The organism is Spirosoma pollinicola (assembly GCF_002831565.1).
In the GTDB taxonomy this organism is placed as follows: Bacteria; Bacteroidota; Bacteroidia; order Cytophagales; family Spirosomataceae; genus Spirosoma; species Spirosoma pollinicola.
In genome coordinates, this window is the sequence record NZ_CP025096.1 from 4,123,187 (window position 1) to 4,353,872 (window position 230,686).

The window sequence follows — 230,686 nt, forward strand, 5'->3', positions numbered from 1 at the left end:
AACGGCCCTTCGGCTGTTGGGCATCTACCGAATCCGCACGCTCAACGACCTCAACGCGACCCATCCCGATCTGGCCGATATGCTCCGGGCCTCAACGGCTTCCTCAACTCCCGTATCCTATCAGACCGGTACCGATGGTGAACTGTCGGTGCGCTGCACGGCCGTCCGGCTGCGGGGACGGCTCGTAACGGTGGCCTCTATGCAGAACATCCGTTCGGAATTGCAGCAGCGCGAACTCGAAGCCTGGCAGAACCTGACCAAAGTGCTGCGGCATGAGATCATGAATTCCATTACACCAATTGTTTCCCTGGCGGGCACCATGCGCGACATTGTCGAAACAGATTTGGTGCCGCTCTCGTTGCCAGCCTTCACCGGACAGCAGTCCCCGGCCGAGTCTGCCTTTGTTGCCGAATCGGTCAATGATTTGCGGGATGCGTTAACGACCATTGAACAGCGGGGCGCGGGTATTATGCAGTTTGTGGATGCGTATCGGCATTTTACGACGATTCCACAACCCGTATTTGCCGATGTATCGGTGGAGCCGTTAGTGCGAAACGTAGCGCAACTAGTGCAGGCCGATGCGCAAAAACACCATATTTCGATTTCAATATCGTCGCCTAATTTAGCCATTCGAGCCGATGCGGCCCAGATCGAAATGGTGTTGCTGAACCTGATAAAAAATGCGGTAGAAAGTCTGGGTAAAACACCAAATCCAACCATTCAAATCGAAGCCGAAGCAACGGGCCCCCGTGTGGTTATCCGCGTCACCGACAACGGGGTTGGTATCGAACCCGAGGCCCTGGAGCAGATTTTTATTCCCTTCTACACGACCAAGAAAACTGGTTCCGGCATCGGTCTAAGCCTTTCTCGTCAAATCATGCAGCTTCACAACGGCCAGCTTACTGCCGACTCCAAACCCGGCGAGGGGAGCACGTTTAGCCTGGTGTTCTGAGGAAATTCGTTATACTTACAGCCAAAACTATTGACATGATCAACGCCGTTTTAGCTAATAAACTACCCGTAGTCACTCAAATCCTGCGTGAAAATGGTGTAAAGCGGGCCTTTGCCTTTGGTTCTGTCTGTACAGAAGAGTTTAACGAAGCTAGCGATATTGATCTGTTAATTGCTTTTGATGATACACTGGACCCGATTAGTTATGGGGAAAACTATTTTACGATTGCACACGCCCTGGAGTCTGTCTTGAATCGTTCCGTTGATTTAGTGACTGAGCGATCGTTGAAAAATCCTTATTTCATATCGGTATTGGAGCAGACAAAAACGGCTATTTATGAGTGATGAAATCCGTAAATGGCTGGTGGATATTCTGGAAGCAATTGCTTATATCGATTTTCATTTAGGTGGCAAGCGCGATTTTATTATTTACCAGAATAATATAATAAGTCAACGTGCTGTTTAGCGAGAAATAGAAATAATTGGAGAAGCGACTAATCGAATATTAAAAGTAAACGCCACAATAGCCATTTCGCATGCTCGGCGAATCGTTGATTTACGTAATCGGGTCATTCTCGCATATGATGTAGTAGATGAAGTGATTGTATGGAGTGTCGTTGTCAAAAGCCTTCATCTATTAAAGCAGGAAGTTGAGCATCTTTTAAGCCTTTAGTCAGGGGAAGCCAACCCTTCGGAATATGCGGTTCACCGTGGCGCAATTGCTGGAGTTGCTAGCGGCTGGAATGACTGATCAGGAAATTCTGGAAGACTACCCTTATCTTGAAGAGGCAGATATTCAGGCCACCTTGCTTTATGCGGCCCACATTGCCAACGCTCGTACAATTATTAATCTGCCGCTTGCATCCTAGTTCGTTGTGCTGAAGTTTATCGTTGATACACAACGGCCGCTAATGCTGGCAACTTACTTGACCTGGAAGGGTTTTGATGCCATCCACACGACTTATTGTGCTGAAAATCACTTATTACAGGATAGCAAATGGTATGTTATCTTCAATAGCAGATCATACATGAAAGGCACATTTATTCTATAGTAAATTTTCGTTATACTTACATAAACTTTTAAACGCCGGAGTGACATGGAAGCGGTAACCGAACAGTCGGCATATGAACAGGAACGCGGGAAGCCTATGCCGAGTAAAGTACATGCTTACGTCCAGAGCAATATCATCTTTGAACTAAAATCCCGGTATAAAGACCGCTTCACCTTCCTATCTGAAATCAGCCTTGATTTAAACGGTTGGTGGTCGGTGCCTGATTTGGCAATTTATCCGAAAATGGCGATTGATGTTCGTCAGGACGAGATTCGGATAACCACACCCCCGCTCTGTGCAATCGAAATCATATCGCCCATGCAGAGCCTTCAGGAGTTGGTCGACAAATCGAAAGCTTATTTTGAGCACGGTGCTCAATCGTGCTGGTTAGTGTTGCCCGGCCTTCGCTCCATTTACGTATTCAGCTCGTTCGACGATTTTAAGACCTTCACGCATACCGATACACTGCTGGATGACACACTGAAAATCAGCATTCCACTGGCCGAGGTGTTTGCGTAGAAATACACCGTTAGGATGGCTTTGCCAGTTGATTGCACGTGTTTTTGAGAAAAAGCCAGCTTTGGACTGGTAAAAAATTTATAAATTTAAAAAGAACGTAAATAGGTTACGTTCTTAACGAATAGGTTTGTGCTCTGGTCATTACACACTCGCCTATCGTATGTCTGAGAAAGCACCAACCTTTGATTATTACTGGGTCAAAAACCTGTATGAACGACATCCGGTGCTGGCGGCTTTCCGCAAACGAGCCGATGGTTTTTCGGTTATGGTTTCCTTTCTGCATGAAGCCTTCGAACAGCGTCGGCAAAGTCGATACATTGAGCCAGACCTGATTAACAAGTTAACCGATTTTTTGCTGGCTATCGACGTGTTGGATAGTTCGGCTAAAACACCCCGCGATTATTTAGAGGAGTGGACTAAAGACGGAATGCTTCGTCGGTTTTATGACGATTTACTACATGATGAGCCATTCTACGAATTGACACCTGATGCCGTTCTAGTGCTGCGGTGGCTTCAGGAGCTTGATCAAAACGAGTTTGTTGGAACAGAATCAAGGCTACGAGTTTTGTTCGATTTACTTGAACAATTAGCCTACCGAAGTTCGAGCGATAAAGCAAGCCGGATTGAGCAGCTACGGCGAGAAATTCAGGAACGGGAAGCCGAAATTGACCGGATAGAGCGGGGTGAGCTTGACGTTTGGGATGCTACGCGTATACGGGAAAATTTTCAATTAGTGCAGGAAACAGCTCGGCGGCTTCTGGCTGATTTTCGGCAGGTTGAGCAGAATTTCCGTGATATCGACAGGGGTTTGCGCGACGAAATCCTGACGACTCCGCTCTCCAAAGGGAATCTTTTAGATAAACTGTTTTCAACGATTGACGAACGGATCTGGGGGCGAGATCAAGGCAAGAGCTTTCGGTCGTTCTGGGAGTTGTTGATGAATCAAGCAAAACAGGATGAGTTCGATATGTTGCTGAACGAAGTTGTTCAACTATCTGCCCTGCGGGAACTGGCTCCTGCCCTTCGTGACCTCGAACGACTCAAGTTCGATCTGGTCGAAGCCGGGGGTAATGTAAACCGGGCGAATGACCTGATTATAAAAAGCCTTCGACGGCTAATTGAGACTAATTTCTTTCGCGAACACAAACATATCCTTCAAAAAATAGAGTCAGTATTGGAGCTAGCTGTCCGTGTAAAGGCTCAGCCACCCAAAAATCGCGATTTAATGCACATTGATGGAAAACCTCAACTCGACTTCTTCATGAATCGTCGGTTGTTTCATCCATCAGTCGTGGCTACCATTCGTTCAGAAACGGTTGACGCTGGCGAACAGGATGCCGATATATCGGCATTATTAACTGATGACGATGTGTCGCTGGAACAATTGGAAACAAACATCGGACAGCTATTACGGCACCGTCCCCAAGTGTCACTGGCGGCTGTTTTAAGCGAATTTCCCCCTCAAAAAGGACTTGCCGAGATTGTTGGCTACCTGTCTTTGGCTTCTCAGAGCGAAGTACAAAATAAAGCCACAGTGAGTGAGGATATACAGGATGAGATAGCCTACGATACAGATGAAGGTTTACGTATGCTCCAATTACCGAGAATCATCTTTATTCGATAATTTTTCTAACAGGATTTACAACCGGGCCGCCGATGCGGATGAATATGATTTTATAACCCTGTCAAGCACAAGTACTTATGGATATCGCTCAAATCGAAAAAGCGCAGGTAATAGGAGCACTCTATAAAGGCCCGCTTCACCAACAACAGGACAGTCCGGCCCGAGACCGACTTTGGCGTCTATTACTCAAGCATCAGCAAGCAGTTCGTAAACACTTCGCTGAATGGGGAGGAGACATACATCTCGATGAAGCTGAAGGGTATGCCCGCCTAATTGAGTTAGATGTAGAAGATGATATTCGTGACCAACTCCCGGCACTCATTGAGAAGCGGCCACTAAACTACCCAACTACGTTGCTGGTGGTGTTGTTCCGTAAGCAGTTAATTGAACACCAGCGATTTTCCGGCGAAAATATGCTTCGTGTCAATCGGGCTGATATACACGAGCAATTGAGTAATTTTCTGAACATCGGCCAGAAAGACGAAGCCAAAGTGCGCGACCGAATCGACGAGTCGATCAATACACTCGAACGCTACGGACTGCTACGCAGCCTGGGAAATGCGGACGATGAATACGAGGTTCGACGGATTCTTAACTCGTTTGTCGATATCGAATTCATCAACGAATTTGAAGAGAAACTTCGGCAGTACGCCCTTACCTATTTTAAACAAACGCCTGACCATGACGTCGACTGATCCATTCGCCAAAGCAGGCTACCGATTGCACCGCCTGGAAGTGCTAAACTGGGGCACGTTTAATCAGAAAGTATGGCACATAGAGCCTAATGGCGATAATGCCCTCCTAACGGGCGACATTGGCGCGGGTAAGTCTACCCTGGTTGATGCGTTGACGACCCTGCTGGTGCGTAACGACCGCATTACCTACAACAAAGCCGCTGGGTCTGACAAGCGGGAACGAACACTTAAATCCTATGTTTTGGGCGCTTTTAAAGGCGAAAAATTAGAAACATCACATAAAAGCAAGGCAGTTTATCTGCGTGAGCCGGGCACTACGCATACAGTTTTGCTGGCTTATTTTACGAATCAGAACACCAATCAGGTCGTTACGCTGGCGCAGGTATTCTGGCTGGCCGATGTGACGGATTCACCCCATAAATTTTTCGTTGTTTCGGAACGGGAGTTAACGGTCAAGCAGCATTTCGTTGGCTTCGACAGTATTCGCGACCTCAAACGGCGGTTAAGGGAACAGAAGGAATGGGTATATGATACGTTTGAGGACTATTCAACCCGGTTCCGGGCGCTGCTGGGCATTCGAAGTGAGGAGGCACTCGATTTGTTTTATCAGACCATTTCGATGAAACAGGTAGCCAACCTAACCGATTTTGTGCGGGCGCAAATGTTGGCAAAAACCGATATTGATCAGACCATTGAAACCGTTATTCGGCGCTTCGACGATTTGAACGCAGCTTATGAAGCCGTGCAGCAGGCCCAACGACAGTTGCTTTTACTGGAACCCATTACCAGCCGTTGGCAGACGTACAAACAGCAGGAAGCTGCAATTGCTGATTTAGCGCAAATTGCCGACGAATTGCCCCTCTTTTTCGCCTATCATAAAGCGCAGCTGTACCGCGAAGAGCTAGACGCATGTGATACGTACTACGGTATTGAAGCGGGCAAACGCGATGAGCTTGAGCGTGAGGTAGATGATACAACGGCTCGCCTGAATGACTTACGAATAGCACGCGAAACCTCATCGGTAGGCCAAAGACTAAAGGCAATCGCGCAGGAGATAGACAGTAAAAACGACGTACGGGCAAAGCGCACTGCCAATGCCAAACAGTCTCGCGAGTTATGCACTTTACTCGACTTAGCAACCGCTCTGGATGTTGCGACGTTTACGGTGAATTTGCGGCAGTTGAACCAGGTTGCAGAGCAACTTGACAAACACCGGGTTGTTGTTCAGCAGGAGCGGGACCGACTGATGCAACACCTCTGGCAACTGGCCGACGACCGTAATGAACTCCAGACAGAAATTGTATCGCTCAAACAACGTAAAACGCAGATTCCTGACCGCTGGCTGACCATTCGCCGACGTATTGCTGAAGCCGCCAGCTTAACGGAAACTGATCTGCCATTTGCCGGTGAACTGATTCGGGTAAAACCTACGGAAACTGCCTGGGAGGGGGCTATCGAACGCCGATTGCGCGGCCTGGGGCTGAGTTTACTGGTTCATGATACCGATTACAGTCGGGTGGCAGATGCTGTCGAACGAATCACGCTGGGCGAGCGAGTGGTCTATTACCGAACCATTGGTCACGACTATCGCTCCATAGATAGACTATCGGCCCAATCATTGGTGAACAAAGTTGACATCAAAGACGACAGCCCATTTTTCGACTGGCTTGATACCCAGCTTCGGCAGGAACATAACCTGATTTGTTGTGAATCTGTAGATGAATTTCGGCGGACTCCCTACGCTATGACCCGCAACGGACAGGTAAAAATGGGGAAGATGCGGCACGAAAAAGACGACCGACGTGACCTGACCAATCGGCGGGATTATGTACTGGGGTGGAGCAATGAGCAAAAAATTAATGCGCTAACCCGCCAACTGGCTGAATTAGATGCACAGCTTGGTCGAACGAAGACCCAATTCGACGAACACGAACGGGTATTAAAACAAATTGACGGACAAAGTCGGGCAATAGACGAGCTTCGTAAACAGCGCGACTTTGCCGACCTCGATTGGCCACACACAGCCGCTGAAATCGAACAACTGGAAACGGAACGGCAAACATTGACCGGGCAATCCTCCGAATTGAGCCGGCTTGAGGAAGCTATTCAGCAGACAAAAAAGACGCTTGACCTTAAAAAAGAAGCCTATAAGAAACAGGCTGAGGAAGTTGGTAAGTTAAAAAACCAGACTACAACGTTAGCTGACAAACTGTATAACGCACTCGATACGATGGATGTGGTAAATCAGGATGCCGACCTGCTGGAATCGTTTTTCCGGAGCGACGATGATGTAATGGAGCAGTTGCCGCTTTGGTTACAACGGCTTAATCGGCTCACTATTCCGAACGATCAACTTTCCAGTACACACAAAGCCGCCATTGTTGAACGCCTGGGAACCGCCGATTTGAACGCTGGTAATATTGAACGGAAAGAGGACGAGCTTCGAAAACAATTGACCGGTAAGGATGGCGAAATTGACAAATTGACTGGACAGAAAGAACGAACAGGGCAGGATGTCGTCAAAAAAATGCAACAGTATTGTCATGCGTTTCCAGTCGAAAGCCGCGATTACGAGGCCAGTGTGACACCCATAGCCGCCCGCGATTTCGAAGAACTCTACCAGCGCATTACCGACGACGATTTACCCCGCCACCGGGAACGTTTCCGCAGGGAACTCAAAGAAGGTACCATCAACAGCATCGTTCATCTGCAAATGCAGCTTGGGAAATCGGAAAAAGACGTAAAGGATAAAATACAAAAAATTAACGAACGGCTGGCCGAAATCACATACGACACGGCCTTAGATACCTACATCCAGTTAGTACCCGAACCCGTTACAACGGCTGACATTGCCACCTTTAAAAATGACCTGCGCAACTGCCTGAGTAACAGCTACGGCGATACGGATAATTATGCCGAACGGAAGTTTGCCGATGTCAAACAGATACTGGACAAACTGATGAGTCAGGACGAAGTAGATAAACGCTGGCGCGACAAAGTGACCGATGTGCGGCAGTGGTATTCGTTTGGTGCCAGTGAGCGGTATAAAGAAACCCATACGGAGAAAGAATACTACAGCGATTCGTCGGGAAAATCGGGTGGGCAGAAGGAAAAGCTGGCCTACACGATTCTGGCGTCGGCCATTTCGTATCAGTACAATATCACCTGGGAGGGCGCCCCGCGCACGTTCCGGCTGGTGGTTATTGACGAAGCCTTTGGCCGGGGCTCGAAAGAAAGTACCCGGTATGGTCTGGAACTGTTCGGGCGGATGAATCTGCAACTGCTGATTGTAACACCCGGCGAGAAAGTCAACATCATCCAGCAGATACGTTCAGCATGTGCATTATGTGGCTAAGGGTGTCGACGAAACGTCGAAGGTGCGTAACCTGACCATTCGGGCATATCAGGAAGCAAAGGAATTGCATAAAACTGCTGTAGCCGATGATTAGCCCTGATGAGGTACGTCAAAAAGCCGAACGCTGGTGGACGAATGGCTCCTTATTGCGGGCTTGTCTGGACGGTACGATCGACACCTTTTTCCCCAGGGATATTCCGCAGATCGGTCTCGATAAATCGGCCGACAAATTAACACGGTTTATTACCATTCAACAGGAGCAGGAAGCGTTACGTAAGCAGGCTAAGTCGACCATTGGGTATGGCTATTCGCTGGAATGGACCGCTCAGGGGAGTCGGCAGGTGGGACAGAATCAGTACATCACCCGAATTTATATCGAGTCGCTTACCGATTATCTCAGGCTGATCGGAAAAACCGCCGAGTATCAATCGTTTGTACAGACCTTAGCGCTTGTTCGTACTACCGCGCCATCGCTCCTCAACCTGTTTGAGCGAATGCCCCGACTGGTGATTGACCAAGCCGACAACTGGCCTGATCTGCTAACAGTTGCTGGTTATTTTATACAAAACCCGAAACCCCGGCAATACGTACGGAGCCTGCCCATTGCCCTGCCCACCAAGTTCATCGAAAACAACCGGCCCATACTTCGCACGCTGCTGGATCACCTGATTCCGGAACATCTGAACGCCGACGAATCGGATTTCTACAAACGCTTTCATCTACAGGTGGAGGAGCCGCTGGTTAAAGTTCGGTTTCTGGATGCGTTGGTACGTCTGCACCCTGCCTTATCGCATATCAGCATCTGGCTGAGCGAGTTTCGGGAGTTGCGTTTGGGTGCGAGCCGGGTGTTCATCATCGAAAACCTCACAACATTTTTAATCTTCCCAAATCGAGCCGACAGCATCGCCATCTGGGGCGGAGGTTTCGCCGTTACCCTGCTGGGCGGCACCGACTGGCTGGCCGACAAGCAAATCCTGTACTGGGGCGACATCGATGCCCACGGGTTCCTGATTCTGAACCAGTGCCGCAAACAATTCCCCCAAACGCAATCGCTCCTGATGGACCGCGCCACCTTCGACGCGCACAAGCACCTGGTCAGCAAAGGCGAAACGACACCCGTGGTTGACTTGCCCTACTTGACGGAGGAAGAACGCGCCTTGTTCCTGCTGCTCAACCGCAATGGGTGGCGCGTGGAGCAGGAGCGGCTGGGAGCGGAGTGGCTAAAGGAACAATTGCTCATGAAGACGACAGGCGGGGATGATTAATTGTTGGGTAGCTTTATGTTTCGTTTATCTTTTATTTCTTGCCTGTATAAACGGCTAGACCTATGAAAAAACTGCTGAAAAATAAGATAAAACTGTTAGTTATAGGGCTCATAAACGCCGTAAACCTGGTTGTTGCGCAGTCTACTCCACCAGCTTCGCTTTCGGTAGGGGCGGCCAAAGTAGACATAATACCGGCCCTGAATGAACTGAAGAAACCGTATTACGGCATTAACGACAACATATACTCCAGGGCTGTTGTCGTCAACAATGGCAATTCGACTGTAGCACTTGTTTCGGTAGATATTGGCGGTATTAACGACGAAATGGCGGATCGTATTCTTACTAAAATTACGGCCACATCAGGCATTCCTGCCCGAAACATACTGATCACCGCTACGCATACGCACAGTGTGCCGTTTGGGATCAGCGGAGACGTTTTCGAGTCTAAAATTGCCAGTGCTGTCAAACTGGCGAAAGACAAGCTACAGTCCGCCCGTGTCGGTTACGGCGAAGGTGTATCGTACATCAACGTGAACCGCAATATCATTGACCCTGACACCCGCCGGTGGTGGGAAGGCCCGAACTACGATGGCCCCTCCGACAAAACCGTAGCCGTGGTCACCTTTGAAACGCTGGCCGGTAAACCCATTGCCATCTATTACAACTATGCCATGCACGGCGTTATTGCCGGTATGTTCGATCAGGTGAGCGGGGATGTACCGGGGGCTACGTCGCGCTATCTGGAAAACAACTTCGACGATGAAGCGGTGGTCCTCTGGTCGACCGGTGCCTGTGGTGATCAGAACCCCATCTATTATCAGCAGACCTACGATTTACGCGAAATCCGCGTTAAGGAGTACGCCAAACGCGGTATCGACATCAGCAATAAAATGCCGCCCGGTGGCGAAGGGCTGGATCGGAAAGACCCGAAGGTGATCAAACTGATGGAACAGCAAAAGCAAATGCTGCTGTCGATGGGGCAACTGCTGGGCGAGGAGGTGCTACACGTTGTGCGGAACACCAAACGCAAGACAAGCAACCCTGTTATCCAGGCCGATCAACGCATGATCACCTGCCCCGGACGCAAACGGCTGGATGAGGGCCGGGCGGGCTACGCGGGTACGTATGCCGATGCGGATTCGATTCCTCTCCGGCTAGGGTTAATCCGTCTGGGCGACATTGCGCTTACAGCCGTCAACGGCGAGGTGTTCAACCCCATTTCGACCCGCCTTAAAAAAGAATCGCCGTTTGCCAACACTCTGATGACCACTTTAACCAACGGCTATGCCCGCTCGGGCTATATTCCCCACGATGCCGCGTTTGGCACCTACACCTTCGAAGTTGTTTCGTCGCGGCTCAAGCCGGGTTTTGCCGAAACCGCAATTGTCAATGGCTTGCTCGATATGATGTATGCCAGCCTGCAAGTAAAGCCGTGATGGGTATGCTTATCTGAGGGCTTCGGCCGTCTTCTGCGAATAATCGTCTAATTTCTCTTCCTCAATGATGTTCACCCGGGGCTGATTCGCTAATAGCTGAACGGCCTGCTCATAGGGTTTATACAGTTTTCGGTCTTTCGGCCGGGCGACCAGCACATCGAAGCGGGCATTGCGTCGTTCTGCATAATCATTAAGAACAGTAAACTGGCCTACGTTAAGCGTTGCTTTTTCGTTGATCGACTGCTCTAGCTTCAGATCGAAACTAACGGGCTTTACCAGATTATAACTACCATTTTGCCAGGCAAATGGAAACTGATACGCAAAGCTCGTTCCTTCTGGCTTAACCGTAATCGGCTGCTCAAAAGCCTCACGCGATAACAGGCCATCCAGACGCTGACGAAGCAATTGTTTGTATTCTTTCAGCAAATAGGTTTCGTCATGACGTGGGCGATACTCGTCTTCTTCATAGAACGAGAGATACAGTTTATAGAATTGCTCGCCGATTGCTGATAAATCCTCTGTGTATAAAACTGATGTTTTTACCTCACCAAACTGCAAGGCACTACTGTCGCGGATCAGAATTTCGTTGTCAATAAGTTGCCGTGGATGCGCTTCGTAGTCAGCGAAGATTTCGGGCTGTTTCGTTAATTGCTTTGTTCGGGCGACAATGCCCTTGAAGTAGGAACGGATTACCTTTTCGGCAAACTTAGGGTATAGTTTTCGGATACGTCCTAACCGCTCGGGGTGTAGAAAAACAGCCTGGCGTTGCTCAGGAAACAGTAGCAATACACCAACATTCAGTACTTCACCCAATGATTGGGCGTACCGGTATTGCAGGACGCTATAGTAGAAGACTGAGCTCACGCGATAAGTGTGGTTAAGAATTTACAGAACTCTCCGGCGCGGGCTTTAGTTTGCAACAGATGCTCACGAATAACGGGATAATTCCCGATTTCAATACCTTCAAATTGCAAAGTTATAGCTTCTGAATCCAGCGAACTAAGCGATAAATTTTCCAAAAAATATTGAAATGTCTCAAAAAGGCTTGCCTTTTCGGGGACGGACATCCGTTTAAGCAACGGATAGAATAAATGCTTATCGTATGGATAATACCATGCGCTTCGGTCGAACGAAGGCATCACATAGGCATCTGGCGTAAGCGTATCATTAGCGAAAGGAAATATCTGTTCATGATCTATCAGAATTAGCGTATCGTCGTCAATCAGCAGATTGGGTTTGTTGCGGGCTCCACCCCGGTCAAGGTTCCAGACCAGATTATCGAACGCAAAGATAGTGCCCATGTTATAGCTTTTCAACAAAGATCTTTGTTGTCTGACATCAACAATAGAGGAATTTGGTATTTCTTTTGAACCAAATTTTAGGCCATCTGCAATCTCACGTAACCGTAATGCTTCTCGTTCTGGTAAATCGTTTACGAACGTATCACTAAACATAATTAGTGCACATTCAGGTATAATCAAATCAAATTCTTGGGCTAATATGTTGCCAAATACCTCCTTGGCAATTGGGTGAAGTTGTAGAGTCTGCTTTTTAGTGAACAGCTTAACTACATATGGCACAAGGTTGCCTTGATCGTTCACCTGCGTAAGCCACGGTTTGGTTGAACCGCCGGATCGAATCGGACTTTGGTAAGAAGTGGCTTCTAGTATTTTCAATATTGGCCCAAATTTAAATTTCTGATTTTCAAAAGACATGCTGTCTGCCAATTCATCCGATTTAAGTGGCCCTCCCTTGAGCAAACCGTTGAAGAATACCAGCACTTGGGCGGTTTGATAGGGAAACTAACTTATTTGCCAATGCAATGGGCATTATAGCATTATCATACATATCGCAGCGCAGTCTGGCTACGTTTGTTAAAAGGACCTGCAAATCTTTAAGAGAGCTTGCTGTGGGCTTGATGGATAGTTTAGGAACCGGTACCGTCACTACATATACTGCTTCTTCTGGTGTTTTGAATATTAGTTTTTGACCATAATAAGACGTATGCGCGTATGGTTCTGTGTTATCAGCTTTTCCAGGAGTAATGTATTTGTATATATAATCATTGTCAAGTAATAAAACTTGTCCAGGTTTTAATAAGTGAGAGATTTCTTTGGCATGCTCGACGAACGCACCACTCTTTTCCAAGCCTACAAGGTATAAAGAGTGATATTTTTGTTGCACAAACGAGACTAAATCAAGCATTGGTTTGTGCATATTGACAGTCTGACCAAAGAAGCCTAGTGGGCCGTCCTTAAAGAAAAATATCTCTTTAAATAGTGTTGGCTTGTTATCAAGAATTATGCGAATAAAATGTACTAATATCAATTGCTCAATAGCAGTAGTGACATAACCCATAATGCCTCCAGCCCCAAGTTCGTCATCAATAGCCTCATGTAAACGTAAGACGTCTATAAGAAGCAACTCTTGTCTGCAATTTGAGCAAGGCATGGAGTAAGTAGTAGGGTGTAACTGAGCTACTTTTAATTCAACTCTCTCTTGACAATGAGGGCATTGTGATAAAGTGTAAGATGGGAGCTGTTGATTAGAAGGTAGATATTGACGAAATACAAACCAACGAAGCGTATCGAGCATTGACTTTGCATCACCTTTGCGGGGGATAGCAAAGAATGCCTGCAAAGTACGACGGATGGAATGGGTAATACTACTCTCTGTAGCCATCACATAGTTGCGTAGTGGTAGTACCAGCTTTAATCGATCCATTTGGCGAAGCCGTGCCATATCATCAGGGTCGATGAAAGGAATCTTCTCAAGACCCTCCAAATCATCCCGCCGGAAGTGTAGTGCACCAAATTGGAAAAAACATAGAGCCGCAGATGGATGACCAGGCTCAACGACAATTTCTTGGTAACCACCATCAAAGGCCATGAAACTTTCAATTGGGTTATTTATGCACTCTTGGTAATCAATCAGAATATGTTGGGATAGACTGATGTCGCTAGGCTTTATGCGCGGAGCAACTTGGCTCAAGTATTGCTTAACAGTTTCGTCTTGGATTACGTAACGGTGGGAGGTTTTGGATGCCCCTTCCATCGGGCGCCGGTCTGAGGAGTATGCCATTATACGGGTGAGGGTAGACTGCCTTCAGTGACAGTGGAAACATCATTTGGATTTTCTGGTAGAACTTCTGCTTTTTTTCCAAAAAGCTTCACTTGAACTGGAATCACGAATGGATTAGAGTAAGTTTTCATTCGGACAAAGCCTTGGTCACTGCTGGCGCTGAATCGGACAAGGCCTTCCGTAAAGTCCCCAAAATCATAATACTTACGCAACTCACGAGTTTCGTCTTCATTGTTGAGGTGAGCAATGAACCAGTTCTGGGTATTCTTCAAAATGTTTGAGCTAATCGAAGATACTTCCTGGGTAGCGTAAGTCATTCCAAGATTAAGTTTAGCTCCTTCCTTTGCCAAGCGATTGTAAATCTGTGCCAAGTCTTTATCATCTTTCTTTGGAAAAAGGTTGTGTGCTTCTTCAAAATAGAACTGGATAAAGTTATTGGGCTCATTCGCAATAAACCTTGCCATTGAATCCTGAAAGATTTTTCGGCAAATACGTTCAGAAAACATACGTTGTAATGCCGGATCGCCTTGTGATAAGTCAGCGATCACAATGCCTCCAGAGCGAAGGTGATTGATAATGTCATCTTCGAAAGGTTTGCCGTCTTGTTCTGTATGTTGACTGCGAATTCCATTCAACTTTTGGTATCCGCTCACGATAGCTGAGGTGGGTGTCTTTTTTTGGGTTAGCATTACCAAAAGTGCTTTAAGCCCCTCATCTGCCCATTCGTGACCTTTGCTAGCCAAGTAATTTGTGAAAAAAGAATGAGTAGGATAGTTAGACCAGATAGTTGTCCACCACTTTATCGCATCGTCGAGCTTAATACCTTTAGATGGATCTATACCCCCAGCGAGAGCATTCAGTTCCACGTTCCCATCAAATTTAACCTTAAAGTTAGCAGGGGCTACAAAATCTGCTTTTCTTAAGGAGCACAAATAGGCGGCCTTTCATCTATCATAACGGGTAGCTGCTGAACCAAATCTGTCCTTCTCGTAATTGTCTGGTCGCGTCATGTCGACAGCTAAGAAGCTTTTTATATAATCGCCAGACTCTTCCGTTAAATACGCTTTTACTAACTCAAATCCTGACTCAACATCGTTGAAGAAATTAACCTTCATTACGCGAAATCCAGGCTTACTTATTACGCTGTAGCGTAGCGTCTTGGACTCGTATATTTCAAATATAGCTGTGCCTTTATCTTGAAGATTAGCATTAGCATATTCGCCATTGACGTCAAATATGATCTGACCGGCTGGGTATCTTGGCATGCTTCCTTCAAATGGCTCCAGCAACGCTAATTCTACCTCAGTAATTTTGGAGTTCTCTGTTCTCTTGTCCGGCAAAGCAGGACTGACAGCTAGAGCAGTCATATTTTCGACTGCCTCAATAATAATTTTGACTGTATTAGATTTTCCAGTTCGTGTCATGCCAAACATGGCAGTACGTTTACCAAGAAAATCTTTAGGCGTTACATAAACAGGTACGTTGGGTGTTGCTTCTTGAAAACGCCTGGTTGAACTGTATCTTACTGAGCCTAAATTAATGTCAGTTGCCGCTCCCGTAAGCTCTCCTTTACGAAAATTGATAATTTTCTCCAACACTTTCGCATTGGGTTTAATAACTTTATAGTGGTGAGCACTCATGAAGTTCTCAACATCCGCTCCAAAGCATGTCTCATCATCTTTATCTGCATAGAATGTTCCCAAGACACGGCACTCAACACCGGAGAACGAAAACTCATAGCGCGTAAATTGATCTACATTCACCTTACGGCCCTCCGAAGTAAGCCCTTCTTTATAGAACTCCACCATTGATGCTACCACATCTGAATCAGTTGGTAACGAAGTTGGGCCAAGTACGCGTAACAGGATGGCTTCACGAACATCAGCTTCGTTTACGTTGATATAGTAAGCTAATAAAAATGAGCCTTGGGGCAGACCACCTGCTTTCATCTTCCAGGCATCGGCGACTAGTAGTCTTGCTTTATCATAGTCAATGTAAAAGGGGTTGCCAACAAAAACACCTGTTTTGGGCATTTGGATGGCTTGGTCCTGCTCGAATAAATCAATGTTAGCCAGTTTGGTAATTACGGAGGTAAAGCCTGCTGTCATCTAATAATCAAAGGGTGAAGGGTGAAGATAGAATTATTTAATAGCTGATTTTTTTGTTGGCGCAATAGCATCCTCAAATCGAAGCCTAGCTTGTTGGGCAAAGCTTTCTTGAATTTCAATACCAACCCAGTGACGGCCTAATCTTTCTGCTACAGAACCTGTAGTGCAACTACCTGCAAAAGGATCTAATATTAAATCGCCCGGCTCAGTCAGAAGCTCGGTATAGAAAGAAACTAATCCTTCCGGCATACGCGCAGGGTGGGGTGTTATACCCTCTCGGCGACAAGCTTTAGAAAATGCATCAGATGAACCCGTATTAGCAATACGGAATGCATTCGGTAATCGAGGTTCGTCGCCGGGATGAATAGGTTCTATCTCAAAAAGGTTATGTGCAATAGAGCCTCCATGATCTGTTAAAAAACCAGTTGCGCTAACAACATGCTCTGAAGGTCGCTTACCAGCGTTATAAGATTGGCGTTTAAGAAGCCGCTCCATACTAGCACTATATGGGCGTAATGCCCTTCGGTTGTCAGCTTTCGGATTATCTGATTTAGAGAGCCACCAAACGTGGGTGTATGAATCTGTCATGCGGACTCTGTCAATTGTGACCCACTGCGCAGGAGATGGCAAACGGGCTGGATTGTAACAGATAGACTCTTGGCAAAGGCGCAGGCCAGCATCGGGATGTTCAGCAAAATCAAGTAGACACCGAAGAGGGAGTAAAGACTGCACCGGTCGTTCAGACTCCCATGCATTTCCAATCTCAATAACTATAGAGCCATCAGGAGCCAGTAGTTCTGCGAAAACAGGAGCCAAGCTAACAAACCAATCTTTATAGGTTTCTCCAGTTTTGTTACCATAGCTCTTCTTTTGGTTAAGTGGAAAAGGGGGGGAAGTCATAATGAGGTTAACTTTCCCTTTTAATTTCTCACCAACACTACCTTGTAGTAAGTTCTCGGAATCACCGAGATATAGTTCTCCTGAATTAGTTTTAAAAAAGGGCTTCATTATTGGGTTGGGGTCGAACGCCTGCCGTAAGGCTATCTAGAAATGGTGGATTAAGCTGATTGATATATACACAATATTAGGCTTGAATAGAATTTAAGCTGTAGCTTTAAAACAGCAGACTAAGGTAATTAATCTTGTCTAAAGATATACTATTACTAAGTCCTTGTAAAATTAATCATATGTAAAAAGTTTTTTTTGCGCTATTTATATAGTCATATCAAACTGTCCTGTCTCTCTAAATTAAGTCTAAGCTTACCACTTTAGATCGTTCGGGATCAACCTCAAAAACCACCCTTTTTAAGGTTTACCCCCTCAGTCACCATCCCATTTAGGGTGATTTTTGAGGTAAACATTAAAAATCACTTTTTTAATGCCTATATAGCTCACTTAACTATAGAGCTGAATAGATGAGATAACCATGAAAATAGGCGCTCTACCTATTCTCTTTGGCCAAGCATAAATCGCCAAACACAAAAAAAGCGGACGCCAAAACGCCCGCTAACTTCTTTCACTACACAATTCTCTTCTCTCACGCCACCGCCTTAACAAACATACCCAGCCGCTCCCTCAGCAGATACCCACTCACATCGGTGCGGAGGGTGCCTTGCGAGTTGTAGGCCTTTAATTCGGATGGAAGGGTGGCGTATTTGGCCAGCGCGTTGTACCAGGCACTGCGGTCCATGTAGGGGGCCAGCAGGATACGGGCCTGGCTCAACGCACGGTGCTGCCGGGGCGACCAGATCGGCCGATTCCGGTAAATAGCGCCGTGGCCTGTTAATAAATCAGGCAGAACCTGTGGCGGTGCAAGAGGAACCAGTTCGGCTAATAAATAAAGACCCAGCTCCACATTGAGCAGCCGGTTGGCTACCATACCAGGTAGCGCATGCCGGAAGCGCAGCCGGGTCGCCAGTGGCTCCTGCCAGTGAAGAAGACTGGCAAGGGCCGGGCGGGAAACACGGGGGGTGGAGAGAAGAGTGTTCATCGTATTTGTTGTTTATCGTTCTTGTTGAATCAAATTTACTACTACAAGAACGTAACCTTTTTACGTTGTTCTCTTTTTTGAAAAAAAAGTTTTAACTATTTCTACGATTTACTTTCTCATTGAATTTCACCGAAAACAAAAACAGCAGCAGGCAGAAACGGATACAACGTCTGCCTACTGCTGCCAGAAAAAGTACGATAAACAACTGCATTACTGCAGGGAGAATGCCGCCCGTGGAAAATGAAAAACGCGGTGCTTCCCATTGTCATCAATAGTCCAGTTCTCCCACAGGCTGATCACAAACAGCCATTGCGAAACATCGGCTTGGCGGGCTTCGTAGCCACGCTGACGCAGGGCTTTTTTTACGGCCAGTGTGGTTGTACTGCCTTCGGCCAGAATAAGCGTCGTGGCAATAAAGCGCACGACCAGCGGGTCCAGTTTTTTGCGTTGTAACTCCATCTTATGCCTTTATTTTGACAATGTATCGAAGCGTACATTGTGCCGGGTTGTAAACAATGAACTCGTTTTTTTGCAGGCCCGAACGCTGGCGCACAAACACTGAATCATACTGGGTGTCTTTGTATTTGAGTACGTCGGATGTTAGCTGTACATGCCTGATTTCCTGTTGAGAAAGCTCAAGCTGTTCGCCAACGTGTACTTCATAAATGGCCAGATAATCCTCATTCGCCTGTCCTTGTTGAGATGCATCCTCGGGCGAGTGGCTGAACTGGTCGACAAAGTGAATGCCGTATCCGGACGATTTACCTGTATTGATGGCGTTTGCCGGGCTGAGCGTCGGATTTGTTCTTAACATGGACAGCCAGTTGTCACGGCGATTGCTGTGCCACAGCGCTACCGTCTTGCGATTTTTCTGTTGCCGAACATAGGTATTGAAAACGGCGTCGTTAACAGCATGCCGTACCATGAAAGCGCTTTCCAGCGTATTGGCATCGGCGCCCATCATACGTTTAATGAGCGACAGGACGTGGTTATCGGCTACTGACTCAATCGTCAGCTTCATGCTTTCGAGCGGTGTCACTGGTTTGGCGTCGTCATACGAATTGGCTTGGTCTGTATATCCCTTTGCCTTCTTTTCGCGGACTTTTCGATCCCAATGCGCTATGGGATGTGTGGCCTTGCTCCGAAAACCACCCACACGGCCATAGTACACATCGAACGTGGCATTTTCTTTTTCCCGCATTTCGTAGTATTTGTTATTGTTTTCGGCGGTCATCATCATGAGTTTCATCGTTCGCAGAGTTTGAATCGGTGGCATTGGATATGATAGATCAGGCTAGCATTTTGCGTAGAACGCCAAGCCGGTTTCGGGAGAAACCAACGGTTTTCTCGGAGAAATGACTGCAATCGCGGCTGAGGTCGAAAGCTAACCGATGATTGGGCGCAGCTGCGTAGGCATCCAGAAGTGTCTGCCAGTGGAGGTTATTGGCAAAATGAGCCAGTAAAAGCCGCCCTCTGTTCAGGTATTTTTTTTGTTTGGGCGATAGGCTGGGCCAGCGGACATCGTCGGGCCGAAGCAGGGCCGGGAGTGCCGTTGGTGGAGCCGTGGGGTGTACCTGCTGAAGCAGAAACAGACCCAGTTCGAGGTCAACTAATTGCCGGGTCGAGAGCGACGGGCGGGGCGTATAAGCCGGTATGTTTGAGTCGGGACGCTGTGTATGAGTCATGATATAGTCTATGTAATGTCCGATTCAAAAGTATATCCCTCAAAACGTAATCTATTTACGGTCTTCTTTTTATTTTGAAAAATATTTTTGTTGCTTTGTCTAACTAAACACAGAGGAGATGGAGACTTACACGGAGACCACGAAGGCGATTCTCTTCGTGTACTTTGTGTGAATCTCCATCTCCTCTGTGTTGAAAAAAAATAATTTCCATGCCCATAACCCGCTCCGCTTTTCAACGCTACCGGCTCATTGACGAGATCATCAGCCGATACCCCCGCCGGTATTCCAAACAGCGGCTGTTCGAACTCTGCCAGGACAAGTGCGGCATTCGGTCGATTTCGTCGCTCGAAAAAGACATTCAGCGGATGCGCGAAGACCACGACGCACCCATCGAATACGATAAACGAGCCAACGGCTACTATTACAGCAATCCGCAGTTTCGGTTGCTGAACCTGATGCTGGCCCCCGAGGACATGGAAGCCCTCGACTACGCCCGCGAGGTGCTGGCTGCTACGCAGGGCGCTACCGTTGCCGATGAGTTGACCAATGCGTTACAAAAGGTGCGGCAGAGTCTGGATATCATCCATGAGGTACGAAGCGACGACCGGGGAGGGCCTGCGGCTTCGCGCCGGATTGTGTATGTCGAAGAGAAAATTCTGGGCGGTAATCGTCAGTTTGTGCCGATACTCATCCGGGCCGTAAACCAGAGCCGACAGGTGGCGTTTCGGTATTTGAAATATGAAGAGGTCGTGCCGGTAATGACTGGCAAGGGGGCGAAAAAAGCCAAAACAGCTAGTCTGGCGGCCATACAGGCCGATCGCCCTAAACTGCGCATTCTGCACCCGATTTTATTGCGGGAAGTCGCCGATAGCTGGTACGTAATTGGGTACGATGCTGTGAGCGGGGGCGAAAAAACCTTTGCACTCGACCGTATGAGCGAACTCGAACTGCTGGATGATCCCTGCGATGTACCGCCCACTATTCTCGCCAATGTGAGCGACCTCTTCGAGCATATCTACGGCATTACCGATAGCCACGGGCCGGTAGAAGATATTGTCCTGTCGTTTTCGCCTTTGTTTGGTCAATATGTGAAAGCCAAACCAATTCACCAAACGCAGGAAGTGTTGAGCGACACCGACACCGAATGCGTCGTGCGACTGCGTCTGGCCCCCAACCGCGATCTGCTTATGCACCTGCGCAGTTACGGCGAACACCTGACGGTGCTGGAACCTGCCAGTCTGGTGCAGGAAATAAAGGCCTCCTTGTCGGCTACATTGGGCCGCTATTCTTCATAAAATAAATGGCACACGGATCATACGGATCTAGCGGATTCGTGCAGATTTAGATCGGTGAGAATCCATTTAATCCGTATGATCTGCGTGCTATATTTGCCCATGCACACATTTACAACCATCCTTCAAAAATTCGACGAGAAAGGCGAGAAAACCGGATGGACGTATATCGATATTCCACTTGATATTACTGAAACCATCAAGCCCGGTCAGAGAACGTCGTTTCGGGTAAAAGGAACGCTGGACAATTATGCCATAAAATTAGTGGCTCTTCTGCCAATGGGCCGTTCGGGTGAACGTGAGGGTGGTTTCATCATGCCAATCAACGCCACCATGCGCCGGGGAATTCGGAAAGAGGCCGGTGCCAGCGTTCGGGTTACACTGGAACTTGACGATTCGCCCCTGCCTATCTCCGCCGATCTGCTGACCTGTCTGGAAGATGATCTGGCTGCACAAGCCTACTTTCAGACATTGAGCCGGGGCCATCAGGTCTATTTCAGCAACTGGATTGAAGACGCCAAAACCACCGAAACCAAAACCAAACGACTAACGCAGGCTGTTATGGGTTTGAGTATGGGCCTAGGTTACGGCCCAATGATTCGCTACTTTAAAAAGCAAAAGGCCGATTAGTCGCTTTAACTGAATTACGATGAATGTAGAAAACAAAACCATTATTATTTCGGGCGCATCGCGCGGTATTGGCCGGGCAACGGCCATGCTTTTAGCACAACATGGTGCGAATGTAGTTGTCACCGCTCGCAACGCCGACGAGCTGAAGGAACTCGAAAAAGAAGCTGCTGAAGGGCATGTTCGGGGAAAAATTGTTGCGGTGGCGGGCGATGTTGCCAGCGAGTCCGACATGGCAGCCGTGGTGCAAACGGCTCTGGATCAATTCAAACGGATCGACGTAGTCATTAACAATGCGGGCTATGGCGTTTTCAAAAACGTGGACGAAATTACCGTTGATGAATGGGATAGCGTTATGGCCACCAACGTGAAAGGTACGTTTATACTTACCAAAGCGGCTCTGCCAACGCTGAAAGCACAGGGTTCTGGACACATCGTTGTGGTAGCCTCGGACGTAGCCAAGCGAACGTTTGCCGGTGGGTCGCTATACACCGCCAGCAAGTATGCACAGGAAGCATTCATGGGTGCATTACGCAAAGAAGTTCGTTCATTCGGTATCAAAGTGACGGGCGTGTATTCGGGTCTTGTCGACTCACACTTCCACGAGAAAGGTCACGGCCACGAAACGTCTAAAGGCTGGCTGCAAAGCGAAGACATGGCCGAGTCGATGCTGTTCATCGTTAGCCGCCCGGCTCATGTCGTGATCGACGAGTTTATGGTGCATCCGCTGGTGCAGGAATATTAGTTTTTTAGGAGAAATGGAGGAGGGAAATAGCTAGTTTCCTTTCTCCATTTTTCTATGAACCTGGAGCTGTTTAACGCGGCTTTATAAGACCGAATAAGACAAGTGGATTAGATTACCCGATAGGTTCAATCAATCCACTGTCCAAACCCTTACTGTATAGCCGAACAGCCGCAGGGGAAGTGGATCTGCTTCCCCAGACTGGGGTTGACCTTACGCCTGGCACTCGCCGACTTAGGGATAAATGCAAGGCGTCCTGAGCCTGTTAGTTCTGTGATGGCTACTGGTTGTCCATATCGGGCAAAAAAACCTTTCACACACGATTCGGGTATGAGATCAATGCATAGATTTATGCCTGCAAAGTCATTCAACTCGTAAAAACGGTCGAAAAATGCCCACTGCTCTTCCGTGAAACAAGTTGTTAGCTGGTTGGCGCGCATAAAATCAGGGTTGTCGGATGGGTTAAGTAATTTTGGCCAGCCAGCTTGCAAAAATGGCTGAACCTGGGATTCATGCAGGCGTCCAAAATATTGTCCCACCGTTTTTTTACCATGAAAGCGTTTCAGCGCATACATCGTATTGGTTCGTTTATACAATGGACACAAGCCATTGACACCTCCTATACCATTACCCCCAACCACACAGAACGGCCAGTCAAGGATGGCTTCGCCCGGTTGCTGACGGATACGCTTCATATACGGCTCAAACGATGTGGGGAAATAATAGGGCTTCCAGGCATACCGGAAATGGAAGACTGTACTAGTCTCTAACACACCAACGAGTAGTAATGGTATCCAGACAAAACGTGTTAATTTCCCCGGTAAATACAATGCAAAAACTGCCGCAATAACCGGATAGACAAGCGTAACGCGTGATGGCTGCCGATTGAACCGGCACCAGGGGAAAATCTGTAACGTAGGCAGACGAATTGGGTGATAGAAAAGGTGTAATAAAAAGAAAACTCCCAATGGTATAAAGGCCCATCGGATAGATTTGGGCGTATACCAGAAACCAACGGTTGTCAGACCAAGTAACAACCAGCCCGGACTGCCGGCTCCGCTTCCTTCGGGCATGTCGTGCAACTTACCCACCAGTAGATTGTCTATCGCATCAAAGCCGGGGAAACAGGGCAGGAGTAGCCGAAAAGGATGCACCCAGCCGTGTCCGCCAGCAAACCGGTCAATAAAAATTAATTCTGAGGTCTTTTGGGCTACCTCTATCAGTAAGGGGACATAAAAAAAAGCCGCGACAGCCATAACCAGCACCAGGATAGTCGATTCAACGGGATGCCATTGTTTAAGCCAGCTGGTTAAAACCTGACGAAGATAAGTCGTTGTTGCAACAGGTTGCCGGTAGACTCGGTATATAAACAAGACGACAATAAACAAGGCGCTCAGGGTAAATGAACTCAGGGCATAGCCAAGTACATACCCTACATCCAGGCCTAGACAAAGTGTCAGGAATACTGATTTTAGTAAGACTAGACGTAACGAAATAGACTGATTTAACACCAATCGTCGAACCAGTAGGAAGTCGGTCAGCATACTTAACACCATCCAGTGAATAATACTGTACGCAAAATGCCCGGGGTATTTGTTGAGTGCGTAGAAGTTGATAAAGGAGACAATAAGACCCGCCAGCCAGGCACGACGGTCACCATAATCTGGCCGGAGCAAAAGGTATGTGCCAATACTGGTGATCAGTAAACTCAGCAGGTAATACACATTTAGCCAGGGGCCAATACCGAAGAATGAATAACCCAGAGCAAACCAGCCGTTTGCCTCAAAAGCCCATCCCTGAAACATATGGCTGGTGCCGTAGGGGAAGAACGTTTGGTTGTTAACCAGATTGAGATGAGGAAGGGGTGTAAACGATAAGTTTTCCCATAGATAGTACCCCATATACTCCCACTGATCTACATCACCACCGGGATATATTTCGGCCAGAGGTCCGGAAAAGTTTCGAATAAAGAAAATACCATATACCAGCGTGAGTAGTATAAAAATTCCAATGCCAATTAATTTGTTGGTTATCAGTATATTATTCTGGCCTGTTGTTCTGGTAGTTAAAGCGGAAGATTGCATACGGTGGTTTACCCGGTAGGTGGGAGAGGGAACTATGCAGGTGATAAATAACACATGCACCGCAAGATACCGTCTGGTGCACTGCTTCACAAGGTCAGAAATGCCTTTGCTTAAGAAACATTTCAAATAATAGAGTTTATAAATATGTAGACTTAATCATTGATTTGCCATGCATGGAGCCGGGCAACAGTAATCTTTCTGGTTGGTGTCCTTCCTGTGTTTAAATAAATTACCCGGAAATGAAGTTATTTCTGCTGCCCGTTGTTGTTATTTTTAGTCTTCAGGTGTTTGCCCAGCCGGTTGTGAATCCGTCAAAGACCAGTTCGACGCAACAGAGCCGACGGTATTTTGGCCTGCATTTCGATTTCCATGCTGGCGTTCATGACTCACTAATTGGACATAATCTATCGGAACACGGGCTCGACTCATTGCTGACGGCCGTTAAGCCCGATTTTATCCAGGTCGATTGCAAGGGGCATCCGGGCGTGTCGAGCTACTCATCCAACGTGACCAATGCTACTGTGGCTCCCCACATCACGAAAGACCCGCTCGCATTCTATCGGGCAGTTACACGTAAACATGGCATAGGCTTGTACCTGCATTATTCGGGGGTGTACGATGAGGCTGTGCTGGCTAAGCATCCAAATTGGGCAGTTCAAAAAGCCGATAGTACAATCAATATTTCCAAAACGTCGGTTCATGGGCCTTATGTCGATTCGTTGTTGATTCCTCAACTTAACGAACTGGCCGATTACGGGGCCGATGGCGTGTGGGTCGACGGTGAATGCTGGGCAACGGTGCTGGATTATTCTCCGGCGGCACTGGCGAGATTTCAGACCGAAACGGGCATCCAAACGGTGCCTCGTTCAGACAAGGATGCTGCCTATAGCGCCTTTGTTGAGTTTGCCCGACAGTCGTTTTTACAGTATTTGGGGCACTATGTCGATGCTGTTCATCGGCATATACCCACCTTCCGAATTGCGTCGAACTGGGCCTATTCGTCCATGATGCCGGAACCGATCAACACCCATGTCGACTTCCTGTCGGGCGATCTGACGCCGAGTAACAGCGTAAATTCGGCTGCCCTGGAAGGGCGGGTAATGGCCGCACAGGGGCAGCTTTACCGAAAACCCTGGGATTTGATGTCGTGGAGTTTCTGGTATGAATTCAACCCGGTGCAACGGCAGGGCGACCAGAAAACGGCGGTTCATTTGATGCAGGAAGCTGCCGAAATAATTTCGCTGGGGGGCGGCTTTCAGGCCTATTATCAACAACGACGGGATGCCTCGATTTCCCGACGCGAACAGCCCGCTATGGTCGAACTGAGCCGCTTCGTAAGAGCCCGGCAACCGTTTTGCGAGGGCAGCGTTCCGATGCCGCAGGTCGCTGTTTTGTATACAAACTCGACAGTCAGGGCATTTAATCAATCGCTGTTTGGCAATGGACAAACGCAGCGAATTAGCGGTGTACTAACCGCCCTTTTAGATGCTCAACTACCTGTTGAGGTGCTATCGGAACAACACCTGAAAGGGCGGCTGAATCAATATCCGATCATTGTGGTATCGCAGCAGGATTCGCTCGATCCGGATTTCCGACGCGATTTGCTCGCTTACGCCCGGCAGGGGGGGCATTTGCTCATTATAGGGGCACAGACAAGCAGGTCGTTTGCCGCTGAACTGGGGGTTTCACCCGCCGAAATTGTAACGGCTGGGCCGAGGTTTATCCTACACGGTGGCGCATCGGTTGTGCTGACCGGCCCTTTTTTGCACGTAAGTATTACCGGTGAAAACACGAAACCCATCGGTCAGTTTCTGCAATCGGAAGCGGGCGACCCGGTATCGGGTGTTATTGCTACAGAAACGGCCTTCGGTAAGGGTAAACTAACCGCGGTGTATGCCGATCTGAGTCGCGATTATCAAAAACATCAATCGGCAAAATTGCGGGATTTTATTGCGTCTTTAGCGAAACCCTTATTGACCAAGCCTCTGGTTGAGGTGAGCGGTTCAAAGCTGGTACATGTTGTCCTGAACTGGCAACACGACCGCACGGCGGTAAACCTGATCAATACGGGTGGCCGCCACGCCGATCCGCAAGTATTCACCTACGACGAAGTGCCGCCATTAACCAATCTTACTGTTCGGATTCGTGCCGATAAAAAGCCAAATCGTATCGTACAGCAACCCGAAAATCGGAGCCTGCCGGTTCAATATGCGAATGGTATCGCCACGGTAACTGTACCGAAGTTGGCGGTGCAGTCGGTGTTGGTTGTGGAGTAGGGGTCGTTTTCTGGCGCGGGCATTCGCCCGTGCCTGTTCATATCGCCAGTATTCACTGGCGCCAGAACATCCGGCCAGAACACCAGTGAATACTGGCTTTATGAACAGGCACGACGGGGCCGCCCTTTAGGTTTGTGGCGTGGTAAGATTCTAAGATTTGGTAGCTTGCCAACAAGTGAACAGGGTGGGCTACCCTAGGGGGCCGCAGAGTTCCAGCTCTATGCGCGGATTCAGGACCCACCCTGTTTTACTTGCTTAAAGGCTCGAATGGAAATTCGGGGATACTGCCCCATTAGCAAGGGTTTGAGCATTGAAGCAAGGACTTGTTGAACACGGCACCGGCCGGCCTAAATTACTATCTCTTATGGACATTTGCTATTTCATCGGTGTTGACGTTTCGAAAGCCACACTGAACTGGGCCGTCTTCGATGGTAAAACCATTCTCTTACAATGCCAGTCAGAAAATACGGAAAAAGGTATTAAGGCCACCCTTAAACTCATCAGGGCACTACCAGGTTTCAAGGCTGGCCAATCGGTTTGCTGTGCCGAACACACGGGCATTTACAATGCTCATCTGTTGGCTTACTTACACAAACTTTCTTTTCCCCTTTGGTTAGAAAGCAGTTTGCAGATTAAGAAAGCAGGCGGTCTTCAACGGGGTAAAACTGACGCCATTGACGCAGCCCGAATTGCCGAGTATGCTTTCCGCTTTCGAGATAAAATGTGCTTGTGGCAGCCACCACGGCCCGTTCTGCAAAAACTGGCCGCTCTCAGCGCCCTTCGTCAACGGCTTCTAAGGATTCGCCAGCAACTCCAACAACCCCTTAACGAGCAGCAGGGCTTCGTGGAAAAGTCTTTGCAAAAGCAGCTGGCTAAAAACTGCCAGGCTTCGTTAAAAGCCATCAATGCCGACTTGGAGAGTGCGGAGAAACAAATCAATAAGCTCATTCAGGACGATGATCGCTTGAAGGAGCTTTTTGGTTGGATCACCTCCGTTCCTGGCGTAGGTGATGCGATTGCGGCTGAAGTGTTAGTGGCTACCAACGAATTTAAGGCCATCAACGATCCCAAAAAACTTGCCTGTCACTCTGGCGTGGCTCCTTTTGAATACCGATCAGGTAGTAGTGTCCGTGGTAAAACGCGGGTAAGTCGGCACGCCCGACTTCGATTGAAATCTCTTTTTCATTTGGGTGCCATGTCAGCAATTCGGATGAAAGGGCAGTTACAAGATTACTACCAACGAAAAATTGGTGAAGGCAAAAACAAGATGCTGGTTCTGAATGCAGTTCGCAATAAACTCATCCACCGTGTTTGCTCAGTGGTTAACCGCCAGCAGAAATATGACAAAAACTATACGCCCGCGCTTGCATAAACCATGGAAATCCGTGCGGAACAAGAAACAGCCCCGTTGGCTGTGGTGGGTCGAAGATGCGGTGACAGGCGAGATCATTGCCTTTGTTTTTGGCCGCCGTACCCACCAAACCTTTCGACATTTACTAAGTCTATTGGAGCAGGCTAAAATCGAGGTAATCAGATGGATAACGGACTCTTGGTGGGCCTATTTTGATTGCCTAGATCAACGATTACGCTTAGTCCGTAAAGCTTCCTTACAGAGTCTTGAGCGTAAGCATCTTACCCTCCGAACACGCCTGAAACGACTGACCCGTCGAACCATCTGCTTTTCTAAATCTGTTGCGGTCCATGACACAACAATCGGCCTGTTTATCAATCAGTTTTTCTTCGCCGATCAACGCAGTTAAGCCACTACCGAAAACGCGATTAAGTTCTAAAAAAACGGTTGTCTTACAGGTGTAATACAGACAGCAATTTAGTCTGACAACCTGTATTACAAAACATAATGTAGGTGGCTGTTGCGAAAGTCTGGAATGAAATAAAGTTGCGGAGAAAGAAAGCTTGTTTCAGGCTTCCGAACGCTCCAAACCTGTCTTTTCCTGGAGCTAATACAAGCGAGCATCGACTTTTGCAACAGCCACGTAGATTATACAACAAAAAAGCAGACTAACATTGCCAGTCTGCTTTCCGCTTCTATCCACACCATATGAGGATCATCTCGTCCTCTTATTATATAATAGTAAGTGAATAAGCGAATACTTAGTTCGATCCATTTACTGGATCAACATAACGTTTGATTGTACAACAGAAAAGATACTATGCTGTTAGAATAATATCTCTGTAACCGGAAGCTAATAATGGGTGTAGAATTGACGTGGCTTGAACAAAGGATTGCACTCTTAAAAAGCCATATTAGAGAATTAAAAGAGCTTTCTAGTCTTGAAAAACAGACCCGGACTGGGTTGCTAGTGCAGCAAGGACAGGAACGAAATGAGCTATTTAATAATAGAAATAACTCTAGTGTAATGGCTGCAATAGTCACGCAACATACTCACCAACTAACGGAGTTAAGTATCCATTTCAGTTCAGAGCGTACTACCCTTTTAGCCCGTCAGAAGCAAGAAGAGCTTAAACAAGCTGAGCAGATTGATTTAGAAAGAGACGATCAATCCAAGCCAGCCTAGATACATAGTGCACCTGGTTCCGCTAAAGGCACCTATAAAATAGGCTATGTTGAACACAATACGTTTACGTAGGTCCACGGCCTCAATTTATGAACTCCTCCATGACCAAGCCCGCAACAGGGCAGGTTGACGCTTGGAATTATACTTTATCCTAGGAATGAATCCAAATCACGATACCGACTGGATGCTGATTGCTGAAGATCAGATTGATTTGTGGATCCTGCTACGGGCGCATTTACAGCGAGTCTTGCCAGATGTACAACTGGTTCATCTCATTGATGCCCCAACGGCTCTTAGTTATCTCCAGTGTTGCTTAATAGAAAGGCAGCCGTTGCCTCGCCTGATACTGAGTAACCTGTATATGCCTCATTTAGAGGATGGCCTTGGCTTATTGACCTCTCTGAAAGAACCCTCTTCCAGCTTTCGTCATTTACCCGTGGTCATGGTTAGCTCGTCGACCTATATCCAGGATCGCCAAGAGGTGAACCGACGTGGGAGTAGCTATTTGTCAAAGCCTGCCAGCTATGAGGAATGGAGTGAATTTTTAAGAACCCTCAGTCAGTACTGGCAGGATAGTCTACCACCCGGAAAGGATAAGTATAAGGAGCCTGAATGACTCTACCTGACCTTAGGCTAGTAGGAAAGTTGCCTGATGATCTACCCAAGCCTGGACCAATTAGGGGTGCCAGTGAGTCGATAGGCGAATCCGAAACAGGGTGCCCGCTCCCGGCCGGCTTTCGATCTCTAAACTGGCCCGCAGCAGTTCACATAATCCCTTCACGATCGATAAGCCGATACCTTCCCCTTTATGGGCAAAAGCAGAGCTAGACGCTTGAATCGTTGCCCCTTGCTGCGCATCGGCAGCAGGATTAGCCAGGCCAAAGGCCGCTGTCGATTCCGGGGAGGGAGCTAACAATTGGGGTAATGAACCCGCCTGAGTAGCCGTGGGCAAACCCGGTCCCGAATCCTGTACACTGACGATCCAGTGGTAATCATTCTCTCGGGTCCAAGAGACCGATACCAAGCCGGTGGGGGTATGCTTGAGGGCATTGAGCACCAAGTTTTGAAGGATCCGCTGAAGCTGCACCGGATCACACTCGACGGGCAAGGCCGCCGGGCCATCCGCTTTGAGTAAAAGCCCCCGCTCGGCGGCCAGGGGCTGGTAGCTTGCTACCAGGTTGGTCAACAACTGGCCCGCATCCATGGGCTGGATGTGGAGTGTTTCCTGGCCGGCTTCTAACCGGGCGACCTCGATGAGTTGGGTCACTAAACGGCGACTGTTGGCTAGATTGCGTTGCAACATAGCCAGAAAGGGTTTCCAGTCTTCTTCCGAATCGCTGGTTAGTTCTAACAGGGAGGCCGCCCCCTCAATGATACCGAAACTGCCCCGTAGGTCATGAGATGATTGATGTAACAAATCACTCCGCTGCTGACTCACCTGATTCAACTGAACTAGTGTTTTCTCCAGGGCGTCCACCCGGCTCAAAGCGGCTGTCCGTTGTAAGATGTCATACTGCTCCAGGCTACCCACACTGATCTGGTTAGCGAACTGGGCCATTTGCTCATACGCCGTCGCCATGTCCTGCCGGTCTATGGTTGGGTAGAGTTGCCAACAGAGTCGTAACTCCCCCAATAGGATAGTGCTCAGGTGTATCATCTCGGCCGATAATTCGGCTAGTGTATACCCTTTTTGCCAGCGATGGAGGCCATGTTCAGCGGCTAACAGGCCTATCTGCTGTTCTTCGTCCTGGCTCCGCAGCCGCTGCTATATATTCCGGCAATCGAAGACCACGTATTCCGGCAAATCAGGCCACTGTGGATAAGTGTAAGAAGAAGGACATAAAGGTAAGCGCTATACTGATTTTTCTTCCCCTTTTCCCTGTTTTCGTTGAGACTCTCCTTTCAACTCAATACGGTGAGCCTGATGTAATAACCGGTCTAGGAAGGCATCGGCAATCGTTGGTTCTGCCAGATAATCATACCATTGAGCAACCGGTAGCTGGGAGGTTATGATCGTTGAGTGGCGACCATACCGGTCTTCCATAATCTGTAACAGGGCCAGTTTGGCATCCATGTCCAGCGGTGCCAGTCCCCAGTCATCCAGGATCAGCACATGCAATCGCTCCAGACGGGCTAGTTCTCTGACAAAAGAGCCGTCGGCTCGAGCCATATGGAGTGTTTGAATCAGTTTTGGCAAAGCAAAATAGCCGACCCGGAACCCTTTCAGGCAAGCCTGATACCCAAAAGCGGTCGCCAGATAGCTTTTGCCACAACCGGTTGCACCCGTGAGCAGCAGATTTTCTCCTCGTTGAATAAATGATAGATCGGCCAGCCTTAGAATCAGGCTCTTGTCGAGTTGACGTTCCGGACTATAGCGGATTTCTTCAAGTGAGGCCTGATACCGGAAGCGGGCCTGCTGAACGGCTAACTGGGTACGCCGATGGTGGCGATATTCCCATTCTGCATCCAGTAACCGGTCCAGTAATTGTTCCTGTGGGGGCCATTGATGGGCCGGTAACTGGAGCAGCGTTTGCCAGAGGGTTGCCATCCCGGCGAGTTTCAACCCGTTCAAACGATCTAATGTTGCCTGATTATTCACCTTTTTCAGTTGGTTTAATAGTTATTTTATTGGTATGCAACGGCTCCCCGTATGTTCTCGTGAGCCGGTATAGACGTTGTGGTTACCTGTGGTAAGGGGAGCCGATCCAGTTCACTATCCAGGATGCCACGGATAATTTTGTAGGATACACTCCCATAGTGCAGCGCCCGCTCGCAGGCTTTTTCCAGGCGGTTAAGTTCCACTTTTTTTACCAGTGAAAGAATACCGGCGCAGGAGCGGTAGACCTGTTGCGGATAGGCGTTGACAGGGGCCTCCAGGCGCTTCAATACCTGCTCAATGGCCTTGGTCAGCCAGGGACCGGTCTCAAGTGCCTGTTGCCGGAAAAAGTCGGGTGACCACTGGTTTACCCACTGCTGCTGGGGAGGTAAATGCTCGGGTCGTGTTGAATACCCATGAGCCAGAGGGCATCGGGAGTGAAACGCAATGCGCTCGTGCTGGTGCCGGGTGGCCGGTGCCATATAGCTCAACGGTTTGCCGGGTGTATACCAGCTTAACCTGCTGACCAACAAACCGGTGTGGCACACTGTAATAATGCTTGTCGGGTTGAAGCAGTACATGGCAATTGAGCTGAACTTTGGCCAGCCGGTACTCTTTCAGTTCATACCCATCGGCTGGTAGTGCTCGTAGCTGAGTCGCTTCCAGGGTCTCGAAACGTTGTCGGCGGCTATACGTTTTGCCCTGAAACAGGAGCTGATTGTGGGCTTCAACCAGTTGCATAATCTGTTGGTTAAGCGCCTGCAAAGTGTGAAACGGTTTATCCTGAAGAGCCGTGTACACCCGTTGATAGAGGATATTAACCGCCCCTTCTACCAGCGCCTTATCGCGCGGCTTACGGCTGCGGGCCGGATAAATGCACGTGCCATAATGGGCCGCAAAGTCCTGGATGGTCTGGTTCAGATCAGGCTCGTAGCGATTGGCCGTTTGTACGGCAGCCTTCAGATTGTCAGGAACAACGGCGGCCGGTACGCCCCCAAAAAAGGCCAGTGCGTTACTGAGTCCTGTTAGAAAGTCTTCCTTACGCTGACTGGTCATGGCCACCGCATAAGTCAGCTGACTACAACCCAATATGGCCACAAAGAACTCATAGATAACGGGCTGATTAGTCGTAGCATCCATCACGGTCAAGCGCTTGCCGGCATAGTCGACAAACAGTTTATCACCGGCTTTATGCTCGATATGCATAACTGTCCGCTGCGTTTGTAACCACTGCTTATAGCGTAGACAAAACTGCGTGTACTGAAGCCCGTCGGGGTTGTGCTGCTTGTAAAGAGACCACAGAAGGAACCGGGTTACTCCCGGCTTGCTGAGCTGAGCGTCGAAGCTGGTAAAGCGTTCGTAGAGATCACCGATACGATCCGCTTTGGGGATTAGTGGCTGAGCCAATAAACGATGGAGCTGGTCGTCCTGCCAGCTGAGGGCTTGGTCCAGTGTGGCAAAATGGCCTTCGATAGTGGCCAGATACTGATCTACAGTAGATCGGGCTACGGCTAATGTGGCAGCAATGGCCCGTTTACTGTAGCCTTGCTGACGAAGTTGAAGAATGCGTCGGATCTGATACATGGGTAAGCGTTGGTTAGCCATAGTCGCTGCTGAGAGTCAGGGGAAATCTGTCACTCAACCAAACTACGGGCCTTCTTACACTTATCCACAGGTGGCCTGATTTAGCCGGAATGTATGGCCTGTCATGGCCGTATTGAATGGCCTACTTTAGGCCGAAATATACAGCTGCTGCAGCATGTTAAGCATGAAGGGGACTTTATTATTGAACTCTTCGCGGCTTAAGCTTTTGACGCCTTTCAGGGCGGGATCGGTCTCACAAGCGGTTCGCCAGTTATTAAGCAGAGCGTCGCGACGGGCGGCCAGATAGGTGGCTAATTGGTCTGAAGGAGCCAAGGCTTCCTCCGAGAGGGATGTCATGGTTGACTGGGGTAAACTTCCTCACTACGTCCGGCAGGGGCGGTCCGTCCGGAGGAGTTTCCCAATAAGGCAACCAGGCGAAAAGGTACTGATCATCAAAGCGGTTAGCAGTGATCTAAAGGTAACACCGTTTTGAGCCATATGATATGGTAAAGCCAACTTTGTTTTTGACGTGGGCAACCAGTAGCTCAGAAGCCGTTTTTGATTGTACTTTATTTGCCCTTGACTAGGTCAATCTACGGCTATTTCATTAACATACTACTAGGCTTTCTTCTCCCGCGCGGCGTCCGCCCTTTCCAACGTACAATTCCGTCTGTTTTCATGGCTTCTGTAGGGTGTATGATCTTGGAATAGTTTCTTAACATAAGTGTAGTGACTGTCGCAAAAGTCAGTAAGCTGTTCAGGTTGTCAAAAAGTCAGCCAGACTAGGGACGATTTTGGGCTGGAAAATGCAGACTGAATACCGAAAAATAAGCCCTTATCGACTTTTGCAACAGCCACTGGATTTATGTTAATCAAGACTCAATATGCCTCCCATTGCTTCCAAAGTGGTCAAAATCACTTGCACGAAATTGGTCGTGTCCTCCCTACCTGTAATGATAATCTTATGAGCACCATCCTGGTACAGGTTAAGCACCTGTGATTTACCCACCAAAAGCCACTTATCAGCCAGATACATAGTAGGACCATCCATTTGCTGATTAACCCGCTCAACAATCTGGTCAATAGCAGGACACAGCTCACCAAAGGATACTTCCCAACTACGCACCATTATCTTTTTGTCGTTAAACCAAGAGTATGTAAACTAAAGTTTACTGCTAGCCTATCTAAAAAAGTAGAAAGCCATCATTGAGCCATTCTAAAGTCAACACTAATTTAAGTATTTACTGTGAATTTACTTAGTATAAAATACTCAATTTTTTTTCATTATACGAATAGTGTATCTTTGATTAACGTAATTAAAACTTAATCTATGCATACAAATTCTACCACGGATTTTGACCGGATTGGTCGTATTATTCGGTTGATCAAGATTTATCGACAGGGCGAAACGCCGATGGCCTTATGCCTAAGTCGAGAGCAGTATTTGAAGTACTATTTGTCAGCGAGTGACTGGATATTTTGGCAGGCCTTAAAGGTGGATGAATTGCCTGATTTAACCGCCTCGGTGTCCTAACGTAGTTACACCCGATTCTTAGAATAGTTTCTTAACATAAGATTAGTGGCTGTTGCAAAAGTCGAAACAACTGCAAGCTTGCTCATTAAACAGCTAAATTTTAACGACTGAATTGTCCAAAACAAACCCATAAACCAAGGACTCTTGACTTTATCCAGACTTTTGCAACAGCCACATTACATATGCAACTTGACTAAGAATTGTACAATTTACAAGTCGTGTTCCAAATGGATTGACACTACCAAATGATGGATATTATACGAAACTGACATTTCATCCTAATCTCAATAATCGCTCTATTTCTGATCTTTTATATTCCAATGTCTGTTGACGAACTGTAGCCTACAGTATAAGTACATCTAGACCGGTAAGTACACACTAAACGTGGCTCCCTGACCGGGCTGACTCATCGCCGTAATCGCTCCGCCGTGGTTGAGAACCACCTTCTCACAGATGGCCAGACCAATCCCCGTGCCAGCAAATTCGTTCTTGCCGTGCAGCCGCTGGAAGACCTGGAAGATGCGGTCCAGGTACTTCTCATCAAAGCCAATGCCATTGTCCACCACATCAATCCGGTGATAGGCGATGGCCCCTCGGCCCGGCTTAATGCCAGCAGGCAAATGCTCAACTGCTAGCCACTGGGCTGTCACCTCAATACGTGGAGAACTGCCGGGATGGTGAAACTTTAAAGCGTTGCTCAGTAAGTTCTGAAAAAGCTGGCCCAGTTGCGAGGAATCGCCTAAAACCGTCGGTAGTGAGCCAACCCGGATTTGAGCCCCCAGCTCTTCCACCCGTAATTCTAAGGTACTCACCACCCGCTCCACAACCCGTTGCAGCGACACGGAGTCGCTGGCATCCCGCTGGGTGGAAATGCGCGAGAAATCCAACAGATCTTTGATCAGCATCGACATCCGGCTGGCGGCCGATTGCATCCGCTCCAGATAGAGTATGCTTTCGCCCGTTTTGTCGGCCTGCCCCGTTTTCAGCAGATCGCCAAATTGTTGAATCTTGCGCAGGGGTTCCTGCAAGTCATGGGAGGCCACATAGGCAAATTGCTGAAGGTTCTCATTCGAGCGGGCCAGTAACGCATTCGACTCCCGGAGTTGATGATTCGCCCCCGCTAGTTCAAGGGTCCGTTCAGTAACGACCTCTTCAATTTTCTTCAGGGCGTTCATTTGGGGGGTGATGTCCAACACACTGCCAATGAAACGAACCGGTTCATCGGCCTCATTGAAGTAGGCTTTGCCTTTGGCCCGAACCCAGCGAATCTGCTGATCCTCGACGCCAATGGTGCGGTACTCCACATCGTAATCGCCGTTGCTGACTGACTTGATGAAGACGTTTTTAATGGTATCGACAATCCGCTCCTGATCATCGGGATGTAAATTGGCAATGAAATCGGTATCGAAGGAGACCATGTCGCTATGGCTAATGCCAAACAGGGTCCGACAGCGTTCATCCCAGATCATGTGGTTGGTCGTCACATCCATGTCAAAGGTACCCAGATCCGCCGCTTCTTTAGACAGCCGGGCCTGCTCATAAGCGCCTTGCAGCTCCTGGTGTGCCCGATGAGCCTGTTGCTGATTCACCTTCTGGGGCGTAACATCCATACAGGCGCTGATATAGCCGGCCAGGGAGCCATCCGAATGAAAGCGTGCCGTGCCGTGCGCCAGCAGCCATCGGTAATCCCCGGACGGGGTCAGCACGCGAAATTCACCCGAAAAGGGCTGCTGTGTTTTGAAGGCATCCAGATAGAGGGTCACATAGGGCTGTCGATCCTGGGGGTGCACCAGATCCACCCACCCAAAGTTCAGCAGTACGGCCATGGGCCGGCCCGTCAGCTCAACCCAGGCCTTGTTGAAATAAGTCGCCTGACTGCTTTCATCCGCCATGGCAATCAGGATGGGACTGGCTTCGGCCATGGTTCTAAAGCGGGCTTCACTTTCCTGCAAAGCCTTTGTTTTTTTTCGTAACTCCAGGAGCCTGACCACCTGTTTGGCTAAAATGTCGAGGGCCGATACCTGGCTTGGCGAGAGTTGCCGGGATTGCTGATCAATCACACAGAGCGAACCTAAAGCGAATCCGTTTTCATCGATCAAGGGCGAACCGGCATAGAACACCATGTTCGGCTCACCCCTCACCAGGGGGTTGTCGGCAAATCTCGGGTCAAGGCGGGCATCGGGAACCACATTGGTTTGGGAGGGATTGCGAATGGTGTAAGCGCAGAAGGATTGCTCAATGGGAGTTTGGCGAATGGTCAGCCCCCGGTTCGATTTGAACCATTGCCGCTGATGGTCCACCAGACTGATCAGGGCAATAGGTGTCTGGCAGATCTGAGCAGCTAATTGAGTAATCTCCTCGTATTCCTCTTCGGGTAAGGAGTCTAAGATATGGTAGCTATATAAGGCAGCAAGTCGGTCCGATTCATTCATCGAGGAGCCAGATGGATTCATCGGTTAGGTTTAATCCCGTGGGGCTAGTAAAGTTAGCTAAAACACGTATGCGACGGATAACATTGGACAGATATTAAAAGTTAGCGTCTCGCAAAAACGCTCCCTCTTGATACGAAAGAGCATTTATGGGAGTGCTTTCTTAATAGAGGTTTGGTGATATGGAATTTGAAGAAAAGAAAGTAGAAGGCACGGCTTTGAATAGGCAAGTTCGATTTTACACTATTCGTGCGGTTTCGCACCGTTAAATGTGCTTTATCCAATATAATTATTTGGTTGTTAGGCTTTTACTTCTGGCATACTATTCGATAATAGATTGGCAAATACACCTTATTAACTGCTGCTATCTTTTATCATGTTACAGATATTACTCGTTCTGGCTGCTAATCTAATACTTATGTTGTCGGCCTTTTGTCAATCCAAGGTTCCCTTACCAGATTCTACCGTGCTAGCCTTGCGTAAGGGAATGACCGGATTTCAAAATCGCTATCATTCCCCCAGTGTGGTACTGGCCATTGTCCATGAGGACCAAATCATCTTTGGTGAAGCAACGGGCTATCTGGACATTTCTCAACAAATACCCGCCAATCTGGATGCCCAATACTCGCTTCAGTCCCTGACTAAAGTATTCACCGCTACCATGTTCATGCAGCTCATCCAGCAACAGAAGCTCAGACTGGACGACCCGGTAAAAAAATATGTGCCTGAATTTAAAGCCGATGGCCAATCCGCTAAACAGGCGCAGACGACTCTACTCCAACTGGCTACCCACACCTCAGGCTTACCTCGCAATTCGCCAGCGGACATCCAATTTACCAAACAAATTGATCGATGGATTTTAGCCCAAAGCCCAGAAAAGGCCATTGAGGCTGCGCCTAAAAAGGCGTTTTTACAATCCTTAGCTTCGATACCTAAAGAATACCCAGACTACCAACTGCTCAGCTATGGTAATCGACACTATTCCAATTTGGGCTATTCGCTGCTGGGCATTGCTTTGGAACGGGCAGCGAACACCGATTACGCAGACTACATCATTAAGCGTATTTGTCAGCCTTTACAGATGAACAACAGTGCCTTTTACGCGGAAAGTCCAACCGGGAAAGGAGTTGCCAAAGGGTATTTTTACGATGAGGCTACCCATGATTTTCGTCAAGTGCCTGTCTTCAAGCCCAATTCATCACTTCCCGCTGCGGGGCTTTATGCCAGTGCCAGGGACATAGCCAAATTTATCAGCTTTCAATTCCAGACCAATTCGACGAAAGCGGATCAAGTGCTCTCCCAAAAAAACAGAGCGATGATGCAAGCCTTCAACATTGGTTGGAAACCCGCTTATCCCTACTTGGTCCATGAGGGGGCCATGCTGGGTTACCGTTGTGAATTGGTATTCAACCCTGATTTAAAGATTGGGTGGGTCGTTTTGACGAACACGACGGAATTTGATTTTTCCCGACTCAACACCTATATCAGTGGGTTATTACAGCCGGTTTTCAGCTCAAAGCCAGTGAGTGATCTAACTAAATTTACTGGAACATATCAGTTGGCAGGGGGTAATGATAGTCTACGGATTGGGTTGAAAGAGGGGAAATTATATTCTAGCTATCTAGCGGGGGTTTTACCTGAATCATCTTTAGAGGAAACGGGCACTGGTCATTTTCGAGGTCCTGGGAAAAGTGGTTACAGTATTAGTTATGAATTTATCGCCAACAGCACCTGTGAGGTCATGGTATTGAATATGGGGCAGCTGATGTGGATTAGACGCTAAATGGGTGACTACTCGTTATGAATATTTGAGTTGAGTGACCCATGGCTTTTGAATGCTGATTACAATTTAAGCTGACAAGGGATGTCGCGTAAGCCAACCCCAAAAACGATCTAAACGCGAGACGGTGAATTAGTCCTTATACAAACGTCCGTCAACGGGTGAATAAAGTGGCTAATTACGAGCTAATAATAAAAATAATTCTGCCCCAAAAATAGTACTTTACCGCTAAAATAGAAATATACCTATCTAACCTTCCCTTTTCAAGATTTGTACTTTTCCTAGTAGTCGTTCAGAAAAGGCAACCTTTTCATGAACGTTTTCAGGCTCATAAGTTAGCGGCCTTAGCAGGTTGGTTACCTAGGATAGACGTTCAATTATCGAAGCGTTTTCCTGAACGTTCTTCAGAAGAGCCAAAGATGCTCATAACTAATTAATCTTAAGGAGTTTATATGGTTCATTCTGAAATGTCTCTTGCCATTAACTGAACGAATTTGTCATGATATCGGAAGGGAGCTATTCTAAGACGATTAAGGAGCTAAAAGGCTAGCATTCTTTTCGCATCATAAACAAGCAGTGGTGAGGAGGGCACCCCCCAAATTGTGTTGTTAATCCTGAATTGACTAAATCAAAAAGGTGCATCTTGACGTTAGGCAACCAATTAGTATTAATAAAAAGTTGGTTGCCCTAGCACAGTCCCGTCCACGGCTTGTTAAGCGGCCAGCTTAAAGAGCAAACTTAATCGGCAGATTATAGCGGCAAGCCACTGGCTTACCAGCTATCTTACCGGGTGTCCATTTAGGCATCGTTTTGATCAGTCGTAATGCTTCAGCATCTAAATCCGGATTAATAGGCATTCGCACATGAACATCTTCCAAGGCTCCTTGCTCACTCACAATAAAATGAAGGAACACCGTGCCTTCCTTCATGGCTTTTTGGGCAGCGGGTGGATAGTGAAGATTTTGTTGAATATATTCTTTCAATTTAGGTAAGCCGCCGGGAAATTCAGGCTGTTGTTCGGTGGTTGCATAAATGACCCGTTTAGGGGATGAATTAGGATCAAGTTGTTGGGCATGAAGGGAACAACACAGGGAGCTAAGTACGATCATTGAGGCAATAAATGAGCGCATAGGTATAAAGGGTTAAGTGGATGATTAAGGGGTAGTTTGTAGTAATTCGGCTGTATGATTGATCATTCTAATTAGAAGAAGTGAAGAGGGGTTAATTCGACTGATCAGTACTTCCAACCATTACTTACTCAAGAGTTGATCAAGTTGGCTTTCGACTTCTCCATACCTGAGTTTTGCCACCAGAATACCTTCAGGGTCAGCTAAAAGAAAAGTGGGATATTCATGAATATTATACAGCTCATTAACCCCTTCCCGAGCACTGGTAAATTGGGCGGTTTGCGTCCAACTCATGCCATATTTATCAATCGCTTTTAGCCACTTCTGGCGATCAGCCGGGCGCTCAAGGGCAATACTAACAATGGCCAAACGACTTCCATACTTTTCATGAACGGCCTTTAATTCAGGAATACCTTGTATGCAGGGTACACACCAGGTGCCCCAAAAGTCTAGCAATACATATTTACCGGCGAATGAAGTTAGCGATATCGTTTTCCCCATGGCATCGGGTAGACTAAAATCGGGCAGCTTTTTACCAACACGAGGTCGATTTTGAACATTATGAATTCTAGTAAGCGTTTTTTGACCCCAATAACTTTCTTTAACCGAAGGGCTCAACTTGGCTAACAGAAATTCTAATTGATCGAAAATGGTAATATCACTGACTGCTTGCCAGTAGAGTAAATAAGCAGCCGTTAGCGTAGTGGGATGTTGGGCGATAAATTGACGAGTAGCCTTGTCTTTTTGAAGAACGATGTCATCCACCTCCGCGCTTGATTTTCCCTGCTTTCTCAGCGTATATGGCCGCTCAATCGTCTTTCGATACAGGTCTAACAAATCGTTTTCGGGTGTACCTCTAATATGTAAGAAAGGGGTCTTACCCATTGTGCCCGTAATGGAAATAAGTGGAGATTCGAGCCAGAAGGGAAGTTGGGTTGTTGGGCTAAGCACGAGCGTGGCTACAGCACCATCCGTCATCGGTAAGGCGTGCGTAAATTGATTTTGATGGACACGAATGGTGTCATTAATTAGCATTCCTTGCCGTGAATAACGAACAACGACTGAGCTACTACTCAAGCCCGTAATAGCGGCCTTGAGCCGATAAGTTTCCTGACTGAATGAGGGCGATACGGCCACCAGTTGGCCCATTAAGGCTATTGATAGTGTATTGATTATCAGCGCTATTTTCATGCTACAATTGATTTTGTAGCAATATAACTAATTAGTTAGTTATATGTTGTGTATTTATAGTTTTGCGGTTTATTTGGCTGAACTTGCGTGCTCTTACTGGATACAAGGTCAGATTATTCCAAGGTAGTCAAGCTGGCAAACTGTCTAATCATGGGTTAGGATAAAGTCTCCAAATAAATTGACGTTTTCAACCCCGCTCCCCTACACCCATTCGCCTTTGTATGAATCAAAAAACTATAGTAATGAATCTGATCATTTAACGGTTTACCATACTAACTTCCGAAACGTAATTTGTTCCGTCTGTTAAGTTTAACATTTATTAAAGGAACCTTTAACTAAGGTTAAGCTTATCGCGTCTAGAAGGAAACTGATAATAAGTCGACAGGGCAATCCTCTGTCACTGTTTCAAGTAGTGAAGCGCTATACTACCGGATTTGAAAGCAGTCGTATCAACTAGCCTTAAATTAAGCTTTTCCTGAAGGCTTCCCCCAGTAAGCAAGGGTCTCCCCTGCCCCACCATCACTGGATGGACAACCAATTGAAATTCATCGATAAGACCGGCCTGGATCAGTTCTGGAAGTAAGCTGACGCTATCTACCGAAATTTTGTTGCCCGGTTGCTGCTTCAGTTTTAGGAGTTCTTCGGCCGGGTGGCTCCGAACAATTCGTGTATTATCATCGAGGCTGTTTAATGAGCATGACATAACCACTCGATCGATCGCCGTCAGTCGTTGGGCAAATCGATTTTCAGCTGCTGTGCCGGTTTGATTTTGGGCCACATCAGCCCAATAGGGAAACATAAGCTGATACATGACACGGCCGAAAAAGAGCAGATCTACTTCGCTCAACGTTTCTGTAAAATACTCCAGCACCTCTTCACTGGGATTGAACATCGAGTGATCGCAATAGCCGTCCAGGCTAATATTCATGCTAAAGGATACTGTTTTCATGTGATCAGCTAGTGGTTTACTGTTTGTTCAAAAGTAAACACGACGAGCTACGTAGATGAGGGCTAATCGCGACATTATGCGGGCGTTTATATGACCAATTGCCTCTGTCGATTGAAATCTTAACCTAGTCAAGCTTAGCAGGCGAAATGCTCAACGGCTCTTGGATGCGCAGTTGGGGATAAGCCGTTTTACAAATAGCCCTAAACGTTTTCTCTTTTTCCTCTGGTGAGTCAACGCCAAACAGGATACGAGCGAACTCGGCTGTGGGTACACCTGCCTGGTTGACGAGTTGAGCTTTAAACAAGAGTGCGGCCATAGCTAGTGGAAATTGTTACCGAAAGATAGCCGAAAACCAAGTCTCTATAAAAAGTTATGCTCTTATAGGTGTATTTATCACTTTGTAACATTTTCACAACGGTCGTTCTGAAAAAGCGACAATTGTTGAATGGATACAATTTTGCCATTTCCGAAATCCTAGTGCCAACTAACAAGTAAATGTGTTTGAGGTTTCGACTAGCTGATAAGCTTCCATCTCATAACAACACGCCTTATTTTTCGACCATTACCGGTACAATGACCTCATCCCCTTTGACACTAAACCGATAAACACCGGCTTTCTCATCCCATTGTTTGACCACCGGCACGATCCGTGTCCGGCGAGGGCCTACTTTGTCGGATGAGTTGTGAATGTGGTAGACGTAATACAATTGCTTGTCTAGTCCTTCAAACAGGTCACCGTGGCCTGATCCGTTCTCGCCAACGATCGAACGGTGAATGATGGGGTTATCGTTATATTTTACCCAAGGCCCGTAGGGCGAATCAGCTACGGCATAGCCAATCGCATAATCAATGTTTTGAAAATGATTGGCTGAATAAAACAGGTAATATTTATTTCTCAATTTTATAACGGTAGGCCCCTCCATGATGGGGGCGGATTGATAGTTAGGTGTTGCCTCCCAGGCCTGAGTCTGCTCAAAACATCGTTTCAGGGTTTTAGCGTTTATCGTTCCGGTTTTCAGGTCAAACTCGGCGACATACAGGTAATTACCCTTATTAAAGCGAACACTGTAGAAATAGTATTTACAATCGGTATCCCTAAAAAGATAGGAATCAATATTTTTCTCAGAGCCGTCAATTGGGCGGACTTCTTTTTGTCGGTAAGGACCTAGTAACGATGTTGACTGGGCCAATGCGGTTTGCTCATCGGCCGTATAAGTAAGATAATAGGTGCCATCATCCTTAAGAATTTGAGGGGCCCAGAAGCCTTTGGTGCCGAAGGTGTGGTCGCCTTTAGTGAGGATCATTCCCAGTGAATCGTTTGCCTTGGCAGACACGGCCCATGTTTTGAGGTCCTTTGACTCTAATAAGGCAAAACCCTGTGGCCCACTGTTCCCCCCTTTTGAACCGGTCAGGTAATATTTGCCTCCTTGAACATAGATCGTTACGTCGGCAAAAAAAATCTCCTGTTTTGCCTGTGCAGACACCTGCAAAGCAGTTAGGGATAGGATCAAACAAATAAGAAGTGCTTTCATTTTGGGATTAGGGTTTAGTCTAAAATTGCCACTCGACTCGTTCTCGAACAAAGTACACGTTCATGTTCTTGCACCAGCGAACTGGTACGAAATAATAAATGAATATATAATTGGTAGAATGTGCAACTAGCTCTGCGGATTGGCGCAGATTTGGAAAAATGGCGGCAGCGGCTGGCCGCTTGCTTAATGCTTTGTCACGAACTCATTCTTGGCTCGCTGTGCTAGGCGCATCACTTGGGTTGCTTGAAAAGCGCTGCCCCGGGCTGTTTTAAAGCCCGCTTGGTTTAGTTGATGGGCAATGGCCAAATAAGTCATTTTGGCATTCAGTAATGCCAAAATCAAAGCGGTTGCCTTTCGATTGTTTTCATTCTCAGCCGCCCGGCTTCGATTCGACTGGGCTGCTTTAGCCGAAACTATGGGATCCTGAAATACACGGCCACTCTTACGCCATTGACCAATCCGAAGTAATTTCTCATCCAGAGCTTTTTTTGTGCGTTCGCTGATCAGCTTTCGCTCCTGCTGAGCCAAAGCCGCGAAGATGTGAATGGTAAACTCATTGGCATCTGGCATGTCCGCACACACGAAGCTGACATGGGAGTCCATCAACGACGACACAAAGGTCATGTTGCGGCTGAGTCGGTCCAACTTAGCGATCACCAGCCGGGCCTGCTGCTGCTTAGCATAATCAATGGCTTTAAGCAGCTCGGGACGCCGATCCAGTTTGCCTGACTCTATATCACAAAATTCGGCTACAATCAGAGCTTGAGTTTTGACGAAGCTGAGTACGCTAGAACGTTGAGCATCGAGTCCTAATCCCGACTGTCCCTGCTTCTTGGTACTCACCCGGTAGTAGGCTACAAAGGTTTGCATGGTGCAAGATACTGTTCCACGACCATTTTACATATCATTAACGACCGTAAATGATATGTAAAATAGAAAAAATCATTTCAGATCTAATTTTTAGGCCTTCTAACGGGTAGATGTATATGAGTGCAACAAGTGCATAACGTCCGTTATGGGTTTGTCAAGGACCCCATAAATGGGGGAGAAGTGATGAAATTTAGTTTATCCTGGATAAAGAGTCTGCCGGTCAACTACGAATAGGCTCTATGAACAGGTTGCTACTACCCATGCGGTCCCCCGTGGCGCGGTCAGCTATCAAATAGTTGTCACATCCACTCGGGCCTCAATACCCTTTTGTACGCTGGACGGCAGGTTCGACAGGATGTCGTACCCGGTTTGCTTCTCTACCTCATCGACACTTACCCGGTAGCCTGACCAGGGCAATTCGCCCACGGCATTTGTGTTGGGCATCCAAATTGCTATAACCCGCGTCTGTGCGTTTATTCGGTTCACATCATCCGAACCTACCGGAAGTACGACGATTACCTTCCACAAGGCAGCCGGTACGGTTAGTTTACCACTAGCTATACGACTCGTCTTACCATTGTCCCCTTCACCGCCCTTCCCCCAGGTGCCGGCAATGATGTATAGCTCACTCCCTTGAGCCAATAAGCTGCGCGTGTAGTCTTCCAGATTCTTCCAGGCCTGCCGGTTGTGCTGCGGTGCCTGGGGGACAATGTTTGTTAGAATAAAGGTGGTTTTGTTTTCCACAGCCGTACTATCCCGATCATCCGAAGGGCAGAGGTGTCCGCGGTCGAAGCCGGTATTGGTATAGTCGGCATGCTTAACCTGATACCAGGCAGCGGGTAGAGACTGATCCGGAATGAAGTTACCGGCATACCGGGAGGCTGAACCCTTCCAGGCTGTGCTAAGGTGCCAGCTACACCAGTTGGCGATACCGGTGGATTGATTATAGGATAAGCTGTAGGTCGTACGATTAATCAGATAGGCATTTGGGCTCGACTCAGCAGACTTGGCACCATCGGGGTTACCCATAGCCAGGTTGTCGTCCCGAGTGGGTGTCGTGCTGAACGGATCTGGTACCGATGGCTGCTTACACTGACTGAATGCCAGAAGCAATACGATGACGACGCTAAATCGGAAGGTTACTCGGGAATGTTGTCGATCTAAATCTATGACCATAAAAATAATTGACTGTTAACTTGGGTAAGGAAGCTGTTTAACCGACTAAAAGAATCCCTAATCGACAAATGTAGCAGGACCAATGGTTTTGAGCATATTTGGGAGATAATAGGTCTCTCCACTCATTTCACTTGTCCCATGAACAAAAATGGACCCGTCATTCTCATTGAAGATGATGCCGACGATCAATTCCTGTTTGAGCAAGTCTTTAGGAAGTTAAACTATCCAAATCAAGTTAGATACTTCCCCGATGGACAGGAAGCCTTAGATTATTTGTTGTCGACGACCGAATTGCCTTTTCTGATCCTGTCGGACATCAACATGCCCCGCTTAAACGGTATCGAACTACGGGAGAAACTGCACCGTGATGCCGCCTTGCAACTTAAATGCATTCCTTACTTATTTTTCTCTACGGCCGCCAGCCAGGAGATGGTGATCAATGCCTATAGTCTATCGGTCCAGGTTTTTTTCATCAAGCAAACCTCCCTGGATGAACTCGAAAAAAGTATCTATTTTATCATGGAGTATTGGAAACGATGTGCCGCCCCTAACAGTTTTTAGCTCACCAACCGGAGTCGTAGGGTGTTGATCGGGGACAGCCTACTGGCACCGATCAGATTTTACCTAGGTGCGATGAGGTAAATGGTTGCCTGCGAAAGTAATCGTTCAGCTATTGAAGGGTTTTCTTGAACGTTTTTGGTGAGTTGCCAAAATGAGGATAACACTATGACTAGTAAGCACTTACACTGTCCAATAAATTAAACGGATTTGCCTTTTACTGAACGATTTTTGAGAGATATGATCTGGAGAGTTGGGTAGGATTGTAGAAAAGTAAGGATCGGACGGTTAGCCCCGGGTCAGCGTACCTACTGCTACCTCGAAGCACCCACCTGATAAATCCTTATGGCGGAGCGGGAACATAGTCAACTTTTAGATGCCTCCAATCACATATTTAAAGGGTATTTTGAGATTAAATTTGCTATTAGTTTACTGGGCAAATGTTTCTTAGCTTTTTTGTCCAGTAAAAGATAACAAATCCAGTGCAATTGCACCCAGTCATGGGGCAACGGTATAGTACCAATCCATGAGTTTTGTGTAGGCACCATCCTCCGTCAGCGACAGATGAGCGGTCTTTCTGGCATAGTCGCCTGGGTAGCGCGGGTACCAGTGCCGGTCGGATTTCCGGCTCATGACATCATTTCCCTTAGCTCATCTTCTGTGATCGGGGTCGCTCCGGTTATTTTGACCAATCTGTCCCATTGCTTGTCGGTCATGCCATCGGGTCGAGCATTCCAATAAACAGCCTCTCTCACGTGACCGAAGATCGTCTCTTCGCTCCATTCAGGCTCATAATGGCCGCACATTCCCCCAGTCATCGGCGTGCCTTAGAGCGGGTGATATGAACACTCACAGGAAAATTTACCCATTTTATGGGTCATCTGATATACATGCAGATATTCAGCCGCCTGTTTTGATTTCTTTTTAAGGATGCGTGGAGTCATGCCCTTGTAAAGATAAAAATTGGGCATGTCGTTGTTTTTGGTGTGATACGGATAACAAGCTAAGACTTCATCGTCATTTCTCGTCCATGCATTATCGCCGGGGCGAACACCGGAAGCATACTTTTCCAGCGTTTTGACGATATAGGATCTAAAGGGCTGCGTTTGCGGCCAGCGTCGCTTTTTCATGTGCTCCCATTCAAGGATAAAGCCTGGCGGCCCGCCGAATGGGAATAAAGCCAGTGCGAGGTGATCAAGCCCCTACCGCCATAAAGCGCACCTTAGGCGAGGAAAGTACCGTCTGTCAATAATAAGCGACCATCGTTTGAGACAACCACATGAATGATCAGGTTTATTCACATCACTCCGGATAAAGCCTGATGACACAGTTCATTAAGTTCGTTCCAATTATTAAAGCCTTATGTATCAAGTGAGTAGAAGCACCCCCTTCTATTCTTCTGAAACGGACAGGCTGTTCTCAATGCTGCTGATCTATCCACTCATGTATCGATTGATTATTACCCTTCTCATTCTAGTTGTCGGCTTTACCGTCTATGCTCAGGTAAAAACTGACACGGCCGGAACCGATTCCACTAAACAGGCCAGGCATTCCCGGAAAGATTCGATTCAGATTTTGGATAAAAAAATGTCCAAAAACGACGTGATCGATATTGGGGCACAACTGATTGATGAATCGGTAGTGGCTTAATTGCGTTTATCTGCAAAGAAAAATTGATTGATAAATAGGCCGATTGCTGTGTCGTGAACCACGACTGACTTTGAGAAGCAAATGGTTCGGCGGGTTAATCGTTTTAAGCGCGTTCGAAGGGTTAAGTGCTTACGTTCAAGACCTTGTAATGCCGCTTTACGAACTAAGCGTAAGCGTTGGTCTAAGCAATCAAAATACGCCCACCAGGAGTCCGTTATCCACCTAATTACCTCAATTTTAGCCTCCTCCAACAGATTCAGCAAGTGGCGGAACGTTTGGTGGGTACGGCGTCCAAAAACAAAGGCAATAATCTCACCTGTCACGGCATCCTCCACCCACCACAGCCAACGAGGTTGTTTTTTCTTACCTACATACGACCACATCTCATCGACTTTGAGACTCATTTTCAAGCCTCTATCGACGTATAAGGGGTTTACATGAACCACTTCACTACCGCACGGGCGGCCCCGTTTTTTTTTAACTGAGCACTGACGGTGTTCCGGTTAACACCTAAAATACGGGCGGTATCGCGTATGCCTGCTCCGTTGAGAACCATCTGAGTGATCTGCTCTTTGACCAAGGGGTCACGGGCCTTGTGGGTGTAGGTTTGAACAAAGGTTCGACTGCAGTCAAAGCATCGGTAGCGTTGGGTACCTGCACGGGTAGTACCATAGCGTTTGACGTGTTGGGTTTGCCCACAATGCTTACAGAAGACTGCTTCTAAGACCATTTACAAAGATACCCACTTCAACGCAGTTAGGCCACTACCGCTTATCTCAAAAATCCCTCGTTCTAAGTAAGAACATACGATAACTAATAAGGCTGCTAAAGCCGTTTATAGCGCTCCATTTTAAGTCGCTATTGGAGCGCTATGCATTCAACCGAAATTAAAATGCCAGCTGGGAAGGGCATTACTTGAGGTGTACTACGGGCAGGGGGAGTAGCAGGGAAAAACTCAGTGTACACTTTATTGATAACGCTAAAGTCATTACCGGCCACCATAAAGATGGTCGTTTTCACTACTTTGCTTAAGTCGCTTCCCGCTTCTTCCAAAATGATTTTGATATTTTGAAAACATTGTCGGGTTTGCTGCTCAAAATCATGACTAATGACTTGGCCGGTGCTAAGATCTAAACCAGGCGTTCCCGATAAAAAAATAAATTTATCCGCCAGCACTGCCTGGGGAAACACAGTGCTCATTTGAGGAGCTTTAGGGGTGTTAAAACTTCGCCTTTCTGCCATATTTTTTTGTCATTTGGCCACCGAGGTTACCGCTAGCCCGCTGATTGATACAGTTTGCATATAAAAATAGGTGACGTCTACTTTCTACTATTTGTACTGAGGGCAACTTATAAATCTCGTTTTGGTCCTTTGGGAAGTAAAGGACCAAAACGAGATTAGTCTGTTAACAAGCAAACGGTCTCTACCTGAATCTTATTTAACCCTCCCTAAAGTGCGACGGTCGAATATTCATGCATCCGCTTCCTTAAAGGGGGGTAATTTGATGGCCTGTTTTACGATCTGTCAAACGCTGTCCGTAGCCTACGGAAACAAACGAAGCTAACATTCACACCAAATGTTCCAGTCGGAAACTAAGGCTGCTAATAAAAGTGAGGACCTCGTATGGATATAACCTATTAGTAGGTCTCACAACCAACGGCGTACCTGGGCTTTATAGCTCAAGTAGTCCTGGCCAAACTTGCGAATCAAATATTGTTCTTCGCGCTCAACGATGCCTTTCTGAACGACCACTAACAGGGGGATGAGCAGGAGGAGCCCCCACCAGGCGTTCATCGCCACTGACACGCCCAGATAAATCAGCGTCAAGGATAGATACATCGGATTGCGGGTATACCGATAGAGGCCATTGCGGACAATCGCCGTCGTAGCGCCCTTTGGATGGATAGTCGTCTTATGCTGAATCATTCCCCGAAAGGCCAGTAACAGGGTAATTACCCCGATAATTAGTAACATTAGGCCAATGACTAAGGCGGTTTTTGGCTCAACAACCGGTGTGGGAAAAGCATAGCTCACTAGTAGGCCAATCAGTAAAGTAGCACCAAATAGCAAGGGTGGACTTGCAACACTATACTGGAGATTTTTTCAAGCAGCCATTGGAGTAGTGTAAAAATAAGATTCCTGTTGAGCAGGAGTTCGGTAATTCAAGCTTGAATGTCTCCGCCGACGATTGTACCAGCCCTCAATGTACTCGAAGGTGGCTAACCGGGCTACGGCCCGCGTTGGAAAGTCAGCGTGGTTAACCAGTTCGCTTTTGAATGTTTTGACAAAGCTCTCCGCTACGGCATTGTCCCATCGGACCGATTTCTATGATCTAAACAAGTGAATGCACATACTTTTCGTCATAATTTCGGTCTTCCCGAACGCAGGCGAAAATACGCAGGACAATCTTGTTCCGGACGTTATTGAGTACTAACATTTTGTTCTTGCCTTCACCCACTTTTCGGTCGTAGTAGGCTTTGAGCTGCGCACAATGCTGAACCGCTGACATGGCCCCCATGTGAAGTAACGATTTGACTTTTTTATTGGCTCGATGACTCACCTGAGGACGGCCTCTACGCTGGCCTGAACTTCGTTCGAAGGGAACTACTCCAGCATAGCAGGCAAACTTTTTTGGATCAGCAATGGCTTTAAACTCGTTCGTCGTGACAATGATCTCAGCAGCCGTGGTCTGGCTAATACCGACTACGGAAGTGACTCGCTCGAAAAGTCGATTGAGTTCAGGGTCTTGCCTAGCCAGTTCTACAATTGATTTATCGACTGATTTGAGATCTGCCTTGAGCGATTTCAACGAGGCCGCACAGGCCGGCTGATTGGCTTTTCGATCTGCTTTGTCAATGAAGCCCTCCGAGTCAGTTAGTGGTGTCTGTAAGATTTTGATCACCTTCACCAAGCGAGCCCGCTGAGCGGTCAACCGGTCTAACTGGGCAATAACAGGGCGTGGTGGGGTCCACAAACGGGCTTCGTCGCGGTTTTTATAAGCAAATAGGGCAATCCGTTTGGCATCAATTTGATCGTTTTTGCCCCGCGTAAGTCCTATGCTTTCCTGGATGTGAACTGCTCGCTCGATCCAAATGGAAGCTGAAAGCTGGTGAAGTTTTTTTAGAAGTGGGTTGTTGTAGATGCCTGTAAATTCCAGGCAAAATAGACACTGTTCAATACTTGCTTTGGTTTGCTGACGTAACGCCTTAAGAAAATCAGTAATGCCTTTTTGATCATTGCTGACCTGCTGATGAAACAGGACTTGATTGGTTTTCGCAACCGCAAAGTCGAGAGTAACTTTGGACACATCCACGCCAATGAAATAATCGAATTGCATAACTTTACAGGGTAAAAAGTAAACGAGTTGACCAACATATAGACACCTTCAATACCTTGCTCATGGGCCACGAACCCGCATTTCTATCTGAAGACAACGTCTAAGATATCCCAGCAGAGTCTTTAATCGGTCCATAGGTCGTAAGCCTTGCCGACGCGTTAAGGTACCTCTGCTGGGGTTGGTCGCTCACGCTTTGTGAGTGGCATCAAGTTACACGACTCATCTTGGAATCATACAACGGCTCAAATCTAAAGGCCGAAGCGGCTGAACACCTGATCAAATAGTAGCTCAAAAAGTGCTTCTGGGTAAAGTTGGCGGGTACGGTGTGTATTTCGGAGTAAACTGACCCACCTGTTTCGGATGTAGTTGACCCACCCATTTCGGGTCAAACTGACCCACCCCGCCCGTTGAGTAGGAGCCGCCTAATCACCGTAGTTTCGGAACAAATTGACCCTCCGAACCTATGGCCAACCAGCGTCTTCCTATGCACCTACTCCGTCAGATTCTGCTTCTCCAGCAGCAACAAAAGTCTATCCGGGATATCACCCGTTCGCTAGGGCTGGCTCGCAATACCGTCCGGGGCTACCTGCGCATGCTCCCCGATCCGGCAACGCTTTCCCTCCCCCAACTCTCCGACCAACAGTTGGATGAGCTGGTACAAAGTCGTCCGCCTGCGCCCTCACCCGGCGCCCCTCTACCTATTCTTCAACAACGATTCGCTCAGATTGACCGCGAACTGACCCGACCCGGCGTTACCCGGTATAGTCTTTGGCTGGATTACAAAACCGAACATCCCGACGGCTATCAGTATACGCAGTTCTGCCACTATTATCAGCTTTGGAGCCAGCGGCAGCAGACCAGCATGCACATGGAGCACAAAGCGGGCGACAAGCTCTTCGTCGACTTTGCCGGTAAGCGGCTCTCGCTGGTCGACCAGATTACAGGGGAGATCAGGCCGGTCGAGTTCTTCGTGGCCGTGCTGGGTTGCAGTCAGCTTACCTACGCCCAGGTGGTGGCTACTCAGCGCAAGGAGGACTTCATCACCGCCCTGCAAAACGCCCTACACTACTTCGGGGGCGTACCAGCGGCCATCGTGCCCGATAACCTCAAAGCGGCTGTGATTCGCTCGGATCGCTACGAACCGCAGATCAATGAGACGCTGGCTGACTTTGCGCTCCATTACCAAACGACGATCCTGCCTGCCCGGAGCGGTAAGCCCCGCGACAAAGCTCTGGTCGAAGGAGCAGTCAACATCCTCTATCGACGCATCTACGCGCCCCTGCGCAATGAGGTCTTTCATCGACTTGACGATCTCAATGCGGCTATCCGCCCCTTACTCGACGCCCACAATCAAATGCGCTTTCAGAACCGGGGCCATAGTCGGCAGTCGCAGTTCGAGGAGCGGGAGCGAATGCACTTGATGGGGTTGCCCAACACGGCTTATCTCATCAAACACTACGCGGGGAGCCGGGTTCAGAAAAACGGCCACGTATTGCTGTCGGAAGACAAGCATTATTACAGCGTTCCCTACCGCTACATCGGCCAGTGGGTACGGCTGATCTACACGGCCTCAAGCGTCGAAGTCTACTGCCAGCACCAGCGTATTGCGACTCACCAGCGATTACAGGGACAGTACCGCTACTCGACGCTCAAAGAGCATTTGCCCCCGGCCCATCAGTGGGTCAGTGACTGGAACCCGGAGACGTTTGTCCGTCGGGCCGACCGCATTGGTCCCCAAACCCGGCAGGCCGTCGAAGCCATCCTAACGAGCCGGGCTCATCCCGAACAGGCCTACAAGTCGTGCCAGGGTGTACTAAGCCTGGAAAAGAAAGTGGGTAGAGAGCGTCTGGAGCGGGCCTGCCAACGGGCGTTGTGCTACCAGAGCGTAAGCTACAAAGTCATCCGATCCATCATCGAACGCGGGCTGGATGCCCTCTCCGATGCCAGTCCTGTCAGCTCAGTACCCACCCATGAAAACATCCGGGGCGCATCAGCCTACCAGTAAAGCGTAGCCAATCAACACACGTACCAACTACAAAAGGGAATGAAAAGTATGAATAACCAAGCGACACTTGACCGACTACGAGACCTTAAACTGGTGGGCATGTATCAGGCCTTCGAGACCCTGCTTCGGCTGCCCCTTCACCAGCAACCGCCTGCCGACGAACTGCTGGCCCAGCTTACTGAAGCTGAACATGAGTACCGTCAACACCGACGCACCCAGATGGCCATCCGGGCGGCCCGCTTTCGCTATCAGGCCTCGCTGGAAGAGTTACACTACGGCCCTGGCCGCAACCTGGATAAGACGCTGGTGCTTCGTTTGGCCGATTGCCGCTTTATCGATCGAGCCGAGAATATTTTTCTGACGGGGTCCACTGGCTGCGGCAAAAGTTACGTGGCTTCGGCCCTGGGCTATCAGGCCTGTCAGCTGGGGTATCGGGTGGGTTATCACAATCTGATCCGGCTCATACAGCGACTGCAACTGGCCAAAGCCGACGGCTCCTACCAGCGGGAGATGAGTCGTCTGGAGCGGCAACACCTGCTCATTCTGGATGACTGGGGTCTGCAACCCCTTGATCAGAATGGCCGATTGGCCCTGTTACAGATCATGGAGGACCGGCATGGCAAGGCCGCTACGATCATCACCTCGCAACTGCCGGTGAGTAAATGGCACGACTACATCGACGATCCTACCCTGGCCGATGCCATCCTGGACCGGCTGACTCACAAGGCTCACCGGATGGAGTTGAAGGGTGAATCGATGCGACGCAAGCAAAGTCTTGCGGCTGAGAAATAAAGTGTACTAACTTTGAGCGGTTCCTACCCACAGGCGGGGTGGGTCAGTTTGCTCCGAAACGCCTGGGTCACTTTGGCCGGAATACATACTGTTTCTGCTGGGCAGTAAAGGACCCCACATTCTTCGTGTAATTAAGACCCCAAACATCCATGACCTTCTGGATGGTTATATTAGAAATTAACACATCTCCCTCATCTGAGAAGGATATCCAACCTTTATCGAATAACTTATCCACGTGAGGCGAAAGCAGAAGACCGTTATATTTATCTAACTTCTCCTCATTGGTACTTATTCGCCAGGGTTTGATATGACTAGCGATGAGCAGTGCTTTGTTTGTAATGCCGGTTAACCGACAAGCCTGTTCAATACCCGATACATTTGTTCGAAAAATGCCCTGGCCTACTCGGGCTTTGATAAGTTGGTCTTTGACCGTCTGTGGTATAGAAGCCTGATGAATTTGGGCTTCAGCATCAAGGTCTTTAAGGTCTTGAAAAACCACTTGAAGCTCATCAGTTAAGGTAGCATTCTGCCTACCAATCAGTTGAAGCAACAAACTTGCTAGCCCTGGGCTAATAGCGGCTAGGTAACAGCCTTGGTTGCCACCACCGGTAGTAGGTCGGATGGGAGAGTGTTTAAGTGGCAGCAAAGGGGCAATAACCGATAAATGGTCTTTAGGCACTAAGGGCTGAGAAAGACTAGTCCAATCAATCGTCACCAAGTAACCTTCTTTACCCCATTGATAGCCAAGTTCACCAAATTCTTCAGGGCGGTCAGCCAACTGACATTCTTTAGTGACTAGGCCGATAGCCTTAATTATTCCACCTGCATACGAAAATACAATATCCTTAGGTTTAGTAAGCCTTAAGTTCTCGTAGCTTAAATTGACGTTCCCATTTGACTTTGTCTGGGGTGACCAGAGATAGCCGCCGTTTAGCTCTTTCTTGACGGTCTGTTTATGGTTAACCCACCAATACCGCTTTTGGCTAGCCTCAATTGATGGAGACAATTTCGAGACGATAGTAAAGCCATTTTCCTGCAAAACACGAAAACACGTTGAGCCAATACCACCAGTGAAATCTTTTGGCTTAACGGGATGTCCTAAAACGATTTCGGCTGCCAGACCTACGACAGCTTTTGAAGGATATCGCTGGTCCTGAAAAAGGACGTCGTAGTGGGTTGAATAAGCAAACGCATTTGTCACATTGTTGTCTAATTTGTGAATTGCTTGAAGCAGATGTTCGCGGGTGATGCCATCTAGAAGCGCTTTAATCATATTTGCTGATATATTGTAGCTACACCTAAATGTAAAAAATCTCTTAATAAGTTTAGCCTATTATAGCTAAATACTAAGGGGCCATATATCCTATACCGTTGGTTAGTCAAATCAATAGTCCGAAGAGAACCGAGCACAATAAAGAATTGGTTTTAGAGGTTGTCGCAAATCTTAAAAGAACGTTTAACATCTGTAACAAGTAGTAACAAACCATCATTTATCGAGTTGATTCCGGCTTGAAGAGGAAAAACGAAAATCCAAGTGAGCAGACTATCGAATCAAGCTTACGAAAGGAGTGTACCGTTCGAACTTACCATCGTCGGATATCAGGGTGAGATTATCGGCCAGGGCCGTTGCGATTAACAACCGATCAAAGGGATCACGATGATCTTCATACAGCGGTATCGACTGATAAGCGTCTAAGTGATGGGGCAGAATAGGCAGGAGCTGAAAGGCTAACACGCGGGTCATCTCCTGGACGATTTCAGTAGCCGTTCGGGTTGTGTCCAGTTTGCCAATCTTTTTTTTGATGGAAATTTCGAGCAGCGAAGCGGCACTCACAAACACCTCATTGGTGGTGCTACGAATCAACTCTGCTGCCCGAACGGATAATTGGGCGTCAGCTTCCAGTACCCATAATAAGATATGCGTATCGATGAGTAAGCGCATTATATATACTCTTTCAGATCGTCCAAGGGCTCATTGAAGTCCGGCGCTAATTTAAAGCTACCCTTCATGGTGCCAAAAGGACGTTCCGTTAACTCCGGTTGATGGAGAGCGACCGGGGGCTTTATAGCTTTATTGGTGGCCGCCATCTGTCGGATGAAAGCCAACACGGCTTTACCCGTCTCGTCGCGATCATCAATTTCTAATTGATAAATCATAGCTACTGTTGGCCTATGCCATTTCAAGGATACGTCAGCCAAGTTAACACTTTCCTTTAAATACAGAATCAACCCTGTACGGAAAGGACAGTCAGAGAGATCTTATGGCGTTTTACAAGCGGTCGTGGCTGTTGCACAACTCTGGTTCCCACATCGATTTTTCAGCGTCTGAATAGGCGAATAAGATTTTCTACCATCGTCTGTCCTTCTTAGTTGAGAAAAAGCACACCAAAGCCCAGACAAGTGTCTTGAGAAGACAATGACCATTCCACCTTTAGGGCTATGGCCTGGCCCAGAGTGGACTTGGTGGTGAACTTCATATACTTCTTCAGGTTGAAGGCAATAGCCGCCATTAGCATCACTTTGTGAGCCCCAGCCTTACCCCGTACATTCACCTTCCGTAACCCATTGTACTCTACCAGACTACCTAAGACGGGTTCCACCGTTCGTTGGCGAAGCCGTTTCATGCGTTTGCCCCGCCGACTTTGCTGGCGCTCCAGGGCTCGACGGTAGAAGGGATCATAGGCCGTTCGGATAATTTGTCGGTATTGGCTCTTGGGCACACAAGTGGCTTTGAGCGGACACTGTTGGCAGGCTTGGTAATCTGCCCGATAGATCTTCAATAAACTGGTGTCGGCATAGGTGGCAAAGGTCTTGAAAGGCAATCGCTTGCCGGCTGAACACGTAAAGTGATCCTCCTCAGAATCATAGGAAAAGCCTTCGATCTGGGGCTTATAGTGGCCGAAGACAGGTATCCAGCCTGTGATTTTCCACCCTTCCAACAAGGCGTAGTTACTACCGTTTGAATAACCGCACCGGCGGCCCGGCCGTGTCAGCCAATACCTCTTCTAAACGTAGCTCATTGGCGGCCAACCGCTGCTGAAGCTTCACCATAATATCGGGTAAGCACTGGCTATCCCGGCCATCAGCAAAATCGGCCTGCACATGACTAATGACGCCTTCGGCGGTATCCACTGCCAGGCTACAATGGTAATTGAGTTTGCGGGCTTTGCCGGGCTTGACCGAGATACGAGCATCGGGATCGGTAGGGCTATAGTGCGTCTTGTTGCTCAGCAATTGGGCTTTTTCGTGGCTAGCTCCTGAAGTAGGAGGTGCATTCTTCAAGTTTTGCTGGTGCTTTTTCAACTGTTTCAACTGATGATCGGACGCCGTAATAATCGATCCAGCGTGACGCTTGCTGGGTGGAGGTATCGTGTCCACTACCTGATTCTGATCCTCGACCGATTGAACTAGCCTAGGACCGGGTAAATCGGGTTGTTTTTCTAGTAGTCGTTCCATCGACGCATTGGCTTTGACGGGTGCCGAGTCAATGGCTACTCTACGGCCAGCCACCATGTTATGGGCTACACAGAGGCTGAATACTTTATCGAACACAGCCTCAAAGAGTACCTCCGGATACAGTTGTCGAGTACGACTCAACGTGGAGTGCCAAGGTAATAGCTCATCAATGTTATAGCCCAGGAAATACAGCATATCCATCCGCATAGAGCAATGCTCGACCAACTTTCTGTCGGAGGTGATATTCTCCAGACAACCGATGAGCATGAACTTAAAGAATACGACTGGATCAATGGAAGGGTTTCCAGTATGGCCATAGAGCTGTTTCGTGGCCTCATGGATAAAGGTTAGGTCGAGCGTCTCCTTTAATCGGCGGTAGAAGTTGTGCTTAGGGACGCGGCTGGACAGCTGAAAACAAGTGATGTGCTTTTCGATATATTCTTTTCTGCCTTGCATACCTCAAAATACAGAAAAGTCTCCTTATTTCTCTAGGCAGAGTTGTGCAACAGCCACGTTACCTTTTATGGACGTTAAATAAGAAAAATACAAAGTATCGAAAAGGGAAGGGGAAGCGGGCCTTATTTCTACTTTAGCGGAAAAATACCATTTGAGAGCCGTTTAGACAGCTATTGACATCTAGTTAGCAACTTTGTTCACCCGTTTAGGGATGTTTATAGATGAACCAAAATAAAATGCCCTTTCGCATGGTTAATAAGTAACAAACGATAGAAGCCTTTTTACAAGACTGTGAAAGCCGGTAGTTACGGCTCAAAAATGGCCTTGTTCTGACACCTACTTAGCCATACTGACCACTCACTAAGCGGGTAAATACACGCAAAACGTGGCGCCCTGGTTCGGCTTACTACTGGCCGTTATGGCTCCGCCATGATTGGTCACTACCTTTTCCACAATAGCTAACCCCACCCCCGTACCGGCAAACTCATTCTTGCCATGCAAACGCTGGAAAACCTGAAAAATGCGATCCAGGTACTTCTCCTCGAAGCCGATGCCGTTGTCAATCACCTCGATCAGGTGATACTGATCGGCATCCCGCGCGGGCTGGGTTGAAGCAGGTAGCTCGCCTCTGGCTAGCAGTCGGGCACGAACCGTAATCTGAGGAATCAGGAAGGTCCCTACCGAGCTAGTCCGTCGAAATTTAAGGGCGTTGGCCAGCAGATTTTGGAAGAGTTGACTTAACTGCAACGGGTCGCCCTGTACCGTCGGTAGGTCATCCACCTCAATTTGCGCCCCACTCTCCTCGATAGCTACCGATAAGCTCTCCAAGACCCCGTTGACGACTTCATCGAGCTTCACCGGCTGGGCAACGGCCTGCGTGGTCGAGATTCGCGAGAAGGCCAGTAAATCTTTGATCAGGACCGACATGCGACTAGCAGCTATTTGCATGCGCTCGAGATAAGTCAGGTCCTCACCACTCACCGAACCGGTTAGACGCGTTTTCAGTAGGTCGCCGAATTGCTGAATCTTGCGAAGGGGTTCTTGTAGATCATGTGAAGCAATGTAAGCAAACTGCTCCAAGTTTTGGTTCGACCGGATTAGATCCGAGTTAGCCCGCTCCAAGGCCTGATTAGCCCCCATAAAGTTTTCGTTCGTCGCCAATAATTCTTCGTTTGTGGCGGCTAGTTCTTCGGTGCGCTCCTGTACTAGTTGTTCTAGCAACTTCTGCGACTCGCGCTCCAGGGTGACATCCTGGGCCGTACCGGCAATGTGCACGGGCTGGCCCTGGTCATCGAAACTCGTTTGACCCCGAGCCCGGATCAGTTGCTGTTTACCGCTGCGGGCATTAATAATGCGATATTCGGACTGGAAGTGCCCGTTGGACCCCGATTGCTGGGCTCGCTCAATGGCTGCCCGCACCCGCTCCCGATCATCGGGATGAACAATGGCCAGCACTGTTTCGTAGGGCAGATACGGCGTCGTTAAGCCAAGCATATCGGCGTGCCGGGAGGAAAGTTGGGTACCACCACTGGCAATGTCCAGCGTCCAGGTACCCAACTCAGCCAGGGCAATGGCGTTTTGTAAAGCCGCTTCGCTTTCCTCCAGGGCTCGCCGGTCCAGTACTTGCTGGGTCACGTCGACGGCCGTTTCCAGGATGGCATACCGGGTTCCCTGCTGATCATACAGGGGCTTGAAATCGTAATCAAAGTAAAAGCTTTGTAGCTTTCCATCGATAACTAAATCCGCCTGACCGGCCTTTGAGGAATAGGTCTCGCCCGTTCTTAACAACTCATCCAGCGTGGTGAGAAAATGTTGATTCTTCAATTCGGGTAAGGCTTCGGCTAGTGGCAGGCCAATAACGCCGGGTCCTTTACCCCAGACGGTAATCATCGCTTGGTTGGCCACCTCGATGCGTAGCTCATGGCCCACAAACAAACAGGTCGGCACGGGGGCTTCTTTAATGAGGGCCCGGAATTGGGCTTCGCTTTCGGCGAGTTGCTGGCGGGCCAGTACCTGGGGGCTGACGTCGATGGCGGTATTGATGACGCCATAGATCCGGCCGGCTTGATCATACAGGGGGTTATAGGCATGGTTGAACCAGACGCGCCTGGGCTGCCCGTTCTGGATCATCTGGGCTACGCTTTCCCAGTGCTGAACCGGTTGGCCCGTATCGAAGACGTGCTGAAGCTGGGCCAGAAAAGGCTGTTCTGCCAGTTCGGGCATGGCTGCGTGCAGGGTTTTACCCATCACCGAGGCATCTTTCCCCCAGATGGCCAGCATGGGGGCATTGACCTGCTGAATCAGCATGTGCCGTCCGGTAAAGACCGCCGTAGCCGCTGGGGTGGCCATGACTAAATCCGTAAAGCGGGCCTCGCTGGCCTGGAGTTGTTGACGGGTCTGGAGTAGTTGGGTCACCTCCTGAGCAGTGCCCGAGAAGCGGTAGGCCTGACCTTGCTCATCAAAAAAAGCCCGTCCACGGCAGTGGAGCCACCGCAGTTGGCCATCGTCGGCCCCAAGGGTACGAAAATGGACATTATAATGCCCATCGGAGTCCGGATTTAGCGCCCACTGCACAGCTTGCTCGACGTGCTGGCGGTCATCGGGGTGCATGTACAGGAGAACTTGATCGTAGGCGACAATGTCATCCTGGTGAAAGCCATAGAGCTGCTTACAGCACTCATCCTACCAGACGGTTTGGTTGAGGATATCCAGGTCCCAGGTGCCCACCTGGGCAGCCTGCAGGGCGATGCTTAAGCGTTCGTTTTGGGCGCTCGTATCTAGGTTAGGGGGCGAGGGTTGATCGGTCATTGGTTGACTACTGCTGACAGAATAAAGCACAAGTTACGAAGATTAGGTACTTCCATCGAAACGTCGTGTGCCTGGGCCATTATTTGACGTCTAATGGAACACGAAATGGGCCTGGGCACCGGGCTTGAGTTGCTCATTAATGAGCCTAAAGGGGCAGTCAAAATGCCAACCGTGGACCGGCCGAAAACGTGGCCTGGTCACCTCACCGCCCTTGCGGGGTTAGTTGAGATGGGTAACTCATTTTATAAAACGCCCGTGGCTGTTGCACAACTCAATTAGAGTCCTGCTTGTGGTCGATAAAGATTCGATCTGCCAAAATCATGTGTTTCTTAGTGGTCAAGATAGCGCTGATAAGAAGCTAGCAGTAACCCATTGCCGTCTGGTTAGAGTTGTGCAACAGCCACTAACCTTTATTTGTACCTCCGTTTTTTACTAACTGTCTAACGCTCTTCCTAACATACAGCTGACGGAATGCCATTTCCTAATTCATCTAAATGCACCAACTGACTTTGTTAATGTTCAACTTCTAGTGGAGAATTGCCATTCAGGCCGGGTTCACGGGTTGCTGATAAGGTTCCTATTGGCCTGTATGTAGTGCCTGATTGTAGGTAACATAGCCTTCACTTGGCCCATATATTGCTCAACCAACGAGGCTACATCACCAATACCCTTCTGGTTTCGAGCCAGTTCCTCCGCTTCCAGTATTAGGCGAGTCGCTTCACCCATATCGAGCATCTTTGTATGTACTTTCTGCATATGCAACAATCGCTTTATTTCAACTAAATCCAGCTGATCCAGCGCCAGTTGAAGTTTTTCGAGAGCTGGCGGGGTCTCCGTCAGGTAGAGCTCCAGCAGGTCAATGACTGAAGCCATATTGTGATCAACAATCTCCAGGATTGACTGCGGTGAGAAGAGCTGGACAGCCATTGGCACCACATCGACGGTGGCTGACTTGAGGCGGATCGGTTGGCTGTCTGATAAGTAAGGCCGTAAAATCTGCTGGAGTTCCTCAAGTTGAAATGGCTTGGACAGAAAGTCATTCATGCCCGCTTTCAGACAGTTTTCTTTTTCACTGGGTAGGGCATGGGCGGTCATGGCGATAATGGGTAGGGTAAGTTTTAGTTTGGAGCGGATAAAACGAGTCGTTTCATAGCCGTCCATAATGGGCATTTGCAGATCCATCAGAATGACATCATAAGTCGCCTCCTCCAGCATCTGTAATCCCATTCGACCATTATCTGCTATTTTTACCTGGTACCCTAACCGGTTGAGAACTTGCTGAACGAGTCGTTGATTCATCAGGTTATCTTCCACCACCAGTACCCGCACGTTTTCCTGTCGGATAACGGCTTTTGAAACGGGTTGTTGGTTCATCCGGATTTGTTCCAGGGCTATCACATACGGAATGTCAACCACAAACCGGGAGCCCTGGCCCTCCATACTGGTTACGGACACTGAACCCTTTGGAAGCTCAGTCAGCGCTTTGACAATATTAAGACCCAAGCCCGTTCCGCCATAATAGCGGGTTGTAAAGTTTTCGGCCTGTTGAAATCGTTCGAAGATGGCCGAAAGTTTATGGGATGCGATGCCAATACCCGTATCCTCAACAAGGAAGCGGATTCTTCGACTATCAGGGTTGGTATCGTCTACCTGGTCAACCTGCAACAAAATGTGGCCTTGTTTGGTAAATTTAATCGCGTTATTAAGTAGATTAAGTAAAATCTGGGTCAACCGTGTGGGGTCGCCTAGAAATACAGTCGGTAGGTCTGGATCAATCAAGACCGTCAACTGCAAGCCCTTTTCCGCTGCGGCGGCCTGGCACATGGCTTTCAGGGAGGCCGTCAGCAGCTGGATGCTGAAGGGAATCGATTCCAGCTTTATCTGGCCTGCTTCAATTTTAGATATGTCCAGAATATCATTGACAATGGTCAGCAGGTTTTTGCCCGCCGTTCGAATAAGGCGAACGTACTCTTTTTGCTCGTCATCCAGATTTGTCAACTCGATTAATTCTGAAAAGCCAAGCATGGCATTGAGTGGCGTCCGGATTTCATGACTCATATTGGCCAGGAAGTCCTCTTTCACCTTGACGGCGGTTTCGGCCATTTTTTTGGCTTCTTCCAGGCGCTTATGGGATTGTACCCGTTCACTTATGTCAATACTCGTTGTTATCACATATTGCAACTGCCCCTGGACATCGTAGACCGGGGAGGATGAACTAAGGAGTTGAATAGCGGTGTCGTTAAGGCGCATTTCAAGATCATCAACCTGAGCGAATTCGCCCCGTAAGGCCCGGAAGGTAGGTCGTTGGTCGAGTGGATAGATCTCACCGCTTGGGTAGCGGAATAACTGGACTGAACTCACAAAATCAGCGTACGATTTAGCCTCGGTTAGATTCTCCATTAATCGGGTGGCCGCCTGATTGGCATAATAGAATTTTCCCTGTTTATCGATAATAACAATGGAAACAGGTACTGCTTCCAGCAACCGTTTTGTCTGCTGTTCGCTGTCGGTTAGTTTCTGGTTAAGACGGTTGCTCTTCCGTAAAGAGCCATAAAGGAGGTAAATCGCCCATAAGATCATGCCCAGAGCCGCACCGGCCCCCACCAGGTTACTGATCAGGGCGTAGGAAGCGGATCGTTTACTGGCGGAAATGCGCCTGGTAAGCAGGCTATTTTCACTGTTTTCCGTTTCTTGCAGGATTTGCTGGAAACGGTTGCTTAACGCCAGAAACCGGTCAATGGAGTCCAAACGAGCCATTCCGGCCTGAATAACGCCGGCCTCAAATAAGGATTGGCTTCGGGCTAACTTATGCTGGAAAATCGTGTTCAGCAAGTTTAACCGTTTGGTCTGGGCTGGGTTATCAATCGTTAAGGATTCAATGTCCATAAGCTCCTGGCCCATGCTACGACTGCTACGCTCAAAATCGGCTTTGAAATAGGCATTGGTACTGAACAGATAGCCTCGCAAGTCATTGTCGATAAGGGTGAGTAGTGTCTGTACTCGTTGTGTCTTATTCAGGACGCGATAAGTATGTACCTCCCAATTGTTCATTTCAATTAATCGCAGGATTGTCTGGCGTGCGTTAATGCCAATGAATACCGTCAGCAGGAGACCCACGGCTACCATGCAAGAGATTTGTTGGTTTCGATTCATATCCTGATAATAGGTCTACTGGATGAGGTCATTAGTAGCCGCTTAATTAGCCAATCTGGCAGTTAAGCACTGTATGAGTTCAATTAATGATGAATAGGTAGGTTATGTAAAATTAAGCTCAGAATGGCTAATTAACTTTATTTTGGTAACTTATTATATATGTTATAAAAATAATGAAACAAACAGTAAATTAAATACGTCTAATTAGTAATAGAATTAATAAAAACCAACAATGCTATATAGTTCATTATCGTTGCTGTGCAACCCATAAAGTTGACAACAGATGGCCCAATTCGTTTAAATTAGCTGTTCATAAAAACGTTTATGACTGTTGCACAACGCTATTAGCCTAGTATTGAGATAGATGCCTATCTTGACGTATGGTAGGCAAAAAACACACCGCTCCTTAACAAGGTCATAGGCTACTACTTGACCATTGTGTACCCCAGCAAAATCTATATCGACCGCATCGGCGGCCCGGGCTTAAAACAGGTCATTGATCTGACGTTTTTATACGAAACGGTCAAGCCTTTCTATGGCAAATGCGGCCAAAAGTCGATTGATCCCGTTGCATTTGTTAAACTAATGCTGGTGGGGCATCGCTTCGGCGCTCCGATTGGAAAACCTTACTTCGGATCGAGCGATCATTCGCTGTTGCCAACTCCGATTGGACATCCTGTATTTCTTAAACTACGAGTTGGGCCAAGCCTTACCCTGGCATAGTACCCTATCGCGCACTCGGCAGCGCCTGCCCGAGAAAGTGTTCGATCGGAGCGCCGAAGCGATTGTGTTTTAAGTATGTGTTGACTCAGAATGTTGAACTTGGGCTAGTCGATGGGCACGCCCAGGCTATTGATGCTGCTTTCGTGGAAGCCAATGCTTCCGTAGATAAGTTAGAAGCCAAACCCTTAGCCAAGTGGACGCTGGAGAAAAATGAGCAGCCACGGGCTCAAGTTCCTGACCGAGTGTCGTTTACTAAAGAAAAACAGTACGTTAACCCCAAGAAAGTGACGCGCAATAATCGAGTCTATTACAACCCAAACGATCCGCAGGCCTGCTTGGCCACTAAACCCAACAAGGCCTTTCGGCTCTATTACCTGGCCAATATGGCTGTCGATTGTGCCGCTTCGGCGGTCCGACCACCATGTGATTACCCACATTCAGGCCGACTCGGCTGACCAGAAAGATTCGCGCCATTTGCTCCACATAGTCGACCGAACCCGCACTCGATTATCAAGGTTGAACTTACCATTTCGGTGTGTGCTCGCCGATGCTGGCCGGGGCGCCGGTGCGATTCAGCTCAGGAGAAAATTATTCGGCTTTAGAGCATCGTCAAATCGAAGCGTACATCCCGTTGTTAGGGCGGTACATCCCCGTCCATGATCTCTTTACGTATGAACCGGAGAAGGATCAATACCGCTGTACTCAAGGGGCCATTTTACGCAATCATGGCCTGAAGATGGCCGGTGGGTATGGCAACTACCACTACATTGCCAGCTTCAGCGCCTGTCAAAATTGTCCCATCAAGGAAAGTTGTTATGGTAACAGAGATCGTAAATCACTCAGTGTGACCATGTATTACCGGGAGTATGAGCGGATGGAAGCTCGCTCGAGGAGTGCGAAAGGGAAGCGGCTGAAACGGCGACGGAGTACGGTGGTTGAGCCAGTCTTTGGTAGTTTACTGAATTAATTTGGGATGCGTCGATCTCCAGGCAAGGGAAAAGATAGTGCTCATAAGCGGATGGTGATGGCAGCAACGGCCTACAATCTCAAGAAGTGGCTGTTGGCCAAGCGCTGGCCTAAGGTCATTACTCAGGTGTTGGCTTTGCATCCAGGGGGCTCTTTTTTGCCTTTATGGGACGGGTTACTTCAAGGGTACTCTCATCCCAAAAGAGTTGTGCAACAGTCACTAACCTTTTCGTGAACGATTTCAGGCTAAAAAGTTAGCGGAATTAGAAATTTGGTCACTTAGGTTAATGGTTCAATTATTGAAGGGTTTTCGTGAACGATTTTTATGAGTGCCTAAATTCAACATAGCCTTCTGATTTATAGCTACTTATATTGTTCATTTAATGAAATTCTTATGCCTTTAATTGTACGAAATGATAGATGACCCTTCTTGAAGTCAACCGTCGAACAAAAAGAATAAGCCAAATAGTCATCTCCACCCGATTCCCTTTGAGGGTGATAGGTCGCTCATAAACAAGAATTTGGTGAAATCATGTGGTGTATTAGTGCGTCAAATAGAGCAGTATGTTGTGAATGTGCCAAATGGCGGTTACCTTAGTGACAGAAAATAGTAAACTCATGGAGCTAAGCACAGATACAGAGTGGACAGGCGATGGCTTTGCCATAGTCGAGCAGTCGCGAGCGGGCTTGAGTCGGGCCAAAGCCGATGAAGTGGCCAGGCCTATTGGGCTAACCGATAAAGAGATGGCCCGTATTTTGAATCTTTCGGAGCGGACGCTTCATAGGCTGCGTCCCGACGCTCGATTGGATAGTAATGCATCAGAGCGACTCCTTTTACTGGAGGTATTAATCAAGCATGGACTGGACGTATTTGATGGTCGGACCGATGTATTGGGTCGCTGGTTACATGGGCCTTTACCGGAACTCCGTCGGCAGGCACCCGTTGCACTTTTAGATACCACCATTGGCTTTAGTATGGTCCATACCGTGTTGGGGCGGATTGAACATGGCATCTACTCCTAAGATTTGTCATGACCTCCACTGAATCACCGGTGCGTGTCTACCGGCTTATTAAAGAACGCTTCCTGAGTACACCCCTCTCAGCAGAAGGAGCGCGACGGCTAGGGGGTCGCTGGAATCCGCCAGGTGTTGGTATCCTTTACACCTCAGCTAGCCCTGAATTAGCCTTGCTGGAACAGATCGTCCACTTACGATCATTACCCTACAGCGACTTACCTCGATTAGTGCTCCTTACATTGGTAATACCCGAACCGTCCCGTTTGCTTCATGCTTCAGATTTGCCGACAAATTGGCGGGATGAAGCGGATTTTGGTGTGAATCATCAGGCCATAGCCCCCTGGTTGGCCAGGCCCGATGTGTTAGCGATTGGTGTCCCTTCGGCGGTGGTACCAGACTCATTTAACTACCTGCTTCACCCGGCACATACTTCATTTGGGCAGATAACCGTAGCCCGGACGTCATCTTTCCCAATTGATGCTCGTTTGTGGAAAGATACCGATGAAATTTAATTCATACTTGTTGCCTTACGTAATCCATAGAAAGTGGTGGACAGTTATTAAACAAAACGCGTTCATTAACCCCCGACCAAGTATCTACCATCTGTCACTGAATACAAGCAGACTTAACCGTTCGTGCCCATGAGTGATCACCATCCTGAAGCAATTAATCGCTTGCCGTTTACCCTGCTGGTTGACCCTGACCCGGACAGCTATTTGCTATTGAGTGGCTTGTTAAGTCGCCTTGGCCTTACCCCTAGGCTAACCAAGTCCCTTGAGGAGGCTCGTTTACTAATGCAACAACAGGAAATTGTTGTTGCATTAGTAAACGAGCCTCCTCAAGGGACCGCTTTGCGGTTGCTAACGGATAGCAAGCAGATGACTCCTTCACCCAAAGTCATTCTTATGAATGCTTCTGGTACGCTTGAGGTAGAGCGGTCGATGGCGTTGGGGCGGATTATTATCTGGAGAAGCCTTTTACAAGAGCAAAGCTCAAGCAAGCCTTTGCCACGTTAGGGTTTAGCCTAGACAGTTGAGAGCTTCTTTTGGGCTAAGCAGCTAGTGCAAATCCAGGTAGAACGTTAATGCTGATAGTCGAACAGACTATGAGTGTAGCTCGTCAAGCGAAAATGGACAAAAGGGCTAGGCCCTTGCTATGGTTAAAAGGCATAGGCGAGAAATTGGGTAATTTCATTAAGTACATGTTAACACATAAGCGTTTATTTATTGAAACCTTTTCGTGAACGCTTTCAGCGTATGCTGCTCACTAGAGTGGACAGAGATTAAAGTTACTGTCTCATAACTCGCTCCTATGCGAGACACATGAGCTTACATACGTCTGCTGCTTGATCTGGGTGTTTTTTGAGAAGACTATTGTTAGCTTACATCCCGTCTTCCTTGCACCTACTTAGCCTAAGTTTACGAGTATTCCACGGCTCCTTTGCAGTCGAGGCACGTTACCAGGAAGATTTTTGACGAAAAACTTGTGTAGCCAAATAACTACACATAAATTTGTAGTCAAATAGCTACACAATGAACTTGAGACGAGATGTATTCCAAGCGATCGCCGACCCAACCCGGAGAGCTATCTTACTGTTGGTCGCCACACAAGCCATGACCGCGGGGGCCATTGCGGCCAACTTTGACTCCGCCCGGCCTACCGTTTCCAAACACCTGCAAATCCTAACCGAGTGCGAGCTACTCCAGCAGACACAAACGGGTAGGGAGATTTACTACCACCTGAACGCTCAGAAAATGAAAGACGTCGCTGACTTTATTGAGCCCTTCCGGGCCATGTGGGAAGAGCGTTTCACTAGGCTGGAAACGATCATGAAACACTACAAGTCGGATAAATAGATCGATATGGAACGAAAAACGACGATTCAGGCCGAAAACGGCAAACAGGATCTGTTGATTACCCGCGAGTTTGACCTGCCGGTCGAACGGCTGTTCAAAGCCTACCAGGAGCCTGAACTGGTCGCCCAATGGATGGGTACGAAAGTGCTCAAACTCGAAAACAAACAACACGGCGGTTGGCAGTTTGAAACGACCGATGCCCAAAACAAGGTCGTCTTCCGGGCCCATGGCGTAATTCACGAATTCATGCCCAATCGAAAAATCACCCGCACCTTCCAAATGGAGAATCCGCTTACATCGGCCCAGCGCTTTGAGGTTCAACTGGAGTTTTTGGAATTTGAACCGCTTACCCTCACGACGAGTCGGCTCACCATCCATACGGTGTATCGGTCGGTGGCCAGCCGGGACCTTATGCTGCAGTTGCCCTTTGCCAAGGGTTTGACGATGGCCCACAACCGATTGCAAACGATTATGAACCAAGTAAACTGATCCCTTATGAGCAAGCAAGACAAACTGATTTATTGGGTTTCTACCGGCCTGCTGGCTTTGGGGATGCTACAAAGCGGCATTTTCTCGGTACTCCGAACAAAGGAGTGGGTTGACATGGTGACTAGCCTGGGGTACCCTCTCTATTTCTTGACTATCTTGGGCACCGGAAAAATTCTGGGCGTTATCGCCCTCTTACTGCCCCACTTCAGGCTGCTTAAAGAGTGGGCTTATGCGGGTTTCTTTTTTGCTATGGTAGGCGCGCTTTTTTCTCATCTGGCGATTAGTGATTATACTGCCAAAGCCATAGCTGGGCCTTCTTTTCAACTCCTATTTATCGCTTTGTCCTGGTATTTCCGGCCAGCGGACAGAAAAATCGGGCTGAACTCCCTCTAAAAGTGAACCATCATGAACTATAGAGAAGATGAATTGTCCTCCCAACAGCGGGACGAATTTTTCAGCGTTTTAAAGGCTCGTTTTGACAACCACAGCCACCGCCATCCGGGTATTGCCTGGGCCGCTGTACAAGCCAGGCTAAATGAGACGCCAACTAAAATGTGGTCACTCCATGAAATGGACCGCACGGGCGGTGAACCGGATGTGGTTGGTCAAGATAAGCAGACAAACGAGTATCTTTTTTATGATTGCTCACCCGAAACGCCTAAAGGCCGCCGCAGTCTTTGTTACGATCAGCAAGCATGGGCTTCCAGGAAAGCCAATAAACCGGCAACGAGTGCCATTGAGATGGCGGCTAGTATGGGTATTGACTTGTTGAGCGAGGAACAATATCGGGAGCTGCAGCAATTGGGTAAGTTCGACCTGAAAACATCAAGTTGGGTAAAAACACCGGCTGCTATTCGCCAACTGGGTGGTGCCCTGTTTGCCGATTTTCGCTACGGCCATGTCTTTGTCTATCACAATGGAGCCGAGTCGTACTATGGGAGCCGGGCCTTCAGGGGTTGGCTAAAGGTCTAACGGAGGTAACCTACTAGCTTGTCGAATTCTACCCACAAGAGTGGAGAGTTATTCAAACGATAATCGTCCCACAAAACCCTCCTATGCGAGACACATGAGCTTACATACGTCTGCTTCTTGATTGGGGCATTTAATTAGACGGCTTTTTTAATAAATGTCAAGTGGCCAGCTACTGCGGTACTGTCCGTAGCTTACGAGTTGTTGGACAAGGGCCATTGTATTAACCAGATCTTAAAAACGATACCGTAACTGGGTCTGTAAACTTAGTTGATACGTGTGGTAATAGGTATAAGTAGGATGAGCCTGCAAATCGTACTCGAGCATGGGTTGAACTACCAACGTCAGTTGCCTTTTTAACTGACCAATCACGCCTGCTCCCACCAGCAGAGGACTGATAGCAACTGGTTTACCTAATTTTATTGGAATTTCCTGCCCATTGATGTAGGCATAACTAGTAGAGCGAAAATCCGCCGAAGACCCCACGGAAAAATAGGGGGAAATGCGGTTAGTGGACGATTGATAGTTGACAAAAATGGGAACGCGGTAAGCATAATGGAAGGGATGCTTGTTGGAGTAGCTCAACGCAATCGCATCCCCATTGAGTATAAGCTTGCCTTGGCTCGACTGCGTCTGAGTGGCCCAAACCCCGGTTGACAGGGACCATTTGGTGGTCAGGGCATAATGTCCCATCAGGCCTACCGAGTACCCCAGGCTATGGGATTGAATGAGCACTTCAGTGGCCGTGGCGATTGGAACCGCCGGATTGTTAGTCGGGGGGATTACAGATTTACTATTAGAATGCGAAAAGGTAGGCGCCAGATTGATGGAAACCGAGAACCGACTTTGCCCCCAACTGGCATAGGTGCCTAACAGAAGCCAAACAGGAAGCAAAAGAGCTATGGTTTTCATACTATCGAGACAGTATACCGGATCACAAATGTACTAATTAAGCCAGTCTACCCAGGCCCTTATAAGCTCCTCCGAACTAACTTTTACTGGGTTGTTCTTTGGCTTCATACGCGGAGTATTTCGTTCATATAACTCCACATTTGCAACTTGACTACGAAAAATACGGTATTCAAAGCCGCAAATTTGTCAACAGGATGTGCCGACGATCGCCCCTTCTTGGCTGTACAAGGACAAAGGCGTTAAAGTTCTCAAGAACTAGTTGCTTAGCTAGATAAATTTCGACTTCTCAAATAAGGCTCATAAGTGAGACGATAGAATCGTCATTTGTCTGCTTCATAAATGGGACATTTATTGCTACATTATGTTTCGTAGTAGCCTACGAGGTACGAAAGCTAATATTACCACTAAAGCCCTTTATAGTGAACCAACTTACTTGGCTATTTCAGAGCGATACATTCAACCGAAATTAAAATGCCCGCTGGAAAGGGCATCACCTGAGGCGTGCTACGGGCCGGGGGATTAGCCGGGAAAAACTCCGCATACACTTTATTGATAACACCAAAATCATGACCGGCTACCATAAAGATGGTCGTCTTCACCACGTTGCTTAAGTTGCTGCCCGCTTCTTCCAGAATGAGTTTAATATTTTGAAAACATTGTCGGGTTTGATCCTCAAAATCAGCACTAATGACTTGGCCGGAGTCAATGGCTAAGCCCGGCGTTCCCGATAAAAAAATAAATTTGTCGGCTATGACGGCTTGGGGAAATACTTGGCTCATCCGTGGAGCATTAGTGGTATTGAAATTTTGCCTTTCTGCCATGTTTTTGGGTGTTTTGTCCACTAAGGATTACGGCTAACTCGCTGATTGAGGCACTTTCAATCCAAAAATGGGCGAGGCATACTCCCTAAAGTCTTGGCTAAGGTTAACTGATGAAAGTCGTTTTCGTACGTTGAAAAGTAAGCCACGAAAGTGATGAAGTATAATCATCTAGCCGTTCTAGCCATCAATGCTACTTTTTTAACTGATTGATGGGAGGGCCTACTCGCTTAAAGCCATGATCCTGCCGAAACTTGTCCTGCTCGGCTTCGCTCATCGTTTTGAGCGCTCCTTCGCTTACCTGTTGGAAAAATGCTTCCATTTTACCCGCTGGCTGAAACGTCATCAATAACCGGCCATCACCCGGGCCTATTTTGGCAAAACAATGCGGCACGTTTCGCGGACCAAACACACTATCACCCACCTTCGCCTGGTGAATGACATCACCCACCTTAATTAAAAATTCGCCTTCCAGCACATACCACAGTTCATCCTGTTCAAAGTGGGTGTGCAGAGCAGGTCCTCCTTCCTTCACACGACTGGATTCATACACGTACAAATCTCCATTGGTGTCTTTGGTGGACACCTTGGTCATAAAGGTATCGCCATCAAAAAGGGAAATGGCATGATCAAATCGGTCCTTCCCCGCATCGACTTTAAAGCCTTTGTCCATGCGGTAGTTTTTTAGGGTGTCGGCCGCCCATAAGAAAGGAGAAGCCAGCAAGGTCGCGGTTGCCAAACCGGCTTTCAGGAAGCTGTTTCGTTGCATATCAGTTTTGGCCTTATCATTAAGATTGTGTCATTCCTACGAATGAACGAGTATTTACAACACCATTGGTAAGTTGATTAGCTAGCGGTCGAACCAGTGGTATAAGTGGCCATATGTTTACCTAAAGCCTGCAATCGACAAACTATCACTGAGGTGCCGTTTCGTTTGTTGGGAAGTAAATCACGAACCGATATAAAGCTTTTACCAACGTATGATGAATAACATACAGTGGTAAAAGAATGGCACACAAGTCTCACGAAATGCTCCTATATGAGACGATGCCGCATTCATGGATCTGCTTCAAGAATTAGCCGTTTTATGATAGAGTGCATCAACGAGTAGGTAGCTGGCGATTTCGTATTTTGGCGAACAGATAGCGAATTAGGCAACGGTGGAATTATGACAACAGGACTCATTCACGCTACGGTAAGACGACCAACGGTCTATTATCCTTTGAAACGGCAGGTCGTGGCTGAATTTCAGGCAGAAATAGCCCGAGCCACCGGTTGGCAAAGAGCCTGGCCTCGATGGAAGCGAGCCATTAGCCTACAGATGCGTTACAATAACCTTCTATTTTTAAACCCGACCAGACTACATAGTTCATTAACCGAATAGCGTGGCGGTGTCAAACTCGACATGAGGAGTCTATCACACAATGATTTTTCATAGCTGTATAGCTCAATCAGCCGCCTACAGATGAGGGGTAGCTAAAACTAATTGATGGTCAGTTGGTTCATCTCTTCACATGGGCGGATTCAGTGTAGAGCGGAAGGGACGGTTTGAACCCACCAACCAATGCCATTTAGGATGCTGATCTTAGTAGGTTCTTTATCCCTTTTCCAGAACGGCGGCTGTCCTCATTTAAAGCAAGAAAACGACTAAGTACGATCGATGAAGCGACGCCGTCCTGACTCTCCGAAAACGCAGCCGTCCCTATCCGAGAAGGAACCGGAGCCGTCCCATCGATTGGATGTACTCGTTCATGACCTGCGCAACTGCATCAGCGCCATTCGTTTTGCTCAGTACTTTCTCGATGACAAGCTGAGTTTAAGTCCCCATCAACTACTGGCCTACCAGACGGTTTTAAGGAGTAACCTGAGCCAGGCCACCGGACTGATGGACCAGTTCCTGCAGGCAGCGCCCGTCCCCGGCAAACAAGCGATTTCTAGTGCGCCATCCCGGACAGCGTTCCTGAAGCATCTGTCTGGACAGTTGCCTCAGGCAGTTGATTCGGAGGGTGCCGATCAGTTAGCCCACCTCAAAAAGTTGGTCGACATTGGCCTTCAAGGCAGCTGAGCCGAGGAATTAACTGATTGCCTGGCGTTTGTGCCTCCTCTTAAGCGTGCCAAGGTAGGCGCGGAATTGCCTCACCTAACTTATCAGTAGCATCGTTCATGAAAACGCTCTAAACGCGAGACGGTGTATTGGCCCTAATACAAACGTCCATCAACTGGTGAACAGTGTTGCTAACCAGGAGCAGATAGTCAATCTAAATCTCGCATGAAAATAGTACTTTACCAATAAAGTTGACGTAAGCGCATCTTCCCCTCCCCTTTCCAATGCTTTGTATTTTTCCTAGCCGTCGTTCAGGAAAGGTGACGTTTAATTGAACCAAAGTCTCTTAAAACTTAATTTTGGAGACGCTAATTGTTTTAATAACTGTCCACTACAATCCGTCGCATACGGAAATCAAAAACGACCTTTTATTTTACAAATTCACCTTTTCGGCCCCACGAATAGCGAGGGTCTGCTGTGTTTGCACATACGCCACAACCGCTCCGTTACGGGCATCGTAATCAATTGGCAACGCAAGCGTCACCACACCCTTTTCCGTGGCTGGAACGGTTAGGAAGACTCGTACAACATTATCGTGCGCTAACTTTCTACCGGCGTTTTCGCCCCGATTAACAATTGTTTCGGTGGTCTTGCTGACAACAGCTACATGCAAAACTGCCTTGGTAAGGTCTCCAGCCAGCAAATAGGAAATGGTTAATTGATTGTTTTGGGGTGTAGAAACGGTTAGTTTGATGTCTGCAGTAGCAGGTATCGATAAAGCCTCTTTCAGCGTGCTACTTTGTTTGTTCCGATTAGAGCCCACAAACTCCTGTTGACCGTTGAGGACTTCCTGGGGCGTATAAACGCCCGTCTGAGCAAAGCGCTCACTGTATTGGTACTGTCGTTGGGTAAAGCTATGATTACTGAATGGATCTTTCCAACCCAGCCGGTCCCAGTAATCAACGTGAAACGACAGACCAATAATATTTTTGTTGGCTTTAGCGGCTTCGGCCAGCGTTTCAGTTAGGAGCCGATCGGCGGCAGGGCAGCTTGAGCAACCCTGTGAGGTAAATAATTCCAGGACGGCCACGGGCGCATAGGTAGTAATCGGCTTTGTCAATTTCGGATGAGGAAGTCCTCCCGTAAGACGTGCTGTACTCAGATTGAGTAAAGTCAGTGCCAGACTGGCGGCTACGATTAATGGAGTGAATGAATGCATACTGACGTGTGTTTAAAACTGGTTATAGGGTCAACGAGCCTCTGTCAGCCTACTACCTGGACCAGTTACCGTTGTTATAAACCCAGGTGATAATCATAGCCTTCCTCGGCCCAATAATCACGCGGGCGCTCGTCAGCAAAACGAATCGTGCCGATGCGTTTGAGATGTTTGACGCCGTATTTAACGGGAATTAGTAACCGAACCGGAGCCCCGTGCTCCGCTGTGATGGGTTGACCATTCATGGCAAACGCCAGCAGTGTTTGTGGGTGTAAGGCACTAGGCATATCCAGGCCGACATAATACCCGCCATCGGGCGTTTCCAGACCAACGTACGAATAAAAATCAGCCAAATTGTCGGCCGAAGGAGCTTGGCCGCTTCGGGTACCCAGGCCATAGTGGGTCACAAAATCAGCAAATTTTACGCCACGCCAATGCTGAATCTGGCTCCAGCCTTCCACACACTTAAAGTTGAAAATTAAGTCGTGTTGGGGCAGTTTTTTTAGCTCGTCAATGCTCACCTTTATTGGCGTACGGCCCCGTCTGTTCGACCGTGATCTGATACCCATTCAGCTCAATGTCACTCGCTAAACCCTCCATCCCATTGACCCGGGGTGGAGTTGCGTCCCGACTGACCGGATAGGTTGGGGCCAGGTGCGCTGGGCTGAAATAAACGTTCGCTACTTTTTCATTTCTATACAGCAGCTTCCGTAGAATGGCCGGGATGCCATCGGCATCGGGTTGGTATTTTACGTACTGCCAAACGCCCACCAGCACCAAACCGGCTAAGCCAAAGCCCAGCATCGCCTTCAGGGTTCGCCGGCGAATTTGCCCTTCGGACGTTAATTCTTCACGCAGCGGTTTGTGTTTCAGTACGTTCATTTTTCCGCTCGAAACCAGTAATCATGCTTTGAAAATTGTGCCAGCCTGCCAGCATAACCTGGGTGATGTGAATCACGAAAAACAGAACATAGCCGATTGTCAGCCCAAAATGGATAAGTCGGGCCGTTTCATAGCCGCCCATCAGCCAGGTCAGCCAGTTAAATTGAATGGGCTTGTAAATAGCATAACCCGTCAGGGCTGACCCTACTCCCATGAACAGGATGGCTGAATACGCAATGCGTTGAGCCGCATTGTATTTCGCTTGTGGCGGAACCGTTTTTCGGAGATGCAGGTCGTGTAGCCCCACCCGCCAGGCCTCCCGGAACGAGTGTCGGTTGGGCAGTAACAGCCGCCACTCGCCCGACACGAACGTATAGCTCACATACAAGATGCCGTTACTAATAAACAACCATTGAAACACAAAATGCCAGGCCTGTCCCCTGGCTAGTTGGGCCGGGACGTTCAACCAGTGGTAAAACCATGCTGGAAAAAATTGGATCAGAACGGTATCGCCAATCACAATTTTATAAGGATCATAGGCCCAATAGATCAACAGGCCACTCCAGATCATTATGGTTAGAATGGGAAAGTTGATCCAGTGAAACCACCGGATCGCTAGGGGGTGTTTGTGAACAATTCGTGTCATAAATTACGGGTGATGTAACTTAAAAAGGCTCCCTTCTTTCCGAAAGTTATCACGGAAGTATACCATTTTCAGTGGATTAGACTATTGCTGTTCATCCAGACGAATCGTACGTGTAGGCAACCAGCGACCTTAGCCTGGTTTATGAAACAGGCGCTGCATAAGCCGGTAGCACAAACGCAAAACAGATTTTCTTTTCTGGTTCATGAGTAACCTGTAGTCGGGCATTATGCAGGTTAAGAATCTTTAGTACAATGGCCAATCCCAGACCAGAATTAGGCGGGCGAATGCTGGCTTCTATACAATCTATCTGATTGATCTGCGATAAATAAGCCAGGATCGCTTTAGGTAAGGCCGATACAGAGTTGATTACGGATACGGTTACGTATTGATCGGTAGAGGCTAATTGGAGGCTTACCTGGCCACCTTCCGGGGAATAGTGAATGGCATTTTCCACTAAATTCTGGAGTACATGCTCAACCAGGTTAATGTCAGCAAAGCAGACCGACGGTACTTCACAATTGATGCAGGTAAACGTGATGGCTTTCTGGTGGGCGATCAGTTGAAAATTCGTGTACGTTTCGGTGAGTAAGTCAGCCAGCAGGAAGGGTTCCTTTTCGGGCTTGCGTTCTTTGGCCTCCAGTTTCGAGAGTTCAAATAACTCATTGATGCGTTTGGTGAGTCGCTGGGTACTTTGTAGGATAGCGCCAACATAGTGCTTCTGGGTTGCATTCAGGGAAGCGTCCATATCCAGTGTTTCGGCAAAACCCCTAATAGAGGTTATGGGTGAGCGTAAGTCGTGCGAAACGTTGGCGACCAGATCGCGCCGGAGTTGCTCGGAGGTCTGCAATTGGGCCAGACTGTTGGTTAGCTGGTCAGCCATGGTATCGAAGGCATTGGCCAGGGGAACCAAATCGCTGGGTGGCTTCAACTGGGTGCGGGCCTTTAGGTCGCCATCCCGAAAGCGCAAAACGGTCCGAATGATGCGGGTCAGATCGCGGGTGAGCAGGTAGAATACGGCAAAACCAACCGCTAAAGCAGCCAGCAGCATAAACAGGGTTGTTTTAAGCCCCCATTCGACGGAGTAATCCTGGAATAACTGAACCAGCGTTGTGCCATAACTTTCCCCCAGTAGCACAACATACACATAGCCTTGTAACCGGCCTTGATCGCGAACTTCAGCGGCCGAGAATATCTGACGGCCAACCGCTTGTCTTGGATCATCGCCCTGAATGAAGACCACGCCCTGAGTCTGAATAAACTGACGAACAGGTGCCAGGTTGACCTGATGCCGTTTAATTTTTTCAACCGGTGCCTGATAGACCATAATCCGTCCGGTTGTATCCAGCAGATAGACTTCGACACTGGGATTGGTTACCATCGCATTGAAAAAAATGCGCTCGGTAGCCGGGTGATTTACCTTGTTCATGCCCACAAAGGGCTCAGAAAATTTGGCAATATGGGTCGCTACTTCCCGGTTGAGCCGTTGATGGGAGGCTTTAAAATAACGTATCGCGATAAAACCGGTCAGTAGACTGTAGCTAGCTACCAGCAGAATGACCAGCAACGATAATAGACCCGCTAACCGACCATAGATTGCCGGAAACGGTTTGATTTGTTTGGCGGTGTTACCAACGACGTTCATGAATTGCTGGACTTTACAGGTTCGGCAAACCGATAGCCAACGCCCCAGCTTGTCAGAATGTAAGTGGGTTGGGCAAAGTTCGATTCAATTTTATTGCGCAACCGGTTGATGTGGGCCGTTACGGTATGTTCATAGCCTACGATGTGGTAATCCCAGACCAGATGGAGCAATTCTTTACGACTATAACTCTTCCCCGGATTTTCGGCCAACAAAACCAATAGATCGAACTCTTTTGGCGTAAGCTCTACCCGGTTGTTATTAATTGTCACAATTCGATCGGCCGTATGAATCCGCAAAGCCTCATGCGTAATAATCAACGGGGGAACCTGCCCTGGTGATGCCCCTAATGCTGACCGGCGCAACATGGCCCGAACTCGGGCCATCAGCTCCTGAACGCCGAACGGCTTCGTGAGGTAGTCGTCGGCTCCCGCTTCCAAGCCCGCTACTTTATCCGTTTCCTGGGCTTTGGCGGTCAGCATCAGAATGGGCGTGAACGTATCTCGCTGGCGAATCTGACGGCATATCTCGATCCCGTTCATATCGGGCAGCATCACATCCAGAATACACAAATCGACGGCCTGGTGAGCGAGTTGGCCCAGTCCATCCCGCCCACTAGCCGCTGTCAGTACGTTGGCGGGAAGGGTATGGAGATGGATGCGGACCAAATCGACGATCAGAGCATCGTCTTCGATGAGCAGGATTGTTTTCATAGATGGGTTTATACAAACCAGAATGTATTCAGATCGCAAAATTCCCGAATGCTGCTGAATAGAAAAAGTTGAGTATCAAAATGTTATACTTCTGTGATAACTATGTTGAGCAGAAAAAGCTTTTACCCTATAGAATGCTTGCCTGCCAGCCAACAACTCATTTAGTGGCTACGATGACGATGTATTCGTTCCTAACAGACCAGTTTCACGCAGTAAAAACAAACCATTTCTCATGAAAAAAGTACTCGCATTAGCCTTTGTAGCGGCTATAACCCTGTCCACCGCCTCGTTTGCTCAGGACAAGATGAAGAAAGACAAGATGTCATCCTCAAAAATGAAAGACGATAAGATGGCGAAGGATAAAATGTCGGATGATAAGATGATGGACGACAAAATGAGCGACGGTAAAATGGCGACGGGTAAGATGAAGAAGGATAAAATGAAGATGAAAAAAGACAAGATGAAGACGGATAGTCAATAGGCCATTTTGACGGCCAAAACCTTTAGCAATTGGTTGAGGAGAGCCTGTTCAGATCACCTATGTATCTGGGCAGGCTATTTTTATGTCTAGTATTTTACCCCTTACCAATGGTAGGCAATGGCCCCTAAAATACGGGCATTGCTACTGCGAAACCGGTCGTTGTCAAACGTCAGTTTACGGCTGGTGGTGTATTCGTTGAATTGAAAACTGAGCCCTCCACGCAAACTGAAGCGATTAGTAAGTCGATACCGGACATAGCCTTCGGAATTCAAGCTTCCCCGGTCACTTTTATCACCCAGCAGGATATTGAATGCCGTCAGGCTGGCTTCCTGGATGGTGCCACTTAAAGGGGATCGAGATGGGCTATTGGCGATGAACGTACCCGATTGTTTAGGCCCGACCGTAAACCCAATCAGGTCGATATTGACGCCGAGGTCAAGCCGGTGGCTTAAAGCGTATTCCAGATTAAGACTGATATTGACCGAATGAGCCAGGGTGTTTGAAAGCCGTAACGTATCGATATGTTCCTCCAGATCTTTACTGAACAAACCGACCACGCTTGCTTTTCCGTTACCCTTGACTAAATCAGCTGGTGCTGTGCGATAGTCGGTAGCCTGACCAAAGGCCGATGTAAGCCGAAGACCATAGCCAATTTTAAATCGATGTAATTTCCCCAGACCATACAGGCGGTTAAGCGACAACGCAGCGGTTGTCAGACTTCCTTTTGTAGCCAGACTCAGATCGAGTGTCTGGGTGACCGCCTTGAAATCAGGCTGTCCTGCGTCAGTTTGTGCCGAGACAATAGCAGGGAGCCAGATCAAAAATAAAAAACCAAGCCGTCGAATCATGGTAAAGGGAAGATTTAACCGCACTAATAAGGGCTAATTTATTGTCAAATCGCCTATTGATCATCAATTATAACCAGTGTGGTCCATACGAGTATTGGTTTGAAAGTGCCAATGTTGATCACACAACTCGAGTCGCTTTATCTCAGTGTCAGAGTAATGAAAAAATTAGCCGAAAAATGATTGATTTTCAGCAACGAAACGACGATTTTACCAGAGAAGTTATCACAGAAGTATAACATTTTGTAGATTGGGATGCGCTGGCGTACAGACCCCGGGTTGGCAAAATTGACCAAACTTCGGCGCACGTTAAACACAGGTGTAAGCTGCTCCACCTGACCACCGGCCTTCCTGGAACTTGAACAAATGCCTTTATGAAACAGCCATCAACACAAAATGCCTATAGGTTAGCGAATAAGCATTCTGATTGCAGGACTTTTCATAAGATTCCTGTATTCTCAGGAAAGCCAGACAACAGATCGACCAAATCGTATCTACCTGAAAATGTTATACTTCTGTGATAACTTTGACGTAAGGCTTCGGTTCTGACTAATGAACTAACATTCGTCAGCGTGATGAAAAAAACAGTGTTTGCCACCGAAGGAATCAACCTATACGCCTGTTGTATGGCGTTGGTAATGATGTTTCTCATTACTTTTTTTAGTGGTTGCCAGGACCACAGAGATCCGGAAACGCCTGATAGCAGTTTACCGACGAATGTACTCTACATTGAAAATAACGTAGCAGTTGATAATCAGAATGCCATTCTGGCCTATCGCAGGGGAGGGGATGGTACGTTAACAGCATTGGCAGGGAGCCCATTTGCCACTGGTGGTAAAGGCGTGAGTAACCCGACCCAAAAGTTAGGGCCGGATGATTCCGATCAGTGTATTGCCCAAAGCGAAGACAAAAAACGATTGTTTGCGGTAAACTCCGGGAGTAACACAATCGCCGTGTTCAACGTAGCTGCCGATGGATCGTTAGCACCCGTAACGGGCTCGCCATTTGCTTCAGGAGGCATCAATCCCACCAGTGTGAGTGTGGCGGGCAACAAGCTGTATGTGGTTAACAAAAACGACGACCCCCTGCAACCTAACCCGGCCAAACCAAATTACACGGTACTAACAATCGAAACGGATGGCCGCCTAACCCCACTGGCCGGTTCAACGATTGAAACCGCAGCCAGTGTATCACCCGGTCAGGCGCACCTGGCACCGGGCAAAAGGCTTTTATTCGGCGCTGATTTTTTAGCTTTCATGCTGCCAACACCCATTGGTAGCTTGCGGGCCTTTACCGTTGGCGAAGATGGCAAATTGGCCCCAACGGCAGGTACACCCATCACCATCAGCGGTATGGGTGGCGCGTTAGGCTTATGGGCCCATCCCTTGCAAAATGTACTGTACGTTGGCCATCCCCTTGAGGGGATGATTGGCGTCTACTCCTATGATTCAAACACGGGAGCGCTTACCTTTCAGACTAAAGTAATGGCTGGGAAAGCAGTTTGTTGGCTACGGGTCAATAAGACCGGAACGCGCCTGTATGCGCTGGTAAGTGGCGAAAATAGAGTGGCTGTTTATGACTTGACGAATCCGCTGGCGCCGGCCAATGTGCAGTTTCTGGACTTAAAAAATTCTGGTCCTTCTTATGAGGTTCCCATGGCTGGAGCTTTTACAACCAGTGAACCCTTTCACGAGGAATTATCACCGGATGAAAAGTATCTATATGTCATTAACCAGCATACCAATCCGGATTTTACCATCAGTGGTAATTATAATTACCTGCACACGCTGGTTGTTGGTACCAATGGGCAGATCTCGGAACCGGGTGAGCCCCTTCAAATTCCAGTGGATAAAACCGTTCGTCCTCAGGGAATTGTCGTGTATTAAATTAGACCTTTAAATAAACGACTTTTGGGTAGGAGCGGAATAAATTGATGTTCAGTACCCGTCAGCTACAAGCCATAGCGTCCCCGGAGTAGTGGGGTTTCTTCCTATTAGCGGGCTGAGTCGGTATGTTCAGCCCACCCTAAACCTGACCTGGCTGCCTGGTTCAACGTATCGTGGCCGGTCGGCTTAGTCTACGCCTTTCCAGCCAGTAGCCAACACTAAGTAAGAAAAACAAAATCCCGTCCAGGATGAGTTGATCGGGCCATTGCCCTGGATGAGTAAACTCAGGATCAAACAGGGCCGTACCGGGAAAAAAATAAGCCCCTACCTGACCCAGCCAGTACAAACTCCCGAAAAGCACCGCTAATTGGAGTGTAACCCGTTTTTCGCCTTGCTGAAACCACAAAAACCAGACCGACAAAAAGCCCAATAGTGCACCCAGAACCATGGTCTGGGCATTGTGGAACTTGGCGTGAGGTGGCCAGCGGGGGTTAAATATGTGGGTTTCATTCCAATCGAAAACGAAGCCCCCCAGCATCGTTACCAGTGCCACAATTGTGATCAATACCTTGCCCATCAGAACTAGTTTAGTTCGGTAAATTAGGCAAAAACAGCTTTGCTTCGTAAAAAATTGATGGGCTCGATGGTCGGGGCTTACTGGCCTTGATTGGCAAACAAAAATTGATTGATCAACAAACCCCTCCTGCTATCTTACAGATAAACGCAGTCAAGAATACGATGTCCGGCTATCGGAACGGGAATTATCCGGACCACCTTAACCCGATGCGTAGCAATAAAATACTCGATCTGATAACGACTAGCCTCATCAACGACGTAGAAATGAGGATACTGTTGTTTGGTGAACTCCGTCGACCAGACAATTGACTTAACATTGTATTTTTCCCGTACCGATTTGAGAATGTTATAGTCCGTAGACGAGCTTTTCCGATTCCCCTTCGTTAAAGCCGTCTTCCGGTGCAGCAAATAGCGGGCATTGGCTACTTGATGGTGCCAAATCGGCAAGAAGTAGTCAGCCGATTCAAAGAAGATCGGATAGGTAGCCTTGGTAGTGGGCAGGTAGTTCAGGATGCCGCTGGGGAAATTAACAAGTTTCCGATTCTGGTAAAAAATGAACCCCATCATTAAACCCACATATAGGGGTACAACGCGAGTCATGTAAGGGGGCGTTGCCAGCGTTGGCGCAAAATAGTGGTAGGCATACACTAGCTGATACAACAGCAACAAGTGGCTAGGCCATTGATACCGACTTAAGAATACAGATAGATACGTTAGTGACACCACCAGGGAAGTAAGGGCCGTTAGGAACATAACAAAACCCGCAAACAGATAAAAACTAAGCGCCCCATTGTTGGTAACGTGTTGATATCCTTGCTTTTGGTGGGGAATAGCAATATAGATAAATAACGCAAAAACGATACCGACACGCAACACGGGCAGAAAAGAGAGGAATGCACTGGCTTCAAGGCGCGAAGACAGGGTTGGGATCAACTCGCCGATGGTTTGAAACGAGAGCAGAAACGTTGGGTCTGGAATCCAGGAGTAGGGCTTGCCCGCCAGCGATTGAATTTTAAAGTTGCTATACCATAACAGGAACCAGGTCCCAAAAATCAATAGGTGGGTCAAGGCTACCCACCAGTAAGCTTGCCGCCGAGACCATAAGTACAACAGGGCAAAAAAGCTAAGGGAAGCGGCTATATAAAAAAAGCCGAAGTTATGGGTCAGGATGAGCGCTGAGCCAGTCAGCCAGTGCATTGCTAACAAACGGGGGGTAGCAGGATTTTTTATGAGTGGTTGTATACTGATAAAATAGATACCGCTCAGCAGTAAGTACAAGGCATACGAGCGAATTTGTGTCAAAAGTAAAAAATTCAGATACGTCAGGCCAATGACGAGGGTGAAGATAACGAAATTGCGAATGGGACTGCCCACTAAGCGTGTCGTATGGCGATAAAATAAAGCAACCGCGATGGAGAAAAAAGCAACGGAAAGCGCCCGTAAGAAATAGGGATTCAAGCTAACCTTATTGGCTACTAGCCAGACAAGATTAAAGTAGAGGGGCGGATTGGCATCGATATTGGCAACGAGCGCATCATTCATATGCGCCCAGGAGGGATCGGATAAGAGAATGAAGCTTAAGACTTCATCCAGCCAGAGCCAGGATGGTTTAAAAAATAGGGAAGCGGTTAAACTCAGCCACAACATCAGGCCAAGAACGAAGCTGAAAATGGTGGTTTGGCGCTCGAATAATTTGTCGGTGGGCATGAGTCAATCAGCTTGTTTTTCTGGTGAATAGGTAGGCAAATGAATCCCATTTTGGAAGGAGTGGACTAACTTGATTAGTCAGCGGTTTCTGGTCCTTAAAGTGCTAAAAGTTACCAGTTAGTTGAGCCATCCTGGGCGGGTATTGACGTTTGCAACAGCCACTCTAATTATGTAAAGAGATTAAGTCAAGATGGCTACCTCTTTTTTGGTTGTTTTCAATCTAAGAATTACTCATTTAAACGCAGCTCCTTTCTCGCCAACTAAATAATAATAGCTGTTTTCCAGTCGATAGCCGCCCGACGCCGTTTTAAAGGGAGAAATAGCCGCTGTAACAGCGTCAATAGCCGCTTCCGGCGACGAGGCCAGGATCGCCCGGCGAGCGGGACCAGCCGACAACAGACCTTTCAGAGCCTCTTCCAGGCTAGCATAGACGAAGGGGCTGGAGACACTTTCCTTTTTGACTACCTTAAAATTAGCTTGACTAACGAAGGATTCTAAGGCCCCATCTTCGGATAAGGCAAACGGACCGGGGGTGCCAAACGGAGGAGGGGGCATAAGTGAACCTAACGCCTTTAAATAAACGGCCGCTTGACAGGCTTGCGCTTTTCCCCAAATGACAATCCCTAATTTACCCGCCGGTTTTAGAACCCGGTAGGCTTCCTTTAGAGCCTGGACTGGCTGAGCCGCATATTGGAACGAGTTAAACCCGGTTACGAGGTTAAAGCTTTGATCCGCATACGGTAAGTCTTCCATATCACCGGTCTGGAAATCGCCCGCAGGCGTTTTATACTGGGCAATCTCAATGAATTCAGGCGTGGCATCAAAGCCCCAAACTTGAAATCCTTGTTGAGCCGCCAGTTGACAAAACAGTCCTGATCCACACCCCACATCCAGTATCTGGTGAGCCGATGCCGTTTTAAGGTCCTTACTAACGTGTTCAAACACGGGTTGCAGGGTAACTTCTTGATAGGAAGCCCAATCTTGAGCGGAGGCTCCCCAAAGTTGAGCTTGGATTTTTTGAGTACCCATAATTTTTAGGTTCTTGGTAGGCTTTAAAAGTAGTCTTTATCTTGCCATAGGGCTTGTAAACCAGGTTTGTTGTATAAATGCGACTCATGTTAAGTTGCCCAATTGATTCTGTTCCCTGCCGAATCAAGGTAATAACTGAGTCGGACTGGTGTCTCGAAAATGAATCAGTACATCAAAGCCCGTACTCAGGCCGATTGAGTAGTAGGCTTGGTCAGGTTTACGTTCGTCATACCCCGCCCCGGCTAAAAAAAAGGAATAAGGTGTACTTAGCCAACTCCCTAAACTAGACCCCGCATCAAATCGATGCAGGTTTAGAATGAAATTCGCCGACTGGCTTCTGCCCAATAGATAGTTGTAAGACCGTGGTGTAGCAGCCCCACTCACCGATAAGACCGACAGAGGAGTAGCCGCCAGGGCGCTGTTTCGCCCCGTAAAGCGCCCATTCGCTAAACTCGTTCCAATCGTTACATACTGATCCTTTAGCTGCTGCTTCAGATAGCTGCCCATCGTGGGCTGGCCGCAGTTAACGGTAGGCAAATCCCCGATATGGGTACTATGAGCCCACAAACTTAATTTACTCACCTTCAGCTTGGTCAGCAGCCATTGAGCATTTTCAGCTAAATAGCCATCCCGTTTGGCGCTTTTCTGGCAGAGATCGCTTATACTAGCCAAATTCTGTTGCTGAATCAACACACGAGCCGCTTGCTTTGCCACTTCGTACGCTGGACTCCCGCTAGCACTCGTCCAGTTGGTTTCATTGCTAACAAACAGGTTGTATAATTCGGGTAATTTTTGGCTGTATTGTTGAGCCGGTAAGGGCGAGTTTGCCCCGATCGTAAGATTGAATAACGTAGCGATCGAGTCAATTTTTGCCAAGGAGCCAGGATCTACTTTTGCTATGAATTCACGGATCAAGGGAAATTCGTCGGTTGCTTCCGGGCAATCAAGCCCATAGACTGAAATTTGTTGCGTACTGCTTTTGCCGGTGTTGTACTCCCGCATCCATTGGAGCCATTGGGCGACTTCAGTCGTCGAGAGTGGCCAGGAGTTTAAGCTCTTGGCCGCCACAGCCGCGTCGGTAAAGGATGAGCTTTCCCCATGGATGAAGCGGTTGACCAGTATCGTGCGGCCGAAGCTAGCCTCAATGCCAATTGCCTGGTGATGATGGGTTTGAACCAAATAGCGAAATAAACGATCTTTGGTCTGCGCAAATTCATGGGTGCCATGGGTGGATTCACCGATACCCACTACCTGGGCTTTGGCTAGAAGCGTATCTAAAACAGCCAAATCGCTAAACTCTCGGGTTGGATCAGCATCTTTGATGGGATAGTTACTTTTATCCAAAGCTGCCACTACGGTTTGCTGTTCCGTGGTCAAATCAGATGGTGGCTGGGGCTCAGCCTGTTTACAGCCGATCAAGGTAAAGCGTAGCAGAATTGAGAAACTAGTGAAACGAAAAAGCCATCGGGAAGCCATACGTATGATTGGTATAGAAAGAAATGCCTTAGTTCAAGGTCATCGAATTAATTCACTAAGTAAGGCCACCAAATATATAATTATTTACCCTATACTATTGTACTATAGTAATTAACTCTGTTAATAGAAGTTGTTGTATAATCTTGATGGCTGTGGCAAAAGTCAGCTTCTCAAAACTTCACTATCTAATGCACTGTTATTCCTTTGATTATCAGGGCCCCATAAGTTTTTTTACTTCCGATAAAGAATGCTATATATTCGCACCAATCGGACTAAACAGCGCTATGAACAGGAACAAGAACTTCTTTCCGTCTCTATTGCCTTTTAATGTGTTCTTCGGCAAGTGGCGGGCTATTTTAGCCTTAATCAGTTTTGCTATTCTAGCGTTGATTAAGATGCTTCGCTAACCGCTGGCAGATGGCTAAACTCACCAAAATACTCCTAACCATCAGTATGGTCTTGGCTTGGGGATGGACTCTCTTTATGGGAACGTTTGCTACTCACACGCATGGTCGAGCAGCAAGCTGGCTCATTGGTCTTAGTCTCATTGTGGTGCTGAGTGCCGTTTATAGCTACTTGAAACGCGCCCTAAAACAATCAAGGAATGGTTTAACATGTAATCGTTTTGAGTTGTGCAACAGCCACCTTGGTTATGTTACCTACAGGCATTATATGACTAAAAATAAAGTAGTCTGGCTTTTTATCGGACACTTAATTTACAGGGTTTTATCCGAATAAGGTGTTTTCTGACGGCGGAATTCGCTGCCTTTTTCCTGGTCACTGGGCCCCAATTTCGAACTCATCAATGGGTATCAATGGCTCCAGTTTACCAGCCCGCATGGGCTTTTTCCGGATGATGTAAGCGGTCTTGTCCCAAATCAGTCGGACCTTTTTTTGGACGGATTGTGGCCTTGAAGACATGGGATAGTCTAGCTCACTGAATTTATGCTAGCGTCCACTTGGCCAAGCCTTTTATGAGAAAAGGTATTTTAAATTCGAAACGCGTCTTAAAGGAGTTTCTGTTTTCTCAACCAGGCTTGTATTATGGTTTCGGCCTCTTTTGCTCTGGCTCCCTGAATGACCAACAATTGCCCATCTCGTTCCGAACCGCCCCTGGTCATAAAGCCTTCTAGTATGTTGCTGTTAGGGCAAAGCTCGGCGACTGTCTGAAAACTACTACCAATGCCATAGCCACCGTTGCTATTGAACGGGATGACGAGTTTACCCTTCAAGTCATATTGATGCAGAAAGCTTTTTATCGGTGGGGGCAATTGCATACCCCAGGTTGGAAAGCCAACAAACACCACATCGTATTGCTGGATACGACCAATTTTTGTTCGTAAAGGCGGTAGAAAACCCGTTTCATTTTCATGGACTATCTGTTGAACCGTGGCCTGATAGTTCTGCGGGTAAGGCTTTTCTAATTCGAGAGAGACTAAAGTGCCGCCAATCTGTTTATGAATAATTTCAGCTAAGGCTTTTGTATTGTTCGTGCGCGATAGGTAGACAATCAAAATCTTTTTTGACGATAGCGATTGCGCATGCGTGATTGTCGAAGGAAAAAACAAAGCCAGTAATAGAGATAAAGTCAGGCTTTACTGACCTCGCAGCCGAGCCGGTTGAACGATATTGATGTCTTATTTTACGCTATAGGCAATGATCCGATTTGTGCCAAAGGAGGGCACATAAAGCGTTTTGGTTCGGCTGTCGTAGCTTATATCGTTGGCCATGATGCGATTGGCCCGGCTATCCAATAACACTTGATTGGTTCCATCCGCCATCACATAGTACAAAATCCCTTTGTAGTTGCTGAGAATAAATTCATTCCTGCCGACCATCACAATGCCATCGAGTCCGCTTTCAAAGCCATTTCCAATTTGGGTAATCTCTTTGGCTGCATTTACTTTTTGGAACGTAGTCGATCCCGCAACATATAGATCAGAGTTTACGCACAGCAATCCATTCGCACCGGGAATATTTTCGAGGTAAAGAGTGGGTTTGTCTCCCTCGATCCGGTAAACTTTACCCGTGCGCGTATCGCTCACATAAACCACGCCCTTGGCATCCACGGCCAAATCATTCAACATCACCGCGTCTTCAATCGGAATGCGTTTGATAACGGATGCTTTGGCGACATCGATCACCGCAACGGCGGCTAATTCGGCGGTATAGAATAACCCATTAAACAAGGCCGATCCTTTGTTGGCATTCAGACCCGTTACCCAATCAGACTTGATAATTTTCCCATCAAGACTCATGCGCACAACACTGCCCGCATTCATGCTGGATACGTAAAGGGATTTTGAGATTGGATCGAATAATGCGGACTCTGGACCTTTCAAGGTGATCGAGTCGGATTCCCATAATTTCCTGAGCTGATGCTGAGCGAAGGATGCTGAGGAAAACAATAGTAGGATGGTCACGACTAGTAACTTGTTCATAGCGATTAGGTTTAGGATTCCGTTTTAGGGCTTTTTTGGGGCTTCAACGTTCGAGAAATTTAATACTCCCTGTGGCAATCGCAACCCTTTGATCGTAATGGCCGACAATTCTTGATCGAACTGCTTCCACTCATCCGTCATAAATTTCACGTCGGCAGCTCCTGCGTTTTCCAGCATGTGCGCCATTTGGGTGGTGCCTGGAATGGGCACAATCCACGGTTTTCGAGCGATAAGCCAAGCCAGCGAAATCTGGGCAGGAGCGGCCTGTTTACGCTCAGCCCAGCTCTGTATCAATTTCACCAAGGCCATATTGTTGGGTAGATTCTCCGGGGAGAACCGACCTTCAATGCCGCGAATGTCACCAGAAGCAAACCGCGTATTCGCATCAATGGCTCCGGTCAAAAAACCGACACCCAACGGACTCCAACAAACAAAGCCAATGCCCAATTCCTCACAAAGAGGAAGGATGGCTTCTTCCGGCCCTCGCCATAGCAGCGAATATTCATTCTGAATCGCTGTTACTGGATGAATGGCATGGGCGCGTCGAACGGTTTGTGGGCCTGGTTCAGACAAGCCGTAATGCAAAACTTTACCCTGACCGATAAGATCTTTAATCGCCCCAACAACGTCTTCAATCGGAACCGCCGGATCGACCCGATGCTGATATAATAAATCAATTCGGTCAGTGCGAAGGCGTTTCAGCATGCCTTCGACTACTTCCTTTATGTGTTCGGGACGACTATTCAAACCAGGCAGACGCTGGCCTGTTTTCTGGTCGATGTTCCAACCGTACTTGGTTTCGATCACAATTTTGTTTCGGAACGGGGCAACGCTTTCACCCAGAATCCGCTCACATTCAAAGGGGCCGTAGGCTTCTGCCGTATCAAATAAGGTAATCCCACTATCAAAGGCTTTCTGAATGATTTTGATCATGTCGGGCCGGTAGGGAATCGTTGTTTGGTAGGTACGATGCATATTCTGCACACCCAGGCCCACACTGGAGACCTCTAATGTGCCTAATTTACAATGTCCTGGTTTAGCCATTGGAGCAAATGAAGCGGGTTGATTTGTTGAAACCGTTGCGCCTTTCGTATCGTGCCTAAACAATGCCCCGCCTGCTAATGCCAATCCTGTTTTAAGTAGGTTGCGCCGGGTTGAATCCGTATTCTGGTTGCCGTTCGTTATAGGCTGCATAGTGATCGGGTTTTAAAGACATTGGCTAATTTTTAACGGGCCTCATCAGCCGAGAGAACGAGAGTTGTCCTAACGACCATTTGCCGTTTTGGTTGACGAAAACTTCCGTCACCATAAAGGGATTGGTGACCTCGTTTCCACCCACAACGGCCACCAGATCTAGGTCACTTAACAAGATGGCTGTATTGCCAATCTGATGAAAGGTCGTTGAATAGACGTTCGCTTTTTTGTACCAGATATTCCCGCTTTTGATGACCTCTAATTCCTGGCTTTTCCCCCAACTTCCACCCATGTGAACAAACATGGATTGGTCGTTAAATAAGGTCGTTAGCTTGTCCACATTCTTATCGGACATCCAACCCCATTTATCCTTTGAGAGCGTAATGATTTCCTGTTCCTGACTGCTGGCAGATTGGGCGAAGGCCAGTTGCAAACTGGCAATAGCCACAAAAAAACTGATAACCAAGGTTTTCATGCTGATTCGTTGTGGGTTTAGATTGGGGTGGAGATCATTTTTTACCGGCGTATTCATCGTCGGTCACTCGTTTGAACCAGATTGTTTTCCTTTCTGAGTTGGGGTTGTCGCTAGGTAGGTAATACCACTGGTTGGGGTAGCCCCATGCCAGTGTTCGACATCAGGCTGACATTTGATGATTTCACCTTTGCGGACGGTTTGCCGTGGTTTACCTCGTTCCTGATAATACCCTGTCCCTTCAGTGAAGAGCAGAATCTGCCCAGCGGGGTGCGTATGCCAGTCGAGCCGGGCACCTGGGTCGAAAACGGCCTGGGCGATGCTGTAGGCAAAAGTGCTATCTGGCCCACTCAATTCGTTGAGCCAAACATTACCTTGGTGATTAGGTGTCGATGATAGGTCACCTTTTGGGAAAATAGGGGATGACTGCGCAATCGCTCCACATGACAGGGTGAGCAGGACTAAAATTGCAGCGAATTTGACCTGGGATTTAGTGGTCATTGTTTAGTGGTTTAGTTCGTTATTTTTCGTTCGCCTAACCATTTGACCATCGTCGGATCACGGTGATCAAAAAACAGACTGGCGTTTGTATCCAGGGTTTTGATGGCTTCCATGTCATCGGTGCTTAGCTCAAAATCGAGGCTATTAAAGTTCTCCTCCATGCGCTCTTTACGAACCGATTTAGGGATGGCCACTACGCCCCGTTGCGTAAGCCACCGCAAGACAATTTGGGCAATCGATTTATTGTGCTTTGCAGCGATGGAACCCAGCTGTTGATTATGAAACAGATCGTTTTTCCCTTCCGCGAACGGCCCCCATGATTCGATTTGTACCTGGTTGTCGATGAGAAATTTCTGCGTTTCAAATTGTTGGTGAAACGGATGGGTTTCAACCTGATTCACCACCGGAACGATCTCGTTATGGACGATTAAGTCGATCAGCCGATCAGGTTGAAAATTGCTGACACCGATGGCCCGAATCCGTCCTTCTTGATAAAGCTCCTGCATGGCGCGCCACTCGCCGTACACATCGCCCATTGGCTGATGAATTAAATACAGATCCAGGTAGTCGAGTTGCAATTTTTTCAACGAAGCATCGAAGGCTTTCTTCGTGCCCTCATAGCCATTCGACTGAATCCAAAGCTTGGTGGTGATAAACAACTCGTCGCGGGCTACGCCACTTTTTTTGATGGCCTGGCCAACAGCTTCTTCATTCCCGTAGGAAGCCGCAGTATCGATGAGCCGATACCCCGTAGCAATCGCATCCAATATGCTTCGTTCACACTCATTCAGATCAGGCACTTGAAACACGCCAAATCCAAGGATGGGCATTGCTACCCCATTATTCAAAACGATTTGTTGCATAGGTATTTACAAATGACAGGAGCAAAGGTCTCCCCATTTATTAGCCCGATTGGTATACAGATTACGGGGATTACTACCATTATTCCTGATTCATGATTTTGTCTCTGGTAAGCAGATCAGAAAGCGGTAGTTTTGGAATAGAGAAACTGACAATACTATGGATACGCTACGCCGATTTGAGACCATAAGCGACTACAACACGTTTAATAAAAATGAAACCCTTCATCCGCTGATTAGTGTGGTGGATCTCTCAAAAGCCGATCCCCGGCAAGGCTCTCGCATGTATTTTGGGTTTTACACCATTTTTCTAAAAGAGGTTAAATGCGGGGATTTGGTCTATGGACGGCATACATATGATTATCAGGAAGGAACCTTAGTATTTATGGCACCTGGGCAGGTAGCGGGCATGAATAGCAATGGCGAAACGTATCAGCCCAAAGGCTATGCGCTAGTCTTTCATCCCGATCTCATCCACGGGACATCACTAGGGCGAACGATTCAGGAATACAATTTCTTTAGTTATCAATCGTATGAATCACTTCATTTATCCAGTCGAGAGCGAAGTATTGTGATGGACTGTTTTTCTAAGATTGATTACGAACTAGAACACGCCATCGACAAACATAGTAAACGCTTGATTGTCGCCAACATCGAATTGTTCTTAGGGTATTGCATACGGTTTTACGACCGTCAATTCATTACGCGAAATACAGTCAACAAGGGCATTCTGGAACGATTTGAGCGTTTATTGAATGAATATTTTCAGACCGATAAACCTCAATTGATTGGCTTGCCTTCGGTTACTTACTGTGCGGGTGAATTGAATTTGTCATCTAACTATTTTGGCGACCTAATCAAAAAAGAAACCGGCAAAACGGCTCAGGAATATATCCACGCAAAGGTGATTGATGTAGCCAAAGAGCGGATTTTTGATCAAGGTAAATCAGTTAGTCAAATCGCTTATGGCTTAGGCTTTAAGTACTCTCAACACTTCATTCGGTTGTTCAAACGGCGAGTTGGCCAATCACCCAACGAGTATAGGATGCTAAACTAGAGCTACATAGGACTTGACCGTCTCTATAAACGCCCCATTTTATAAAGCAGCCGTTACTTTACTTCTTGCCAAGCTAAGTAGCGGTAAACCGTCGCTCGGCTTAAGTGAAATAACTGGCCAAGCTCTAAAATCGTATGAGTTTTAAGAGAGTACATAGACTTAACAGCCCGTGCTTTCGCTTGGGCTTCGGGCGTACGTCCGCCGTGCGTCCCCTGGCTCGAGCCGCAGCTAAACCTGCTTTGGTTCGTTCCCGGATCAAATTTCTTTCAAATTCAGCTAATGACGCAAACAGGTTAAACACCAAGCGACCTTGGGCGGTGGTGGTATCGATGGTATCATTCAGACTGCGAAAACCAATTCCTTGGGTCTGAAAGTCGTTGACTAGCGTGAAAAGTTCTTTTAACGACCTGCCCAGCCGGTCAAGCTTCCAGACAATAACCGTATCATCTTCTCGCAGAATTTCCAGTAGCTTCCGCAATTGGGGTCGTTCTTTAGCCGAGGAAACTTTCTCCTGAAAGATCTTTTGACAACCTGCTTTTTTCAGGTCATCCAGTTGCAGGGCTAAATTTTGATCTTGCGTTGATACGCGTGCGTTGCCAAATAACATAAAAAAGCCGAAACCGTTTCGAAGATGTGTACTGATAAAGCTCACTTTTGTGAAGATGCATCTAATAGTCAGTTGGTTGCGGCCGTATGCTACGAGATAGGGATGAGAGATATGAATTATTAGCTTTTCAACAAATAGAGCCTTTGATGGGATAGCGAGGTTCAATATCTGCCCAATACTATTCAACGTATGCATTCCAACTATTTTCGAATTCCCTTATCAAGGTCTCTATACCCTCAAAAGGGAACTTGCAATTGTCAACTGATTGTTATATAATTGTCAACTGATAATTGCAACTATGAAAACTAATCAGCACTTAGCCCCCCACCTAACGGGACTGCGAGCCAAAAGACCTGTTCAAATTAAACCCAACGGACTGGATATACGGCTTAATCAGTTAGCTCAACAACTCGGCGTTACCCTCAAAGAATTAGCTCCCTTATTGCAGCTCTCGGAAAGTACCCTACACCGACTACGGCGACAAACGGCTTTGAGCGGACCCACGGCCGAACGGGTTGAGTTATTGCAGCAAGTGATCCAGCATGGTCTGCGGGTGTACGCTGACGATGAGCAGGCCTTGCAGGACTGGCTGCGCTATCCGCTAGGCGAGTTAGATGGTCGTACTCCGTTGCAAACGCTAACGACCATTGCCGGTTTCACCCAAGTCAATGATGTGTTAGGCAGGATTGAACACGGCATCTTCTACTAACACGCTCCTCGAATTACCCACCTGACTACATGCTGGTTTACCGCTTACTACAGGCCGCTTATCGTCATGAGCCCCTGTCTGGACAAGGAGCTGCCTTGTACGGCGGCCGTTGGAACCCCAAGGGGCTATCGCTGCTGTATACCACCGAATCCCCAGCCTTAAGCTTGCTGGAAGTGATGGTACATCTTAATCCTAAACACATACCTCCGTATTACTTAGTCACCATTGAGGTGCCAGACTCGATACGTTCTTTTCAAGAGCAGGACCTGCCAGCTGATTGGCGAGCCACGGGGAGTGGCCCCCTGTCCTCTCAAACCTTTCTAATGGATTGGCTTCAAAGTCCGGACCGCTTAGTTGTCCAGGTGCCCAGTACGGTGGTACCCATCATGGCAAACTATTTGATAAATCCCCGTCATGAACTGTTTTCCCGTTGTCAAGTCGTCAGGTCGGAAGTATTCGAAATTGATGAGCGGCTGTATGATTCTTCGCGACGCGGACACTAGTTAGCTGAAGGCCAACTAATTAAACAGGCATGATTATGAACATTTCTCTGTCTCAAGGGGGAGCATTTAGATGAGATAACTATATAGCTAAATCAATTTGCTTGCCTCCTCTACCACGGCTTTAATAAAGGCCGATGAGACGGCTTTGGGACGCTGATCGGTCGTAATTAAATTATGTCTACGTGCTTAATTCGCCGGATTGGATACGCCTGATTAACCGTGTTGAACACTTTTTTGAATTCGATCAGTCGCTTAGAGAGCAGACCTTCCACTTCACTATCTGAAAACAATAAACCGATTGGGCAACTCAATTTCTGGTAATAAACAGTAGGTTTTAAGCTTAAGTAGTGTTGCTCCCAACGAGATAGCACTGAACTTGCTACATTTGACTGGAGACTTTTTTTAGGCAGATTTGAGGCCAAACTTCAATTTGACCATGGTTAAACGACCGCAATGGCGGACCATGTGTGTTTGACGAAGCATTCAAGGAAATGGCCCGCCCCGGCGTACCGGTCGAGCTGTCTTATGCAAAAGGATCCATTCAAGAGGCAGCTCGCGAATTGGACATCGATCCGGGACGAATCAGCAAATGGAGACAACGGCACAAAAAAAACGATCGAATTCTCCCTGACAATACCACCCTTACGGACGAACAGCAACAGATCAGAAGGCTACAACGAGAGCTCAGAGAAGCTCAGATGGATCGGAGCGCCGAAGCGACGCGATATACTAAAGAAGGCGGTCAGCATCTTCTCCAGGGGAGACGGGAAATTTTCCGATTTATAAAGGAACACGCCAACGAATTTCCCACGGTCCGCCGCGCGGTTGAGAAGATGTGTAAAGTACTGAACGTGAGTAGCAGTGGCTATTATTATTGGCGTAAACATCCAGTTGGAAGCAGGCAACTGAATCAAGATAAGTTGATCAACCACATCCGACAAGTGCATGGCAAAAGCCAATCTCGGTACGGTAGCCCCCGGATTGCGGATGAACTCCGCGAGCAGGGAGTGAAAGCCTCCCGTAACCGCATTGCCAGACTGATGAAGAAGGTAGGTCTTCGTAGCCTCATGTACAAAAAGTTTCGAGTGCAAACTACGGAATCAAATCACAACTACTCCATAGCTGAAAACGTGCTGAATAGAGAGTTCACGGCCGATAAACCAGGGCAAAAGTGGGTCTCAGACCTCACTTATATCGCCACTGGTCAAGGGTGGCTTTATCTGACGGTAATTTTAGATCTGGCCGACCGAAAAGTGATTGCAGGGCCGCCTGTGCGGCTGGGCCATGAGCGATAGTATGAAAGCGATGGAGACAAGTGTGGCAGCTTGGCGTATGGCCCTCACAAATAGAGCAATAAGTGGCCAACTTCTGTTTCATTCAGACCGTGGCATTCAATTTGCCTGCACGGACTTTAAGGATGAACTAAAGGACTTGCCGGTGGTGCAAAGTATGACCGGGCTGCCGATGCAGTCGGAAGGGAAACTGTTGGGATAATGCCGTTGCCGAGAGCTTTTTCAAGACCCTCAAGTGCGAGATGGTCAATCATACTTATTTTACCACACGGGCAGCGGCTCGGTTGGCTACCTTCGAGTATATCGAGAGTTGCTACAACCGCCAACGGAAACATTCGGTGTTGAATTACCGCACGCCCAGTCAGCAGGAATCTTATTTTTACACTTCCTCAATGGCTGCCTAAAAAAATCTCCACTATAAAGTTGCAAGTCCACATTCACTATTTGCACTAAAGCAATAAACGTAGTTATGATAAGTATCAAAAATTCTATTACTAAAATGGTATATTACTAAGATTAAACCTGCTGCCTTTTACTAGGCAATATTGTAAAACGAGCTTATGACTCTGTCCAGTAAAAGGAAGCAAGACCAAACAGCGCAGGAAGCCACTTATAGGGGCTATCAATAATAGGAAAAGTAGCTACATAACTGTTGTATGTATGCAACAGCAGCCCCCTACCAGACGGCAACTGTTTCGTTGAAAACACCTTCCTATAAATTGTAGTTTACTGATTACCCCTTGCTATTCACACCTATGCTTCGTTCATCCGATTCTGCTGACCAACCAGCAAAACCAAATGACTACGCTAACGACCGTCCGGAAATCGAGCAGCTTACTCGGCTATTTCTGAGCTGGCAGCGCCACCTGGCCAAGGCTATAAGACGGGGTGATACTAAACCACTACACCCATGTTGGACGAGCAAACACCTTCCCATCACGATAAGGCTCTCGCTGAGCGAGTTGACCTGGACTTTGCCTTACAGGCGGCTGGTCTGGGAGTCTGGGAGATCGACTTAACCACCAACCTGATCCGCTGGGATCAGCGATGCCAGGCCCTGTTTGGCTTGACGGCTTCGAATTCGGATCAACTTCGGTATCAGGAAGCGATCCGGGGCATTCATCCCGATGACATCGAGCGGGTCCGACTTGCCCTTCAGGCGGCCATGAATCCATCCACAGACCGACCTTTTGATCTAACCTGCCGAACGATTGGTGCCGAGGATCGACAGCTGCGCTGGATTCGGTTTACGGGCCGAAGCTATTTTAGTCAAACCGGCCAGCCCCTTCGGTTAGCCGGTATTGCCCACGATATCACCCGGCAGGTAGACGAGCAGTTGCAGGCCCAGCAAACCGCCCAGCATCTCCAGGCCGTGTTAGATAGCTCACCGGCGGTCATTAGCTTTCTCAAGCCGGTCCTCAATGAGACCGGTGAGGTGGTAAATTTTGTGCTGGTGGTCTGCAACCAGCGCTTAGCCCAACTCAGTCAAAAATCAATCGATCAACTCCGGCATCAGTCCTTTACTCAGCTTAGTCATATCCTGTGGCAAAACCAGACATTCACCAATCTGCTGTACGTGTTGCAAACGGGCGAGCCGTTCTACCAGGAACAACCCGAACAAACGCCCCAGGGCGAGCGCTGGTTCAGTATTTCCGTGACCAAATGGGATGGTGGGGTGGTCCTGACCGGACTTGATATTAGCCCCCTCAAAGAGAGTCAACGGCAACTACAACAGGGGCTAGGCGAACTTAACGAATTTAAAGAAAGCCGGGCCGACCTTCAGGCGCTACTAGCCCTGGTGCAACAGCGGGGCGAGCTGCTGCGAGCGGCCTCCCATGACCTCCGGGGTAATCTCAACATTCTGTCTGGCGTCATCGGTCTGCTGGAAATTAATGTCCAGCCCAACGAACGCATCCCCCCCATGCTGGAACTCATGCGCCGGAACGTCCGACAGGCCGCCCAGATGATAACGAACTTGTTGGACTATGTCCGCCTGGAAGAAGGCCAGGAACAACTTAATCCGGCCGTTGTTGACGTGTCGGATCTGTTAACCGGCTTAGTAAGGGGCATCAAATCGGTCGCCTTAGAGAAGGGCCTGATGGTGACGGCCACTGGCCCCAAGCGCCTACTGGTCGAGGGCGATGCGCTCAACCTGAACCGGATTGGGCAAAACCTGTTCTTAACCGTCATTAAGTTCACAACGCAAGGGCCCCTTCGGGTGAGCTGGGACGTCGATCCGGATCAAGACTGGTGGTGGTTTAGTGTGGCCAATATCGCATCCGACGAAGAATTACTTCATACTCTGCAGGAAGAGCTCACGGATCTATCCGGCCACCCGGCCACCCTAGAGCACCAATCACTAAGTAGCGCCTTCCCAACACCCCAAACTACCGCAAAAGGTCGTTCGGGGGACGAGATCGGACTCCGCATCGTGCGGCAGTTAGTGGGCCTGTTACGGGCAAAGTTCCAGGTAAAACGCGAGCCAGATGGAGGAGTTAAACTCATTGTTAGCTTGCCCATAAGCTATTCATCGCCTACCCAGTGAAAAGGTAATGACTGGCTGGTCCATGTCATTGGGCCAGGATCGCCTTTAAGGCTGGGAAAAAGACGGAGCTCCGCTGGACACTATGGCCCAGGGTCGGCAGCACGGTCACGCTCACCAGGGATGGCAGGTGATGGGTTGCCCGGGTCAGCGATGCCTGGTAGGGATAGAGCTTGTCCTGAGCACCCAGCATCAGATAAAGCGGGGTTTGTACCGCTTCTAACTCCTGGTTGGAGAGCGCCTGGCGCCACCAGGGGCGAGCGCGAATGACCCCAGGGTGTAAAGCTGAAAATCGATCAGCAGCTTTTCCTGAGCCAGAGGTAGGGGTGGGTCGAGTGGACTAAAAACAACTTCTCGCAAAAAGGCCTGAACCGAGGCGTAAGAAGGGCCTCGTAAGGCCAGTAAGTAAAAGCGGAGTAGAGCAGTAGAAAGTGAGAGCGACTGCAACCCGGCGGGATTGACCAAAACAACCTTCTTGACGAACTGAGGAGCCAGGCGGCAGGCTTTCAGACTAATCAGGGCGCCTAAAGCGTGGCCGATCAACGTAGCCCGGTTAGTACCCAATTGCTCGAGTACCTGGCGGGCCCAGTGACCATACTCATCGGTTCCCGCCTTGGGACTCACGCCCTCGCTAAAGCCGGGCTGTCCATTAATATCGACCAGGCACAAGCGGTAGTTTTTGCTGAGGCTCGTCATGCCCTGGCCAATCAGCCAGACCAGGGAGCTGGCGTTGAAGCCGGGTAAAAACACTAAGGTTTCGTAGACCCGTCGCTGGGGGGTATGGATCCAAACCCGGGCTTGGCCCCAGTCTGTGGTAAGCGTAAGGGGCTGTAGCCACAGGCCGTTGAGCTGCTGAAGGGTGCGGGCCCACTGCTCATTAAACTGGGTCGCCTGAAGCGGATCTTTGTAGCGGGAGACCATAGACAGCACATAAAGCCAAATGGGTTAGAGGTTAGCCTAAAGATGAGCAAAAAAAGGGTTACCTGTACCGGATGGCGGTTTATATTTTACTTTTTCTGAAGCGGGTTCAAGCCAGAGTGATGGTTAGCGGACCAGTAGGTCAAGCAGCTTTGAGGCTGCTTAGTGGAAGCTCGATTATAAACGGAGTGCCCTCGCCTGACTCTACGAGCAGGGCTTGTAGATCGTTACGATTCCGACTGCTACATACTGAGCGTTCGCCCAGATTCCTCATGATCGTGGCTGGGAATCGGGCAGTGATGAAAAAAGAGCTTCTTTCGTAAAATGCGACAGCGACTTGAACGAACCGGTATTGTAATTGACTTGGAAAGGCTACCTGAACCCTGCCATTGGGAACAATGGGTAGCGGTGTGCTAGAGGGGTGTGAGTTGTCGGCTTCAGTAAATAGTTAGACGGGCTAACCAAGCCGGTTGTATCCACTACTTTATCGACCATCCTTTATCTACGTATCCGCACTGTCCATGTTGTCAAAGTTGAGTACGATGATCAATTCTTTTTTAGTCGACAAGCAATCGCAATCAATCTGGACATCGTATATGCACCTTTCCCAGTTTAGCATAAATAACCAACCTGTCCTGATGGATATACGGATCAGTCCCAACGAACTGGACACCATTGAGCAGTACCTCAAGCTGGCCAGTAGCGACCAATTACAAGAACAGTTGCGGTATGCAACCTACTCTCAAGAGGAGTTGACCCTTATTTTCCCATCCATCCGAAAGCTGTTGGAATACGGAGCCAGGCAAAACAAAAAGTTAACCCGCCCCGCTATCCGTCACAATTACGCCTATATGTACCAGGCGGGCCAAAACAACCCCAGGCACACACTTATGCTCGTACTGACCTATACCCGGGTATTGGAGGAGCTACTAGGGACTTACAAACTTGCCTTGGACAAACACCGCCTGGAGGAGGCCAACAAGCACTTCATGGAGCAGAAACGCGTTAAAGACTGGCTGTTTTCGTTGCCCATTGCCGATATGAGCGAAGGGCAATACAGCCAATTTCGCCAACTTATTGGCGGTTAACAACCTAGCAGCTGCCTTGATTTACGAGTGCCAACGACTGAGCCAATTTATAAAATCAGTACGCTTAATAGATTTACTAAAACTAGGCGTTTGTTACCGAGTTACCTTAACAATTAACTACTATTTATGTCTACCCTTTTCAAAACAGCGCGCCTGCTATCAGCTATACTCACGTCCCTGTTTATCTTGACCCTGCCCGGCTGCCAGGATCACCGCCTCCCTCAACCCGGCCAAGTGATTCAACCCACCGGACCTAAACCGGACTGGGGTCCAACGATTGGGGCCCAAATGCAGGCCGTCATTGAGGAACTGGGACGACTTAGCCCTATTCCTCTCAACGAGTTAACGCCCCAGCAGGCCCGTCTCCAACCCTCCTTCAAGGATGCGGTGAATTCGCTGCTTGATAAAAACAACATTCCCCGGCCCACAGCGAATGTTACCGTGAGCCAGCAGATGATTCCCGGCGCGGGGGGAACGCCCATTAGGATTGTAGTTTATACTCCTAAAAATGCTATGGGTCCCCTACCCGTGATTGTCTACTATCATGGGGGCGGCTGGGTGATTGCCAGTCCCGAAGTCTATGAGTACTCCACATTGGCCCTGGCCGAGGAGACTGGTGCGGTGGTGGTTTCGGTCGATTATCGACTCGCTCCGGAAAATAAATTCCCAACGGCCCATGAGGATGCCTTTGCGGCCTATCAATGGGTGAAGACCAACGCGGCCAGCTTGAACGGCAATCCAGACAAGATAGCCGTAGCCGGTGAGAGTGCCGGAGGCAATATGGCTATTACGGTAAGTATGATGGCGCGTGACCAGAACATTGGGTTGCCGGTCCATATCTTATCGGTGTTCCCGGTGGCGAATAATGATCTGAATACGCCCTCCTACAATCAATATGCCAATGCCAAGCCACTCAATCGGCCCCTGGTCCAATACTTTACCAGCAATTATTTTAACTCGCCGGCTGATGGGGATAGTCCGCTAATCTCTTTAGTAGATGTGGCTAACCTGAAGGGTCTACCCCCCACGACCATCATCGGGGCCGAGATTGACCCCTTGCAAAGCGAGGGTATGCAGTTGCGCGATAAGCTTCAGGCTTCGGGGGTAACGGTGAGGTATCAATTATTTACGGGGGCTACCCACGAGTTCTTTGGTATGTACGCCATTGTGCCTCAAGCTCAGCAGGCGCAGGAACTAGCGGCTACTCAGTTAATAAATGCCTTTAAGTAGGGCCCATACTAATCCGCTCCCTTATAGCCATGAAGGGAGCGGATTAGTATGGAGCCCACGGGCTAAACCTTTCGGTAAAGCCCCAGCCATTGATGGCCGCTTGATTCCCTTCACCATTTGTTTACTCAACATGAACTACATTTCGTCTACGGAAGACGCCCTGGTTGATGCATTACGAAATCACCAGTCAGCCGATTTTTCCCGGCTTTATAGGGCTTACGCACCCGCTTTGTACGGCGTCCTGCTGCGGATGGTCAACGATCCGATTCGGGCCGAAGATTTACTCCAGGATGCTTTTATCAAAAATCTGGTTAAATAGCCAACAGTACGATCCTGCCCAGGGTCGGCTGTTCACCTGGTTGCTCACTATCACTCGCAATGTGGGCTTGGATGAACTGAGGGCCAGGAAAGTAGAGCAAAAGAGAAGCGTGTGTAGCTATGATTGGACCGATGAGGTAAGCGCACCTGATCTTCTGGAGGGTACGCTTACTGGATCCCTGATAAGCTCACTGGCGCCGAACTACCAAGCCGTGGTGGCGTTGATGTATTACCAGGGCTTCACCAGCCAGGAGGCAGCTAAAAAACTAAAGCTGCCGTTGGGGACGGTTAAGACGCGGGTACGTACCGCCTTACAACAATTGAGAGCGCAGTTTAACGCTGATATCCGGCAGTACCAGACGGTGAGTAGCTTCTAACTCTGCATGATGCCAAGCTACCTGTTGCCCACTGGCCAAATAGCAGCGTATCTAGTTAACGAATAGTTGGCATAACAGGTTTGAGTCTACTGGTTTTCGCTTAATGCCCCTATTATCTCCAACTAATCAACCCTAACCCGGTCCAGTAGCGTTTTAACCTACATCGGATAAAACGCGCAGTCTTGGGCCGTTTTAAAGCCGAACTAGTTGAGTTTATCAGCTATTTCGGTATAGGTTTTTCTACCCCTACGTAGCTCCTTAGCCAGGCCCTCCGCTTTGCGGGATTCGGGGTTATCAATAGCCCGCTGCCGGTTGGCTGCGGCTCCCTTTGCCTGAGCCTCGAAAGTCATGTTCTCAGGTTTGCCCAAAGTCGCTCCCTGGGCAATCTTTGCCTGCAAAGCCGCCTTGGTGCGTGAGCTGATGAGTTCCCTTTCGTGCTGCGCCAGTGTCGCAAAGATGCCAATGGTTAAGGTGTTGGCATCGGGCATATCGACACACTGAAAGTTGACGCCCGAATCCCTCAGCGTGAAGATAAATGATGCGTTACGGCTCAAGGGGTCCAGCTTGGCAATGACCAACATCGCGTTTTCTTTCTTTGCCCGGTCGATGGCCTCCGCCAGCTTTACCCGCTGGTTGTTCTTGCTGGATTCGATTTCTGTAAACTCAGCAAGTATAACCGCTCGGCGGTCCGACCCTTTCACGTAGCCAGCCACGGAGGACCGCTGTGCTTCTAAGCCTAAACCGGAATCCCCCTGCGCCCTGATCGATACCCGGTAATAAGCTACGTACTTAGTTTGGCCGCTGGCCAAGGTTGAGATTGTTTGTTTCTTTGTCATTGCCAGTTAATTAAGTACTTGGTTGAGCCGAAACGTTAAGCCTAGATGCCGTCTAGCCAGCGAGTCGACCAATGCCTGCGCTAGGTTTAGCCGTTCGTTCTGGGTGATGGAGTTCGTATGTTGAAAAGCCTTAATCAGGTACCAACCCTGTCTATGCCAATCCCACACCTCTACCTGATAGTCAATCATTAACAAATTGTTTACGTCGCTGAGCTGAATCGTCGCGTCCGCTCATTGTATAAATCTAACACCCGGTCATCCATTACAGGCGCATGTCTCAGCTCAAGGGCTAACAACTCTTCCCGGCCGATCGAGTGCGCCAGAATTTCGAACTTGACTTCGCGTTCCACCCAAAGTGAGCTTTTTCCCAACTCAACGGCTTGATCCAGGATAGCTGTGAAGATCTGGCTGGTGCGCTGTTGATTCTGAGTTGCTGTTAGTAGTCCCCCAATAATCTTGATACAGTCAGCATAGTCAAAGTCCAAACCGGGTAGTTCTACACTTACCCATTCATCAGCTAATTGCCGGATGAACTCTTTTTGTGGTTCTGACTCCATCACTACGGGGCTTTGGCTTTTAGGTCATCAAGCTTTACCTGGAACCGGTCTAACCGATCTTGCAGGGCTGGTACTCTATTTAAGTTGTTCTGTTGCTTTTGCCAAGACCACTCAAAGGCCTCAGCAGCTTGTTCAACCGACCGGGCCAAGGCGAGTCGTCTGGTCAAATTGGTTTTGATCCATGCTGTATCCATGACGAATGCCTGGTTATTATCTCTTAAATATACCTGTTTTATAGCCTTTTTAACAAGGCTTGAACGTCTGTTGAAGACCTTTTGTAAAAATCATCCTTGCTCATAGGCCACGAACCCGCATTTCTATCTGAAGACAACGTCTAAGATATCCCAGCCGAGTCTTTAATCGGTCCAAAGGTCGTAAGCTTTGCCGACGCGTTAAGGTACCTCTGCTGGGGTTGGTCGCTCACGCTTTGTGAGTGGCATCAAGTTACAGACTACTGGACATTTTGAGAACATTAGTCTAGTCTGGTTAAATTGGAGCTATCTAATACTTAGCCCCTACTTCCAATGCTGCCTGCTACTTTTCAGCAAATTACGCCCCATCTGGCTCCCTTCAGTCGAGGAATTATCAAAAACTTGTTCCTCATTGCTCAAGCTCTGCTCACTAGCCGCAGCAGCAATCTGAACACCGTCAAAGACCGTTTAGGTGCGCTCCTGGGCAAGGCCAACCGGCAACCCGCCAGCCACTATAAACGACTCATCCGTTTTTTCAATACGAGTCAGCTGCATCAGTTGACTAGGGCCATTCTGAGGTGTACGGTTACGCTCCTCAGTGGCCGAGTCAGGTACCTTATTCTAGATGCAACTACTTGGCGATTAGGTCAGAAAAATGTGCATTTGCTCGTATTAAGTCTTCTCTATCAAGGGGTTGCCATACCCATTCTGTGGCGTGATCTAGACAAAAAAGGCCACAGTAATGCGCGTGAGCGGCAGTCATTTATGGAGGAAGCTACTCAACTTTACAACTTAAAGGGAAAGATTCTACTGGCTGACCGGGAGTACACGGGCCAGCTCTGGTTCACTTTTCTCCATCAACAGGGGATTGACTGCGCCGGCAGCCCGGTTCGTGATTCGCCTGCAACGCGAATGCTACAAGCATGATACGCTAAAAAGCTATCGAAGTCTAGAGAAAAAGGCCTTGCGCCGGAAGCGGGCCGTGTGGACGTGGCTAAACTAGCCCGACTGTCGACTCAAACTAGTGATGTGTCGCAACGAAGACCCACGTCCGCCAAAGGACCCGCGCAAACGGGTAGAACCAGTCTTTTATTGGCTGACCAGCCTGGACAATGCTCAGGCTGCGCCAGCTCATTACCGCAAGCGGTGGCGCATCGACCGGGGCGCCGGAGCGACAGTGTTTCAAAGCACTCAAAACGAACGGTTTTGATTTGGAATCGATGAAACGCTCCGGCGTCCCGGTTCAAACAATCGGCCAAGATTGAACTGCTACTGGCCCTGGTGGTCTTTGCTTACGTGCTGAGTGTAGAAGCGGGCGAAGCGGACAGCGAGCAAATCGGAACGAAAACTTACCGGAATGGCACTAGCAGTCCGGCGCAGTCGCTGTTCAAGAAGGGATTGGAGGTGCTTAATGCGACGCTGCTGGTCTTTGATCAGTTTATGGGCTACCTGCTAGGTATTTTCAAGTCGGCAAAACCGCGTCGATTCCGTTTTGTCCAGTAGTCTGGCGGTTATACCCCAACTGTGTTAGGTACCCCATAGTTGTTAATCCTCTTTTGTATTGATCTGTATGCCACTACAATCTTGCCCAATTAGAGTTGATCGCTACTAATGAATCAAATCTTTTTCTCGAACATGAGATCCGTACAAGGCGTAGGTTAACATCACCACTTCACAAAAAACGGTAAGCAGCCAGGTCCACCGCCAGGAACCCAATAAATCGGCTAGCCCTCCCTGTAGCAGCGTAAAAACGGCTCCCCCGAACACGGCAGAAATAAAGATGCCGGATGCTTTTGAGGTATATTGGTTCAGCCCTTTTATCGTTAGTGAGTAAATGCAGCTCCACATCGAAGAATGCAGTAATCCGATCGCCACTAACAACCACAAATTCTGGGTAAGCATGGCGGTAACCGCAAACGCCGTAGCTAGCGTGGTTGTGGTAATCAACTGCGTCCGGGCCGAAATCCTCCCTAAAAAGCTGGAAATGGCTCTCCCTACCAGAAAGCCGCCCCAGTATAGCGTCGACAACAGGGCATGAATGCCCAGATCGAGTCCACCCAGAACGATATCTGTTTTGCCCACTAGCTAGCTAGTGGAGGAAAACCTGGTGCCCACGAATGGGGAAATCTTGAACCGTGATAGTCGGAAAGAAACCTTTGGAGAGTAGGTTTTTACGTTCCGGATCCCGCTGATCGGCATTTTTCTCTTCGATATGAACGTGAAAGACGCCCTGGAGCCGGTCAATGGATGTCAATTCGAAATTTTCCAGAATAAACTCAGGCAACAGGAACTGGATGATGGGTAAGAAACTCTCCAAAGCAAGTAGGTTTGATTAAGAACACAAACCTAGAAAAATACAACGCTCTCCACAACTTTTGGAATTGATCCATTGATCCCACAAACGAGCATTTCAAGTAAGCTCAAAAAAAGAAGAAGCCTCTAATTCACTGTGAATTAGAGGCTTCTTTTGTTGGCGGTCCGGACGGGGCTCGAACCCGCGACCCCCTGCGTGACAGGCAGGTATTCTAACCAACTGAACTACCGAACCAACTTTTTGACTTCCGGTTGACGTTGCCGTCTTCCTTTATCGTGGCACAAAAGTAGGCGTTCGGGGTATTCCATGCAAGGGATGCGCTGAAAAAAAAGTGAATAAATTCGCCTTTAACAGTCTATACGTTGGAAATCAAGCGGTTCGTTCAGGGATTTTTTTTACTTTCCTTGTAAAATTTCTAACTTATTTTCCCGTAGCCTGCTTTATTGCCGTTACTTCTGCCGGATCGACGGGTGTTCCATCCTGTTTAAATACTTCGTGAAACCAGACGGCCGGTTCGCGACCGTTTACATACGGCTTCTGCCAGCTATCCCAGGGTAAAAACGTTTGTGTTTTGCCCGCTACAAACCCCCAGTTAATCATGCCAATTTTCGCTTTCTTAGCAATGGGCAGGTGGGTTTGAAACTTGCTGTTTACACCCCGCGCCATGTATTCGGTACAGATGATTGGGCGGCCAAAGGTTTGTAAGGCTGGAATGACCTTTTCCAGATCTTCTGGTTTTGAGTACTGGTGAAATGTGATGATATCGGAATTCTCGAACTGCACTTTTTCCATGGGCGACCATTTCGCTGCGTTCTGCCAATCGTCGGGGGAGCGATAAATCCAGACGCCCGATGTGAGGGGCTGGGTAGCACCCGCCGACCGTACCCATTGGAATACCTGCGGAAGTAGCCGCGTGATGATCGCGATCTTGCGGTCTTTGGCCAATTCTGTTTTTAAGTAATTCTGTCCGTAATTGTTATCGTTGGCATTATCGGGTTCGTTCCAGGTGTCCCAGGCCAGTATTCGAGGGTCGTTTTTGAATGCGCCAACAACGCCCTTTACGTAGGCTTCCAGCCGTGGATATTGTGAAACATCCGAAAGGGCATCGGCCCCCGGACTTTGCACCCAGCCCGAATTGTGGATGCCTGGTGTTGGTTCGTGCTGCTTGCCCAGTTTTGGGTAGGGGTCCCAGCAGGAATCGAACAAAACCAGCATGGGCCAGATTTTGTGTTTAGCGCAGATCGTCAGGAATTGATCGAGCCGTTTGGTAAAACCGGCCGCGTCCTGCCAGAGTAGATCGTGCAGAAAAACCCGCATGGTGTTCATGCCAATGCTTTCGGCCATAGCCAGTTCTTTATCAATCGTTGCCGGGTCGAAATTTTCGGCCTGAAACATTTCCAGTTCGTTGATCGCATTGGCAGGGGCGTAGTTGGACCCTACCAGAAACGGTTCTTTGGCATACCAGGCATTTGCCTTGGCCGCCGACCAGCGCGTAAGGACAGTGTTCTGCTGGGCCAGTGAAATCGTGGAAATGAACAGGAGCACTAAAAAAGATAAACGCTTCATAAAAGAAAATTGGGGTTGTTAGGAATGATTGCTTCGTGAGTAACGGATAAATTAGTGATCCGAGGGTACGGGCATGGGTGTTTTCGGCGCGGGCTTGCCAAAGTTGGGAGACCCATCGGTGTTCCAGGTAAAGGGCTGTATATGGGGTGCGCGTTTGTTGCCGCATCCATCCGTTGCCGACGGGTTGGCATGGTAGATCATCCAGTCTTTTCCATCGGCAGCGCGGAAAAAACCACCATGACCGGGGGCCCAAACGCCGTTTTCGGGAGCCTGCGTAAAGACCGGTCCTGCGCTCTTTGTCCAGCTTTTTGGGTCGAGCAAATCACCTGCTCCAGTATAGGTGAGCAGCCCAAGGCAATAGTCGAGCCAGCAGGCGTTAGCCGAGTAAGCAATAAACAGCCGATCATTATGAGGCAGGAATTCCGGGCCTTCATTCACGTATATTTTGGCTACCTCGCCATTCTTTTGCCAGGCTTGAGGTACATCGCCATGCATCTCCCAGGGTTGATCAGGTTGTGAGATTTTAACCCGGTCGCCATCAATCGTCCACGGATTTTTGAGTCGGGCAATGTAAATGTCCTGCCGACCATTACCAGCCCCTTCCCAACCTGACCAGGTGGCATAGAGTTGCCCTTTGTAATCAATAACCGACATGTCGATTTCCCAGTGATTGTCCTTATCGCCAATTTTCCCCTTCATCGTCCACTCGCCCTGCATAGGGTCGGGCGATGGGTTTTCAATCACCCAAACGCGGTGTGTGAGGTTGTTGAGCGAGTCGGCAGAGAAATAGATATACCAGCGAGCGTCGCCCCGGTTATCCTTGAAGGAATGAATTTCGGGCGCCCACAACTCCCGTGAATAGGGCTGCCCGGCAGGGGGCGTATAGATGACTTTGCTTTCAGCCGTGGCGAGGTCGGCTATGTTCCTGGTTTTCCAGAGGGTTAGGTTGCTGCCTGTGGTATTCATGTAATAATACCAACCATCTTTTTGCAATACCCAGGGGTCGGGGCCAGAGTTTTTAATGGGGTTGGTAAAGGTGCGTTGGGCCAGCAGCGTATGACTCGATGCCAGCAGAGTAACGACAAGCAACAGCCGTTGGAGGGAATTCATACGAAAAAGGAAGAGTACAAAAAGATAAAGGAAGAAACCCCTTTTTTTAACCCTTTAGGTAGGGAAATAATTAGTTGTTAGTGGTGAAGTGGGTGAAGTAGTGAAGCGAGTAACGCGCGTGTTGCTTTCGCGTCAGCCACTTCACTAATTCACCCACTTCACCACTAACAACTTACTTGTCAAGTACACTAACCGTTGGGGTCGGGCTGGGTGACGGTGTTGGTTCATCAGCTGGCTTAGTGGGCGTTAGTCCGGGGGCGTTTCGTTTGTTGCCAAAGAGCCGGTTGAACGAACGCGTGTACAGTAGACTCATACCTCCACCAGTGGTGATGGTACTGTTAAAGCTGGTTTGGCTCAGAATACTTTGCTGATTTCGGTTGTAGACCTTTGCCCGCAGGTGACCATCGGGCGTAATGAAGTATTCGAGTGTCCACTCGCCCAGCAAACTGGCTGCGTTGTATTGACTTTGACCGTATGTAAAGCCACCGTCGCGACTGATGCGCAACCGGTCGTTTAGTAAGCGATACGAGAATCGGAGTTGTAAGTTATTAAGCAGGTTGTCACTTTGGGTGCCACCGGTAAAGCCGCCGAAGGAAACACCTACATCGAGTTTATCATTCAGGTTAGAGGCTAACCGACTAATTTGGTTGGAAAGTAATTCACTTACGCTGTTGGCTACACCGCTGTTTACCTGCCCCTGATCGAATAAGTTTTGCCCTTCAGACAGTAACTGATTAAACAACAGAACACTACTTACTTGCCGGGTAAGCTCCTGATCGTTGCTTTGAATCCGTGATTTAAACGCCGTCACCGCCTGCCGGAAGTCCGATGATGAAGGATATTCCTTCACGTCCAGATCGTAGCTGATGGTGGGCGTGCCCAGTTCACCGGTCAATTTAATAACCAGATCGACAGGGTACCGACGTGTTTGGTCGGCCCGTGTGTTGGTTGTTGTGCCGTTTGTGGAGAGCAGGGGCGCCAGCGAAGTATATTGGGTATAAGCGGCCGTTACGTCCAGCAAAGCGCCGTAAGGGTCACCCGTCCAGGTGATGCGGCTGTTGGGGCGAATCTGGAAGCGTTTGTTGATGATATTCTGGAAGGTAAAGGTGTACTCTCCCTTTTGAATTTCGTAGTTGCCGGTCATGGTAAAATCGCCCTTGGTATCGACTTTCATCGCTACCCGACCTTGTCCGTAGGCACTGATGATATCGCCCGTTTGACGATCCAACTGAATTTCACAATAGGCATCGGGCGTGATGTCGAAGTTGAAATCCATCTGGATGTTCGACAAATCCAGATCGCCATCTGTTTTAGTTGCTGTCTGGCTTCCCGGTTTCCCCGTGACTCCGCCGGGTATATGGTTGACAAACCGAATCTGATCATCGGCGGCTACTGATGTGGCCCCATCAAGCGGAATATAAATCCGCGTGCCTTTATTACTGGCTACGTTGGCGCGAACAGTCAGGTTACTTATCGGGCCGTATAGCTCTGCCCGCCCGGTCACAACTGCTTGCCCATAAAAGGCATCGTTGTCGGCAGCCAGCGTATTCATGATCTTGAAATTCTTGAAGTCAGCGTCGAAACCGAGCGTAAAATACCGGAAACCGTCGTGGTAAACGCCCCCCCGAAGCGCTGCTGTGTTACCCTGCGGATCGTGTAGTATAAGCTGCCGGGTAATAATCTCGTTCTCGCCAAAATAGATCTTATCGTCGAAGGTGAAGTCGGCTTTCAGATAATCAAATCGCCCCCGCCCACCTTGTATAGCTACTTCACCCTTCAGGACTGGCATGGCAGGTTTTCCGCTAACGGCCACCACACCAGTGGCAATACCGCCCAGATTGGAAAATAAGCCCTTTGTAAACGGTTCCAATAATGACAAATCCGCATTGTTGACGGTGGCATTCAGGGCAAGTGGATTGGTTTTTTGCTGGGGAGTAAAGTTACCTTTCAGCGTAACTACATCGGCCCCGTTTCGACTCACACGCGCATCGACGTTCAAGCGTTGCGCCAGTTGATCCCAGGCACCCTGCCCGTCTATGTCGCCAATAAGTGCGTTCTCGTAAGAGAGTTCTTTTACCGATAATGAACTCTCAAGAATGGGCGTCTTGTAGAGGTTCCGAATAGCCATAGAGCCATTTAAAATCCCGCCCAGCTTGGTGTTCAGAAGCGAATTCAGGGAGGCCAAGAGGAAATTCTGGGCGTCGACCGCCAGATGCGCGGACGTATCGGACGAAATCTGGCCCGACGCCTGAATCAATTGATTATCGTTCAGTAAGGAGAGATCCCGAATCGTATAGTCATCACCTACTTTCCGAATCAGACTTTGTGGATTCAGCGTCCAGTCGCCATCGAGTACACGCAGTTTCGACTGGCGAAAGGTCAAGTCAATCGCGTCGCCTTTAAAACTCAGGTCGCCGTTCAGATCGGCCCGGTTAACGAATCGGCCACTGCTATCGGCCTGCTCAATGCGGCTCGTGAAATTGATATGGTCAACATCCCAGGAGGCTTCTGCCTGTAAATTACGTGTGGGTAGATAGGACGTAAACCGCTGCCGTTTTGATGAAATAACGGCCGATGCCAGCACTTCCTGGCTGTTGGTAAACTTGGACGTGGTAAGATCGAGGTCGCTTGGACCAAAACCGATTTTCCCGAATCGCACCGAATCCGTTTTGACCGTTGCCGTCAAAAAAGACGTATTGTCGACGGTAAAACGACCTTCCATCCGGGTGGCCGGAGCGACATAAACGGTCGATTTTAAAAAGGTAAGCAGGGGTGTACTGTTCTTCGTGATTAGTTGATAGTCAACGCCATATCGTTGCGTAGGGTCAGTCAAGCGTTGTTTTGCAAGTCGCTCCGTCTGCCGCTGTTTTTGTTCGTAATAGGCTTTCATGCCAGCGGCATCGCCTGCAAAATAGAGTTGATATTCTTTCGCCAACCGGGTTAGGTCATCAATCGTGCGTTGTGGCTGAAACGTTCCCTGCAATCGGGTTGTCAGGAAATCGGAATCAAGGTCAAAATAACGTTGGGTACTCTGGATACTGCTTGAGTCAGCCGAAAGCCCGACCCGCTGTTCAATGGTGGAGGCAAGGGTGAGTTTGTCGATAGGCAAGGTGCGTTCGGGCTGGCTGAGCGTTAGGGTAGCGTTTGTGAACACGGCACTCCCCACAATGTCGTCGAGCTTACTGCCTTCCAGTCGAACATCCAGATTCGTTTTAATTACCAGTGAGTCACGCAGATACCCCAACTCACGCAGATCGGCATGATTGACAAGACCATGGAAGTCATAATGATTACGAGAGCCGCTTAGGTTGAACTCGCCATCAAGATTAAAGGCCAGATTGGGGTCGTTGATGTTCAGTTGCCCTTGGAAGATAGCTTTCTGTAAATTGCCTCGGGCGGCCACATTCCGATAAGCATATCCCTGCCAGCCAAACTGACTGAACTGGCCGTCGAAATCTACACTGGCTCGTTTCAAGTCGGTGCCTCGCCCGGTAAGTTTACCTTCGCCATTGAGTTTGCCAAATTCGTCGGGCTGATTGATCAACTGGCCAAGGTCAAGGTTTTCGCCTTTCAGATTGGCTGTGTAGGTCGTTAAATCTGACTTATCGGCAAGCTTCAGCACCACGTCGCCCGTAACGTTGCCAATGCCGGTTTTGAACGTTCCTTTCGTTTTGAAATCATCGAATGCACCCACAAAAGTAGCGTTGAATGCTACCGTGCCAAGCTTTTGAATGGTCTTGTTAAACGAGCTATCGGGGTAATACTGCCGAATATCGGCCATACTAACCACCGAGGGCGTGAAATTGAAGTTGACCGTTGTATGATCCATATCGGGCAACCCTTTCCAGGCAATGTCGCCCGTTAGCTGGCTGCGTCCATTTGCCCCAAACCGCAGATCGGTACGCCGAAGCTGAAGGTCGTTGACGGTGCCGGTAAAGATTCCGGATAGCAACCAGGTTTCGTTGAGGCCCCGTAAATAATCAGAGAAAAAGCCAAGGTCTTTCGACTCTACTTTACTGTTTTTGAAGTTGGCATATAACCGCACCCGACTATTAAAATCGCCAAAGGCGGAGGGTTTATCGTACGCAAAAATCAGCTCGTTCCGGATAATTGAATTGCCAATGTGAGCATACAAACGGCCCAACTCCATTTTGGTGTTGCAATACAAAAAGCGCGTGTCTAGCTGGCGGATTTTTATGCGGGAATCGCGGTCGACTCCCGTTAACCCTTTGGCATCGAAGGCAATGGTATCGCCCAAGACTAAAAAATCACTAACCTCGGCGGTCAGGTGCTGGAGCGTAAAATGGTTATAATCGAAGCTGGCCCGGTTGTGCAAAAAAGGCTCGCGGGGGTCTTCGAGGGTATAGGCGCCCTCAACCAAATGAATATGCCCGATGGTAAAGGGAACATTCTGATTGGGAACGCTTGGTTTGGTGGGGTCTGATGTTAATGCTTCGATACGGGCAATGAATTCATCAAGATTTGTATCGCCATTCGTTCGATTTTTGATCATTCGAACATCAGGCTTATATAACACTACTTCATCTAAATGAATGTTGTGCGCCGATGAGTCAAGTAAATTTCTAAGATTATAATCGGCATCAAGCCGCTTGACCGTAATCATTGGTCGCCCCTGACGGTCGTTGATCTGCACGCCTTCGAGGGTTAATGAATCGAACCATTTGATAGAAACCCCGTCAATCGTAACCGGGAAGAGAAGTTTTTCGGATAGCCAGGTTGCACCTTTCTGGGCCAGGCGTGTTTGTACCGCCGGGAGTTGGAGGCTCAGCAAAATGCCCAAAGTCAAGCCTAATACCGTGAGGATCAGGTAGAGCAGTGTTTTAAGAAATATGGCGAAAAACTGACGCATTCAGGGTGGAAATGCCTAAGCTACAACAAATAACGAAAAATGGTTATCCTTTAGACTGTATAACCGAGTGAACGGTTTAGTCGTAACTTCCATTGTTCATTTTTGTAGAAATCATTATCCATTAGTTTTGCACGGTGAACATTTTAGCCATTGAGTCTTCCTGCGACGAAACGTCGGCGTCTGTTATCGCCAACGGGCATATCCTGTCGAACGTAATTGCCACTCAGTTAATTCATGAACAGTATGGAGGAGTTGTGCCCGAACTAGCGTCAAGAGCGCATCAACAACATATTTTGCCGGTGGTTGAGCGGTCGTTAGCCGATGCAAATCTACCAAAAAATGAGCTATCGGCCATTGCTTTCACGCGGGGGCCGGGCCTGCTTGGTTCGTTGCTGGTTGGGGCTTCCTTTGCCAAGGCACTGGCGCTGGGGCTGAACATCCCGCTGATTGAGGTCAATCATATGCAGGCCCACGTGTTGGCCCACTTTATTGAAGCGCCCCGGCCTGCGTTTCCGTTTCTGTGCCTGACGGTTAGCGGAGGACACACGCAGATTGTGCGTGTCGATGGTCCACTCGATATGACCGTGATGGGCCAAACCCTGGACGATGCGGTTGGTGAAGCCTTCGACAAATCGGCCAAGTTGCTGGGTTTGCCTTATCCGGGTGGCCCGTTGATCGACAGGTACGCCAAAGAAGGGAATCCGCTGGCGTTCCGGTTTCCGATGAGCGAAATGGCTAATCTCGACTTTTCATTTAGCGGCATTAAAACCGCAATCATGTATTTTCTGCGGGATAACACCAAAACGAATCCTGAGTTTATTGCCCAGCATCTGGCAGATATTTGTGCCAGTATTCAGCATACGTTGGTACAAATGCTGTTGACCAAACTAAAACGTGCTGCCCGTGAAACCGGAATTCGGGAGATCGCGATTGCCGGGGGCGTATCGGCCAACAGCGGGTTACGCGCTTCATTAACCCAACTGGGGCAGGAGCAGGGTTGGAATGTGTATATTCCCCGCTTCGAATACTGCACCGACAATGCAGCTATGATTGCGATGGCCGCCCAGTTTAAATATGAACAGGGAGAGTTTACGGCTCAAACCGTTAGCCCAATGCCTAGAATGAGTATGTAGTTCTAGCGCGGGTAAATACCCGCGCCACACGCCAAATCACTAACTCAATGACCATTTCTGAACTATTTATTTATCCAATAAAATCACTTGGGGGTATTTCTGTAACTGAAACTGTTGTGGAAGAGAAGGGCTTTCGGTATGATCGGCGGTTTATGCTGGTCGACCCCAGTGGCGAATTTATGACGCAGCGTACCAACCATGCAATGGCCCTGCTCGATGTAGCCATTGAAGGCGGGGATATTTTGCGTGTCTGGCACCGGCATCGCCCCGATGATGTGCTAAAACTGCCATTAACTATACCCGAACACACCAACGATGCCACCGAAGCCCGCGAAACCATAAAGGTCACGATCTGGGATAGTAAAGATGTTCCGGCACTAACCGTTAGTGATGATGCCGACCGCTGGTTTACGAACGTGCTGGAAAAACCCTGTCGGCTGGTGTTTATGCCCGAAACAACCCACCGGGCTGTCGATGAGGCTTATGCCCGCCAGAACGATGCGGTGAGTTTTGCCGATGGATACCCGTATCTGCTCATTGGTCAGGCTTCATTGTATAACCTGAATCAACGGCTCGATAGGCCCATGTCCATGCTGCGTTTCCGTCCGAATATAGTGGTGGCTGGAAGCTTACCCAATGAGGAAGATGCCTGGCAACACTTTAAGCTAGGCGACATGGATTTTTATGGGGTTAAACCTTGCGCCCGGTGTGTGCTCACCACCATTGACCCCCAAACCGGCCAGACGGGTAGGGAACCGCTGCGCACGCTGGCAACGTATCGGCAGTGGAAGAATAAAATTCTATTTGGCCAAAACGTACTGGCAAAGCCCACCGGCGAGTTTGTGCTGGGGACGTTACGGGTGGGACAGCCTGTTGACGTAATTGCCCGGCAGGAGCCGTGGCTGGCTCCTCCAATAGCTGGACTAAACTGATTTCACGCAGATAATCAAAAACAAGTTGCTCCAATATCTACGAAATAGCTATTACCTGAGTTTCCCCGTCGTGATGGGAGCTGTGTTTTCCAATCGCATGGCTATACGCCTGTCGGACGTTGACCCCGTGCATTGGGCTACCTCTATCATACTTGCTCTGGTCGTGTTTATCATTTACACGGTCGACCGGCTACTTGATGTCAGAAAGTTTACTATCGACCCCGCCAGCCAACCACTTACGGCCCGTCATCGGTTCCATCGCGACCATGCCCCGCTGCTATGGTGCGTTGTGATTGGTGCGGCTGTACTGGCCTTTATTCTAACGTTTTTTCTGCCCGGCAGCGTCATTAAGTTCGGGCTTGTGTTGGGCGGTGTTTGTATTGCTTACGTTGGCGCTGTTTTCAGATTGCCTGCACGGCATCCGGCTTTGCTGCTGAAAGAACCACTCGTTGCCGTGTTATATGCGGCTGGTATTTGGGGGAGTGTGTGGGTACAACGCCCGTCGGTGAGTATGATTGAGATACTACAAGGGCTGATGTTTGCCGGAATCGCGTTCCAAAACCTGTTGTTGTTTGCGGTTATGGAACAGTTAGAAGCACCTCATGAAGCCCAGTTTTCCTTAGCCACTGCCTGGGGGTTGGGTAACTGTGCCCTGATTTTACGCTGGTTAACACTCATCATTGTGCTGACTGGCTTTGCTCTCTGTTTCCTGACCGAAGATCGATTCGCTCAACGGTCTGCCCTAATGCTTTCACTAATGAGCCTAACGCTCTATGGAATTCAGCGCTATCCAGACTATTTCCTTAAAAATGAACGGTATCGCTGGCTCGGCGATGGGGTATTCTGGATGCCGATGCTGGTGCTGTAAACCTTAGTGAAGTGGTGAAGTAGTTGTATTGGTTAAGTAGTCAAGCAATAAACCTACAAGGTCTTTGAGACCTTATAGGTTTGTAATCATAAAAGTTGGGGGTCTATTGTCGATTAGTAACTTTCCTACAAATGCACATCGAACACCTTGCCCTGTGGGTTCGCGATCTTGACCGGATGCGAACTTTTTATGAAACGTATTTTCAGGCTACAGCCAACGACAAATACGTCAATTCCAAAAAAGGTTTTTCGTCTTATTTTTTGACGTTTCCCGATGGCGGTTCCCGGCTGGAAATTATGCATATGCCGGGGATTCCCATTACGAAAAATGATGCCCTGAACCAATTTACGGGGCTTATTCACTTCGCTGTCACCGTGGGCAACGAGGCCGCCGTAGATGCGTTAACGGCCAGGCTCAGAATAGATGGATATGCTGTCGTTGGCGAACCCCGCCGAACGGGCGATGGCTATTACGAAAGTGTTGTATTGGACCCTGAAGGAAATCGAATCGAGCTAGTGGCTTCGTAGGGGTATTTGCTATAGCTTGGGCGTCTCTTCCTGCTTCGATTTTACGGCTATCGTTTTAGCTTTCGCCGTTTCCTTAACATCGCGTTGCGTCAGGATGTCGAGGATAATTTGCGTCATGTATTCCCGCTTGTTGAACACAATATCATGGCGGTTTTCGGGAAGGAGAAACTGCTTCACTTCGGCATTTACTAGGTGATTTTGAGCAAACGAAACGTTTGTTGGATACACCAGTTCGTCGCGCTGGCCATGCAGCATGGTAATGCTGGCTTTGATTTTGGGCCAATCGGGCAAAATAGCTTCCAAAGCGCGACGGTGGGCCAGTTTCTCATCGTTTGCCAGCCGCAATAGGGGAGGAACACCCCAATGAATTAGCGGACTGTCGGCAAAATAGCTGATTGGGTAGGTTCGTTCGAGTCCAGGTCCAAGGGCTGAGGAAACGAACACAACATGGTCGACCCTGTCTGGATTATTCATCGCCAGTCGCGCCGTGACAGACCCGCCATACGACGAGCCAACAACCATTAAATAGGGTGCTTTTTTGTACCGATTAATGAGCGGTTGCAGCAATTCGGCCTGTCGAATAATCGACGTTTCGACTCGACCATAATCCGAGTATCCATATCCGGGGCGGTCAACGGCTACCAGCTGCGCCCGATTAAGCAGCGTTGTATCCTTAAAAAACTCGTTGAAAAAAGAGAGCGAACTTGGGGCACCATGAACGAAAAGTACGACTGGCAATGTCGAATCGGTTTCCGAAACGGGCGTTTCCATAAACCGAATGGTACGAGGTTCCTGAGTTCCCTTTTGCTGAACGTGGTAGTAATGAACGACAGGGTGAACGCGCTGATCCTTAAACTCATCGACTAACTCCTGATCTGTTTGACGGGAGTCAACAAACCAGCCTGCAATGACTCCACCAACGGCCAATATTAGTAGGGTAAAAATAGTCCAGCGAAAAATTTGTGTGAATAGCTTCATGATGCCAGGGTGTGTATTTATAACTACGAATACCCTGCCAAAAGTTTAAATAATTGTCGTCACTCTGCTCGGAGTTTATCGACTGGTACAGTACGTTTCTTGAAAAATGTATACAATTCGTTAATTATCAATCAATTATAAATATTCTAGGATATAACGCAAGTGTTGATCAAACCCAACAAGTATGTATTTTCCATAATTGCAGTAGTGTCAGGTCCTGAGACCCGACACTACTGCTACACAATACCAATTTATTGATTCCTTGTCGTATCGGGGGGCGTAGTTGGGTCCGGTGCAGGGGCAACAGGAACGAGAGTTGAGTCGCCTGTTTCGCTTGAAATATCGGTTGAATCCGATTCAGTAGTTTCCTGTTCGTCGCCAGAGTAGCCGCAATTCAGGTATTCTTTTGTGATACCATCAGCCTTTGGAAAGGGCCCTTGCAGATTTTTGAATCGGGAGTCATGATAGACCTTCTCCAGAAAACGACCCACTAGTGGTAAAGCTGTTTTCGCGCCTTCGCCAAGGTCGGTTGAGCGGAAGTGGATACTTCGGTCATCGCCACCGACCCAAGCACCAACAATCAGGTTGTTGGAGACGCCCACAAACCAGCCGTCGGAGTTGTTGGACGTTGTTCCCGTTTTACCACCCATTTCATTGTGATTTTTGAACAGGTCGTACGACCACAGGTTTTGCGACGTGCCGCCGGATTCCTGCAAGCCGCCCTGTAGCATATACCGCATCAGAAAGGCCGTTTCGGGGCTTATTGCCCGTTTGTGCTGGCTCGTGAATGTCTCGATTACATCACCATCGCGATTTTCTATGCGCTGAACGATAATGGGTTCGGTCGATTCACCATCGTTGACAAAGGTACAGTAAGCTCCCACCAGTTCGTAGAGAGACACATCCGATGAACCCAGCCCGATGGATGGTACGGCTTCCAGCCTGCTTTTAATACCCATTCGGTGTGCATATTCGGCTACACGTTCGGGGCCAACGTCATCAGTCAACTGAGCTGTGATTGAGTTGACCGAACGTGCCATAGCCCGGCGAAGTGTCAAATGCGCATACGAATAATAGCCTGTTGAGTTGCGGGGTTCCCATATCTTGTCTTCCCCATTTTCGCGGTATTCTTTGCGGAATGGCTTGTCCTGAATGCGGTCACAGGGGCTAAGGTTGCTAAGCGTATCATCAATAGCCGTAGTATAAACAAAAGGCTTGAAGGTCGAACCCGGTTGGCGTTTCCCCTGTTTGACGTGATCATACTTAAAGTAGTTGTAATCCAGACCGCCAACCCAGGCCCGAATGTAGCCCGTGCGCGGGTCCATGGCCACCATACCCGACTGCAAAAAGTGCTTGTAGTAGGCAATCGAGTCATAGGGAGTCATTGATGTTGAATCATAACCACGCTTATTCGTCCAGCTAAAGACTCTCATTTTGTACTTCACATTCTTCATGTAGTACATGATCGAGTCTGGATAAAGGGGCATGAAGCGTCGTTTCAGCGTTTTGTAGCGTTCTGTCCGATGGGCTACAGAATCAATAAACCCCGGAATCTCATTACCATCTTCGTCTGTCCACGGGTTTCTACCGCGCCAGTGGTTATCAAATGAGTGCTGTAACTGCTTCATCTTTTCGCTCGTAGCCTCTTCAGCATACGTTTGCATGCGCGAGTCGATCGTTGTGACAATCCGCAACCCATCGGTATACAGATCATACCCGTTTTCCTCGCCCCACTTTTTTACGTAATCCAGAACAACATTTTTGAGGTAACTGGCTGGCCCGGAGTAAGGATTTTCGGGTGTAAATTCCGTTATAAGCGGTAAGGCACTAATCGAGTCGGCCTGGGCTTTTGTCAGGAATTTATACTTGGCCATTTGGCCCAGCACGATATTCCGGCGTTCGCGGGAGCGTTTGGGATTTCTTAATGGATTGTAGTTTGTCGTGGCTTTTTGAAGGCCGACCAATACCGCTCCTTCCTGCACATTCAGGCTGTCTGGAACCTTGTTGAAAAATGTCTGGGCGGCAGTTTTCAGGCCGAAGGCGTTCTGGCCGAAATCCACCGTATTGAAGTAATAGGTGATGATCTGATCTTTCGAGAAATTCCCTTCCAGTTTAAGGGCCATCAGCCATTCTTTCGACTTATAAATGACTTTTCGGATCAATGGAATACGGGTTAACAGGCCCGTATTTGTTTTTCGGCGAGTTTTAAAGAGGTTCTTGGCTAACTGCTGCGTAATGGTAGACCCTCCTCCATCGCGGCCGAAACTAATAACGGCCCGGCCTATAGCCCGTGGATCGACGCCACCATGTTCGTAAAAACGGGCATCTTCGGTGGCGATCAGGGCGTTAATTAACGGTTTTGGGATGTTCTCGAACTTGATAGGCGTCCGGTTTTCGGCGTAGAATTTACCGATCATAACGCCATCCTGCGAATAAATTTCGGACGATTGATTAAGCTTTGGGTTGCTTAACTCGCCCACACTCGGCATTTCGCCGGTGAGATACAGGAAGTTGTAGTTTAGAACAAATACGTAAATACCCAGAGCCAGAGAAGCCCAAAGAATACCTTTCGTTGTTTTTTTTAGGTAAGGATAATACCAGGATTCAGGATCGATGTACTGATGAACGAATGCGCGAAACTGATTACGATAGCTATGATAGGTGTTTGCCCAAGCATTGACACGCTCCTCGCCGGCAACCCGTGCGATATGGCGGCCTACTCTGCTTCTAACGTTGCCTGCTACTTTCTGGCGTTTCCGAAATTCGCCAAAAGCGTGCCGAACAGCGCGGAATCGCTCCCTGTATTGACTCATGTTTTAATAGTCGAATATAATCTGATTATTCACCAGCTGGCCCACCGATGGTGTCCAGTCTATCTGGTCCGGATTGCCCCGATCAGGTCCGGGTCAATCCAGAACGGGTCAGTCCGGACCGGGGTCCAAATATAACGGATTTTCGACCGATGTAATATACAAAAGCCGGGTCGCTCACACGGCCCGGCTGATTTTTGCCTGGTTATTTTTTACGAATCAATATACGCTTTCGGGCAGAATAACGCCTTACATCTATTTTTTCTCGAATGTCATAGCCACACCATTCATGCAGTAGCGAAGCCCCGTTGGTTTGGGGCCATCGTTGAACACATGGCCCAGGTGACCACCACATACGTTACAAAGCACCTCTGTACGAACCATGCCATAGGTTTTGTCGGAGTTCTCCTTTACGGCGTTTTTGGCGATGGGTTGATAAAAACTTGGCCAGCCTGTGCCGGAGTCAAATTTAGTATCAGACGCAAACAACGCGTTATGACACCCTGCACAATAGAACGTGCCGTGGTCGTGAATCTCGTTGAGCGGACTGGTGAAAGCCCGTTCGGTTCCGTGTTCGCGAAGCACGGTGTATTGGTTTGGTGTTAGAATTTTTTTCCACTCTGCATCGGTTTTTACTACCTTATGAGGGGGCGTGTCGTCTGTAGTAAAGGCTAAAGCTGTAAACAGACAAGCTGATAATAGAATTGACAAAATGAGTTTCATATCGTTTTTTAGATTTTAGCGCAAAGACGCAAGTGTAAACGCAAAGGTTATAGTCTGAGCATGGTTGCCAGGTCGTCAATGCAAGCTAAGGTATAAAGGCACTCTTTTCATTCGCTATAAATAGCGTCGAAAACACAAGCATTGAGCGCCGGATTTGGCGAAATATGCTATGAGGTTGTTTAGGATTTTGATTCCGAACGAGTTTTTGTCATCCCGACGAAGGAGGGATCTTCGGGATAAATGAAAAACTCTACCTACCCCGAAGATCCCTCCTTCGTCGGGATGACAAAAACTCGTTCGGAATCAAAATCCTAAATAATCTCTATTATAAAAACAGTAAAAACGTGCGTTACGTTCAGGCGTTTATGGGAGCAAGCGCGAGCAATGTGGAGAGGGTAGGCGTTGGGCTTCCTCCCCGTTTTTCGACCGTGACGGCGAACGCTTCGGCCCGTGCCACGTTACGATTCATGCGTTGGACCGCAGCTGATGATGTTTCGAATACACCTGCATCAACGGGTTTGCCACCCACCATCGACCAGAGCTGATATTGCTTGTCGGCTGGTAAAGGAGGCAGTGACCCAACCTGAACAGCTACCTGATGGGTTTGGCTATTCCAGAAAACGAGCATAGTACCCTGGGGTGCTTTATCATTACCCTTCAATTCCAGCGTTCGGGTACCGGGTTGGCGGACAACGGCCAGTGCCTGATCGGCCAGTGTTTTTTGATCGCGCAACTGGCGCACCTCAGCCAGCATTTTGCTGTTATCGGTTTGAGTAGACGTCAGTCTTTTTTGGGTTGTTCGCAGCTGCGAAAGGAGGTAGAACGAAAATAAGAAAAGCAACAAACCCATTGAGGCAGCCACAATCCAGGTAACCCGGAAAGTAGGAGACGAATTAGTTGTCGACATATCAACCGGCATTGGCCGAACGATGGTTTCCTGCACCGGCTTGTCGAAGTCAAGTTGATCCATCAATTTGGCCTTCACCGATTCGGGTGGTTCAACGCTGTGCGAAAGCGCGTAATTTTCAAGGACTTCTGAAAGCTGGTCAAGTTCGAGTCGTATATCCGGATAAATAGACGATAGGCACTCGACCTCGCGTCGCTCTTGGTCGCTAACCGCACCCATGACGTAAGACTCCAAGATACCAGATGCTATGTACTCCGTAACGTTCATGATTTAAATAATTGCTTTAATTCCTGCAAGGCTGCCCTGACACGAGTTTTTACCGTTCCCAACGGCAGTTTGAGTTCTTCGGCGGCTTCTTCATGGGTATATCCCCCAAAATAGACCAGATCAATTAACTGTTTGCGTTCGGGTCTCAACTGGTTTACAACTTCCTTTATACCAATGTGGTCTGGGTTGGGCTGCTCCGTATTGTGTTGCCGGTCAACAATATGTACGTTGTCTTCGTCGGTTCGGATTGCCGCAAAGGGTTGCGTTTTTTGAGAGCGTAGCGAATCAATGGCCGTATTTCGGGAAATATTCAGCATCCAGGTAAACAAACGACCCTTACTGGCGTCGTATGCGTCCAGGTTCTTCCAGATCTTGACGAAGATGTCTTGTAAAAGGTCAGCCGCCTGCTCATCATCACGCACAATGCGAAGCACCACCCCAAAAAGGGCGGGTGAATATTGATCATAGAGCCATTGAAAAGCCTGCTGATCGCGCTGGGTAAGCTTTTCAATCAAGACGCTTTCTGAAACTAAAGAAGACTGGCGTTTCACGAGGGGGGTGTTAAGTGAGCCAAATATATACAGTTTTTTAAAAAACCAGTGTTTATGTGCCAGATTAAGGTGATAGACCCGCACCGCCGACGGTCAGCCGTTGCTGTGCGGGTCTATCGAAGATAATCGTTAGATTATTCTGGTCAACGAAAAGAATCCATACCCGATTTGGGCATCAACACACCACTTATACTATAAACGACTCCGTTGGCCTGAGGGTTATCGCTACCGTCAATGGAGGCTGTATGTCCCTGTTCATCGGTAAGCGTCATACGCCCGTTTGATTCCTGAATAGTCAAGTTAGTACCCGATAACGTTTTCAAAGTTGCTTTCCCATTACCGGCTTTTATTTGACGACTCAATTCTGCGGGCGACAGCGTGCCGCTTACCACATGATAGGATAGAAGCTGTTTAAGGGCAGCGCGGTTACTGCCTTCCAGCAAAGCACCCTGCACCGTAGTTGGAAGGGTTTTGAAAGCCGCATTTGTTGGCGCGAAGACCGTGTAAGGGCCGCTGCCTTTGAGTGTTTCCCACATATCGGCCGATTGCAGGGCGTTTTGCAGGGTTGTGTAGTTGGGCGATGACGAGACAAAATCGCCGATGCTGGTGTTTCGAACGGTACTGCCTGCTTTCACGGCTGGGGTTGGGCTGGATTTAGCCCCCTCAACAGCTGCTGCAGTTCCGGCGTTGGAATCTGCTAGCCCCGAACTACCTGATGAACTGCGGGTAGCACTGTTGTTTTGCGCGTTATTCACCGGATCGACAGGCGCAGCATTTGGGTTGCTACCTGCACCGGTTGGCGCGTTGGTTACATTGTTGCTGTTGTAATTGGTTGTGTTACTGTTGTTTATCGCTGTGCCATCGCTGGATGAACTCTGCCGATAGCGGGCGTCTTGTGGCGACGTGTTTGTGGTGGTGGCGGCACTGCCCGCTTTTTGATTAGTCATTTTTCGGTTGCGTTTCATGGCACGCTTTTGATCGCGGGAGGGTTTTGCCGGCATCGAATCCGGAGCAATGGCTCCCTGCGGATAGGTTGTTGAGGTAGCGGCTCCCGTTGGGGTTGTTTGCGCCCAGCCGGTGGTAGCGATCAGCGCTGTTCCCAACGCGAATAGGCTAATGTGTTGCTTGATTTTCATACCGTTGTCGATTAAGAGTATATCGGATATTCTTCCTGTTTTAACCGAGTTACAGGCAAAAAGTTTGGGGTCAATTTTGTGTTGTTTGCGTAAAGGCGGGTAGATTTGCTGTTGTCTCAACAAACCACAAAACCCTTTTATGCAGTCTATTCTTCCATTACCCACCCAGCCCGTTAAGCCCGGTACCAGCACCGGACAGCACTTCTGGCACGCTACCGATTCGTCGACCGGCCAACCCACCAAAACCCTCGATTCTTATTCTCCGGCCGATGGGCAACTCATTGCCCGCGTTACCCTAACGAGCCGTGCTGACTATGACCACGTTATTGAAACGGCACAGGCGGCTTTTGCGGAGTGGCGATTGGTACCTGCTCCACGTCGGGGTGAGATTGTCCGACAAATGGGCGAACAGTTTCGGCGGTATAAGCGGGAATTGGGAACGCTCGTTAGTTACGAAATGGGTAAGTCCTTGCAGGAAGGCTTAGGTGAGGTACAGGAAATTATAGACATCTGCGATTTTGCCGTTGGGCAGTCGCGGCAGCTGTATGGCCTGTCGATGCACTCGGAGCGGCCCGCCCACCGAATGCTGGAGCAATGGCATCCGCTGGGGGTGGTTGGTATTATCTCTGCGTTTAATTTTCCGGTTGCCGTCTGGTCGTGGAACGCCATGCTGGCCTGGGTGTGTGGCGATGTCTGTGTATGGAAGCCGTCCGAAAAAACACTACTTACGGCCCTGGCCTGTCAGCAAATTATTGGCGAGGTGTTGCGCAACAACGACGTACCCGAAGGGGTGTCGTGCCTGATTACGGGTGGCCGCGATACGGGCGAGTGGCTGGCGCGTGATCCGCGTGTAGCGCTTGTGTCGGCAACGGGGAGCACCCGAATGGGCAAAGCCGTTGCCGAAACAGTGGCGGGTCGGTTAGGTAAAAGCCTGCTTGAGCTGGGCGGCAACAACGCCATTATTGTCTCGGAACATGCCGACCTTGATCTGGCCATTCCGGCCATTGTTTTTGGGGCCGTTGGTACTGCCGGTCAGCGCTGCACCAGCACGCGCCGAATCATTGTGCAGGAAAGCATATACGACGACGTAAAAAGCCGATTAAAAAACGCTTACGCGCAACTGCGTATAGGGAATCCGTTAGATGAATCGTTCCATGTGGGGCCGGTTATCGACCAGGCTGCTGTACAAAGTTACGAACTGGCCATTGCCGAGATTCGGACATCGGGCGGGCAGTTTGTGGTGGAGCCGGGCCTTATTGACGGTCTGGGTTTTGAATCGGGTTGCTACGTACGGCCCTGTGTGGCCGAAGCAGAAAACCATTGGCCTGTGGTGCAGCGTGAAACCTTTGCGCCAATTCTATATCTGCTTAAATATACCACCCTCGATGATGCCATTCGCCAGCAAAATGGCGTACCTCAAGGGCTTTCGTCAGCTATTTTCACCCTGAATATGCGCGAAGCTGAGCGGTTTCTGGCAGTGGCAGGGTCTGACTGTGGTATTGCCAACGTGAATATCGGTACATCGGGTGCCGAAATAGGTGGCGCTTTCGGGGGCGAAAAAGAAACGGGCGGAGGCCGCGAATCGGGTTCCGATGCCTGGAAAGCCTACATGCGCCGACAAACGAATACCATCAACTACGGCACAACCATGCCCCTGGCGCAGGGGATTACATTTGAGTTGTAGTGGAGTCGGTGGATTAGGTGTAATGAGTGGAGTTGGTGGAGTAGGTGAAGTTAGTCACTCAACCTACTCCACTCACTCCACCAACTCCACTCATTACACCTACCCCACTCACTCCACCGACTTCACTAATTCACTGGCTTCCCTTCTCCTGTTAGTACATAGCGCATATTCATAGTTGGAAACTTACTCGCTATCTCGGCCAGCGACTCGCTGCTGAGGTAAGTTTTATTACCAATATGCCGGTAAAATTTCTCCCGGCTATATCCTAATTCTTTCGCTAATCGGTAGACCGACATCTCTTGTGCGGCCAGGGCTTCCTTGAGCCATTTTCCCTGAATATTGCTCTTTTTTTCTCGTCGTCCAGCCATGAAACAAAGGTAAAAAATATATGTATTAATTGTTGTATATAAGTATTGTTTGTAGTATATTTAATGCATGGAAAACAGCGAAAAAATAGCCAGAATGGGCCTTGATTTAGGGCGGATTATAGACGGAGAAATGCCATTTAAAGCCCATCCGTGCATTTATTATTTAATTAATGCCATGAATGATGTTGTTTTTGTTGGGCAAACAGTAGACCTACAGTCGCGGCTGTTGGAGCACAAACGTGCGGGCGTAAATTTTGTCCGATTTCGCTTCTTCGGTTGCGAAGAGCGTGACCTGGATCGGCTTGAACAAGGCGCTATTGTTCGGCTCAAACCTGCGCTGAATAAAGCGCCAAAGATGCCAAAACTCAAATCGGCATCGGGACACTTGAGTAAGCAATTGATCTGCCTCAAACACAACATCACGCCCATTGCCTTTGATCGACTACGGGAGGCATTTGGGTTACACCCAACCAGTTCATTTGGCAATGCAAAGTATTATAAGCCCGAGGATGTGGAGTTGTGGGTAAGGCGGTTCAAAGGGCTGGTTGTGTCGGGGCGGCATGTACTTCAAGTTAAGCCAACATATCTGGCAGTGGGTATCAGCAGCCGAACTAGGCAAATTCAGCTCTTTACAAAATGAATAGGAGAGGAGGTGTGTAAACATAGCTTGCTTAGTGACGAATACAGGTTTTTCGTGTCCATGTATTGAATTAAATGGTTACAAAAAGCCTGTATTCGTATGGTAACTATTCGTATTGATGAGAAAGAAACGTCTCTTTTATCGGTTTCCTTTCCAGAAGACCCAATTGGCAACGATTTGGTGGGGCAAATTCCGGGTAGACGATGGAGTCGTTCGCGCCGGTGCTGGCTGGTGCCCAACACCCGCGAAGCCGTTGTACAGGTGGGTAAACTTTTCGGGAAAGACCATTGTCGGTTCGATGAAGCTGTGGTGCGGCTCTACAAGCCCACGGCCACAGTGCCGGAAATTGAGCGGGCTACAAATCCGATGTGGCCGCCAGTTGGGAAGGGTATTGCCCCAAAAAGGGTTCGGTATGCTAAGCCCCTGCGTGAGTATGATCGGCATCCGGTTGTTGTTTCCCTTTGCGATGCCTTACAATTGCACCAATACAGCTACAAAACGCTTAAAAATTATAAACAGGCAAGTATTGCGCTAATTCGATATGCATCGCCTAGGTCTGTAGAGGAATTGACTAAACATCAATTTCAAACGTATCTGCTGTATTTGATCAGGGCGAAACGGCTCAGCAGCTCTACCATTAACGTCCATATTAACGCCTGGAAATTTTATTGCGAGAAGATTCTACAGCGCGACAAAGAGTTTTACAATATCGAGTATCCACGAACTCCGGATAAACTACCCACGGTTTACAGCGTGGCCGAAGTGAAAGCTATTTTTAGTGCGACGACCAGTTTGAAATACCGGACGTTGTTTCAATTGGTATATGCCACGGGTTTGCGTTTAAACGAAGTGGTTCATCTTCGTCTTTCAAATATTGATCGTTTCAGGCGGCTCATTATCGTTCGGGCTGGTAAGGGAAAAAAAGACCGCGTTGTCATGCTTAGTCATAAGCTCGAAGCGATACTGGATATATATCTGACGAGCTATAAACGAACAGGCGGATCACCCCAACTTTATCTTTTTGAAAATTCGGAGAATCATGAACCCATTGCGAACCGAACGATACAGATGGTTTATAGTGAGACGGTGCGTTTTGCCGGAATCCGGAAAAAAGGGGGCATCCATACATTGAGGCACAGTTTTGCCACTCATCTGCTCGAATCGGGTCTGGACATCCGGTATATTCAACAATTGTTGGGCCATACCAGTATTCTGACAACCATGCGCTACACCCATGTTTCGGCCGACAGGATCAGTACCTTTAAAAGTCCGCTGGATGATTTTTAGCGGGCTCGTCTCGGTTGTGCCATCGGAGCATTGGGCGAAGTTGGGACAGGCTAAAGAAACGACTTTTCAGGACATACCCCTGTGTATATCGTTTCATCGTACGTTTAAGCGGTATTACTTCTCCACGTGCATTGAAGCGATAGAAGGCTCCTTTTGCATCGAAGAAGTAAGTTGAGTAGCCGTCTATGTCCCAAACCCGATTGACCCCAACAACAATTTGCCTTGTCTTCATTTTCTTGTAACTACTATTTGCAATTAAGGTATATGTTTTCTTACTTGCAATGACCCGCAGCATTTAACCTGGAAATTTAGTGAGTGCGGAATTAGTGATTGCTGATTGATAGGAGTTTATAGTTCCGCAAGTTCGCGCCCATATATATGTTGGGTGGCGGGTCCAAAATGGGCGTCAAAGGCGGGTTATCTGTGACAGTGGAGCCGCCCCGACAGGCCAGCGGTTTGGTTTGTTGGTCAGCTTCCGGTTGACAGAGCGCGCTCCCTAAAAGTTTAGTTTAGGCTTAACCGTCTAACTTTCCTGCGACAGGTTGAACAACCCGCTTACATCAAGAAAATGATTAGAATCAATACTCAATTTTTTCTCAGGATTTTGCTGTGCCTATTTTTGGCATCATGTGGTGCCAGGAATGAGAAAAAAGAGTGGAACAGTAAGCAACCACAGAATGAAATAGAAAATTTTGATACGTTCTATAGACGATTTTATGCAGACAGTCTTTTTCAGGCAAACCGCGTAATTTTCCCTTTAGAAGGCTACAACCAAAATTTACATGAACTGGGTGAGGACGGGCCGAAAGAAGATACGATCCCAAAAGTTTACTACACGCAGAGGAGTGAATTAGGTTTCCTGAATCCTCCGCCCTTAAAGGACTCGATTTACGAAGATGTGTTATATAAAGTAGGTTTAAAGAAGACGGACACGCTTGTTGTAGAGAAGTTTTGGATAGATGAATCTGGTTCTATGATAGAAAAACACTTTAAGCCAATACAAGGCAAATGGCATCTGGTGTATTTTTACTACATAGACAATTGAATTGTGCATGGTTATTCACTGCGCGCAGGCAGGCTCCCGGTGACAGGCAGCACGCCCCAGAAGGACGCTTTTCAGCCCAACATGACGGGTGTGTAAAGGTGGAAGTGGCTTGTGTTCAGGCCAGTGACTCGCCCACCATCAACACCCGTGGTCGTTGGGTGAAATTATAAAAATAAAATCCTATGGTCAGTTTTCGGGCGACAGTGGAGCGACTCCTTAAGAAAATCTGGAAAAATGTTTTTGTCTTTCGGCTGACAGGCGAACCACCTCAGTTAAGAGAAATAATTGAATCTGCGTATATACCGCCGTCTGTAAAAACGCAAAAAAAGGAAAGTCTAGAGCTTTTATTTCTCAATGAACAATATGTGAAAGAAAATTATGATGATTTCATGAGCCGATATTCGGGTTTCGGTGAAGACTTATATAGTTTGCTAAGTGAACAACTGCCAGAGGTTTTCAGGAAGCTAACTTTTTATAAGGGCATCGTTTATCAAACAGAAGATAGCTATGCTGTATTTATAGGCGAACCTGCATTTGGAATACAACTTGACCCGCTAATTGAAGTAGTTGTTATTTGGGACCACTCAAGGCATGCCGAATTTAGTTCGTGGCTAAACGATGGGCATTCAGCAGTACTTGAGTATATTCAAAAAGGAGTAGATGGTGCTTGGCTTGACTGACTAACGGTTTTCGCTTCGCGTGGGTAGCTTCCCGGCGACAGGTGGCCCGCCCCGTCAGCAGGCAGGCAGCCCAACATGATGAGTGTGTAAAGGTTCAAGTACGTGTGTCTAGTTCAGTAACTCGCTCACCATCAACACTCATGGTCGTTGGGTGGCGGGTCCATGCTGTGAGTGCAAGGCGGGCTACCTGCGACAGTGGAGCAACGAGTTAGTAAAGCCGTTGCTCATAGGCGGGTTACGTGTGACAATTAAAATGCCCAGGTTAAGCAGGTTTGGACTTCCATTTCGAAGTTTTGGCTGACAAGCGAGCGACACATGCAAGGCGACTTATCAAGTCTGAGTAAAAAAACCGTAACCACTTAAACTATCTATACGGAAGTTAGTACTTCTACCCCTGTCTCGTTAGTGTTTCCGCCACTCTGGAAGCGAATTGGAGCAAGCCTAATTGACGTTTACTTTATTTTTATGTTAGCTTATGCAATGGTTAGCATCTTGCCAGAGTCCTTCGTTGACCAATTTCGCTTAATCATTTTTGGGCTAGCCGTCCTCTATGACCCCATTTGTAATTCAACTTTGGGCTACACATTTGGCACTTTCCTCTTTAAAGTTAGGGTCAGAAGTCGAGCAGATACTACCCAGAAATTGTCTTTTCCCAAAGCGCTAATCCGCTTCATAGTCAAAGCTGTATTAGGCTGGATTTCGTTTCTGACCATTCACTCTGACAGTATGCGTAGAGCAATCCATGACCGTGTTGCCGACTCAGTTGTAATCAGCAAATAAGTATTTCAAAAAAGGATTTGTGCATTGCTGTCCGCTCCGCGTGGAATAGCTTACCGGCGACAGGGCACACGTCCCAGAGGAGGGTCCGCAGCCCAACATGATGAGTGTGTAAAGGTGCAAGTGGCTCGTGTTGAGTTGAGGTATGTGCTCACCATCAACACTCATGGTCGTTGGGTGGCTCGTCCAAAATGGGCGTCAAAGGCGGGTTACCTGCGACAGTGGAGCCGCCCCGACAGGTCGTTTTGGATTCATTTGCCAGCTTCCGGTCGACAGGTTGAACGCTCCGGTTAGGCGAACTCAAGCTTCCATTTCGGCGGCTCGGCTGATAATTCAAACTAGTGACAATGATAAAGCAGACACTCATTACCATAGGTAGACTCAAACTATATCATGAGTATAGCGGTGATGGAGATGGTTTTGCCCGTGTTGGCCACCCTGACGAGAAAACCGTCTTCGGTTCTATGCAAAGCCAAATATGGTCAGCCATTGAGGGCGCTATACAAGGTGTTGAATTGATTGCAGAGGGCTTGGTCTCGAATGAGTATGCAGCAAAAACACTGCAAAAGCTACGTGAATCTTGCGATGATGAGAGTTATGAAACTTTGACGGCAAAACTGAATTAATAAAAGTTACGCTCCGCGTGGGCAGGCTACCGCTGACAAGACGCACGTTTCTATGTTTCGATTAACTTTGCTAAATGGAGACAGGCGTTTACATTCCCATTATTTCAAATTACGGCTTCAAAGCTACTTTCGGCAACGAAGCTGACAGTTTGTTCCTTCGTACAGCCTTGCAGGCCCTTATCAAATCGGATACACCTATCCAAGAAGTACATTTCGATAAAAATGCTTTCGAGGCTCTGACTATTGACAGCCGGAGTGGCATTTTTGATTTAGCCTGTACAGACGAAAACGGAAGTCAGTTCATTGTTGAAATGCAATTAGGTTTTGCACCACATTTTGTGCAACGCATGAAGTTTTATGCACTTCACAAGTTTAACACGGTCGTGGAAAGAGGAGAGTTTGATTATGCCAACCTGCCCAAAATCTATGCCATCGCCATTTTAGCGAAGAGCATTTTGCCAACGGCTCATTTTCATACCGTTGCTAATCTACGAAGCGAGACCGGTGAAATCATTGATACTCAAATGACGTTTATCACCGTAGAATTGGCTAAGTTTAACGAACAAGTAGCTGAGATAGAGACTGACTTAGAGAAATTAGTTTATACTATGAAGACGCTCCATACAACCGAACCGACTCAGTACCCTGCTTTCTGGAATGAGGAATGGCTTAAGCGGGCCATTGATGAGTTAGACACCCGGAAAATGACTCCAGAGGAAAGAGCTTACTTTGCCCGTGTGACAGCGGCCAATGCTGAAGCGGTCAAAGCAGAAAAGCAAAGAATTATAGAGGTCAAAAAAGAGACTGTAAAGAATTTATTAGCTCTTGAAATTTTAACAATTGAGCAAATCGCTAATTCTGTTGGTGTCTCTACTGATATAGTTATAGAAATCCAAAAAAGAAACGAATAGTATTCAATCTCTCCTGTGACAGCAAGCACGTCCCAAATTCAACGTTTTCAGCCCAACGTGGGCAGGGGTGTAAAGGCTCTCTTCGCTCACCATCAACACCCGTGGTCGTTGGGTGAACCGGCCAAAATGGGCGTGCAAGGCGGGTTACCGGCGACAGAGTGCTCGTGCCAACGGTTCGCTTTGGGCTCGTTAGGCGGGCTGCCGGCGACAGTGGAGCCGCCCCGACAGGCCAGTGGTTTGGCTCTTTGGCCGGTTTGGGTCGACACCAGAACCGCCCTGAGTGCGGGCTTGGACAAGTTGGGCCGCTTCCGGTCGACAAGGCAAACGCCCCGGTGGGCAGGTTGGCCAAAATCGGTTAAGTGCCGCTCCGGCGTACCGGTGGTTGAGCTACGCGCTGGTCTATACAAATCGGTTCCGTGCGTGGTTGTCCGCTCCGCGTGGGTTGACTTCCTGGTGACAGGGAGCACGCCCCGAAGGTGAGTTTGCAGCCCAACATAACGGGTGTGTAAAGGTGCAAGTGACTCGTGTTCAGGTGAGTGACTCGCCCACCATCAACACCCGTGTGGTACTGTCTTCCAATCCAAGAAAAACGCTGGTAATATTTCAAGAGTCCACTAACTCGCCTATATTTACTTCCTTAAGCACGGCCCCCTGGGGTTGATGCCGGGTAGCCTCTTGAGTTGGGGCTACTTTTTTTTGAGTCACGGGCTCGTAAGTCGGATCATAGGGCTCGTCCTTTTTCCACAAAGCGAAGATCAACGTGAGCAGTTTGCGCTGCACGGCTACATAGCCTTTCATCTTGATATTAGTCTGTTTAAAGACCTGTTCATAGAGGTCAATGAAGGGTCTTTGCTCAAAGGTCACCATCATCAAAGCCGGCATGTGTAACGCCCGTCGAATGCGAGTGTTGCCCCGTTTACTAATGCGGGTCTTGCCTACCCGTTTGCCACCGCACGGGCGGCCCCGTTTGATTTTCTACCACGTCATAGCCTGCAAAGCTCACCAGTTGCCGTTGATTCTCGAAGAGAGCGAACTCGTTGGTCTCGGTGATCAGATTGGCTACGGTCAGTTCGCCCACGCCCTTGATGCGGCAGATCTGCTCGGTTTTTCGTTTCCATTCGGCATTCTCCTTGATAGCTTTGTGGATAAGTTTGAGACATTGGGCCAGTTGTTTATCCAACTCAGCGATGAGCGTTTTCAACTGCACTTTAACCGTCAGCGAGTGATACATGCCTACTTCAAGGGACATCAGTTGATTATTTACCTGCGTTTTAAAGGTTTGTAGATCAGTATATTGACGGGTTAGCTGATGTAGGATATACATGGCTTCGCTAATGGGTCTCCAGGCTTCCAGGGCCTGCTGACAAACCATCATAGCCAGTGCCTGAGCATCAACCCCATCGGTCTTTGTTTTGATGCCCAGGGCTTTGATGTAGTACTTGGCTTTCTGGGGTAAGACTACGCAAACATGCACCTGCTGGCGGTGTAGAGCCAGAGCCAATTACTCGTAGTAGACCCCTGTGGCTTCCATCAAATAATGGACAAGTATACCCGGCTCTTTACAATGATGGTCGCTCCACTGGAGGAAATCAAGAATGCCGGTTGGAGTATTTTTGAAGGCTCGGGTCGCCTTTACTTTAACGCGTTGAGTAGGATCGATAGCACTGACGCAGGCATGAAATTCATCCTTACCCATGTCAATACCAACACCATATTTGAGCGGTTTTAGGTTCGCTTCCATAGTGAAATAGGTTGGGGGAAACACTTGTTTAGGTCATTAACTTTCCCGACTTTGCACATAATGCTGGATCGAGGCTATGCCTCGTCCTTGGGTACTGTTCATTCTACCGGAAAGGGTGGTGAGTAGGGCCAAGCCACACGATGTATGTCGTCTTTATAGCGACGCATTTGCGTTGGGTTCAAGCTTTTTCTACTCACCAATGACTGGGCTACAAATTGCATTATTTTAAGCGAATAACCTTGGATCCAAAGATATGGGCGTTGGGTGGCGGGTCCAAATTGGGCGCGCAAGGCGGGTTACCGGCGGTATGTGGCAAGCCCCGACAGATAAGGCCCTGAATGATACAGTAATACAAAATGCGTGGTACGTATTTTGTGTTGAAAGTGCGGTACTAGGAGAGTTAGCGGTAATTAACAGACCATGCCTTCCACAGAAAGATTATGATAGAGTTGAGCAACTTCATAAAATCACAAATCAATATTTCTAACGACGATTTGCAAACTATCCTCTCAAATTTTCAAGAACGGACTATTGACAAAGACAAGTTTGTTATAAAAAAAGGGCAAATTGTAACATCGTATTATTTTATCAAATCAGGCGGACTTCGCATTTACTTTGACAAAGACGACAGACAAATAACAGGTTGGTTGGCTTTTCAAAATGATTTTTTCACTGAACTCAATAGCCTTAAATCAGGACAACCAACACAATTTAATATTCATGCAATTGAAAGTTCAACTTTGCTAACGATTGACAAGTCTCAAATGGAACTACTCTATAGACAATTTCCTTTGTGGCAACAATTTGGCAGACAAATTTGGGAAAACGCTTTCCTTAAAGTCATAAATGGGATATTGAGCTATCAAACTATGACAGCCGAAGAGCGTTATTTGGGTATGATGAAACAATCAGACCTTTTACAAAAAGTCCCACTAAAACAACTTGCATCTTACTTGGGTATTACGCAAACCTCATTAAGTAGAATTAGAAAAAACATCAAGTAGCATATTAATTGCCATTTGGCAATTTTGTCAAAGCATTTTATTTTGAAGTTTGTATCATAAAACAATAAAGAGATGCAAGCTTCAAAGAACAAAAACATTAAAATACTCATCCTATTTTCAATAGGCACTTTAATAATCGGGTTACTGACGGCTTATATTAGTTTTGCGTTATTCCCATTGGAGAGAACTTATCATCTACCTAAAATATATCCACAACTTTGGGTATTTTGGCTAGTGTGGGTAATTTTATATCCAACAATGGGCTTGGCAGCAGGACACATTTGGGTGAAAAGAAAAGAGTTTGACGTTAGGGGGGCTATAATTTTTTATATATCTATTCTCTTGACAAATTTTCTGTTTCTACCAATTGCAAACGTTTCAAATGGCAATCCAGCAATCATGACGTTTATGGATATTAACGGAGTGTTGACCTCACTACTTTTGGGATGGATATTTTCAAGGTATTCAAAAGCTGCCTTTTACTATTTGTTGCCCTTGATATTATGGATGCCCATAACTGCAATTTTCAAAATAGCATTGTGGGTAAACAACCCCATCCATTTTTGACTGACAATAACTACTAAAATGGGGTTTGCTACAAGTGTGGATTGACGTTTGGAGCTTTGTCAGCAGTTCGCCCCATTCGTCGGTTACGGTAAGTGCGTTGTGTGGGCTCCGCATTGGCATGTTTTCGAGCGACAGGTTGCTCGCCCCCGAAGGAGCGTTTTTAGACCAACTTACAAAGGGTGTAAAGGTAGAAGTGACCTTGTAAACGTGAGCTAAATTGCACATCATCAGCCTTTTGGAGCATTGGGTGGAAATGCAACAAGTGCTTGCTTGGTAGGTTTCGGTTGACAGGTTGAACGTTTTGGTAAGTCGAGTTTAGTGCTTGCATTTGCTGCTTCTGTGTGACAAAGGGAGCGCCCCGACAGGCTAAGGTTATATTTACACTACGGGGTTGCGACTGACAAGCCGAACGCCCTTTGGAGAAATACTCAATAAGGATTTAAATCATAAAACTTAGTCTGCTATGACAAATCGAAAAGAACTTTCTTTGTTACTTGGCATCGTCGCCGGTTTCGTCTTTTTACTTTCTTTTTTTGTTGGTTTGGGCGTACCGACTGATTCTTTGTTGGTGGTAGGAGGCTTTTTCAGCATCGTCGCCATTGCAATTTCTCTACTGTTATTTCCGAAAAAGAAGCCAACACAGTAACAGCCTGATATGATTTTGTTTCGCTCCGCCTGGGGGTAGCTTTCCGTCGACAGCTTGATCGACCCATAATGAAAGCGTTCAGCCCAACCACCACCGTGTTTTTGGGAAAAAATTCCCAACAGGCTGTAAGTTTACGGCCTTTGATTATCAGTGTATTATAGAATTACAACACATCCGGCCATGTGTGTAAAGACTCCTGCGTCACCATCAATACTCAGCGGTGTTGAGTGTATGTTTACAAAGTTATCGGATTTCGGATCTTGTGGGATGAAGTGAATGACCTGTTTTATAAGATTGAGTTTTCATTTTTAGTTTTCGGCCGATAGGCAAAACACCCCCGTTGACCAGGTAGAGTTATTGGTGTATTTTTGTATATCAGGCAGGTGGATTTTACCATAAATAAAAATGAAAAATGTCAATCTATTGAAGCAGGTCGATTTTATAAAGGAAATTGATGAGCTCAAATATATACAGCGTAAAACCAGGTTATTTAACAGTGACAGGCATGAAAATGATGCTGAACACAGCTGGCATTTAGCTATGATGACAATTGTTTTAGCAGAGCATTCAAATGTTCCAGTCGATGTACTAAAAGTACTGAAAATGGTCTTGATCCATGATATTGTGGAGATTGATGCGGGTGATACATTTATCTATGACACGCAAAAAAATCACACGAATACTCGTGAAGAACTAATTGCCGCAAAACGAATATTTGGGCTGTTACCACAAGAGCAAGCTGATGAGTTTATTGCAGTTTGGGAAGAGTTTGAGGAATGTTCAACCAATGAAGCGAAATTTGCCAGAGCAATGGATAGGTTTGAACCGCTACTACAAAATACGTCAAATGATGGTGGGACCTGGGTAGAATTTGATGTAAACTACCAAAAGGTTTATGACAAGAAAAAAGCTATTAAAAATGGGTCAACTATAGTTTGGGATTACGCAGAGGGCCTAATCAATGAAAGTGTTGATCGTGGAATACTAAAAAAGTAATGTAAAGTACAGCAACTTTCTGGAGCGGTATACCTATCCTCCAAGAAGCATTTTCAGCTCAACATAGAGAGGGAAAATTGCTGTAGTATTAAATTAAAAAATAAGATGATGCTGGCAAAATACCTCTGGATAACAGGTTCAGTATTTATTTTCCTATTAGGAATTACTCACTTGTATTATACATTTTTTACCGACGTATTTTCGTCAAAAAATGCAAGGATGATTGAAGAAATGAAAGTTTCATCGCCCATTTCAACCCAGAAAATAACCATGTGGAAAGCGTGGATTGGTTTTAATGGCAGTCATAGCAGTGGGGCAATTTTTATCGGCGTTATTAATGTCTATCTAGCCCTTCAGTATTTTAGAATTTTACAATCCGATCATTTCTTTTTTCTTTTTAATATTCTTACAATTGGCTTTTACATTTGGCTGGCAGAAAAATATTGGTTCAATATCCCCTTCATAGGGTTATCAATCACGTTAGCTTGTTTTCTTATTTCCTATAGCCTCACCTTACTGAATATATGATCTAGTGCGCTATTACTTTTCTTTGTGTGGGGCGGCCTTCCGATAACAGCGAGCACGTTCAGAAATATAGTTTTCAACGCAATTAAATAAGGCATCAATCGAAATCCTCCACCCATATGATTTACTTAACTCAGTTAATCTTCATTAAGGAAGGTCAGGAAGAAGTGTTCAATCAGTTCGAAGAGGTTGCCATTCCATTGATCGGGAAGTATAACGGACAACTTTTACTACGAATACGACCAACTGATGATGCATATATTGAGCAACGTATGGAAAAACCTTATGAAATACATTTTGTGCGATTTGACTCGGAGCAGGACCTGGCAGCTTTCCAGCAAGACGAAAGTTGGAAGCAGTTTTTACACCTGAAAGAGCAATCGGTAAGAACAGCTATCCTGATTCAAGGAGTAAAACTGTAGGTTGTACCTAACTGGCTTTAGGCTACTAATCCGTATCTGCTAAATGTGCTTAACCGGCTGTGGGCAGATCAATAATGAATTCAGAAAATTCACCAACCTGGCTCTTTGCCGTTAGCCGGCCACCATGTCCCTTCGTGATAATATCATAACTTAACGACAAGCCAAGGCCTGTACCCTGACCGGCAGGCTTCGTTGTAAAGAAGGGTTGGAATATTTTGGCCAATACGGGCTGAGCAATGCCCGTACCATTATCGACGACGCGAATTTCGACCCGCCCATTCTGTTGTTTAGTGCTAATGTGTACAGTTGGGTGGTACCCATCCAGACCAGCATGCCGTTTTGCCCCGACTGCATAAAAAGCGTTGTTAAACAGATTCAACAGCACCCGTCCCAACTCCTGCGGAACAACGTCGACCTTGTTCAGGTCATCAGCATAGTCAGTAACGAGATCAGCATAGAAATCTTTGTCTTTTACGCGTTGGCCGCTATAAGCCAGCCGCAGATACTCCGCTGTAAGGGCATTAACATCGGTGGGCTGTTTACGGCCCGTACCCGTTCGGGAGTGTTCGAGCATACTTTTGACGATGTTCGATGCCCGCCCGCCGTGATAATTTATCTTTATTAAATTCCCCGAAAGATCGCCCAGTATCTCTTCTTCAAGCACTTCATCACGTTGCTCCTTTTTTCGTTCTGCCCGAATATCTTCCAGAAGTTCTGCCGACACCTCCGAGAAGTTATTCACAAAGTTTAGTGGGTTTTGGATCTCGTGAGCAATGCCGGCTGTCAACTCGCCCAGGGAAGCCATTTTCTCCGACTGAATAAGCTGGGTCTGGGTGGATTGAAGCTTGGCGAGCGTTTGCTCAAGTGTTTTCTTCTGTTGCTCAAGCAAGGCGTTCGCTTTTTGTTTTGTGCGATAAGCGTATAAACTTATGGCAGCAACGAGTAACATCAGGCCCATACCGGCCACTAGTGCCCATTGACGGGTTTGGGCCAGTGCATTTTGTTTTTGTTGTTCGGCATCTGCTGCCTGTTGTTTTTTAGTGAACGCATAATTCATGGACAACTCCGTGGCTTTACGAACATTCTCTTTGCCCCGTACTGAATCTGTAATAGCCGCCGATTTTTTATACGTATCCAACGCTCGGCGGTAGTTGCCGGTTTTCTCGTAGCAGGCAGACAACTCCGCGTAGATCTCTCCCGTTTGTGAATCATAAATATCGGCCTCTTTAAGCACGTCGAAACTGCGCTCGTAATAAGGGATCGCGGCTGGGTAACGGGCCTGCTGGTTCAGGATTGTCCCCATGGCCGCGTAGGTCTGGTGAATGTTCAGCGGTTGCCTGGTGGCATCGGCGAGTGCCATCGCCTGCCGGTTCAGTTTTTCGGCTTCGGCAAACTTTTTCTGTCGGGCCAGGTTCGTGGCGGCTTTCGATAAACTGGTTGCCTGAATGGCCTGATCACCTGTTTCTTTCCCCAGTGCTGCTGCTTTAAGAGCAACTTCATACGCCTTTTCAGGAGCTTTCATTTCACTGTACACATCCACCAGATTGGTATAAGCATATAACTCCACATTCTTTATACCTTCCTGATTGGACAGCTTGATAGCCCGTAAGTATCGTTGCTCGGCTCCTTTCCAGTCACCCATCAGCTTATACGTATTGGCCATATTGACCAGACAATAGGCTTGTGTATTAACATCTTTGGTGGATTCGGCCCGAGTCAAAGCCTTTTGTTGATATCGAAGTGCCTGTGGTCGATTCGACTGCATATCGTAGGAAATGCCGATGTTTAAATAAATCGAGCCTAAATCAGACTTGTTGGCAGAATGCTCGGCCAACACCATACCCTTCTCAAAGAATATAATAGAGCTGTCGTACTTGCTCTGCATGCCATACATAGCACCATAGGTATTATACACTTTTATTAAACGAGCCGTATCGTTTAAGGCGATGTAGGTTGCTTCGGCTGCTTTAAGGTTCGCTTTGGCTGCGGCATAATTCCCCTTCACGCTGTAGTTAAACGCTAATCGTATTCGGGCAATACCTTCCCCCTGTGGGTACTTGATTCGCTGGGCATCAGCAATTGTTTTGATGCTCAGGCTTATAGCTGAATCAATATTTATCTGACTCAATAGATTAATCTTGGCATTGATTCGATTAATCCGTCCGGTATCTGTTGTGGCCTGACGAATAAGACGATCCAGACTGTCTAGTTTTAAACTTTGTCCCTGAAGCGTAGCTAGATTGAAGAGGATAATTACAACGGTAGTCAGATATTTCATGCTGGATAAGAACCTTAAAAAATATGCATACACTCCTTCCTGCCAATTAAATGTCAATATACATTAACGTATTAATTTCCAGAGTTATAACATGGATTTTATAGGCAATGACTTAATCAACGACCGAACATAAAATTACGGTAATCAAATTTGTCCATGAATGAACTGATTGTCAGTTCCTGATTAGTTAGACTAGCCGTAATCGGAAATTATTCCAGCCGTACCCAGATAGTACCGGAAAGTGTTTCTCCCGGATTTAAAATTGTTAGGCCTTCGCCATTATTAAAGGCATCTACATTGGCCGTTAGAGGCTCAATAGCGATACTATCGCGCCGGATGGGGGTGTAACAAACCAGATAATTAAGTTTGTTTTCACCGGTTTCCTGTCCTACGATCAATTGAATCCCCATGTCAAGGGAGGTGAGTATGGTTTCGGCAAAAGGATTTGGATTTTCGGGATTGCTGGTTGGTTCGATAGCAAAAGCGGTATCCATTTGTACGTCATTCAGCTCAATTGTGGCGGCTGGCTCGAACGCCTGTTTACCCTTTGGGATCATGTACTCATCGAGGAGAACAGGCGTGCGATTCGGCAGTGACAGGCTCATGTTATTGACCGATTCGTTCGTAAACGTAAAGTAGGGATGCCAGCCAAAAGCAGCCGGAGAGCGTCTGGAACCTGTATTAAGTGCCGAATATTTGACTTCCAGCGCACACATACGGTCGTTTTCGGAATGGTTTCCGTTGGGTAGCAAATTAGCCTGAACTAACGTATACGTAACCGTCAGGGTGAACGGGAAAGGATAGCCAACGGTATCGCCTTCATACGTGTATTCAACTACTAACCGGGCATGTGTCGAGGTAACTTCCTGACTAACGACCGAAAAGACACGGCCATGAACAAAACCGTGCAAGGAATTATCGCGCTTTATCTCATTGAGCTTCAGCGCATGATCTTCGCCATCAAAATGATAAATGCCATGTCGAATACGACTCGGAAACGGGTACAGCAACGCACTGGCGTAACTCTCGTCACTCAGAAGTGCCTGCGGTGAATCGGGCGATTGGAGTAAAGCGAATAAATGATGTCCTTTCCGCAAAACCAATCGGCGCAGAATACCCCCGTATTCTGGAATGACTGTTATAAATTCACCCGTTTCGGTGTGTTCGAGGATGTATTCGGTAAGCGGTTCCGCTCCGGTGGCCAATGGGCCAAATGGCTGGGTTGTTATCTGAAAGGGCATGATATAAAAGATGCAGTCAGTCAATAAGTAAGCCTTCCAACGATTGTATTGTTTTGATAAAGCGCATAAAAATAAGCAAATCGTGCGCTGGGTCAACGTTACAACTCGCCTTCAACGCCAACCCCAAAAAGCGCAAAATCATACCGTACGGGATCGGTTGGGTCAAATTGCCGGAGCGTTTCGGTGAGTTCGAGCGCAGCTTTCCAGTCGGTTTGTGGCCTGGATAGCAACTTCAAATGGCGAGCTACCCGGTTTACGTGAACATCAATCGGGATGACTAACTGAGCTGGTTTCAGGCGTGTCCACACGCCAAAATCTACACCCCGATCGTCTTGCCGAACCATCCAGCGCAAAAACATCAGTAGCCGTTTGCAGGCCGAATTTCGGGCGGGGGTAGCGATGTGCTTGCGGGTTCGTTCAGGAAAAAAATCGGTGAGGCCGCAAAAACGATCATGAAAAGCAATGAGCGACGCTTCTACGGTTCCGGCCGGGTCACTCAGGAAAGCGTCTTCCAGCGAGTCGTGTTTCTGAAAATACTGTCGGAAGAAATGAAGAAAATACAGCGCATCGATTGCGTTGAATGTTCTGTGTTTAAAGGCCAGAAATCGCTTTAAGTCGCTTTCTTCATGATGTTGAATGAAGTCGTAAGGAGCGCCATCCATCAAGTCGATTAGCTCAGTAGATTTTTTCAGAATGACCGGCCGCTGCCCCCAGGCCAGCACAGCCGCCCAGAAACCCATGATCTCAATGTCCTGTTTCAGGCTAAAGCGGTGGGGAATCGAAATGGGGTCACGCTCAATAAATGAAGGCCGATTGTATTGATCGGCCTTCGTATCTAAAAAATCCTTTACTGACGCGTAATGCCTGGTATTAATGATTAACTCATCATTCATTTACTTTTTCCTCCACTAACAATCCAGGCCATTGCGGTTGAAATTCCTGAGAATAAGGCTAACAGGCTCGACATGAGAAACGTGAAGACCGCAATGAACGGATAAGCCAGCGTGAACATGATACTGAATGTAAGGTAGCCGGGGGTGGCTTTCATTTGTTCGTCGCGTTCCCGGTGACGGCGGGCAATACGTTCTTCTTTCGTTTCCATAAATGAGCTATCGAACTATGTAACTGACCTCTGCCCGAAAACGCCGATCTTCGGGTGAAAGTTTCGCGAAGGCCTGTGTCGATAGTTTAATTAGAATCTTGTCATTAACACCTGTATCAGGTAACCGGCCGATGACTTTTACCCACAAGCTCTGGTTGTTAAACTCGTTTCGTACCTGTACCAGTGTGCCTATGGGCGCTGTCCGGTGAAGGGCCAGGTATTTGCCCGAACCATCATTTCCTTCAATCATCTCGGCCACACCACTGTTCGATATCCGTCGACCCCGCGTTGGCATGGGTGCATCGTTTCCGGGCCGGGGTGGCTCGATGATTTCGGCTGGTTTTTCGGGCGACTTCTCCACGGGTTTCTCCGTTGGTTTTTCAGCGGGTTTTGTTGTTGGATGGGTTTCGGCCTCGGTTGGTTTTGTCGTAGCGGGGGCGGTCGGTGTTGGACGGCTATGCTCGGGTTTAGGGTCGGCGGGTGTCGTCGATTTAGGCTCTGTGGGGCGTGGCTCGGTAGGCCGAACAGCTACGTGCGGTGCGGGATCGGGGGTATTCCGACGGGTTGGCAGATCGGGCGTTTTGGCTGCGGGTGCAGGTGTAGATGGAGCCGATGGTGTACGGTCCAGATACGCTTTTTCGGAAACAATAAGCGCCTGGCCAATTAGCATTTTGTTGCCGGAGAGATTATTCCATTTACGCAGATCTTCCTGCGACACGCCATATCGGCTGGCTAAGCTGTAAAGCGTTTGGGCGGGTTCAACTACGTGGATGCCCGCCTTTGCCGGATCATCGGCCTTGATTATATTTTTCTCTGGCTGCTTCTGGGCTTTTGCTGCTTTGGCTTCCTTCTTCTCCGCTTTTTCCTGTTTCTTAACCGCTTTGTCGATCACCTTCTCTTCTTTCCGGCTTAGCGTACCGTCCGGAATTGGAACCCGGACGATCTGAGCATATTTAACGGCATCTTTCAACGTTGGATTTGCCGCCTTAATGTCGGCAACGGAGCGGCCATAGCGTCGGGCAATGGCGTAAAGCGTCTGGCCTTCATTAACACGATGTAAAATAAATCGTTTGCCGTCTTTTTTTTCAACACCAATGGAATCGGTAACGGTTGGCTTTACAGGAAAGGATGGATAGGCCTGGACAGCATGGATGCATAGTATGCTGCCTACCAGCCACAATGCGGAACGAAGTGAAATTTTTTTCATGGGTTATTGGCAGCCGGAAAGCGGTCGAAGTGATAGACAACGGCCAATTCTATAAACGGCTTAATAGGTAAAATTAACACAATTATGGGGTAGTTTTATACTCGACCGAATTTAGAATGTATGCGTCATAAGGGGGTAAACAGCATACGAAATTTACAATTTTCGACGAAGTTTTGACAAAAATACCGTTTTATGCTGTTAAAAAACCTTAAAACAGAACCACCTGAACAGAAGCGGTCGTTTGATGTTTAACTACAAAGAGGTAGTAAGGCAAAAATGACGAATGGGTGATGTCTCAATAACAGCTCATCAACCCGTTGGCAAACACTGCTTCACTGCTTCGAACTCCTTAAAAATTATGCAAAATTATTCGATACTCTGGGCCGACGACGAGATAGATCTTCTAAAACCCCACATCCTGTTTTTGAAAAATAAAGGATACGACGTAACGCCTGTTAATAGCGGAGCTGATGCGCTCGATCAGGTTGAACAGACCAATTATGACGTCGTATTTCTGGACGAAATGATGCCGGGTATGACAGGGCTGGAGACGCTTGCCCAGATTAAACAAGTGCGCCCTAATCTGCCCGTTGTGATGATTACAAAGAGCGAAGAAGAGCATATTATGGAAGAGGCCATCGGCTCTAAAATTGCCGATTACCTGATCAAACCTCTGAACCCGAATCAAATCCTTCTGTCGGTCAAAAAAATTCTGGATAACAAACGGCTTGTTACCGAACGAACCAATATTGGCTATCAACAGGATTTCCGAAATATATCCATGCAGTATAATGACCGCATGGACTTCAATGAATGGGTTGATGTTTATAAGAAGCTCATATATTGGGAGTTAGAGCTTGATAGTTCGCAGGATAAGAGTATGCTGGAGGTGATGAACATGCAGAAGAGTGAAGCCAATTCTGAATTCTGCAAGTTTGTTGTCGATAATTACGAAGATTGGTTGAACGATCCCAAAACCGAAAGTCCGGTTATGTCACATCAACTGATGCGCAAAAAAGTATTTCCACTAGTCGAGTCGGGTGGTAGTTCGTCTGCGTCCGGTGGAGCACCTTCCGGTGGGGCATCCTTATTTTTTCTTCTGATCGATAATCTGCGGTTCGATCAATGGAAAGTCATTGAACCGCTTCTGGCAGAGTACTTCACAATTGAGGAAGAGTCGTCGTACTATGCTATCCTGCCAACGACAACGGGTTTTGCCCGTAACGCCATTTTTTCGGGGATGATGCCCAGCGAGATGGAGCGTAAACACCCCGATTTATGGGTGAATGACGATAGTGAAGATGAGGGCCTTAACAACCACGAAGAAGAATTCCTGCGTCGGCAGCTTGACCAAAGTCGCCTGAACATCAAGATGTCGTACCACAAGATTCTGAATGTTAATCAGGGAAAATCGCTTGTCGATAATTTTAATAACCTGTTACAGAATCAGTTAAACGTAGTGGTCTACAATTTCGTGGATATGCTGTCGCACGCCCGAACGGATATGGCTATGATCAAGGAACTGGCTCCTGACGAATCGGCCTATCGGTCTATTATGCGGTCGTGGTTTCTGCACTCACCTATTTTAGAGTTTGTGCAAAAGATTGCAGCCAAGGGTGGGCGACTCATCATTACGACCGATCACGGGATGATCCGGGTTCAGAAACCGGCCAAAATAGTTGGCTATCGCGAAACGAATACCAACCTTCGTTACAAACAGGGCAAAAACTTAGGGTTCGATGATAACCACCTTTTTGTAGGACGCAAGCCTGAGCGGTTGTTCCTGCCGAAACCCCACGTATCGACAGCTTATGTATTTACGCTCGAAGATTACTTCTTTGCGTACCCTAACAATTACAATTACTACGTGAATCATTACCGCAATACCTTCCAGCACGGGGGCGTATCGCTGGAGGAGATAATTGTTCCCTTTGCGTATTTGAAAGCGAAGTAAGTGAATTAATGAAGTAAGTGAAGTGGGTAGATTAGTGAAGTGAGTTTCAGACTTTGGTCCTCGCTTCATTAATCTACCCACTTCACTTACTTCACTACTCCCCAATCAATAGGTTGCAAATATGTCTTCCATCATGTAAGCGTGGGTACCTAACCATTTAGCCGTGCCATCCAATTGCGTTAGTTCAATGGTCATGTCGTTCCGGAATTCGCTCAGGCAGTATTTACTAATGGCTTGCTCAATGGTATTCAGGATAAAGGCCGATGCTGTGGCCAGTACTCCATCCACAATAATGATCTCTGGATTGAATAAACTAATGGCAATGGCCAGCCCTTTGCCCAGTTGATAGCCGGTTTCGTGTAGTACGTCGATGGCGTAGGAGTCGCCATGATGCGCTGCGTTAATAATTTCGTCGATATCAATTTGATCGGTATCCTTCTGGAAAGATGCCAGCTTTGAGATTTGCCCCGCCAGGATATCCCGCTTTACCCGTTTGACAAGTGCCGAGGCCGATGTGATCGTGTTCAGGCAGCCAATTTTACCGCAAATACACAGCTCTCCTTCCGGGTCTACCTGAATGTGCCCAAGTTCACCGGCAAATCCGCTGGCTCCCTGAAAAACATCGCCATTGACAATAATTCCCAACCCTACACCCCAGTCGATGTTAATGGCCAGCACCTGTTTTTTCCCTTTGGCACCCCCAAACCGACTTTCGCCCAGAACCGTTGCTTTTGTGTCATTTATGAGATACACCGGCTTGCCCAATTGCTCCGAAAGCCACTGTGTTGGTGACTCGCCGGTTTCGTTGAGGTGCATATAGGTTAAATTTATACCCCGGCGGGCGTCAACTAAACCCGGCATTGACACCCCCACCGCAAGGATGTCATTGGCATCAATCTCCGAATCGGCTAGTGCGCTGGCAAAGTAGTGAGCCAGGGATGAAAGAAAGCTTGGGTTGTCATTTAGCCGTAAGTCATAATCACCGCGATAGATCACTTTTCGCTGGATGTTCATGAAGAGGATTTTGGTATCGTGTGTGCTGACATCCAGCACGGCCACATAATTATGCTTCGTGTTCAGCCCAAACAGCACCGGTCGCCGACCGTTACTGCCGGTTGCCGTGCCGATAGGCGTAACCCAATGGTTCTCAATAAGCTCTTCGACCAGGCTCGTTACGGAGGGAACACTGCTGTGTAATATTTTCGTCAAATGAGCAAGTGTACAGGTGCCTTCAGCATACAGATGGGCCAGTACATTACGCTGTTTTTGATTCTTCTTGTAGTCAACAACCGATTGCTGAGTTGGTGGCTCTTCATCAAGGACAAGAGATGTGTTCATGTTTATTAGATAGGATGTAGTCGTTACGGAAAGTACAGTAGAACGGTGATATTACATTAAAGTTCCAAAGCTATGGTAATGCACTAACTACTTATATAAATAGCGATCTTACAATAAAAAAATTTATATATACACGTTGTTATAATAAAATATATTATTAATAATGGCTTTGGTGTCCCTCATTCTCGTTGAGAGTATCCTACTATTTATTTGACCGATAATCTTCTAATCTTCAGCCCTGAGTGTATCGCGGCAGAAATTAAACTAATGAAATGCGGAATAATGCAAATTAAGAGGCAACTACCTTTATACGCATTATTAAGCAAAGGCAATTTTAAAAAAAATTATTAACTTGATCATATACTATATATATTTGTCAAACTATCATGATTGTTTATTTAAATATTGATATATCTCCTGATTTACATAATTAATTTGGTACATAAGGACATATCGGGACTATATAGTTAGTATATCATTTATATATCTGCATTACTACTGACAAACAGGCTGATTACGCTTTGAAGGCTGTTGGAACGTTGCAATAAAGTTGAGTTTTGTGAGTAAAATTCTTTTAACCTAATCAAATGTCTAACCAATATGGAACAAAAACTACGTAGAGCCATTCCCGGACTTCTACTCTTTCTTGGTATCTGGGTCATCGGTGCTGCTTTGCCTGCATTTGCTGCCGATAAAGAGGTGACTGGGAATGTCACCGACGAGAAGGGCAACGACTTGGCGGGTGCCACAGTCACCATTAAAGGAACGAATCGGGGAACGAACACAGATGGTCGTGGACACTACCGAATTACGGTTCCTGATGCCAATGCGGTATTAGTGTTCTCCTATATCGGCTATGCGAAACAGGAAGTTGCTGTGGGTGCCAGATCTGTTATCGACATGAAACTGCTGCCGGGCGATGCTGCGCTGGACGAAGTGGTCGTTACCGCTTTAGGTATTAAAAAAGACACGCGCGCACTGGGATATTCGGTCACAACCATCGAATCATCGGCGCTTAATGTAGCGCGTGAAACGAACGTTATCAACTCATTGCAGGGGCGTGTGGCCGGGCTGAATATTGCCCCATCGAGTGGCGGGCCGGGTACATCGTCCCGGATCAATTTACGGGGTGTCAGTAACTTCAGCGGTGGTAGTCCTCTGTTCGTTATCAATGGTATTCCTATGGACAACACCCAGCGCGGTAACTCTGGCGAGTGGGGTGGTTCGACCAACGGGGATGGTATTTCGAACATCAACCCCGACGATGTTGAGACCATGACCGTACTTAAAGGGGCTTCGGCTGCGGCTCTGTATGGTACACGGGCGGCAAACGGCGTAATCCTGATTACGACGAAAAGCGGCAGCAAAAACTCGGGCCTATCAGTTGAGTATAATGTAAACCTCCAGGCCGATAAGATTATTGACTTTAGCGATTACCAGTACGAATACGGTCAGGGCACGCAGGGCAAACGGCCTACAGATGTTGCCAGCGCCAAAAATTCGGGGATTTACAGTTGGGGCGAAAAAATGGATGGCGCTCTCTATACCCAGTTCGATGGCAAGCAATATCCTTATTCACCCGTTAAAGATAACCTCCAGAATTTTTACCGTACGGCAACAACATTAACGAATACGGTTGCCCTCTCGGGTGGCAATGACCAGACTAGTTTCCGGTTGTCGCTGTCTTCGCTCGATGCACAGTCTGTATTGCGCAATAGCGGACTGAAACGGAAAACCTTCAACCTCAACATAAACCAGAAGGTTACCAGCAAGTTCGATGTGAGCGTTATGGGTAACTATGTCGATCAGCAGGATGAGAACAGAGCCCAATTGATGGATGGTCCAATGAATGCCAATTATGGTATCAAGGTTTTGGCTACCAGCTTTAATCAGGCGGCCTTACAACCGGGGTATAACACCATAACCGGCGATGAATCCACGTTTAGTGATGATACATACAAAACAAACCCCTGGTTTGTGGTCAATCAGTACAAGAATAACTTTGACCGGAAACGGCTGATCTCGGCTATCACGGGTAAATATCAATTTGCTGACTGGATCTACCTTCAGGGTCGTATCGGATATGACGCTATCAATGATGGTGCGTTTAACATCACTCCTTTCGGAACAGCCTACTCCCGTTTAGGGGGTATAGGCCAGGCTAAATCCCAGACGACAGAATTGAACATCGACGGTCTGTTGGGAATCAACCGGAACATAACGCAGGCTATAAATCTAAATGTAGCCTTAGGTGCCAACCTCCGGAAGAACAAAATCGAAAGCATTGGCATTTCGGGTAACCAACTCAATATCCCATACCTGTATACGATCAGCAATACGCTGTCGAAAAATCAGTCGTATGGGTATAACGAACGGCAGGTCCAATCGGCATATTACACCGCTGATTTTAACTACAAAAACTACCTGACTCTATCGACAACCGGCCGTTACGACGTTTATTCGACGTTGCCATCGGCTAACCGGGGTATCTTTGCGCCGTCGGTATCAGCTAGTTTTGTGTTCTCTGAGTTATGGAAGTCGACGTTGCTGAATTTTGGTAAACTCAGAGCGTCGTATGCACAAACGAGTGGTGAAGCCTACGATGCGTATTTAACGAGTCAGTACTATTCCCTGGGCAATACCTACAATGGCTTGCCACAAGGCGGCTTTAGCTCGACCCTGCCGAATGTAAACCTGAAACCGTTCCGGCTGAAGGAGTTTGAAATCGGTTTTGAAACGAAATTCCTGAACAATCGAGTGGGTATCGACCTGGCGTACTTCAACCGGGAAACAAATGGAGAAATTGTGAACGGGCCGTTATCCATTGCGTCGGGCTATACATCGCGGGTGTTGAACCTTGGATCGACGAAAAACTCGGGTGTCGAGCTGTTGATTACAGGCACGCCGTTGGTTAGCAAAGGGTTCAAATGGGATGTTTCGTTTAACATAACCAGCGTTAAAAATACCATCGTCGATATTGACGGTACGGCCAATCCATCCCCACTCATCCTGGGAACTTACCGCCCGCTGAACGGCAACATTGCGCACGTAAAAGGTATGGCCGCAGCGCAGGTGCTGGCCTACGATTACAAGTACGATGCGAATGGGAAGATGATCATTGGCGACAATGGGGTGCCGGTTCGGGGTGATTTCAAACCAATGGGTTCGGCGTTGCCTAATTTGTATGGAGGGTTGAACAACAGTTTCAACTTCGGCGACTTCTCGTTCTCGTTCCTGTTCGATTACAAGTTCGGCGCAAAAGTATTGTCGGCCACTAATCACTATTCAATCGTGGACGGGCTGAACAAAATTACGCTGGTAGGTCGCGAAGGTGGAGTTGTTGCCGATGGTGTGCTGGCAACGGGTGAGGTGAATGCCAAAAACGTTCCGGCCTATACGTACTACCCGGCTCTGGTGACCAATATCTCGAAGCTAAACGTGTTTAGTGCTGACTTCATCAAGTTGCGTCAGGTTGTATTGGGCTACCATCTGCCCGCCCGTTGGTTCAGCAACACCAAATTTCCTTTCGAAGCGATTTCGTTCTCGCTCGTTGGCAGAAATCTGGCTACGTTGTTGAAACACACGGATAATTTTGATCCTGAAGCCGGTATCTCGTCCGATGTCCGGTATGCTGGTATCGAAGGGTTGCAGATGCCATCGACAAGAACATTTGGATTCACGTTAAACGCCCGATTCAAAAAATAAGCCCTACTCATGAAAAAGAAATCGATCTATATAGCATCCCTGTTACTAGCGTTAATGGCAGGGTGCACCAAAGATTTTGACCAGATCAACACAGACCCGACCAAGGCCAGTGCTGCCAACTGGGACCCGAACTATTTTCTGCCGAATGTTCAGAACTCCTACATAAATCTGGGGTACGGAAGCATGCTGTACCAGGCCCCGGCCATGCAGGTACTGGCGTCTACATTCACTTATTACGGTAACGGCGACAAATACATCAATACCCAGAACTCGACCAGCTATCAGGGTACACTGTTCAATACCACTTATGGAATAGGCACCGTGCTGGTCGAATTACAATCGCTTGCCCAGGGAAAAGACCAGTATGCGAACCTGTCGAACATTGGGCGGATCATGCAGGTAATGAACATTGGTCGGGGTACGGATGTGTATGGCGACTTGCCTTACTCTGAAGCCTTCCAGGTGAAGACTACCGGAAACGCTTCGCCGAAGTACGATACGCAGCAGTCAATTTATACGAGCTTATTGACTGAACTCGATGCCGCCGTCACGGCTCTGGATGCGGCTAAAGCGAAGCCATCGGGCGATTTATTTTACGCTGGCGATATTGCCAAATGGAAGAAATTCGGCTATTCGCTGATGCTTCGTACGGCTATGCGGTTGACCAAAGTTGACCCCGCAACGGCTCAGAAGTACGCTGAAAAAGCGGCAGCCGGTGGTGTATTTGCCTCCAATGACGACAATGCGCTTGAAATTGCTGATGCCAACAACGCGACCTCTGGGATCTACAGTGTGTATCAGGTAGCGGACGATTTTCGGGAACTTCGTTTCTCGAAAACGTTTATCGACGCCCTGAAAACGACCGGCGATCCTCGGTTGAGCGCCATTGCCGAAGTGCCCCAGACTGGCCTTGCCAACAATAAGCTTCAGACACTGGTTGGTAACAATGCGGCTGCTGCGCAGGTTGGCTTGCCAAACGGGTATGACCTGAATGGGGGAGCTACGGACGTTCGGAAATCGGCCGGTTATCCGGGTCCAACCGGAACAGGTGATGACGTGGCCCCTCTGGGAAACTACTCAAGACCACGCATCTCTGTTTACCTGAAAAAAGCAGGTACGCTTATGGTATTGACCTATGCCGAAACAGAACTGTTGCTGGCTGAGGCAAAAGTAAGAGGCTGGAACGTGCCGGGAACTGCCGCCGGGCATTATCAAAACGGGGTAATTGCCGCTATCACGTCGCTGGCTCAACTGGACGCCAGTGCTGCCGTCTCGACCGAAGCAGCGACCGCTTTTGCAGCAGCGCATCCGCTGGATGTTACCTCAACCGAGGCTTCGCTGAAAGCAATTAATACACAGTACTGGCTGGAAACGGGCTCTACATTCAACTTTATCGAGACATGGCTCAACTGGAGACGGTCGGGCTATCCGCAACTTACTCCGGTCAACTATCCGGGTAACGTCACGAATGGACAGATTCCAAGACGGATGATCTACCTCTCGACGGAAAGCCTGACCAACCCGACTAATTACAAAGATGCCGTAAGTCGATTGACAGGTGGCGATCTTTTGACGAGCCGCGTTTGGTGGGACAAATAATCCATACACATAAAAAAAGGTAAAGGGGCTTAACGGCCCCTTATCTTTTTTACGTACTTTCAATGAGTACAGCCCGAGTTTAATTGTAAGTTATGAACGGTATAGATTTTCTACATAAACGGACGCTTTTGATCAACGCAACAACCTATTGTGCTTTTCTGATTACCGCCGTCTTATGTGTAGTGGGTTCGTCAATACATGCCCAGTCGCCTTTGCTGAAATTACTCCCGTCCAGTCAGACAGGTATATCTTTTCGGAATGACATTGACGAAAACGAAAGCCTGAATGTGCTGGCCTATGAGTATTTCTATAATGGGGGAGGGGTAGCCGTTGGCGACCTTAACAACGACGGCTTGCAGGATCTGTTTTTTACGGCCAACCTGAAACCCAATAAGCTTTACCTGAATCTGGGCGGGCTGAAATTTAAAGACATTACTACCGAAGCCGGGCCGGTCCTGGGCGGTCGGGCAGGTGGGTGGAAAACGGGCGTGAGCATGGCCGATGTAAACGGCGATGGGCTGCTTGATATTTACATCTGCTACTCAGGGAAAGTAGGTGAAGACAAACGACGGAATCAACTATTTATCAACCAGGGAGCATCGGGCAAAAATGCCTCGATTCGATTTGTCGAGCAAGCTAAAGAATATGGTCTTGATGACCCGGCTTACAGCACCCAGGCAACCTTTTTTGATTTCGACCGGGATGGCGATCTGGACCTGTTTCTGTTGAACCATAATGTCAAGAAGTACGATAATATGGAACTGGCTAAATTCAGGACGGAGATCGACCCACTAGCTGGGAACAAACTGTTTGAGAATAAGAATAACCATTTTATCGATGTCTCAACGAAGGCAGGCATTCATCAGGACCCGCTTACATTTGGATTAGGCATGGCCGTGGCCGATGTGAATCAGGATGGCTGGCCGGATATTTACGTGACCAACGATTACAACGAGCCGGACTTTCTGTACATAAACCAGAAGGATGGTCGCTTTAAAGACGAAACACAAGCCTGTTTCCGACATATGGCGCATTTCTCGATGGGCATCGACATTGCCGATTATAACAACGATGGCCTGCCGGATATCATGTCGCTGGATATGCTGCCGGAGGATAACCGACGACAAAAGCTGTTGCAGCTCCAGGAAAATTATGAGTCGTTCGAGTTGATGCAGCAGCAAAATCTGCAGAAACAATACATGCGAAACATGTTGCAGTTGAACAACGGCGATGGCACATTCAGCGAGATCGGTCAGCTTGCGGGCGTATCGAATACCGACTGGAGCTGGTCGCCCTTGCTGGCCGATTTTGATAACGATGGTTATAAAGATCTATTCATATCGAACGGATATCTGCGTGATTACACAAACAAAGATTTCCTGAAATACTGGGGTGATTATAAAGTTAAAAAAGCGATCAACCGGGAGTCGATACAATTGATGGATTTGGTGAAGGCTATGCCGTCGACCAAAGTCCTGAGTTACATATTCAGCAACAACCACGACCTGACATTTACGAACAAACAGCGGGAGTGGGGTATTCAAACGCCCGCTATCTCCAGCGGAGCCGCCTATGCCGATCTGGATAATGACGGTGATCTGGAACTCATTGTCAATAATATTAACGAGCCCGCTTTTGTGTACCAGAACATGAGCCGGGAGCAGTCGAAGAATGGGTACATTCAGCTAAAATTGATGCCTGCCAATGGAAACAAACAGGTTATTGGCGCAAAAGTGACAGTTTACGCCAACGGAAATGTACAGTATCAGGAAGTGAATCCGGTGAGAGGATACTTGTCTACCCAGCCACAACTGCTTCATTTCGGGTTGGGAACAGGATCGAAAATTGACTCCATCAAGGTTGTATGGCCGGACCAGACCGTACAGAAATTAACGGACGTAGCAATCAATCAACTGTTTACTATACAGCAGGCAGCGTCTGCCAAAGCGAGTGTGCTGCCGGTTCAGAAAATGGCGTCAGCTGTTTTTGCAAGGGTCGACCCTATTCTTGCACACACACATGAGGGCTATTCGGAAAATGATTTCAAACGCCAGCCTCTCATGTTGTGGATGTACTCTCACACAGGACCGGTATTAGCCAAAGGTGATGTTAATAAAGATGGTCTGGACGACGTGTTTATCAGTGGCGATCAGAACAAACCAGCCGCTATCTGGACGCAGCAGGCAACCGGAACGTTCAAGAAAATAGACGGATTAACTATTGGAGATGAAGCCGTTTCGGCTATTTCGGCCGCTGTTTTCTTCGACGCCAACGGCGATGGCTATGACGACCTTTACGTAGCCAAGGGTGGCTATTCTTTATTTGAGGTCAATACTGCTTCGCTTCAGGATGAACTTTATCTGAACGACGGAAAGGGTAAGCTAAGTCTGGCCAAAACAGCCTTACCAAACTTAAGCGCCAGTAGTAAATCCTGTGTTCGCCCCTGCGATTACGATGGAGATGGAGACGTTGACCTGTTTGTAGGGGGACGTGTGGTACCCGGCCGTTATCCCGAAGCCCCGGTCTCGTACCTACTCGAAAATACGGGTAACGGGCAGTTTAAGCCGGTAGCCATTCCCTTCGCGATGGTGGGCATGGTAACCGATGCCCAATGGGCCGACACGGACGCTGATGGTCGAAGGGACCTGATTCTTTGCGGGGAATTCATGTCCCTGAAAATCTACCGAAATACGAAAGAGGGATTCATTGACAAAACGAAGCAGTACTTTCCTGACGAGGAGAATGGATTCTGGTTATCGCTCACGATAGCCGATGTAAATGGAGATGGACAAAAAGATATTCTTGCCGGTAATCTGGGGAGCAATACGCAAATTAAATTCTCCCGAAAAGAGCCGGTTGAGCTTGTTTATGCCGATTTTGATAACAACGGGTCAATTGACCCGTTCTTTAGCTTTTACGTTCAGGGAACGGCCTACCCCTTTGTTAGTCGGGATGAACTGAACGATCAAATTTATGCCATGCGCAAGAAGTTTGCCTATTATAAGGACTACGCCAATGCCACCGTCAACGATATTTTTCCGGCTGACGAACTGGCTAAAGCCCGGAAATTGACGGCTACAGAATGTCATTCGGTTTGTTTTCTGGCAAGGGATGGGCAATTCGAAAAACATATTCTGCCCTTACAGGCGCAGTTTTCGCCTATAACAAACATGATGAGTGCCGATTTTGATCAGGACGGTAATATGGACGTTTTACTGCTGGGTAACAAATCGGACAACCGCCTGAAACTGGGTAGTATGGATGCTAACTACGGCTGTTTGCTCAAGGGAAACGGCAAAGGAGATTTTTCGTATGTGAACCAAGTCGATGCCGGATTGTCTGTGGTGGGCGATGTCAAATCGGTTATCGAAGTAAATGTTAAGAAGACACCTTATTTGGTCATAGGCGCCTTTAATCAAGCGCTCCAGGTCTACAAAAAACAGAAACCATGAAGTGGGTGCTACTCCTTTTTTTATGGCTGGGCCAAACTGTAAGGGCTGAGGTTGTTAAGCCGGATCTGGGCAAGCACCTCCAGCCAACCGTATTTGCCGCAACGATGGTAATGATTCATGATGTGGTAAATCCGCCTGCGGCCAGTCGGTTTTATACATATTGTCTGTTGGGAGCGCACGAGATTGTGGCTCAACATCAAACGTCTGTCGTTTCGCCTACCTCTTTTGTCCGAAGCCTCAAAACGATTCATCTGGAAACGAAGGAGCCATATGATTATCAGATCGCTGCTCTTTATTGTATCCTCGAAACAGGCCGCCTGATTTTACCGTCGGGCTATATGCTGGAAGACGAAGAGAAAAAGTTGCTTGACCAGTTGACGCATGAAAAATATGGCGAACAGATCATCCGGCAATCAGTCATTTTGGCACAGGATGTAGCCAAACAGATTGTTGCGTATGCGGCCGCCGATAATTACCGGAACCTGAGCGCCCGTACACGCTACCGACCCAGCAAAGCCGATGGATTCTGGTACCCAACACCGCCAGGCTATATTGAAGCCATTGAGCCACATTGGCGTATTATCCGCCCCATGCTGATCGACTCCTGTAGTCAGTTCAAAGCCAAACCTCCGGTTGCGTTCAGTAAAGACACAACCAGCGCGTTTTATAAACTTGCATACGAGGTATATCAGGTGGGAAATACACTGACCGACGAACAGCGCTTCATTGCTTCCTACTGGGACTGCAATCCGTTTGCGATCAATACATCGGGCCATATGTCTATCGGATTTAAAAAGATAAGTCCTGGCGGACACTGGATGAACATCACGAGTATTGCCACCACCAAAGCCCGATTGTCATTCGATAAGGCCATCATGGTGCAATCGCTGGTAGCCATGGCGCTGATGGATTCGTTTATCAGTTGCTGGGACGAAAAATACCGGAGCAGCCGAATTCGACCGGAAACGGTTATCAATCGATACATCAATGTGCGTTGGCAACCCCTTTTGCAGACACCGCCCTTCCCCGAATACACCAGCGGACACAGTGTTATTTCGACCGCCGTTGCCGAATTGCTTACGTATCTGCTGGGTGATAATTTCGCCTTTACCGACAACACTGAAGTACTTTTTGAATTACCCGAACGACAATTTAAATCTTTTCGGCAGGCGGCTTCCGAAGCGGCAATTTCCCGACTTTATGGGGGTATTCATTACCGCGATGCTATTGAAAATGGGCAATCGCAGGGCAGGTCGATAGGTGAATTTGTGGTGGGCCGTCTAAAAAAAGCGGGTGTTAAGTCGGTTCAATAGGATTAGAAAAACCACCGTCGCCGGTACAGGCTGGGTAAATCTGTTTCAAACCAGGTATACGGATCCTGATAAAATCGAAGAAAATCCGGAACACTGGCCTGACCCGGATAGGGTGCATAAAAATGGGTTGGACTTTGCCGGTCGTTACGCCAGACGAGTACATACGAGAGTCTTACTTTCTCCGCTTTCAACGATTTCAGTAATGTATTCGTCCACCATGTCGTGTCAGGAATTGATTCCAGACCCGTTTCAGTGAAAGCCGCCAGTTTTCCGGCTTTTTGGGCATAATCAGATACGATCTTTAGTTTCTTAATACCAGCGGGTACATTATAGCGGCCATTGCGACCGAAATCGGCATAATTATCCACGCCAAGCATATCGACCCATTCATCGCCGGGATACCGCTCCAGGTAACTGGCTTCAGTTTTAAACAGACAGTCGGGCGAGAAAGCGTAGATAAAATTGTGAACCTGAAGGCTATCGCGTAGATACGAAACCGTAAAACGCCATAAAGAAACAAACTCTTCCTGCTTGCAATGGGGCTTTCCCCACCAGAACCAACCTCCGTCGAACTCGTGGTAAGGCCGGAATATCATGGGAGCCAACGTGCCATCTTTCCCTTTTGCCGAATGTGCCACATCGGCGATGGTATGGAGAATTTCTTTATACCGTCCATTGTATGAGCCCCCCGGAATAAGGTAGGATACCGCCGGTGCCGAGACCGAGTCAACCCAATTGAACCCATTAGACGAAACCGGGTTGGGAAAATGCCAGGCAACGGTCGTTACGCCATCCCGGTCGTAGGTTTCGGTGATTTGTTTACGGAGGGACTCCTTTGCCTTTTCGATAGCCTCCGGCGGCCGACCGGATAAACCGCTAAAGTCAACACCAATCACTGCCGGATGCGACCCACTCACCGATTTGACATCGGAGCGATTGGCATCGCCAGCCCAGCCATGTCCGTATTCTGTGGCGTGCTGATGCCCGAACAGAATGTGCTTTTTGGCTAGTTTGTGTAGATTATGATAAAGCGCTTCTGTCTCCCTAGTGGCTTTTGAATCGACGGGTTTATTCCTGTATGTTTTGGCTAAAAGCGGGTCACTACTTGATAGTACCAATAGAATAAAAGATAAGGCGAGTAGCCTAAGACGCATGTGCATACTGGCTGTATTTTGACAATTCGGGTATAGAACTCATTATATAACTATCAAAAATAAGCCGACAGGGCGTATCCTGCTTACGAGTAGTTAAAAATTTGGGGTATACACTAGGTATCAGTTATGCCAACTCTGGGATATTCAAACACTGCCGAGCATGCGCAGACACTAGCTAACAATAGCGTTAGCAGTGATTTACAAAAAGAAAGTAGGAGGGTAGTTACCCTTTTAATTCGAGCACTTGACCATCCTGACAGCGTAGTACGCGAGCCGGATATTTGTGCAGGAGATCGTAATTGTGGGTCGCCATAAGTACGGCAGTTCCGGCATTGTTGATCGCCTGGAATACCTTCATAATCTGGTCGGCTACGGCCGGGTCCAGGTTGCCGGTTGGTTCATCGGCAATAAGGATTTTGGGTTCGTTCAGCATGGCCCGGGCAACCACTATACGCTGTTGTTCACCCCCCGAGAGCTGGTGGGGCATTTTTTTCTGCGCTGTTCCCAGACCAACCTGCATCAGCACATCGGCAATGCGGTTGTTCATGTCTGTCTTATTACTCCAGCCGGTTGCTTTCAGCACAAACTTCAGATTATCCTCGACCGAACGGTCGAAAAACAATTGAAAGTCCTGAAAAACGATGCCTATTTTCCGGCGTAGCTGCGGCACATCGCGGGGCTTGAGTGCATCGAGAGCATAACCTGCTACGGAGCCTTTGCCGTTCTGAAGCCAGAGATCGGCATATAATGTTTTCAGTAAGGAGGTTTTGCCACTGCCCGTTCGGCCAATAAGGTAGGCAAAATCGCCTTTGTTGATTTGAAACGATACATCGCCCAATACCAGCTTCTTCTCCTGGTAAATATCGGCATGATCGAGAGTCAGTACGGGTTCCGTCGAAAACATAGGATTTACGATTTACGAGGTACGATTTACGATGTCAAAACCGTGAACCATACCTCGTAATTCAAAAATAATTACTTCACTGGAAGATTAGCTTTCTCATGGTCGGCCAGGAATTTAGCCAGACCGCTATCTGTCAACGGGTGATTGAGCAACATCTTCATAACGCTCAGCGGGGCTGTCATGATATCTGCACCAATTTCAGCACACTGAATAACGTGCATTGGGTGACGTACAGAAGCTGCCAGTACTTCGGTTGTGTAGCCGTAGTTCGTGAAAATCGTAACGATCTGTTCGATCAGCGCCATACCGTCGGTCGAGATATCGTCCAGGCGACCTACAAACGGCGAGACATAAGTAGCACCGGCTTTAGCAGCCAGTAACGCCTGTCCTGCCGAGAAGATCAGCGTACAGTTGGTACGGATACCTTTTTCAGAGAAATATTTGATCGCCTTGATGCTATCGCCACTCATCGGCACTTTTACCACGATGTTCTCGTCGATATCCGCCAATTCTTCGCCTTCCTTAATCATCTCATCGTATGTAACGGAGATAACTTCTGCACTGACATCGCTTTGTACGATCTCGCAAATTTGTTTGTAATGGCGCATTACGTTGTCTTTTCCCGTAATACCTTCTTTCGCCATTAGCGAAGGGTTGGTTGTTACACCGTCGAGAATCCCCATATCCTGGGCTTCGCGAATGTCAGCCAAATTGGCTGTGTCAATGAAAAATTTCATGGTTAAACAGTTATACAGTTAAACAGTCGAGTTGTTAGTTAGTGGAGTTGATTAGCCCATTAGACTGCCCAAACGACCAGACTAACTAATTACATTCGTCCCGTCCTGGATTTTGCAGACGTGAAGGTACGTATCTTTCCCCGTTCGGGCTTTATATTGTTTGGTAATCAGGTTCGTAAAATCATCAAGTGCTTCTTCGCGCACCAGGTTAATGGTGCAACCGCCAAAGCCACCGCCCATCATCCGGGCACCCAACACACCCGGCTGTTGACGGGCAATATCTACCAGCGTATCTAACTCCGGGCAACTTACTTCATACCAGTGACTTAAACCCTCGTGAGAGCCGTACATCAGTTGGCCAAAGGTAGCTACATCGCCAGCTTCGAGGGCTGTTACGCCATCGAGCAGCCGTTGATTTTCCTGCACGACATATGCACACCGACGGTATATTAACGGCTCTGTGTCGCGAAGATGCTGGTCCAGCATAGGCATAGTCACATCGCGTAAACTCTTGATTTCGGGATAAAAAGTTTGCAGAAACCGAACCCCGGCTTCGCACTCGGCCCGGCGTGTATTGTACTCCGACGTGACAAGCGAGTGCTTCACCCGCGAGTCGCAGAGAACTATACTGATACCATCCATTTGCAGGGGCGCGTATGAGTAGTCGAGCGACCGGCAATCGAGTTTGATTACATGATCGGCTTTGCCCATCATGCTGGCAAACATATCCATAATGCCCACTTTGGCACCAACGAATTCGTTTTCGGCCCGTTGTGAAAGCTTCACCATAGCTACCCGCTCAAGTCCCAGCTGAAAAAGTTCGTTCATGGCAAAACCAACGCCATTTTCGAGTGCCGCCGATGACGACAGGCCCGAACCCATGGGAATTGTACCACCAAAAACGCAGTTAAACCCGCCAATTTTATAGCCAGCCAATTGAAACTGGGAGACAACACCCAGCAGATAATCGGACCAGGTTTGGGTTGGCGTTAAATCAGTCAAAGAACCCTGGTATGACTTGTCTAGGTCGTATGCTATAAAATGAAGTTCATTATCCTGACGAGGCCCAACGGCTAGATAAATGGCTTTGTCGATAGCTGCCGGAAGGACAAAACCTTCGTTATAATCGGTGTGTTCACCAATAAGGTTGACTCGACCGGGAGAACAAATAAGGAGCGGGGCATTGGTCCGCTGTTGCGGATCGGCAGGCACTGGGGGAAAAGCCTGTTGAAAAGAACTGATAAGCTGATTAAGTAAATCCATGTAGGGCTTGGGAAATCTAGCGGTTTGATACAGCTAAACGCATAACCCGCTACATAGCGCCACCGCTCGACAAAACTTGACTGGACGGAAATAAAAAATGGCAAACCAATGTCTCACCGCTACGACCACCTACCCTTGCTTCGGTCAAGACCTGGGGGATTCAGCAGGAGCTGGTAGCACCGATTTGCCGATGCAAAGTTAAGTAAATGTTGGTCAAACGACCAAATTTCACCCGTACCTTTGCTGTCAAATTTAGTAAGTATGAAGCGTTCAATAGGATTAATTTTAGGTATCGTATTCAGTATCAGCGCATGTAGTTCATCGGATAAAAACGTTGATCAGGGCCGTATTTATTTAAAAGAAGGTAAATTTCGGGAAGCTGTGCAGGTGTTAAACCAGGCAATTGAGTCAAATTCGTCAAATGTCGAAGCATTTAACTCGCGGGGTGTTGCTTATTTTGAGCTAAAGGAATACGCCAATGCCGCTCTTGATTACGAGCAGGCCGTTAAACTGAAACCCGATTATTACCGACCTTATTACAACCGGGCCCTCCTGAAAATAGCTCAGAATGATCAGGCCGGAGCGCTCAAAGATTATTCTGATGCGATTCGGCTTGTTCCCGATACGAGTAAGATCACCGGCGCCGAGCTGTTCCTGAATCGGGGGCAATTATTTGCAACGCAAGGGCAAACTCAACCCGCCATCACCGATTTCTCGAAGGCGATTTCACTAAATCCGAACAACGCCCTGGCTTTGTATAACCGGGGTAATTTGCGATTTAAAGAGAAAGATCTGACCGGTGCAATTGCCGATTTTCAGGAAGCCGTCCGCGCCGATCCCAAGTTTGGTAAAGCGTTTTATGGGTTAGGCATTGCCCAGGTAATCAACAACGAACGGGAAAGCGGTTGCCTGAGTTTGAAGCAAGCCCAAACGCTGGGTTATGTCGACGCAGCCAATGCTGTGGCCGAGTATTGCCAATAATTTTTTGCAGCGTAAATGCCACAAGTTCAGTAAGTCATTCAAGGTGTGTTCTTATAGGGAAAACTAACCCACCTGAATCTAATTCCGATCAAGATGAGAAAAACCCTTTCAATTGTTTTTGGCGTGCTATTCCTGTTGTTTGCCGCCGTTCAGTACAACGACCCCGATCCACAAGTTTGGATACCTATTTACGGTATTGCCGCTGTGGCCTGTTTTATGGCCTATGCCGGTTTAGGGAAATGGTGGTTTTTCGGGCTGCTGGCTGTTATGTTTGTTGTTGCGGCTGTGTATCAGTGGCCGCCGGTCTTTGAAGGCTTTTTGTTTAGTGAAGTTGGTATGCGGAGTGTGAACATTGAACTGGCCCGCGAAGCCGGTGGGCTGGCCATTTGCGCACTGGTGATGGGAATACTGGCCGCGCTGGCGCGTCAACCAATACGTCGATGAAACTCATTGAATGTCCTCGCGATGCCATGCAGGGGCTGGCTCATTTTGTGCCGACAGATCTCAAGATTCGTTACCTCAACGCGTTGTTGACGGTGGGCTTCGACACGCTCGACTTTGGCAGTTTCGTGTCGCCGAAGGCTATTCCACAACTGCGCGACACCGCCGAGGTGCTGGCGGGGCTTGATCTATCGACGACAAAAACAAAATTACTGGCTATCGTCGCAAATGTTCGGGGGGCTGAGCAGGCAGTAGATCATTCACAAATTCAGTATGTTGGTTTTCCACTGTCTGTTTCAGAAACGTTTCAGCAGCGGAATACTAACAAGTCTATCGATCAGGCTTTTGCTGAGGTCGCCGAGATGCAGAATCTGTGCATTCAGGCCGGTAAAGACTTAGTCGTTTATCTGTCAATGGGCTTCGGAAATCCATATGGAGATGTCTATAGTCCCAATCTGGTTGCTGAATTTACGGCTCAACTGGTCCAACTTGGCGTTCGAATCATTGCGCCATCCGATACCGTTGGTTCATCAACGCCAGAAGCTATCGAAAACCTGTTTACGCAGTTGATTCATAAGTTTCCGCAGATTGAATTCGGGGCTCATCTGCATGCTCGTCCGGGCGATGCCCCCGCTAAAGTACGCTCGGCTTTGCGGGCTGGTGTTCAGCGAATAGACGGCGCATTGCGGGGTTTTGGCGGTTGCCCAATGGCGGCTGACTCCCTTACCGGCAATTTGCCTACCGAGGAAATCATCCAGACCCTGGCTGCCGAAGGTATAAACCTATCCCTTAATCAGGAGGCCTTTCAAAAAGCTCTGACACTATCGGCAGGAGTATTTTAATGTAGCGCGGGTTTCCACGGCAGCGGCCGGCCGTCCGCGCTACTCATCACATAAACATTACCTGAATTTCTTCTTTCACGGCTTTTAGTGCGTCGTAGGTAGGTTGTCTGTCTTTCTGGATGATTCGTTCAAAAATCCGTTTGGAGAGTTCGAGGGCGGGGGCGTCGGGGCGGGTGTCGCCCGATGCCTGATTGATCAGCACCATAACATCGTTCATTGCCCCTTGAATCTGGTCCCAAGTAGCCTGGCTCATGTATACCTGCTGTGACAGGTTATGATTGTATTCATCCCGAATTTCCTGCAAGAGCCGTTGCTGAAACTCCAGCACGGTTGTAGAGCTACCGCTCAGCCGAAGCAATAAATTATTGGGACTAATGCGTTCCAGAAACAGAACCATTCGTTCATAAGCTTGTAATCGTATGGGTACAACCGTATCGGTATATCGGTTTTTAACCTCGAACGTATGGCGGTCTGCTTCGCGTTCTAACAACAGTTTGACAGTCACATACATACCGTATAATACCAAACCGGCCGGAACAATCAACTTCAAAAAATCACTCAGTAAGTCCATAAAAGGAAAACGATGTTTAGGGAAAAAGGTAATTTTACCGTAACAGGCTACTATTTATCACCTATTTATGAGCAATAGCGCCTGTATTTATCAATATTTATTATGCTGGATAATCCTGTTATAGTTCGCCCCGAAGCTCGTCAACAGATTCTGGACACGTTACGGGCCAATAAAATTCCCGGAGAATACGGTTTACGTGTTGGTGTTCGGGGTGGAGGTTGTGGTTCATCCTGGTTGTTAGGCTTCGATGTGCCGGGTCCCGCCGACGAAGTGTATAACGTGGAAGGTGTACAGGTCATTATTGACCGCAAACATTTACTGTATGTTCTGGGGGCTGAAATTGGCTATGAACCTGGTGGATTTACGGTCGAAAAGGACTGATGATCAGTTAGTTGGTTTTATTTATACAGGATTTTTAAAAAACATCCCCATATAACTGCTCAAGAATACTTGTTCTCAAAATTCTGGCATGATTTTAGGGCTATTTAAGCAAGAGCCAATATCTACGTTTTGTGAAACGCATTGAAGAACATATTTTTTTGCTGTTAGCTGTATTGTGTGTAACCTTATCGGTATCGTGCTTTTTTTTGTTGGAGCAGAATGCGCCGGGGGCTACAGATGAGCAATACTTGAGTTCTGTTCAGCAACGGGTCAAAGAAGAACTAGTAGTCAGCGCAACTGAACTTGATAGTGTAACGGCTTTACTGAAACGCAAGCCAACGCCAACCTTTGCGGACTTAAGCATACCTACCCACTATCCTTATTTTGTCTTTCGTAAGAAGCAACTCGTCTTCTGGTCCGATCACCGGTTTATTCCCGATTTTGCCCGACTTGCTCTGGTAACAACCCCTAAGCTGGTTGATTTTGGAAAAGAACGATATATCGTTAGCCATAAACGAGTTGACGATGGGGCAGATGGTCTGGACGTATTCTCACTCATCAACATTTATCGATATTACCACAGCAGCAATACCTATTTACAGTCCGGCTACAATCCTGATTTGTTTTCGCTTGATCCTACCACTATATCAGACCAACGATCAACTACATTCCAAACTATTTACGATAATTCGTCAGCCTTTTTATTTTCGGTCATACCGCCCAAGGTTGATGCGTATCGTAACCATTCTACGCCTGTCAATACGGTTATTCTGGCATCGCTGGGTATAATTTTTCTAGGTCTGTATATCCTTCAACTGATGCTTCGGTTGAAACGAAAACGAAACTATGAGGTAAGCTTTATGTTGCTTGCCGCTTATCTGCTGTTGCTGCGGGCAGTGATGCTCTATTTTGGCGTACCGTTTTTATTTTTTGAGATAGACCTGTTTAACCCTAAATTTTACGCGTCTTCTGTACTGGTGCCCTCGCTGGGGGACTTGTTGCTGAATACACTGGTTGGGGTGATATTGACTTTTTACTGGGTTCGGTATTATTACCGAACCCAGATCTATCGTCTACTTTTACAAGTACCTGTCTGGCTACGGCCGGTTATTTCGGTTTTATGCGTAATCTTTAGTTATGGAGTATATACGCTCTGCTTTGTTGAACTCAATAATATTTACGAAAAGTCGCAGTTCACGCTGGATATCACCCTTAACATCCGCTTCTCGTTTCTTAAGATCATTTGCCTGGTCGTTTTTATTACCATTTCATTCATTTACTTCTTAGTTACGCACCTGCTGGCAAGCCTGTTTCTACGGTATAATCGAAATAAGGTTAGTCTGGGAATCGCCTTGATTCTGGCAGGCACGTTGATCAGCGGTGGACTTTGGTTTGTACTCGGCTGGCCAGTAAACAGTATCTTCTTGCTCAATGGCGTTTATTTCCTGGTCATTTTTGCCAGTCAGTTCACAAAAACGCTTTACTCATTCCGCTACAAAACGTCGATCTATTTGTTTTTAGCCGCGTTTATTTATGCTGTAATGACGGCTTATGTGGTTTATAATCAGGAGATTAAGAAGCAATTGATTCATGAGCAGGAGTTTGCTACCCAACTCTTGGCCGAAAATGATGAATTCGGAGAGTTTTTAATGAGTAAGGCACAGGAGTCGATTCAGGGCGATGCCGATATTGGTAAGGCGTTACAAACCGATACGTTGCTTGTGCGGGAACGTATCCAACAGCGTATCAAAAGTTTGCACCTTGATAAATACTTCGACAAGTATGACATTGAAGTGTTTTCATTCCGGGCCAATGGTCGTCCGCTCGACAACAGCCCTAATGCTGTTTCATTTGCTACATTCAAAAACCGGTATCGAAAGCCCGATTATGAAACCGAATACCCCGGTGTGTATTTCGTAAATGAAGTTGGCAATCAATTTGTCAAACAATATTTATGCTTTATTGCTATTCGAAAAGAAGGTCTGGAGTTAATGCCGGATCAATCGAAATCTGCTGATAATCAAGCTATACTGGGTGAGGTAGTGTTGGATTTTCGACTGCGTAACGAGCGACCCAAAAGCGTGTATCCTGAGCTATTGGTCGATACAAAATTTACGCAGAATCCTGATACCCAAGCCTACAGCTATGCTTTTTTTAGCGGTCCTTCTGCCCAAAGTCACTCATTAACCGATGCAAATAAACATCAGGTGCTATACACGGCAGGTAGCTATAATTATGATCGCAAATTCGATCTCTCTTTACTGGATAAGTCAACTTTGTTTGAAAGTGGTATTGCCAGTAATGGGTATCAGCACGTAGCACAACGCGGGAAAGATGGACGAATCATTGTCGTATCGTCGGCAGAATACCCGTTCCGGAATATATTTTCCAACTTCTCTTTTCTGTATCTGCTGCTGGTATTGACGGTGATCATTGTTATTATTGGCTATGCTATTAATTATGGCTTCTCTAAGTTCAGTGTCAACTACTCGACCCGGATTCAGATTCTGCTGAACATTGCTTTTTTCTTACCCCTCTTGTTGGTAATCGTCATCATCGTGAATGTGATCAGTTCAAATTACATTGCCAATCAGGAGAGTACCTATATAAGCAACACACGCAACATTGCCACTAACTTTCTAACCTACTTAGATGAACACTTGCACGCACATAAACGCAGTAAGGCATCAATGGAGGAAGAACTAAGTAAGATAGCGCGTGATGCAGATATCGACATCAATCTATTTGATACGCAGGGCCGTCTTTATACCTCTACACGTCCAATTATTTATGAAGGGGGCTATCTCTCAAAATACATTAATCCAGAGGCTTACATTCACATTATTGAAGACAAAGAAAATGAGCAGCTGCTCAATGAATCGTTGGGAAGCAAGCAATATCGGACAGCTTACGTAGGCATAAAATCGTATGACGGACGATTGCTGGGCGTGCTGAGTATTCCTTATTTTTATGCCCGTCCTGAGCTGGATCGTCAGATTATTGAGGTGATAGCCTCTGCACTGAGCATCTTTACGGCCCTGTTCCTGTCCTTTCTGGTCCTGTCTTATTTCGCGTCGCACGTGTTGACAAAGCCACTCCGCTTATTGACACAAAAAATCAGCAAGACAAACCTCGAACGGCCAAACGATCCATTGATCTGGCAGTCGGATGATGAAATTGGGTTGCTTATTCGGGAATATAACCGCATGTTGGTAAAGCTTGAGGAAAGCAAACAGGCCTTGGCGCAAACCGAGAAACAATCGGCCTGGCGGGAAATGGCCAAGCAAGTAGCCCATGAGATAAAGAACCCGCTAACACCCATGAAATTAACGCTGCAGCATTTGCAGCGAACGTTCCCGACGCCGAACGAAGCTGCGGGCGGGGCTAATGACCCGGCTCGTCGGATTATTTTGCGAACGTTTGATTCGCTGTTAGATCAGATTGATAACCTCAGCGACATTGCTACCTCATTTTCGGAATTCGCGAAAATGCCATTGCCAAAAAAAGAAGTGTTCGAATTAACGGGCGTGTTCAACAAAACCGCCGATCTGTATGCCGATGATGTACGAATTTCGCTTCGTCGGCAAATCACAAACGGGCCGGTTATGGCCGTTGGAGACCGGCAATTGATTGGTCGGATTCTGACCAATTTGCTCATTAATGCTATTCAATCGGTACCGGCGGGCCGTAAACCCGAAATAGACCTTAAGCTATACACCAATAGTGATGCCGTACAAATTGAAATTCATGACAATGGCGCGGGTATACCGGAGGCTATCAGAAGTAAAGTATTTTTGCCAAATTTCAGTACCAAACGGGGTGGATCAGGTCTGGGACTGGCCATTGCCAAACGCGGTATTGAGCACGCAGGGGGCACTATCTGGTTTGAAACCACCGACGGCGTTGGCACGTCTTTCTTTGTATCGCTCCCACTAGCGGGCGTTCCTGGTCCTTTGTTGGGAGAGGCAGTTAATTACTAGATCGCTAATCTGCTAGCGAATGCCTGGTGTAAACGGCTAGTCTATTTTGACATGCTTCCAGTTCTCCCCCGACCGAATGCGGTTCAGTTGCGTATGGGTAATGCCAAACTGCTTGGCAATCATTTTCAGCCGGTTCTTGTCGTTGAGTAACAGCTTCTTTATAATCCGGACTTTACTTTCAGTCAGTTTATAATTACGCGTTTGACGGGGTAACTGGCGATTTTTGAGACTTGGGTTATTTCGATTATGCTCAATCATCTCTTCCTTCGTTACCCAGCGAAGATTCGGATAATAGTTGTTTTTCTTGTCGTGGTCGAGGTGAATGACGAACGTTTGCTCCGGTTGATCGCGCGTTAGAAAATGTTCGGCTACCAACTTATGCACATAACGGTTCAGCGTTTTGCCACCCGACCGAATATTCAATGAGCGGTATCCCTGAATAACGGAGCCTTTTATGAATTTACTGGTGGTTGGACTTGCAACCGTACCAGAGCGAGTTGCTGATGCCGATTGAAAACTACGTAATCGGCCATAATTTGAGACCTCGTAGTGCGGTGGATTTTCAATTCCCTCAAATACAATTGTTACCCACTTCTCGTTCCAAAAACTTTGGCTCTCTTTGACGTTCATGAATGAAGCAAATTTTTAGGCGCAGCTATTGTCAATAACGTACTACCGACCTGAATAAACGTACTTAACTGTGAAAAAGGAAAAGAGGCATGATGACAATATACGATAGTAGCTTGTTACCTTTCACTCTTGCCGGAGGCCCTTTATAATAGTATTAATGGACTCTTAACAAGAATAAGTTAAAATGGTTACCTGAATTTTCAGGGGAACAGAAAAACTTCTGACTACAAGTTGACCAATTCATAGTCAAGACATGCCCAAAATTGCCTTTTGACGACACTGTCTACAAGGATATAAAACTGATAGGCGACAGTTTTAGTTATTTGTAGAACTGCACAAACACCTAATGTGCAATTTGCAGATGCTATGAATACAAACAGCAAGAAAACAGTAGTGGTAGGAGCGACCGAAAAGTCAGGCCGTTATGCTAATCTGGCAGCCTACAGCCTCCTGCGCCACGGGCATGATATTGAATTGATCGGCTTGCGCGAAGGTCAGATTGAAGGACGACCAATTCAGACGGGGCATCCAGTTCTGGACGATATAGATACGGTGACAATGTACGTAGGGCCGCAAAATCAGCCACCCTTATACGAGTATATCAAAAGCCTGAAACCTAAGCGCGTTATATTTAACCCCGGTTCCGAAAATCCGGAATTTGAGCGCCAGTTACGAGCCGAAGGCATCGAACCCATTGAAGCCTGTACGCTGGTGATGTTATCTGTAGGGACGTATTGATAATGTTATAATGTAGAATGAGTGAATGAATAAGTAGACCAATTATTCATTCACTCATTCTATCAGTCACTCATTCTACATTATAACATTACCACTTTATCAGGGCCGATGCCCAGGTGAAGCCGCTTCCGAAAGCTGCCAGGCAAACCAGGTCACCCGGTTTGATGCGACCCTGTTCGAAGGCTTCGGTGAGGGCTATTGGGATGGAGGCTGCTGTCGTGTTGCCGTATTTCTGAATATTATTGAACACCTTTTCGTCGGGAAGATTCATCTGTTGCTGCACATAGCCCGAAATACGAATATTGGCCTGATGCGGTACTAACAGCGAAAGGTCGTCGGGTTGGTATCCATTGGCTGTCAGGCTTTCATTAATTACTTCCATGAATCGAACAACGGCGTGTTTGAAAACGGCATTGCCATTCATGGTCACGTTATAATTTCCTTCGCCAAGGGTCGCTTCTGTGAGCCATTGGCCTTCCCGGCTGCTACCCGGATCCCTGATATATAAATCCTCGGCATAGCGGCCATCGGCGTGCAGATGCGTTGACAGAACACGGTGCTCTGGATCGGTGGTGGCCTGGAGAACTGCCGCGCCCGCACCATCGCCAAAAATGACGGCAACCCCCCGACCTTCGTTGCTTTTATTGAGCAGTGACGACTGGATTTCTGACCCAACTACCAATATGGTTTTATACATCCCCGTCTTGATAAACTGGTCGGCTATAGAGAGCGCGTAAACGAAGCCGGAACATTGGTTGCGAATGTCGATAACCCCAATTCCTTCCAGCCCTAACTCCCGCTGCATCAGAAACGCAGAACCCGGAAAGTAGTAGTCGGGTGTAATGGTTGCATAAACAATCAGGTCAACCGCCGAGGTTTCCAGACCAGCCCGGTCGAGGGCCATACGCGATGCAGCCGTTGCCATACTGGCGTTGGTATCTTTACCATACGTGAAGTAACGCCGTTGTTTAATACCGGTCCGTTCCTGAATCCAGGCATCGGAGGTATCCATATATTGGGTCAGGTCGTCGTTTGTGACAATGTTATCCGGCACATAAAAGCCCAGCCCTTTAATACTAGAATAAACCGTATTCATTCTTTATTTGTAAAATAGCCCGTAAAAGTAGTACTTTTTCTGGCGGCATTTGCCCTATTGCCTGCCTGTACTGGCTAATCCAGAAAAAATACAACCCTATTAAGCCGTACGCAACTCAAACGAGTACTCCTCCATAATCAGGTTGGCCAGCAACTGACGACAGGCGGCATCGACCGTTGCGCGGGCTTCCTCTTCGGTGGCAGCATCTACTTCAAGACTGATGTGCTTGCCAATACGAACCTTGTCGATGCTGTCCATCTGGAGATTATGAAGTCCCAGCTTAACGGCTTTGCCCTGAGGGTCAAGAATTTCCGAGCGGGTCATGATGTTAATTTCAGCGATGTAAGTCATTACTTAATGAGTGAAAGAGTGAAAGAGTGAAAGAGTGAAAGAGTGAAAGAGCGTCAGAAAGTGATAGAGGTTCACTTAGTCGCTCTTTCACTCTTTCACTCTTTCGCTCTTTCGCTCATTTGAAAAAAGTGAAACAAGAATGTAAAGCAGAATAATTAATGGAATAGCTGCGTACTGCAAAAATAGCAAGAGCAAGGCGGAAGCTATCAGAAAACTGAATTTAATCCGGTTTTCAGCCCACCCAAAGGTTTTGAATTTGAGGGCAAAGAGAGGCAATTCCGAAATAAGCATGAACGAAAACGCAATCATCATGCCCAATGCTATGTCATTTTTCCAGATAGCATCGTATTGGGGCTGATAGCGTTCCATAAGAGGAAATGCGCCAATCAGCATTGCGTTGGCTGGAACGGGCAACCCAATAAAGGATTCAGACTGACGCGTATCAATGTTGAAATTAGCCAGCCGCAGGGCCGATAAAACCGCGATAAGAAACGCGCCGTACGAAATAACGCCCAACTCCTGAAACCAGCAAAGTTGAAAAACGATTGTGGCGGGCAGTACGCCAAACGTCACAACATCGGCCAGCGAGTCCAGTTCTTTGCCAAAGGGACCCGACACATGCACAAGGCGGGCCACAAAGCCATCGCCAAAATCCAGGATAGCCGCCAGCCCAATTAACCAGGAAGCTGTGTCCAGATGTCCGCGAAGGGCCATCACTATACCGATACAACCACATAGCAAGTTGCCACAGGTCATAGCGTTGGGAAGGTGCTTAAGTAGCGATTTCATAAATGAAGAATGAAGAGTTAAGAATGAATACTAGTGAGTGCCGATCTAGCTCTTCACCACACGGGTGGCCCCGTCTTCACGTCTACTTCTTCACTTGTTTCACAAAGGGGTTAGTTCGTTTCTCCTGACCGATGGTGGTTGGTTCCATGTGCCCGGCATAAACAACATAATCGTCGGGTAATGTAAAAAACTTGTCTCGTATGCTGTTGATGAGGTCGGCATGATTGCAGTAGGGAAAGTCTGTGCGGCCAACGCTGCCGTTGAACAACACATCGCCACCAACTATATAGCGCTCGGCGTGGTTCACAAAAGCCACATGACCCGGCGCGTGGCCTGGCACAAAGATGACATCTAATGCCGTGTTGCCAAATCGAAACTGATCGCCTTCTTTCAGAAATTTATCAATTGTAGACGGTTCATAACCCCTCAGGCCATATAACGCACAGCGAGTGGGCACATCGTTGAAGATAACCATATCCGACTCATGCAGGTAGGCATCGACATTAAATTTACGCTTCACATAAGCAACCCCAAATACATGGTCGAGGTGAGCGTGTGTGAGGAGTAAATACTTGACAGTAAGTTTATGGCTGTCAATAAATCGACCTAATGCTTCTTTCTCCGCCTGTTCATAACAACCGGGGTCTATAATGACAGCCTCGCCTGTTGCATCGTCGGCAATGACGTATGTATTTTCCTGTAAGGGAGAGAACTCGAATGCTTGAATCATGAAAACTTATTACTAAATTTTTACAAAAGTAGAAACACAGTTGGTTTTTTACGTAAGTCGGGTACCTGCGTTTTCCATTCGCGGATTGTCATGGTACGGACGGAGGCATCGGGCGCGGTTAAGTTACAGGCCACGCACAGACGTGTGTTGCCTTGACAATTAGCAATTATGTCGGCAAACAGCGCATCATTTCGGTAGGGCGTTTCCATGAAAATCTGGGTTTGTAATCGATCCATCGCTTCTTTCTCGATATACCGTATGGCGCGGGCACGATCCTGCCGTTCGATGGGCAGATACCCATGAAAGACAAAGGATTGCCCATTCATACCCGATGCCATTAACGCCAGCAAAATGGAGGATGGACCCACCAGTGGTTCTACCCGCCAGCCCAGCGTATGAGCCATGTTGATCACTACTGAGCCGGGGTCGGCTACACCGGGGCAACCTGCCTCCGACAGTACCCCTGCGTTCCGTTTCCGCTCCATCAACTCCTGAATCTGCCGGCGTGTGTCGGAAGGGGGGGTATCTTTATCGAGATCGAAGAAGGTCGTTTCGTCGATGACACGGCTTGTTTTTAAACCACTGATAAAGCGCCGGGCTGTGCGAACGTTTTCGACAAAGTAAGCATCCGTTTTTTCAATTATTGAGCGGATGTGAGGGGGCAGAACCTGTTCGGCCGTATCGTCGGCAAGCAGGGTAGGGATGAGATATAAAGTGGGCATATTTTGTCATGCTGGCGTTCCAGCGTGACAAAGCTAGCTATTTATAAACCCGATCAATAATTCGACGAACTCGGTGGGTTTTTCGGCCTGTACCCAGTGACCTGCCCCCTGGATCGTTTCGATACGGGCGTTTGGGAAAATTCGTTTGATATTTGGAATGTCTTCATCCAGAATATAGGGCGACTCACTACCCCGTATAAATAAGGTAGGATCGGTCACAATTCTCGGATTGGTCAACTCTTCGCCAATACCATGCAGTTCCCGTTCGATGACGGGAATGTTTATTCGCCAGTCAAACACACCATGCTCGTTGCGATACAGGTTTTTGAGCAGGAATTGCCGCACGGGAATGATTGGTTCATAGGCTTGTAAAATGGCATCGGCCTCATTACGTCCTTTTATACCCAGCAAATTGATTGCTTTTAGACCACGAATAATCTCGGCATGGTGGATCGGGTAAAATTTGGGAGCAATATCGACAACGACCAGTTTTTTAAACGTACCGGGAAATGACATGGCATACTGCATTACGGTTTTGCCACCCATCGAATGTCCAACCAGAATAGCCTGATCGAGACCTTGATCGGTCAAAAACTCATACAGGTCGGCGGCCATATTCTGATAATCCTGATCATTGGCACGGGGCGACTGGCCATGATTACGCTGGTCGAGCAAAAATACACGATACCCTTGAGCGGCAATCGTTTTGCTGATCGTCAGCCAGTTGTCCGACGACCCAAAAAGACCGTGTAAAATAACAATGGCCGGGCCGGTGTCGCCAGTTTGGCGGAAGAATAATTTCATAAGAGCGAAAGAGTGAAAGAGTGAAAGAGCGAAAGATGGGCTATTTGGGTCGGCCGCTCTTTCACTCTTTCGCTCTTTCACTCTTTAATTTACGTAAACAATTTTTTCGCGTTGCTCAACTAATTCGCCGAACGACTGTAAGGTAAACCCATTTTCGCTGGCTACCCGTTCAAATTCAATCGTGCTGGCGGGTTCAACGGCAATCAACAAGCCGCCGGAGGTTTGCGGGTCGGCCAGAATGTATTTTTGATTTTCGGTTAGTTCACTGATTTTGTGTCCGTAGCTATCCCAATTGCGAACAGTGCCACCGGGAAAGCTTTTTTGCGCCAGGTATTCCTCGACCATTGGCAAGCGAGGTACATCCTCAAACGTAAGGGTTGCGCTCAGGCCCGACCCCTCAGCCATTTCGGTGAGGTGCCCCAGCAAGCCAAAGCCCGTTACATCGGTCAGGGCTTTAACGTAGGGAAGTTTGCCCAGAATAGCCCCGAAGCTATTCAGCTTAACCATTTGTTCGGGCGCTACATTGGCGTGTTCGGGTTTCAGAATACCTTTTTTCTGGGCTGTTGTCAGGATGCCAACGCCGATTGGTTTGGTCAGATACAATTTGCAGCCTTTGGTGGCGGTATTGTTCTGTTTCAAATGGTCGAGCCGCACCCTTCCGGTTACGGCCAGCCCAAAAATAGGTTCGGGTGAGTCGATGCTGTGTCCACCGGCCAACGGAATACCCGCTTGGCGGCAAATAGCCCGCGAGCCTTCCAGCACTTGTGCCGCTACTTCGGGCGGTAGTTTATCCAGTGGCCAGCCCAAAATGGCAATGGCCATAATGGGTTCGCCCCCCATAGCATATACATCACTGATGGCGTTGGCCGACGCAATACGCCCAAAATCGAACGCATCATCGACAATTGGCATAAAAAAATCGGTGGTGCTGATGATGGCATCACCATTACCAATGTCGAGCACGGCGGCATCATCGCGGGCGTCATTGCCGACCAGTAGAGTTGAGAATTGACTGGGCGAACTATCGTTCGTGAGTGTAGGGCCGCTGGTTTGGCCATGCAGAATTCGATCCAGAATTTTGGGCGAAATTTTGCAGCCACAGCCTGCTCCGTGGCTATATTGGGTAAGTTTAAAGACAGTGGTTTCGGTTGGTGTCATAAGGGGACAAAACTAAGACAGAAATAGGAGAGTGCCGCGTAAATTAGTTGCTACATGTACATCACTTTATACAGGATGGTTCTATGAAGTCTACAAAGCTATGTTAGTGGTTATGTGGGCTTAACAATTAGATAACACCTAATTATAGAATGTAATTTACGTAGAATAGGGTTATTCTTAGAATCTTGTCTATAGTACTTTATATTGTGGTACTTTTTTAAGACCTAACACTAAACAGCTCAAAAAAATAAATCATATTTGTCCTTAAATTGACACCGTATTTAAACGAATGTCTTTTAGGATTAAACAAACTAACAAACACTTCTATGTCTAAAAAACTACTGCAATTTCGAGTGGCTTTCATGCTGATCGGCAGTATTCTAATGGCCGTGCTCGGAGGAGGCACAGCTATGGCTCAGGTAACGTCATCGGCTATTAATGGCCGGGTTACTGATTCAAAAGGAGAGGGACTGCCGGGAGCAACTGTGGTGGCAGTTCATACGCCATCGGGGAGCCGTTACGGTACGATTTCTAATACGTCAGGCTTTTATACGTTTCCAAACGTTCGGGTAGGTGGACCATATACCGTTACGGTTTCGTTTGTAGGCTTTAAAGAACAAGCAAAAAGTGATGTGTTCGCCAGTTTGGGAACAACGGCCGACGTTAGTTTCAAACTTGCCGATGAAGGCACCAGCCTGAATGAAGTGGTTGTTTCAGGTAACCGGAACGATATTTTCAGTTCAGATCGTACGGGTGCTGCTACTTCGTTTGGCCGGGAGGCAATCAACACACTGCCTACCATTGGTCGTACATTGACCGACATTACCAAATACAATCCGTATGGTAATGGTCAATCATTTGCTGGTCAGGATCCACGTTTCAATAACTTCACGATTGACGGTTCTGTATTCAACAACGGATTTGGTTTAGGTGGCTCGGCATTAGCCGGTGGTCGTACGGGTACAACCGCGGTGTCTATTGATGCGCTGGATCAGATTCAGGTAAACGTTGCTCCGTTTGATATTCGTCAGTCGGGTTTCACGGGTGCTGGTATCAATGCGGTAACCCGCTCGGGTACCAATGATTTCTCGGGTTCTGTTTACCATCTGTTCCGTAACAAAGGGCTGGTTGGTAACACTGCGGCTGGTAACTCGATTGGTACCGTTAACGTGGATGAAAAAACCTGGGGTTTCCGCCTGGGTGGCCCGCTGATCAAAAATAAACTGTTTTTCTTCATCAACGCCGAGCAGTTTACCAGCAGCACACCAGCCTTAAGCTATGTTGCCCAACGGCCTGGTGCTACGGCGGCTAACCCGTCAAGCGTATTATACTCTGATCTGGTAGACTTGAAGAGTTTCATGATGACGAACTTTAACTTCGATCTGGGCGCTTTAGATAACTATAATAACCAGGTTAAAAGTACGAAAGGGCTGATTCGCCTGGATTGGAATATTAACGACGGCAACAAACTATCTGTTCGCTACTCGCACCATAATTCGTCTTCGGATCAGGTGATTAGCAACAGTAACAGTAGTAACACGGCAGGTAATGGTAACCGGAACGTGTTCCCAACCTCGCTTTCGCCACAAAATACGGGTTACATAATTGCCGATAACACCCGTTCGTTAGCGGTTGAATTGACCTCAAACTTTGGGGGTGGTAAGTTTGCCAATGACCTCGTTGGTACGTATAATAAGCAGATCGAAGACCGGACGTACAAAACACAGTTGTTTCCAACAATCGACATCGCGCCGGGTGGAACTACCTACACGTCGATTGGTTTTGACCCATTTACGCCGAACAACAAGCTAAATTATTCGACATTTAACATTACGGATAACCTTAGCTACTTTGCGGGTAAGCATACGATCACGGCAGGTTTGGTGTTTGAACACTACACATCGAACAACGTATTCTTCGCATCATCGAATGGTGTCTATGTGTATAACTCCATTGCGGACTTTAAAACGGCTGCTTTAGCGTCGATCAGTGACCCAAACAGTACAACATCACCCGTTACGTTAGCTAAGTACAACCTGCGTTACTCGTTGATTCCGGGTGGTGGAGAGCCATTACAGCAACTGAAGCGGAATTTGTATAGCGCTTATGTTCAGGACGAATTGCAGGCTACTCAGAATTTGAAATTAACGTACGGTTTGCGGGCTGATCTTTTTGATTACGATAACAGCACGGCGAAGGACTTCAACAACCCAATTGTGGCAGGTTTAACCTTCAATGATGAAAACGGAGCTCCTTATAAAATCAGTACGGGTACGTTCCCTAAAGCCCGTGTGCTGCTATCGCCTCGTTTTGGTTTTAACTTCGACGTGAAAGGCGATAAGACAACCCAGATTCGTGGTGGTACAGGTATTTTTGTGTCGCGTATTCCTGAAGTACTGGTTTCTAACCAATTGGGTAATAACGGCGTGAATACCGCGCTGATCACGGTGACGAACACAACGGCTTATCCGTTTGTGACCGATCCAAGTAAATTACCGGCTGCTGTTCGTCCGCCCGATCCGTCTAAGGTTGATTTATCGAAACTGCTGCCTTATACGATCAATGCATCGGACCCAAATTTGAAGTATCCACAAATCTGGAAAACGAACATCGCTGTCGATCAGAAACTACCTTTAGGATTGGTTGGAACGGTTGAGTTCATTTACAACAAGAATATTCAGGCGCTGCGTTATATCGATGCTAACCTGCGGGCTCCAAGCAAGACGCTGAGTGGTTCTGATACGCGTAATGTTTTCCCTGCTTTCGGGGTTACAAGCACTGGTACTGGTTCTGCTAACACAGTAGCTCAAGCCCGGTATATCAACCCGCAAATTGCCAACGCTTTCGTTCTGAAAAATACGAACAAAGGTGATTCGTATATCGTGACGTTCAAACTGGAGAAACCAGTTACGAGAGGCTTTGGTGGATTGGTGGCCTACACCTACGGAAAAGCTCGTGACCTGGCCTTTGTCGGTAGCACAGTTCAGGCAAACGTTCCATCTATTTATGGGCAGAACTACCTGAATACGTCGTATTCTGATCAGGATCTTCGCCATCGGATTAACGGCTATGTTAACTATCGCCTGAACTATGGTGGTAAATTTGGTGGCTCGACTGCCGTTACTCTGGGTGGTACATTCCAGAGCGGTGGCAAGATTTCGTATGTTACCAGCCAGGATCTCAATTTTGATGGTCAGACCAACAATGACCTGATCTACGTACCAAAAAGCGCTTCTGAACTGACGTTTAGCCCACTTACAGTAGGAACAGGCGCTAATGCAGTAACGTATTCTCCAGAACAGCAACAGGCTGCTTTCGATTCGTACATTAATGGTAATGACTACCTGAAAACACGCCGGGGCCAGTATGCCGAGCGGAATGGCGGTGCTTTTCCATGGCTGGCCCGTTTTGACTTCACGGCTATTCAGGAATTCTATGTGGCCGTTGGCAAGAACAACAAGCGGAACACAATCCAACTTCGTATCGACATTCTGAACGTTGGTAACTTGCTGAATAACGCCTGGGGTGTAAGCAATTTGCAAACTACATTCAACCCATTGTCGCTGGTAAGTGTAAATGCAACGACAGGTGTACCAACCTATCGTTTGGCTACACAGAATATAAACGGACAAACGGTTCTGTTAAAAGATTCATTCACAAAAAGTGCTTCGCTTAACAGTGGTGACGTTTATCAGGCACAGATCGGTCTGCGTTATATCTTTAACTAAGTCTATCACTAGTTTGAAAAATCCCCCGCACAATTACTGTGACGGGGGATTTTTTTGTTGGTATAGCGTTACACTATGGAAGCTAAAGTTTTCTGGATACTAATTTTACTGTCGGCTAACAATGTACTAGGACAAACGCCGAATCGGTTCAGCGATAGCCAAACTGCTGATGCATTCTTTGACATCAACGCAGTACGTAAACATCCCCTTATTCTGGCCCATAGGGGTGGACCGGGTTTGTCTGATACAGAAAACTCAATAACTACATTTGATAAAACGGCAAGGGCGTTACCAAACGCTATTATTGAGATGGACGTACGCCTGACTCGCGACAGCAGCTTTGTTCTTTTACACGATGCTACTCTGGATCGGGAGTCTGACGCTACGGGGCCAGTGGCCGAAAAAACGCTGAATGAGATTAAAAAAGTAAGGCTTAAAACCCTGTCCGGTGAGTTGACAGCTCAAACGATACCAACATTTACGGATGTTCTGATCTGGAATAAGAATCGCTATATGCTGGCTCTGGATGTAAAACCGGGAACAGACCCACTACGGGTCATGAAGGACGTGGAAAAGCACCAGGCGGTGCATTCCGTTTTTATTATTTGCTACTCCATTGCCGAAGCACAACGAGTACGCGAACAATATCCATCTCTCTGGCTGGCGGTTGGTGTAAATACTATGGCTGATCTGGAGCGGCTGGAGACCAGTAAACCGCTGTCTGGACGTTTGATCGCACTAACTCCACAAAAACTTCAGCCGGTTTCTTTTTATGAACGATTGCATAAGCTTGGCATGCTGGCTTCTGTGGGTACATATGGTGTGAACCAATTGGATGAAAAGCCAATGGCCGATGCTAAGGCCGGATATCAAAAGCTATTTAGCCAGGGTGGTGATATTATCACGACTGATCGGCCGGTTGATGTCTTTGCTTTATTTTAGAATAGCTGCCTTCCTGCGCATCTCTTTCAACTTCGCCCGCGATTCGGGAAAGGTTTTTACCATCCCTGATTCGTATCACGGCAAAATAGTCGTGCTGCCATTCTGCCGGTTATGCTTAAGCATGTCCGTTCCGGCCTGATAGCCCTGCACAATGACCCGGCCAATGTCTTCAGACGTAAAATGCATTAGATTCAGGGACAGCGGCTCGGTAGGCCGTATTATCGTTAAAGCCAGATTCCGTCCGCTTAAGTGTTCACGGCTGGCGAAACGTTCGGCCCAGGCAATGTCATTATTTACCAGTTGATTTACCGTAATGTCTTTAACCCGATCCATCAGGTTCAGCAGGTTCCGGTAGTTGAACTTCTCATTATATATCTTTTTGGCATGACAGGCCACGCAAGCAATTTCAATGGCACCGTCTTCGATGGCTACACGTAATGGGGCTACTTCACGCAGGCCACCATCCAGAAACGCACGCCGGTGATCGCCCCCTATCTGTACGGCAGGCATCAGAAACGGCAATGAACTACTGGCATATACGAAATCCAGAAAGTTAGGGTCATAGGCATCGGCGTAGAACATATCACCCTGTATGATGTCTACAGCACCAACTTTAATCTTTACCGGCCCGGTCTTAATAGCTTCTACATTAACCTGTTCACGAATTAAATTTTGAATGGGCGAGTTGTCCAGCAACCCATCGAAACGGCTCATAATAGTGTTGTATCCCATACGAAACCGCGACCGTATGACGGCTACATCGCTGGGCTTGGTAATATTTCGAATCCAGAACTCAATCAGGTATTTACCCACTTTTACCCAGTCGACCTGGCCTGTTTCGGTATGCTGTCGGGCGGCTTCGTTGGCCATAAACGTAGCATTGAGGCTGCCAACCGAAATGCCGTAGAGTTGGTCAGGAACAAACCCCGACTCAAATAACGCCATGGCAGCACCTACCTGAAACGCTCCTTTAAGTGAACCACCCCCCAATACGAGTGCACGCTGCGGTGTGGTCGCTGCGGTTGGATGGACGACCGGATGAGGAAGGGTTGGGGTAGGATTATCAATCATATGGAGTATAGCAGGTGGCGTTAGCAATGCACAAATATGGTAAGTTGATACTTTTCAACCACTAATCAAACGAATTGGCATAAGGTATAGTTATGGAAAGGACGCCTGTTTTTGTAAACGGCTTTTTCGGTGTCTGCACTTTCCTTACTATACTTGCCAGAAATTTAGTTGGTAAATTAGTACGCCAGTCAGTCAGTACGCTATTAAATCATGCGTCAAGCACTCACCGGTCGCGCAGGCGGCTTCGTTACCAACTCGTTGACACCGACTTACTCCCTCCAAATGCCTATTACCGTCGCCGATATACAAGCCCCGATTGCTGCTGAAATGGAATTATTTGAGCAGAAGTTTAAAGGGCAAATGAAAAGCGATGTCATGCTGCTCGACCAAATCATGAATTATATCGTGAAGCGGAAAGGAAAGCAACTACGTCCGATGTTTGTGTTTTTAATGGCGGGCGTGTGCGGCACCATTTCAGAAGCTACCTACCGGGGTGCGTCCTTAATCGAACTTCTTCACACAGCTACTCTGGTTCACGACGATGTGGTCGATGAGTCCAATTACCGACGAGGCTTTTTTTCAATCAATGCGCTCTGGAAAAACAAAGTCGCGGTGCTGGTAGGTGATTATCTACTCTCGCGCGGTCTACTGCTTTCTGTTGATAACAGTGATTTTGACCTGCTCCGTATTGTTTCGACTGCCGTGCGCGAACTGAGCGAAGGTGAGTTGCTGCAACTCTACAAAGCCCGGCGTTTGGATATTACTGAAGATATTTACTACGAAATTATCCGCCAGAAAACGGCCTCGCTTATTGCCGCCTGTTGTGCTGTTGGGGCGCGGTCTGTTGGAGCCGCCAAAGAGATTGTCGATCAAGCGCATGCTTTTGGCGAGAAAGTCGGTATTGCCTTCCAGATTAAAGACGATCTGTTCGATTATGGCACGGCTGAAGTAGGCAAACCGCTGGGTATTGATATCAAAGAGAAAAAGATGACTCTCCCGCTTATTTATGCCCTTAATAAAAGCGGATTTCTGGAAAAGCGCCGAATTATTAATATCATCAAAAACGAAAGCGAGAAACCAAAAAAAGTTAATGAAGTTATTGCTTTCGTCAAAAACTCGGGCGGTATCGAATACGCAACCGAAGCCATGAATCACTATGTTGCCGAAGCCCAGGAATTATTGAATAACTTCCCCGACTCACGTTATCGTCAGTCTCTGCATCAACTGGTACAGTACACAATTGATCGAAGCAAATAAGAGTTAATAATGAATAATGTAAAGTGAAGAATGAAGAGTGAATTATAAGTGATTAGCTATTCTTTACTCTTCATTCTTCACTTTACATTATTCATTATTAACTCCCTTTTTCGTTTTTTCGCCAAACAGCCGGTGGAAGTCCGGGCTTTCGGTTTTCATCCACTTGTCCCAAAAAGTGAAATACAGGCCGTAGTTGAATCGAAACTGCGTGTGGTGCAGGCTGTGGTGTGTTGCACCGATGAGCCAGCGCCCCAGCCAATGTTTGTCGAAATCGTGGGGATAAACTTCCGTATTCAAGTGATTGATGGCACTTGACAGGGTCATGATCAACAGAATCAGCCCCACAGCCGAAAGATGTAGTGGCAACACGAATGTCAAGATGGGAATGATGATAGCTTGTAATGTGCTTTCTGTAGGGTGAAACGAGAAGGCCGTCCAGGGTGAGGTTGTAATACTGTCGTGGTGTGTTTTGTGCACCCACCGATAAACGCCCGGCCGATGCATCCAGCGGTGGAGCCAATAGTAGTATGTTTCGTGAATGAACAGAACGATAGCAATACTGATTGGGTACCAGATAATCGGGTAGCTGTTAATGTTGGTGTAAATAGCTGTATACCCATGTTGGTAAGCCAGAATAACCGCCAGTGCCAGCACCGTGAACAGTAAGGATGTCAACACCGACCAACCGATTTCACGCCAATCCTGCCCGGCTTTCCGGGGGCGGGTCTGCACGGCCCGATGGGCGAACTGATCTTTTAACGAAACGTTAAACAGCCACCAGAATGCCAGCGAAAACAGCACATATCGCCCGAAAATAGCGATGAAGAAAAGTAAGGCCGTTAATCCAAGCGTAGCTGGGTTTGTAATCGCAATCATGATATAATATGGACTGATTTATTACTGCCTTAACTCAATCAAGACATCATTGTTGACAATCTTAAAGATTAATTAGCAATACGAACTTTAGCGGTTTCTGGTTTCATTTTTGTTTGTTCACAGTCCCTTCATTTGCTTGGTTCGTTGTCCCATCGATTTGTTTGTACATTTGCTTTCTGTACTCAAACACTCAATAAAACGGCTTTATGCGCCTACTTCTTTCGATCCTGATGGTGTCTGCACTTGGCACAGCATCATTTGCTCAGTCTAAAAAAACATCAACAACAACGGCTAGTTCAACTCCCCATACGTTGGACCGGCCAAAGCTTGTTGTTGGCATTGTGGTTGATCAGATGCGCTACGATTATTTGTACCGTTATTACAACAAATTTGGCAAGGGTGGTTTTCGGCGGATGATGGATGGTGGGTTCAATGCCCGGAATAACCATTACCATTATGCGGCTACGTATACCGGCCCCGGTCACGCAGCTATTTACACGGGCTCTGCACCTGCATTGAACGGTATTGTGGGTAATGATTTTTATGAACGGAATATAGGCCGGCTGATGTATTGTGCCGAAGATACAACAGTAAGTACCGTTGGCAATACGGGCATTGCCGGTAAAATGTCGCCCCGAAATCTGCTTGTTACAACCATTGGCGATCAGCTTAAACTGGCCACTGATGGCCGGGCGAAAGTAATCGGGATTGCGCTGAAAGATCGGGGGGCCATATTGCCCGCTGGTCATGCCGCCAATGCCGCTTACTGGTTCGATTCGAAAGATGGTAATTTCATCAGTAGCACGTTTTACCAAAATGAGTTGCCACAATGGGTGCAGGACTTTAACGCACGGAAATTGAGCGATCAATTTTTGAGTCAGAAATGGGAGCCTTCGTTGCCTATGAATCAATACACCGAAAGTACAGTTGATGACGAACCTTATGAAACCGTGTTAGCTGGTGAAACTAAATCTGTTTTTCCGCATATGTTTGCTATTCAGGCAGGTGGAAGTAAATATGAACCCTTACGGACAAGTCCTTATGGCGATCAGATCACGAAAGAGTTTGCGCTGGCTGCGCTGAAAGGCGAACAACTGGGCCAGCGAGACGTGACAGATATGCTTTGCGTAAGCTTCTCTTCGCCAGATTACATTGGCCATGCGTTTGGTACGCACGCGATTGAAACCGAAGATCAGTACATACGACTCGATCAGCAACTGACCCAGTTGCTTAATCAATTAGACGCTACAGTAGGGAAGGGGCAGTGGGTGGCGTTTCTATCAGCCGATCACGGTGTTGTCGATGCGCCGGGATTCCTGCAGCAAAACCGGATTCCGGCGGGTGTGCGGGGCTACGGCGAAATTGGCGAAGCGGTGAAGTCTACGCTTGAAAAAGCTTACGGTCCGGGGCAATGGATGCTCTCGTATTTTAACCAGCAGGTTTACCTGAACCATGCCTTAATGACGGAAAAGAAAATTGCCATGCAGGATGTGTATGAGTTGCTTCGGACTGTTTTGTTAAAACAGAAAGCGGTTGTTAACGTCGTGAATTTACATAACCTGGGTGCCGAGGCTTTACCACTTTTGCAGGAAAATCTATTTCGCAATGTATATTATCCAAACCGCAGTGGTGATTTCTATGTGATGCAGCAACCGGGTTGGCTAGAGGGACGCAATAAGGGCACTACACACGGCACTACCTACGCCTATGATACGCACGTACCATTTCTGCTGTACGGCTGGGGTATTAAACCGGGGCAAACGCTCCGTCGGACACATATCCACGACATTGCCCCAACCATAACTGCCCTGCTTGGCCTTCTCGAACCCAGCGGCTGTATTGGCAACCCGGTTGAGGAAGCCCTTAAGTAGCGCCGACCGTCCCGGTCGGGTGTGTAAAAGAACGCCAATAGACTTGTTTGTTAAGCCCGACCGGGACGGTCGGGCTTACTTAAAACTTACTTCCTTAAACCCAAAATACCTGACTTCTCCATTGACGCTAATTGCCAATCGACCAGTAGTGTCAATGCCGCAAATAGTGCCCCGGAAGGACTGCCCGTCACTGTCAAAGCTATGTTCTTCTTGGTAGCGATAGAGAATTTGTAAGTAACTTATTTTCAGTGTTTCACGTTGACCTGACAGTAACTGGAGATAACGTTGCTCTACTGTTTCGCAGAGTCTGCTGAGCAAGCCGGGAAGATCATAGGTGTTAGGTAAGGGTGATTCATGTTGCAACGAAGTTGCCGTTGAATACCCAAATTCTGTTTGATTCACATTGAGCCCAATTCCCGCTACCGACCATGCAATGCTGTAGCCATGCAACGTATTTTCAATTAGTATACCGCCTAATTTAAGATCACCGGCATAAATATCATTTGGCCATTTTATACGCAGAGAATGGCCGAGCAGTGGTTGCAGCGTATCATAAATACCCAGCGAAATAGCCATATTAAGCCAGAACTGATCCGTAGCCATTAAGAAACCAGGCTTCAAAATCAGCGAGAATGTCAGGTTTTCTCCCGCTTTTGCTTCCCATTGGTTACCCCGCTGCCCCCGACCGGCTGTTTGGTTATCAGTTATGACAACTAGTCCTTTATTTGGGTCTGATTGAGCAATCAAGGTAGCCGCTTCATCGTTAGTTGACTGACAGCTTGGCAGATATTGGATTATTTGTCCAATAAAAAGAGTTTTGGGATAGATTTTGTACAAAATATTGTATAGTTTAGTAGTAGAGAGTTAATGAATGGTACTGCGGGTTTTTAAAATACCCTATTAGGCAATGTACCCGCTGATTAGCTTCTCGTGCAATGTTAAACTGAAAGCATGAGAATTAACAAAAACAATGAGTTTACCGCCGAGCAGATACGTGATTTCGTTGTTCGGGGAATGCAGGAAAAGAAAGGACAAGATATTGTTGTAATGGACCTGCGCAAAGTTAAAAATGCAATCTGCGATTATTTCGTTATTTGTTCGGGTACGTCCGACACGCAGATTGACGCTATATCAACTTCCGTTGAAGAAGAAGTTTATAAAGCCAGCAAACAAGACCCCTGGCACAAAGAAGGAAAATTGAACCGGGAGTGGATTTTGCTGGATTACGTCGATGTTGTCGTTCACGTCTTCAAAAAAGACCGACGTTCGTTTTACGATCTCGAACAACTCTGGGGAGATGCCGAGATTCGTCTGATCGAAGACAGTGACCTTGTCGTAGCGTCTTGATTAGTAGCTATTTAGTTATTAGATTATTTGTAATCTATTGATTTTCAGTGATCTAATAACTAAATGGTTAACTCGTTGTTATAGTTAAAATAAGCCTGTAACTGGCCGCTTGTGGGGCTGACAAACCGTCTGTCCTAACCATTTCGCAGTAGAAACAATCATTCGCGAAACGGTGTTACCCTTGAAATCCGTTAGTACAACCTGAGGAAATGGCAGAAAATAATAAAAATCCGTTAGTACCCCGTGGTGGGCCACGTAAGCCCAACTTTCAGGGCTGGATTGTTGCTTTGCTGATTGCCGCCATTCTTGGCATTACATTCTTTAACAGAAGCTCAGCTACCCACGAAATTTCACAGAAGCGCTTTGAGCGTATGGTGAAAGATCACGAAGTCGCTGAAGCTATAGTCGTTAATGACAAAATTGCCGAAGTTACGCTCTCGCAGCAAGCCGCACAAAGTCCTAAATACCGCAACTTATCTGCGGAAAAGCCGTATTTCGGCACTACTCAAGGACCGCAATTTCAATTTCAAATAGCGTCTGGAGAAACGTTCAAGAAAGATCTGGATTTAATTCAACAGGGCGTTCCTGATAATGAAAAAATTGATCTTAAGTTCGAAACCAGAAGTGACTTTGGTAGCATCATCAGTACGTGGGGGTTCCTGATCGTAATGATCCTCGCTATGTACTTCCTGCTTGGACGTATGTCTGGGGCCGGTGGCCCCGGTGGTCAAATCTTTAACATTGGCAAATCGAAAGCCGCCCTGTTTGACGCCGATAGTAAGGTAAAAATTACCTTCAACGACGTTGCTGGCCTGGACGAGGCAAAAGAGGAAATTAAAGAAATTGTTGATTACCTGAAGAATCCAACCAAGTTTACAAAACTTGGAGCCAAAATTCCAAAAGGAGCTTTGTTGATCGGCCCTCCAGGTACAGGTAAAACGTTGCTGGCTAAAGCCGTAGCCGGTGAAGCGGGCGTTCCGTTCTTCTCACTGTCGGGTTCCGACTTCGTTGAAATGTTTGTTGGGGTAGGTGCCGCTCGAGTACGTGACCTGTTCAAACAGGCAAAAGAGAAAGCGCCTTGTATCATTTTTATTGATGAGATTGATGCAGTAGGTCGTTCGCGTGGACGGGGTTCCATGCCCGGTGCCAATGACGAACGCGAAAACACGCTGAACTCACTGCTCGTTGAGATGGATGGTTTCGCTACCGATTCAGGTATCATTATTCTGGCTGCTACGAACCGTCCCGACGTACTGGACCCTGCTTTACAGCGGCCCGGTCGTTTCGACCGTCAGATCAGTATCGACAAACCGGATATTATTGGTCGGGAAGCAATTTTCCGGGTTCACCTGAAGCCGATTAAATTATCGACGGATGTTGATCCAAAAGAATTAGCCGCTCAGACACCCGGTTTTGCTGGTGCCGAAATTGCGAACGTTTGTAATGAGGCTGCTCTGATTGCTGCTCGTAGCGATAAGGAAGCCGTTGATATGAAAGATTTCCAGGATGCGATGGATCGTGTGATTGGTGGTCTGGAAAAGAAGAACAAAATCATCTCGCCGGAAGAGAAAGAGATTGTTGCTTATCATGAAGCGGGTCACGCAGTAGCTGGCTGGTATCTTGAATTTGCTGATCCGCTCGTAAAAGTGTCGATTGTGCCACGTGGCGTAGCTGCTCTGGGCTATGCTCAGTATCTGCCTCGTGAGCAGTATCTGTATCGTACAGAACAGCTTCTGGACGAAATGTGTATGGCATTGGGCGGTCGTGCTGCCGAAGATCTGATCTTTGGTAAAGTATCGACAGGTGCCTTGAGTGATCTGGAACGCATTACCAAGCTGGCCTATAGCATGGTTACCATGTATGGCATGAATGACAAGATTGGTAATATATCGTTCTATGACTCAAAACAGTCGGACTACAACTTCAATAAGCCATATTCGGAAGAAACGGCCAAGCACATTGATGAAGAAGTTCGCAAGATCATCAGTTCGGCTTACGAACGCACAAAAGGCCTGTTGAGCGATCATAAAGATGCGCTGGAAATTCTGGCAAAGGAATTACTTGAAAAAGAAATTCTTTACCAAAATGACCTGGTTCGCCTGATTGGCAAGCGGCCTTTTGAACGGGAAACTGTTTATCAGGCGTATAAAAATAAAGGTGTGGCTGAGGAAGTCAAAGAGGAAATTGGCCTTGAATCGAAGCCTGCCGAAACCGAGCCTCAATCGTTGCCGATATAAAGTAAGAAGTAAAACAAAAAAGGGACGCTTGATCAAGCGTCCCTTTTTTGTTTTACTTCTTACCAAGTTCAATCACCTGCATATCCAGAATCCGACCCGCATCGAGCGAGAATCGAATGACGGTTCGCATCTTATGAAAACCGGTTTTTCCGGCTGCGCCGGGATTGATATACAATAGTTTATTAATAGCCGGGTCACGCATAACCTTGAGAATGTGCGAATGGCCACAGATGAATAAATCCGGTGGGTTCGCTTTCAATACAGGTCGTGTGGTAGGGTTATAGTTGGGAGGTGTTCCACCAATATGCGTTATCCAAATGTCGAGGCTTTCGAGTGTAAAACGTTGATTGGCAGGCAGGTCAGTATCTTCCCGGTCGATATTGCCGCTTACAATACGTAAAGGCCGAAACGCTCGCAGCTGGTCGGCAACGGTAAGTAGACCTACATCACCAGCATGCCATACCTCATCGCAAGCGTCGAAATGAGTGAATATAGCCGGGTCGAGGTAACTGTGTGTATCGGACAGAAGACCAATTCGGGTCATGAGAAATTAGTTAATAAGTCGGTAAGTCAGTGACGTATGAGTGTTACTTTTGCATTGGCCATTTACCGGCTTTTTTAACTTACCAACTATTTCCCTAAAATTAACTCTTTCATCTCACTACGAATCTTCTTTTTGTCGATTTTTCCGACACTCGTTTTAGGGATCTCCTGCACGAACACAATGCGGTCGGGTACGTACCATTTGTGCAAATCGCCCCGGTCAACTTTTGCCTGTAACTCGGCTTTTACGCCTTCGGCAGTTAATGCGTAGCCTGGCTTTTGAATAATGAGCGCATGCGGACGTTCGCCCCAACGTTCGTCGGGAAGGCCAACTACGGCTGATTCTGCTATGCCTTCTACCTGAGACAACACATCTTCCATATCCAGTGATGACACCCATTCGCCACCGGTTTTGATTACATCTTTGGTACGGTCTGAAACAATTACCCAATGGTCGGTAGTAATGCTGGCGACATCACCTGTATGTAGCCAGCCGCCTTTCCAGAGGTCGGCACCTCGTTCTGGGTCTTCGTAATACCCTTGTGTGAGCCAGGGGCCCCGAGCCACGATTTCGCCCAGTGAATGCCCATCATGTGCTACAAACTGGCCATTATCGTCCATTAACCGCAGTTCAACAAACGGAGCAATGCGACCGGCACGTGTGCGAAGATCAATTTGCTCCTCAGGCAAACACATTTTCTCCTGTTCATTAAGATAACCCACGGCTAGAATCGGTGCTGTTTCAGACATACCATAGCCCGATATGACCGTAATCCCTAAGCCTGTTGCCGCATTGGCAAGACCTTTTGTAAGGGCCGAACCGCCAATAATCACTTTCCAGCGGCTCAAATTCTCTCTAAACCTGGGTGCAGCGGGGCTGCTGACAAGCATATTCAATATGGTGGGAACGCAGTGGGATAACGTAACACCTTCTGCAATCAAGAGCTTTAGCAACAGTTCTGGCTCATAACGGCCCGGATACACCTGCTTTGCCGACATCATTGTTGCCAGAAATGGGAAACCCCAGGCATGCACATGGAACATAGGCGTAATGGGCATATATACGTCTGTAGACCCTTTAAACGGCATGGCTTCATACCCAATGATGTAAGTCAGCAAGCCCATTGTGTGCATGAACAACTGCCGATGGGAGAAGTAAACGCCTTTGGGGTTACCCGTTGTGCCGGTGGTATAAAACGAAGTAGCCCATGTATTCTCGTCAAAATCCGGGAATTCATACTGGTCAGATGCACTGTTTAATAAGGCTTCATACTCACCTTCAACACCCTCAGGGAGTTCGTTGAGAGGTTTTACTTCGGCGGTGCCAGTATATACTTTATCACTCAGAACAACAAATTTCTCAACGGTTGTCAGTTGATCTTTAATGGCGGCTAGAATGGGCAGGAAATCTTCGTGAATCAGAACAATCTTATCTTTGGCATGATTCATTGTGTAAAGAATCTGCGCAGGAGATAGCCTGACATTGATCGTATGCAGAATAGCGCCATAGCTGGTAACACCAAAAAAACATTCAAGGTAACGGTGGCTATCCCAATCGAAGACAGCAACCATATCGCCCGGTTTAATGCCCAGTTCAGTCAATACATTGGCTAGCTTTCTGACACGCTGGTTGAACTGAATATAATTCATTCGGAACAAGTCCCGGTAAACAATTTCGCGCTGGGGTTCGTATTTGAGCGATTGTGCCAACATACTTTTGATGAGCATGGGCGGTTCATGGGCTTCGGCGGTACGTGGAATTAGTTTGGTCTGAATCATAATTGGCGAAGGTATTTACTAAAAAACGAATGGATCGAAGGTAAAATTGAATAATGGAAAGAAAAAATGGTATCGTATAAAATAAGCCCGGTTGCCACTTAAGTGGCAACCGGGCTTATTTTATACGATAGTTGATTACCTATTGCGTCAGTGCTACTAAAGAAGTAAGCCTGCAATAGTTGCTGACATATAACTGGCTAATGTACCGCAAATGAGAGCTTTAAAGCCAATTCGGGCAAGGTCGCTACGACGTTTAGGAGCTAATTCACCAATACCACCAACCTGAATAGCAATAGAGCTGAAGTTGGCAAAACCACAAAGGGCAAAACTGACAATAGCGATTGTTTTAGGCTCAAGCGTTTGCTTGATCTTTACTAAATCGAGGTACGCCACAAACTCATTAACAACCATTTTGGTACCCATCAATGCACCAGCAGCCTGTATGTCTTTGGCAGGTACACCCATTGCCCAGGCAAAAAGAGAGAAGAATTTGCCCAGTAGAAAGTTAAGGCTCAGATAGTCAATATTAAAAACGTAAAAACCCAAGCGGAACATGATGCTATCCAGTAAGGCAATCAGCGCGATAAAACCAATAAGCATAGCAATTACGTTGAAACCTACTTTCAGGCCTTCGCTGGCTCCAGCAGCAATGGCATCGAGCAGGTTGGCGTAAATCTTTTTGATTTCTACTTTTACCGTTCCCTGTGTTTCAGAAACCTGCGTTTCGGGCATCACAATTTTGCTGATAACCAACGCACCCGGAGCGGCCATAATACTGGCTGCCAACAGGTAAGGTGCCGGAACACCCAGTGAGATGTATACTGCCAAAACGCCCCCGGCAATACAGGCAAATGATCCTGTCATGCTGGCCAGTAGCTCGGAGTTGGTCATGCCATTGAGGTAAGGCTTAATCATAATTTGCGCTTCAACCTGACCAACAAACGTGCTCGCTACGTTGGAAAGGGCTTCGGCACCGCTTACACCCATAAGCCATTTCATGGCTTTGGCCATAACCGCTACCACACGTTGCATGATGCCCAGGTGGTAGAAAATGTTGACCAGTACCGCAACGAAAATAATTGTTGGAATAACTTTGAAGAAGAAGATAAAGCTGTTTTCAGGACCAAATGCTTTTGTCAATACATCAGGCCTGACAAGGGATGAGAATACAAATTCAGCGCCTTTATTTGCTTTTTGCAATAGGCGATCAACGTAATAGCCGAGCCCCTGAAACAGGTTTTGACCAAGCTCAGTTTTTAAGACAAACACCGCCAGTCCAAATTGAAGACCAAGTCCTACACCAACGGTACGATAGTTTATTGCTTTGCGATTATCAGAGAGGGCATAGGCAATACCCAGAATTAAAACAATGCCAATTAGTCCAGTAAAACGCTCCATTCAGTGATGACACAATTACAGTTAGGTTGGCGAATATACAAAAAGAAGGCGTGGAACGAGTTTATAAAAAAGCTGACCAAACAAAAACCGGCTGATTTGGCGAACAATATTCGTCAAATCAGCCGGTTAGCTTAACGTAATACTTGTTCAGAGAAGACTTGTCAGATCGAGTTCAAAATCGGGCAAAACATCTTCGCCCGATAATTGGCCTAGTCCTGCTATCTCTTGCGGAGCTTGATCAGGCCGGTAGATATACGATACTTGATTAGATACGTCAATCAACCAGGCCAATCTGCAACCGTTTGCCATCCAATCGTCCATTTTCTCAAAACAATCTTTTATACGATCTGACTGTGAACGTAGTTCAAGTATGAAATCAGGGCATACGTGTAAAATCTTACGTCGTTCTACAGGCGTTAAGGCATCCCAGCGGTTTTGTGTTATGGCAGAAACATCAGGCGACATGATTGATGTATCGGGTAATCGAAATGCTGTTGACGAGTCAAAAAACTTACCGAACTTAACCTGTCGGTTCCAAATGGCAAAGTCAGCGCTTAATTCAAAATTGGTATTACCTGTTTCTCCGCCTGTATTAGCCATAAATACAATATCACCGTTTTTTCGGCGCTCAAATTTCAGGTCCGGATTATCCTGACAAAACCGAATGAACTCATCATCGTTCATTCGCAAATCCTCCGGTAAATGCACCCGTATTGATTCCATATAGTATGACTATGACTAACGCGTTGTAAAAAGTAACTATGGTTTAGTGGAAAATAGCCTGAAATTCCCCTTTGACTACTTACTTTTTGAATAGATTATATATTGGCAATGGCTCGTTCGGCGCCTTCCTGATATTCCTCTTCAATTTGCGCTATATCGACTGGTTTCAGTTCGGTATCAAATAGCCGGGCGTCCATCGCTTCTTTTTCGGTTACGTCAAAGAATCGTTCGTGCATATTGAATGGCTTACCGCCCTCAGGGACTTCGCATTTTTTGAAATTTCCGTCTTCTGCCAACTCATAGGAATTGACGTTGTCGAGCAGATTATCTTTTAAAATTAGAATGGCCTGCTGCTTTACCCGTTTATCGGCCAGAATGAAAAGAGACTCAATACGCCGGTCAAAACTTCTCACCATTACATCGGCACTACCGCCATATACTTTGGGGTCGCCGTTATTATGGAAGTAATAAACACGCGTATGCTCCAGAAAATCGCCAACGATAGACCGAACGGTGATGTTTTCGCTCAGGCCGGCCCGGTGTGGGCGCAAACAGCAAATACTACGCACGATTAAGCGAACAGGTACACCCGCCTGCGATGCTTTGTATAGTTCATCAATTACCTGCTTGTCTTCCAGCGAGTTGACTTTAATGCAAATTCCGCTTTGTAAGCCACGTTGTGCATTATCGGCCTCTACGCGAATCAAGCGAAGCAACTGCTCCCGCATATCGCGTGGTGCGGTAATCAGGTATTGGTATTCGTTGGGTACCGAGTGGCCGGTAATAACGTTGAAAAACTCCGAGATGTCGTGCGTATACGTTTCGTTGGTTGTCAACAGACCAATATCCGTATAGAGCTTTGAGGTATCTTCGTTGTAATTGCCTGTTGCCATGTGGGCATAGCGCACCACCCGACTGCCCTCATTACGAACCACCAGCAGTAACTTTGTGTGCGTTTTGAATCGGCTGATGCCATAGATAACAAAGCAACCGGCCTTTTGTAACCGTTGCGCTTCCCGAATATTATTCTCTTCGTCGAAACGGGCTTTTACTTCAAATAATACCGATACGTGTTTCCCATTTTCGGCAGCTTTCAATAAGGCTTCTGTGATGCGGGACCGCTTGGCCAGTCGATAAACCGTAATCTTGATGGCCAATACATGTGGGTCTTCGGCTGCTTGTTCGAGCAATTGAAGAACCGGCTCAAAATTGTTGTATGGGTGATGCAGCAGTAAATCCCGCTGTTTGATCAACTCAAAAATATCGTCGGTTTTATCGCGACTTACCCCCAGCGGTGGTACCGGCGAATGGGGCAGGGGCATGTCGTCCTTAAACTCCGGGTTACCGATAATTTGCCACAGCGACGAGAAGTCAAGGAGCGTATGGGATTCGAAAATATTTAAATCATCAATTTCCCACCGTTTTTTTAGCAGGTTCAACATCCAGGGCGACACAATAGTTGACTGGCTGTCGGCACCGCTGCCCTTCGTTTCTATTTCAAGCCGTGTTACCCGGCCTAACCGACGATTTTTGATCTTCTGACGAACTTCGTCAATAAAATCTACTTCATCGTCGTCGTTTTCATCGAGAGTAAAATCACCGTTTCGAGTAATCCGGAACAGGTTTACCGAAACAATTTCAACGTTTCGGTAGAGTTTCTTAATGTTATGACGGACAATTTCTTCAATGGGAATAAAGACGATGGTGTCTTCACGCTCAAAGGATACAAAACGGGGTAAATTGGCCGGAATCTGAACAAAGGAAAGTCGCTGGCGGTCGTCTTCATCCTCTGAGGGCAGGCTTTTAATTTCACCTTCTTCGGGGTTTTGTGTGACTACGCCAAAAATGAGCACCTTGGCCAGCAATACCGGGAATGTATGCGTATAGTCATACAACATTGGGGTCAATGTTGGATAAATTGCCCGGTCAAAATAGTTCGTTGCTTCGGCCTGTTCCTCAGGGGCCATACTGGCGTAGGTAACCAGTTGAAGCCCATTTTCGGGGAAAAGAGGTAATAGTTGCTCAGAAAAGACAGCTTGCTGATCCTGAAAAAACTGATGCGAGGTAGTGTATAACGCTTTCCGAAAGGGCACTTCGCGCAATCCTGAATAGTCGACACGCTGTTTATGATAATCCAGGTAATTATACAAACTACCCACCCGAATCATAAAAAACTCGTCCATGTTCGAAGCCGAAATAGCCAGGAACTTCAGCCGCTCCATGAGTGTGCGGTTACTGAGAGGGGGCTTCGCATTTCGGGCCTGATCCAGCACGCGCTCATTGAATTTAAGCCAGCTCAAATCGCGGCTCAGATAATTGCTCTGGTCGATAACGCTGGTTACTTTTTCGCTCACCTTTGCCAGCTTATCGGTTCCCTGAGCGGGCGTATTTACCGGCCGGTTCGTGAAACGGGAAACCAGATTGCCCAGTATGGTGCGGTTTGTGTTAAGGGGATAGCGCATACTCTTTCTTTAAGCTTTGAAGTACAACAAAAAAGCGGACTAAAAAGCCCGCCTTATGTTATTTTTCGGTTAAACATCCACTCGGGCGTATTTCGCATTTCGTTCGATGAACTCACGCCTTGGGGCCACTTCGTCACCCATTAAGGTCGAGAAGACGTGATCGGCATCGGCGGCTGACTCAACCGTTACGATTTTCAACGTTCGGCTGTCGGGGTTCATGGTGGTGCTCCAGAGCTGTTCGGCATTCATTTCACCGAGACCTTTGTAGCGTTGAACGCCTACACTTTCTTCTTTGCCACCGCCCGCCAGTTCTTTCACCGCTGCTTCGCGCTGGGCTTCTGTCCAGCAATACCGCTCTTCCTTGCCTTTTTTAATGAGGTACAAAGGTGGCTGAGCAATGTAAATATACCCGTTGTCGATCAGCGCCTTCATGTTGCGATAGAACAGCGTCAGGATCAACGTTCGGATGTGGCTGCCATCTACGTCGGCATCGGTCATGATGATGATTTTATGATACCGGAGCTTGTCCAGGTTCATCACCGTTTCATCGTCTTTCTTTTCGAGCCGAACACCGAGAGCAGTCCATATATTTTTGATCTCTTCGTTCTCGTAAATCCGGTGTTCCATAGCCTTCTCTACGTTCAGGATCTTACCACGTAGGGGAAGAATAGCCTGAAACGCCCGGTTACGACCCTGCTTGGCTGTTCCGCCAGCGGAGTCACCCTCTACCAGATAAAGTTCACACTTTTCAGGGTCGGTGTCAGAGCAGTCGGCAAGTTTGCCGGGAAGTCCCATGCCGCCCATAAAGTCCTTACGTTCGGTCATGATGCGCTTGTAGGCCAGATCAGCCGCAATACGCGCCTGAGCCGACACAAGCACCTTCTTAACGATACCACGGGCTGTATTGGGGTTCTCCTCAAGCCACGTTTCGAGCAGGTCAGCCATTGCCTGGCTCACTGCACTAACGACATCCTGATTACCCAGTTTAGTTTTCGTCTGGCCTTCAAATTGAGGCTCCTGAACTTTCACCGATATAACGGCGGTGAGGCCCTTCCGGAAATCCTCGCCACTGAACGAAACTTTGCCCGAGTTCTTCGGCAGAACACCGGGATTTTTATCCGCATAGTTTTTCAGCACCCGCGTCAGGGCAGAGCGGAAACCCTGTACGTGCGTACCACCCTCGTGGGTGTTGATGTTGTTTACATAGGACAGTACGTTTTCGCCAGCCTCATAGTTGTACACCAGGGCGACCTGAACAGGCGTCGGCCCTTTGGTATTTTCCATGTAAATGGGCTTCATGCCATCGAGGGCAGGGCGGGTCTGGTCGAGGTATTCGACAAACTCAACCAGGCCACCTTCCGAAAAGAAATCGTCCTGACGTGTTGGCTCGCCGTCCTCATCCAGTTCACGCAAATCTTTCAGGAAAACGTGAATGCCTTTGTTCAGGTAAGCCAATTCGCGCAGGCGTCCTGCAATGGTGTCGTACTTATAAACAGTATCGGTGAAGATGCTGCCATCCGGTTTGAAGTGGGTTTTTGTGCCGGTATCTTCCGCATCACCAATGACGCGCACGTCATAAAGCGGAATGCCGATTTTGTATTCCTGTTCGAATATTTTGCCATCGCGGTGAACTTCTACCCGCAAATCGGTTGACAGGGCATTTACGCAGGAAACGCCGACGCCGTGTAAGCCGCCGGAAACTTTATAAGTATCTTTATCAAATTTACCACCAGCGTGCAGCATGGTCATGGCCATTTGAAGGGCCGAAACACCCATCTTGGTATTGATACCTGTCGGGATACCCCGGCCGTTATCCTGCACCGTAATTGAATTGTCGGGGTTGATGGCTACCGTAATCTTATCGCAGTAACCCGCCAGTGCCTCATCAATGGAGTTGTCGACAACTTCCCAGATGAGGTGGTGGAGACCGCGTGTACCAACGTCGCCAATGTACATGGATGGACGTTTGCGTACAGCTTCCAGACCCTCCAGAACCTGGATATTATCGGCACCATAGTTGCCTAATGCAGTTTCAACGGGAGCATCTGCTTCAATAAGTTCGTTGGTCATATCAGAATGGAGCGTGCTAGAAATTTGTTGTTTCAGGCTTAAAAACAGCTTGATTGTATGGGTCTAACAGATTGTAAAAATACAAAAATTTTTAGTCTTTTCCTACCCATCTTTGCCGAGATTAGCTTATTATACGAAAAAATATTCTAATCATTAGTTAACGGTACAATGACGGCCCTGACGTTCGTTTTATGGCCATTAAAGCCAGTTTTTCAGTTATTTTCGGCTGGTAAGATCAGTCGAAAAAAGGTGATTTTTGTCAGCTTTGTAACCAACTGGTAGTTTCACGAAAAAGTATCATTAACCGGTATAAATAGTGAGGGCGTTTTCATTGATCCTACGTCTGTACATCCGAAGAAGGTCAGGTTCTGCGCCAACAGATACTATTGAGTTGACTATACTAAAAAAACAAAGCCGAATCAATATGATTCGGCCGGGTACAAATGCGTAATAGAGAGGTTGTTAATCTTCGGGAAAGGGAATATAAACGAAGCCGGCAAAATCGCCGTGAACAACAAACAGACAGCAATATTCGTCGGCAGGTTTGTAGTTCTCCTTCCAGAGTTCCAACGATTCCGGGCTGATGAGTTCACGCTGAACGAACTCATCGACAAACGAGGCTTTATAATTCCATTTGTTCTCCAGCTCATCAGCCGCAATCAGTGTTTGCCCAAGAGGAATCTCACGACGTGAGGCAACAAAAATGGGGAATTCTGAAAATCCACGTTTCCTGATCTGATAGGAAGCTTCTTTTAGTTGGTCAGCCACCTTCACGAAATCAGACGAGATCGTGCCCATCAATTCTCTGTTGACGTCGTACGAATTGGCGTCGTCAAGCAGTGTATTCTCGTTGCTGTGGTTTATCATGAAAAGTAGTTTTCGGTTTTTAGTTTACGGTTGGCTGACGCATGCTTGTTAATACCGGCCTGGCGTTCTAGGGCCCAACACCACGGAGAACCCGACACCACGTAGAAACACGATCTGGTTTAAAACCGGGCGGCCAGCAAGAGGTCTAAATCTTTGAAGCGCATGTTGAACTTGCGCGCGATGTAGGCGTTGGTAAGCGTGCCCTTGTGTGTATAAACACCTTTCATAAACCAACGGTTCGCATACATCATCTGTTCGATGCCGCCAGTTGTGCCGGTTTCCAGTAAAAAGGGCAGGAAGATGTTGCTAAGGGCCATACTAGCCGTGTAGGCGACGCGGGCCGCAATATTGGGTACGCAGTAGTGAATAACGCCCATATGTTTAAACGTGGGCTGTTTGTGGGTCGTCATGCGGGAGGTTTCGAAATTCCCCCCCTGATCAATCGACACATCAATAATAACCGAGTCGGGTTTCATGCGGCCAATCATTTCTTCGGTTACAACGACCGGGCTCATGGCATCATCGGCCCGCATGGCGCCAATAACCACGTCGGCCCGCTGAATGGCTTCGGCCAAGGTGTCGGAGTCGATAATGGAGGTGTAGACGTGCTGCCCAACCGCGTACTTAAGCCGCTGAAGTTTGTACAGATGTTTGTCGAATACTTTTATATCTGCACCCATGCCAAGGGCTGTACGAACGGCATATTCAGTAACAGTTCCGGCACCCAGCATCACTACTTTCGTGGGTGGAACGCCCGTAATGCCGCCCAATATAATGCCCCGGCCGTTGTCGGCATTGCTCAAATACTCGCCCGCAATGAGCATGACGGTGCTGCCTGCAATCTCGCTCATCGAGCGTATTACTGGCAAGTTACCGCCCTGATCTTCAATGAATTCGTAGCCAAATGAGGTGAGATTTTTACTGTTTATTTTCTCGAAATAGGCCCGGTCATGAACAGGTAAATTCAGTGCAGAGATGACGGTGCTACCCGACTGGACATGGTCAAATTCGGCGTCGACCAAGGGCTCTACTTTAAGGATGAGGTTGGCTTCGTAGACTTCTTTTGGCGAGGGAGCAATCTGCGCTCCGGCTTCGCTATATTCAGTATCTGAGAATTTGGCTTTCTCGCCTGCGCCCTGCTCAACGATCACATTATGACCATTTCGCACCAGAATAGCTACCGCTTCGGGCGTGAGCGCGATCCGGTTTTCCTGAAGCGAAACTTCTTTTGGTAAACCGATAAGCAGGCTATTCCGGTTGGTCTTTACCGCCAGCGGAGATTCTTTCGGGTAGAGGGCCGTTTGTTTGGCCAATTCCTCAAATCCAGTCACTTTATGTTTGTTATTGGTTATTGATTTCTAGTTATTGATTATTGATTGATGGTCTATTCAACTAATAACTAATGACTTATCACTAATAACTAAAAACCAATAACTAGTCCACAAATTTCGTTTCCACTGTTCGGCGACCATCTTCATCCGCCGAAATATGCACCTGATAATACGAAGCGGGCCAAAGCGAGGTGATACGCTCCGGCCATTCGATAAAGCAGAAATTGCCCGAATCCAAGTACTCTTCAATACCAATGTCCAACGCTTCGGCTTCATTCCGAAGCCGGTAACAATCGAAATGGTACACCGAATGCCCTTCGTGGGTGGTGTATTCATTCACAATCGAAAACGTGGGACTTTGTACGATACTGACAACGCCCAATGTTTGGCAAATGGCTTTAATGATCGTGGTTTTACCGGCACCCATATCACCCTCAAACAACCACACCGACTGTTGTCTGCCATCGGCCAGTAATTGGCGGGCAACCGTGTCAAGTTCGTCGAGATGGTCAAGATGCAGAATCATAGGGGCTTTCAGTAACAGCCCGCAAAGATAGGCATTTTTAGGCGGTCCATTTAGTTCGCATAGGGCGACTTAATAGCTTATTCGCTTCGGCATCGCCCAGAAATTGCTCGGTTTTTGGATTCCAGCGCAGCGTCCGACCGAGTTGATAGGCAATGTTGCCCAACGTACACACCGAGGCCGTTCTGTGGCCTACTTCAACATCGGAGATCGGATTTTTTCGGCTCTTGATGGCATCCAGAAAGTCTTTGTAGTGGTTGTCGCTAAAGTAAACGTGCTTCTCACTTTCGCCGATGACCTTGTCTTTCAGGCTCTCGGGTGTGGTGGTCAAATTGCCCCGGCTTACTTTTACTTCGCCTTCGGTACCGATAAACTGGCAGAATTGCGACCCTTCTACGGGTGTATGGTGCATGTCAACACCGTTTTCATAGCGATAAACCAAACCCTTTCCTTCTTTGCCCGGACGCATTTCTACCGGGCCGGAGTTGTCCATGTCCAGTCCCCATTGGGCAATATCGAACATGTGCGCACCCCAATCGGTCATGCCCCCGCCCCCGAAATCGCGAATATCGCGCCATTGGCCCCAGTACGTAGCGGTCAGTGAAGGATCGAGCACATTGTTGTAAGGCCGCTCAACGGTATTTGGGCCGAGCCAGGCATCCCAGTTAAGACCGGCAGGAACGGACTCAGCAGTCAGATTGAATTCGTGTGGCGGGCCGCCAACGTTGACATTGACTGTTTTTACTTGCCCGATATACCCATTACGAACCAGCTCCACGGCCTGCCGAAACTCTTTCCACGAACGCTGCATATTGCCCGTTTGGAACACACGCTTGTATTTGCGGGTGGCATTTACCATATCACGGCCTTCCTGAATGGTAAGCGACAGTGGTTTTTCGCAGTAAATATCTTTTCCGGCTTTGGCGGCCGCTATGGCTATGGGGCTATGCCAGTGGTCGGGGGTAGCGATCACGACAGCATCAATTCCTTTGTTATTCAGCAACTCCCGATAATCGTTGTAGAGCAAACAACCGTTATACGATTCCTTGTCCGCCTTTTCGGCGTAATGTTTATTGATAACCTCTGCGAAGGTGGCTACTTTAGGCTTATCGACATCGCAAATGGCCATAATACGGGCATTATTCTTCAGGAACTGTCCGCGCAACCCGGCACTTTGCTTGCCCAAGCCGATAAGACCCAGCGAAATCTGGTCGCTGGGAGCCAGAAATCCACGACCCAGCACATGACGGGGAACAATAGAAAAGACCGCCAGTCCTGCGGCTTGTTTCAGGAACGTTCGGCGGTTATTGAGAGCAGATGATTCGAACATGAGCTTACAGAGTTGAACAATGAAAAGTGGGTAACAGGCAAGCTATACTTGCCCATTACCCACTAAGATTTACACTGTTTACCGTAAACCGACTACAGGTTAATTGTAGCCGGGATTCTGGGTCAGCGTTTCTTTGCCATCTTTTTTACTGTTGAATATTTCCTGGATCGGGATTGGGAAATATTCGTGCTGGCCTTTAATGAACTTCACTCCGTTCAGGTAGTTTCGTTTGGTCGCTTCGGTCGTATAATACGTGTTCAGCGTCTGGTCGGCGACGCCCCAGCGAACGAGGTCGAACCGGCGATGCCCCTCCATGCCAAATTCCAGCCGTTCTTCAAACTGAACCGCTTTCCGGGCCGTGGCCTGATCGGTCCAGGCCGTGGTGTATTCCTTGATTACATAGTTGGCGGCTGCGGTTCCGTCGGCATTTTTCACGAACCCGTCTGGATTCGCGGCCCGCCGACGAACCTGATTAACATAGCCACGTGCCTTGTTCAGATCGCCAACTTCTGTTTCAACCTCGGCCAGCCACAGCAATACGTGGTCATAGCGAATCATGCGGTAATTATTGGCATTCAAACGAGGGTTACCAGCGAAGGTATTTGTCCCAACATCCGACTTGTACATCACGTGCTTTTTTGGTGAGAAAGGGCCACCATAGGATTGATCGCGTACATATGCTTTGCCCGGATGAACGCCCCAGTCCAGATACGGAATACCCCGCCGACCAACGGTCCAGTCGAGTCGGGGGTCAACGGTTCCGACATAGGGTGTAAATGGAGCCGTTGATTCGACACCCACGTCGCTGGTCACATCCGAAGCATTAAATGTGTCGATGAGCGGCAATCCATTCGCGTCGGTTTTGAAGGCGTTTACCAGATTCTGCGATGGCTGGAAAAAGCCGCAGCAGGTTGTTACGCCACCGCCACCGTAGGGATAGTTCAGCGTAGAGCCGATGTTGCCATTTTCTCCATTCGGTGCGCCATCGTTAACTGAATACTGAACCTCGAAAATAGACTCGGCATTGTTGTTGGTTACTGCTTTGAAGTTGTCATGATACCGGTCCACCAGTTTATACTGACCGCTGCCCACAATGGCTTCGAGCAGGGGTTTGGCTTCAGCATATTTTTTCTGGAACAAATACGCTTTACCGAGAGTGGCTGCGGCAGCCCATTTGGTTGGACGACCAACCTGCGTTTGTTTAGCTGGCAGCACATCGTAAGCCGCCTTAAGATCAGCCAGGATATTTGGCCAGATATCGGTGCTATTCGGGATTTTCGTGCTTTCCAGGTCGTTCGGATTGTAAATCTTCTCGTCGATGTAAGGCACCATATTGAACATCTTTTTCAGTTCTAAATGGAAATGCCCGCGCAGGAATTTGGCTTCGGCAATAACCTGCTGCTTCTCGGCATCGGTCATATCTTTGGCAACGGCTACGGCCTGTAGTACGTCGTTCGACCGCGCGATACCGTCGTACATTCCCCGCCATTTTCCCCGAAAGTAAATGTTGTCGGACTGAATATTGCCTTGCTCGATCAGTGAAATAGGCGGCTGGTCACCAGCAATCGTCCCTTTGTAGGCGTCATCACTGGCCACACTGCCATACACCCAGTTGTCGGCCCCAACGTTGTAGGAGCGATAGGCGCCTTCGGCAGTGGCCCAGCCATCCAGCAGCGAGTAAGCGCCAATCAGTAATGCATTGACGCCCGTTTTGTTTTGTAAAACACTGACGGCCAGCGCAGCTTTGGGCTGCACGTCCAGAAACTTGTCGGAGCAGGACGTCGCCACTGCCAGACTTAGCGCGATTATAAATAGTGTTGTTTTTTTCATGTCTTTGAATGGAAATGGAAAATGTAAAATGTAAAATGTAAAATGGATAACTGGCGAATCAGGCCACTGACCATAGTCATTATTCATTACTCATCATACATTATTCATTAAAAAGCTAGATTCAGACCTACCAATACCGTTTTCGCTACTGGGTATGATCCGCCATCAACGCCAATCTGGCGGTCGTTGCCCGACGAATAAGCGCGCAGATTAACTTCGGGGTCCATGCCTGAGTACTTCGTTGCCGTGAACAGGTTTTGCCCCTGTATGTAAACCGACGTGGCCGATAAGCCCAGTTTCGACAGCAGTAACTTTGGTAGTTGGTACGTTAGCTGGATGTTTTTCATCCGGAAATACGAACCACTTTCGAGGTAGTAGGTCGACGGCTGAATACTAACCTGGTCGCTCGACCGAAGCTGCGGCAGGATGGCATCTGTTGCGCCGGGACGCCATGACTGATACAGCATCCGGCTACTGCGGTTGCCGCCAAAGGTTGGGAAATCTGTCCAGTACTTCGTGTAGTTGAAAATCTGATTGCCCTGAACACCCTGACCAAACAGCGTAAGCCCGAAGTTCTTGTAATTCAGATTTACATTCAGGCCATAGGTGAATTTGGGGTGCGGGCTGCCAATGATGCTGAGGTCTTTGGTATTGATAACCCCATCGCCGTTGATGTCGCGGAATTTGAACCGACCGGCCACATTTTCCGAAGCGGCATTGCCAAACTGTACAGGAGCGGCTTTTGCTTCTTCATTGGTCTGGAAAATGCCGTCAATTGTGTAGCCGAAGAAGGACGCGAGGGGCGAGCCCTGCTGCGTAACAACGAAGTTCTGAATCCGCTCGTCATTGATACCAAAGTACTGCGTGCTTGGGTCGCCGTTAGTTTTCGTAACTACGTTACGGTAGGTACTGAAGTTGGCTCCTACATTATAACTTAAACCGCTGTTACCGATTTTGTCGCCGTAGTTAATCATCAGATCAACACCCCGGTTGCGCATCGAACCGATGTTCTGAAAAGGAACCGTAGCCACGCCCTGCGTAAGAGGAGCCTGCACCGGGAAGAGCATATCTGAGGTGGTGCGGGTATACCAGTCGAAACCTATGCTCAGTTTGTTTTTGAGCAATAAGGCGTCGAAGCCAATGTTCAAACTGGTCGTGGTTTCCCACTTGGCTTTCGCGTTACCAAACTGCGTCAGCTCATAACCCGGAATGGCTGATGTGCGAGTGCCGTTGATGTCATAAAATGAAGTGGCCGGGTTGGTGCTGAACTGCGTATAGGAGTTATAGTTACCAATTTCCTGGTTACCTGTCTGGCCCAGGCCCGCCCTGAATTTCAGGTCATTAATGAGGGTGAGCGGCTTAAAGAAGTTTTCTTTGGATACACGCCAGCCGACACTGGCAGCCGGAAACACCGCCGACCGGAACTCGGGCGCGAAGCGCGAAGAGCGGTCGCGACGTACGGTCAGGTCAATCAGGTATTTATCGTCCAGAGCGTAGTTGAGTTTAGCGAATTCCGAAGCCAGCCGCCAGTTCGATGCGCCACCATTGTTGGTCTGCACCCCCGTACCGGCGCTGAGGTAGCGGTTTTCGATGTCGTCTACGGCGAAGTTGGTACGGCTGGCATCAAAGAACTCAAAATAGCTTTTGATCGACTCGGTACCCGCTATGACGTTGAAACGGTGGCGGTCTCCCAGATTTATGTTATAGGTCAGGGTGTTGTACCAGGTCCAGGTCCACTCGTAGCTGTTGTTAGTCGTTAAGGTATTGGAGCCACGCGCTTCGGCCGATTCGATGTCGCGAATCGTGTAGTTTCGGTAATTGAACAGGTTATAGTCAATACCGAAACTGGTACGAGCCGTCAGATTCGGGAGAATGTCGACCTCGGCATAGGCGTTGCCGAACAAGCGCATTTCCTTCTGTACATTGTCTTTGTTCCGATACAACAGTGCCATCGGGTTGTTGGCATTATCGAGATCGCCACCGCGCGTACCGGCAAAATTTCCGGCTACGTCATACACCGGAATGATCGGCTGAATCCGATAGGCAAACGAAACGGGATTGCTCTCGGCGTTATTGCCATTGGGCTGACCAATCCGTTCGCCATAGGCCACCTGGAAATTTTGACCAACACGCACGCGTTTGTTAATGTTGAACTCCGTGTTGGCCCGAAGCGAATACCGCTTATAGCCGGTATATTTCATGATACCGTCCTGATTGAAGTAGTTCAGCGACATGGCATACCGACCCGTCTCGCTACCACCCGAAACGCCCAGTTGGTGGTTCTGGATCGGAGCCGTTTTGAAAATCTCTTCAAGCCAGTTAGTGCCCGTTTTATTGGCTGGCGTAATCAGCAGAAATTTCGAGGAACTGATGTCGTTGTTGTAATTAACATACGTGCCGTCGGGGTTGCGGGCCAGGCGAGGGTCGCTGGCTGATGCGCCACTTGGCAGGACAAAATCAGGTATAACGGGCGTTGCGCCATTGCCAAACTGCGAATGAACGGGATTCCCGTTGGCACCCACCACACCAGAGTTAATCCGGGATTCCCAGATTAGCTGAGCGTACTCCTGTGTGTTGAGCATGTCGAGCAATTTGCCGTGCCGCTGCGAGCCATAGTAGGTGTCGTAGGTGAATTTAGGCTTACCGGCTTTTCCTTTCTTGGTCGTAATAATGACCACACCATTACCGGCCCGCGACCCATAGATAGACGCAGCAGAGGCATCCTTCAGGATTTGCATACTCTCAACATCATTGAGATTCAAGGTGTTAAGGTTTCCTTTGGTGGGTACACCGTCAATAACATAGAGGGGGGAGTTGTCGTTGATGGTACCGAAACCACGGATACGAACCATGACGCCACCACCCGGTGCGTTTTCGTTACCAACCTGTACCCCCGCCACGCGACCCTGAAGTGCCTGCCCAACGTTCGTTGCCGGAACGGACAGGAGTTGCTTGGTATCGACCGTAGCAACCGCCCCCGTAATGTCGCGTTTAGCCTGTGCGCCATAACCCGTAACAACTACTTCATTCAGCGTCTTGATGTCGGGAGCCAGGGCGATAGCCAGCGCAGTGCGCGAACCAATGGTCACCTCCTGCGAGGCATAGCCAATAGCCGAAATGGTGAGTACATCGCGATTTGCGGCTACGTTCAGTGAAAATTGCCCATTGGCATCTGTCACAACACCCGTTTGCGTTCCCTTTACCACGACGTTGGCACCGGGTAAACCACTGTTGTCGTTTCCGTCGGTAATACGACCGGAAATTTTGCGTTCCTGGGCAAAAGCACCCAGGCACAGAAGCCAACTGAGTATAAACAGAGGCAACGTGCGGTACGCTTGTCGTAAAGCGTGTTTCATCATGAGAATAATTAGAATTAGGTGAACTGAAATTGTGGCTACTACTTAAGTATTACTCCTTAAAGCCTCGATCAGTAGAATTCTAATTAATCCTTACAGTAGTATAATAAATTAATAATGTACAAAAAAAGCCTGCCTGTGAAAACAGGCAGGCTTGATGTTACTTAAATAATACAATTTGTTTAATAAGTCATATTTTCATGGCTTACTCATTCTAACTCAGTTGCAAATCATCGATTACTTTCTGCACTTTGGCTTTCAATTGCGCGTAAGTATCATCAAAGGCTTCTTTGCTTTCGAGCGGCTCTACCACACTAACGTAAAACTTGATTTTAGGCTCCGTTCCCGATGGGCGGGCAGATATTTTAGTGCCGTCTTCGGTAAAGAACTGTAATACGTTCGATGATTCGATACCCATTTTACCCGCTTCAATTGCCGCAGATTGACCACTTTTAGGGTCAAGACGAGTTAGCGCTTTATAATCGTCTACCCGAACGACAGCCGAACCGGCAATTGATTTTGGTGGATTAGCCCGGAAGTCGGCCATCATCTGCTGGATTTCTTCGGCACCGGCTTTTCCTTTTTTCGTGATCGACACCAGGGCTTCGTAGTAGAAACCGTTCTCTTGGTACATCGCCATCAGCATGTCAAACAGGCTCTTGCCCTGATCTTTAGCGTAGGCAGTCAGTTCGGCAATGATGGCGCAGGACGCAATGGCGTCTTTGTCACGGACAAAATCGCCGATGAGGTAGCCGTAACTTTCTTCGCCACCGCCAATGAACTGCTCTTTGCCTTCCAGTTCACGAATAACCTCGGCAATGTATTTGAAGCCAGTCAGAGTGTTGTAGCAGTTAACCCCGTAGCGTTCGCACATCTTGTCGATGAGGTCGGTGGTCACAATGGTCTTGGCCACAAACTCCTTACCGTTTAGTTTGCCCGCGTCTTTCCAGGCGTTGAGCAGGTAATAAATAATCAGGCTGGCCATCTGGTTGCCGTTCAGCAACTCAAATTCGCCGTGGTGATTGCGGGCTCCGGCGCCCACACGGTCGGCGTCGGGGTCGGTAGCCATAATCAGATCGGCGTTGAGTTTGTTGGCCAGATCGAGGGCCAGTTGCATCGCTGCCCGTTCTTCGGGGTTTGGCGATTTCACCGTTGGGAAGTTGCCATCGGGCGTAGCCTGCTCTTCGACAATGTGCACGTTGGTAAAGCCCAGCGCATCCAGAACACGGGGCACGAGCGTGATGCCAGTGCCGTGAATTGGCGTGTAAACGATGTTCAGATTTGCCTGCCGTTTAATAACGTCAGGATTAACGGCGTTCGATTTAACACGCTCGACATAAGGCGCGTCAATCTCTTCGTCGATCAGGTGAATCCGTTCGGGCACACCGTCAAATTTGATGTCCTCGACAGACGTAATCTTGTTAACCTCGCCAATGATGCCCTTGTCGTGTGGAGCCACTACCTGACCGCCATCGTTCCAGTACACTTTATAGCCGTTGTACTCGGGAGGGTTGTGCGACGCCGTCACGACAATACCACTCTGGCAACCCAGTTGCCGAATCGCAAACGAGAGTTCGGGGGTGGGGCGCAGGGCGCTGAACAGGTACACCTTGATGCCGTTGGCCGAAAAAATATCGGCTACCAGACGAGCAAACTCCGGGCTCATCCGGCGGCTGTCGTGGGCAATAGCCACGCTGATGTCTTCGCCGGGAAAAGCCGCATTGATGTAGTTGGAAAGCCCCTGCGTAGCGGCCCCAACGGTGTAGCGGTTCATGCGGTTCGAGCCAACGCCCAGAATACCCCGCAGGCCACCGGTACCGAATTCAAGATCGCGGTAAAAAGAGTCGGTCAGTTCGGTAATGTTGCCTGAGTCGATCAGGTGCTGGATCGTTTCTTTAGTAGCGGCATCGTAGTTGCCGCCAAGCCACTGGTCAACGCGTTGCTGAGTAGGGGAGTCAAGGGTTACTTCCATTGGTCAAGTGTAATAATTTGGGGTTTAGTAATTGAAGCCAGTCGTTTATCATTGGTAATGAACACATCGCATTGGTGAACGACTGCTGCACCAAGTTGCATAGAATCCATCGCTCTTAAACTAAGTAATTGTGTTTGTAGGATAAGTGCTTCGTGAATAATTTCGGCTGTGATCGAAACGACATTTATATGCGAGACCGAAATAAGCTCGTCAAATGCGCTTAATACATCCAAACGGTTTGCACGTAAGGGTTTTGTTTTAAACTCTAACCCGGTAAGAACAGAGGTTGTTACAACAACGGCGTGGTTTTGACAATAAATAAGAATGTCTTTTACAACAGGTGCAAATTGCAAATGACCTTCAATCAAGTAGATGAACGGGGCTGTGTCTAGAAAAGCTGATTTAAAACCGTTCATTAGATCGACTTTCATTTACATAAAGTTGTGCATCCTGCTCCCATACATTCTTGCCTACGCCGACATATTTATCAAAATTAATTTTGTCGATTACTGTATATACAGGTGTTGCCAACATTCGATCTACTAACTGATGAAGGAGTTTTAGCTTCTCATCAGGTTGCAGTTTATCTACCTCGTTTAAAATCGCGTCAACGGCTTCCATACGTTTAATGAGTTTATCGGCCAAAATTACAATTATACTAATACCTCACAAACTTACAGCCTAGTTTCACCCAATCATGCCTATGTAAACGTAGGGTAAAGCAAAAGCCATTCGCTTTGGTACTTTAGAGGCTCTATGTTGGGCGTTGGACTGCCAGCCCGGCGATTTGCTGGAGTATGTGCACGAAGCCGAGATCAATTCTGCCAGCCTTCCGGTTTAAACGGCGTTCGATTGTCGCCGGGAATACAGGGCGCCGTTATGGTTCGATCGGCTCCACCGGGCGTGAGCGGAACACCTGATCCAGCACTGGGTTGCCGACGAATTAAGGCGAAAAATAATTCATCCTCGAACTGGACAATGTTACCCAGATCATCATAAGACCCTAGTGGTATCGTTGTCGCATCTTTCTTATCGAGCCAGGTTCGGCTGGTCGACACGGCAGTGGCGGTAAAAAAACCAACGACGGCCTCGCGAGTGTTTGCCTGATTACGAATATTCCCAATCAGAGCCGTTGGCGGTGTATCGGCAAGGCCGCCCGAATTTTGGGTCTGTTGCCGGAAGAGATCAAAATACCGGTAGGCGTCTGGTGTAAGCGACAACTGGCGGAGAACAAGCAGAGCGGGCTGACGGGTGAGAAGCGGAACCTGAGCCACGTTGCGACCCGCGAGCAAACCTCCATTCGTAAGCTGGTCATCGAACAGACTGAGCGGATAGTTACGAATGATGTCCCAACAGGCCGTGCGGCATGCATAATCATTATAAAAATCGCCGTTGGGTTTTGATACTGGTTCAACACAATCTTCGACTCCCTTCTTAACTGTAACATATACACCGTTTTGGATATAAGACTGTTGTGTTGAGTCGATGTAAACGGTTCTATAGCAACTCCGGCACCATTTCTGTTTTTCATACAGTGTCCAGTCCCACCGATACCGATTTCGTTCATTGGGCGGGTCCTGTGTGTACAGGAGAATATCGTAGCCCGACCTGAAATTATTGGGATATAGACCCAGCGGTAAACTGGTTTTGTTAAAGACCACCTGTGCCCGATCAATAGCTGGTACTAGCGGCATGATCTGCTGGGTAGATGCGTAGTGTGTGCCGTTACTGAGTGTAAATTGAAGCTGATACGCGTGGCCGATCTGCCCCTTGAAATCGCTCGGTAATTGATACGTACCATCTACCGTCTCGTGACAGTCGATTACCTGGGCTGAATCAACAATGACCTGAACGACGGCTTTGGTGATGGGGAGTACACCAAACCGCCCGGTAAGCGGGTCCGCGCGGGACCGGTTTATGCGAATCACCTGGGGTTCAGCCAGATTGGTGACCGTTCCATCCACAACAATAATGTCTACCGTACCGCGCAGGATCAGTTCTTCCGGGTCGACACAGGAAAGTAATAGACAGATTACCGTTGCAATGGCGAGCAGACCTTTGACTGACGAATGCATAAACCATTGAGTTTAGTACTGATGTAATGCCAGTCAGCAAAAGGCTATACGTATACATATTTACTAGTTATCAACTGATAGCTTTCTTATCATTATTGGTCCCGCCAACCCGCTGGTGTAAAGGGCGTTCGGCTGGAGCTGGGAACGCAAATGGCCGTTACTGGTCGGGGAGGGCCACCAAAGAGCCGAATGTTGGGGTAGGGGTAAATTGGTTCGGGAATGGGTTGCCTCAGGTTTAGGGAATAAAAGAGTTCAGAACCTGGCAGAACGGACTTGGTTGTCGGGTCTGTTTGGCCAAAAGGGAGGCCAATTACGTTTTTTCGGTCCAGAAAATACCGCACTGCCCAAACCGCCGAGGCAGTGAAATACCCCACGACCGGCTCCTGCCGATTAGCGGTATTTTGGACATTACCAACGGCTGCTGAGGGGGTCGAGTCGGTAAGGCCGTTTGTATTCTGGGTCTGATCCTGAAAGCGTTTGAAATAACTGTAGGCCGGTTGCGGCAACGACAACTGCCGCACTTCGACCAGGGCTGCGGTGCTGTCGTAGTACGGAATCTGAGCTATGTTACGGCCCGTAATCTGACTTCCGTTGGTAAACTGATCGTCGAAGACATTGAGCGACGAGCTGTATAAAATCTCCCAGCATTGCGTTCGGCAGGGGTAATCATACACATACAATCCATTGGGAAACGGGGGTTGTGCGGCTTCAAAATAATTTATCGGCACGAAGCAGTTTTCATACAGATCATCGCCCGACACATAAAATGTCCTGTCTTTGTAAACATGAGGCTGAACGGTATTAACGGCATAAATACCTTGCTGACAACTCCGGCACCAATCCTGTTTCTCCCAGAGTTTCCATTCCCATCGGTAATAATTATGCTGATTGGCGGGGTCTTGCCAGTCGATGCTGATGTCGTGCCCGGCCCGGTAGCCGCCCGTTAACTGCAGCCCGACCGGCAGGCTGGTAGGGTTAAATTGAGCCGATACCTTTCCAATGGGCGGCACCGCTTGCATAATCTGCTGTGTAGACTGGTAGTGTGTGCCGTCGCTAAGCGTAAAGCGCAGTTGATAGGCATGACCAATCTGCCCTTTAAAATCGCTGGGCAGTTGATAGCTACCGGCTTCAGTTTCGTGACAAACGATTCGTTGAGTAGAGTCAACAACTACTTCGACCGTTGCTTTGGTAATGGGTGTAGCCCCAAAACGCCCGGTAAGCGGGTCTGATTTTGAACGGTTAAGTCGAATAATCTGGGGTTCGGCCTGGTCGGTTATCGTGCCGTCGACGACAAGGATATCGACCGTTCCATTGAGTGTCAGGTCAAGTTGGTCAACACAGGCGGAGAGTAAAAAAGCCGTTAACAGACAGCTAACCGCGTAAACTAGCAAACGCATAATCAAAACAAAAAGGTAATTTAACCAGAAATAGTTGATAAATAACACGCTGACTGGTTTTGACATATCCTGCGCTGTATTACTATAGTTATAGGTAGATATGTGCTATTGATGATTTTAGTAGGTAATAAGCAACGAGTACCACACCCTTACCTTTTGGTTGAATGAAACGACTTTTACTGACTGTCCTGTTCCTGACGCTGCTCGGTCAATTAGCTGGTGCCCAAATCCTCTACACCCTCTCGGGCACAGTGCGGGATTCGGCCAGCCAGCAACCCATTGTGCGGGCCGCCGTGGTGCTCGATTACGAAAAATCGACGACCGGCACCTACACCGATGCCGACGGTAATTTCTCGATCAAGACCCGTATCGGGCAACATATTCTGGTGGTCAGGCAGTTGGGCTTTGTGCCCTTTCGGACAACCCTCTATGTGCGGGGTAACACAACGTTCGATGTTCGTTTGCCCTCGGTGGCCAGCCAGTTGGAAGAGGTCGTCGTGACTAGTAAAGGCTACGACCGCAACGTGCGCCAACCTCTTCTGGGCGTGAGCCAGATTAATATTTCTACCCTTAAAAAGATGCCCGCAGCCCTGGGTGAGGTCGACATTTTGCGAAGTCTGCAAATGTTGCCCGGTGTGAGCAGTGTAGGCGAAGCCGCCAACGGGGTCAACATTCGGGGCGGCACGACGGACCAGAACCTGATTCTGCTGGATGATACGCCTATTTTCAACCCCACGCACATGTTCGGGCTGTTTTCGGTGTTTCCGCCCGATGCGGTGAGTGGGCTGGATTTATATAAGGGGAACGTACCGGCTCGTTACGGCGGACGGGCGGCCTCGGTGCTGGACATCAGCCTGCGAAATCCTGATCTCAACAAATTCCAGATGAGTGGCGGGGTCAGCCTGGTGGCGAACCGGCTCACGGTCGAAACGCCCATTGTGAAAGGTAAACTGGCCTTGTTGGTGTCGGGCAGGGGGGCGTTCAATGATTTTCTGCTCCGGGCGGTGTCGCCCCGCTTTGACAATATCCGGGCCAAGTTTGGCGATGGTACTGCGAAGCTGTTCTGGCGGGTAAATGACAGGAATACCGTAACGGCGATGGGCTATTACAGTCAGGATCTGTTTCAGACGAATTTGCTGGGAAGCCTCGCCAATGTCAATGCCGTAAATACCCAATACGCTCAGCAAACGGCCAACGGTATGGTGCGCTGGTTTCATGCGTTCAATGATCGGGTGAACCTGCAAACAACGGCGTTGGTGGCGCAGTATATTCCCCGAATTCTGTCGACCGAAGACAGTACCGATAATAAAGTTATCCTGAAACAATCGCTCTTGCAACGGCAGATCAAGTCGAACCTGAACTACCAGTTAGAAAATCAGAAGATCGAAATTGGTATCAGCGGGACGCATTACCGATTGAACCCCGGCGAGTTAATACCCGGTAACTCGCTGGCGGTCAATTACCAGAAAACACCCATCGAAAATGCGATGGAATTTGCCATCCATGCCGAAGATGAGATCAGCCTGTCGGACAAACTGGCGGTATCGGCGGGGTTACGCTACTCGCATTTTTTAAATCTGGGGCCATCGGTGGTGCGAACGTATGCGAACGGCGAAGTCCCCGACGCGACGACTGTTGTGGATTCTACGGTGTTCGGAGCCGGGCAGGTGAGCAAGCAGTACGGCGGACTCGAACCCCGGCTGGGACTGCGTTATGCGCTTACGCCTAATTCGTCTATCAAGCTGGGCTACAACCTGATGCGGCAGTATTTGCAGGTAATCACCAACACAACCACACCCTTGCCAACTTCACGCTGGAAAACGTCGGATGCCCACATTCAACCACAAGTGAGCCAGTTATGGTCGGCGGGGTATTTTCAGAATTCGAAAAATAACATTTTCGAGATGTCGGCGGAAGTATACTGGCGCAGCACGCAGCATATTCTGGACTATAAGCCGGGCGCTGATTTCCTGTTGCAGCAATACCCCGAAACCCAACTGCTGCCGGGCAAAAGCAAAGCGTATGGGCTGGAGGTGATGGTGTCCAAGAAAAAAGGCGAGCTAACGGGCTGGGTCAATTACACTTACGCCCGAACGCTGAATCAGGTGAATCAGGGCGTCGATTTTCAGCAGCAGATTAACGGCGGCAACTGGTATAGTGCCAACTACGACCGGCCGCACAGCTTGAACATGAGCCTGAACATTAACCAGGGGCGCCATCATAGCTTTTCGTTTAATTTTGCCTACAGCACGGGCCGGCCTTACACGGCACCGGAAGGCTTTATTCGCTATCAGGGGCGGACGTATCCATACTACAACGAGCGCAACCAATACCGGTTGCCTGACTATCACCGCCTGGATTTTGCCTGGAACATCTACAATCCGAGCTTGAAAAATCGGCGCTGGCAGGGGCACTGGACCTTCACGGTCTATAATCTGTATGGCCGCAGGAACGTGTATTCGATCTTTTACCGCACCGAAGGGCAAGCCACAAACCCCTACCGACTCAGCATTTTTGGCGCACCGATACCGAGTTTGACTTACAATTTCGAGTTCAAATAACATCAGCACAGCATGCGTCCTTTCCTTCTTCTGTTTGTCCTTTGTAGTTGTCTGGGCCTGTTTACCTGTGTGGATCCTATTGAATCCACAGTCAATAGTTCACTGAATGTGTTGATTGTGGACGGCACTATTACGGATGTAGCCGAGACACAAGTTATTCGCCTTAATCGCTCCCAGGCGGATGTGCTCAGCGGTCGATTCGGGTATGTGCCCGTCACCCGGGCCGTCGTACAGCTAGTGATTGATTCCGTAACCGTTGTCGTGGCCGAAGAAACCACCGATGGCCGCTATCAGCTACCCAGTGACTTTCGAGGGCAAACAGGCCATGTCTATCAGCTTAAGTTCACCTTGTTGGATGGTGCCCACTACGAATCAACTCCAGAGGTACTTCAGCCGGTGGCAGCCATCGGGCAAGTTCGCGCTGTGTTTAACCCCACTAGTTTAACCGTCACAGAGCGGTTAAATAATATCTACACAGCCGCTCATGATTTCTATGTGGATTTTACCGATCCGGCAGATCAAGCCAATTTTTATCGGTGGGAATGGCGGGATTGGGAACGCCAGGAGTGGTGCCGAAGCTGCAACCGGGGACTCTACCAAATCCGGGATGCTCAAGGCAATTTAATCGAAGATTGTGTAAGCGCTAATCTTAATTCGTCTTTCCCCAATTACGATTACAATTGTCGAACGGCCTGTTGGGAAATTCTCTACAGCAATAATCTGGTTTTATTCGATGATCAGTTCAGCAATGGCAATTCGGTAAAGGGGTTGCTCATTGGCCGGGTACCGCTGTATTCGAAAGAGGCTTGCCTGGTTGAGCTTAGACAAAGCTCATTAACCAAAAATGCCCATGAATACCTGAAACGATTGGACGAGCAGACCCAGGCTACAGGTGGTGTGGCCGCCGGGCAGCCTGCCCTGTTAGTGGGTAACGTGCAGAATGTGGCGAAGAAAAATGAACCTGTGGTGGGTTATTTCACCGTATCGAGTGTGTCTGTTGTTCGGTACTGGTTAAGCCGAAGTGATGCGAGTGGTATCGCCCCTGGCTTATTTGATGCTCTGAACGGGCATGCACCCATCAATGAACCAGCAACCGGTCGGGATCGCCCCCCCCTGGCCGTTTGTGTATCGAGTGACACCCGAACGCCCTATAAGCCAGTAGGCTGGCGAGACTAAGCCAATACTCAACATGTCTCGTTATGACTCGCGCCTTCACACAACTACGTCTTTTTTTTTATTCGCTGAGATGGTTCCTGCTGGTAATGGTGCCGCTGGCCTGTGTAGACCCGGAAGATATTCTTCTGCGTGGTACGGTGGATATCATTGTGGTGGATGGGACCCTAACCAATCTGGCCGAAGAACAGATTATCCGGCTAAACCGATCAAAATCGGATCCGCTCACCGGGCGATTTGGTAGCCGACCCATTACTAAAGCCATCGTCGAAGTCGTAGTGGACTCGGCGCAGATTGTGCCTTGTCATGAGACCGTAGATGGCAGCTATCAGCTACCCAGCGATTTTAAAGGCCAGATTGGACATGCCTACCAACTGCGCTTTACACTCAGTGATGGCACCCAATATGCATCGAATCAGCAGATCATTCAAGCTGTCCCACCCATTAACAACGTGACGTCACAGTTTAACCCCAAAAGTATTTTTCCTGCCTTAGGCGGGTATTACACCGCTGGCCATGACCTGTTCATTGATGTCAACGATCCGGCTGATGCCCGAAACTATTACCGATGGGACTGGAAACTTTACGAAAAGCAGGAGTGGTGTAAAACCTGCTACAAAGGTGTGTACGCTATCTATGGCGATATAACGACCCAATTGATGGAGGCTCCTCCGCCGGGAGGTAACTTTTACCTGTACATATCCGGCAATACTAAACTGCTGGAAGACTGTTATTATGAGCTAACGCCCCCACCGTATTCATTACGAAATCCCGTACCTGAATACACCTACGATTATAACTGCCGGGGACAGTGCTGGGAGATCATTTACAGTCATGATTTTAATCTGTTCAGCGACCAGTATTCCAACGGGGGGGTGATTCTAAACAAGGAAGTAGCTCAAATCCCTTTTTATGACCATAATCCGGGTTTAGTTGACGTCCGGCAAAGTTCGCTTACGCCCGATGCTTATCGTTATTTTCAACTCTTTCAGCAACAGACGCAGAATACCGGAGGTCTGGCCGATACGCCCCCCTCGGCTTTGGCAGGTAACGTACATAATGTAGCGAATGACCGGGAAGCAGTTGTGGGGTATTTTACGGCTTCTGCGGTGGCCTCGTTTCGCTACTGGCTCGACCGAAAAGATGCCTATGGTGTATCGCTGGGCGGCTCTGGCCCAAATGGTTATTCAGGTTTGCCGGGTGAGGAGCTATTCTACGCGCTCCATCTACGGCGGCCCATGCCCGAGCCTTCGTTCCCTGAAGCCCCGCAGCTACAACTGCTCAATGCGCCACCTCGTCCGCCAACGGCTATCTGTTCACCCAGTGATACAAAAACGCCCGTCAAGCCCGAAGGCTGGCGGGACTAAAAGTGGGTCAATACATAAGAAGCCCGTCCAAATGCTGGACGGGCTTCTTATGTATTGACCCACTTTGTATGCGTAGATTAAAAGCCAAAGGCCGCCGGTGGAGCGCTTGTCTTGGTCTGGTCAATGATCGAATACACAAAACCAGCAATATCGGGGGCTCTTTTGAGCGCACTGACTACTTCCTGATACGTCTCCGTTACACCAAACGGCTGCGCAATTCCTACAACATAAATACAACAACCAGCGGCCATGTCCATTACGGTTGCAATGTGTCCGGCATCAAATAATGTCTTTTTCGCACTAACTGTCACTTCAATGAATCTAGCCATAGTTAAGGTAGTTTTCCCAATTTACAAGTTAGCGTTATTTTGATGAAAAGCACGCTTGCGCCGGTCAAATCGCGTAATGGTCCCTATTTGCACCACTCTCCCCGATTTAGTTTAGCCGGGTTTCACTACGCATGGGTAGCCACAACGGTCGGGAAGTCGGCAATAACATCGGCCTGTTGAGCAATTTTCGACACCGAAACCACAAGGGTAGCCAGGGCGTTTTTCGATTGTTCATCGATCATCATGACCCAGTCGGTTTTAAGAATACGATGTGTTTTGTGGCCAATAGGATCATGCACGGTGGCATCCGTCGCTTCTTTCCGCGAGAGTGTCATATTTATCTCGTCGCCTTCATTAAACGTAGGCACAAAGCTGAAATACGCATCGGCCACTATACTTCCCGCCTTACTGTTGGCTTCAGGATCAAAAAAAATAACTTTCAGATTTTCGGCTTGACTACTCATGTTCATCAATTGGGTTAAGAATATGAATGAGTAAATAACCGCTTATACTGGCTAAATGTTATGATTATTGAGTTGCCGCAAATAGAGAAGGTGATATTGATAGCCTGGTTTTTTGCATACTAATAGCAATGGACGTACTTTTGCGCCTTCTTAGTCAATAGGCGTAGGATTAAATTCCAGCTCATTGACGACGATAGGTGAGTTGTTTGCTTCGGTAGGCAGCTTATTGGTTTGGTCCCGTAGCTCAGCTGGATAGAGCATCTTCCTTCTAAGAAGGCGGTCATTGGTTCGAATCCAATCGGGGTCACAACTTTACCATGTAGGCTAATCAGGATTAGGGTTAAACTAACTCAAAATCAACTGATTAGCCTTTTTTGTCTGTCGACAGTTGATAAACTAAATCGACGATGCGTTTGACGTATACGGTCCGGCATTTGTTCGTCAGGAATGCGTTTTTAGAGGGGGTAATTACGATCTCGATTATGAAAATAACCGGGCATAAGTCGGAGGGCCAATTTTTGAAGTACATAAAAATTTCAACGGTGCAAAATGCGCTGTTAACGCTGGCACACCCACACGTTAGCGGTAGTATGTCAACCGTTCCGGTTTTACCCTTACACAAAGTAGCCTGATACAATCACGTTACTTAAACTAATACCGACCATGCAAGGCATACACGTAATTAACGACCCTAACGGCAACCCTGCTGTATTAACGATTGATTTACACAACCTTGACCCCCATGTTAGCCCATTGGTTACGGGTTTACTCGAACTTTTGCAGAATCAGACAGAAGAAACCGAACGCGCCGAATGGCGGGCTGCTACTCATGTTGTGTTGAATCGGGCGTATAGTGACGACGAACCTGATTATAGCGATGTACCTGCCTATACTATCCGAAACCGGTCTTAATCATGCAGTAGGGAGATATAGCCATCGCATCTATTCAGCAATCAGATGGAGTCTACAAACCACGCCCGGTTCTATTATTACGTCAATTACCCGGTTACGGTGATTTTTTGGTTTGTGCTATCTCGTCGCAGATACGGCAAACTGTGCCGGGCTTCGATGAAGTGCTACAGCCAAATGCTGACAATCAACTACGGGCAATGTCGGTAGTCAGACTGTCAAACCTGATTTCATTACCTGCTGACGATATTAACCGAGCAATTGGGTACATACCAGACACCTTACTTCGTGACTTGTTGCAACGGTTAGCCGATTAATTAACAATTGCGCCCTAACTACTTGCTATGATTCAGGAACTTGACCTAGTAGCATTAGTGACTGACCGCCCGGCCCGGCAATTGCGCCGGGGTGACGTGGGTACGGTCGTGCACGTGTACGGTAGTAGCGATCTATACGAAGTGGAATTTGTAAACCGCATCGGCGGACCGGCAAAAGGTGATACGGTAGGGGTTTTAACACTAAACGCGAACGAAGTACGCCCGTTGATTTAGGCCGCGTTATGTTGCATTACAGCGATATGGAAAAGGCCGCGTAAGTTGACCGTTCACCGCTCGATTACTGGAAATATATACCCTGCGAAGTCCGTTTGTAATACCCTTACTTTGCAGGGCGCACTCTATCTGTTACATAGCATAGGCCCCCTCGGGTGTTTGACGTAACAGGGCCAGGGCGGCTAACGTATCCAGTAACGGCTGTATTTTTTCGGGCCGGGTTTTCTGGAAAAAGGCGGCAACCTGTTTTGTACTGAGCGGAACGCCCGCCTGTTGAACGGCATCCCGAACGGCTTGCATTTGTTGGGCCAACTCTTTCGGCCATTCCTGCTGACTGGCAACGGGGGCGGCACTTGTTGTAGGGGCTGGGTTTGTAGGTTGATACCTAATTACTGTTGTCCGGGTACAAGGGTAGGGGTATATCAATTCTCTGATTATAAAGAGATGTATGACAGCTAGCCTAGGTAAAAAGAATCGATGTCAAAATTAAGGGGTAGGCAATTGAATTTTGTTTAAATAGAAAAAAACGAACTGAGAGCACAACCTATCTAGTTATTGCTGACCAATTGGAATAATGGTTGACTTAAAAGGCAATTACTCAACGCACAACTATATCTTGGCACAACTTATGTGAACCAAAATTCATACCTTCTTTTTTTTATATTTACTGACTTTTATGCGTCAAAAACTCTACATAACACTCTTGTTATTGCCTCTATCTGTAATAGCCCAGGATAACCTAATTATTCGGCAGCCTATTTCAATAACGCCTGGCATTGGTAATGTATTTATAGGTTTAGATGCAGGTCTATATAGTGATGGATTTAGTAATGTCTTCATTGGCCGAAGTGCTGGTAGGTCAACTACAAATAGTAATAATGTCTTCATTGGGGACCAAGCAGGATATTTCAATACAACAGGCAGCAATAACCTATTCCTTGGACAAAGTGCAGGGTTTAATAACACAATAGGTAACAACAACGCATTCGTAGGACATGAGGCTGGTTATGCCAACACAACAGGAACCAGCAACACCTTTGTTGGTCAGGCAGCGGGGCGATTTAATCTTACAGGGGCCAGAAATTTATTTTTAGGGAGTGAAGCTGGGGCATACAATGAATCAGGTGGACAAAATACATTCGTTGGCGCAATCGCTGGCCGCTTTAATTCTACAGGCCTCAACAATGTATTTGTTGGTCACACTTCAGGATATTCAAATAGAACAGGTAGCTATAATACCTTTGTAGGTGTCAATACGGGATTTAATAACACCACGGGTACGGCAAATACATTTGTAGGCGATGAAGTAGGTAACTCCAATACAACAGGCAGAAACAACGCCTATTTTGGGCATTCAGCGGGAGTTGGAAATAGGACGGGTTTCAGCAACACGTTTTTGGGGGAAGCAGCAGGATCGGCAAACGAAGGTGGTAGTGTCAATGTGTTTATTGGCAGCAAATCTGGCTATGGAGCGGCTGATAGAGTGAGCAGTAGTTTTAATGTGTTTGTCGGTGATAGCACTGGTTACAACAGTAGCGTTAATGGCAACGTCTTTATTGGCAGCAAGTCAGGCTTTGCGAATACTACAGGAGTGTCGAATGCCTTTCTGGGACAACTGGCAGGATATGACAACACAACCGGCAATCAAAACACATTTATTGGTGCTCAGTCAGGATATGGCAACACAACAGGGACAAATAATGTATTTGTTGGCTCCTCAGCAGGGTATAGCAACCAATCTAACAAGTACAATACTTTTTTAGGCGACCAATCGGGGTATAATTCCGTAGCTGACTCCAATACGTTCGTAGGATATCGATCAGGTTACAGTACTACCACAGGGCAGGGTAACACGTTTTTTGGTATTTTGTCAGGCCGAGGTAATACGACAGGTAATCATAATACCTTTGTAGGTAACAAAGCAGGGCCGACCACTAGTAACGGCGACGATAATGTGTACATCGGCTATTCCAGTGGGCTGCATGACCAAGGCTCACGAAATACGTTCCTCGGCTTTCAGACTGGCGTAGCTCCGGCAGATAACGCCCAGCCCATTACTAATGCCACGGCTGTTGGGTCAGGGGCCATTGTAGCCATAAGTGACGCTGTTGTGTTGGGAAACGGGGCCAATGTAGGAATTGGCACTTCTGCTCCTACAACTCGCCTACACATCAGTAGCGGTCGGGCAAACGAGTCAGGCGTCAAATTGGCTGATTTAACAGCCAGCAGTCCAGTAACTCTGTCAAGTGATACCTTTCTGACAGTCGATGAACAAGGCAATGTGGTTAAAGGCCGTTATCGGTTAAGCATTAACAATGTCAATGAGTGGAGCGATAAGGTTTTTGCTAACACTTACCAGCTCCGTTCGCTGGCAGAAGTTGGCGAGTACATCAAACAAAAGGGTCATTTACCTGGCATTCCTTCAGCCGAGCAGGTAGTCAGCGAAGGAGTGGATCTAGTCAGGATGAACGCTAAGTTATTGGAGAAAATTGAGGAGTTGACTTTATATTTGATTGACTTAAAAACAGCCGACCAATTAAAAGATATGCAGATTAACAAGCAGAATCAAAGGATACATAAACTCGAAACTCAGTTGCAGAAGTTGTCGAAACATAATTTTCATTAGCACCTTCTTGGCCTAATACAGCCGCATATACCTGTCCTATGCACAAGGCGCCAGAAGGACTGCCAATCGTTCGACTTCATATAAAGTTGTAGTAAGTTGACAATCGATGACGACACAACGGTATAGTGTCTCAAGGAGAGAGCAATACAAAGTCTAAAAAAAACGGGCCGGGGGAACCACCTACCCGGCTCTGACCAAACCAAGTGACCAATAAAGGCCGATCGAATAAAGTCTGAAGTTACAACCTCCGTTAACCCGACTGTCTACTAATTCGTAAATATTTTGCATTATGGGCTAACCGTCAACCGAGATTATATTAATTTTTAACTAATTGAATTGCAATTAGTTATGGGTAAAGGTGTTAATCCAATTGTGGTTACCTTGACAATCAGCTAGTTAGCTTCATTGCTGGCTAGCTGATTTGCGTTTAGGCATAACGTTCGGCAAAATAATTCTTTCGCCAAATCATGTATGCTTCTAAGCTCCGGCCATGATGCACCTTCACGTAGAATATCTACAAGCCCGGCACCCAAACCTTATACGGGTAAACGCCCCGGTTGCCGAAGGTATAGAACGGGATGGCGCTGAAACTTACCGCTTTCCCGTCTTTATTCTGGCCCTGCCCTGTAATTACATTGACCCCGTTCAGGAGTGCCGTTTTGTAGGTTAACGTGAGCGGGGTGCTGGCGGGTAGTGTGAGCTCGTTCAGGTTGGGGTTGTCGATGCCCTCCAGTCCATACACAATAGGGCCGGACGCCAAGGCTACTTTGCCTTTGATTGTCTGAATCGAATCGCTGGGGGAAACGATTCGGGGCTGCATCGGCAGGGACAGTTCGATACGGTCGCCTTTTTTCCAGGTTCGACGGATAGATACATACCCATTCTGCGGTTGCACGGCCACAGCTTTCCCGTTCACATTCAACGACACTTGGCCCCCAACGGAAGAGGTGTATAAACTGAACGGATTTTCCTGCTTTTGCGCCCATCCCGGTATGCGGACTTTCACCGTAAAGGTTTTCGGTGTGGCCGGATTGACAACAATCACCGATTCGCCTTTCCAGGGGTAATGTGTCACCTGCTTTAGGTTGATGTTGGTTCCCTCAACGCTCAGGTCGGCCTGGCTCCCAATAAACAGGTTCACGTAGGCGGCATCGGTGTCGTAGGCGTAGATGAATCCCGGCAGCGCCGACACCATTTTGAGCAGCATGGGCGGACAGCACGGGCAACCATGCCAGGCCCAGCGCTTGTGGTCGGTGGCTACCAGCGGATTCTCGTAAAAGTAATGATCGCCCTGTAGCGAAATGCTCGACAGCAGGTTGTTATACAGCACCCGTTCCAGTTCGTCGATGTATTTGCCGTCGGCTTCGAGTTCGTTCATGCGCTGGCTGAAAAATGCTGAGCCAATAGCAGCACAGGATTCCAGATAAGCCGATTCGGGCATGAAAAAGTTAGCCCCGAAACGCTCCCCATCGGCAATGGCGCCTTCGCCCCCCGTGATGAACATCCGCTTGCCAATCATATTATCCCAGTAAGCGTTGGCCGTTGCCACATAGCGTGGGTCCTGATTTTCCAGCGCCGTAGCCGCCACGCCGGTGGCCAGCAAGGTTGCCCGCACGGCATGGCCCTCTATCGTGCGCTGTTTAAAGACAGACATGTGATCTTGATTGTATGACTCGTCGCTCTTTCGGGCATACCGACCGTCTTTATCCCCGTAATTACCCCGGTTTTCGATCCAGAACGTTGCCAGTTCGTAATAGTGTTTCTCGTTTACGGGTACGCTCATTTTCGCTTTTAGCCCCGGTTCGTCGGTAAACAGCCAGTAGAGTTTCAGGATAGCCTCTTCCGGTCCACCATGTCCGGGAATGACGTTCTTTTTGGGATACGGCCCCATTTCCCGATACATGTAATTGCTGAATTTGGTCGCTACGTTAAGCAGCTTCGTTTTGCCCGTGGCTTTGTAATAATGCACGGCGGCTTCGATCAGCATACCCGCGTTATACACATCATGTTGCCACTTATCGTCTCCGCCGTTCGTACCCCACCGCTGTGTCGGTTTTTCGAGGGTTGTGTAGGTGTTCAGATAGCCATCCGGGTCGGCGGCCTGAGCTGCGGCAATGCGGTCAATGTAGGCGTCGATCTTCTTTTCCAGTTTCGGGTCGGGGTATTCGGCCAGCAGGTCGGCGGCACCGCGAATGGTTTCGTATACCAGCCCATCATACCAGGGAGGGCCATCATGGCTGCCCGTATTTTTCTTTCCCTGCGCCACCAGGTCGAAGTTCAGAAACGCGTTACGCGTACGTCCCAGCTTCGTTTTTTCGTCTATTAAATCCTTGAGATCGGGTTCGTAATGACCTTCCAGCTTGTCGAACACATCGTATACCGTTTTGGCATCCCACACCTTTAATTTAGGGCTCCAGAATAGGTCATTCACGCGCACCTGCTCCAGTTTCAGCGGGTGAATGATATGTGTGCGGGCGGGCTGAGCAACGGCCACCTGAGTTAGCAGGGCAGCGAGCAAGACCAGATGTAAACGTTGACGGTAAAGCATGGCGTGATGGGGTCTATCGGGTTACGGGTAGAAGTACACGGGCTGGCTTTTTTTACTACTGGCAAGCATGACATTTATGGCGTAATTGCTCAGCCACTGCCTTTGCGGATTCGGCTGCCTCTGAAGGCAATGGAACATAGTCCCGGTTGAAATCCGCTCTTTTTACCGGAATCCCCGCTGTTTGTACCGCTCTCCCCAGCCCCTCGCTCCGTAGGTTTGTCCTAGTAAAAGCAACGAAGACAATTCCGCTTTTTGCCGCATCAACGCCTACGAACTTTCCAGTTTTACCAACTAACCAATTTTATGTATGGACACGTTTAACCGCGTCGTTTTAGGCGCACTACTTAGTATCAGCATGACACTTTCAACAACCGAAGATGTGTCGGCTCAGGCATCAGCCACCGGCGTAAAAAATGTAGTACTGGTTCACGGCACCTGGGCCGATGGCTCAAGCTGGGCCAAAGTAATTCCCTTACTGGAGGCTAAGGGACTCCATGTAATCTCGGTGCAAAACCCACTCACCTCGCTGGGCGACGATGTGGCGGCTACCAAACGGGCCATCGAGTTAATGAGTGGTCCCGTTTTACTGGTGGGCCATTCCTGGGGGGGCGTGGTCATAACGGAAGCGGGTAACCACGACAAGGTAGCCGGGCTTGTTTATGTAGCCGCAGCGGCTCCCGACGAAGGTCAGTCATTCCTGGAACTGGTACAGACGGCAGCCTCCACACCCGGAAATGATGAGATCAGACCCGATGCCTACGGCTTTGTCAGCATGTCGCCCAAAGGTATCAATGACGATTTTGCGCAGGACTTACCCGAATCAGAGCGGAAGTTATTGATTGCAACGCAGGGGCCACAGGCTTTCACGGCCCTAAAGGAAAAAATTACCAAAGCGGCCTGGAAAAGCAAGCCTTCCTGGTATGTCGTTGCGGCTAATGACCGCATGATCAATCCGGATCTTGAACGGACGCTGGCCAAAAAACTCAAGGCAACTACCCTCGAACTGAAATCCAGCCATGTTGCCATGCTGGCTCAGCCGGAGAAAGTAGCTGCGTTCATTTTGGAAGCCGCCAGTAAGGTAAAGTCAATGTGAATGCTTAATTTAAGTTGTGAGATGACAGCGCTACTGTCATCTCACAACTTAAATTAAATGTATAGTACTACGAGCAACAACAATTCACTTAACAGCATGGACAACCGCATTTTAGGCCTACATCACATCACGGCAATTGCCAACAATGCCCAGCGCAACTACGATTTTTATACCCATGTGCTGGGGCTGCACATGGTAAAAAAGACTGTCAACTTCGATGATCCTGGTACGTATCATTTTTACTACGGCAACGAAGAAGGGACACCCGGCACCATCCTGACGTTTTTCCCCTGGGAGGGTATAGGACCCGGTAAAAACGGGGTGGGTATGGCCACCGAAATCGGCTATTCCGTACCGGCCGGAAGCCTGGATAACTGGGCCGGGCGATTCATGGAGTTTGGGGTGTCTATGGGCGAACAGTCGGAGCGGTTTGGTGAAACCTATTTGCCCTTCACTGACCCCGATGGGCTGGCGATTGCGCTCATTCAGCATTCAGATCAGCGACCCGTCTGGGAAACGGCGGACATCAAACTAGACATGGCAACGCAGGGGTTTCATAGCGTAACGCTGAGTCTGCAAACAATTGAGGCAACTGCCCGCGTGTTGACCGATATTTTTGGGTATACGCTGCAAGCCCAGGAGGGCAATCGCTACCGGTTTGTTACGGATGCGATTCCCACCGCTTCGATTGTCGATTTGCTGGAAGAACCCAAAGGGACAACAGGCAGAAATGCCGCCGGAACCAATCACCACGTGGCATTCCGGGTGGCGAACGATACTATTCAGATGGAGTTTCGGGATAAGATTCTGAGCAAAGGATTACAGATAACGCCCAAAATTGACCGCGACTATTTCTTCTCGCTCTACTTCCGCGAGCCGGGGGGCGTCCTGTTTGAAATTGCCACCGATAACCCCGGCTTTACGGTAGATGAACCGCTGGAAGAATTGGGAACCAATCTCAAACTTCCGAAACAATACGAAACCTCACGGGAACGCATCGAGAAGTCATTACCACTCTTAGTGGCCCGATAACAGAATTATCCCATACTGATCACTACTAAACGAACGAGTCCATGCAAACAAGTATTGGCATTTCAGCCGAAAACCGGGAAGTTGTTGCGCATCAGTTAGCCAAACTGCTGGCCGATGAATTTGTGCTGTACACCAAAACCCTCAACGCGCACTGGAACCTGGAAGGTATCGACTTCCATTCCGTACATAACTATTTTGAGGACTTGTATAACCAGTCGGTGGAGATTGTGGATGGGGTGGCCGAACGCATCCGCCAGTTGGGCCATTACGCCCCCGCTACGCTGAAAAACTTCCTGCAACTAACGCACCTCACCGAACAGGATGAGGACGGTAACGACAGCCGGAGTCTAATCAGGAAACTCCTGAGCGACCATGAAAGTATCATTGAATTTATTCGGGGAAACATCGACGAGTTTCAGGATGCGCATAAGGATGCCGGTACGAGCGATTTCGTAACGGGGCTTATGGAGAAACACGAAAAAATCGCCTGGATGCTCCGGGCACACCTTAAGTAAGAAGCCAGACACAATGTATATACCAATAGAACACTGATTTTTATAAGGATTAAGTGTGATTATGATTTTCATGGCTAAATCTTAACCTTATCCCATTGATCATAAAAATCAGTGTTCTATCAATTGTATGATTTTAGTCGTCCGGTCATTGCTACCTTGTTTTCGCGTTACATCTCAAAGGATGAAAAATCACATTCAAGCGCGTTCCGGTTCCATTGCCCGGTTTTGGCGGCAGCTTCGTAGGTTGTCCGGAGAAAATCGAGCAGCATCTGTTCCGGGTCAGCTGCCCGTCGAACGGCATCGTAGGGCAGGAAAAATTCGCCCATTTCGGGGCTGAAAAATGCCTCGGCTGGCTTGACTGGTTGCTGGCCAAAATTCTCCGGCGTGGGGTAACAGTAGGAATAAAAAGCGGCCTGGGGAAACTGCTCGCTACCAGGCCAGAATCCGGCCGAGCTTACTTCGTGAGAGTAGGCCTCCTGCATTACCCGGTCAGACATGTTGGGCGCGCCCCCCGGATGCAGGGGAGCCGGTCGACCCGAAAATCGTGTAACGGCCAGATCGAAGCTGCCCCAGAAAAAATGTACCGGACTGCATTTGCCAGTAAAGCCCGCCCGAAAACGAGTGAACACCGTATGAATACGTACAACTGCCTGCCAGAACTGGCTAACCATAACAGGGTCGTAAGAGTGGTGGATTTCATCCTCGGCAAACGGAATAGCCTGTTCGACTTCGTTTGGAACGGGGTGAATCGAGACGTCAATACCTAGCTGGTTGAGCTGGTCCATCAGTTCCTGATGAAAATTGGCGACGCTACGCGCATAGAGTCTGATCGTTGCCACCTCGCCGTTGCTGGTACTAAGGCGCAGTTGATGGGCCAGGAAATTAAAGTCTATCTGGAAGACGCCCCCCTCATAAGGTAAACTACCCGTAGTAAATCCTTGCGAAGCCACGTATAGCGGGACATGCCAGGAGTGGTTCGTCCAGGGCATTTGCCGAAGCCGTATTTTTCCCACAATCTGCGTCCAGAGATGAAGCGTTACGAGTGTATCATGCCAGTCGGCAAAATCAAGAGCGGGCCAGCTAGGTTCGATAAGTTGTTTTGTCGTCATAGGGTAAATTGCCGGACTGGCGATAAAATGTATATGCTAAAACTAACGATTACCAACTGTAAAGGGGCAAAGGTAACGGCACATAAACGAAGTGACCGGTATAAATTGACGGGTTTACAGTACAATAACTTTTTATGAGCCTAGAATGTGTGAAGCCGCCTTGTCTGATCACTAACTCCAGAGTCTGCCTCCAGAAATAATGGACTCTCCAATAATTCTGGAGGCAGCTTCTGAAATGTATAAAATTAAAAGAGGTTGATTATCAGTAATTTAGCCTGATCTGGCGTGTAGTGTACGTGTGTTTTGTGAGTTGGCATTTTATTGGCAATGTAATTTGTCGTAGACATTCCGCCAACATCCATCTCAAACACGTCCCGTTATGAAACGCAGCATCCAGCATGAACTCCTTACTGTTCAGGTAGTTGAAACAAGCCTATGGACGTACCCGATTCATGACCACAATCACT

Annotated in this window: 227 protein-coding genes, 2 tRNA genes and 8 pseudogenes (2 of these 237 cut by a window edge); 106 read left to right on the forward strand and 131 right to left on the reverse strand. The window is 47.9% G+C overall.

Going from position 1 to position 230,686, the window contains the following annotated elements; translation table 11 throughout:
• From CWM47_RS17200 to CWM47_RS17245, 11 genes and pseudogenes are all read left to right on the forward strand, one after another.
• Positions 1-952: the 3' portion of a sensor histidine kinase gene (locus tag CWM47_RS17200; RefSeq protein ID WP_100989484.1), read on the forward strand. The gene continues 416 nt to the left of window position 1, outside the view; only the last 952 of its 1,368 coding nucleotides appear in the window; the start codon falls outside the window, past its left edge; it ends in the stop codon at positions 950-952.
• 35 nt (positions 953-987) lie between these two features.
• Positions 988-1,296 carry a nucleotidyltransferase family protein gene (locus tag CWM47_RS17205; protein ID WP_100989485.1) on the forward strand — a complete coding sequence of 103 codons (309 nt, stop codon included), beginning with the start codon at positions 988-990 and terminating at the stop codon, positions 1,294-1,296.
• Positions 1,289-1,417, forward strand: coding sequence for a hypothetical protein (locus CWM47_RS39790; protein WP_262512017.1), 129 nt, complete (start codon positions 1,289-1,291; stop codon positions 1,415-1,417). The genes CWM47_RS17205 and CWM47_RS39790 overlap by 8 nt, the downstream gene beginning before the upstream one ends.
• 12 nt (positions 1,418-1,429) lie before the next feature.
• On the forward strand, positions 1,430-1,624 hold the full coding sequence (locus CWM47_RS40260; protein WP_394342018.1) for a HepT-like ribonuclease domain-containing protein: 195 nt from the start codon (positions 1,430-1,432) through the stop codon (positions 1,622-1,624).
• A 13-nt stretch (positions 1,625-1,637) separates the two neighbouring features.
• A pseudogene (locus CWM47_RS17215) lies at positions 1,638-1,820 on the forward strand (DUF433 domain-containing protein); the annotation flags it as partial.
• A gap of 228 nt (positions 1,821-2,048) precedes the next feature.
• Positions 2,049-2,522 carry a Uma2 family endonuclease gene (locus CWM47_RS17220; RefSeq protein ID WP_100989487.1) on the forward strand — a complete coding sequence of 158 codons (474 nt, stop codon included), beginning with the start codon at positions 2,049-2,051 and terminating at the stop codon, positions 2,520-2,522.
• 160 nt (positions 2,523-2,682) lie between these two features.
• Entirely contained in the window at positions 2,683-4,146 is a 1,464-nt protein-coding gene (locus tag CWM47_RS17225) for a DUF3375 domain-containing protein (RefSeq protein ID WP_100989488.1), read from the forward strand.
• Positions 4,147-4,223: 77 nt separating this feature from the next.
• Positions 4,224-4,841 carry a DUF4194 domain-containing protein gene (locus tag CWM47_RS17230; protein ID WP_100989489.1) on the forward strand — a complete coding sequence of 206 codons (618 nt, stop codon included), beginning with the start codon at positions 4,224-4,226 and terminating at the stop codon, positions 4,839-4,841.
• Positions 4,774-8,196: an ATP-binding protein gene (locus CWM47_RS17235; RefSeq protein WP_170069433.1), complete on the forward strand. Its 3,423-nt coding sequence runs from the start codon at positions 4,774-4,776 to the stop codon at positions 8,194-8,196. Before CWM47_RS17230 ends, CWM47_RS17235 begins: the two co-directional genes overlap by 68 nt.
• 86 nt (positions 8,197-8,282) lie before the next feature.
• Positions 8,283-9,461 carry a Wadjet anti-phage system protein JetD domain-containing protein gene (locus CWM47_RS17240; protein ID WP_100989491.1) on the forward strand — a complete coding sequence of 393 codons (1,179 nt, stop codon included), beginning with the start codon at positions 8,283-8,285 and terminating at the stop codon, positions 9,459-9,461.
• 62 nt (positions 9,462-9,523) lie between these two features.
• Complete coding sequence (locus CWM47_RS17245; RefSeq protein WP_100989492.1) at positions 9,524-10,897, forward strand: neutral/alkaline non-lysosomal ceramidase N-terminal domain-containing protein; 1,374 nt, start codon at positions 9,524-9,526, stop codon at positions 10,895-10,897.
• A gap of 9 nt (positions 10,898-10,906) precedes the next feature.
• Here the strand turns inward: CWM47_RS17245 and CWM47_RS17250 are convergent, their stop codons facing one another.
• The 10 genes from CWM47_RS17250 to CWM47_RS17290 form a co-directional block, all read right to left on the reverse strand.
• The gene (locus CWM47_RS17250; RefSeq protein ID WP_157815978.1) at positions 10,907-11,761 is read right to left on the reverse strand and encodes a DUF3037 domain-containing protein; all 855 of its coding nucleotides are present in this window, start codon (positions 11,759-11,761) and stop codon (positions 10,907-10,909) included.
• Entirely contained in the window at positions 11,758-12,678 is a 921-nt protein-coding gene (locus CWM47_RS17255; RefSeq protein ID WP_157815979.1) for a HipA family kinase, read from the reverse strand. The genes CWM47_RS17250 and CWM47_RS17255 overlap by 4 nt, the downstream gene beginning before the upstream one ends.
• On the reverse strand, positions 12,635-13,951 hold the full coding sequence (locus CWM47_RS17260; protein ID WP_157815980.1) for a DNA double-strand break repair nuclease NurA: 1,317 nt from the start codon (positions 13,949-13,951) through the stop codon (positions 12,635-12,637). Before CWM47_RS17260 ends, CWM47_RS17255 begins: the two co-directional genes overlap by 44 nt.
• 26 nt (positions 13,952-13,977) lie before the next feature.
• Positions 13,978-14,844, reverse strand: coding sequence for an ATP-binding protein (locus tag CWM47_RS38935; RefSeq protein ID WP_206170654.1), 867 nt, complete (start codon positions 14,842-14,844; stop codon positions 13,978-13,980).
• 78 nt (positions 14,845-14,922) lie between these two features.
• A complete protein-coding gene (locus CWM47_RS38940) occupies positions 14,923-16,086 on the reverse strand; it encodes a helicase HerA domain-containing protein (protein ID WP_206170656.1) in 1,164 nt (387 codons plus the stop codon).
• A gap of 33 nt (positions 16,087-16,119) precedes the next feature.
• Complete coding sequence (locus CWM47_RS17270; RefSeq protein WP_100989496.1) at positions 16,120-17,094, reverse strand: DNA-methyltransferase; 975 nt, start codon at positions 17,092-17,094, stop codon at positions 16,120-16,122.
• Between the two features lie 529 nt (positions 17,095-17,623).
• The gene (locus tag CWM47_RS17275; protein WP_100989497.1) at positions 17,624-18,076 is read right to left on the reverse strand and encodes a pPIWI_RE_Z domain-containing protein; all 453 of its coding nucleotides are present in this window, start codon (positions 18,074-18,076) and stop codon (positions 17,624-17,626) included.
• 210 nt (positions 18,077-18,286) lie between these two features.
• A complete protein-coding gene (locus CWM47_RS17280) occupies positions 18,287-18,535 on the reverse strand; it encodes a hypothetical protein (RefSeq protein ID WP_100989498.1) in 249 nt (82 codons plus the stop codon).
• Between the two features lies 1 nt (position 18,536).
• Positions 18,537-19,352 (reverse strand): hypothetical protein, encoded by an 816-nt coding sequence (locus CWM47_RS17285; protein WP_100989499.1) that lies wholly within the window; start codon positions 19,350-19,352, stop codon positions 18,537-18,539.
• A 13-nt stretch (positions 19,353-19,365) separates the two neighbouring features.
• Positions 19,366-19,761 (reverse strand): pPIWI_RE_Z domain-containing protein, encoded by a 396-nt coding sequence (locus CWM47_RS17290; RefSeq protein WP_100989500.1) that lies wholly within the window; start codon positions 19,759-19,761, stop codon positions 19,366-19,368.
• Positions 19,762-19,970: 209 nt separating this feature from the next.
• On the opposite strand from CWM47_RS17290, the gene CWM47_RS17295 reads away from it, so the two are divergent.
• The 3 genes from CWM47_RS17295 (at position 19,971) to CWM47_RS17305 (ending at position 22,425) form a co-directional block, all read left to right on the forward strand.
• A complete protein-coding gene (locus tag CWM47_RS17295) occupies positions 19,971-21,056 on the forward strand; it encodes a helix-turn-helix transcriptional regulator (protein ID WP_100989501.1) in 1,086 nt (361 codons plus the stop codon).
• Positions 21,057-21,155: 99 nt separating this feature from the next.
• Positions 21,156-21,683, forward strand: a complete 528-nt coding sequence (locus CWM47_RS17300) for a YdeI/OmpD-associated family protein (RefSeq protein ID WP_100989502.1) — start codon at positions 21,156-21,158, stop codon at positions 21,681-21,683.
• A gap of 19 nt (positions 21,684-21,702) precedes the next feature.
• The gene (locus CWM47_RS17305; RefSeq protein ID WP_100989503.1) at positions 21,703-22,425 is read left to right on the forward strand and encodes an SDR family oxidoreductase; all 723 of its coding nucleotides are present in this window, start codon (positions 21,703-21,705) and stop codon (positions 22,423-22,425) included.
• Between the two features lie 149 nt (positions 22,426-22,574).
• On the opposite strand, the gene CWM47_RS17310 is transcribed toward CWM47_RS17305, so the two are convergent.
• On the reverse strand, positions 22,575-24,506 hold the full coding sequence (locus CWM47_RS17310; RefSeq protein WP_100989504.1) for a hypothetical protein: 1,932 nt from the start codon (positions 24,504-24,506) through the stop codon (positions 22,575-22,577).
• A gap of 239 nt (positions 24,507-24,745) precedes the next feature.
• On the opposite strand from CWM47_RS17310, the gene CWM47_RS17315 reads away from it, so the two are divergent.
• The 5 genes from CWM47_RS17315 (at position 24,746) to CWM47_RS17335 (ending at position 29,935) form a co-directional block, all read left to right on the forward strand.
• Complete coding sequence (locus CWM47_RS17315) at positions 24,746-26,782, forward strand: type 1 glutamine amidotransferase family protein (protein WP_100989505.1); 2,037 nt, start codon at positions 24,746-24,748, stop codon at positions 26,780-26,782.
• A 364-nt stretch (positions 26,783-27,146) separates the two neighbouring features.
• Positions 27,147-28,154: an IS110 family RNA-guided transposase gene (locus CWM47_RS17320; protein ID WP_100989506.1), complete on the forward strand. Its 1,008-nt coding sequence runs from the start codon at positions 27,147-27,149 to the stop codon at positions 28,152-28,154.
• Positions 28,123-28,542, forward strand: a complete 420-nt coding sequence (locus CWM47_RS17325; RefSeq protein WP_206170658.1) for an IS1 family transposase — start codon at positions 28,123-28,125, stop codon at positions 28,540-28,542. Before CWM47_RS17320 ends, CWM47_RS17325 begins: the two co-directional genes overlap by 32 nt.
• Before the next feature lie 450 nt (positions 28,543-28,992).
• The gene (locus tag CWM47_RS17330) at positions 28,993-29,319 is read left to right on the forward strand and encodes a hypothetical protein (RefSeq protein ID WP_100989508.1); all 327 of its coding nucleotides are present in this window, start codon (positions 28,993-28,995) and stop codon (positions 29,317-29,319) included.
• A 157-nt stretch (positions 29,320-29,476) separates the two neighbouring features.
• Entirely contained in the window at positions 29,477-29,935 is a 459-nt protein-coding gene (locus tag CWM47_RS17335) for a response regulator (protein WP_100989509.1), read from the forward strand.
• Between the two features lie 60 nt (positions 29,936-29,995).
• Here the strand turns inward: CWM47_RS17335 and CWM47_RS17340 are convergent, their stop codons facing one another.
• From CWM47_RS17340 to CWM47_RS17360, 6 genes are all read right to left on the reverse strand, one after another.
• Entirely contained in the window at positions 29,996-30,976 is a 981-nt protein-coding gene (locus CWM47_RS17340; RefSeq protein WP_100989510.1) for a sensor histidine kinase, read from the reverse strand.
• Positions 30,977-31,171: 195 nt separating this feature from the next.
• Positions 31,172-31,918, reverse strand: coding sequence for an IS21-like element helper ATPase IstB (gene istB / locus CWM47_RS17345; protein WP_100989511.1), 747 nt, complete (start codon positions 31,916-31,918; stop codon positions 31,172-31,174).
• A 26-nt stretch (positions 31,919-31,944) separates the two neighbouring features.
• Positions 31,945-32,205 (reverse strand): hypothetical protein, encoded by a 261-nt coding sequence (locus CWM47_RS39235; protein ID WP_240625930.1) that lies wholly within the window; start codon positions 32,203-32,205, stop codon positions 31,945-31,947.
• Between the two features lie 37 nt (positions 32,206-32,242).
• Positions 32,243-33,520 (reverse strand): IS21 family transposase, encoded by a 1,278-nt coding sequence (gene istA, locus CWM47_RS17350; protein ID WP_240625931.1) that lies wholly within the window; start codon positions 33,518-33,520, stop codon positions 32,243-32,245.
• A gap of 126 nt (positions 33,521-33,646) precedes the next feature.
• Positions 33,647-33,856: a hypothetical protein gene (locus CWM47_RS17355; protein ID WP_100989512.1), complete on the reverse strand. Its 210-nt coding sequence runs from the start codon at positions 33,854-33,856 to the stop codon at positions 33,647-33,649.
• Positions 33,857-34,367: 511 nt separating this feature from the next.
• Complete coding sequence (locus tag CWM47_RS17360; RefSeq protein WP_100989513.1) at positions 34,368-34,628, reverse strand: hypothetical protein; 261 nt, start codon at positions 34,626-34,628, stop codon at positions 34,368-34,370.
• Positions 34,629-34,829: 201 nt separating this feature from the next.
• Here CWM47_RS17360 and CWM47_RS17365 point away from each other — a divergent pair, with 201 nt between their 5' ends.
• Positions 34,830-35,033, forward strand: a complete 204-nt coding sequence (locus CWM47_RS17365; RefSeq protein ID WP_100989514.1) for a hypothetical protein — start codon at positions 34,830-34,832, stop codon at positions 35,031-35,033.
• 359 nt (positions 35,034-35,392) lie between these two features.
• Here the strand turns inward: CWM47_RS17365 and CWM47_RS38945 are convergent, their stop codons facing one another.
• A complete protein-coding gene (locus tag CWM47_RS38945; protein WP_157815982.1) occupies positions 35,393-37,486 on the reverse strand; it encodes a PAS domain-containing protein in 2,094 nt (697 codons plus the stop codon).
• A gap of 352 nt (positions 37,487-37,838) precedes the next feature.
• Here CWM47_RS38945 and CWM47_RS17385 point away from each other — a divergent pair, with 352 nt between their 5' ends.
• The gene (locus CWM47_RS17385) at positions 37,839-39,245 is read left to right on the forward strand and encodes a serine hydrolase domain-containing protein (RefSeq protein ID WP_100989515.1); all 1,407 of its coding nucleotides are present in this window, start codon (positions 37,839-37,841) and stop codon (positions 39,243-39,245) included.
• A gap of 722 nt (positions 39,246-39,967) precedes the next feature.
• On the opposite strand, the gene CWM47_RS17390 is transcribed toward CWM47_RS17385, so the two are convergent.
• The 7 genes from CWM47_RS17390 to CWM47_RS17420 form a co-directional block, all read right to left on the reverse strand.
• Positions 39,968-40,372, reverse strand: coding sequence for an energy transducer TonB (locus CWM47_RS17390; protein WP_100989516.1), 405 nt, complete (start codon positions 40,370-40,372; stop codon positions 39,968-39,970).
• A gap of 120 nt (positions 40,373-40,492) precedes the next feature.
• Positions 40,493-41,560 carry a TlpA disulfide reductase family protein gene (locus CWM47_RS17395; protein ID WP_100989517.1) on the reverse strand — a complete coding sequence of 356 codons (1,068 nt, stop codon included), beginning with the start codon at positions 41,558-41,560 and terminating at the stop codon, positions 40,493-40,495.
• Positions 41,561-41,957: 397 nt separating this feature from the next.
• The gene (locus CWM47_RS17400; protein ID WP_100989518.1) at positions 41,958-42,509 is read right to left on the reverse strand and encodes a dihydrofolate reductase family protein; all 552 of its coding nucleotides are present in this window, start codon (positions 42,507-42,509) and stop codon (positions 41,958-41,960) included.
• Positions 42,510-42,633: 124 nt separating this feature from the next.
• On the reverse strand, positions 42,634-42,825 hold the full coding sequence (locus CWM47_RS17405) for a hypothetical protein (protein WP_100989519.1): 192 nt from the start codon (positions 42,823-42,825) through the stop codon (positions 42,634-42,636).
• A 232-nt stretch (positions 42,826-43,057) separates the two neighbouring features.
• On the reverse strand, positions 43,058-44,041 hold the full coding sequence (locus tag CWM47_RS17410) for a glycoside hydrolase family 43 protein (RefSeq protein WP_100989520.1): 984 nt from the start codon (positions 44,039-44,041) through the stop codon (positions 43,058-43,060).
• 183 nt (positions 44,042-44,224) lie between these two features.
• Entirely contained in the window at positions 44,225-44,911 is a 687-nt protein-coding gene (locus CWM47_RS17415) for a recombinase family protein (protein ID WP_100989521.1), read from the reverse strand.
• A 288-nt stretch (positions 44,912-45,199) separates the two neighbouring features.
• Positions 45,200-46,087, reverse strand: a complete 888-nt coding sequence (locus CWM47_RS17420) for a DNA/RNA non-specific endonuclease (RefSeq protein WP_170069434.1) — start codon at positions 46,085-46,087, stop codon at positions 45,200-45,202.
• Positions 46,088-46,225: 138 nt separating this feature from the next.
• Here CWM47_RS17420 and CWM47_RS17425 point away from each other — a divergent pair, with 138 nt between their 5' ends.
• A complete protein-coding gene (locus CWM47_RS17425; RefSeq protein ID WP_100989522.1) occupies positions 46,226-46,648 on the forward strand; it encodes a response regulator in 423 nt (140 codons plus the stop codon).
• A gap of 495 nt (positions 46,649-47,143) precedes the next feature.
• On the opposite strand, the gene CWM47_RS17430 is transcribed toward CWM47_RS17425, so the two are convergent.
• Together CWM47_RS17430 and CWM47_RS17440 are read right to left on the reverse strand one after the other, a co-directional pair.
• Positions 47,144-47,278 carry a DUF1376 domain-containing protein gene (locus tag CWM47_RS17430; protein ID WP_100989523.1) on the reverse strand — a complete coding sequence of 45 codons (135 nt, stop codon included), beginning with the start codon at positions 47,276-47,278 and terminating at the stop codon, positions 47,144-47,146.
• A 194-nt stretch (positions 47,279-47,472) separates the two neighbouring features.
• Entirely contained in the window at positions 47,473-47,775 is a 303-nt protein-coding gene (locus CWM47_RS17440; RefSeq protein ID WP_100989525.1) for a hypothetical protein, read from the reverse strand.
• 313 nt (positions 47,776-48,088) lie between these two features.
• Between CWM47_RS17440 and CWM47_RS17445 the strand changes: the two genes are divergently transcribed.
• Entirely contained in the window at positions 48,089-48,295 is a 207-nt protein-coding gene (locus CWM47_RS17445) for a hypothetical protein (RefSeq protein ID WP_157815984.1), read from the forward strand.
• Here CWM47_RS17445 and CWM47_RS17450 read toward each other — a convergent pair.
• The 6 genes and pseudogenes from CWM47_RS17450 to CWM47_RS17475 all read right to left on the reverse strand — a co-directional run bounded on the left by CWM47_RS17450 (position 48,292) and on the right by CWM47_RS17475 (position 51,632).
• A complete protein-coding gene (locus CWM47_RS17450; RefSeq protein WP_100989527.1) occupies positions 48,292-48,699 on the reverse strand; it encodes an IS1 family transposase in 408 nt (135 codons plus the stop codon). The genes CWM47_RS17445 and CWM47_RS17450 overlap by 4 nt on opposite strands.
• 29 nt (positions 48,700-48,728) lie before the next feature.
• Positions 48,729-49,025, reverse strand: a complete 297-nt coding sequence (locus CWM47_RS17455) for an IS1-like element transposase (protein WP_100989528.1) — start codon at positions 49,023-49,025, stop codon at positions 48,729-48,731.
• 128 nt (positions 49,026-49,153) lie between these two features.
• Positions 49,154-49,537 (reverse strand): RidA family protein, encoded by a 384-nt coding sequence (locus CWM47_RS17460; RefSeq protein WP_100989529.1) that lies wholly within the window; start codon positions 49,535-49,537, stop codon positions 49,154-49,156.
• Between the two features lie 405 nt (positions 49,538-49,942).
• Positions 49,943-50,329, reverse strand: a complete 387-nt coding sequence (locus tag CWM47_RS17465; protein ID WP_262512018.1) for a methyltransferase family protein — start codon at positions 50,327-50,329, stop codon at positions 49,943-49,945.
• A 69-nt stretch (positions 50,330-50,398) separates the two neighbouring features.
• Positions 50,399-50,599 (reverse strand): annotated as a pseudogene (locus CWM47_RS17470) (integrase core domain-containing protein); the annotation flags it as partial.
• 28 nt (positions 50,600-50,627) lie between these two features.
• Positions 50,628-51,632 (reverse strand): IS110 family RNA-guided transposase, encoded by a 1,005-nt coding sequence (locus CWM47_RS17475; RefSeq protein WP_100989531.1) that lies wholly within the window; start codon positions 51,630-51,632, stop codon positions 50,628-50,630.
• 484 nt (positions 51,633-52,116) lie between these two features.
• On the opposite strand from CWM47_RS17475, the gene istA (CWM47_RS17480) reads away from it, so the two are divergent.
• Both istA (CWM47_RS17480) and istB (CWM47_RS17485) read left to right on the forward strand, forming a co-directional pair.
• A complete protein-coding gene (gene istA, locus CWM47_RS17480; RefSeq protein ID WP_240625932.1) occupies positions 52,117-53,637 on the forward strand; it encodes an IS21 family transposase in 1,521 nt (506 codons plus the stop codon).
• Between the two features lie 39 nt (positions 53,638-53,676).
• The gene (gene istB, locus CWM47_RS17485; RefSeq protein ID WP_240625933.1) at positions 53,677-54,429 is read left to right on the forward strand and encodes an IS21-like element helper ATPase IstB; all 753 of its coding nucleotides are present in this window, start codon (positions 53,677-53,679) and stop codon (positions 54,427-54,429) included.
• A gap of 67 nt (positions 54,430-54,496) precedes the next feature.
• Here the strand turns inward: istB (CWM47_RS17485) and CWM47_RS17490 are convergent, their stop codons facing one another.
• The 7 genes and pseudogenes from CWM47_RS17490 to CWM47_RS39250 all read right to left on the reverse strand — a co-directional run bounded on the left by CWM47_RS17490 (position 54,497) and on the right by CWM47_RS39250 (position 61,179).
• A complete protein-coding gene (locus tag CWM47_RS17490) occupies positions 54,497-55,702 on the reverse strand; it encodes an HNH endonuclease (protein ID WP_100989533.1) in 1,206 nt (401 codons plus the stop codon).
• Between the two features lie 270 nt (positions 55,703-55,972).
• Positions 55,973-56,371: a type II toxin-antitoxin system VapC family toxin gene (locus CWM47_RS17495; RefSeq protein ID WP_100989534.1), complete on the reverse strand. Its 399-nt coding sequence runs from the start codon at positions 56,369-56,371 to the stop codon at positions 55,973-55,975.
• A complete protein-coding gene (locus CWM47_RS17500) occupies positions 56,371-56,586 on the reverse strand; it encodes a DUF2281 domain-containing protein (protein WP_100989535.1) in 216 nt (71 codons plus the stop codon). The genes CWM47_RS17495 and CWM47_RS17500 overlap by 1 nt, the downstream gene beginning before the upstream one ends.
• Positions 56,587-56,795: 209 nt before the next feature.
• Positions 56,796-58,341: pseudogene (locus tag CWM47_RS40665) on the reverse strand (IS1182 family transposase).
• 360 nt (positions 58,342-58,701) lie between these two features.
• Positions 58,702-59,481: a sensor histidine kinase gene (locus CWM47_RS40265; protein WP_394342019.1), complete on the reverse strand. Its 780-nt coding sequence runs from the start codon at positions 59,479-59,481 to the stop codon at positions 58,702-58,704.
• A gap of 93 nt (positions 59,482-59,574) precedes the next feature.
• Positions 59,575-61,002 (reverse strand): annotated as a pseudogene (locus tag CWM47_RS40270) (PAS domain-containing protein); the annotation flags it as partial.
• Between the two features lie 21 nt (positions 61,003-61,023).
• Positions 61,024-61,179, reverse strand: a complete 156-nt coding sequence (locus CWM47_RS39250) for a hypothetical protein (RefSeq protein ID WP_240625936.1) — start codon at positions 61,177-61,179, stop codon at positions 61,024-61,026.
• Between the two features lie 63 nt (positions 61,180-61,242).
• Between CWM47_RS39250 and CWM47_RS17515 the strand changes: the two genes are divergently transcribed.
• Positions 61,243-61,428 carry a hypothetical protein gene (locus CWM47_RS17515; protein ID WP_100989536.1) on the forward strand — a complete coding sequence of 62 codons (186 nt, stop codon included), beginning with the start codon at positions 61,243-61,245 and terminating at the stop codon, positions 61,426-61,428.
• A gap of 276 nt (positions 61,429-61,704) precedes the next feature.
• On the opposite strand, the gene CWM47_RS17520 is transcribed toward CWM47_RS17515, so the two are convergent.
• Positions 61,705-64,302, reverse strand: coding sequence for a hybrid sensor histidine kinase/response regulator (locus CWM47_RS17520; protein ID WP_100989537.1), 2,598 nt, complete (start codon positions 64,300-64,302; stop codon positions 61,705-61,707).
• Positions 64,303-64,740: 438 nt separating this feature from the next.
• Here CWM47_RS17520 and CWM47_RS39255 point away from each other — a divergent pair, with 438 nt between their 5' ends.
• From CWM47_RS39255 to CWM47_RS17575, 12 genes are all read left to right on the forward strand, one after another.
• Complete coding sequence (locus tag CWM47_RS39255) at positions 64,741-65,025, forward strand: hypothetical protein (protein WP_240625937.1); 285 nt, start codon at positions 64,741-64,743, stop codon at positions 65,023-65,025.
• On the forward strand, positions 64,970-65,098 hold the full coding sequence (locus CWM47_RS40275; protein ID WP_394342020.1) for a transposase: 129 nt from the start codon (positions 64,970-64,972) through the stop codon (positions 65,096-65,098). Before CWM47_RS39255 ends, CWM47_RS40275 begins: the two co-directional genes overlap by 56 nt.
• A gap of 4 nt (positions 65,099-65,102) precedes the next feature.
• Positions 65,103-65,480 carry a hypothetical protein gene (locus CWM47_RS17530; protein WP_100989539.1) on the forward strand — a complete coding sequence of 126 codons (378 nt, stop codon included), beginning with the start codon at positions 65,103-65,105 and terminating at the stop codon, positions 65,478-65,480.
• 80 nt (positions 65,481-65,560) lie between these two features.
• Positions 65,561-65,992: a transposase gene (locus CWM47_RS17535; protein WP_157815986.1), complete on the forward strand. Its 432-nt coding sequence runs from the start codon at positions 65,561-65,563 to the stop codon at positions 65,990-65,992.
• A 6-nt stretch (positions 65,993-65,998) separates the two neighbouring features.
• On the forward strand, positions 65,999-66,226 hold the full coding sequence (locus tag CWM47_RS17540) for a hypothetical protein (protein WP_100989541.1): 228 nt from the start codon (positions 65,999-66,001) through the stop codon (positions 66,224-66,226).
• Between the two features lie 383 nt (positions 66,227-66,609).
• Entirely contained in the window at positions 66,610-67,014 is a 405-nt protein-coding gene (parS, locus tag CWM47_RS17545) for a type II RES/Xre toxin-antitoxin system antitoxin (RefSeq protein WP_100993923.1), read from the forward strand.
• 8 nt (positions 67,015-67,022) lie between these two features.
• Positions 67,023-67,520, forward strand: a complete 498-nt coding sequence (locus tag CWM47_RS17550; RefSeq protein ID WP_100989542.1) for an RES family NAD+ phosphorylase — start codon at positions 67,023-67,025, stop codon at positions 67,518-67,520.
• 129 nt (positions 67,521-67,649) lie between these two features.
• Complete coding sequence (locus CWM47_RS17555; protein WP_100989543.1) at positions 67,650-68,024, forward strand: hypothetical protein; 375 nt, start codon at positions 67,650-67,652, stop codon at positions 68,022-68,024.
• Positions 68,025-68,540: 516 nt separating this feature from the next.
• Positions 68,541-68,864: an ArsR/SmtB family transcription factor gene (locus CWM47_RS17560; RefSeq protein WP_100989544.1), complete on the forward strand. Its 324-nt coding sequence runs from the start codon at positions 68,541-68,543 to the stop codon at positions 68,862-68,864.
• 6 nt (positions 68,865-68,870) lie between these two features.
• Complete coding sequence (locus CWM47_RS17565; RefSeq protein ID WP_100989545.1) at positions 68,871-69,353, forward strand: SRPBCC domain-containing protein; 483 nt, start codon at positions 68,871-68,873, stop codon at positions 69,351-69,353.
• Positions 69,354-69,359: 6 nt separating this feature from the next.
• Positions 69,360-69,746, forward strand: coding sequence for a DoxX family protein (locus tag CWM47_RS17570; RefSeq protein WP_100989546.1), 387 nt, complete (start codon positions 69,360-69,362; stop codon positions 69,744-69,746).
• 12 nt (positions 69,747-69,758) lie between these two features.
• Positions 69,759-70,325 carry a DUF4256 domain-containing protein gene (locus CWM47_RS17575; RefSeq protein ID WP_100989547.1) on the forward strand — a complete coding sequence of 189 codons (567 nt, stop codon included), beginning with the start codon at positions 69,759-69,761 and terminating at the stop codon, positions 70,323-70,325.
• Positions 70,326-70,556: 231 nt separating this feature from the next.
• On the opposite strand, the gene CWM47_RS17580 is transcribed toward CWM47_RS17575, so the two are convergent.
• From CWM47_RS17580 to CWM47_RS17590, 3 genes are all read right to left on the reverse strand, one after another.
• Positions 70,557-71,234: a hypothetical protein gene (locus tag CWM47_RS17580; RefSeq protein ID WP_100989548.1), complete on the reverse strand. Its 678-nt coding sequence runs from the start codon at positions 71,232-71,234 to the stop codon at positions 70,557-70,559.
• 437 nt (positions 71,235-71,671) lie between these two features.
• Positions 71,672-72,055, reverse strand: a complete 384-nt coding sequence (locus CWM47_RS17585) for a RidA family protein (RefSeq protein ID WP_100989549.1) — start codon at positions 72,053-72,055, stop codon at positions 71,672-71,674.
• A 190-nt stretch (positions 72,056-72,245) separates the two neighbouring features.
• A complete protein-coding gene (locus tag CWM47_RS17590; RefSeq protein WP_100989550.1) occupies positions 72,246-72,821 on the reverse strand; it encodes a cupin domain-containing protein in 576 nt (191 codons plus the stop codon).
• Between the two features lie 891 nt (positions 72,822-73,712).
• On the opposite strand from CWM47_RS17590, the gene CWM47_RS17595 reads away from it, so the two are divergent.
• A complete protein-coding gene (locus CWM47_RS17595; RefSeq protein WP_100989551.1) occupies positions 73,713-74,117 on the forward strand; it encodes a hypothetical protein in 405 nt (134 codons plus the stop codon).
• A gap of 412 nt (positions 74,118-74,529) precedes the next feature.
• Here CWM47_RS17595 and CWM47_RS17600 read toward each other — a convergent pair whose 3' ends face one another.
• From CWM47_RS17600 to CWM47_RS17620, 6 genes are all read right to left on the reverse strand, one after another.
• Positions 74,530-75,315 (reverse strand): DUF1223 domain-containing protein, encoded by a 786-nt coding sequence (locus CWM47_RS17600; protein WP_100989552.1) that lies wholly within the window; start codon positions 75,313-75,315, stop codon positions 74,530-74,532.
• A 74-nt stretch (positions 75,316-75,389) separates the two neighbouring features.
• Entirely contained in the window at positions 75,390-75,881 is a 492-nt protein-coding gene (locus tag CWM47_RS39260) for a molybdopterin-dependent oxidoreductase (RefSeq protein ID WP_240625938.1), read from the reverse strand.
• A complete protein-coding gene (locus CWM47_RS39265; protein ID WP_240625939.1) occupies positions 75,823-76,194 on the reverse strand; it encodes a hypothetical protein in 372 nt (123 codons plus the stop codon). Before CWM47_RS39265 ends, CWM47_RS39260 begins: the two co-directional genes overlap by 59 nt.
• Positions 76,163-76,840, reverse strand: a complete 678-nt coding sequence (locus tag CWM47_RS17610; RefSeq protein ID WP_100989553.1) for a cytochrome b/b6 domain-containing protein — start codon at positions 76,838-76,840, stop codon at positions 76,163-76,165. The genes CWM47_RS39265 and CWM47_RS17610 overlap by 32 nt, the downstream gene beginning before the upstream one ends.
• Before the next feature lie 139 nt (positions 76,841-76,979).
• Positions 76,980-78,482 (reverse strand): sensor histidine kinase, encoded by a 1,503-nt coding sequence (locus tag CWM47_RS17615; RefSeq protein ID WP_100989554.1) that lies wholly within the window; start codon positions 78,480-78,482, stop codon positions 76,980-76,982.
• Positions 78,479-79,192: a response regulator transcription factor gene (locus tag CWM47_RS17620; protein WP_100989555.1), complete on the reverse strand. Its 714-nt coding sequence runs from the start codon at positions 79,190-79,192 to the stop codon at positions 78,479-78,481. Before CWM47_RS17620 ends, CWM47_RS17615 begins: the two co-directional genes overlap by 4 nt.
• A 232-nt stretch (positions 79,193-79,424) precedes the next feature.
• On the opposite strand from CWM47_RS17620, the gene CWM47_RS17625 reads away from it, so the two are divergent.
• Positions 79,425-79,673, forward strand: a complete 249-nt coding sequence (locus CWM47_RS17625) for a pentapeptide MXKDX repeat protein (protein ID WP_100989556.1) — start codon at positions 79,425-79,427, stop codon at positions 79,671-79,673.
• A 101-nt stretch (positions 79,674-79,774) separates the two neighbouring features.
• On the opposite strand, the gene CWM47_RS17630 is transcribed toward CWM47_RS17625, so the two are convergent.
• Entirely contained in the window at positions 79,775-80,521 is a 747-nt protein-coding gene (locus CWM47_RS17630) for a hypothetical protein (RefSeq protein WP_100989557.1), read from the reverse strand.
• A gap of 572 nt (positions 80,522-81,093) precedes the next feature.
• Here CWM47_RS17630 and CWM47_RS17635 point away from each other — a divergent pair.
• Entirely contained in the window at positions 81,094-82,404 is a 1,311-nt protein-coding gene (locus tag CWM47_RS17635; protein ID WP_100989558.1) for a lactonase family protein, read from the forward strand.
• Positions 82,405-82,567: 163 nt separating this feature from the next.
• On the opposite strand, the gene CWM47_RS17640 is transcribed toward CWM47_RS17635, so the two are convergent.
• The 4 genes from CWM47_RS17640 to CWM47_RS17655 form a co-directional block, all read right to left on the reverse strand.
• Positions 82,568-82,981, reverse strand: a complete 414-nt coding sequence (locus tag CWM47_RS17640; protein WP_206170660.1) for a DUF6640 family protein — start codon at positions 82,979-82,981, stop codon at positions 82,568-82,570.
• Between the two features lie 134 nt (positions 82,982-83,115).
• Positions 83,116-84,687, reverse strand: a complete 1,572-nt coding sequence (locus tag CWM47_RS17645) for a hypothetical protein (RefSeq protein ID WP_100989559.1) — start codon at positions 84,685-84,687, stop codon at positions 83,116-83,118.
• 231 nt (positions 84,688-84,918) lie between these two features.
• The gene (locus CWM47_RS17650) at positions 84,919-85,716 is read right to left on the reverse strand and encodes a class I SAM-dependent methyltransferase (RefSeq protein WP_100989560.1); all 798 of its coding nucleotides are present in this window, start codon (positions 85,714-85,716) and stop codon (positions 84,919-84,921) included.
• A gap of 123 nt (positions 85,717-85,839) precedes the next feature.
• On the reverse strand, positions 85,840-87,192 hold the full coding sequence (locus tag CWM47_RS17655) for an erythromycin esterase family protein (protein WP_100989561.1): 1,353 nt from the start codon (positions 87,190-87,192) through the stop codon (positions 85,840-85,842).
• A gap of 417 nt (positions 87,193-87,609) precedes the next feature.
• Here CWM47_RS17655 and CWM47_RS38950 point away from each other — a divergent pair, with 417 nt between their 5' ends.
• On the forward strand, positions 87,610-87,930 hold the full coding sequence (locus CWM47_RS38950; RefSeq protein ID WP_157815988.1) for a hypothetical protein: 321 nt from the start codon (positions 87,610-87,612) through the stop codon (positions 87,928-87,930).
• Positions 87,931-87,969: 39 nt separating this feature from the next.
• Here CWM47_RS38950 and CWM47_RS38165 read toward each other — a convergent pair whose 3' ends face one another.
• From CWM47_RS38165 to CWM47_RS17690, 7 genes are all read right to left on the reverse strand, one after another.
• Entirely contained in the window at positions 87,970-88,113 is a 144-nt protein-coding gene (locus tag CWM47_RS38165) for a hypothetical protein (RefSeq protein ID WP_157815989.1), read from the reverse strand.
• An 86-nt stretch (positions 88,114-88,199) separates the two neighbouring features.
• Complete coding sequence (locus CWM47_RS17665; RefSeq protein ID WP_240625940.1) at positions 88,200-88,706, reverse strand: flavodoxin; 507 nt, start codon at positions 88,704-88,706, stop codon at positions 88,200-88,202.
• 123 nt (positions 88,707-88,829) lie between these two features.
• Entirely contained in the window at positions 88,830-89,633 is an 804-nt protein-coding gene (locus CWM47_RS17670) for an SMP-30/gluconolactonase/LRE family protein (protein WP_157815990.1), read from the reverse strand.
• A 24-nt stretch (positions 89,634-89,657) separates the two neighbouring features.
• On the reverse strand, positions 89,658-90,827 hold the full coding sequence (locus CWM47_RS17675; RefSeq protein WP_100989565.1) for an aldo/keto reductase: 1,170 nt from the start codon (positions 90,825-90,827) through the stop codon (positions 89,658-89,660).
• Between the two features lie 25 nt (positions 90,828-90,852).
• A complete protein-coding gene (locus CWM47_RS17680) occupies positions 90,853-91,359 on the reverse strand; it encodes a nuclear transport factor 2 family protein (RefSeq protein WP_240625941.1) in 507 nt (168 codons plus the stop codon).
• A gap of 6 nt (positions 91,360-91,365) precedes the next feature.
• Positions 91,366-91,800 (reverse strand): cupin domain-containing protein, encoded by a 435-nt coding sequence (locus CWM47_RS17685; RefSeq protein ID WP_206170661.1) that lies wholly within the window; start codon positions 91,798-91,800, stop codon positions 91,366-91,368.
• Between the two features lie 11 nt (positions 91,801-91,811).
• Positions 91,812-92,663 (reverse strand): aldo/keto reductase, encoded by an 852-nt coding sequence (locus tag CWM47_RS17690; protein ID WP_100989567.1) that lies wholly within the window; start codon positions 92,661-92,663, stop codon positions 91,812-91,814.
• Between the two features lie 157 nt (positions 92,664-92,820).
• Here CWM47_RS17690 and CWM47_RS17695 point away from each other — a divergent pair, with 157 nt between their 5' ends.
• The gene (locus CWM47_RS17695) at positions 92,821-93,717 is read left to right on the forward strand and encodes a helix-turn-helix domain-containing protein (RefSeq protein WP_100989568.1); all 897 of its coding nucleotides are present in this window, start codon (positions 92,821-92,823) and stop codon (positions 93,715-93,717) included.
• Between the two features lie 124 nt (positions 93,718-93,841).
• Here CWM47_RS17695 and CWM47_RS17700 read toward each other — a convergent pair whose 3' ends face one another.
• Positions 93,842-94,519 carry a recombinase family protein gene (locus tag CWM47_RS17700; protein ID WP_394342005.1) on the reverse strand — a complete coding sequence of 226 codons (678 nt, stop codon included), beginning with the start codon at positions 94,517-94,519 and terminating at the stop codon, positions 93,842-93,844.
• A 103-nt stretch (positions 94,520-94,622) separates the two neighbouring features.
• Here CWM47_RS17700 and CWM47_RS17705 point away from each other — a divergent pair, with 103 nt between their 5' ends.
• The 6 genes and pseudogenes from CWM47_RS17705 to CWM47_RS17730 all read left to right on the forward strand — a co-directional run bounded on the left by CWM47_RS17705 (position 94,623) and on the right by CWM47_RS17730 (position 99,373).
• Positions 94,623-95,033 carry an antitoxin Xre/MbcA/ParS toxin-binding domain-containing protein gene (locus CWM47_RS17705; protein ID WP_100989569.1) on the forward strand — a complete coding sequence of 137 codons (411 nt, stop codon included), beginning with the start codon at positions 94,623-94,625 and terminating at the stop codon, positions 95,031-95,033.
• 29 nt (positions 95,034-95,062) lie between these two features.
• Positions 95,063-95,536 (forward strand): RES family NAD+ phosphorylase, encoded by a 474-nt coding sequence (locus tag CWM47_RS17710; RefSeq protein ID WP_100989570.1) that lies wholly within the window; start codon positions 95,063-95,065, stop codon positions 95,534-95,536.
• 467 nt (positions 95,537-96,003) lie between these two features.
• Positions 96,004-96,831, forward strand: coding sequence for an IS3 family transposase (locus CWM47_RS17715; protein WP_100989571.1), 828 nt, complete (start codon positions 96,004-96,006; stop codon positions 96,829-96,831).
• Positions 96,821-97,030: a hypothetical protein gene (locus CWM47_RS17720; protein ID WP_100989572.1), complete on the forward strand. Its 210-nt coding sequence runs from the start codon at positions 96,821-96,823 to the stop codon at positions 97,028-97,030. Before CWM47_RS17715 ends, CWM47_RS17720 begins: the two co-directional genes overlap by 11 nt.
• A 22-nt stretch (positions 97,031-97,052) precedes the next feature.
• Positions 97,053-97,232, forward strand: a pseudogene (locus CWM47_RS17725) (IS3 family transposase); the annotation flags it as partial.
• A gap of 506 nt (positions 97,233-97,738) precedes the next feature.
• Positions 97,739-99,373 (forward strand): PAS domain-containing sensor histidine kinase, encoded by a 1,635-nt coding sequence (locus CWM47_RS17730; protein WP_100989574.1) that lies wholly within the window; start codon positions 97,739-97,741, stop codon positions 99,371-99,373.
• A 216-nt stretch (positions 99,374-99,589) separates the two neighbouring features.
• On the opposite strand, the gene CWM47_RS17735 is transcribed toward CWM47_RS17730, so the two are convergent.
• Positions 99,590-100,291: an alpha/beta fold hydrolase gene (locus tag CWM47_RS17735; RefSeq protein WP_100989575.1), complete on the reverse strand. Its 702-nt coding sequence runs from the start codon at positions 100,289-100,291 to the stop codon at positions 99,590-99,592.
• Between the two features lie 539 nt (positions 100,292-100,830).
• On the opposite strand from CWM47_RS17735, the gene CWM47_RS17740 reads away from it, so the two are divergent.
• The 4 genes from CWM47_RS17740 (at position 100,831) to CWM47_RS39275 (ending at position 103,301) form a co-directional block, all read left to right on the forward strand.
• On the forward strand, positions 100,831-101,376 hold the full coding sequence (locus tag CWM47_RS17740; RefSeq protein WP_100989576.1) for a hypothetical protein: 546 nt from the start codon (positions 100,831-100,833) through the stop codon (positions 101,374-101,376).
• A gap of 126 nt (positions 101,377-101,502) precedes the next feature.
• Complete coding sequence (locus CWM47_RS17745; protein ID WP_100989577.1) at positions 101,503-102,606, forward strand: alpha/beta hydrolase; 1,104 nt, start codon at positions 101,503-101,505, stop codon at positions 102,604-102,606.
• Entirely contained in the window at positions 102,593-102,925 is a 333-nt protein-coding gene (locus CWM47_RS39800; protein ID WP_262512019.1) for an RNA polymerase sigma factor, read from the forward strand. The genes CWM47_RS17745 and CWM47_RS39800 overlap by 14 nt, the downstream gene beginning before the upstream one ends.
• On the forward strand, positions 102,897-103,301 hold the full coding sequence (locus CWM47_RS39275; RefSeq protein ID WP_262512020.1) for an RNA polymerase sigma factor: 405 nt from the start codon (positions 102,897-102,899) through the stop codon (positions 103,299-103,301). The genes CWM47_RS39800 and CWM47_RS39275 overlap by 29 nt, the downstream gene beginning before the upstream one ends.
• Positions 103,302-103,504: 203 nt before the next feature.
• Here CWM47_RS39275 and CWM47_RS17755 read toward each other — a convergent pair whose 3' ends face one another.
• From CWM47_RS17755 to CWM47_RS17770, 4 genes are read right to left on the reverse strand one after another with little or no spacing between them, the layout of a single operon-like run.
• The gene (locus CWM47_RS17755) at positions 103,505-104,137 is read right to left on the reverse strand and encodes a recombinase family protein (RefSeq protein ID WP_100989579.1); all 633 of its coding nucleotides are present in this window, start codon (positions 104,135-104,137) and stop codon (positions 103,505-103,507) included.
• A 6-nt stretch (positions 104,138-104,143) separates the two neighbouring features.
• Positions 104,144-104,326, reverse strand: coding sequence for a hypothetical protein (locus CWM47_RS17760; protein WP_100989580.1), 183 nt, complete (start codon positions 104,324-104,326; stop codon positions 104,144-104,146).
• An 11-nt stretch (positions 104,327-104,337) separates the two neighbouring features.
• On the reverse strand, positions 104,338-104,694 hold the full coding sequence (locus CWM47_RS17765; protein ID WP_100989581.1) for a hypothetical protein: 357 nt from the start codon (positions 104,692-104,694) through the stop codon (positions 104,338-104,340).
• A 2-nt stretch (positions 104,695-104,696) separates the two neighbouring features.
• The gene (locus tag CWM47_RS17770; RefSeq protein WP_100989582.1) at positions 104,697-104,888 is read right to left on the reverse strand and encodes a hypothetical protein; all 192 of its coding nucleotides are present in this window, start codon (positions 104,886-104,888) and stop codon (positions 104,697-104,699) included.
• Positions 104,889-105,218: 330 nt separating this feature from the next.
• On the opposite strand from CWM47_RS17770, the gene CWM47_RS17775 reads away from it, so the two are divergent.
• From CWM47_RS17775 to CWM47_RS17785, 3 genes are all read left to right on the forward strand, one after another.
• Positions 105,219-105,812, forward strand: a complete 594-nt coding sequence (locus CWM47_RS17775; RefSeq protein ID WP_100989583.1) for a hypothetical protein — start codon at positions 105,219-105,221, stop codon at positions 105,810-105,812.
• Positions 105,813-105,912: 100 nt separating this feature from the next.
• On the forward strand, positions 105,913-106,095 hold the full coding sequence (locus CWM47_RS17780) for a hypothetical protein (protein WP_100989584.1): 183 nt from the start codon (positions 105,913-105,915) through the stop codon (positions 106,093-106,095).
• Between the two features lie 71 nt (positions 106,096-106,166).
• A complete protein-coding gene (locus CWM47_RS17785) occupies positions 106,167-106,388 on the forward strand; it encodes a hypothetical protein (RefSeq protein ID WP_100989585.1) in 222 nt (73 codons plus the stop codon).
• Between the two features lie 105 nt (positions 106,389-106,493).
• Here CWM47_RS17785 and CWM47_RS17790 read toward each other — a convergent pair whose 3' ends face one another.
• From CWM47_RS17790 to CWM47_RS17815, 6 genes are all read right to left on the reverse strand, one after another.
• On the reverse strand, positions 106,494-106,967 hold the full coding sequence (locus CWM47_RS17790; protein WP_206170662.1) for an MFS transporter: 474 nt from the start codon (positions 106,965-106,967) through the stop codon (positions 106,494-106,496).
• Between the two features lie 7 nt (positions 106,968-106,974).
• A complete protein-coding gene (locus CWM47_RS40670) occupies positions 106,975-107,202 on the reverse strand; it encodes an ISAon1 family transposase N-terminal region protein (protein ID WP_240625942.1) in 228 nt (75 codons plus the stop codon).
• A gap of 154 nt (positions 107,203-107,356) precedes the next feature.
• A tRNA-Asp gene (locus tag CWM47_RS17800) sits at positions 107,357-107,433 on the reverse strand.
• Between the two features lie 186 nt (positions 107,434-107,619).
• Entirely contained in the window at positions 107,620-108,765 is a 1,146-nt protein-coding gene (locus tag CWM47_RS17805) for a cellulase family glycosylhydrolase (RefSeq protein ID WP_100989586.1), read from the reverse strand.
• A gap of 51 nt (positions 108,766-108,816) precedes the next feature.
• Positions 108,817-109,875: a glycoside hydrolase family 43 protein gene (locus tag CWM47_RS17810; protein ID WP_100989587.1), complete on the reverse strand. Its 1,059-nt coding sequence runs from the start codon at positions 109,873-109,875 to the stop codon at positions 108,817-108,819.
• A gap of 172 nt (positions 109,876-110,047) precedes the next feature.
• Entirely contained in the window at positions 110,048-114,745 is a 4,698-nt protein-coding gene (locus tag CWM47_RS17815; RefSeq protein ID WP_100989588.1) for a translocation/assembly module TamB domain-containing protein, read from the reverse strand.
• Between the two features lie 134 nt (positions 114,746-114,879).
• On the opposite strand from CWM47_RS17815, the gene tsaD reads away from it, so the two are divergent.
• The 4 genes from tsaD (at position 114,880) to CWM47_RS17835 (ending at position 118,205) form a co-directional block, all read left to right on the forward strand.
• Positions 114,880-115,878: a tRNA (adenosine(37)-N6)-threonylcarbamoyltransferase complex transferase subunit TsaD gene (tsaD, locus tag CWM47_RS17820; protein WP_100989589.1), complete on the forward strand. Its 999-nt coding sequence runs from the start codon at positions 114,880-114,882 to the stop codon at positions 115,876-115,878.
• Positions 115,879-115,925: 47 nt separating this feature from the next.
• Positions 115,926-116,810, forward strand: a complete 885-nt coding sequence (locus tag CWM47_RS17825) for an MOSC domain-containing protein (RefSeq protein ID WP_100989590.1) — start codon at positions 115,926-115,928, stop codon at positions 116,808-116,810.
• A gap of 25 nt (positions 116,811-116,835) precedes the next feature.
• Positions 116,836-117,678: a hypothetical protein gene (locus CWM47_RS17830; RefSeq protein WP_100989591.1), complete on the forward strand. Its 843-nt coding sequence runs from the start codon at positions 116,836-116,838 to the stop codon at positions 117,676-117,678.
• A gap of 131 nt (positions 117,679-117,809) precedes the next feature.
• Positions 117,810-118,205, forward strand: coding sequence for a VOC family protein (locus CWM47_RS17835; RefSeq protein ID WP_100989592.1), 396 nt, complete (start codon positions 117,810-117,812; stop codon positions 118,203-118,205).
• Positions 118,206-118,214: 9 nt separating this feature from the next.
• On the opposite strand, the gene CWM47_RS17840 is transcribed toward CWM47_RS17835, so the two are convergent.
• The 6 genes from CWM47_RS17840 to CWM47_RS17865 form a co-directional block, all read right to left on the reverse strand.
• Positions 118,215-119,183: an alpha/beta fold hydrolase gene (locus tag CWM47_RS17840; protein ID WP_100989593.1), complete on the reverse strand. Its 969-nt coding sequence runs from the start codon at positions 119,181-119,183 to the stop codon at positions 118,215-118,217.
• Between the two features lie 251 nt (positions 119,184-119,434).
• Positions 119,435-121,996: a penicillin-binding protein 1A gene (locus CWM47_RS17845; protein ID WP_100989594.1), complete on the reverse strand. Its 2,562-nt coding sequence runs from the start codon at positions 121,994-121,996 to the stop codon at positions 119,435-119,437.
• A gap of 252 nt (positions 121,997-122,248) precedes the next feature.
• Positions 122,249-122,716 carry a peptide-methionine (R)-S-oxide reductase MsrB gene (gene msrB / locus CWM47_RS17850; RefSeq protein ID WP_100989595.1) on the reverse strand — a complete coding sequence of 156 codons (468 nt, stop codon included), beginning with the start codon at positions 122,714-122,716 and terminating at the stop codon, positions 122,249-122,251.
• 355 nt (positions 122,717-123,071) lie between these two features.
• Positions 123,072-123,890 (reverse strand): anti-sigma factor, encoded by an 819-nt coding sequence (locus CWM47_RS17855; protein WP_100989596.1) that lies wholly within the window; start codon positions 123,888-123,890, stop codon positions 123,072-123,074.
• Positions 123,887-124,441, reverse strand: coding sequence for an RNA polymerase sigma factor (locus tag CWM47_RS17860; RefSeq protein WP_100993925.1), 555 nt, complete (start codon positions 124,439-124,441; stop codon positions 123,887-123,889). The genes CWM47_RS17855 and CWM47_RS17860 overlap by 4 nt, the downstream gene beginning before the upstream one ends.
• Before the next feature lie 143 nt (positions 124,442-124,584).
• On the reverse strand, positions 124,585-125,577 hold the full coding sequence (locus CWM47_RS17865) for a fasciclin domain-containing protein (RefSeq protein WP_100989597.1): 993 nt from the start codon (positions 125,575-125,577) through the stop codon (positions 124,585-124,587).
• Positions 125,578-125,716: 139 nt separating this feature from the next.
• Between CWM47_RS17865 and amaB the strand changes: the two genes are divergently transcribed.
• Positions 125,717-127,261 (forward strand): L-piperidine-6-carboxylate dehydrogenase, encoded by a 1,545-nt coding sequence (amaB, locus tag CWM47_RS17870; protein WP_100989598.1) that lies wholly within the window; start codon positions 125,717-125,719, stop codon positions 127,259-127,261.
• A gap of 125 nt (positions 127,262-127,386) precedes the next feature.
• On the opposite strand, the gene CWM47_RS17875 is transcribed toward amaB, so the two are convergent.
• Entirely contained in the window at positions 127,387-127,629 is a 243-nt protein-coding gene (locus tag CWM47_RS17875) for a helix-turn-helix domain-containing protein (RefSeq protein WP_100989599.1), read from the reverse strand.
• Positions 127,630-127,696: 67 nt separating this feature from the next.
• On the opposite strand from CWM47_RS17875, the gene CWM47_RS17880 reads away from it, so the two are divergent.
• The gene (locus CWM47_RS17880) at positions 127,697-128,269 is read left to right on the forward strand and encodes a GIY-YIG nuclease family protein (RefSeq protein WP_100989600.1); all 573 of its coding nucleotides are present in this window, start codon (positions 127,697-127,699) and stop codon (positions 128,267-128,269) included.
• 99 nt (positions 128,270-128,368) lie between these two features.
• A complete protein-coding gene (locus CWM47_RS17885) occupies positions 128,369-129,556 on the forward strand; it encodes a tyrosine-type recombinase/integrase (protein ID WP_100989601.1) in 1,188 nt (395 codons plus the stop codon).
• On the opposite strand, the gene CWM47_RS17890 is transcribed toward CWM47_RS17885, so the two are convergent.
• The gene (locus CWM47_RS17890; protein WP_100993926.1) at positions 129,531-129,788 is read right to left on the reverse strand and encodes a hypothetical protein; all 258 of its coding nucleotides are present in this window, start codon (positions 129,786-129,788) and stop codon (positions 129,531-129,533) included. The two genes, CWM47_RS17885 and CWM47_RS17890, sit on opposite strands and share 26 nt — an antisense overlap.
• 336 nt (positions 129,789-130,124) lie before the next feature.
• On the opposite strand from CWM47_RS17890, the gene CWM47_RS17895 reads away from it, so the two are divergent.
• The 6 genes from CWM47_RS17895 to CWM47_RS17915 all read left to right on the forward strand — a co-directional run bounded on the left by CWM47_RS17895 (position 130,125) and on the right by CWM47_RS17915 (position 133,595).
• Positions 130,125-130,601: a hypothetical protein gene (locus tag CWM47_RS17895; protein ID WP_100989602.1), complete on the forward strand. Its 477-nt coding sequence runs from the start codon at positions 130,125-130,127 to the stop codon at positions 130,599-130,601.
• 182 nt (positions 130,602-130,783) lie between these two features.
• A complete protein-coding gene (locus tag CWM47_RS17900) occupies positions 130,784-131,281 on the forward strand; it encodes a hypothetical protein (protein ID WP_100989603.1) in 498 nt (165 codons plus the stop codon).
• Between the two features lie 405 nt (positions 131,282-131,686).
• Positions 131,687-132,061 carry an RDD family protein gene (locus CWM47_RS40285; RefSeq protein WP_157815991.1) on the forward strand — a complete coding sequence of 125 codons (375 nt, stop codon included), beginning with the start codon at positions 131,687-131,689 and terminating at the stop codon, positions 132,059-132,061.
• Positions 132,062-132,085: 24 nt separating this feature from the next.
• Positions 132,086-132,352, forward strand: a complete 267-nt coding sequence (locus CWM47_RS38790) for a hypothetical protein (protein ID WP_170069435.1) — start codon at positions 132,086-132,088, stop codon at positions 132,350-132,352.
• 53 nt (positions 132,353-132,405) lie between these two features.
• The gene (locus CWM47_RS17910; RefSeq protein ID WP_100989605.1) at positions 132,406-132,684 is read left to right on the forward strand and encodes a hypothetical protein; all 279 of its coding nucleotides are present in this window, start codon (positions 132,406-132,408) and stop codon (positions 132,682-132,684) included.
• Between the two features lie 74 nt (positions 132,685-132,758).
• Positions 132,759-133,595 carry an Rpn family recombination-promoting nuclease/putative transposase gene (locus CWM47_RS17915; protein WP_100989606.1) on the forward strand — a complete coding sequence of 279 codons (837 nt, stop codon included), beginning with the start codon at positions 132,759-132,761 and terminating at the stop codon, positions 133,593-133,595.
• 92 nt (positions 133,596-133,687) lie between these two features.
• Here CWM47_RS17915 and CWM47_RS38180 read toward each other — a convergent pair whose 3' ends face one another.
• The 5 genes and pseudogenes from CWM47_RS38180 to CWM47_RS17930 all read right to left on the reverse strand — a co-directional run bounded on the left by CWM47_RS38180 (position 133,688) and on the right by CWM47_RS17930 (position 135,336).
• Positions 133,688-134,062, reverse strand: a complete 375-nt coding sequence (locus tag CWM47_RS38180; protein ID WP_157815993.1) for a hypothetical protein — start codon at positions 134,060-134,062, stop codon at positions 133,688-133,690.
• Between the two features lie 136 nt (positions 134,063-134,198).
• A complete protein-coding gene (locus CWM47_RS17920; RefSeq protein WP_240625943.1) occupies positions 134,199-134,465 on the reverse strand; it encodes a hypothetical protein in 267 nt (88 codons plus the stop codon).
• A gap of 6 nt (positions 134,466-134,471) precedes the next feature.
• Positions 134,472-134,519: pseudogene (locus CWM47_RS40290) on the reverse strand (hypothetical protein); the annotation flags it as partial.
• Positions 134,515-135,096: an IS110 family transposase gene (locus CWM47_RS17925; RefSeq protein ID WP_100989608.1), complete on the reverse strand. Its 582-nt coding sequence runs from the start codon at positions 135,094-135,096 to the stop codon at positions 134,515-134,517. The pseudogene CWM47_RS40290 and the gene CWM47_RS17925, both read right to left, overlap by 5 nt.
• The gene (locus CWM47_RS17930) at positions 135,097-135,336 is read right to left on the reverse strand and encodes a transposase (RefSeq protein WP_100989609.1); all 240 of its coding nucleotides are present in this window, start codon (positions 135,334-135,336) and stop codon (positions 135,097-135,099) included.
• 494 nt (positions 135,337-135,830) lie between these two features.
• On the opposite strand from CWM47_RS17930, the gene CWM47_RS17935 reads away from it, so the two are divergent.
• The 6 genes from CWM47_RS17935 (at position 135,831) to CWM47_RS17960 (ending at position 139,496) form a co-directional block, all read left to right on the forward strand.
• Positions 135,831-136,340 carry a Crp/Fnr family transcriptional regulator gene (locus CWM47_RS17935; RefSeq protein WP_206170663.1) on the forward strand — a complete coding sequence of 170 codons (510 nt, stop codon included), beginning with the start codon at positions 135,831-135,833 and terminating at the stop codon, positions 136,338-136,340.
• Between the two features lie 72 nt (positions 136,341-136,412).
• The gene (locus tag CWM47_RS17940) at positions 136,413-136,907 is read left to right on the forward strand and encodes a tryptophan-rich sensory protein (protein WP_100989611.1); all 495 of its coding nucleotides are present in this window, start codon (positions 136,413-136,415) and stop codon (positions 136,905-136,907) included.
• A gap of 463 nt (positions 136,908-137,370) precedes the next feature.
• Positions 137,371-137,553: a hypothetical protein gene (locus tag CWM47_RS38185; RefSeq protein ID WP_157815994.1), complete on the forward strand. Its 183-nt coding sequence runs from the start codon at positions 137,371-137,373 to the stop codon at positions 137,551-137,553.
• A gap of 405 nt (positions 137,554-137,958) precedes the next feature.
• A complete protein-coding gene (locus CWM47_RS17950; protein ID WP_100989613.1) occupies positions 137,959-138,549 on the forward strand; it encodes an HD domain-containing protein in 591 nt (196 codons plus the stop codon).
• Positions 138,550-138,654: 105 nt separating this feature from the next.
• Complete coding sequence (locus CWM47_RS17955) at positions 138,655-139,077, forward strand: LIC_13387 family protein (protein ID WP_100989614.1); 423 nt, start codon at positions 138,655-138,657, stop codon at positions 139,075-139,077.
• 116 nt (positions 139,078-139,193) lie between these two features.
• Positions 139,194-139,496 (forward strand): DUF1330 domain-containing protein, encoded by a 303-nt coding sequence (locus CWM47_RS17960; protein WP_100989615.1) that lies wholly within the window; start codon positions 139,194-139,196, stop codon positions 139,494-139,496.
• 49 nt (positions 139,497-139,545) lie between these two features.
• On the opposite strand, the gene CWM47_RS17965 is transcribed toward CWM47_RS17960, so the two are convergent.
• The 5 genes from CWM47_RS17965 to CWM47_RS17985 all read right to left on the reverse strand — a co-directional run bounded on the left by CWM47_RS17965 (position 139,546) and on the right by CWM47_RS17985 (position 145,324).
• Positions 139,546-141,774 (reverse strand): tetratricopeptide repeat protein, encoded by a 2,229-nt coding sequence (locus CWM47_RS17965; RefSeq protein WP_100989616.1) that lies wholly within the window; start codon positions 141,772-141,774, stop codon positions 139,546-139,548.
• Between the two features lie 209 nt (positions 141,775-141,983).
• On the reverse strand, positions 141,984-143,015 hold the full coding sequence (locus CWM47_RS17970; RefSeq protein ID WP_100989617.1) for an aldose 1-epimerase: 1,032 nt from the start codon (positions 143,013-143,015) through the stop codon (positions 141,984-141,986).
• Between the two features lie 98 nt (positions 143,016-143,113).
• The gene (locus CWM47_RS17975) at positions 143,114-143,908 is read right to left on the reverse strand and encodes a TIGR02757 family protein (protein WP_100989618.1); all 795 of its coding nucleotides are present in this window, start codon (positions 143,906-143,908) and stop codon (positions 143,114-143,116) included.
• A complete protein-coding gene (locus CWM47_RS17980; RefSeq protein WP_100989619.1) occupies positions 143,905-144,117 on the reverse strand; it encodes a hypothetical protein in 213 nt (70 codons plus the stop codon). Before CWM47_RS17980 ends, CWM47_RS17975 begins: the two co-directional genes overlap by 4 nt.
• A gap of 7 nt (positions 144,118-144,124) precedes the next feature.
• Entirely contained in the window at positions 144,125-145,324 is a 1,200-nt protein-coding gene (locus tag CWM47_RS17985) for a LysM peptidoglycan-binding domain-containing protein (RefSeq protein ID WP_100989620.1), read from the reverse strand.
• Positions 145,325-145,682: 358 nt separating this feature from the next.
• On the opposite strand from CWM47_RS17985, the gene porX reads away from it, so the two are divergent.
• Positions 145,683-147,278 (forward strand): T9SS response regulator signal transducer PorX, encoded by a 1,596-nt coding sequence (gene porX, locus CWM47_RS17990; protein ID WP_100993927.1) that lies wholly within the window; start codon positions 145,683-145,685, stop codon positions 147,276-147,278.
• 105 nt (positions 147,279-147,383) lie between these two features.
• On the opposite strand, the gene CWM47_RS17995 is transcribed toward porX, so the two are convergent.
• Complete coding sequence (locus tag CWM47_RS17995) at positions 147,384-148,616, reverse strand: ROK family transcriptional regulator (RefSeq protein WP_100989621.1); 1,233 nt, start codon at positions 148,614-148,616, stop codon at positions 147,384-147,386.
• A gap of 600 nt (positions 148,617-149,216) precedes the next feature.
• On the opposite strand from CWM47_RS17995, the gene CWM47_RS18000 reads away from it, so the two are divergent.
• From CWM47_RS18000 to CWM47_RS18015, 4 genes are all read left to right on the forward strand, one after another.
• On the forward strand, positions 149,217-152,321 hold the full coding sequence (locus CWM47_RS18000; RefSeq protein WP_100989622.1) for a SusC/RagA family TonB-linked outer membrane protein: 3,105 nt from the start codon (positions 149,217-149,219) through the stop codon (positions 152,319-152,321).
• Between the two features lie 9 nt (positions 152,322-152,330).
• The gene (locus CWM47_RS18005; protein ID WP_100989623.1) at positions 152,331-153,920 is read left to right on the forward strand and encodes a SusD/RagB family nutrient-binding outer membrane lipoprotein; all 1,590 of its coding nucleotides are present in this window, start codon (positions 152,331-152,333) and stop codon (positions 153,918-153,920) included.
• Positions 153,921-154,012: 92 nt separating this feature from the next.
• Entirely contained in the window at positions 154,013-157,372 is a 3,360-nt protein-coding gene (locus CWM47_RS18010; protein WP_100989624.1) for a VCBS repeat-containing protein, read from the forward strand.
• On the forward strand, positions 157,369-158,685 hold the full coding sequence (locus CWM47_RS18015) for a vanadium-dependent haloperoxidase (protein WP_100989625.1): 1,317 nt from the start codon (positions 157,369-157,371) through the stop codon (positions 158,683-158,685). Before CWM47_RS18010 ends, CWM47_RS18015 begins: the two co-directional genes overlap by 4 nt.
• Before the next feature lie 2 nt (positions 158,686-158,687).
• Here CWM47_RS18015 and CWM47_RS18020 read toward each other — a convergent pair whose 3' ends face one another.
• From CWM47_RS18020 to galK, 4 genes are all read right to left on the reverse strand, one after another.
• A complete protein-coding gene (locus CWM47_RS18020; protein ID WP_240625944.1) occupies positions 158,688-159,845 on the reverse strand; it encodes a glycoside hydrolase family 26 protein in 1,158 nt (385 codons plus the stop codon).
• Positions 159,846-160,062: 217 nt separating this feature from the next.
• The gene (locus tag CWM47_RS18025; protein ID WP_100989627.1) at positions 160,063-160,743 is read right to left on the reverse strand and encodes a cell division ATP-binding protein FtsE; all 681 of its coding nucleotides are present in this window, start codon (positions 160,741-160,743) and stop codon (positions 160,063-160,065) included.
• A gap of 71 nt (positions 160,744-160,814) precedes the next feature.
• Positions 160,815-161,480, reverse strand: a complete 666-nt coding sequence (gene fsa / locus CWM47_RS18030; RefSeq protein WP_100989628.1) for a fructose-6-phosphate aldolase — start codon at positions 161,478-161,480, stop codon at positions 160,815-160,817.
• Positions 161,481-161,561: 81 nt separating this feature from the next.
• Positions 161,562-162,743: a galactokinase gene (gene galK / locus CWM47_RS18035; protein ID WP_100989629.1), complete on the reverse strand. Its 1,182-nt coding sequence runs from the start codon at positions 162,741-162,743 to the stop codon at positions 161,562-161,564.
• A 261-nt stretch (positions 162,744-163,004) separates the two neighbouring features.
• On the opposite strand from galK, the gene CWM47_RS18040 reads away from it, so the two are divergent.
• From CWM47_RS18040 to CWM47_RS18050, 3 genes are all read left to right on the forward strand, one after another.
• Complete coding sequence (locus tag CWM47_RS18040) at positions 163,005-163,724, forward strand: tetratricopeptide repeat protein (RefSeq protein ID WP_100989630.1); 720 nt, start codon at positions 163,005-163,007, stop codon at positions 163,722-163,724.
• Between the two features lie 93 nt (positions 163,725-163,817).
• The gene (locus CWM47_RS18045) at positions 163,818-164,168 is read left to right on the forward strand and encodes a transmembrane 220 family protein (RefSeq protein WP_100989631.1); all 351 of its coding nucleotides are present in this window, start codon (positions 163,818-163,820) and stop codon (positions 164,166-164,168) included.
• Entirely contained in the window at positions 164,165-165,007 is an 843-nt protein-coding gene (locus CWM47_RS18050; RefSeq protein ID WP_100989632.1) for a hydroxymethylglutaryl-CoA lyase, read from the forward strand. Before CWM47_RS18045 ends, CWM47_RS18050 begins: the two co-directional genes overlap by 4 nt.
• A 46-nt stretch (positions 165,008-165,053) precedes the next feature.
• Here the strand turns inward: CWM47_RS18050 and CWM47_RS18055 are convergent, their stop codons facing one another.
• Entirely contained in the window at positions 165,054-165,578 is a 525-nt protein-coding gene (locus CWM47_RS18055; RefSeq protein ID WP_100989633.1) for a DUF7935 family protein, read from the reverse strand.
• 102 nt (positions 165,579-165,680) lie between these two features.
• Here CWM47_RS18055 and CWM47_RS18060 point away from each other — a divergent pair, with 102 nt between their 5' ends.
• Together CWM47_RS18060 and CWM47_RS18065 are read left to right on the forward strand one after the other, a co-directional pair.
• The gene (locus tag CWM47_RS18060) at positions 165,681-165,959 is read left to right on the forward strand and encodes an iron-sulfur cluster assembly accessory protein (RefSeq protein WP_100989634.1); all 279 of its coding nucleotides are present in this window, start codon (positions 165,681-165,683) and stop codon (positions 165,957-165,959) included.
• 131 nt (positions 165,960-166,090) lie between these two features.
• Positions 166,091-169,939 carry a sensor histidine kinase gene (locus tag CWM47_RS18065; protein ID WP_100989635.1) on the forward strand — a complete coding sequence of 1,283 codons (3,849 nt, stop codon included), beginning with the start codon at positions 166,091-166,093 and terminating at the stop codon, positions 169,937-169,939.
• A 36-nt stretch (positions 169,940-169,975) separates the two neighbouring features.
• Here the strand turns inward: CWM47_RS18065 and CWM47_RS18070 are convergent, their stop codons facing one another.
• Positions 169,976-170,569 (reverse strand): HNH endonuclease, encoded by a 594-nt coding sequence (locus CWM47_RS18070; RefSeq protein ID WP_100989636.1) that lies wholly within the window; start codon positions 170,567-170,569, stop codon positions 169,976-169,978.
• A 366-nt stretch (positions 170,570-170,935) separates the two neighbouring features.
• Here CWM47_RS18070 and CWM47_RS18075 point away from each other — a divergent pair, with 366 nt between their 5' ends.
• The gene (locus CWM47_RS18075; RefSeq protein ID WP_100989637.1) at positions 170,936-171,307 is read left to right on the forward strand and encodes a CoA-binding protein; all 372 of its coding nucleotides are present in this window, start codon (positions 170,936-170,938) and stop codon (positions 171,305-171,307) included.
• Positions 171,308-171,395: 88 nt separating this feature from the next.
• Here CWM47_RS18075 and CWM47_RS18080 read toward each other — a convergent pair whose 3' ends face one another.
• The 7 genes from CWM47_RS18080 to selD form a co-directional block, all read right to left on the reverse strand.
• A complete protein-coding gene (locus CWM47_RS18080) occupies positions 171,396-172,403 on the reverse strand; it encodes a 3-oxoacyl-ACP synthase III family protein (RefSeq protein ID WP_100989638.1) in 1,008 nt (335 codons plus the stop codon).
• 99 nt (positions 172,404-172,502) lie between these two features.
• Positions 172,503-172,754 carry a phosphoribosylformylglycinamidine synthase subunit PurS gene (gene purS, locus CWM47_RS18085; protein ID WP_100989639.1) on the reverse strand — a complete coding sequence of 84 codons (252 nt, stop codon included), beginning with the start codon at positions 172,752-172,754 and terminating at the stop codon, positions 172,503-172,505.
• An 87-nt stretch (positions 172,755-172,841) separates the two neighbouring features.
• The gene (gene pssA / locus CWM47_RS18090) at positions 172,842-173,543 is read right to left on the reverse strand and encodes a CDP-diacylglycerol--serine O-phosphatidyltransferase (protein WP_240625945.1); all 702 of its coding nucleotides are present in this window, start codon (positions 173,541-173,543) and stop codon (positions 172,842-172,844) included.
• 82 nt (positions 173,544-173,625) lie between these two features.
• Complete coding sequence (locus CWM47_RS18095) at positions 173,626-174,273, reverse strand: MBL fold metallo-hydrolase (RefSeq protein WP_100989640.1); 648 nt, start codon at positions 174,271-174,273, stop codon at positions 173,626-173,628.
• Between the two features lie 20 nt (positions 174,274-174,293).
• On the reverse strand, positions 174,294-174,995 hold the full coding sequence (locus tag CWM47_RS18100) for an SAM-dependent methyltransferase (RefSeq protein ID WP_100989641.1): 702 nt from the start codon (positions 174,993-174,995) through the stop codon (positions 174,294-174,296).
• A gap of 33 nt (positions 174,996-175,028) precedes the next feature.
• Positions 175,029-175,799 carry an alpha/beta fold hydrolase gene (locus CWM47_RS18105; RefSeq protein WP_100989642.1) on the reverse strand — a complete coding sequence of 257 codons (771 nt, stop codon included), beginning with the start codon at positions 175,797-175,799 and terminating at the stop codon, positions 175,029-175,031.
• Between the two features lie 84 nt (positions 175,800-175,883).
• Positions 175,884-176,957 carry a selenide, water dikinase SelD gene (gene selD / locus CWM47_RS18110; RefSeq protein WP_100989643.1) on the reverse strand — a complete coding sequence of 358 codons (1,074 nt, stop codon included), beginning with the start codon at positions 176,955-176,957 and terminating at the stop codon, positions 175,884-175,886.
• A gap of 326 nt (positions 176,958-177,283) precedes the next feature.
• Here selD and CWM47_RS18115 point away from each other — a divergent pair, with 326 nt between their 5' ends.
• Complete coding sequence (locus CWM47_RS18115) at positions 177,284-180,685, forward strand: TonB-dependent receptor (protein ID WP_100989644.1); 3,402 nt, start codon at positions 177,284-177,286, stop codon at positions 180,683-180,685.
• A 75-nt stretch (positions 180,686-180,760) separates the two neighbouring features.
• A complete protein-coding gene (locus tag CWM47_RS18120; RefSeq protein ID WP_100989645.1) occupies positions 180,761-181,627 on the forward strand; it encodes a glycerophosphodiester phosphodiesterase family protein in 867 nt (288 codons plus the stop codon).
• Between the two features lie 75 nt (positions 181,628-181,702).
• Here CWM47_RS18120 and CWM47_RS18125 read toward each other — a convergent pair whose 3' ends face one another.
• Positions 181,703-182,698, reverse strand: coding sequence for a patatin-like phospholipase family protein (locus CWM47_RS18125; RefSeq protein ID WP_100989646.1), 996 nt, complete (start codon positions 182,696-182,698; stop codon positions 181,703-181,705).
• 282 nt (positions 182,699-182,980) lie between these two features.
• Between CWM47_RS18125 and CWM47_RS18130 the strand changes: the two genes are divergently transcribed.
• A complete protein-coding gene (locus CWM47_RS18130) occupies positions 182,981-183,955 on the forward strand; it encodes a polyprenyl synthetase family protein (RefSeq protein WP_100989647.1) in 975 nt (324 codons plus the stop codon).
• An 87-nt stretch (positions 183,956-184,042) separates the two neighbouring features.
• On the opposite strand, the gene CWM47_RS18135 is transcribed toward CWM47_RS18130, so the two are convergent.
• Positions 184,043-184,831, reverse strand: coding sequence for a sterol desaturase family protein (locus CWM47_RS18135; protein WP_100989648.1), 789 nt, complete (start codon positions 184,829-184,831; stop codon positions 184,043-184,045).
• Between the two features lie 206 nt (positions 184,832-185,037).
• Between CWM47_RS18135 and pafA the strand changes: the two genes are divergently transcribed.
• The gene (gene pafA / locus CWM47_RS18140; protein ID WP_100989649.1) at positions 185,038-186,702 is read left to right on the forward strand and encodes an alkaline phosphatase PafA; all 1,665 of its coding nucleotides are present in this window, start codon (positions 185,038-185,040) and stop codon (positions 186,700-186,702) included.
• A gap of 75 nt (positions 186,703-186,777) precedes the next feature.
• Here pafA and CWM47_RS18145 read toward each other — a convergent pair whose 3' ends face one another.
• On the reverse strand, positions 186,778-187,539 hold the full coding sequence (locus CWM47_RS18145) for a biotin--[acetyl-CoA-carboxylase] ligase (RefSeq protein ID WP_100989650.1): 762 nt from the start codon (positions 187,537-187,539) through the stop codon (positions 186,778-186,780).
• A 114-nt stretch (positions 187,540-187,653) separates the two neighbouring features.
• Between CWM47_RS18145 and rsfS the strand changes: the two genes are divergently transcribed.
• Entirely contained in the window at positions 187,654-188,049 is a 396-nt protein-coding gene (rsfS, locus tag CWM47_RS18150; RefSeq protein WP_100989651.1) for a ribosome silencing factor, read from the forward strand.
• Positions 188,050-188,258: 209 nt separating this feature from the next.
• Positions 188,259-190,286, forward strand: a complete 2,028-nt coding sequence (gene ftsH / locus CWM47_RS18155) for an ATP-dependent zinc metalloprotease FtsH (RefSeq protein WP_100989652.1) — start codon at positions 188,259-188,261, stop codon at positions 190,284-190,286.
• Positions 190,287-190,338: 52 nt separating this feature from the next.
• On the opposite strand, the gene CWM47_RS18160 is transcribed toward ftsH, so the two are convergent.
• From CWM47_RS18160 to CWM47_RS18230, 15 genes are all read right to left on the reverse strand, one after another.
• Entirely contained in the window at positions 190,339-190,830 is a 492-nt protein-coding gene (locus CWM47_RS18160) for a metallophosphoesterase family protein (RefSeq protein ID WP_100989653.1), read from the reverse strand.
• 86 nt (positions 190,831-190,916) lie between these two features.
• Positions 190,917-192,608 (reverse strand): fatty acid--CoA ligase, encoded by a 1,692-nt coding sequence (locus tag CWM47_RS18165; protein ID WP_100989654.1) that lies wholly within the window; start codon positions 192,606-192,608, stop codon positions 190,917-190,919.
• Between the two features lie 156 nt (positions 192,609-192,764).
• The gene (locus CWM47_RS18170) at positions 192,765-194,006 is read right to left on the reverse strand and encodes a NupC/NupG family nucleoside CNT transporter (protein ID WP_100989655.1); all 1,242 of its coding nucleotides are present in this window, start codon (positions 194,004-194,006) and stop codon (positions 192,765-192,767) included.
• Between the two features lie 147 nt (positions 194,007-194,153).
• A complete protein-coding gene (locus tag CWM47_RS18175) occupies positions 194,154-194,729 on the reverse strand; it encodes a Uma2 family endonuclease (protein ID WP_100989656.1) in 576 nt (191 codons plus the stop codon).
• A 95-nt stretch (positions 194,730-194,824) separates the two neighbouring features.
• Positions 194,825-197,191, reverse strand: coding sequence for a polyphosphate kinase 1 (gene ppk1 / locus CWM47_RS18180; RefSeq protein WP_100989657.1), 2,367 nt, complete (start codon positions 197,189-197,191; stop codon positions 194,825-194,827).
• Positions 197,192-197,260: 69 nt separating this feature from the next.
• Positions 197,261-199,261 (reverse strand): DNA topoisomerase (ATP-hydrolyzing) subunit B, encoded by a 2,001-nt coding sequence (gene gyrB / locus CWM47_RS18185; protein ID WP_100989658.1) that lies wholly within the window; start codon positions 199,259-199,261, stop codon positions 197,261-197,263.
• A 462-nt stretch (positions 199,262-199,723) separates the two neighbouring features.
• Complete coding sequence (locus CWM47_RS18190) at positions 199,724-200,128, reverse strand: hypothetical protein (protein ID WP_100989659.1); 405 nt, start codon at positions 200,126-200,128, stop codon at positions 199,724-199,726.
• A gap of 119 nt (positions 200,129-200,247) precedes the next feature.
• The gene (locus CWM47_RS18195; RefSeq protein ID WP_100989660.1) at positions 200,248-201,459 is read right to left on the reverse strand and encodes an alanine dehydrogenase; all 1,212 of its coding nucleotides are present in this window, start codon (positions 201,457-201,459) and stop codon (positions 200,248-200,250) included.
• 103 nt (positions 201,460-201,562) lie between these two features.
• Positions 201,563-201,985, reverse strand: coding sequence for a tRNA (adenosine(37)-N6)-threonylcarbamoyltransferase complex ATPase subunit type 1 TsaE (gene tsaE, locus CWM47_RS18200; RefSeq protein WP_100989661.1), 423 nt, complete (start codon positions 201,983-201,985; stop codon positions 201,563-201,565).
• Positions 201,986-202,022: 37 nt separating this feature from the next.
• Complete coding sequence (locus CWM47_RS18205; protein WP_100989662.1) at positions 202,023-203,312, reverse strand: Gfo/Idh/MocA family protein; 1,290 nt, start codon at positions 203,310-203,312, stop codon at positions 202,023-202,025.
• 99 nt (positions 203,313-203,411) lie between these two features.
• The gene (locus CWM47_RS18210) at positions 203,412-205,142 is read right to left on the reverse strand and encodes a RagB/SusD family nutrient uptake outer membrane protein (protein ID WP_100993929.1); all 1,731 of its coding nucleotides are present in this window, start codon (positions 205,140-205,142) and stop codon (positions 203,412-203,414) included.
• Between the two features lie 107 nt (positions 205,143-205,249).
• The gene (locus tag CWM47_RS18215; protein ID WP_100993930.1) at positions 205,250-208,498 is read right to left on the reverse strand and encodes a SusC/RagA family TonB-linked outer membrane protein; all 3,249 of its coding nucleotides are present in this window, start codon (positions 208,496-208,498) and stop codon (positions 205,250-205,252) included.
• 214 nt (positions 208,499-208,712) lie between these two features.
• The gene (locus CWM47_RS18220) at positions 208,713-210,470 is read right to left on the reverse strand and encodes a phospho-sugar mutase (protein ID WP_100989663.1); all 1,758 of its coding nucleotides are present in this window, start codon (positions 210,468-210,470) and stop codon (positions 208,713-208,715) included.
• Positions 210,461-210,901 carry a type II toxin-antitoxin system VapC family toxin gene (locus CWM47_RS18225; RefSeq protein WP_100989664.1) on the reverse strand — a complete coding sequence of 147 codons (441 nt, stop codon included), beginning with the start codon at positions 210,899-210,901 and terminating at the stop codon, positions 210,461-210,463. Before CWM47_RS18225 ends, CWM47_RS18220 begins: the two co-directional genes overlap by 10 nt.
• A complete protein-coding gene (locus tag CWM47_RS18230) occupies positions 210,873-211,091 on the reverse strand; it encodes a hypothetical protein (protein ID WP_100989665.1) in 219 nt (72 codons plus the stop codon). The genes CWM47_RS18225 and CWM47_RS18230 overlap by 29 nt, the downstream gene beginning before the upstream one ends.
• Before the next feature lie 94 nt (positions 211,092-211,185).
• On the opposite strand from CWM47_RS18230, the pseudogene CWM47_RS18235 reads away from it, so the two are divergent.
• Positions 211,186-211,311 (forward strand): annotated as a pseudogene (locus CWM47_RS18235) (helix-turn-helix domain-containing protein); the annotation flags it as partial.
• On the opposite strand, the gene CWM47_RS18240 reads toward CWM47_RS18235, so the two are convergent.
• Positions 211,286-212,545, reverse strand: a complete 1,260-nt coding sequence (locus CWM47_RS18240; protein WP_100989666.1) for a DUF4249 domain-containing protein — start codon at positions 212,543-212,545, stop codon at positions 211,286-211,288. The pseudogene CWM47_RS18235 and the gene CWM47_RS18240 overlap by 26 nt on opposite strands.
• A gap of 359 nt (positions 212,546-212,904) precedes the next feature.
• Positions 212,905-214,008 (reverse strand): annotated as a pseudogene (locus CWM47_RS18245) (DUF4249 domain-containing protein); the annotation flags it as partial.
• 98 nt (positions 214,009-214,106) lie between these two features.
• Between CWM47_RS18245 and CWM47_RS18250 the strand changes: the two are divergent.
• From CWM47_RS18250 to CWM47_RS18260, 3 genes are read left to right on the forward strand one after another with little or no spacing between them, the layout of a single operon-like run.
• Positions 214,107-216,503, forward strand: a complete 2,397-nt coding sequence (locus CWM47_RS18250; protein WP_100989667.1) for a TonB-dependent receptor — start codon at positions 214,107-214,109, stop codon at positions 216,501-216,503.
• A gap of 12 nt (positions 216,504-216,515) precedes the next feature.
• Entirely contained in the window at positions 216,516-217,679 is a 1,164-nt protein-coding gene (locus tag CWM47_RS18255; protein ID WP_100989668.1) for a DUF4249 domain-containing protein, read from the forward strand.
• 23 nt (positions 217,680-217,702) lie between these two features.
• Positions 217,703-219,043 carry a DUF4249 domain-containing protein gene (locus tag CWM47_RS18260; RefSeq protein ID WP_100989669.1) on the forward strand — a complete coding sequence of 447 codons (1,341 nt, stop codon included), beginning with the start codon at positions 217,703-217,705 and terminating at the stop codon, positions 219,041-219,043.
• A 77-nt stretch (positions 219,044-219,120) separates the two neighbouring features.
• Here CWM47_RS18260 and CWM47_RS18265 read toward each other — a convergent pair whose 3' ends face one another.
• Positions 219,121-219,372, reverse strand: coding sequence for a hypothetical protein (locus CWM47_RS18265; RefSeq protein WP_100989670.1), 252 nt, complete (start codon positions 219,370-219,372; stop codon positions 219,121-219,123).
• Positions 219,373-219,497: 125 nt separating this feature from the next.
• The gene (locus CWM47_RS18270) at positions 219,498-219,836 is read right to left on the reverse strand and encodes a hypothetical protein (protein WP_100993933.1); all 339 of its coding nucleotides are present in this window, start codon (positions 219,834-219,836) and stop codon (positions 219,498-219,500) included.
• A 233-nt stretch (positions 219,837-220,069) separates the two neighbouring features.
• On the opposite strand from CWM47_RS18270, the gene CWM47_RS18275 reads away from it, so the two are divergent.
• The 5 genes from CWM47_RS18275 (at position 220,070) to CWM47_RS18295 (ending at position 221,296) form a co-directional block, all read left to right on the forward strand.
• Positions 220,070-220,143: transfer RNA gene (locus tag CWM47_RS18275), tRNA-Arg, on the forward strand.
• Between the two features lie 100 nt (positions 220,144-220,243).
• Positions 220,244-220,468 carry a hypothetical protein gene (locus tag CWM47_RS18280; RefSeq protein WP_100989671.1) on the forward strand — a complete coding sequence of 75 codons (225 nt, stop codon included), beginning with the start codon at positions 220,244-220,246 and terminating at the stop codon, positions 220,466-220,468.
• Positions 220,469-220,499: 31 nt separating this feature from the next.
• Entirely contained in the window at positions 220,500-220,748 is a 249-nt protein-coding gene (locus tag CWM47_RS18285) for a hypothetical protein (protein ID WP_100989672.1), read from the forward strand.
• 23 nt (positions 220,749-220,771) lie between these two features.
• Positions 220,772-221,062 carry a type II toxin-antitoxin system PemK/MazF family toxin gene (locus CWM47_RS18290; protein WP_262512025.1) on the forward strand — a complete coding sequence of 97 codons (291 nt, stop codon included), beginning with the start codon at positions 220,772-220,774 and terminating at the stop codon, positions 221,060-221,062.
• A 27-nt stretch (positions 221,063-221,089) separates the two neighbouring features.
• A complete protein-coding gene (locus tag CWM47_RS18295) occupies positions 221,090-221,296 on the forward strand; it encodes a DUF4926 domain-containing protein (protein ID WP_100989673.1) in 207 nt (68 codons plus the stop codon).
• A 132-nt stretch (positions 221,297-221,428) separates the two neighbouring features.
• On the opposite strand, the gene CWM47_RS18300 is transcribed toward CWM47_RS18295, so the two are convergent.
• On the reverse strand, positions 221,429-221,722 hold the full coding sequence (locus CWM47_RS18300; protein ID WP_240625946.1) for a hypothetical protein: 294 nt from the start codon (positions 221,720-221,722) through the stop codon (positions 221,429-221,431).
• A 250-nt stretch (positions 221,723-221,972) separates the two neighbouring features.
• On the opposite strand from CWM47_RS18300, the gene CWM47_RS18305 reads away from it, so the two are divergent.
• Positions 221,973-223,922, forward strand: coding sequence for a serine-rich family protein (locus CWM47_RS18305; RefSeq protein WP_240625947.1), 1,950 nt, complete (start codon positions 221,973-221,975; stop codon positions 223,920-223,922).
• A gap of 514 nt (positions 223,923-224,436) precedes the next feature.
• Here the strand turns inward: CWM47_RS18305 and CWM47_RS18310 are convergent.
• Positions 224,437-226,470, reverse strand: a complete 2,034-nt coding sequence (locus CWM47_RS18310; protein ID WP_100989674.1) for a glycoside hydrolase family 127 protein — start codon at positions 226,468-226,470, stop codon at positions 224,437-224,439.
• Positions 226,471-226,777: 307 nt separating this feature from the next.
• Here CWM47_RS18310 and CWM47_RS18315 point away from each other — a divergent pair, with 307 nt between their 5' ends.
• The 3 genes from CWM47_RS18315 to CWM47_RS18325 all read left to right on the forward strand — a co-directional run bounded on the left by CWM47_RS18315 (position 226,778) and on the right by CWM47_RS18325 (position 229,110).
• Positions 226,778-227,563 (forward strand): alpha/beta fold hydrolase, encoded by a 786-nt coding sequence (locus tag CWM47_RS18315; protein WP_100989675.1) that lies wholly within the window; start codon positions 226,778-226,780, stop codon positions 227,561-227,563.
• A gap of 96 nt (positions 227,564-227,659) precedes the next feature.
• The gene (locus CWM47_RS18320; RefSeq protein WP_100989676.1) at positions 227,660-228,595 is read left to right on the forward strand and encodes a ring-cleaving dioxygenase; all 936 of its coding nucleotides are present in this window, start codon (positions 227,660-227,662) and stop codon (positions 228,593-228,595) included.
• Between the two features lie 41 nt (positions 228,596-228,636).
• A complete protein-coding gene (locus CWM47_RS18325) occupies positions 228,637-229,110 on the forward strand; it encodes a Dps family protein (RefSeq protein ID WP_100989677.1) in 474 nt (157 codons plus the stop codon).
• A 167-nt stretch (positions 229,111-229,277) separates the two neighbouring features.
• On the opposite strand, the gene CWM47_RS18330 is transcribed toward CWM47_RS18325, so the two are convergent.
• Positions 229,278-230,219, reverse strand: a complete 942-nt coding sequence (locus tag CWM47_RS18330) for a DUF5996 family protein (protein ID WP_100989678.1) — start codon at positions 230,217-230,219, stop codon at positions 229,278-229,280.
• Between the two features lie 379 nt (positions 230,220-230,598).
• On the opposite strand from CWM47_RS18330, the gene CWM47_RS18335 reads away from it, so the two are divergent.
• Positions 230,599-230,686 carry the 5' end (the start) of an AraC family transcriptional regulator gene (locus tag CWM47_RS18335; RefSeq protein ID WP_100989679.1) on the forward strand. It continues 809 nt past the right edge of the window, so only the first 88 of its 897 coding nucleotides appear in the window; the start codon lies at positions 230,599-230,601; its stop codon lies beyond the right edge, outside the window.

Excerpts from the sequence above, each read along its gene's own strand:
- CWM47_RS18165 (WP_100989654.1), bottom strand. The coding sequence starts at position 192,608 with ATGATTCAGACCAAACTAATTCCACGTACCGCCGAAGCCCATGAACCG.
- CWM47_RS17245 (WP_100989492.1), top strand. The coding sequence starts at position 9,524 with ATGAAAAAACTGCTGAAAAATAAGATAAAACTGTTAGTTATAGGGCTC.
- CWM47_RS17740 (WP_100989576.1), top strand. The coding sequence starts at position 100,831 with ATGATCAATTCTTTTTTAGTCGACAAGCAATCGCAATCAATCTGGACA.
- CWM47_RS17490 (WP_100989533.1), bottom strand. The coding sequence starts at position 55,702 with ATGATTAAAGCGCTTCTAGATGGCATCACCCGCGAACATCTGCTTCAA.
- CWM47_RS17875 (WP_100989599.1), bottom strand. The coding sequence starts at position 127,629 with ATGGCTGGACGACGAGAAAAAAAGAGCAATATTCAGGGAAAATGGCTC.
- istA (WP_240625932.1), top strand. The coding sequence starts at position 52,117 with ATGCACCTACTCCGTCAGATTCTGCTTCTCCAGCAGCAACAAAAGTCT.
- CWM47_RS17385 (WP_100989515.1), top strand. The coding sequence starts at position 37,839 with ATGTTACAGATATTACTCGTTCTGGCTGCTAATCTAATACTTATGTTG.
- CWM47_RS17975 (WP_100989618.1), bottom strand. The coding sequence starts at position 143,908 with ATGAATGATGAGTTAATCATTAATACCAGGCATTACGCGTCAGTAAAG.
- CWM47_RS18075 (WP_100989637.1), top strand. The coding sequence starts at position 170,936 with ATGAATACAAACAGCAAGAAAACAGTAGTGGTAGGAGCGACCGAAAAG.
- CWM47_RS17355 (WP_100989512.1), bottom strand. The coding sequence starts at position 33,856 with ATGACATCCCTCTCGGAGGAAGCCTTGGCTCCTTCAGACCAATTAGCC.
- CWM47_RS17900 (WP_100989603.1), top strand. The coding sequence starts at position 130,784 with ATGGTCAGTTTTCGGGCGACAGTGGAGCGACTCCTTAAGAAAATCTGG.
- CWM47_RS17275 (WP_100989497.1), bottom strand. The coding sequence starts at position 18,076 with ATGAACACTCTTCTCTCCACCCCCCGTGTTTCCCGCCCGGCCCTTGCC.
- CWM47_RS17765 (WP_100989581.1), bottom strand. The coding sequence starts at position 104,694 with ATGGAGTCAGAACCACAAAAAGAGTTCATCCGGCAATTAGCTGATGAA.
- CWM47_RS17205 (WP_100989485.1), top strand. The coding sequence starts at position 988 with ATGATCAACGCCGTTTTAGCTAATAAACTACCCGTAGTCACTCAAATC.
- CWM47_RS17520 (WP_100989537.1), bottom strand. The coding sequence starts at position 64,302 with ATGAATCGAAACCAACAAATCTCTTGCATGGTAGCCGTGGGTCTCCTG.
- CWM47_RS18210 (WP_100993929.1), bottom strand. The coding sequence starts at position 205,142 with ATGAAAAAAACAACACTATTTATAATCGCGCTAAGTCTGGCAGTGGCG.
- galK (WP_100989629.1), bottom strand. The coding sequence starts at position 162,743 with ATGGATTTACTTAATCAGCTTATCAGTTCTTTTCAACAGGCTTTTCCC.
- msrB (WP_100989595.1), bottom strand. The coding sequence starts at position 122,716 with ATGAAACTCATTTTGTCAATTCTATTATCAGCTTGTCTGTTTACAGCT.
- CWM47_RS17930 (WP_100989609.1), bottom strand. The coding sequence starts at position 135,336 with ATGGAAGCGAACCTAAAACCGCTCAAATATGGTGTTGGTATTGACATG.
- CWM47_RS40265 (WP_394342019.1), bottom strand. The coding sequence starts at position 59,481 with ATGGGGGCTAATCAGGCCTTGGAGCGGGCTAACTCGGATCTAATCCGG.
- CWM47_RS17585 (WP_100989549.1), bottom strand. The coding sequence starts at position 72,055 with ATGGCAGAAAGGCAAAATTTCAATACCACTAATGCTCCACGGATGAGC.
- CWM47_RS18050 (WP_100989632.1), top strand. The coding sequence starts at position 164,165 with ATGAAACTCATTGAATGTCCTCGCGATGCCATGCAGGGGCTGGCTCAT.
- CWM47_RS17950 (WP_100989613.1), top strand. The coding sequence starts at position 137,959 with ATGAAAAATGTCAATCTATTGAAGCAGGTCGATTTTATAAAGGAAATT.
- CWM47_RS17290 (WP_100989500.1), bottom strand. The coding sequence starts at position 19,761 with ATGACTCATACACAGCGTCCCGACTCAAACATACCGGCTTATACGCCC.
- CWM47_RS17315 (WP_100989505.1), top strand. The coding sequence starts at position 24,746 with ATGAAGTTATTTCTGCTGCCCGTTGTTGTTATTTTTAGTCTTCAGGTG.
- CWM47_RS17685 (WP_206170661.1), bottom strand. The coding sequence starts at position 91,800 with ATGACCACTAAATCCCAGGTCAAATTCGCTGCAATTTTAGTCCTGCTC.
- CWM47_RS17600 (WP_100989552.1), bottom strand. The coding sequence starts at position 75,315 with ATGCATTCATTCACTCCATTAATCGTAGCCGCCAGTCTGGCACTGACT.
- CWM47_RS17615 (WP_100989554.1), bottom strand. The coding sequence starts at position 78,482 with ATGAACGTCGTTGGTAACACCGCCAAACAAATCAAACCGTTTCCGGCA.
- CWM47_RS17555 (WP_100989543.1), top strand. The coding sequence starts at position 67,650 with ATGAGTGATCACCATCCTGAAGCAATTAATCGCTTGCCGTTTACCCTG.
- CWM47_RS18125 (WP_100989646.1), bottom strand. The coding sequence starts at position 182,698 with ATGATTGATAATCCTACCCCAACCCTTCCTCATCCGGTCGTCCATCCA.
- CWM47_RS17330 (WP_100989508.1), top strand. The coding sequence starts at position 28,993 with ATGGGTGTAGAATTGACGTGGCTTGAACAAAGGATTGCACTCTTAAAA.
- CWM47_RS17835 (WP_100989592.1), top strand. The coding sequence starts at position 117,810 with ATGCACATCGAACACCTTGCCCTGTGGGTTCGCGATCTTGACCGGATG.
- CWM47_RS17365 (WP_100989514.1), top strand. The coding sequence starts at position 34,830 with ATGCATACAAATTCTACCACGGATTTTGACCGGATTGGTCGTATTATT.
- CWM47_RS17575 (WP_100989547.1), top strand. The coding sequence starts at position 69,759 with ATGAACTATAGAGAAGATGAATTGTCCTCCCAACAGCGGGACGAATTT.
- CWM47_RS17890 (WP_100993926.1), bottom strand. The coding sequence starts at position 129,788 with ATGAAGACAAGGCAAATTGTTGTTGGGGTCAATCGGGTTTGGGACATA.
- CWM47_RS18215 (WP_100993930.1), bottom strand. The coding sequence starts at position 208,498 with ATGAAACACGCTTTACGACAAGCGTACCGCACGTTGCCTCTGTTTATA.
- CWM47_RS17420 (WP_170069434.1), bottom strand. The coding sequence starts at position 46,087 with ATGGTCATAGATTTAGATCGACAACATTCCCGAGTAACCTTCCGATTT.
- CWM47_RS17240 (WP_100989491.1), top strand. The coding sequence starts at position 8,283 with ATGATTAGCCCTGATGAGGTACGTCAAAAAGCCGAACGCTGGTGGACG.
- CWM47_RS17730 (WP_100989574.1), top strand. The coding sequence starts at position 97,739 with ATGTTGGACGAGCAAACACCTTCCCATCACGATAAGGCTCTCGCTGAG.
- CWM47_RS17310 (WP_100989504.1), bottom strand. The coding sequence starts at position 24,506 with ATGCAATCTTCCGCTTTAACTACCAGAACAACAGGCCAGAATAATATA.
- CWM47_RS18320 (WP_100989676.1), top strand. The coding sequence starts at position 227,660 with ATGGACAACCGCATTTTAGGCCTACATCACATCACGGCAATTGCCAAC.
- CWM47_RS39260 (WP_240625938.1), bottom strand. The coding sequence starts at position 75,881 with ATGGGTATCAGATCACGGTCGAACAGACGGGGCCGTACGCCAATAAAG.
- rsfS (WP_100989651.1), top strand. The coding sequence starts at position 187,654 with ATGAGAATTAACAAAAACAATGAGTTTACCGCCGAGCAGATACGTGAT.
- CWM47_RS17550 (WP_100989542.1), top strand. The coding sequence starts at position 67,023 with ATGACCTCCACTGAATCACCGGTGCGTGTCTACCGGCTTATTAAAGAA.
- CWM47_RS17970 (WP_100989617.1), bottom strand. The coding sequence starts at position 143,015 with ATGCCCTTTCAGATAACAACCCAGCCATTTGGCCCATTGGCCACCGGA.
- CWM47_RS17495 (WP_100989534.1), bottom strand. The coding sequence starts at position 56,371 with ATGCGCTTACTCATCGATACGCATATCTTATTATGGGTACTGGAAGCT.
- CWM47_RS17955 (WP_100989614.1), top strand. The coding sequence starts at position 138,655 with ATGATGCTGGCAAAATACCTCTGGATAACAGGTTCAGTATTTATTTTC.
- CWM47_RS17445 (WP_157815984.1), top strand. The coding sequence starts at position 48,089 with ATGTATCGATTGATTATTACCCTTCTCATTCTAGTTGTCGGCTTTACC.
- CWM47_RS17705 (WP_100989569.1), top strand. The coding sequence starts at position 94,623 with ATGAAAACTAATCAGCACTTAGCCCCCCACCTAACGGGACTGCGAGCC.
- CWM47_RS17675 (WP_100989565.1), bottom strand. The coding sequence starts at position 90,827 with ATGCAGCCTATAACGAACGGCAACCAGAATACGGATTCAACCCGGCGC.
- CWM47_RS18020 (WP_240625944.1), bottom strand. The coding sequence starts at position 159,845 with ATGCACATGCGTCTTAGGCTACTCGCCTTATCTTTTATTCTATTGGTA.
- CWM47_RS17640 (WP_206170660.1), bottom strand. The coding sequence starts at position 82,981 with ATGGGCAAGGTATTGATCACAATTGTGGCACTGGTAACGATGCTGGGG.
- CWM47_RS18055 (WP_100989633.1), bottom strand. The coding sequence starts at position 165,578 with ATGGACTTACTGAGTGATTTTTTGAAGTTGATTGTTCCGGCCGGTTTG.
- CWM47_RS17450 (WP_100989527.1), bottom strand. The coding sequence starts at position 48,699 with ATGAGTCTCAAAGTCGATGAGATGTGGTCGTATGTAGGTAAGAAAAAA.
- CWM47_RS17410 (WP_100989520.1), bottom strand. The coding sequence starts at position 44,041 with ATGAAAGCACTTCTTATTTGTTTGATCCTATCCCTAACTGCTTTGCAG.
- CWM47_RS17560 (WP_100989544.1), top strand. The coding sequence starts at position 68,541 with ATGAACTTGAGACGAGATGTATTCCAAGCGATCGCCGACCCAACCCGG.
- CWM47_RS17220 (WP_100989487.1), top strand. The coding sequence starts at position 2,049 with ATGGAAGCGGTAACCGAACAGTCGGCATATGAACAGGAACGCGGGAAG.
- CWM47_RS18305 (WP_240625947.1), top strand. The coding sequence starts at position 221,973 with ATGCGTCAAAAACTCTACATAACACTCTTGTTATTGCCTCTATCTGTA.
- CWM47_RS18310 (WP_100989674.1), bottom strand. The coding sequence starts at position 226,470 with ATGCTTTACCGTCAACGTTTACATCTGGTCTTGCTCGCTGCCCTGCTA.
- CWM47_RS17980 (WP_100989619.1), bottom strand. The coding sequence starts at position 144,117 with ATGGAAACGAAAGAAGAACGTATTGCCCGCCGTCACCGGGAACGCGAC.
- CWM47_RS17690 (WP_100989567.1), bottom strand. The coding sequence starts at position 92,663 with ATGCAACAAATCGTTTTGAATAATGGGGTAGCAATGCCCATCCTTGGA.
- CWM47_RS17885 (WP_100989601.1), top strand. The coding sequence starts at position 128,369 with ATGGTAACTATTCGTATTGATGAGAAAGAAACGTCTCTTTTATCGGTT.
- CWM47_RS18190 (WP_100989659.1), bottom strand. The coding sequence starts at position 200,128 with ATGATAAACCACAGCAACGAGAATACACTGCTTGACGACGCCAATTCG.
- CWM47_RS17880 (WP_100989600.1), top strand. The coding sequence starts at position 127,697 with ATGGAAAACAGCGAAAAAATAGCCAGAATGGGCCTTGATTTAGGGCGG.
- CWM47_RS17335 (WP_100989509.1), top strand. The coding sequence starts at position 29,477 with ATGAATCCAAATCACGATACCGACTGGATGCTGATTGCTGAAGATCAG.
- CWM47_RS17985 (WP_100989620.1), bottom strand. The coding sequence starts at position 145,324 with ATGAAAAAAATTTCACTTCGTTCCGCATTGTGGCTGGTAGGCAGCATA.
- CWM47_RS17920 (WP_240625943.1), bottom strand. The coding sequence starts at position 134,465 with ATGATGGTGACCTTTGAGCAAAGACCCTTCATTGACCTCTATGAACAG.
- CWM47_RS17400 (WP_100989518.1), bottom strand. The coding sequence starts at position 42,509 with ATGAAAACAGTATCCTTTAGCATGAATATTAGCCTGGACGGCTATTGC.
- CWM47_RS17680 (WP_240625941.1), bottom strand. The coding sequence starts at position 91,359 with ATGAATACGCCGGTAAAAAATGATCTCCACCCCAATCTAAACCCACAA.
- CWM47_RS17260 (WP_157815980.1), bottom strand. The coding sequence starts at position 13,951 with ATGGAAGGGGCATCCAAAACCTCCCACCGTTACGTAATCCAAGACGAA.
- ftsH (WP_100989652.1), top strand. The coding sequence starts at position 188,259 with ATGGCAGAAAATAATAAAAATCCGTTAGTACCCCGTGGTGGGCCACGT.
- CWM47_RS17500 (WP_100989535.1), bottom strand. The coding sequence starts at position 56,586 with ATGATTTATCAATTAGAAATTGATGATCGCGACGAGACGGGTAAAGCC.
- CWM47_RS18260 (WP_100989669.1), top strand. The coding sequence starts at position 217,703 with ATGACTCGCGCCTTCACACAACTACGTCTTTTTTTTTATTCGCTGAGA.
- CWM47_RS17815 (WP_100989588.1), bottom strand. The coding sequence starts at position 114,745 with ATGCGTCAGTTTTTCGCCATATTTCTTAAAACACTGCTCTACCTGATC.
- CWM47_RS17230 (WP_100989489.1), top strand. The coding sequence starts at position 4,224 with ATGGATATCGCTCAAATCGAAAAAGCGCAGGTAATAGGAGCACTCTAT.
- CWM47_RS17300 (WP_100989502.1), top strand. The coding sequence starts at position 21,156 with ATGCACACATTTACAACCATCCTTCAAAAATTCGACGAGAAAGGCGAG.
- CWM47_RS18025 (WP_100989627.1), bottom strand. The coding sequence starts at position 160,743 with ATGTTTTCGACGGAACCCGTACTGACTCTCGATCATGCCGATATTTAC.
- CWM47_RS18015 (WP_100989625.1), top strand. The coding sequence starts at position 157,369 with ATGAAGTGGGTGCTACTCCTTTTTTTATGGCTGGGCCAAACTGTAAGG.
- CWM47_RS17805 (WP_100989586.1), bottom strand. The coding sequence starts at position 108,765 with ATGAAGCGTTTATCTTTTTTAGTGCTCCTGTTCATTTCCACGATTTCA.
- CWM47_RS17655 (WP_100989561.1), bottom strand. The coding sequence starts at position 87,192 with ATGGCTTCCCGATGGCTTTTTCGTTTCACTAGTTTCTCAATTCTGCTA.
- CWM47_RS18250 (WP_100989667.1), top strand. The coding sequence starts at position 214,107 with ATGAAACGACTTTTACTGACTGTCCTGTTCCTGACGCTGCTCGGTCAA.
- CWM47_RS18175 (WP_100989656.1), bottom strand. The coding sequence starts at position 194,729 with ATGGAATCAATACGGGTGCATTTACCGGAGGATTTGCGAATGAACGAT.
- CWM47_RS39275 (WP_262512020.1), top strand. The coding sequence starts at position 102,897 with ATGCTTTTATCAAAAATCTGGTTAAATAGCCAACAGTACGATCCTGCC.
- CWM47_RS18135 (WP_100989648.1), bottom strand. The coding sequence starts at position 184,831 with ATGATTGCGATTACAAACCCAGCTACGCTTGGATTAACGGCCTTACTT.
- CWM47_RS39800 (WP_262512019.1), top strand. The coding sequence starts at position 102,593 with ATGCCTTTAAGTAGGGCCCATACTAATCCGCTCCCTTATAGCCATGAA.
- CWM47_RS17745 (WP_100989577.1), top strand. The coding sequence starts at position 101,503 with ATGTCTACCCTTTTCAAAACAGCGCGCCTGCTATCAGCTATACTCACG.
- CWM47_RS17960 (WP_100989615.1), top strand. The coding sequence starts at position 139,194 with ATGATTTACTTAACTCAGTTAATCTTCATTAAGGAAGGTCAGGAAGAA.
- CWM47_RS38950 (WP_157815988.1), top strand. The coding sequence starts at position 87,610 with ATGGCTAAACTCACCAAAATACTCCTAACCATCAGTATGGTCTTGGCT.
- CWM47_RS17430 (WP_100989523.1), bottom strand. The coding sequence starts at position 47,278 with ATGAGCCGGAAATCCGACCGGCACTGGTACCCGCGCTACCCAGGCGAC.
- istB (WP_240625933.1), top strand. The coding sequence starts at position 53,677 with ATGAAAAGTATGAATAACCAAGCGACACTTGACCGACTACGAGACCTT.
- CWM47_RS17670 (WP_157815990.1), bottom strand. The coding sequence starts at position 89,633 with ATGAACAAGTTACTAGTCGTGACCATCCTACTATTGTTTTCCTCAGCA.
- CWM47_RS17735 (WP_100989575.1), bottom strand. The coding sequence starts at position 100,291 with ATGGTCTCCCGCTACAAAGATCCGCTTCAGGCGACCCAGTTTAATGAG.
- CWM47_RS17225 (WP_100989488.1), top strand. The coding sequence starts at position 2,683 with ATGTCTGAGAAAGCACCAACCTTTGATTATTACTGGGTCAAAAACCTG.
- CWM47_RS39790 (WP_262512017.1), top strand. The coding sequence starts at position 1,289 with ATGAGTGATGAAATCCGTAAATGGCTGGTGGATATTCTGGAAGCAATT.
- CWM47_RS18240 (WP_100989666.1), bottom strand. The coding sequence starts at position 212,545 with ATGCATTCGTCAGTCAAAGGTCTGCTCGCCATTGCAACGGTAATCTGT.
- CWM47_RS17565 (WP_100989545.1), top strand. The coding sequence starts at position 68,871 with ATGGAACGAAAAACGACGATTCAGGCCGAAAACGGCAAACAGGATCTG.
- parS (WP_100993923.1), top strand. The coding sequence starts at position 66,610 with ATGGAGCTAAGCACAGATACAGAGTGGACAGGCGATGGCTTTGCCATA.
- CWM47_RS17425 (WP_100989522.1), top strand. The coding sequence starts at position 46,226 with ATGAACAAAAATGGACCCGTCATTCTCATTGAAGATGATGCCGACGAT.
- CWM47_RS17755 (WP_100989579.1), bottom strand. The coding sequence starts at position 104,137 with ATGACAAAGAAACAAACAATCTCAACCTTGGCCAGCGGCCAAACTAAG.
- amaB (WP_100989598.1), top strand. The coding sequence starts at position 125,717 with ATGCAGTCTATTCTTCCATTACCCACCCAGCCCGTTAAGCCCGGTACC.
- CWM47_RS17580 (WP_100989548.1), bottom strand. The coding sequence starts at position 71,234 with ATGAAAACCATAGCTCTTTTGCTTCCTGTTTGGCTTCTGTTAGGCACC.
- CWM47_RS17775 (WP_100989583.1), top strand. The coding sequence starts at position 105,219 with ATGCTGCCTGCTACTTTTCAGCAAATTACGCCCCATCTGGCTCCCTTC.
- CWM47_RS17295 (WP_100989501.1), top strand. The coding sequence starts at position 19,971 with ATGCCCATAACCCGCTCCGCTTTTCAACGCTACCGGCTCATTGACGAG.
- CWM47_RS17895 (WP_100989602.1), top strand. The coding sequence starts at position 130,125 with ATGATTAGAATCAATACTCAATTTTTTCTCAGGATTTTGCTGTGCCTA.
- gyrB (WP_100989658.1), bottom strand. The coding sequence starts at position 199,261 with ATGACCAACGAACTTATTGAAGCAGATGCTCCCGTTGAAACTGCATTA.
- CWM47_RS17720 (WP_100989572.1), top strand. The coding sequence starts at position 96,821 with ATGAGCGATAGTATGAAAGCGATGGAGACAAGTGTGGCAGCTTGGCGT.
- CWM47_RS18170 (WP_100989655.1), bottom strand. The coding sequence starts at position 194,006 with ATGGAGCGTTTTACTGGACTAATTGGCATTGTTTTAATTCTGGGTATT.
- CWM47_RS17825 (WP_100989590.1), top strand. The coding sequence starts at position 115,926 with ATGACCATTTCTGAACTATTTATTTATCCAATAAAATCACTTGGGGGT.
- CWM47_RS18105 (WP_100989642.1), bottom strand. The coding sequence starts at position 175,799 with ATGAAATTATTCTTCCGCCAAACTGGCGACACCGGCCCGGCCATTGTT.
- CWM47_RS38940 (WP_206170656.1), bottom strand. The coding sequence starts at position 16,086 with ATGACAGCAGGCTTTACCTCCGTAATTACCAAACTGGCTAACATTGAT.
- CWM47_RS18285 (WP_100989672.1), top strand. The coding sequence starts at position 220,500 with ATGCAAGGCATACACGTAATTAACGACCCTAACGGCAACCCTGCTGTA.
- CWM47_RS17630 (WP_100989557.1), bottom strand. The coding sequence starts at position 80,521 with ATGATTCGACGGCTTGGTTTTTTATTTTTGATCTGGCTCCCTGCTATT.
- CWM47_RS39265 (WP_240625939.1), bottom strand. The coding sequence starts at position 76,194 with ATGAACGTACTGAAACACAAACCGCTGCGTGAAGAATTAACGTCCGAA.
- CWM47_RS17595 (WP_100989551.1), top strand. The coding sequence starts at position 73,713 with ATGAAGCGACGCCGTCCTGACTCTCCGAAAACGCAGCCGTCCCTATCC.
- CWM47_RS18115 (WP_100989644.1), top strand. The coding sequence starts at position 177,284 with ATGTCTAAAAAACTACTGCAATTTCGAGTGGCTTTCATGCTGATCGGC.
- ppk1 (WP_100989657.1), bottom strand. The coding sequence starts at position 197,191 with ATGCGCTATCCCCTTAACACAAACCGCACCATACTGGGCAATCTGGTT.
- CWM47_RS17270 (WP_100989496.1), bottom strand. The coding sequence starts at position 17,094 with ATGAAGCCCTTTTTTAAAACTAATTCAGGAGAACTATATCTCGGTGAT.
- CWM47_RS18070 (WP_100989636.1), bottom strand. The coding sequence starts at position 170,569 with ATGAACGTCAAAGAGAGCCAAAGTTTTTGGAACGAGAAGTGGGTAACA.
- CWM47_RS17770 (WP_100989582.1), bottom strand. The coding sequence starts at position 104,888 with ATGGATACAGCATGGATCAAAACCAATTTGACCAGACGACTCGCCTTG.
- istA (WP_240625931.1), bottom strand. The coding sequence starts at position 33,520 with ATGGCTAACCAACGCTTACCCATGTATCAGATCCGACGCATTCTTCAA.
- CWM47_RS18230 (WP_100989665.1), bottom strand. The coding sequence starts at position 211,091 with ATGGAAGCCGTTGACGCGATTTTAAACGAGGTAGATAAACTGCAACCT.
- fsa (WP_100989628.1), bottom strand. The coding sequence starts at position 161,480 with ATGAAATTTTTCATTGACACAGCCAATTTGGCTGACATTCGCGAAGCC.
- CWM47_RS18220 (WP_100989663.1), bottom strand. The coding sequence starts at position 210,470 with ATGGAAGTAACCCTTGACTCCCCTACTCAGCAACGCGTTGACCAGTGG.
- CWM47_RS17845 (WP_100989594.1), bottom strand. The coding sequence starts at position 121,996 with ATGAGTCAATACAGGGAGCGATTCCGCGCTGTTCGGCACGCTTTTGGC.
- CWM47_RS17915 (WP_100989606.1), top strand. The coding sequence starts at position 132,759 with ATGGAGACAGGCGTTTACATTCCCATTATTTCAAATTACGGCTTCAAA.
- CWM47_RS17855 (WP_100989596.1), bottom strand. The coding sequence starts at position 123,890 with ATGAACGTTACGGAGTACATAGCATCTGGTATCTTGGAGTCTTACGTC.
- CWM47_RS17610 (WP_100989553.1), bottom strand. The coding sequence starts at position 76,840 with ATGACACGAATTGTTCACAAACACCCCCTAGCGATCCGGTGGTTTCAC.
- porX (WP_100993927.1), top strand. The coding sequence starts at position 145,683 with ATGCAAAATTATTCGATACTCTGGGCCGACGACGAGATAGATCTTCTA.
- CWM47_RS18325 (WP_100989677.1), top strand. The coding sequence starts at position 228,637 with ATGCAAACAAGTATTGGCATTTCAGCCGAAAACCGGGAAGTTGTTGCG.
- CWM47_RS17760 (WP_100989580.1), bottom strand. The coding sequence starts at position 104,326 with ATGATTGACTATCAGGTAGAGGTGTGGGATTGGCATAGACAGGGTTGG.
- CWM47_RS18280 (WP_100989671.1), top strand. The coding sequence starts at position 220,244 with ATGCGTTTGACGTATACGGTCCGGCATTTGTTCGTCAGGAATGCGTTT.
- CWM47_RS18000 (WP_100989622.1), top strand. The coding sequence starts at position 149,217 with ATGGAACAAAAACTACGTAGAGCCATTCCCGGACTTCTACTCTTTCTT.
- CWM47_RS17645 (WP_100989559.1), bottom strand. The coding sequence starts at position 84,687 with ATGCCCACCGACAAATTATTCGAGCGCCAAACCACCATTTTCAGCTTC.
- CWM47_RS17635 (WP_100989558.1), top strand. The coding sequence starts at position 81,094 with ATGAAAAAAACAGTGTTTGCCACCGAAGGAATCAACCTATACGCCTGT.
- CWM47_RS17320 (WP_100989506.1), top strand. The coding sequence starts at position 27,147 with ATGGACATTTGCTATTTCATCGGTGTTGACGTTTCGAAAGCCACACTG.
- CWM47_RS17280 (WP_100989498.1), bottom strand. The coding sequence starts at position 18,535 with ATGGAGTTACAACGCAAAAAACTGGACCCGCTGGTCGTGCGCTTTATT.
- selD (WP_100989643.1), bottom strand. The coding sequence starts at position 176,957 with ATGACACCAACCGAAACCACTGTCTTTAAACTTACCCAATATAGCCAC.
- CWM47_RS18225 (WP_100989664.1), bottom strand. The coding sequence starts at position 210,901 with ATGAAAGTCGATCTAATGAACGGTTTTAAATCAGCTTTTCTAGACACA.
- CWM47_RS38945 (WP_157815982.1), bottom strand. The coding sequence starts at position 37,486 with ATGAATCCATCTGGCTCCTCGATGAATGAATCGGACCGACTTGCTGCC.
- CWM47_RS18315 (WP_100989675.1), top strand. The coding sequence starts at position 226,778 with ATGGACACGTTTAACCGCGTCGTTTTAGGCGCACTACTTAGTATCAGC.
- CWM47_RS17780 (WP_100989584.1), top strand. The coding sequence starts at position 105,913 with ATGTGTCGCAACGAAGACCCACGTCCGCCAAAGGACCCGCGCAAACGG.
- CWM47_RS17340 (WP_100989510.1), bottom strand. The coding sequence starts at position 30,976 with ATGATACACCTGAGCACTATCCTATTGGGGGAGTTACGACTCTGTTGG.
- CWM47_RS17455 (WP_100989528.1), bottom strand. The coding sequence starts at position 49,025 with ATGGTCTTAGAAGCAGTCTTCTGTAAGCATTGTGGGCAAACCCAACAC.
- CWM47_RS18205 (WP_100989662.1), bottom strand. The coding sequence starts at position 203,312 with ATGTTCGAATCATCTGCTCTCAATAACCGCCGAACGTTCCTGAAACAA.
- CWM47_RS17965 (WP_100989616.1), bottom strand. The coding sequence starts at position 141,774 with ATGAAATATCTGACTACCGTTGTAATTATCCTCTTCAATCTAGCTACG.
- CWM47_RS17650 (WP_100989560.1), bottom strand. The coding sequence starts at position 85,716 with ATGGGTACTCAAAAAATCCAAGCTCAACTTTGGGGAGCCTCCGCTCAA.
- CWM47_RS18040 (WP_100989630.1), top strand. The coding sequence starts at position 163,005 with ATGAAGCGTTCAATAGGATTAATTTTAGGTATCGTATTCAGTATCAGC.
- CWM47_RS17395 (WP_100989517.1), bottom strand. The coding sequence starts at position 41,560 with ATGAAAATAGCGCTGATAATCAATACACTATCAATAGCCTTAATGGGC.
- CWM47_RS18010 (WP_100989624.1), top strand. The coding sequence starts at position 154,013 with ATGAACGGTATAGATTTTCTACATAAACGGACGCTTTTGATCAACGCA.
- CWM47_RS17700 (WP_394342005.1), bottom strand. The coding sequence starts at position 94,519 with ATGCATACGTTGAATAGTATTGGGCAGATATTGAACCTCGCTATCCCA.
- CWM47_RS18095 (WP_100989640.1), bottom strand. The coding sequence starts at position 174,273 with ATGATTCAAGCATTCGAGTTCTCTCCCTTACAGGAAAATACATACGTC.
- CWM47_RS17710 (WP_100989570.1), top strand. The coding sequence starts at position 95,063 with ATGCTGGTTTACCGCTTACTACAGGCCGCTTATCGTCATGAGCCCCTG.
- CWM47_RS18265 (WP_100989670.1), bottom strand. The coding sequence starts at position 219,372 with ATGGCTAGATTCATTGAAGTGACAGTTAGTGCGAAAAAGACATTATTT.
- CWM47_RS17405 (WP_100989519.1), bottom strand. The coding sequence starts at position 42,825 with ATGGCCGCACTCTTGTTTAAAGCTCAACTCGTCAACCAGGCAGGTGTA.
- CWM47_RS18100 (WP_100989641.1), bottom strand. The coding sequence starts at position 174,995 with ATGCCCACTTTATATCTCATCCCTACCCTGCTTGCCGACGATACGGCC.
- CWM47_RS18160 (WP_100989653.1), bottom strand. The coding sequence starts at position 190,830 with ATGACCCGAATTGGTCTTCTGTCCGATACACACAGTTACCTCGACCCG.
- CWM47_RS18130 (WP_100989647.1), top strand. The coding sequence starts at position 182,981 with ATGCCTATTACCGTCGCCGATATACAAGCCCCGATTGCTGCTGAAATG.
- CWM47_RS17865 (WP_100989597.1), bottom strand. The coding sequence starts at position 125,577 with ATGAAAATCAAGCAACACATTAGCCTATTCGCGTTGGGAACAGCGCTG.
- CWM47_RS17620 (WP_100989555.1), bottom strand. The coding sequence starts at position 79,192 with ATGAAAACAATCCTGCTCATCGAAGACGATGCTCTGATCGTCGATTTG.
- tsaE (WP_100989661.1), bottom strand. The coding sequence starts at position 201,985 with ATGATTCTGCATCTTGACCATCTCGACGAACTTGACACGGTTGCCCGC.
- CWM47_RS17910 (WP_100989605.1), top strand. The coding sequence starts at position 132,406 with ATGATAAAGCAGACACTCATTACCATAGGTAGACTCAAACTATATCAT.
- CWM47_RS17625 (WP_100989556.1), top strand. The coding sequence starts at position 79,425 with ATGAAAAAAGTACTCGCATTAGCCTTTGTAGCGGCTATAACCCTGTCC.
- CWM47_RS38185 (WP_157815994.1), top strand. The coding sequence starts at position 137,371 with ATGACAAATCGAAAAGAACTTTCTTTGTTACTTGGCATCGTCGCCGGT.
- CWM47_RS17360 (WP_100989513.1), bottom strand. The coding sequence starts at position 34,628 with ATGGTGCGTAGTTGGGAAGTATCCTTTGGTGAGCTGTGTCCTGCTATT.
- CWM47_RS18270 (WP_100993933.1), bottom strand. The coding sequence starts at position 219,836 with ATGAGTAGTCAAGCCGAAAATCTGAAAGTTATTTTTTTTGATCCTGAA.
- pssA (WP_240625945.1), bottom strand. The coding sequence starts at position 173,543 with ATGAAATCGCTACTTAAGCACCTTCCCAACGCTATGACCTGTGGCAAC.
- CWM47_RS17415 (WP_100989521.1), bottom strand. The coding sequence starts at position 44,911 with ATGCAAACCTTTGTAGCCTACTACCGGGTGAGTACCAAGAAGCAGGGA.
- CWM47_RS17305 (WP_100989503.1), top strand. The coding sequence starts at position 21,703 with ATGAATGTAGAAAACAAAACCATTATTATTTCGGGCGCATCGCGCGGT.
- CWM47_RS17325 (WP_206170658.1), top strand. The coding sequence starts at position 28,123 with ATGACAAAAACTATACGCCCGCGCTTGCATAAACCATGGAAATCCGTG.
- CWM47_RS17940 (WP_100989611.1), top strand. The coding sequence starts at position 136,413 with ATGCAAGCTTCAAAGAACAAAAACATTAAAATACTCATCCTATTTTCA.
- purS (WP_100989639.1), bottom strand. The coding sequence starts at position 172,754 with ATGACTTACATCGCTGAAATTAACATCATGACCCGCTCGGAAATTCTT.
- CWM47_RS17995 (WP_100989621.1), bottom strand. The coding sequence starts at position 148,616 with ATGAACACATCTCTTGTCCTTGATGAAGAGCCACCAACTCAGCAATCG.
- CWM47_RS18060 (WP_100989634.1), top strand. The coding sequence starts at position 165,681 with ATGCTGGATAATCCTGTTATAGTTCGCCCCGAAGCTCGTCAACAGATT.
- pafA (WP_100989649.1), top strand. The coding sequence starts at position 185,038 with ATGCGCCTACTTCTTTCGATCCTGATGGTGTCTGCACTTGGCACAGCA.
- CWM47_RS17570 (WP_100989546.1), top strand. The coding sequence starts at position 69,360 with ATGAGCAAGCAAGACAAACTGATTTATTGGGTTTCTACCGGCCTGCTG.
- CWM47_RS18005 (WP_100989623.1), top strand. The coding sequence starts at position 152,331 with ATGAAAAAGAAATCGATCTATATAGCATCCCTGTTACTAGCGTTAATG.
- CWM47_RS18255 (WP_100989668.1), top strand. The coding sequence starts at position 216,516 with ATGCGTCCTTTCCTTCTTCTGTTTGTCCTTTGTAGTTGTCTGGGCCTG.
- CWM47_RS17515 (WP_100989536.1), top strand. The coding sequence starts at position 61,243 with ATGGAACACGAAATGGGCCTGGGCACCGGGCTTGAGTTGCTCATTAAT.
- CWM47_RS17590 (WP_100989550.1), bottom strand. The coding sequence starts at position 72,821 with ATGCAACGAAACAGCTTCCTGAAAGCCGGTTTGGCAACCGCGACCTTG.
- CWM47_RS17440 (WP_100989525.1), bottom strand. The coding sequence starts at position 47,775 with ATGAAAAAGCGACGCTGGCCGCAAACGCAGCCCTTTAGATCCTATATC.
- CWM47_RS18330 (WP_100989678.1), bottom strand. The coding sequence starts at position 230,219 with ATGACGACAAAACAACTTATCGAACCTAGCTGGCCCGCTCTTGATTTT.
- CWM47_RS17810 (WP_100989587.1), bottom strand. The coding sequence starts at position 109,875 with ATGAATTCCCTCCAACGGCTGTTGCTTGTCGTTACTCTGCTGGCATCG.
- CWM47_RS17695 (WP_100989568.1), top strand. The coding sequence starts at position 92,821 with ATGGATACGCTACGCCGATTTGAGACCATAAGCGACTACAACACGTTT.
- CWM47_RS18080 (WP_100989638.1), bottom strand. The coding sequence starts at position 172,403 with ATGAATACGGTTTATTCTAGTATTAAAGGGCTGGGCTTTTATGTGCCG.
- CWM47_RS17840 (WP_100989593.1), bottom strand. The coding sequence starts at position 119,183 with ATGAAGCTATTCACACAAATTTTTCGCTGGACTATTTTTACCCTACTA.
- CWM47_RS17390 (WP_100989516.1), bottom strand. The coding sequence starts at position 40,372 with ATGCGCTCATTTATTGCCTCAATGATCGTACTTAGCTCCCTGTGTTGT.
- CWM47_RS18295 (WP_100989673.1), top strand. The coding sequence starts at position 221,090 with ATGATTCAGGAACTTGACCTAGTAGCATTAGTGACTGACCGCCCGGCC.
- CWM47_RS17460 (WP_100989529.1), bottom strand. The coding sequence starts at position 49,537 with ATGGCAGAAAGGCGAAGTTTTAACACCCCTAAAGCTCCTCAAATGAGC.
- CWM47_RS18120 (WP_100989645.1), top strand. The coding sequence starts at position 180,761 with ATGGAAGCTAAAGTTTTCTGGATACTAATTTTACTGTCGGCTAACAAT.
- CWM47_RS17285 (WP_100989499.1), bottom strand. The coding sequence starts at position 19,352 with ATGCCACCGATTCAAACTCTGCGAACGATGAAACTCATGATGATGACC.
- CWM47_RS18045 (WP_100989631.1), top strand. The coding sequence starts at position 163,818 with ATGAGAAAAACCCTTTCAATTGTTTTTGGCGTGCTATTCCTGTTGTTT.
- CWM47_RS38165 (WP_157815989.1), bottom strand. The coding sequence starts at position 88,113 with ATGTCTTCAAGGCCACAATCCGTCCAAAAAAAGGTCCGACTGATTTGG.
- CWM47_RS17475 (WP_100989531.1), bottom strand. The coding sequence starts at position 51,632 with ATGCAATTCGATTATTTCATTGGCGTGGATGTGTCCAAAGTTACTCTC.
- CWM47_RS17540 (WP_100989541.1), top strand. The coding sequence starts at position 65,999 with ATGCGTCGATCTCCAGGCAAGGGAAAAGATAGTGCTCATAAGCGGATG.